Origin of the sequence: Sphingobium sp. WTD-1, from assembly GCF_030128825.1 — a bacterium.
Classification (GTDB): domain Bacteria; phylum Pseudomonadota; class Alphaproteobacteria; order Sphingomonadales; family Sphingomonadaceae; genus Sphingobium.
In genome coordinates, this window is the sequence record NZ_CP119127.1 from 1,721,818 (window position 1) to 1,951,728 (window position 229,911).

General features: G+C 65.4%; 198 protein-coding genes, 1 tRNA gene and 3 pseudogenes (1 of these 202 only partly in view). 103 read left to right on the forward strand and 99 right to left on the reverse strand.

All coding sequences use genetic code 11. The features are described 5' to 3' along the window. From N6H05_RS08565 to N6H05_RS08615, 11 genes are all read left to right on the forward strand, one after another. On the forward strand, positions 1–123 hold the 3' portion of the coding sequence (locus N6H05_RS08565) for a hypothetical protein (protein WP_284113476.1). Its footprint begins 567 nt before the window's first position; the window shows 123 of its 690 coding nt (coding positions 568–690); its start codon lies beyond the left edge, outside the window; the stop codon is at positions 121–123. Next, on the forward strand, positions 120–692 hold the full coding sequence (locus tag N6H05_RS08570) for a hypothetical protein (protein ID WP_284113477.1): 573 nt from the start codon (positions 120–122) through the stop codon (positions 690–692). Before N6H05_RS08565 ends, N6H05_RS08570 begins: the two co-directional genes overlap by 4 nt. Positions 693–694: 2 nt before the next feature. Continuing rightward, a complete protein-coding gene (locus N6H05_RS08575; protein ID WP_284113478.1) occupies positions 695–1,090 on the forward strand; it encodes a DUF6950 family protein in 396 nt (131 codons plus the stop codon). 8 nt (positions 1,091–1,098) lie between these two features. Next, positions 1,099–3,057 carry a phage tail protein gene (locus tag N6H05_RS08580; protein ID WP_284113479.1) on the forward strand — a complete coding sequence of 653 codons (1,959 nt, stop codon included), beginning with the start codon at positions 1,099–1,101 and terminating at the stop codon, positions 3,055–3,057. Between the two features lie 4 nt (positions 3,058–3,061). Then, complete coding sequence (locus N6H05_RS08585; RefSeq protein WP_284113480.1) at positions 3,062–3,859, forward strand: hypothetical protein; 798 nt, start codon at positions 3,062–3,064, stop codon at positions 3,857–3,859. A 68-nt stretch (positions 3,860–3,927) separates the two neighbouring features. After that, positions 3,928–4,293 carry a hypothetical protein gene (locus tag N6H05_RS08590; protein ID WP_284113481.1) on the forward strand — a complete coding sequence of 122 codons (366 nt, stop codon included), beginning with the start codon at positions 3,928–3,930 and terminating at the stop codon, positions 4,291–4,293. Then, on the forward strand, positions 4,290–8,486 hold the full coding sequence (locus N6H05_RS08595; protein WP_284113482.1) for an SGNH/GDSL hydrolase family protein: 4,197 nt from the start codon (positions 4,290–4,292) through the stop codon (positions 8,484–8,486). The genes N6H05_RS08590 and N6H05_RS08595 overlap by 4 nt, the downstream gene beginning before the upstream one ends. A gap of 18 nt (positions 8,487–8,504) precedes the next feature. After that, positions 8,505–9,302, forward strand: coding sequence for a hypothetical protein (locus N6H05_RS08600; protein ID WP_284113483.1), 798 nt, complete (start codon positions 8,505–8,507; stop codon positions 9,300–9,302). A gap of 36 nt (positions 9,303–9,338) precedes the next feature. Then, the gene (locus N6H05_RS08605; protein WP_284113484.1) at positions 9,339–9,755 is read left to right on the forward strand and encodes a hypothetical protein; all 417 of its coding nucleotides are present in this window, start codon (positions 9,339–9,341) and stop codon (positions 9,753–9,755) included. Beyond that, positions 9,752–10,315 (forward strand): glycoside hydrolase family 108 protein, encoded by a 564-nt coding sequence (locus N6H05_RS08610; protein WP_349666214.1) that lies wholly within the window; start codon positions 9,752–9,754, stop codon positions 10,313–10,315. The genes N6H05_RS08605 and N6H05_RS08610 overlap by 4 nt, the downstream gene beginning before the upstream one ends. A 94-nt stretch (positions 10,316–10,409) precedes the next feature. Continuing rightward, the gene (locus N6H05_RS08615) at positions 10,410–10,601 is read left to right on the forward strand and encodes a hypothetical protein (protein ID WP_284113485.1); all 192 of its coding nucleotides are present in this window, start codon (positions 10,410–10,412) and stop codon (positions 10,599–10,601) included. Between the two features lie 378 nt (positions 10,602–10,979). Here N6H05_RS08615 and N6H05_RS08620 read toward each other — a convergent pair. Next, positions 10,980–11,056, reverse strand: a tRNA-Met gene (locus N6H05_RS08620). Between the two features lie 422 nt (positions 11,057–11,478). Between N6H05_RS08620 and N6H05_RS08625 the strand changes: the two genes are divergently transcribed. Next, entirely contained in the window at positions 11,479–11,625 is a 147-nt protein-coding gene (locus N6H05_RS08625; RefSeq protein ID WP_284113486.1) for a hypothetical protein, read from the forward strand. Positions 11,626–11,780: 155 nt separating this feature from the next. Here N6H05_RS08625 and N6H05_RS08630 read toward each other — a convergent pair whose 3' ends face one another. The 5 genes and pseudogenes from N6H05_RS08630 to N6H05_RS08655 all read right to left on the reverse strand — a co-directional run bounded on the left by N6H05_RS08630 (position 11,781) and on the right by N6H05_RS08655 (position 14,940). Further along, complete coding sequence (locus N6H05_RS08630; protein WP_284113487.1) at positions 11,781–11,987, reverse strand: DUF6961 family protein; 207 nt, start codon at positions 11,985–11,987, stop codon at positions 11,781–11,783. Between the two features lie 187 nt (positions 11,988–12,174). Next, positions 12,175–13,170 carry a recombinase family protein gene (locus tag N6H05_RS08635; RefSeq protein WP_349666215.1) on the reverse strand — a complete coding sequence of 332 codons (996 nt, stop codon included), beginning with the start codon at positions 13,168–13,170 and terminating at the stop codon, positions 12,175–12,177. Beyond that, a pseudogene (locus N6H05_RS08640) lies at positions 13,154–13,935 on the reverse strand (IS5 family transposase). Before N6H05_RS08640 ends, N6H05_RS08635 begins: the two are co-directional and overlap by 17 nt. Positions 13,936–13,994: 59 nt before the next feature. After that, on the reverse strand, positions 13,995–14,438 hold the full coding sequence (locus N6H05_RS08650; protein WP_284113488.1) for a serine integrase family protein: 444 nt from the start codon (positions 14,436–14,438) through the stop codon (positions 13,995–13,997). Next, positions 14,413–14,940 carry a hypothetical protein gene (locus N6H05_RS08655; protein WP_284113489.1) on the reverse strand — a complete coding sequence of 176 codons (528 nt, stop codon included), beginning with the start codon at positions 14,938–14,940 and terminating at the stop codon, positions 14,413–14,415. Before N6H05_RS08655 ends, N6H05_RS08650 begins: the two co-directional genes overlap by 26 nt. A 224-nt stretch (positions 14,941–15,164) precedes the next feature. On the opposite strand from N6H05_RS08655, the gene N6H05_RS08660 reads away from it, so the two are divergent. The 6 genes from N6H05_RS08660 to N6H05_RS08685 all read left to right on the forward strand — a co-directional run bounded on the left by N6H05_RS08660 (position 15,165) and on the right by N6H05_RS08685 (position 20,050). Continuing rightward, positions 15,165–15,824, forward strand: a complete 660-nt coding sequence (locus N6H05_RS08660; RefSeq protein WP_284113490.1) for a hypothetical protein — start codon at positions 15,165–15,167, stop codon at positions 15,822–15,824. Continuing rightward, the gene (locus N6H05_RS08665; protein ID WP_284113491.1) at positions 15,817–16,029 is read left to right on the forward strand and encodes a hypothetical protein; all 213 of its coding nucleotides are present in this window, start codon (positions 15,817–15,819) and stop codon (positions 16,027–16,029) included. Before N6H05_RS08660 ends, N6H05_RS08665 begins: the two co-directional genes overlap by 8 nt. Then, the gene (locus N6H05_RS08670; protein ID WP_284113492.1) at positions 16,029–17,456 is read left to right on the forward strand and encodes a hypothetical protein; all 1,428 of its coding nucleotides are present in this window, start codon (positions 16,029–16,031) and stop codon (positions 17,454–17,456) included. Before N6H05_RS08665 ends, N6H05_RS08670 begins: the two co-directional genes overlap by 1 nt. Before the next feature lie 136 nt (positions 17,457–17,592). After that, positions 17,593–18,558, forward strand: coding sequence for a helix-turn-helix transcriptional regulator (locus tag N6H05_RS08675; protein WP_284113493.1), 966 nt, complete (start codon positions 17,593–17,595; stop codon positions 18,556–18,558). 62 nt (positions 18,559–18,620) lie between these two features. Continuing rightward, complete coding sequence (locus N6H05_RS08680; RefSeq protein WP_284113494.1) at positions 18,621–19,652, forward strand: ATP-binding protein; 1,032 nt, start codon at positions 18,621–18,623, stop codon at positions 19,650–19,652. Next, positions 19,649–20,050: a carbohydrate porin gene (locus N6H05_RS08685; protein ID WP_502958963.1), complete on the forward strand. Its 402-nt coding sequence runs from the start codon at positions 19,649–19,651 to the stop codon at positions 20,048–20,050. The genes N6H05_RS08680 and N6H05_RS08685 overlap by 4 nt, the downstream gene beginning before the upstream one ends. Positions 20,051–20,076: 26 nt before the next feature. Here the strand turns inward: N6H05_RS08685 and N6H05_RS08690 are convergent, their stop codons facing one another. Further along, positions 20,077–20,697, reverse strand: a complete 621-nt coding sequence (locus N6H05_RS08690) for a TetR/AcrR family transcriptional regulator (protein WP_284113495.1) — start codon at positions 20,695–20,697, stop codon at positions 20,077–20,079. A gap of 86 nt (positions 20,698–20,783) precedes the next feature. Between N6H05_RS08690 and N6H05_RS08695 the strand changes: the two genes are divergently transcribed. The 9 genes from N6H05_RS08695 (at position 20,784) to N6H05_RS08735 (ending at position 33,391) form a co-directional block, all read left to right on the forward strand. After that, positions 20,784–22,109: an NAD(P)/FAD-dependent oxidoreductase gene (locus N6H05_RS08695; protein WP_284113496.1), complete on the forward strand. Its 1,326-nt coding sequence runs from the start codon at positions 20,784–20,786 to the stop codon at positions 22,107–22,109. A gap of 308 nt (positions 22,110–22,417) precedes the next feature. Then, on the forward strand, positions 22,418–24,052 hold the full coding sequence (locus N6H05_RS08700) for a TldD/PmbA family protein (protein ID WP_284113497.1): 1,635 nt from the start codon (positions 22,418–22,420) through the stop codon (positions 24,050–24,052). A gap of 19 nt (positions 24,053–24,071) precedes the next feature. Beyond that, a complete protein-coding gene (locus N6H05_RS08705) occupies positions 24,072–25,406 on the forward strand; it encodes a TldD/PmbA family protein (RefSeq protein ID WP_284113498.1) in 1,335 nt (444 codons plus the stop codon). Between the two features lie 173 nt (positions 25,407–25,579). Then, positions 25,580–26,275 (forward strand): DUF4159 domain-containing protein, encoded by a 696-nt coding sequence (locus tag N6H05_RS08710; RefSeq protein ID WP_349666216.1) that lies wholly within the window; start codon positions 25,580–25,582, stop codon positions 26,273–26,275. A 159-nt stretch (positions 26,276–26,434) separates the two neighbouring features. Next, on the forward strand, positions 26,435–27,424 hold the full coding sequence (locus N6H05_RS08715) for an AAA family ATPase (RefSeq protein WP_284113500.1): 990 nt from the start codon (positions 26,435–26,437) through the stop codon (positions 27,422–27,424). 15 nt (positions 27,425–27,439) lie between these two features. Further along, the gene (locus N6H05_RS08720) at positions 27,440–28,333 is read left to right on the forward strand and encodes a DUF58 domain-containing protein (protein WP_284113501.1); all 894 of its coding nucleotides are present in this window, start codon (positions 27,440–27,442) and stop codon (positions 28,331–28,333) included. After that, complete coding sequence (locus N6H05_RS08725; RefSeq protein ID WP_284113502.1) at positions 28,330–29,493, forward strand: BatA domain-containing protein; 1,164 nt, start codon at positions 28,330–28,332, stop codon at positions 29,491–29,493. Before N6H05_RS08720 ends, N6H05_RS08725 begins: the two co-directional genes overlap by 4 nt. Then, on the forward strand, positions 29,490–31,589 hold the full coding sequence (locus N6H05_RS08730) for a DUF4175 domain-containing protein (RefSeq protein WP_284113503.1): 2,100 nt from the start codon (positions 29,490–29,492) through the stop codon (positions 31,587–31,589). Before N6H05_RS08725 ends, N6H05_RS08730 begins: the two co-directional genes overlap by 4 nt. Continuing rightward, a complete protein-coding gene (locus N6H05_RS08735; protein ID WP_284113504.1) occupies positions 31,586–33,391 on the forward strand; it encodes a carboxypeptidase regulatory-like domain-containing protein in 1,806 nt (601 codons plus the stop codon). Before N6H05_RS08730 ends, N6H05_RS08735 begins: the two co-directional genes overlap by 4 nt. On the opposite strand, the gene N6H05_RS08740 is transcribed toward N6H05_RS08735, so the two are convergent. After that, a complete protein-coding gene (locus N6H05_RS08740; RefSeq protein WP_284113505.1) occupies positions 33,388–34,281 on the reverse strand; it encodes a LysR family transcriptional regulator in 894 nt (297 codons plus the stop codon). The genes N6H05_RS08735 and N6H05_RS08740 overlap by 4 nt on opposite strands. Positions 34,282–34,484: 203 nt before the next feature. Between N6H05_RS08740 and N6H05_RS08745 the strand changes: the two genes are divergently transcribed. After that, positions 34,485–35,981 carry a CoA-acylating methylmalonate-semialdehyde dehydrogenase gene (locus tag N6H05_RS08745; RefSeq protein ID WP_284113506.1) on the forward strand — a complete coding sequence of 499 codons (1,497 nt, stop codon included), beginning with the start codon at positions 34,485–34,487 and terminating at the stop codon, positions 35,979–35,981. 56 nt (positions 35,982–36,037) lie between these two features. Here N6H05_RS08745 and N6H05_RS08750 read toward each other — a convergent pair whose 3' ends face one another. Beyond that, entirely contained in the window at positions 36,038–36,394 is a 357-nt protein-coding gene (locus N6H05_RS08750; protein WP_284113507.1) for a GIY-YIG nuclease family protein, read from the reverse strand. A 26-nt stretch (positions 36,395–36,420) separates the two neighbouring features. Between N6H05_RS08750 and N6H05_RS08755 the strand changes: the two genes are divergently transcribed. The 4 genes from N6H05_RS08755 (at position 36,421) to N6H05_RS08770 (ending at position 41,276) form a co-directional block, all read left to right on the forward strand. Then, positions 36,421–37,563: an acyl-CoA dehydrogenase family protein gene (locus N6H05_RS08755; RefSeq protein WP_284113508.1), complete on the forward strand. Its 1,143-nt coding sequence runs from the start codon at positions 36,421–36,423 to the stop codon at positions 37,561–37,563. An 11-nt stretch (positions 37,564–37,574) separates the two neighbouring features. Beyond that, complete coding sequence (locus tag N6H05_RS08760; protein WP_284113509.1) at positions 37,575–38,639, forward strand: enoyl-CoA hydratase/isomerase family protein; 1,065 nt, start codon at positions 37,575–37,577, stop codon at positions 38,637–38,639. A gap of 73 nt (positions 38,640–38,712) precedes the next feature. Next, the gene (gene mmsB / locus N6H05_RS08765; RefSeq protein ID WP_284113511.1) at positions 38,713–39,600 is read left to right on the forward strand and encodes a 3-hydroxyisobutyrate dehydrogenase; all 888 of its coding nucleotides are present in this window, start codon (positions 38,713–38,715) and stop codon (positions 39,598–39,600) included. A gap of 98 nt (positions 39,601–39,698) precedes the next feature. Continuing rightward, the gene (locus N6H05_RS08770) at positions 39,699–41,276 is read left to right on the forward strand and encodes a cytochrome P450 (protein WP_284114194.1); all 1,578 of its coding nucleotides are present in this window, start codon (positions 39,699–39,701) and stop codon (positions 41,274–41,276) included. Between the two features lie 38 nt (positions 41,277–41,314). Here N6H05_RS08770 and N6H05_RS08775 read toward each other — a convergent pair whose 3' ends face one another. The 5 genes from N6H05_RS08775 to ligK all read right to left on the reverse strand — a co-directional run bounded on the left by N6H05_RS08775 (position 41,315) and on the right by ligK (position 46,799). After that, positions 41,315–41,947, reverse strand: coding sequence for a DUF4198 domain-containing protein (locus tag N6H05_RS08775; RefSeq protein ID WP_284113512.1), 633 nt, complete (start codon positions 41,945–41,947; stop codon positions 41,315–41,317). 11 nt (positions 41,948–41,958) lie between these two features. Beyond that, positions 41,959–44,028 (reverse strand): TonB-dependent siderophore receptor, encoded by a 2,070-nt coding sequence (locus N6H05_RS08780; RefSeq protein WP_284113513.1) that lies wholly within the window; start codon positions 44,026–44,028, stop codon positions 41,959–41,961. 155 nt (positions 44,029–44,183) lie between these two features. Then, positions 44,184–45,071 (reverse strand): amidohydrolase family protein, encoded by an 888-nt coding sequence (locus tag N6H05_RS08785; protein WP_284113514.1) that lies wholly within the window; start codon positions 45,069–45,071, stop codon positions 44,184–44,186. Beyond that, positions 45,068–46,132, reverse strand: a complete 1,065-nt coding sequence (locus N6H05_RS08790; RefSeq protein ID WP_284113515.1) for a 4-oxalomesaconate tautomerase — start codon at positions 46,130–46,132, stop codon at positions 45,068–45,070. Before N6H05_RS08790 ends, N6H05_RS08785 begins: the two co-directional genes overlap by 4 nt. Then, complete coding sequence (gene ligK, locus N6H05_RS08795) at positions 46,125–46,799, reverse strand: 4-carboxy-4-hydroxy-2-oxoadipate aldolase/oxaloacetate decarboxylase (RefSeq protein ID WP_037520103.1); 675 nt, start codon at positions 46,797–46,799, stop codon at positions 46,125–46,127. The genes N6H05_RS08790 and ligK overlap by 8 nt, the downstream gene beginning before the upstream one ends. A 104-nt stretch (positions 46,800–46,903) precedes the next feature. Here ligK and N6H05_RS08800 point away from each other — a divergent pair, with 104 nt between their 5' ends. The 6 genes from N6H05_RS08800 to N6H05_RS08825 all read left to right on the forward strand — a co-directional run bounded on the left by N6H05_RS08800 (position 46,904) and on the right by N6H05_RS08825 (position 52,471). Then, positions 46,904–48,055 carry a LysR substrate-binding domain-containing protein gene (locus tag N6H05_RS08800; RefSeq protein WP_284113517.1) on the forward strand — a complete coding sequence of 384 codons (1,152 nt, stop codon included), beginning with the start codon at positions 46,904–46,906 and terminating at the stop codon, positions 48,053–48,055. A 64-nt stretch (positions 48,056–48,119) separates the two neighbouring features. Next, positions 48,120–49,016: an NAD(P)-dependent oxidoreductase gene (locus tag N6H05_RS08805; RefSeq protein ID WP_284113518.1), complete on the forward strand. Its 897-nt coding sequence runs from the start codon at positions 48,120–48,122 to the stop codon at positions 49,014–49,016. Next, positions 49,013–50,035, forward strand: a complete 1,023-nt coding sequence (locus N6H05_RS08810; protein ID WP_284113519.1) for an amidohydrolase family protein — start codon at positions 49,013–49,015, stop codon at positions 50,033–50,035. The genes N6H05_RS08805 and N6H05_RS08810 overlap by 4 nt, the downstream gene beginning before the upstream one ends. Positions 50,036–50,119: 84 nt before the next feature. Then, positions 50,120–50,524: a protocatechuate 4,5-dioxygenase subunit alpha gene (gene ligA, locus N6H05_RS08815; protein WP_004208430.1), complete on the forward strand. Its 405-nt coding sequence runs from the start codon at positions 50,120–50,122 to the stop codon at positions 50,522–50,524. Further along, positions 50,524–51,372: a class III extradiol dioxygenase subunit beta gene (locus tag N6H05_RS08820; protein ID WP_284113520.1), complete on the forward strand. Its 849-nt coding sequence runs from the start codon at positions 50,524–50,526 to the stop codon at positions 51,370–51,372. The genes ligA and N6H05_RS08820 overlap by 1 nt, the downstream gene beginning before the upstream one ends. A 157-nt stretch (positions 51,373–51,529) precedes the next feature. Beyond that, the gene (locus N6H05_RS08825; RefSeq protein WP_284113521.1) at positions 51,530–52,471 is read left to right on the forward strand and encodes a Gfo/Idh/MocA family oxidoreductase; all 942 of its coding nucleotides are present in this window, start codon (positions 51,530–51,532) and stop codon (positions 52,469–52,471) included. 124 nt (positions 52,472–52,595) lie between these two features. Here the strand turns inward: N6H05_RS08825 and N6H05_RS08830 are convergent, their stop codons facing one another. The 16 genes from N6H05_RS08830 to N6H05_RS08905 form a co-directional block, all read right to left on the reverse strand. Further along, positions 52,596–52,823, reverse strand: coding sequence for a hypothetical protein (locus tag N6H05_RS08830; protein ID WP_010338905.1), 228 nt, complete (start codon positions 52,821–52,823; stop codon positions 52,596–52,598). Beyond that, positions 52,813–53,043, reverse strand: a complete 231-nt coding sequence (locus N6H05_RS08835; RefSeq protein WP_004208426.1) for a hypothetical protein — start codon at positions 53,041–53,043, stop codon at positions 52,813–52,815. The genes N6H05_RS08830 and N6H05_RS08835 overlap by 11 nt, the downstream gene beginning before the upstream one ends. A 61-nt stretch (positions 53,044–53,104) precedes the next feature. Continuing rightward, complete coding sequence (locus N6H05_RS08840) at positions 53,105–56,434, reverse strand: glycosyl hydrolase (RefSeq protein WP_284113522.1); 3,330 nt, start codon at positions 56,432–56,434, stop codon at positions 53,105–53,107. A 16-nt stretch (positions 56,435–56,450) separates the two neighbouring features. After that, entirely contained in the window at positions 56,451–56,879 is a 429-nt protein-coding gene (locus N6H05_RS08845) for a hypothetical protein (RefSeq protein ID WP_284113523.1), read from the reverse strand. Further along, positions 56,876–57,781 carry an alpha/beta hydrolase gene (locus tag N6H05_RS08850; protein ID WP_284113524.1) on the reverse strand — a complete coding sequence of 302 codons (906 nt, stop codon included), beginning with the start codon at positions 57,779–57,781 and terminating at the stop codon, positions 56,876–56,878. Before N6H05_RS08850 ends, N6H05_RS08845 begins: the two co-directional genes overlap by 4 nt. A 14-nt stretch (positions 57,782–57,795) precedes the next feature. Next, positions 57,796–59,100: a family 1 glycosylhydrolase gene (locus N6H05_RS08855; RefSeq protein ID WP_284113525.1), complete on the reverse strand. Its 1,305-nt coding sequence runs from the start codon at positions 59,098–59,100 to the stop codon at positions 57,796–57,798. A gap of 24 nt (positions 59,101–59,124) precedes the next feature. After that, positions 59,125–59,973, reverse strand: coding sequence for an alpha/beta hydrolase (locus N6H05_RS08860; RefSeq protein ID WP_284113526.1), 849 nt, complete (start codon positions 59,971–59,973; stop codon positions 59,125–59,127). Positions 59,974–60,043: 70 nt separating this feature from the next. Then, positions 60,044–62,329, reverse strand: a complete 2,286-nt coding sequence (locus N6H05_RS08865) for a TonB-dependent receptor (RefSeq protein ID WP_284113527.1) — start codon at positions 62,327–62,329, stop codon at positions 60,044–60,046. Between the two features lie 35 nt (positions 62,330–62,364). Further along, the gene (locus tag N6H05_RS08870; protein WP_037520124.1) at positions 62,365–63,195 is read right to left on the reverse strand and encodes a fumarylacetoacetate hydrolase family protein; all 831 of its coding nucleotides are present in this window, start codon (positions 63,193–63,195) and stop codon (positions 62,365–62,367) included. After that, positions 63,195–64,103: a VOC family protein gene (locus N6H05_RS08875; protein ID WP_284113528.1), complete on the reverse strand. Its 909-nt coding sequence runs from the start codon at positions 64,101–64,103 to the stop codon at positions 63,195–63,197. The genes N6H05_RS08870 and N6H05_RS08875 overlap by 1 nt, the downstream gene beginning before the upstream one ends. Continuing rightward, entirely contained in the window at positions 64,100–64,528 is a 429-nt protein-coding gene (locus N6H05_RS08880; protein ID WP_284113529.1) for a GlcG/HbpS family heme-binding protein, read from the reverse strand. Before N6H05_RS08880 ends, N6H05_RS08875 begins: the two co-directional genes overlap by 4 nt. After that, the gene (gene mhpA / locus N6H05_RS08885; RefSeq protein WP_284113530.1) at positions 64,525–66,033 is read right to left on the reverse strand and encodes a bifunctional 3-(3-hydroxy-phenyl)propionate/3-hydroxycinnamic acid hydroxylase MhpA; all 1,509 of its coding nucleotides are present in this window, start codon (positions 66,031–66,033) and stop codon (positions 64,525–64,527) included. The genes N6H05_RS08880 and mhpA overlap by 4 nt, the downstream gene beginning before the upstream one ends. Before the next feature lie 16 nt (positions 66,034–66,049). Then, positions 66,050–67,285 carry an amidohydrolase family protein gene (locus N6H05_RS08890; protein ID WP_284113531.1) on the reverse strand — a complete coding sequence of 412 codons (1,236 nt, stop codon included), beginning with the start codon at positions 67,283–67,285 and terminating at the stop codon, positions 66,050–66,052. 80 nt (positions 67,286–67,365) lie between these two features. Further along, entirely contained in the window at positions 67,366–68,262 is an 897-nt protein-coding gene (locus tag N6H05_RS08895) for a LysR family transcriptional regulator (protein ID WP_007708624.1), read from the reverse strand. Positions 68,263–68,304: 42 nt separating this feature from the next. Next, entirely contained in the window at positions 68,305–68,913 is a 609-nt protein-coding gene (locus N6H05_RS08900; protein ID WP_284113532.1) for a response regulator transcription factor, read from the reverse strand. Then, a complete protein-coding gene (locus N6H05_RS08905; RefSeq protein WP_284113533.1) occupies positions 68,906–70,516 on the reverse strand; it encodes a sensor histidine kinase in 1,611 nt (536 codons plus the stop codon). Before N6H05_RS08905 ends, N6H05_RS08900 begins: the two co-directional genes overlap by 8 nt. A 226-nt stretch (positions 70,517–70,742) precedes the next feature. On the opposite strand from N6H05_RS08905, the gene N6H05_RS08910 reads away from it, so the two are divergent. From N6H05_RS08910 to N6H05_RS08920, 3 genes are read left to right on the forward strand one after another with little or no spacing between them, the layout of a single operon-like run. Then, positions 70,743–71,831: a flagellin N-terminal helical domain-containing protein gene (locus tag N6H05_RS08910; protein ID WP_284113534.1), complete on the forward strand. Its 1,089-nt coding sequence runs from the start codon at positions 70,743–70,745 to the stop codon at positions 71,829–71,831. A gap of 51 nt (positions 71,832–71,882) precedes the next feature. Next, positions 71,883–72,812 carry a polysaccharide deacetylase family protein gene (locus tag N6H05_RS08915; protein ID WP_284113535.1) on the forward strand — a complete coding sequence of 310 codons (930 nt, stop codon included), beginning with the start codon at positions 71,883–71,885 and terminating at the stop codon, positions 72,810–72,812. Between the two features lie 49 nt (positions 72,813–72,861). Beyond that, positions 72,862–74,421 carry a right-handed parallel beta-helix repeat-containing protein gene (locus tag N6H05_RS08920; protein WP_284113536.1) on the forward strand — a complete coding sequence of 520 codons (1,560 nt, stop codon included), beginning with the start codon at positions 72,862–72,864 and terminating at the stop codon, positions 74,419–74,421. Between the two features lie 50 nt (positions 74,422–74,471). Here N6H05_RS08920 and N6H05_RS08925 read toward each other — a convergent pair whose 3' ends face one another. The 4 genes from N6H05_RS08925 to N6H05_RS08940 form a co-directional block, all read right to left on the reverse strand. Continuing rightward, the gene (locus tag N6H05_RS08925; protein ID WP_284113537.1) at positions 74,472–75,497 is read right to left on the reverse strand and encodes a zinc-dependent alcohol dehydrogenase; all 1,026 of its coding nucleotides are present in this window, start codon (positions 75,495–75,497) and stop codon (positions 74,472–74,474) included. A gap of 45 nt (positions 75,498–75,542) precedes the next feature. After that, positions 75,543–78,215, reverse strand: a complete 2,673-nt coding sequence (locus N6H05_RS08930; RefSeq protein ID WP_284113538.1) for an HAD-IC family P-type ATPase — start codon at positions 78,213–78,215, stop codon at positions 75,543–75,545. 50 nt (positions 78,216–78,265) lie between these two features. Next, positions 78,266–79,510 carry a phospholipase A gene (locus N6H05_RS08935; RefSeq protein WP_284113539.1) on the reverse strand — a complete coding sequence of 415 codons (1,245 nt, stop codon included), beginning with the start codon at positions 79,508–79,510 and terminating at the stop codon, positions 78,266–78,268. 239 nt (positions 79,511–79,749) lie between these two features. Then, positions 79,750–81,402, reverse strand: coding sequence for a hypothetical protein (locus N6H05_RS08940; RefSeq protein WP_284113540.1), 1,653 nt, complete (start codon positions 81,400–81,402; stop codon positions 79,750–79,752). Between the two features lie 237 nt (positions 81,403–81,639). On the opposite strand from N6H05_RS08940, the gene N6H05_RS08945 reads away from it, so the two are divergent. Both N6H05_RS08945 and N6H05_RS08950 read left to right on the forward strand, forming a co-directional pair. Next, entirely contained in the window at positions 81,640–82,389 is a 750-nt protein-coding gene (locus N6H05_RS08945) for a LytTR family DNA-binding domain-containing protein (protein ID WP_284113541.1), read from the forward strand. A gap of 367 nt (positions 82,390–82,756) precedes the next feature. After that, on the forward strand, positions 82,757–85,546 hold the full coding sequence (locus tag N6H05_RS08950; protein WP_284113542.1) for a TonB-dependent receptor: 2,790 nt from the start codon (positions 82,757–82,759) through the stop codon (positions 85,544–85,546). A gap of 216 nt (positions 85,547–85,762) precedes the next feature. On the opposite strand, the gene N6H05_RS08955 is transcribed toward N6H05_RS08950, so the two are convergent. After that, entirely contained in the window at positions 85,763–86,785 is a 1,023-nt protein-coding gene (locus N6H05_RS08955) for a LacI family DNA-binding transcriptional regulator (protein ID WP_284113543.1), read from the reverse strand. A gap of 158 nt (positions 86,786–86,943) precedes the next feature. On the opposite strand from N6H05_RS08955, the gene N6H05_RS08960 reads away from it, so the two are divergent. The 4 genes from N6H05_RS08960 to N6H05_RS08975 all read left to right on the forward strand — a co-directional run bounded on the left by N6H05_RS08960 (position 86,944) and on the right by N6H05_RS08975 (position 94,097). Next, a complete protein-coding gene (locus tag N6H05_RS08960) occupies positions 86,944–88,767 on the forward strand; it encodes an alpha-amylase family glycosyl hydrolase (RefSeq protein WP_284113544.1) in 1,824 nt (607 codons plus the stop codon). A gap of 8 nt (positions 88,768–88,775) precedes the next feature. Continuing rightward, complete coding sequence (locus tag N6H05_RS08965) at positions 88,776–90,374, forward strand: alpha-glucosidase (protein ID WP_284113545.1); 1,599 nt, start codon at positions 88,776–88,778, stop codon at positions 90,372–90,374. Between the two features lie 10 nt (positions 90,375–90,384). Then, positions 90,385–92,439, forward strand: a complete 2,055-nt coding sequence (locus tag N6H05_RS08970; RefSeq protein WP_284113546.1) for a glycoside hydrolase family 97 protein — start codon at positions 90,385–90,387, stop codon at positions 92,437–92,439. Positions 92,440–92,591: 152 nt separating this feature from the next. After that, entirely contained in the window at positions 92,592–94,097 is a 1,506-nt protein-coding gene (locus N6H05_RS08975; protein WP_284114195.1) for an MFS transporter, read from the forward strand. Positions 94,098–94,162: 65 nt separating this feature from the next. Here the strand turns inward: N6H05_RS08975 and N6H05_RS08980 are convergent, their stop codons facing one another. After that, a complete protein-coding gene (locus N6H05_RS08980; RefSeq protein ID WP_284113547.1) occupies positions 94,163–95,215 on the reverse strand; it encodes a Leu/Phe/Val dehydrogenase in 1,053 nt (350 codons plus the stop codon). A 124-nt stretch (positions 95,216–95,339) separates the two neighbouring features. Here N6H05_RS08980 and N6H05_RS08985 point away from each other — a divergent pair, with 124 nt between their 5' ends. Further along, on the forward strand, positions 95,340–95,801 hold the full coding sequence (locus N6H05_RS08985) for an Lrp/AsnC family transcriptional regulator (RefSeq protein WP_004208390.1): 462 nt from the start codon (positions 95,340–95,342) through the stop codon (positions 95,799–95,801). 39 nt (positions 95,802–95,840) lie between these two features. On the opposite strand, the gene N6H05_RS08990 is transcribed toward N6H05_RS08985, so the two are convergent. The 8 genes from N6H05_RS08990 to N6H05_RS09025 all read right to left on the reverse strand — a co-directional run bounded on the left by N6H05_RS08990 (position 95,841) and on the right by N6H05_RS09025 (position 106,499). Further along, positions 95,841–97,517, reverse strand: coding sequence for a M28 family metallopeptidase (locus N6H05_RS08990; RefSeq protein ID WP_284113548.1), 1,677 nt, complete (start codon positions 97,515–97,517; stop codon positions 95,841–95,843). 151 nt (positions 97,518–97,668) lie between these two features. Next, positions 97,669–99,132, reverse strand: coding sequence for a GH1 family beta-glucosidase (locus tag N6H05_RS08995; RefSeq protein WP_284113549.1), 1,464 nt, complete (start codon positions 99,130–99,132; stop codon positions 97,669–97,671). A gap of 13 nt (positions 99,133–99,145) precedes the next feature. Continuing rightward, a complete protein-coding gene (locus N6H05_RS09000; RefSeq protein WP_284113550.1) occupies positions 99,146–101,482 on the reverse strand; it encodes a glycoside hydrolase family 31 protein in 2,337 nt (778 codons plus the stop codon). Positions 101,483–101,505: 23 nt separating this feature from the next. Continuing rightward, complete coding sequence (locus tag N6H05_RS09005; protein WP_284114196.1) at positions 101,506–103,131, reverse strand: alpha-L-fucosidase; 1,626 nt, start codon at positions 103,129–103,131, stop codon at positions 101,506–101,508. After that, positions 103,131–103,937 carry an SGNH/GDSL hydrolase family protein gene (locus tag N6H05_RS09010; protein WP_284114197.1) on the reverse strand — a complete coding sequence of 269 codons (807 nt, stop codon included), beginning with the start codon at positions 103,935–103,937 and terminating at the stop codon, positions 103,131–103,133. The genes N6H05_RS09005 and N6H05_RS09010 overlap by 1 nt, the downstream gene beginning before the upstream one ends. A 17-nt stretch (positions 103,938–103,954) precedes the next feature. Continuing rightward, the gene (locus tag N6H05_RS09015) at positions 103,955–104,746 is read right to left on the reverse strand and encodes a GDSL-type esterase/lipase family protein (protein WP_284113551.1); all 792 of its coding nucleotides are present in this window, start codon (positions 104,744–104,746) and stop codon (positions 103,955–103,957) included. Further along, positions 104,743–105,711, reverse strand: a complete 969-nt coding sequence (locus N6H05_RS09020; RefSeq protein WP_284113552.1) for an alpha/beta hydrolase — start codon at positions 105,709–105,711, stop codon at positions 104,743–104,745. Before N6H05_RS09020 ends, N6H05_RS09015 begins: the two co-directional genes overlap by 4 nt. Beyond that, positions 105,708–106,499 carry an IclR family transcriptional regulator gene (locus tag N6H05_RS09025; RefSeq protein WP_284113553.1) on the reverse strand — a complete coding sequence of 264 codons (792 nt, stop codon included), beginning with the start codon at positions 106,497–106,499 and terminating at the stop codon, positions 105,708–105,710. Before N6H05_RS09025 ends, N6H05_RS09020 begins: the two co-directional genes overlap by 4 nt. A gap of 253 nt (positions 106,500–106,752) precedes the next feature. Here N6H05_RS09025 and N6H05_RS09030 point away from each other — a divergent pair, with 253 nt between their 5' ends. The 10 genes and pseudogenes from N6H05_RS09030 (at position 106,753) to N6H05_RS09075 (ending at position 116,874) form a co-directional block, all read left to right on the forward strand. Next, complete coding sequence (locus N6H05_RS09030) at positions 106,753–107,250, forward strand: TonB-dependent receptor plug domain-containing protein (RefSeq protein ID WP_284113554.1); 498 nt, start codon at positions 106,753–106,755, stop codon at positions 107,248–107,250. A gap of 45 nt (positions 107,251–107,295) precedes the next feature. Then, positions 107,296–109,461 (forward strand): TonB-dependent receptor, encoded by a 2,166-nt coding sequence (locus N6H05_RS09035; protein WP_284114198.1) that lies wholly within the window; start codon positions 107,296–107,298, stop codon positions 109,459–109,461. A gap of 92 nt (positions 109,462–109,553) precedes the next feature. After that, positions 109,554–110,786, forward strand: a pseudogene (gene fucP / locus N6H05_RS09040) (L-fucose:H+ symporter permease); the annotation flags it as partial. 66 nt (positions 110,787–110,852) lie between these two features. Continuing rightward, the gene (locus tag N6H05_RS09045) at positions 110,853–111,677 is read left to right on the forward strand and encodes an amidohydrolase family protein (RefSeq protein ID WP_284114199.1); all 825 of its coding nucleotides are present in this window, start codon (positions 110,853–110,855) and stop codon (positions 111,675–111,677) included. Next, positions 111,674–112,657 (forward strand): aldo/keto reductase, encoded by a 984-nt coding sequence (locus N6H05_RS09050; protein ID WP_284113555.1) that lies wholly within the window; start codon positions 111,674–111,676, stop codon positions 112,655–112,657. The genes N6H05_RS09045 and N6H05_RS09050 overlap by 4 nt, the downstream gene beginning before the upstream one ends. Beyond that, the gene (locus tag N6H05_RS09055; protein WP_284113556.1) at positions 112,650–112,958 is read left to right on the forward strand and encodes a UxaA family hydrolase; all 309 of its coding nucleotides are present in this window, start codon (positions 112,650–112,652) and stop codon (positions 112,956–112,958) included. Before N6H05_RS09050 ends, N6H05_RS09055 begins: the two co-directional genes overlap by 8 nt. Further along, on the forward strand, positions 112,955–114,157 hold the full coding sequence (locus N6H05_RS09060; RefSeq protein WP_125997478.1) for a UxaA family hydrolase: 1,203 nt from the start codon (positions 112,955–112,957) through the stop codon (positions 114,155–114,157). The genes N6H05_RS09055 and N6H05_RS09060 overlap by 4 nt, the downstream gene beginning before the upstream one ends. Further along, on the forward strand, positions 114,130–114,897 hold the full coding sequence (locus N6H05_RS09065; protein WP_284113557.1) for an SDR family oxidoreductase: 768 nt from the start codon (positions 114,130–114,132) through the stop codon (positions 114,895–114,897). Before N6H05_RS09060 ends, N6H05_RS09065 begins: the two co-directional genes overlap by 28 nt. Beyond that, on the forward strand, positions 114,897–115,241 hold the full coding sequence (locus N6H05_RS09070; protein WP_284113558.1) for an L-rhamnose mutarotase: 345 nt from the start codon (positions 114,897–114,899) through the stop codon (positions 115,239–115,241). The genes N6H05_RS09065 and N6H05_RS09070 overlap by 1 nt, the downstream gene beginning before the upstream one ends. 13 nt (positions 115,242–115,254) lie before the next feature. Next, positions 115,255–116,874: a DUF5597 domain-containing protein gene (locus N6H05_RS09075; RefSeq protein WP_284113559.1), complete on the forward strand. Its 1,620-nt coding sequence runs from the start codon at positions 115,255–115,257 to the stop codon at positions 116,872–116,874. Positions 116,875–116,985: 111 nt separating this feature from the next. On the opposite strand, the gene N6H05_RS09080 is transcribed toward N6H05_RS09075, so the two are convergent. Further along, positions 116,986–117,687: an endonuclease/exonuclease/phosphatase family protein gene (locus N6H05_RS09080; protein ID WP_284113560.1), complete on the reverse strand. Its 702-nt coding sequence runs from the start codon at positions 117,685–117,687 to the stop codon at positions 116,986–116,988. Positions 117,688–117,794: 107 nt separating this feature from the next. Here N6H05_RS09080 and radA point away from each other — a divergent pair, with 107 nt between their 5' ends. Both radA and N6H05_RS09090 read left to right on the forward strand, forming a co-directional pair. After that, on the forward strand, positions 117,795–119,162 hold the full coding sequence (gene radA / locus N6H05_RS09085; RefSeq protein ID WP_010336315.1) for a DNA repair protein RadA: 1,368 nt from the start codon (positions 117,795–117,797) through the stop codon (positions 119,160–119,162). A 10-nt stretch (positions 119,163–119,172) separates the two neighbouring features. Further along, positions 119,173–119,697 (forward strand): CvpA family protein, encoded by a 525-nt coding sequence (locus tag N6H05_RS09090; protein ID WP_284113561.1) that lies wholly within the window; start codon positions 119,173–119,175, stop codon positions 119,695–119,697. A 314-nt stretch (positions 119,698–120,011) separates the two neighbouring features. Here the strand turns inward: N6H05_RS09090 and N6H05_RS09095 are convergent, their stop codons facing one another. Next, a complete protein-coding gene (locus N6H05_RS09095) occupies positions 120,012–120,554 on the reverse strand; it encodes a gluconokinase (RefSeq protein ID WP_284113562.1) in 543 nt (180 codons plus the stop codon). A gap of 154 nt (positions 120,555–120,708) precedes the next feature. Between N6H05_RS09095 and N6H05_RS09100 the strand changes: the two genes are divergently transcribed. From N6H05_RS09100 to N6H05_RS09110, 3 genes are all read left to right on the forward strand, one after another. Next, complete coding sequence (locus N6H05_RS09100) at positions 120,709–123,732, forward strand: glycosyl hydrolase family 28-related protein (RefSeq protein ID WP_284113563.1); 3,024 nt, start codon at positions 120,709–120,711, stop codon at positions 123,730–123,732. 136 nt (positions 123,733–123,868) lie between these two features. Beyond that, positions 123,869–126,838, forward strand: a complete 2,970-nt coding sequence (locus N6H05_RS09105) for a TonB-dependent receptor plug domain-containing protein (RefSeq protein ID WP_284113564.1) — start codon at positions 123,869–123,871, stop codon at positions 126,836–126,838. Positions 126,839–126,916: 78 nt separating this feature from the next. Beyond that, positions 126,917–129,955, forward strand: a complete 3,039-nt coding sequence (locus N6H05_RS09110) for a glycosyl hydrolase family 28-related protein (protein WP_284113565.1) — start codon at positions 126,917–126,919, stop codon at positions 129,953–129,955. Positions 129,956–129,959: 4 nt separating this feature from the next. Here the strand turns inward: N6H05_RS09110 and N6H05_RS09115 are convergent, their stop codons facing one another. From N6H05_RS09115 to N6H05_RS09145, 7 genes are read right to left on the reverse strand one after another with little or no spacing between them, the layout of a single operon-like run. After that, positions 129,960–131,300: a DUF1552 domain-containing protein gene (locus tag N6H05_RS09115; protein WP_284113566.1), complete on the reverse strand. Its 1,341-nt coding sequence runs from the start codon at positions 131,298–131,300 to the stop codon at positions 129,960–129,962. Beyond that, the gene (locus N6H05_RS09120; RefSeq protein WP_284113567.1) at positions 131,297–133,015 is read right to left on the reverse strand and encodes a DUF1592 domain-containing protein; all 1,719 of its coding nucleotides are present in this window, start codon (positions 133,013–133,015) and stop codon (positions 131,297–131,299) included. The genes N6H05_RS09115 and N6H05_RS09120 overlap by 4 nt, the downstream gene beginning before the upstream one ends. Then, the gene (locus N6H05_RS09125) at positions 133,012–134,196 is read right to left on the reverse strand and encodes a hypothetical protein (RefSeq protein WP_284113568.1); all 1,185 of its coding nucleotides are present in this window, start codon (positions 134,194–134,196) and stop codon (positions 133,012–133,014) included. Before N6H05_RS09125 ends, N6H05_RS09120 begins: the two co-directional genes overlap by 4 nt. A gap of 17 nt (positions 134,197–134,213) precedes the next feature. Continuing rightward, complete coding sequence (locus N6H05_RS09130; protein ID WP_284113569.1) at positions 134,214–135,005, reverse strand: COG4315 family predicted lipoprotein; 792 nt, start codon at positions 135,003–135,005, stop codon at positions 134,214–134,216. After that, positions 135,005–135,475, reverse strand: coding sequence for a c-type cytochrome (locus N6H05_RS09135; protein ID WP_284113570.1), 471 nt, complete (start codon positions 135,473–135,475; stop codon positions 135,005–135,007). The genes N6H05_RS09130 and N6H05_RS09135 overlap by 1 nt, the downstream gene beginning before the upstream one ends. 20 nt (positions 135,476–135,495) lie before the next feature. Next, positions 135,496–136,152, reverse strand: a complete 657-nt coding sequence (locus N6H05_RS09140; protein WP_284113571.1) for a cytochrome b/b6 domain-containing protein — start codon at positions 136,150–136,152, stop codon at positions 135,496–135,498. After that, positions 136,152–136,460: a high-potential iron-sulfur protein gene (locus N6H05_RS09145; RefSeq protein ID WP_284113572.1), complete on the reverse strand. Its 309-nt coding sequence runs from the start codon at positions 136,458–136,460 to the stop codon at positions 136,152–136,154. The genes N6H05_RS09140 and N6H05_RS09145 overlap by 1 nt, the downstream gene beginning before the upstream one ends. Before the next feature lie 198 nt (positions 136,461–136,658). Here N6H05_RS09145 and N6H05_RS09150 point away from each other — a divergent pair, with 198 nt between their 5' ends. After that, positions 136,659–137,405 (forward strand): response regulator, encoded by a 747-nt coding sequence (locus N6H05_RS09150; RefSeq protein ID WP_284113573.1) that lies wholly within the window; start codon positions 136,659–136,661, stop codon positions 137,403–137,405. Next, positions 137,402–138,733, forward strand: coding sequence for a sensor histidine kinase (locus tag N6H05_RS09155; protein ID WP_284113574.1), 1,332 nt, complete (start codon positions 137,402–137,404; stop codon positions 138,731–138,733). The genes N6H05_RS09150 and N6H05_RS09155 overlap by 4 nt, the downstream gene beginning before the upstream one ends. Before the next feature lie 99 nt (positions 138,734–138,832). Here the strand turns inward: N6H05_RS09155 and N6H05_RS09160 are convergent, their stop codons facing one another. Beyond that, complete coding sequence (locus tag N6H05_RS09160) at positions 138,833–140,185, reverse strand: FAD/NAD(P)-binding protein (protein WP_284113575.1); 1,353 nt, start codon at positions 140,183–140,185, stop codon at positions 138,833–138,835. Between the two features lie 206 nt (positions 140,186–140,391). On the opposite strand from N6H05_RS09160, the gene adh reads away from it, so the two are divergent. The 7 genes from adh to argB all read left to right on the forward strand — a co-directional run bounded on the left by adh (position 140,392) and on the right by argB (position 148,816). After that, positions 140,392–141,912 carry an aldehyde dehydrogenase gene (adh, locus tag N6H05_RS09165; RefSeq protein ID WP_284114200.1) on the forward strand — a complete coding sequence of 507 codons (1,521 nt, stop codon included), beginning with the start codon at positions 140,392–140,394 and terminating at the stop codon, positions 141,910–141,912. Between the two features lie 138 nt (positions 141,913–142,050). Then, positions 142,051–142,443 (forward strand): DUF779 domain-containing protein, encoded by a 393-nt coding sequence (locus N6H05_RS09170; protein WP_004208356.1) that lies wholly within the window; start codon positions 142,051–142,053, stop codon positions 142,441–142,443. Continuing rightward, positions 142,433–143,734 (forward strand): DUF3422 domain-containing protein, encoded by a 1,302-nt coding sequence (locus N6H05_RS09175; protein ID WP_284113576.1) that lies wholly within the window; start codon positions 142,433–142,435, stop codon positions 143,732–143,734. The genes N6H05_RS09170 and N6H05_RS09175 overlap by 11 nt, the downstream gene beginning before the upstream one ends. Before the next feature lie 42 nt (positions 143,735–143,776). Next, on the forward strand, positions 143,777–144,928 hold the full coding sequence (locus N6H05_RS09180) for an FIST N-terminal domain-containing protein (protein WP_284113577.1): 1,152 nt from the start codon (positions 143,777–143,779) through the stop codon (positions 144,926–144,928). Beyond that, positions 144,925–147,174: a hybrid sensor histidine kinase/response regulator gene (locus N6H05_RS09185; RefSeq protein WP_284113578.1), complete on the forward strand. Its 2,250-nt coding sequence runs from the start codon at positions 144,925–144,927 to the stop codon at positions 147,172–147,174. The genes N6H05_RS09180 and N6H05_RS09185 overlap by 4 nt, the downstream gene beginning before the upstream one ends. 66 nt (positions 147,175–147,240) lie before the next feature. Then, on the forward strand, positions 147,241–147,873 hold the full coding sequence (locus N6H05_RS09190) for a queuosine precursor transporter (RefSeq protein ID WP_010338459.1): 633 nt from the start codon (positions 147,241–147,243) through the stop codon (positions 147,871–147,873). Positions 147,874–147,898: 25 nt separating this feature from the next. Beyond that, on the forward strand, positions 147,899–148,816 hold the full coding sequence (gene argB, locus N6H05_RS09195) for an acetylglutamate kinase (RefSeq protein WP_037486747.1): 918 nt from the start codon (positions 147,899–147,901) through the stop codon (positions 148,814–148,816). A gap of 8 nt (positions 148,817–148,824) precedes the next feature. Here argB and N6H05_RS09200 read toward each other — a convergent pair whose 3' ends face one another. Next, positions 148,825–149,346 (reverse strand): GNAT family N-acetyltransferase, encoded by a 522-nt coding sequence (locus tag N6H05_RS09200; protein ID WP_284113580.1) that lies wholly within the window; start codon positions 149,344–149,346, stop codon positions 148,825–148,827. A gap of 160 nt (positions 149,347–149,506) precedes the next feature. Here N6H05_RS09200 and N6H05_RS09205 point away from each other — a divergent pair, with 160 nt between their 5' ends. Genes N6H05_RS09205 through N6H05_RS09225 form a run of 5 tightly spaced genes read left to right on the forward strand, consistent with a single transcriptional unit; the run spans position 149,507 to position 152,268 of the window. Continuing rightward, the gene (locus N6H05_RS09205; protein WP_004208349.1) at positions 149,507–149,800 is read left to right on the forward strand and encodes a YggT family protein; all 294 of its coding nucleotides are present in this window, start codon (positions 149,507–149,509) and stop codon (positions 149,798–149,800) included. Beyond that, complete coding sequence (locus tag N6H05_RS09210) at positions 149,797–150,120, forward strand: DUF167 family protein (protein ID WP_284113582.1); 324 nt, start codon at positions 149,797–149,799, stop codon at positions 150,118–150,120. The genes N6H05_RS09205 and N6H05_RS09210 overlap by 4 nt, the downstream gene beginning before the upstream one ends. Next, positions 150,117–151,010, forward strand: coding sequence for a bifunctional methylenetetrahydrofolate dehydrogenase/methenyltetrahydrofolate cyclohydrolase FolD (gene folD / locus N6H05_RS09215; RefSeq protein WP_284113583.1), 894 nt, complete (start codon positions 150,117–150,119; stop codon positions 151,008–151,010). Before N6H05_RS09210 ends, folD begins: the two co-directional genes overlap by 4 nt. Further along, entirely contained in the window at positions 151,007–151,654 is a 648-nt protein-coding gene (locus N6H05_RS09220) for a Cif family virulence factor (RefSeq protein WP_284113584.1), read from the forward strand. The genes folD and N6H05_RS09220 overlap by 4 nt, the downstream gene beginning before the upstream one ends. Then, entirely contained in the window at positions 151,651–152,268 is a 618-nt protein-coding gene (locus N6H05_RS09225; protein WP_284113585.1) for a MarC family protein, read from the forward strand. The genes N6H05_RS09220 and N6H05_RS09225 overlap by 4 nt, the downstream gene beginning before the upstream one ends. A gap of 157 nt (positions 152,269–152,425) precedes the next feature. On the opposite strand, the gene N6H05_RS09230 is transcribed toward N6H05_RS09225, so the two are convergent. The 4 genes from N6H05_RS09230 to pedF form a co-directional block, all read right to left on the reverse strand. Beyond that, positions 152,426–153,193: a response regulator gene (locus tag N6H05_RS09230; protein ID WP_284113586.1), complete on the reverse strand. Its 768-nt coding sequence runs from the start codon at positions 153,191–153,193 to the stop codon at positions 152,426–152,428. Positions 153,194–153,206: 13 nt separating this feature from the next. Then, complete coding sequence (locus N6H05_RS09235; RefSeq protein WP_284113587.1) at positions 153,207–154,961, reverse strand: methanol/ethanol family PQQ-dependent dehydrogenase; 1,755 nt, start codon at positions 154,959–154,961, stop codon at positions 153,207–153,209. Between the two features lie 95 nt (positions 154,962–155,056). Beyond that, a complete protein-coding gene (locus N6H05_RS09240; protein ID WP_284113588.1) occupies positions 155,057–155,920 on the reverse strand; it encodes a substrate-binding periplasmic protein in 864 nt (287 codons plus the stop codon). Between the two features lie 5 nt (positions 155,921–155,925). Beyond that, on the reverse strand, positions 155,926–156,354 hold the full coding sequence (gene pedF, locus N6H05_RS09245; RefSeq protein WP_004208341.1) for a cytochrome c-550 PedF: 429 nt from the start codon (positions 156,352–156,354) through the stop codon (positions 155,926–155,928). A gap of 167 nt (positions 156,355–156,521) precedes the next feature. Between pedF and N6H05_RS09250 the strand changes: the two genes are divergently transcribed. The 5 genes from N6H05_RS09250 (at position 156,522) to N6H05_RS09270 (ending at position 165,501) form a co-directional block, all read left to right on the forward strand. Next, positions 156,522–157,484, forward strand: coding sequence for a PQQ-dependent catabolism-associated beta-propeller protein (locus N6H05_RS09250; RefSeq protein WP_284113589.1), 963 nt, complete (start codon positions 156,522–156,524; stop codon positions 157,482–157,484). 120 nt (positions 157,485–157,604) lie between these two features. Then, entirely contained in the window at positions 157,605–158,984 is a 1,380-nt protein-coding gene (locus N6H05_RS09255) for a porin (RefSeq protein WP_284113590.1), read from the forward strand. Between the two features lie 104 nt (positions 158,985–159,088). Next, entirely contained in the window at positions 159,089–161,116 is a 2,028-nt protein-coding gene (locus N6H05_RS09260) for a TonB-dependent receptor (RefSeq protein ID WP_284113591.1), read from the forward strand. Positions 161,117–161,127: 11 nt separating this feature from the next. Continuing rightward, entirely contained in the window at positions 161,128–163,086 is a 1,959-nt protein-coding gene (gene acs, locus N6H05_RS09265) for an acetate--CoA ligase (protein ID WP_284113593.1), read from the forward strand. A gap of 84 nt (positions 163,087–163,170) precedes the next feature. Further along, positions 163,171–165,501 carry a TonB-dependent receptor gene (locus N6H05_RS09270; RefSeq protein WP_284113594.1) on the forward strand — a complete coding sequence of 777 codons (2,331 nt, stop codon included), beginning with the start codon at positions 163,171–163,173 and terminating at the stop codon, positions 165,499–165,501. Positions 165,502–165,901: 400 nt separating this feature from the next. Here N6H05_RS09270 and N6H05_RS09275 read toward each other — a convergent pair whose 3' ends face one another. Both N6H05_RS09275 and N6H05_RS09280 read right to left on the reverse strand, forming a co-directional pair. Continuing rightward, entirely contained in the window at positions 165,902–166,855 is a 954-nt protein-coding gene (locus tag N6H05_RS09275; protein ID WP_284113595.1) for a quinoprotein relay system zinc metallohydrolase 1, read from the reverse strand. Continuing rightward, positions 166,852–167,688 (reverse strand): quinoprotein dehydrogenase-associated SoxYZ-like carrier, encoded by an 837-nt coding sequence (locus tag N6H05_RS09280; RefSeq protein ID WP_284113596.1) that lies wholly within the window; start codon positions 167,686–167,688, stop codon positions 166,852–166,854. The genes N6H05_RS09275 and N6H05_RS09280 overlap by 4 nt, the downstream gene beginning before the upstream one ends. A gap of 84 nt (positions 167,689–167,772) precedes the next feature. Between N6H05_RS09280 and N6H05_RS09285 the strand changes: the two genes are divergently transcribed. Beyond that, positions 167,773–168,315, forward strand: a complete 543-nt coding sequence (locus N6H05_RS09285) for a rhodanese-like domain-containing protein (RefSeq protein ID WP_284113597.1) — start codon at positions 167,773–167,775, stop codon at positions 168,313–168,315. Between the two features lie 88 nt (positions 168,316–168,403). Beyond that, entirely contained in the window at positions 168,404–168,847 is a 444-nt protein-coding gene (locus N6H05_RS09290; protein ID WP_017501382.1) for a pseudoazurin, read from the forward strand. Positions 168,848–168,910: 63 nt separating this feature from the next. On the opposite strand, the gene N6H05_RS09295 is transcribed toward N6H05_RS09290, so the two are convergent. Genes N6H05_RS09295 through N6H05_RS09310 form a run of 4 tightly spaced genes read right to left on the reverse strand, consistent with a single transcriptional unit; the run spans position 168,911 to position 173,713 of the window. Continuing rightward, positions 168,911–171,415, reverse strand: coding sequence for an FtsX-like permease family protein (locus N6H05_RS09295; protein ID WP_284113598.1), 2,505 nt, complete (start codon positions 171,413–171,415; stop codon positions 168,911–168,913). Positions 171,416–171,439: 24 nt separating this feature from the next. After that, positions 171,440–172,132, reverse strand: a complete 693-nt coding sequence (locus tag N6H05_RS09300; protein WP_284113599.1) for an ABC transporter ATP-binding protein — start codon at positions 172,130–172,132, stop codon at positions 171,440–171,442. Between the two features lie 11 nt (positions 172,133–172,143). Beyond that, positions 172,144–173,460, reverse strand: a complete 1,317-nt coding sequence (locus N6H05_RS09305) for an efflux RND transporter periplasmic adaptor subunit (protein ID WP_284113600.1) — start codon at positions 173,458–173,460, stop codon at positions 172,144–172,146. Positions 173,461–173,512: 52 nt separating this feature from the next. Continuing rightward, on the reverse strand, positions 173,513–173,713 hold the full coding sequence (locus tag N6H05_RS09310; protein WP_004208062.1) for a hypothetical protein: 201 nt from the start codon (positions 173,711–173,713) through the stop codon (positions 173,513–173,515). Between the two features lie 184 nt (positions 173,714–173,897). Here N6H05_RS09310 and N6H05_RS09315 point away from each other — a divergent pair, with 184 nt between their 5' ends. Together N6H05_RS09315 and N6H05_RS09320 are read left to right on the forward strand one after the other, a co-directional pair. Next, positions 173,898–175,307 carry a sigma-54-dependent transcriptional regulator gene (locus N6H05_RS09315; RefSeq protein ID WP_284113601.1) on the forward strand — a complete coding sequence of 470 codons (1,410 nt, stop codon included), beginning with the start codon at positions 173,898–173,900 and terminating at the stop codon, positions 175,305–175,307. Continuing rightward, on the forward strand, positions 175,297–176,637 hold the full coding sequence (locus tag N6H05_RS09320; protein WP_284113602.1) for a sensor histidine kinase: 1,341 nt from the start codon (positions 175,297–175,299) through the stop codon (positions 176,635–176,637). Before N6H05_RS09315 ends, N6H05_RS09320 begins: the two co-directional genes overlap by 11 nt. An 18-nt stretch (positions 176,638–176,655) precedes the next feature. Here N6H05_RS09320 and N6H05_RS09325 read toward each other — a convergent pair whose 3' ends face one another. Further along, complete coding sequence (locus tag N6H05_RS09325) at positions 176,656–177,702, reverse strand: NADP(H)-dependent aldo-keto reductase (protein ID WP_284113606.1); 1,047 nt, start codon at positions 177,700–177,702, stop codon at positions 176,656–176,658. A gap of 201 nt (positions 177,703–177,903) precedes the next feature. On the opposite strand from N6H05_RS09325, the gene N6H05_RS09330 reads away from it, so the two are divergent. Together N6H05_RS09330 and N6H05_RS09335 are read left to right on the forward strand one after the other, a co-directional pair. Then, positions 177,904–178,554, forward strand: a complete 651-nt coding sequence (locus N6H05_RS09330; protein ID WP_284113607.1) for a DedA family protein — start codon at positions 177,904–177,906, stop codon at positions 178,552–178,554. 117 nt (positions 178,555–178,671) lie between these two features. After that, positions 178,672–179,325, forward strand: a complete 654-nt coding sequence (locus N6H05_RS09335; protein WP_284113609.1) for a TerC family protein — start codon at positions 178,672–178,674, stop codon at positions 179,323–179,325. Positions 179,326–179,486: 161 nt separating this feature from the next. On the opposite strand, the pseudogene N6H05_RS09340 reads toward N6H05_RS09335, so the two are convergent. From N6H05_RS09340 to N6H05_RS09355, 4 genes and pseudogenes are all read right to left on the reverse strand, one after another. Then, positions 179,487–180,530 (reverse strand): annotated as a pseudogene (locus tag N6H05_RS09340) (AbrB family transcriptional regulator). 4 nt (positions 180,531–180,534) lie between these two features. Further along, the gene (locus tag N6H05_RS09345; protein ID WP_284113610.1) at positions 180,535–181,836 is read right to left on the reverse strand and encodes a CitMHS family transporter; all 1,302 of its coding nucleotides are present in this window, start codon (positions 181,834–181,836) and stop codon (positions 180,535–180,537) included. A gap of 34 nt (positions 181,837–181,870) precedes the next feature. After that, positions 181,871–183,361, reverse strand: coding sequence for an OprO/OprP family phosphate-selective porin (locus N6H05_RS09350; RefSeq protein WP_284113611.1), 1,491 nt, complete (start codon positions 183,359–183,361; stop codon positions 181,871–181,873). A 2-nt stretch (positions 183,362–183,363) separates the two neighbouring features. Further along, positions 183,364–184,437, reverse strand: a complete 1,074-nt coding sequence (locus N6H05_RS09355) for an ABC transporter substrate-binding protein (protein WP_284113612.1) — start codon at positions 184,435–184,437, stop codon at positions 183,364–183,366. Between the two features lie 106 nt (positions 184,438–184,543). On the opposite strand from N6H05_RS09355, the gene N6H05_RS09360 reads away from it, so the two are divergent. Further along, complete coding sequence (locus tag N6H05_RS09360) at positions 184,544–185,197, forward strand: response regulator (protein WP_004208051.1); 654 nt, start codon at positions 184,544–184,546, stop codon at positions 185,195–185,197. After that, entirely contained in the window at positions 185,187–186,599 is a 1,413-nt protein-coding gene (locus N6H05_RS09365) for a sensor histidine kinase (protein ID WP_284113613.1), read from the forward strand. The genes N6H05_RS09360 and N6H05_RS09365 overlap by 11 nt, the downstream gene beginning before the upstream one ends. 91 nt (positions 186,600–186,690) lie before the next feature. Here the strand turns inward: N6H05_RS09365 and N6H05_RS09370 are convergent, their stop codons facing one another. Beyond that, positions 186,691–188,724, reverse strand: coding sequence for a tetratricopeptide repeat-containing sulfotransferase family protein (locus N6H05_RS09370; RefSeq protein WP_284113615.1), 2,034 nt, complete (start codon positions 188,722–188,724; stop codon positions 186,691–186,693). Between the two features lie 445 nt (positions 188,725–189,169). On the opposite strand from N6H05_RS09370, the gene N6H05_RS09375 reads away from it, so the two are divergent. Both N6H05_RS09375 and N6H05_RS09380 read left to right on the forward strand, forming a co-directional pair. Continuing rightward, on the forward strand, positions 189,170–191,797 hold the full coding sequence (locus N6H05_RS09375) for a TonB-dependent receptor (protein WP_284114201.1): 2,628 nt from the start codon (positions 189,170–189,172) through the stop codon (positions 191,795–191,797). Between the two features lie 50 nt (positions 191,798–191,847). Next, complete coding sequence (locus tag N6H05_RS09380) at positions 191,848–192,120, forward strand: hypothetical protein (RefSeq protein WP_284113616.1); 273 nt, start codon at positions 191,848–191,850, stop codon at positions 192,118–192,120. 161 nt (positions 192,121–192,281) lie between these two features. Here N6H05_RS09380 and N6H05_RS09385 read toward each other — a convergent pair whose 3' ends face one another. The 8 genes from N6H05_RS09385 to N6H05_RS09420 all read right to left on the reverse strand — a co-directional run bounded on the left by N6H05_RS09385 (position 192,282) and on the right by N6H05_RS09420 (position 198,174). Further along, on the reverse strand, positions 192,282–192,635 hold the full coding sequence (locus tag N6H05_RS09385) for a hypothetical protein (RefSeq protein WP_284113617.1): 354 nt from the start codon (positions 192,633–192,635) through the stop codon (positions 192,282–192,284). A 64-nt stretch (positions 192,636–192,699) separates the two neighbouring features. Then, entirely contained in the window at positions 192,700–193,212 is a 513-nt protein-coding gene (locus tag N6H05_RS09390) for a c-type cytochrome (RefSeq protein ID WP_284113618.1), read from the reverse strand. 12 nt (positions 193,213–193,224) lie between these two features. Next, positions 193,225–193,770 (reverse strand): methylamine dehydrogenase light chain, encoded by a 546-nt coding sequence (locus N6H05_RS09395; protein ID WP_284113619.1) that lies wholly within the window; start codon positions 193,768–193,770, stop codon positions 193,225–193,227. A gap of 25 nt (positions 193,771–193,795) precedes the next feature. Next, positions 193,796–194,398 (reverse strand): thioredoxin domain-containing protein, encoded by a 603-nt coding sequence (locus N6H05_RS09400; protein ID WP_284113620.1) that lies wholly within the window; start codon positions 194,396–194,398, stop codon positions 193,796–193,798. 7 nt (positions 194,399–194,405) lie between these two features. Continuing rightward, positions 194,406–194,939 (reverse strand): MauE/DoxX family redox-associated membrane protein, encoded by a 534-nt coding sequence (locus N6H05_RS09405; RefSeq protein ID WP_284113621.1) that lies wholly within the window; start codon positions 194,937–194,939, stop codon positions 194,406–194,408. A gap of 2 nt (positions 194,940–194,941) precedes the next feature. After that, complete coding sequence (locus N6H05_RS09410) at positions 194,942–196,120, reverse strand: amine dehydrogenase large subunit (RefSeq protein WP_284113622.1); 1,179 nt, start codon at positions 196,118–196,120, stop codon at positions 194,942–194,944. 145 nt (positions 196,121–196,265) lie between these two features. Continuing rightward, positions 196,266–197,447, reverse strand: a complete 1,182-nt coding sequence (locus tag N6H05_RS09415; RefSeq protein ID WP_284113623.1) for an MFS transporter — start codon at positions 197,445–197,447, stop codon at positions 196,266–196,268. 73 nt (positions 197,448–197,520) lie between these two features. Continuing rightward, the gene (locus N6H05_RS09420; RefSeq protein ID WP_004208329.1) at positions 197,521–198,174 is read right to left on the reverse strand and encodes a TetR/AcrR family transcriptional regulator; all 654 of its coding nucleotides are present in this window, start codon (positions 198,172–198,174) and stop codon (positions 197,521–197,523) included. A 213-nt stretch (positions 198,175–198,387) separates the two neighbouring features. Here N6H05_RS09420 and N6H05_RS09425 point away from each other — a divergent pair, with 213 nt between their 5' ends. Continuing rightward, positions 198,388–198,867, forward strand: a complete 480-nt coding sequence (locus tag N6H05_RS09425; RefSeq protein WP_284113625.1) for a c-type cytochrome — start codon at positions 198,388–198,390, stop codon at positions 198,865–198,867. A gap of 102 nt (positions 198,868–198,969) precedes the next feature. Then, entirely contained in the window at positions 198,970–200,841 is a 1,872-nt protein-coding gene (locus N6H05_RS09430) for a bifunctional sugar phosphate isomerase/epimerase/4-hydroxyphenylpyruvate dioxygenase family protein (protein WP_284113626.1), read from the forward strand. Between the two features lie 6 nt (positions 200,842–200,847). On the opposite strand, the gene N6H05_RS09435 is transcribed toward N6H05_RS09430, so the two are convergent. The 6 genes from N6H05_RS09435 to N6H05_RS09460 all read right to left on the reverse strand — a co-directional run bounded on the left by N6H05_RS09435 (position 200,848) and on the right by N6H05_RS09460 (position 210,057). Beyond that, entirely contained in the window at positions 200,848–202,161 is a 1,314-nt protein-coding gene (locus tag N6H05_RS09435) for a carbohydrate porin (protein WP_284113627.1), read from the reverse strand. Beyond that, the gene (locus N6H05_RS09440; RefSeq protein WP_284113628.1) at positions 202,158–203,054 is read right to left on the reverse strand and encodes a shikimate dehydrogenase; all 897 of its coding nucleotides are present in this window, start codon (positions 203,052–203,054) and stop codon (positions 202,158–202,160) included. Before N6H05_RS09440 ends, N6H05_RS09435 begins: the two co-directional genes overlap by 4 nt. A 25-nt stretch (positions 203,055–203,079) precedes the next feature. After that, positions 203,080–204,435 (reverse strand): MFS transporter, encoded by a 1,356-nt coding sequence (locus N6H05_RS09445; RefSeq protein WP_284113629.1) that lies wholly within the window; start codon positions 204,433–204,435, stop codon positions 203,080–203,082. Between the two features lie 151 nt (positions 204,436–204,586). Further along, positions 204,587–205,492, reverse strand: coding sequence for a LysR family transcriptional regulator (locus N6H05_RS09450; RefSeq protein WP_284113630.1), 906 nt, complete (start codon positions 205,490–205,492; stop codon positions 204,587–204,589). A gap of 158 nt (positions 205,493–205,650) precedes the next feature. After that, on the reverse strand, positions 205,651–208,344 hold the full coding sequence (locus N6H05_RS09455) for a TonB-dependent receptor domain-containing protein (RefSeq protein ID WP_284113631.1): 2,694 nt from the start codon (positions 208,342–208,344) through the stop codon (positions 205,651–205,653). A gap of 72 nt (positions 208,345–208,416) precedes the next feature. Then, entirely contained in the window at positions 208,417–210,057 is a 1,641-nt protein-coding gene (locus N6H05_RS09460) for a serine hydrolase domain-containing protein (RefSeq protein WP_284113632.1), read from the reverse strand. Between the two features lie 279 nt (positions 210,058–210,336). On the opposite strand from N6H05_RS09460, the gene N6H05_RS09465 reads away from it, so the two are divergent. The 3 genes from N6H05_RS09465 to N6H05_RS09475 all read left to right on the forward strand — a co-directional run bounded on the left by N6H05_RS09465 (position 210,337) and on the right by N6H05_RS09475 (position 214,037). After that, positions 210,337–211,002, forward strand: a complete 666-nt coding sequence (locus N6H05_RS09465) for a response regulator (protein WP_284113633.1) — start codon at positions 210,337–210,339, stop codon at positions 211,000–211,002. A 27-nt stretch (positions 211,003–211,029) separates the two neighbouring features. Further along, on the forward strand, positions 211,030–212,520 hold the full coding sequence (locus N6H05_RS09470; RefSeq protein WP_284113634.1) for a sensor histidine kinase: 1,491 nt from the start codon (positions 211,030–211,032) through the stop codon (positions 212,518–212,520). Positions 212,521–212,612: 92 nt separating this feature from the next. Next, positions 212,613–214,037 (forward strand): CapA family protein, encoded by a 1,425-nt coding sequence (locus N6H05_RS09475; RefSeq protein WP_284113635.1) that lies wholly within the window; start codon positions 212,613–212,615, stop codon positions 214,035–214,037. 51 nt (positions 214,038–214,088) lie between these two features. On the opposite strand, the gene N6H05_RS09480 is transcribed toward N6H05_RS09475, so the two are convergent. The 9 genes from N6H05_RS09480 to N6H05_RS09520 all read right to left on the reverse strand — a co-directional run bounded on the left by N6H05_RS09480 (position 214,089) and on the right by N6H05_RS09520 (position 224,133). Next, a complete protein-coding gene (locus N6H05_RS09480) occupies positions 214,089–217,532 on the reverse strand; it encodes an SbcC/MukB-like Walker B domain-containing protein (protein WP_284113636.1) in 3,444 nt (1,147 codons plus the stop codon). Then, complete coding sequence (locus N6H05_RS09485; protein WP_284113637.1) at positions 217,529–218,197, reverse strand: DUF4194 domain-containing protein; 669 nt, start codon at positions 218,195–218,197, stop codon at positions 217,529–217,531. Before N6H05_RS09485 ends, N6H05_RS09480 begins: the two co-directional genes overlap by 4 nt. After that, positions 218,187–219,716 (reverse strand): Wadjet anti-phage system protein JetA family protein, encoded by a 1,530-nt coding sequence (locus N6H05_RS09490; RefSeq protein ID WP_284113638.1) that lies wholly within the window; start codon positions 219,714–219,716, stop codon positions 218,187–218,189. Before N6H05_RS09490 ends, N6H05_RS09485 begins: the two co-directional genes overlap by 11 nt. Before the next feature lie 528 nt (positions 219,717–220,244). Continuing rightward, a complete protein-coding gene (locus N6H05_RS09495; protein WP_284113639.1) occupies positions 220,245–220,457 on the reverse strand; it encodes a phage head-tail joining protein in 213 nt (70 codons plus the stop codon). Beyond that, a complete protein-coding gene (locus N6H05_RS09500; RefSeq protein WP_284113640.1) occupies positions 220,457–222,430 on the reverse strand; it encodes a phage terminase large subunit family protein in 1,974 nt (657 codons plus the stop codon). Before N6H05_RS09500 ends, N6H05_RS09495 begins: the two co-directional genes overlap by 1 nt. Further along, a complete protein-coding gene (locus N6H05_RS09505) occupies positions 222,396–222,884 on the reverse strand; it encodes a terminase (RefSeq protein WP_284113641.1) in 489 nt (162 codons plus the stop codon). The genes N6H05_RS09500 and N6H05_RS09505 overlap by 35 nt, the downstream gene beginning before the upstream one ends. A gap of 437 nt (positions 222,885–223,321) precedes the next feature. Further along, positions 223,322–223,495: a hypothetical protein gene (locus tag N6H05_RS09510; RefSeq protein WP_284113642.1), complete on the reverse strand. Its 174-nt coding sequence runs from the start codon at positions 223,493–223,495 to the stop codon at positions 223,322–223,324. After that, entirely contained in the window at positions 223,492–223,719 is a 228-nt protein-coding gene (locus N6H05_RS09515) for a hypothetical protein (protein ID WP_284113643.1), read from the reverse strand. Before N6H05_RS09515 ends, N6H05_RS09510 begins: the two co-directional genes overlap by 4 nt. A gap of 126 nt (positions 223,720–223,845) precedes the next feature. After that, positions 223,846–224,133, reverse strand: coding sequence for a hypothetical protein (locus tag N6H05_RS09520; protein ID WP_284113644.1), 288 nt, complete (start codon positions 224,131–224,133; stop codon positions 223,846–223,848). 22 nt (positions 224,134–224,155) lie between these two features. Between N6H05_RS09520 and N6H05_RS09525 the strand changes: the two genes are divergently transcribed. Further along, positions 224,156–224,362 carry a hypothetical protein gene (locus tag N6H05_RS09525; RefSeq protein ID WP_284113645.1) on the forward strand — a complete coding sequence of 69 codons (207 nt, stop codon included), beginning with the start codon at positions 224,156–224,158 and terminating at the stop codon, positions 224,360–224,362. Positions 224,363–224,811: 449 nt separating this feature from the next. Here N6H05_RS09525 and N6H05_RS09530 read toward each other — a convergent pair whose 3' ends face one another. Continuing rightward, on the reverse strand, positions 224,812–225,090 hold the full coding sequence (locus N6H05_RS09530) for a hypothetical protein (RefSeq protein ID WP_284113646.1): 279 nt from the start codon (positions 225,088–225,090) through the stop codon (positions 224,812–224,814). A gap of 171 nt (positions 225,091–225,261) precedes the next feature. On the opposite strand from N6H05_RS09530, the gene N6H05_RS09535 reads away from it, so the two are divergent. The 4 genes from N6H05_RS09535 to N6H05_RS09550 all read left to right on the forward strand — a co-directional run bounded on the left by N6H05_RS09535 (position 225,262) and on the right by N6H05_RS09550 (position 227,669). After that, on the forward strand, positions 225,262–225,732 hold the full coding sequence (locus tag N6H05_RS09535; protein ID WP_284113647.1) for an IS5 family transposase: 471 nt from the start codon (positions 225,262–225,264) through the stop codon (positions 225,730–225,732). After that, entirely contained in the window at positions 225,698–226,921 is a 1,224-nt protein-coding gene (locus N6H05_RS09540; protein WP_014082638.1) for an IS256-like element ISSpwi2 family transposase, read from the forward strand. The genes N6H05_RS09535 and N6H05_RS09540 overlap by 35 nt, the downstream gene beginning before the upstream one ends. A gap of 30 nt (positions 226,922–226,951) precedes the next feature. Next, a complete protein-coding gene (locus N6H05_RS09545) occupies positions 226,952–227,377 on the forward strand; it encodes an IS5 family transposase (RefSeq protein WP_284114202.1) in 426 nt (141 codons plus the stop codon). 76 nt (positions 227,378–227,453) lie between these two features. Continuing rightward, a complete protein-coding gene (locus N6H05_RS09550) occupies positions 227,454–227,669 on the forward strand; it encodes a hypothetical protein (RefSeq protein ID WP_284113648.1) in 216 nt (71 codons plus the stop codon). Between the two features lie 172 nt (positions 227,670–227,841). Here N6H05_RS09550 and N6H05_RS09555 read toward each other — a convergent pair whose 3' ends face one another. Both N6H05_RS09555 and N6H05_RS09560 read right to left on the reverse strand, forming a co-directional pair. Next, entirely contained in the window at positions 227,842–228,045 is a 204-nt protein-coding gene (locus N6H05_RS09555) for a hypothetical protein (RefSeq protein WP_284113649.1), read from the reverse strand. A gap of 48 nt (positions 228,046–228,093) precedes the next feature. Further along, positions 228,094–228,621, reverse strand: a complete 528-nt coding sequence (locus tag N6H05_RS09560; RefSeq protein WP_284113650.1) for a hypothetical protein — start codon at positions 228,619–228,621, stop codon at positions 228,094–228,096. A 161-nt stretch (positions 228,622–228,782) separates the two neighbouring features. On the opposite strand from N6H05_RS09560, the gene N6H05_RS09565 reads away from it, so the two are divergent. Further along, positions 228,783–229,004 (forward strand): hypothetical protein, encoded by a 222-nt coding sequence (locus N6H05_RS09565; protein ID WP_284113651.1) that lies wholly within the window; start codon positions 228,783–228,785, stop codon positions 229,002–229,004. A gap of 59 nt (positions 229,005–229,063) precedes the next feature. Here the strand turns inward: N6H05_RS09565 and N6H05_RS09570 are convergent, their stop codons facing one another. Both N6H05_RS09570 and N6H05_RS09575 read right to left on the reverse strand, forming a co-directional pair. Continuing rightward, a complete protein-coding gene (locus tag N6H05_RS09570; RefSeq protein WP_284113652.1) occupies positions 229,064–229,366 on the reverse strand; it encodes a hypothetical protein in 303 nt (100 codons plus the stop codon). Continuing rightward, positions 229,363–229,896 (reverse strand): toprim domain-containing protein, encoded by a 534-nt coding sequence (locus tag N6H05_RS09575; protein ID WP_284113654.1) that lies wholly within the window; start codon positions 229,894–229,896, stop codon positions 229,363–229,365. The genes N6H05_RS09570 and N6H05_RS09575 overlap by 4 nt, the downstream gene beginning before the upstream one ends. Positions 229,897–229,911 lie beyond the last annotated feature (15 nt).

Genomic DNA, 229,911 nt, shown 5'->3' on the forward strand with positions numbered 1-229,911 from the left:
GCCCATCTCGACAATCCGATGTGCCTGATGAAGCTGATGGACGATACGAAGATGCCGCGCATCGTCATCAGCCATGCGGAGGCCGGTGGGGTTATCAGCGCCGTCCAGGTGACGCTGCCATGAAGAATTACAGTCCGGAGGCGCTGGCGGCGCTGGCCAGCGGGGAAGCGATCGTAACCGGGGCGCTGGCGATCTATTGCGATCCTCCGGTCTTTGTGTGGGGCGGCATCGGCCCGACCGAGATCGACGGTGATGCCTATATCGGCGTGGACGATGGCAGTATCGGCCTTTCTACCGGCGGATCGATCGGCACCAGCGAGCAGGCAATGACCCTGTCGCTGTCCGGCATCGATCCGGATATCGCGGCCCTGTTCGACGCCAGCGAAGTGCAGATGGCGCCCGCCAAGGTCTATCGCATGATCTATGACGGGTCCGGGAAGCAGCGGCTGGACAGCCGGGTTTTCCGGCGCGGAAGGGTCGACGCGGCTCCGGTCGAGGATGTCATCGGCGGCACGTCGACCATCACCATATCGATCGAGACGAGTGCGCGCGGCATGGGGCGAAGGGGCAAGCGGATGCGGAGCGATGCCGACCAGCGCACCATCGATCCGCTCGACGGGTTCTTCAAGCATTGCAGCTATGCTGGGACCAAGACCGTCTATCAGGGCGGCAAGCCCTCGTCCGCCGACTGAAAATGCGCGATTTCGAGGCCCTTGACCGCTATCTCGCGGAACGCCGGACCATGCCGTTCGCCTATGGCTCGAAGGCCAATGATTGCGTGAGTTTCTATGCCGGCGCGGTGCGCGCCATGGCCGGGGTTGACCTGATGCGGGGGCGCAGATGGTCGAGCGAACTGGGGGCGGCCCGCGTTATCGCCCGGCTGGGCGGATTTGAAGCGGCGATCAGCGCTCACATGACGCCGATCGCGCCTGCGCTTGCGCGACGCGGCGATGCTGCCGGGGTGTTCTGCCCGGATCACGGCATGATGCTGATGCTGGTCGAAGGTGAAACGCTCGCAGGCCCGGGAGATCGCGGCACTCTGCGTCGTCCCCGCTCGGCGATGATTACCGCCTGGACCTTCAAGGATTAGAGCCGGTCATGGGCAAAACGATCACCGCGATCACGGGCGTCGTCATGATCGGCGTCGGCATCGCTACAGGCAATGCCATGCTGATCGCCCAGGGCGTGATGACCGTGGCGACGGTGCTGCTGGCACCCAGCATGAAAGCGCGCACGGCCAGCAAGAACACGCTAACGATCGGCGAAACGGCGCGCGAGGGGATTTTTGGGGAAGGCTCGACCGGCGGCAGCTTGGTCGACATCTTCAACTATGGCGGCAAATATGGAACCGACTGGACGGTCGCGATCTTCGCCTTGGCTGATCATCGCTGCGAGGCCCTGACCGGCTTCTATGTGCAGGACAAGTGGGTGCCTTTCACCGGCGATGGCCTGGTCGCCGGCTACAAGAACCAGCTTCGGGTCGACTGGCGGCCGGGCGCATGGGACGATGAGGTGCCGGCCTGGGTATTGGCGAACTGTCCTGTGGTGGGCGGCGTCCCGACATGGACCGCGAACGATCGCGGACGCGGCGTCGCCAAGGTCTATGTCGCGTGGAAGGCTGACAAGTCCGACGCGAAGAACCCGGTCTGGACCAGCGGATCGCCATGGTCCTCGTTCCTGTGGGTGGTCAAAGGGCTGCGCTGCTATCAGGCGCGCAAGGATAGCAGCGTCGGCGGATCGGGCGAACACCGCTGGGATGATCCGTCGACCCGCGAGTGGACCGATAATCCGATCGACTGCCGGTACACCTGGGCGCGCGGCATCTATGCCGGCGATCATGTCGATGATCCGGCGATGCTGTTGCTGGGTCGCGGCCTGTCCGCCATCGAGCAGCCGCCGGAGAATGTCTTCGCGCCTGCCAACCTGTGCGATGAGCCCGTCGCGCTAAAAGGCGGCGGCACCGAGCCGCGATATCGGATCGGCGGCGTGTTCGGCGGCGACGACAAGTATATCGACACCGACGATGACATCGCATCGGCCTGCGGCGGATACACGGTCGAGCGCGAGGGTTCGATCGAGATCGTGCCCGGAGCCGCGCAGCCGGTGCTATGGGACATCACCGACGATGATCTCGTTGTTGGATCGAGCGTCAACAGCAGCGATTTCCGAACCCAGACCGATGCAGAATGGGTCAACACGGTCGCGGTCAAATATATCGAGCCGGACCAGCAGTGGAAGGATCATAGCGCCCCGGTGCGTCGCGACACGGCCGACATTCTGGCCGACGGCGAGCCCAAGGTGGCCCAGCCCGCGCTGACGCTTTGCACCTCGGGCACTCAGGCCCAGCGCGTGGGCGAGATGAAGCGCCGGATGGGGCGGCTTTGGCGCACCCGCAGCCTGACCCTGCCGCCCCGTCTGGTCGGTGTCGAGCATGGTGACTGGATCCGCTGGACCTCGAAACGCTACGGCGTCCGCCCGGTGCCGGATGAGCCTGTGGCGATCGTCTACCGGGTCGAAAGCGACAGTCAGGACAAGGGCTGGCAGAACCAGCTTACGCTGCGCGAGATCAGGACTGACGTCTATGGTTGGACGGCAGATGACGAATTGGACGACGGTTCGGTGGCGATCGACAATCCGACGCCGGATTTCAGCGGCGCGCCAGGCGTGGGCGACTGGACCCTGACCGCCGAACTGGTGAGTGGCGACGGCCTGGCCGCGCCCGCGCTGCGGATCACCGGCGCGGCGGATTCCGATACGGTGACCAGCATCCTGTTCGATTATGCCGCCGGATCGGCATCGCCGGATGCGGATGATGACGCCGCATGGACTAGTGCCGGCACGCTGACCGGTTCGGCCACTGACATGCTGATCCCCGGGGTCATGGCGGGCACCATCTATTGGGCTGCCGTCTCCTACCAGATCGGCGCGGAACGAACCGACAGGCTGGTACTGGGTCCGGTGACGACGCCGGCGGCGGAAACGGGCGGCGGTCGGCTGTTGCTCGAAGATGGTGGCCGGTTCCTGCTGGAAGACGGCTCGCAACTTTTGCTGGGATAATCATATGGCGGACGCAAAGGGTTCGGCCCTGCCGGGGGGTGGACCGCTGGCAGGGCCGGAGAAGATTTTCGGATTGGTCGGCGGCGTCAACAAGAGCTGGCTGGCGTCGCAGCTGGCGACCTATATCACGGCGATGATCGTGGATTCCGCGCCGACCACGCTCGACACGCTGAACGAGCTTGCGGCAGCGCTGGGCGATGACCCGAACTTTGCCGCGACCACGGCCGCCGCCCTGGCGGGAAAGCAGCCGCTGGACGCGGACCTGACAGCCATCGCTGCACTGGCGACCACGTCATGGGGCCGCGCGCTCCTGACGATGGCCAGCGCAACGGCGCTTCGGGCCGAACTGAAGTCGCCCTACATTCTTGCCCAGCATGGCGCAGCATCGGCGGCGTTGACCGGCGGCACTGCTGCATTGGATTTTGTGACCGTGACGCTCCCGGGTGGCGCCCTCGGTCCCAATGGGTCGATCGAGATCGAGACCTATTGGACTTGCACCGAGAATGCGAACACCAAGACCGTGAGCATCACGCTCGACGGCAGCGTGATGCAGACTTTCGGCCTGACCACCAACGGCAAGGCCGGCGCTTTGATGCGTCTGGCCAATCGCAACAGCGCCTCGGCCCAGTTGATATCCCGCAATGCGACGACTTCGCCCTATGGCAGCAGCACGGTCGCGCACGGCACCGCAGCGATCGACACATCGGTCGACAAGGTGCTGACCATTCGGGGCCAACTCGCCAACGGCGCCGATAGCCTGACCCTCGAAGGCTATATCATCAAGGTATTCCCCGGCGCCTGACAGCGCCCCTCTCCAAGCTCTCATCATCTTCAGACCGGACGGCTCTGCCGCCCGAGGAGACATGCGCCATGCCCTCCCGTTTCGCCGCCAAGGAAAGCGTTGGCTATTATGCCACGTGGACGCTTGGTGCCCGCCTGGCCGAACCGCTGAACATCAGCGAATGGATATTCGAGGCGACTTTCGAGCGCTGGGCGGCTGACCCTGAGGCTTTCACCCTGGAGATGGCGGCCAGTGACGCCGATCAGGGCTTTCGCATTTTCAATCCGGTGGCCCGGCAGATCACCTGCAGGATCCTGCCCGCCACGCTGGCCGGCATCAGCGACACCACCGGCCGCTTCACGATGCTTGCCGATCTGCTGGCGACGCCGCCGGGCGCCGACCGCTTCTTCATCGCCGATCTTGAATTGACCATAGTAAGAGGTCCGACCGCATGACCGATCTGTCGCTGAACTTCGCTGGCCCTCCCGGACCGGCGGGGAACAACACGCAAGAGCTGCTCGACCTCATCGACCGGCAGAACGCCTATCGCGTCACCTATCAGACGCCGGTCATCGTGGACGCATCGGCCGGGCTGATCCGCTACGGGCGGATGCTGATCGCGCGCGAAAACGAGGTCTACAAGGTCGTGGATCCGGCAGATTACGGCCTGACCACATTCGACCTGCCCTATCAGACCGGACTGCTGGCCGATTACCACTATATCGATGTCGCCTTGATCGCGCCGGCGCAGACCAGCGTGTCGCCGGTCAAGCGGGAATCGTCGGGGGCGGTGGTCGAGGAAGACCTGCTGCATGTGGGCCTCGGCACTACGTTCGCGCGCACCTATACGCCCTTCACGGGCGCAGAGGTCATCTGGACCAACCGGACCAATACGGACATCGTCACACCTGACGGCCTGCGCGCGATCGATGATACCGACGGCTATTACGGGACGCGCAATGCGATCTATCTGCCGATCGCGCCGCTTTACAATCATTCGGCGAACATCACCTATCCGACGATCAGCAATGCAGAGAGCGCCGAGCTCGCTGGCTATTGCAAGATCGTGCGGACTGGCAGCGCGGGCGCCTTGGCCTATTCGCCCGACAATGGCCTGTTCGCCTATGTCGAATATACCGGTGCGCAGGCCTATTACGCTGCCCATCCGGGCCGCTGTTTCGTGCTGGCGGCCTGGTATGGCGGCAACCGTACCAGCGACCTCGAATTCATCGAGCCGATGCGCAAGATGGTGCCCAACCTGCTCTACAACGGCAAGGGCACGGACGGCTACAATGCGCGTCCCTTCGTCTCCGACCCGATCACCCGCGTCGCGCCCGCCAGTCCGATCCTGACCGGCGCCGGCTTCGAAGCGGGCTGGAAGAGCGCGGTGAATGGGCGGGTCGTGACCGGCATCGATTTTGCCGAGCCTGTGGCGATCGGCCAGTGGCTGCTGGCGCAGTGGTATGTCGAAAGCTCCAACAATTTTGCGTCGACCGAATATGGGTCGGCGTACATCGGCCACCCCGACGGCACGCAGACCGAAATCAGCCAGTTCAACAACGCGGCGATTCGGATGGTTCGCCAGCTTGCGCCGAACGTCCGGCTCTACAGCCTGCTCATTCAGGTTGCGGCCAAGGCTGCCAGCTATGTGATGGTCGGCATGGGCCCCAGCTTCTCGGGCGCCGCGCATAGCGTGTTCGGCGTCCAGATCGGCACCGGACCGGGCTCGCGGATCGCGCTGGCCGACGATGATTATCCGGTCCAGCCCTACACGGTGCAGGACAATCTGCCTGCGATCGAGGGCGATCCATATCTCGGCCGCGCGCGCATGAACCTGCTGCGCCTGGCGTCGGCGCAGACGGCCGATCTGGATGGCACTACGCTCCAGCATCATATCGTCCTCTCGCCGTGCGATAGTTTCACCGCGATCAAGGAAGCATGGTCGACCGATTTCACGCGGGCGATGAAGGCGCGCTATGGCAATGCGGGGCCGGGCTGGTGCGGCTTTGGCTATCATGACGCCTATGGCGAAATCCGCGGCTGCGCCGATCCCGCCGAAATGGCGGTCTCGTTCTCGGGTAGCTGGGTCGGCACCTATGGCACCGACTTCAAGTCGCCCGACCTCAGCAGCGCGACGTCTGGCACGGCTGGCTCGCGGGTCATGGTCGGCTATTTCTCGACCGCGCAGATCGCCCTGCTGGAGCTTCACTATACTGGCGCGATCGGCGCAGCGGTGCGCTATCGTTTCAACGGCGGCGCATGGGCAGCGCTTTCGCTGGCGGCGACCGGCGGCCAGAAAGCGGCAATCAGCGGTGCGCCGGCAGGCGCCTGGCAACTGGAGATCGAGGTCGTCAGCGGCACCGTGACGCTCGGCGGCCTGTTTGCCCGGAACGATCAGCCCGGGATCATCGTGTCCAACCTGGCTGTCAGCGGCTCCGGGCTGGTCGGATCGTGGTCCGCGCTGCTGCATCCCAGCGGTGCGAGCTATCGCGCCGACCTGATCGCAGCCTTCAGCCGGCTCGACAATCGCGGGCGCATCGACCAGTGGATCGCCCTCATTGGCACCAACGACCAGCGCGTCAGCGCCGATCCGCGCGACTATGGCAAGGCCATGATCGTTTTCGTGCGGGGCATGATCCGCGCAGTCTCGCCCCTCGCGTCCGTCCTGTGGGCCGTGCCCTGCGAGAATGGCCTCGCCACCGGCCCGGCGATGCGGAATTACGCGACCGCCGCGCGCCTGACCGCCCGCGAGCTCAAGATCGCCTTTGTCGACATGCAGCCGTCCTTCGGCGCCAGCTTTGCCGATTATGACGATCTGTTCGGAACGGACGATCTGCATCCCAATGCGATCGGCGGCAAGATCCAGTCGGACATGCTCCAGCGCGTCCTGATGGGAGACAGCGCGGCCGATGCCCTCAAGACCGAAATGGTGGCGCTCGTGGAACAACGCTCAGGCCTCCCCACGCTTCGCAACGCCGATTGGGACGAGGAGACCTATGACGTCGCCGGCCGCCGCGTGCGGGGCAAGGATAACCATGCGCGTAGTTGGCGCGCGCGCCAGGGGATGATGGACCGGCAGGAGGCGCCCGAATTGGGGCTGGCCACGCTGCGCATCGAAGATTTCGATGATGTGACCTATCACTCCAACGGCGCACTCAAGACCGCCACCGACCTGCGCAAGCATGTCTGGCGGCGAACGCCGGCGGGACTGGTCCGCGATGACGCTCCGGGCGTCCCCGCGACCGAGATGCGCAGCGCAGACTGGGACAGCGCGACCTACAATCTCGACGGCTCTTTCCGCGAGGGCGTCCGCCGCGACCGCTCCGCCTGGATCGCAGAGGGCGGCCGGGTGGTCGAGGATTTGCGCCTGCCCTCGCTGCGTCAGAATTATGCATTCAACGGCATCTACGGCACGGGGCTGCTCTCGTCCGCCGCCGACGTTGACTATCTGATGCTCATTCTCGGCCAGTCCATCGGGCGGGGCAACAACAATGACGGTGATGCCATGCCGGTCACGACCGTCCCGCCATTCCCGGGCTTTGCCCTGATGATCGGGGACAGTCCGTGGTGGGCGACCGGGAAGCTGTCGACGCATTATTCTGATCTGGTCGAAGTCAAAGAGCCGGGCACCACCACGGGGGCAAAGGAAACGATTTGCTCTGGCATGGCGTGTGCCATGATGCCGGCGCTCGCATTCCGGTTGGGCTTCATGCCGCGCATCATCTTCGCGTCGGTCTGCCTTGGCGGTAACGCCTATTATGGCGGCGCGGGCGCCCGTAATGGGATGAAGCGCGGATCTCTAATCTATGGCGAAGTGCTGAACACGGTTCGTGCTGCCGTCGCCATCTCCCGCCGCGCCGGACGCAGGCTCATCGTGCCCGCCGCCCTGCCGGTCCATGGCGAACAGGACTTTGCCATCGGTACGTCGGAGCGCCTCTACGGTCGTGGCATGGACCAGTGGACCTTCGATATTAACGCCGACATTCGCGCAATTACCGGTCAGACCGACCCCGTCCGCATGTACTTCAGCCAGGTCAACCGGGGCAGCAACACGGCAGGCGTTACCAATCAGATCGCCCAGGCCCAGCTGATGGCGGAGCGCAACCCCCTCATCCGCAACCTGGGCTCCTACTACGCCCTTGACCATGCATATGGAGACGGGAGCCATCCAGACGCCATAGGCTATTTTCACAAAGGCCTGCATCATGGCGTGCATATCGTGAACGACCTGTTCGGCGCTTACGATCAATGCCTGAGCATTGTGGATGTCTATTGGGCCACGACCAGCAGCATCGATCTGGTTTTCAGCGAACCGATCGACATTGAGGCGAATGATGACCGGGTCAATATCTCGAACCTCGGGCCGGGACTGGGCATCGACTATACCGACCGGTCCAACAGCGCGAGCGTGACCGGCATTACGCGGCAAGGTAGCAACATCGTCCGGGTGGCGCTCAGCGGCGCTCCCACGGGCACCCGTCGCCGACTGTTCATCGCATCACGCACCACGGGCGATGGCGGCATGGGCCGCCTGACGGGCGCTCGCAGCGGCATCCGCAGCTTCGACCCGGTAATCCTCAGTCCAACCGACAGCTTTCCCATTTATCGCTGGGCACCCACCCAGACGATCAACCTCCCTGCCTTCTGATCCAAAGGAGATCCGACAATGCCCACCGTCATCCGCACGCTCGACACCGTCAGCGCGGACAGCGTCGGCCTGCCCGACGAGCGTCCCGACGTGCGCGAGCGCCTGCTCTATCAGGCGCCCGAGCTGGTGCGCGCCTTCCGCGCAAACAGTGGCTTCGAGACGGCCGGCGCCGACATCGGCTGGCGGTGCCGCAAGACGGACGCGATCATGCGTCCGGGGTTCGGCGCCTATCTGCCGACCCGCACCAAGTCGCACGCGGCGTTCAATAACCGCGCCGCGCTGGTATATGGCACCGCCACTGGCCAGGAAGGTGCCATGGTCGGTCCCGGCTTCCTGCCGCTGAACGCCAGCTTCAGCTTCCTCCTCGTCGGCATGGTCGGCCCGGGTGAAAATGCGTATGAGCTTGGCTCGGGTGCCGACCCGAACGGCGCCACGCCCTTCTGGATCCGCCAGACTTCGGCGGGTGGACTTGCCGCGAAGCTGGGCACCGGGACCGTCAATGCGGCAACCGTTCGCCCGCCTTCAGCCGGTTCGACCATGATCATCGTCAGCTATGATGTGATCACCGGCGAGCTCAAGATCATGGCCCATCTTGAAACGGTCCCGACCGTCGTATCGGCCGGCGTGGTGCCGACCGATTCTGACATGCTGGTCGTTGGCGCAGCGGGCACGCCCGGAACAACATTCACCTCCGAAATCGACGGCGGCGCACTCGCTGAACTGCTGCAGTTCAACGTCCCCATCCTTTCTTCGGGGTACGGAAACATCCTGGCGGCCGCGCGCGGCATGGTGGCCAGCTATTACGCCATCGCGTGAGCGCGGACGATGCACACACAACAGGGAGCCGCGGCGATGACGCCATGGAGTGAGGCGTTGATCGCCAAATATGCTTGGATCTGGGTCGGCCTCACATTCGGCTTCGCCGCGAAATATGCGCTGCTCATCAAGAAGGGGGTGAAGATCAAGCCGGGCCTGGTGCTGGCGGACATCCTCATCATCCCGATGGTGGCGCTGATCTCCTACTGGATGATCAGCCGCGCCGGCGTCGATGGTGAAGGCGCCGCCCTCATCACGGCCGGCGCGACCGTCGGCGCCGATCGCGTCGTCAAGCTCTACACGGATCGGTTCGTCCGCCAGGTGGGCGACGTCATCACCGACGAAGCGACGCGCCGCAAGGCCGCCATCCGCGAGGAAGTGCAGGCCGAACTGAGCGCGGAACGAACCCTTCAAGACATCGCAATGGGCAAGCGGCCCTTGGGAGGTGAATGATGAACGTCGACCATCTCATTGATGAAGCGATCGGCCGCGAGGGCGACTATGTGAACAACCCGAAGGACAAGGGTGGCCCGACGCGCTGGGGGATCACTGAACAGGTAGCCCGTGCCTATGGCTATACCGGTGATATGCGGGTTCTGCCTCGGGAGACGGCTGTTGCGATCTACCGCAAGCGCTATCTCATCGAACCGGGCTTCGATAAGATCCTGGCCATGTCGGCGTCGATCGGCGAACTGCTGTTCGACACCGGCATCAACATGGGTCAGGCCATTGCCGGTCAATTCCTGCAGCGCGCGCTGAACCTCTTCAACCGGGGCGCCTCGCTCTATCCCGATCTGAAGGTCGACGGGGCATGCGGCCCGATGACGCGGCAGGCACTGGCCAGCTATCAGCAGCGCCGGGGCGCGACCGGCGAAGGCCTTCAGGTGCTGCTCTGGACGATCCATAGCTTCCGCACCGGCCGCTATGAAGAGATCAGTCTGGCGCGGCCGGCGAACGAGGAATTCAGCTATGGCTGGGTTGCGCGCCAAGTGCGCATGGGGATCGCTGCATGACCGCGCTCGACATCATGACCGTCTTCTGGATCACCATCTCGGTGGCAGGCTTCGGCGCCTGCATCCTAGCGAACTATCTGACGAAGGCGCGCTAATGGGCCTGGGCAAGATCACGCGCGGGCTCGGCAAGGTGGGGCTGGCGATCGAGGCGCTGGGTTATATTGTGACGGCAGCGAAGGCGCTCGGCGCTGCGATCCGGCGCTCGAAGTCAGACAAGGTTATGGACGAGGGTGGCACAGGCGAGAATGGCAAAGACGCTCCAGACGAGCCAATCCACGGGAGCTAAAGGATCCGCGTCCCAATCACGCCATTCGCTAAACATGTGCCCCTCCCCGAAGTGCCCCTGACGCGCGCCGCTATGACGATGGACCGCGCCAGGAGCTTGCTGCAGATACCATGTCACAATTTGAAGATGAAGGGTGACCCCAGCGCGTCCGCAATTCGGGGGGAATCTGGGGGCTGCGCTGGGATCTCCAACGGAGTATCACACGAGCAGAACGAGGCAACCCTCCATCAGGCCGGTGACCCCACCCGCAGCCAGGCGGGCCATTCACGCTAGACCTGCGGGTGAGGCGTCCAATGATCCGGGCAGTCCACCGAATCTCTGGACGGCATCCGGTAGCCCGTGATGGGCTATCCAGCAAGTCGAGTGGCGGTCAATGGGTGGTTGCAGGGGCTGGATTTGAACCAGCGACCTTCAGGTTATGAGCCTGACGAGCTACCGGACTGCTCCACCCTGCAAAGGCCTTGTACCCTATCGCCGACGGGAAGGGAATGCCCCGCCTCCCGCGCTGGTCTTGGCGGTGCGGGCTTGGACATTATCGATCGGGGAAAGGTGAAGCCGTCAGCAAAAATCAATCTCGGCGCAGTTGCATGAATGCACCTATGATCAGACTAAAGAACACCACATAAATTGCAAGGTCCAGGACAATTTCGAACATCTGGCGGACGAGCCTCCTATTCTATGCCAGAAAGGTGGCGATCCTGACCGGCCAACCGATTGCAAATACCGGTCAGAATCCGCGCGTGGCATATTAGTCTCTCATCCAAGGCGCAAGTCCCGCCGACTTTCGGGAAGATCATGCCGTAGTCATCGTCGATTGCTGGCGGACGGATGCATGATACCATCAGGCATGAGAATCGACCCCGACATGGACCGCGATATGGCCGACGTCGCCAACCTTCGTCCTGAAGAAATTGAGACGGAACAGCGTATTGAAGCTTCGATGCGATGGAACGAAATTTGGTTTCTGCTCGTCGGGTTTAGCGTGCTCTTCGGCTTGGTGACTTTGCTGCTTATGATAGCCTGACAAAATTCGGGCCAGATCACCGATCGCGCGGCAAGGGCCCTACGCCATGATGGCGTAGGGCAGTGACGCCGCTCCAGAGCACACGGTTAAGGCGGCAGGCGATCTGGATATCCGCGGCGCATGACGGCGGCAAGACATGCCTTCGCGGACCTCCATCATTGCTTACTAAGCGGCCGCCCGGTCCTGTAATCCATCAACTGGTCGATGCGCTCGGCTATCTCCCGCCATGCCCACGCTGAAGCATCGTCGCCAGCCGCCTCCGCCTCAGCGATCTGCGCAGCAGCATACTTCGGTGCCTTGGCACCACGCCGCTTTATGACCTCCTGCGCTGAGGCCCATAGGGTCCAGTCGTTCAGTTCCATCTTGGTTCGCCAATTCGGGCGAACCATACCACTATCGGCGAGGGCAGGGGAGGGTGATCCGCCATAGCTGGGATCGCGCCGGGATCACAGAACTGCAGTTGTTCCGCAGTTGTTCACGGGAAACCGCGCATTTTCAGCGCAGTTTCCCGTCAAAACAGTGCCTGAAATCGCATTCGTAATGCGAGGGTCACGTGTTCGAGTCACGTAAGCGGCACCATTCCCGGTCAAAGTTGGGCACTGCGCCCACTTTGACGGGAAGGCCGGTTGAAACGCCGGCTTCCAACGTCGCAGTGCGGCCAGAGATCAGGATTTTCTGATCTGATACACTCACCGCATCGACGAACATTTTCAGATAGGCCGAGCGCAGCGACGCATCGTCGGCTCTCAGTTTCTCCGACAGCAATTTGCCAAACCGGTCGATCGCGCTTGCGTCGATCCGCCTCTTTCCTTGAGCGAGTTGCCGCTCGAGAACATTTATCCGGCCAGTCGCCGCCGCCAGGTTTGCGCGGTTCTCGGCCATGCGCACGGCAAAATGCGGATCTCGTGGGCTCATCAGGCCATCCTCGATCAGGATGAGCAATTTGCGGATGGCCGTGTCGAGCCGCGTCTTGTCAGCTAGCGCTTTGGACAATTCAGCCTCCTTTCTGTGCCGATTCTTCTCAGAAAGGTCGAGAAGGCCTGCCAGCAGCGAGCGAAGACGATCGGGAGCAAGCAACTGCCTCTCGATGGCGTTGACGACGACTTCGTCGAGTTGCTCTTTCCGTATCGCAGGGCAGACGCAACCGCCTCCATTGTTCACCCGCTGATTGCAGGCGTAATAGGCGTATTGACCACTCTTGCCGGTGCGAATCGTCATTCCGCTGTTGCAACCGGGCATCCCGCATCGGGCGAGTCCCACCAGCAGCGTTGTCCCGGCGGCAACGTGGGGCGCCATCCTTCTTGGATTTCTCGAGGCGCGAAGCGCAGCAACCCTGTCAAACTGCTCCCGATCGATGATGGTCGGACACGGAACGGCTATCGCGTCTTCGAGTGAAGGCACAACGCCTTCGTCGTCGGCGGTGCGATCGTAATATACGCCGGTATATATCTTGCGAGCCAAGATACCTGATAGATTGCCGTTCGAGAACTTGGACCCGCGCAGCGTTATTCCTTGGCCGTTCAAGTTTTTAGGCGGTGTTGACAAAAGCTTTCAGCCATAGTCGCGCGGCAGCGAGGTTGATGAAGCTCTCGAACGACAGGACGGTCTTGTCGTAGCGGGTGGCGATGCGGCGCTGCTGCTTGAGTTTGGCGAACATGCGCTCGACACGATTGCGATCCTTGTAGCGCCGGTAGTCGGGATGGGCCGGCACCTTGCGGTTGGAGCGCGGCGGGATGACGGGCAGGATGCCTCGCATGAGCAGGTTCTCCCGGAACCTGTCGCCATCATAGCCTTTGTCGGCGAGCAGCGCCCTGGGCTTGGGCAGCGGCAGGTTCATCAGATCGTCGGCCGCCGTATAGTCCGATGCCTCGCCGCCGGTAAGGATGAAGCCGACAGGGAGGCCCTGATTGTCACAGCGGGCGTGGATCTTGCTCGTAAAGCCGCCGCGTGATCGACCAAAAGCCTGCGCACAAGCCCCCCTTTTCCGCCCGCTGCCGAGACGTGGCCGCGAACCGTGGTGCTGTCGATCATGTGCTGCCAGTCGTCGGTGAGGCCCAGATCGACCAACGTTTGCAGCATGGCGTCCCAGACGCCTTGCTCCGCCCAGCGCCGGAACCGGACATAGACCGAGTTCCACTTGCCATAGCGCTCGTGCATGTCGCGCCACGGGCAACCGACCCGCAGCACATGCAGCATGCCATTGAGAAAGCGCCGGTTATCGCCGGCCGGTCGGGCATGCCTCCCACGCTCGGACGGGAGTAGCGGCCCGATCAACTCCCACTCCGCGTCCGACAAATCCCCTCGATCCATGACCGCTCCCCAAAGAGCAGCCTTGAATCAGAACACGCACCGATTGGGAATCCCTTTTGTCAACGCCGCCTAACGATCCAGCGACCACCTCGTCCGGCATCCGCCCAGTCGAATATCTTCTGAACGATGGGCGCCTCCGCTGGTGCGATCTCCAGCTTCATCCGGTTCTTTTCCTTGTCCCGCCGGGCGACATAGGATCGGTATCCGAATGGGACCGGACCACCATTGAAAAAGCCCTGACGTGCGTTCTCTCGGCGACTTTTTCGTGTGAGAACGGCGCCGTCGTAGGATTGCTGCTCTGCGATCATCGCCGTAATTGTGCGCCCGAGCAGGGCGCTGCGCCCTTTCCCGAAATCCTCAGTAACGGAAATTGCCTCAACGCCGGCGTCTTCCAGGTCCCCGAAGGTATTGAAGAATAGTCGCATGTTGCGAGCCATGCGGTTGAACATGTAGAACAGAACGGCATCCACCGGCCGGTCAGCTCCGGTTGCCAGCCGAAGCATCTTTCGAAACTCGGGCCGCGAGTTCGTTTCGATCCTGTGCAATGGTCGACCACCAGCCGAGCTCGCCGCCTTCCAGTGCATCTTCGCGCACGATGTAGAGCGCTGCACGTTCCGCTTCTCCCGCACGCCAGCGGCGGCCGGCGGTCGAGGCAAAGCCGCGCGCCACGAAGCCGAAATGAAAGGAATAGCGCCGATCCGGACCGCGAGCATCGGTTGAACCCCAGACCCCGGCCAGCAGTTTCTCCGCGGTGCGATTGTACAATGATCGCGGCGATTTTCTCCGGCGCGGCCGATCTGATTCCTGCACCCGAATACGCACGCGGCGCTTCAAGGCCGCCTCGGCGTCACGGTCACTCAATCGCTTCCTGCGGCGGCGCGCATTCTCGCCCGAGCGCTCCTCGGCCCGCTTGCGGGTCGTGAGATTGCGTGCACTTCGGGCACTCGCAATCGCTTCCGAAACTTCGGGAGCCCCTGCCTTCACCTGCGCGAAATCCACCTGCATTTCCGACCTGCATCAGCTTCATGAGGGGGTGGCCGGTACGGGGTGCTTTTCGCCTGCGGCAGAAAAACACTTTATCGCGCACCACCCCCTCTTCCTTCTATCTTCTCACACGGTGCCGGTGATCGGGTGTGCAACCTGCCCGGTCGGATTGCAGTGACCGGCATCTGCATTTTACCGGGGGTAGGTTGCAGAACCACGCCCATGCGCAATCTACCGCATGGGGCATGGACAAAGCCTTCTCCGCTTCGACTGAACTTCATGCTCTGGCCAGCGCCCTTGGTGAAACGGAGGTGCGGGTGGCCACTGCGGTTACTGTCTGCGCAGCGACGGTCTCCGAACTGAAGCGGCTGCATCATGCAGCCGGCAAGCGCCGCGGTGGTCCGGCTTCGGCAGATGCCCGCAAGTACGTCCTCGGCTCGACGCTCGTTCTTGCCGGCGTCGGTGACCTTGATGACACCGCACTGGTCGGACTGTTCGCCCATCCTGAACATATGCAGCGATGGATGAGGCAGGCGCTGAACGCGGGAGCCGGTCCGCAGCTCGGTGATCTGATCCGCTGGATGTTCGAGGAACCAAGACGCCTTGAATGGTGCCGGCAATGGGGGCGCATCCTGCAATGGCGCAATCGCCAGGCACTCTACGTCGCCGAGGTCCAGAGCTTCAGAGAATCCGGCCGCACCGGCCCGAAAGAACCATGGCGCCGCAAGCCAGTGACCATCGGGCAGGAGGCATTGATTGCCGCCCTTGTCGAACTTCTCGGCGAACCTGCGCCGCGCCTCAGCACCCGCGGCGAGGCTTTCGACTGGATCTCCGCCCGAGGCGGCAACCCGATTTACTGGCGGGAGCCAATGCTTCCGCCCAACCTGGAGGAAGACCATGAATGAGCATGAAACAATCGATGAGGCTGTTGCTGCCTACGGGCGGCTCAAAGGTCAATTCGATGCGGCAATGAGCCGCTGCGAAGCTGAGCTGGCAGCCGGGCGCACTGGTTATGAAGCCTATCGTCAGGCCTCTACCCTTGCAAAACCGCTTGCTGATCTGGCAGAGAATATCCGCGTTCGCATCGTCCAGGCATTGGAGGATCTGTGATGCAGACCCATGCTTATAAGAAGCGTGGCGCCCACGCCGCATTCATCCCCGCGAACGGCAAGTGCGGATACGCAGATTTCCTTCGTGCCAATGCCGGCAAGGCAACAACAGAAGCCTTGTTGCTCGGTCTTTTCGCCAGCGACGGCCACCCCGGCATGCTTGTCCGGGACATGCATGCGGTGCGCTACACGGGCGGAATTGCAGAGGGCGATTTCGGTTCGCGGATCTTCAATCCGCCAAACGGCGACATCACGGGCCTTGCGCCGGCCATGCTTGATGCGAAGGAGGTGTTGCCGCCGGACAGCGCCATCCCGGCGTCGCGCACGGCACTGAGGCAGTTCCTCGATCGGTTGATGCTGGCAAACGGCCGAGAGCCCGAAAACGAGATCCTGATCGATGGGTGGCGCGGTGGGCAACCGGCGGGTCGGGCAATGGACGGACATATCCTGCGCCTGTGGAAGCTCCGCGAAACCGACGAGGCGCTATACAAGGCGCTGGTTGGCGGCCGTTTCTCACCGGTGCTGCGCAAGCTCCGGGCAGTCCGGCAATCTGATCCCGTGCTGTTCAGCGCGTTGCGTGACCTTCTCCTGGTCCAGTCGTTGATCTGGTGCGCACACGATGCTCAGATGGTTATCGCCCGCATCTATCAGACGGTGCGATTCGGGCCGCTGGCGTCAAACGGGAAGTCGCCGGAATCCGCGATGAACGCACTCAAGCGCACTCGCACTGCGCTCGAGATCGCTCTGGACACATTCTTCGTCGGCGATTGGCGAACGGGCAATATAGCTCGTCCCGGATCGAGTGGCATGGATCTGGCCTGCCACCGTAACGCCGAGGTCAGGGCTGTAGCCAAGCGGGTTCGCCATTTGCTGGGCAAGAACGCTGAATCCGCCATGCCGCTCGGGCGGGTCACCGATCTGATGAACCAGGTCGCGCAGACCTTGCGCGGCAGCGACACCATGTTCAAGCGCACGGCTGCTCCACCGACCGGCAACATCATGGCCAAGCATTTCGCGGCCGAATGGTACTCGGTGCCTTCTCCTCTCACCGCCATGGCAGTGGTCGCATACCGTCTTGTGCAGGCCGAGGTGCAATTGCCCGGCAGGATCGATGCCATGATCGCGAGGACCGACCCGGTTTCCTGCCAGAACCTTCCGCTGCCGTCGTGCGACGAGGCATCGATGCCGCGATCGACTGGGGCGCGTGTGAATGCCCTGATGGATTTCTATCGATCGAGACTGCTCGGGGAAGATACCTTGCAGGCAGAAGGCATTCGGTCATGGAAAGCCACTGACGCTGCCAAGGCGTTCCTGAGCCAGCGCGGGCAGCGGATGCTTGGCGACGATCATGGTGTGGCAACTGATCCGCGGCGCTCCTTCTATCTGTTAGATGTGATCCCGGAGCACCGTTTCGCGGCAGGAGGGTGATCGGCCAAGTTTTGCATGGATTTTCACTTTAATTAACAGAAAATATTACTTTTATTTAGGATCTATGCGGTTAGCTTGCTCCGACAGTTCCGGTCATAGCGGGGGCACGGTGTCGGACGGGGGCCAAGTAACAAGAATGGGCAAGCTGCGCCGTGCGTTGACGCTCGTGCACCTGCTATCAGAATCAGCTGAAGGGCTGACCTTGGACGAGATAGCGTCAGCTCTCCGGATCAATCGTCGAACGGCGGAGCGTTTGCGGGATACTCTTCGTGAGGAATTCGACATTGAGGAACGCCTCGACGATCGTTCGAAACGTTTTTTCATTCGGGACAGGTTGGGGCGGGCCTATACTCGGCCGAGTGCGGAAGAAGTAGCTGCGCTAGAAATCGAAGTTTCTGCCCGACGATCGCAAGGCGCGAGCCACTTCCAACATCTTGAACGACTTTTGGCCAGAGTGAAATCAGGGCTCGATGATCGAGAGAAGCTTCGGCTCGCGCCCGATCTTGAGGTTTTGGTCCAGAGACAACGAAGCTTCGTCCCGGCGGGGCCGATGCATATTACCCGCCCAGAAGCGATTGGCGCGGTACAGGGCGCGATCCTCGCAGGGAGCGCCGTCGAGTTCGATTATTCTTCGGATGGCCAAAGTGAGCCGAAATGGCGCCGTGTCGTACCATATGCCTTGTTGTACGGTCCGACCACATATCTGGTAGGAAAAATCGTGACCAGCAACCGAGATCCGGTCTTGTTCAGGCTTGATAGGATGCTTGATGTTCGGATTGCCAATCATCCCGGTATTCCAGATCCTGGCTGGAACCTCGATGAATGGCTTTCCAGCAGCTTCGGTATCTGGCGCGAGGGGCACAGTGATATCGTCCTTCGGGTAAGTGCCGGAGCTACGGAGCGAGCACGACAATGGCGCTTTCATCCGCAACAGACGTTCGAGTTCGATGGTGAGGAACTGATTGTTCGGTTCCGAGCAGGTGGCCTCCGTGAAATCGCAGATCATATCTTCACCTGGGGAGGTGAAGTTCGGATCGAAGCTCCCGATGAACTGAAGGTCGTCATGCGTGAGAGGCTTGCAATGGCGGCAGCGACTTTATGAAAGTACGTCCGAAAATGTCGTGTCCCGACATTAGTGACAGGTCTGGCAGCGAGTCGTCTGTCATGAAGCGGCCGCGCAGCTTGAAAGAGTGGGATAACTGCACAGAAATGCTGGACAACATGGACATCAGTCGACCTGCTCGGATGGCGGATGCAACTCCTCATGCCGCATCATTGATTCAGAGCCTTCGTGATATCGGCTATTCGTGCGAGACAGCGTTGGCCGACATTCTGGACAACTCTATCACCGCTGGAGCCCGCCATATCGAGATCCTGTCTGATCTGACTTGTGCAGATCCGGCCATCGGCATTCTTGATGATGGGCGTGGCATGACTGCGGCCGAGCTTGTCGAAGCAATGCGTCCCGGATCACGCAATCCACTCGACGATCGCGACGCTGGTGACTTGGGCCGTTTTGGGCTTGGATTGAAAAGTGCCAGTTTCTCTCAGTGCAAGAAGCTTACCGTGCTGACCCGCAAGGACGGTTTCGGCATTGGAGCAACGTGGGACTTGGATGAGGTCGCGAAGTCCAATCGTTGGGAGATCGAACTGCATGACGACTTCGGAAAAATCCCGTGGTCTGATCGTCTTGGTAGCAACGGAACGCTCGTAATCTGGAGAAGCCTTGACCGGCTGGGTGGCGGAAGTCAGCCGGAAGAAACAAAGCGGGTGCAGCATATCACGCGTACGCTTGCGGAAGCCGAACGCCACCTGCGCCTCGTTTTTCATCGCTTCATGGGTGACGGCACCTCTGCTGTAGAGTTGCGCCTCAACGGCCGGAAGCTCTTTGCCATCGATCCATTCGGGACGCGACACGCGGGGCATCAGGCGGACCGTATCGATCGCCTCGAACTTGCCAATGGCCAAGTCGAGTTTCAATGCTTCACGCTCCCCCATCACAAGTCGGTGTCGAAGCAGGATTGGGACGACCTGGGTGGTCCGGAGGGCCATCTGCGAACGCAGGGCTTTTATGTGTACCGCGGCCGACGCCTCATCATCGCGGGGAGCTGGTTAGGCTTGGCTCGACAAACGGAACTGACAAAGCTCTGTCGCATACGAGTCGATATGGCGTCTATGCGCTGGCCGACCAGATGATCCTGCGCGACGGGACGGGCAATCGCGGCCTCTCCATCTTCGCCCAGTTCACCGCCAATCCGGAGGCATCGGCCCAGATCACCCACTGGTATGCCGCCGGGCTGGTCAAGACCGGCACCTTTGCCGGCCGCGACGCCGACAGCATCTCGATCGGCATCGTCCATGCACAGGTCAATCCGCGCCTGCGCCGCGCAGCCGCCGATGCGCAGGCTATTCCCGGCGGCTATGCCGCGCTGCCTGTGGGCGAGACCGCGATCGAGATGAGCTATGGCATCCAGCTGCGGCGCTGGCTCAGCATCCGGCCGGACGTCCAATATATTCTCGATCCCGGCGCCTTTTCCTATCGCCGCACCAATGATGCGCTGGCGTTGGGCGGCCAGGTCAAGATGCAGTTCTGATCCTGTCCATGGTCTCGGCTCAGCCTTCAGGCGTCTGCCCGGCAGTAGCGCAGCACATTGTCGATCACCTGCGCGCGGCGCCGCTCGGCCGCCACTTCGCTGGTCATGTCGACGCCGAAGATCGCGTGGAAACTGTGGCGGTTGGACACGAAGTAGAAGGCGAGGGCGCTGATCGTCATGTGCAGGTCGACCGCATCCAGCCCGGCGCGGAAGCTGCCATCGGCAATGCCGCGATCGATCAGTGCCTGGGTCTTGGGCAGGACGATCTCATTATGCCCTTCCGAAATCTCGCCAACATGCGGACCACCCCGGATATTCTCGTCCATCACGAGCCGCACCAGTTCGGGATGGTTGAAATGATAGTCGAAGGTGAGGGCGGTCAGCCGCTCCAGCGCAGCGAGCGGCGGCAGGCCGCCCAGTTCGGCCTCCAGTTCGGCCGATCTGATGCCGCGATAGGCCTCGGTCAGGACCGCGCGATAGAGCCCGTCCTTGCTGCCGAAATGATAATAGATCATCCGCTTGGACGTCGCGGTCGCCGCCGCGATCTCGTCCACCCGCGCGCCGGCATAGCCTTTTTCCGCGAAATGCTGGGTAGCGATCGCGACGATGTCGCGCCGGTTGCGTTCGGTGAAATTCTGCTTGTCCACGCCTCGCTTTGCGACGCCGGGCGGCCTATTGCAATGCACAACCGGCGCGCCGGATCGCGATCCGCCGGTCTGCCGATCGAGGAGGAATGCGCTTGATCCCCGACAAGAAGACCCAGATCGTCATCGTCGGCGGCGGTGCTGCCGGCCTCGAACTCGCGCGCAAGCTCGGCGCCCGCTACGGCCGCAAGCGGCATGACATCATCCTGATCGATCGCAACCGCACCCATATCTGGAAGCCGCTGCTGCACGAGGTCGCGACCGGGTCGCTCGACGCCAGCCTGGACGAGGTCGGCTATCGCAGCCACTGCCATCGCTGGGGCTATCGCTATCTCTACGGCACCTTGCAGGGCATCGATCGGGTCGCGCGGCGCGTCCATATTGCGCCGGTGTTCGATCCCAAGGGGCGCGAGGTGGTGAGTGCCCATTCGGTGCGCTACGACTATCTGGTGCTGGCCTATGGATCGGTCACCAATGATTTCGGGACGCCGGGCGTCGCCGACAATTGCCTGTTCCTCGACAGTCGCACCCAGGCCGACAGTTTCAGGGACCAGTTGCTCGACCATTGCCTGCGCGTGTCGGGGGCCATGTCGGCCGATCCCGCGTCGGATGCGCGGGTGCGGATCGCGATCGTCGGCGGCGGCGCCACCGGGGTCGAACTGGCGGCCGAACTCTATAATGCTGCCGATGCGCTGGGCTATTATGGGCTGGAAGTGTTCGATCGCCAGCGGCTCGACGTCACCCTGCTGGAGGCCGGGCCGCGCATCCTGCCGGCCTTGCCCGACCGGCTGGCCGACGCCGCGCGGGAGGAACTGGAGGTGCTGGGCGTCAAGGTCCGCGCCGGCGTCGCCGTCACCGCCTCCACGCCGCAGGGAATGGAGACGAAGGATGGCGGCTTCGTCCCCGCCGATCTTCAGGTCTGGGCCGCCGGGGTCAAGGCGGCGGCGATCCGCGATGGCCTGGATGGGCTGGAACTGTCCCGCGCCGGGCAGGTGATCGTGCGCCCGACGCTACAGAGCCTGGCCGATGACCGCGTCTTCGCGATGGGCGATTGCGCCTCCTACACGCCGCAGGGCGCTGATCGGCCGATCCCGCCGCGCGCGCAGGCCGCGCATCAGATGGCCGACACGGTGTTCGCCAATCTTGGCCGGCTGATGGCCGATCGCCCGCTCAGGAGCTTCGTCTACAAGGATCATGGCTCGCTGGTGTCGCTCAGCCGCTATTCGACGGTCGGATCGCTGATGGGCAAGCTGGTCGGCGGGCGCATGGCGGTGGAAGGGCGGCTCGCCCGCTTCGTCTATATGTCGCTCTATCGCATGCATCTGCTCGCCGTTCACGGCAAGATACGCGGCCCGGCGTTGATCCTGGTCAGCCATATCAACCGCTTCGTGCGCCCGCGCCTCAAGCTGCATTGATCACAATCCTTTCTGGGCATGGCCGGCGGGGCGTCGACGGAGATTCTCCGCTAACTGACCGATAAGAATGCGGAATTTCTGCGGCACAATCCTGCTTCGATCGGGATGCGCCTGACGACATGTCGTTCGTCGGCCTGTGTTGCCGGTTGGTCGAAAGCCCGCATGCCACGCCCTGTCGTCCGGAAAAGCCGTTTGACCTCACCTGTCCGGCTCGCAATGATCCGCGCCATTCACGCGGGGGGTGCCAAGGGGGTGGCCTTCGCGACAAGACAGACCCGCGATCTGCGGGCATTCCAGTGGAGGCTATCTTGCATAGACGCGACTTCCTGGCCTTTGGCACTTTGGGTGTCGGCGGGCTCGTCCTGCCGTCCTTTTTCGGCAAGGTCATTGCAGCAGAGGATCTGAACAGCGCGCTCGACGTCGGCTTCAAGAAGGGGCTGGCCGACGCCGCGATGAACGCGGCCAAGAGCGCCGGCGCCAGCTATTGCGACGTGCGCGTCGGCCGCTACCTGCGCCAGTTCGTCATCACCCGCGAAAAGAATGTCGAGAATATCGTCAACACCGAATCCACCGGTGTCGGTATCCGCGTGCTGGCCAATGGCGCCTGGGGTTTCGCCGCCACCAATGAGCTGAGCAAGGAAGCGGTCGCCAAGGCCGCGCAGCAGGCCGTCGCCATTGCCAAGGCCAATGCGCCGCAGCAGAGCGCCCCGGTCCAGCTCGCCCCGGTCAAGGGCGCGGGCGAGGTCAGCTGGAAGACGCCGATCGTCAAGAACAGCATGGCTGTGCCGATCAAGGACAAGGTTGACCTGCTGATGGGCGTGAACGCCGCCGCCATGGACGCGGGCGCCGACTTCATCAATTCGATCCTGTTCCTGGTCAATGAGCAGAAATATTTCGCCAGCACCGATGGCAGCTATATCGACCAGGATGTCCACCGCATCTGGGCGCCGATGACGGTCACCGCGGTCGACAAGACCAGCGGCAAGTTCCGCACGCGCGAGGGCCTGTCCTCGCCGATGGGCCTGGGCTTCGAATATCTCGACGGCGCCGCCAGCGGCAAGACCGTGCTGCCCAATGGCGTCACCGTCTATGGCAACAGCTATGACATGAAGGAGGACGCGATCGCCTCCGCCAAGCAGGCGCGCGCCAAGCTCAAGGCGCCGTCGGTCAAGCCGGGCAAATATGACCTGGTGCTCGATCCGTCGCACACCTGGCTCACCATCCACGAATCCGTCGGTCATCCGCTCGAACTGGACCGCGTGCTGGGCTATGAAGCCAATTATGCCGGCACCAGCTTTGCCACGATGGACAAGCTGCAGGCCCATTTCCAATATGGCAGCGACAAGGTGAACATCGTCGCCGACAAGGTCCAGCCCGGCAGCCTGGGCGCCGTCGCCTATGACGACGAGGGCGTGAAGACCAAGAAGTGGGATCTGATCCGCGACGGCAAGCTGGTCGGCTATCAGGCGATCCGTGACCAGGCCCATATCGAGGGCAAGAAGGAATCGGATGGCTGCGCCTATGCCGACAGCTGGTCCAATGTGCAGTTCCAGCGCATGGCCAATGTCAGCCTGGAACCGGGCAAGACCAAGCAGAGCGTTGCCGACATGATTTCCGGTGTCGAGGACGGCATCTACATCATCGGCGACGGCAGCTTCTCGATCGATCAGCAGCGCTATAACGCCCAGTTTGGCGGCCAGCTCTTCTACGAGATCAAGAACGGCAAGATCACCCAGCAGATCGAGGATGTCGCCTACCAGATCCGCACCCCGGAATTCTGGAATGCCTGCGTCGGCGTCTGCGACCAGAGCGACTATCGCCTGGGTGGCTCTTTCTTCGACGGCAAGGGCCAGCCGGCCCAGGTCTCCGCCGTGTCGCACGGGTCTTCGACCGCGCGCTTCAACGGTATCAACGTCATCAACACCGCGCGTTCGCTCGGCTGACGCTTAGGGAGATAATAAGATGAGCATCCTTACCGAAGCGCAGGCCAAGGCCATCCTGACCAAGGTCGTCGCCCTGTCGAAGGCCGACGAATGCACCGCGCAACTGACCGGCAAGATCCAGGGCAATATTCGCTTTGCCCGCAACGACGTGTCGACCGCGGGGCTGACCGACGATATCGAGCTGGCGGTCCAGGTCGCCTATGGCAAGAAGGTCGGCACCGCCACCATCAACCAGTTCGATGACGCCTCGCTGGAACGCGTGGTGCGCCGGGCCGAAACGCTGGCCAATCTGGCCCCGGACAATCCGGAATTTATGCCGGCGGTGGACAGGCAAGCCTACAAGGCCAGCCCTACCTTCGCCCAGTCGACCGCCGACATCACGCCGGAATATCGCGCCCAGGTGGCGTCGACTTCGATCAGCGCCTGCAAGTCGCAGAAGCTGATCGCCGCCGGCTATCTGGAGGATAATCAGAGCTTCGTCGCGATCGCCAACTCCAAGGGCAATTTCGGCTATCAGCGTTCGACCATGCTGGATTATACCTGCACCGTCCGGACCGAGGATGGCCGGGGTTCCGGCTGGGTCGGCACCGACACGCAGGACGCCACCCGCTTCAAGGCGGACAGCGACATCCAGATCGCGATGCGCAAGGCATCGGCCTCGTCCGAGGCCAAGGCGCTGGAGCCGGGCAAATATACCGTCATCCTGGAACCGATGGCGGCCGCAGGCCTGATCGGTTTCATGTTCTACTTCTTCGGCGCGCGCGAGGCGGACGAGGGCCGCAGCTTCCTGTCGAAGAAGGGCGGCGGCAACAAGCTCGGCGAACAGGTGTTCGGGCCGCAGGTCAATTTCTACACCGACCCGTGGGATCCGGTCGCGCCCTGCCTGCCCTGGGATGATGACGGCCTCGCGCGCCAGCGCGTCGACATGGTCAAGGACGGCAAGGTCACGAACCTCAACTACAGCCGCTACTGGGCAAGTAAGCAGGGCAAGCCTGCGATCGGCCAGATGGGCAATATCCTGATGACCGGCGGCACCAAGACCACCGCCGACCTGGTCCGCTCGACCGAGCGCGGCGTGCTGGTCACTCGCACCTGGTATATCCGCATGGTCGACCCGCAGACCGTGCTGCTGACCGGCCTGACCCGCGACGGCACCTTCTATGTCGAGAACGGCCAGATCAAATATCCGATCAAGAATTTCCGGTTCAACGAGAGCCCGGTGATCATGCTCAACAATGTCGAAGAGCTGGGTCGCCCGGTCCGCGTGCCGCCGGACGAAGTGTCGATGAACATCGTCGTGCCGCCGATGAAGCTGCGCGACTTCACCTTCACCTCGCTCTCGGACGCGGTGTAAGGCAGGAAGCAACCCATAATCCTCCCCTGTGAAGGGGAGGTGGCTGGCCGAAGGCCAGACGGAGGGGTGTCACCCTATCGATGGCAGGACACCCCTCCACCATTTGCTGCGCAAATGGTCCCCCTCTCCCCGATGGGGGAGGATTATGCAGATTGGGCGTTCGATTAGCTTTGATGACACGCGGCGAGTTTCTTCGGTTGATGGCGGGCGGTCTGGCTGGCGCAATGCTGGCCCGTCCCCTTGCCGCCGCGGGAGGCTATGATTTCTGGTTCACGCGGCTGCGCTATGACTCGGGCGACTGGGATGTCGACCAGCGCATGCCGTCCAACCTCATCACCTCGCTGATCGACTATACGACGCTGCGGGTCGACCCGAAGGAGCATGTCATCGCCCTTTCGGACCCGAAGATGCTGACCGCGCCCTTCTGCTATATGGCGGGGCACAAGCTGGTCGAATTTTCAGAAGCCGAGCGGCGTAATTTCGAGCGCTATGTCCGCAATGGCGGCTTCGTCCTGGTGGACGATTGCAACCATGACATAGACGGCCTGTTCGCCCGATCCTTCGAGGCGCAGATGGCCAAGATTTTCGGCCCCAAGGCGTTGAAGATGCTGCCCAAGACCCATCCGGTCTATCGCAGCTTCTTCACGTTCGACGGGCCGCCCAATACCGCGCTGGAACTGAACGGCTGGGGCGACGATCTGGTCCACGACTATCTCAAGGGGATAGAGGTGAGCGGGCGCCTGGGCGTTCTCTACAGCAACAAGGATTATGGCTGCGAGTGGGACTATGACTGGCGCAACAAGCGCTTCCTGGCCGAGGATAATACCAAGTTCGCGGTCAATATCGTGATGTACGCGCTGTCGTCGTGACGCCTTCGCTCTACTTTTCCGTCATCCCCGCGGAGGCGGGTTTGGAGGAGGCACGTGACTCCTCCAAACATCTCCCAAGCCATCCCCAGCCGCAAGGTTTGGAGATGGATTCCCGCCTTCGCGGGAATGACATTGTTATTCGAGGATAGCAGACCGACCATGACCGATATCAGCGAAGCGGAAATCCAACAGAAACTGGCGCGCCTAGGCGAATTGCGCGCGGCGATCGGCCAGGCGATCGTGGGGCAGGAGGCGGTGGTTGAACAATTGCTGATCGGCCTGCTCGCCGGCGGCCATTGTCTGCTGGAAGGGGTGCCGGGCCTCGGCAAGACCTTGCTGGTCCGTTCGCTCGGCGAAGCACTCAAGCTCGACTTCCGCCGGGTACAGTTCACCCCCGACCTGATGCCCAGCGACATTCTCGGCACCGAATTGCTGGAGGAGGATCATGGCACCGGCCATCGCAGCTTCCGCTTCCAGAAGGGGCCGATCTTCACCAACCTGCTGCTGGCCGATGAACTCAACCGGACCCCGCCCAAGACGCAGGCAGCGCTGCTGGAGGCGATGCAGGAGAGGACCGTCAGCTATGGCGGCACCACCTATCAGTTGCCATCGCCCTTTTTCGTGCTGGCGACGCAGAACCCGCTGGAACAGGCCGGCACCTATCCGCTGCCCGAAGCGCAGCTGGACCGCTTTCTCCTCCATATCCGCGTCGATTATCCGACCGAGCAGGAGGAGCATGATATTCTCGCCCAGACCACCGGCGCCAAGCCGGGCGCGGTGCCGGCGGTGATGCAGGGCGAGGAGGTGCTGGCGCTGCAGAAGCTGGTGCGCGACGTGCATTTTGGCGAGGATCTGCTGCGCTGGGTGACGCGGATCGTGCGCGCCAGCCGTCCGGGCGAGGGTGCGCCGGACGATATCCGCAAATATGTGAAATGGGGCGCCGGCCCGCGCGCCGGCCAGTCGCTGATCCTGGCGGCCAAGGCACGCGCCTTGCTCCAGGGCCGTCTGGCGGCGACGCGCGAGGATATCGTTGCGCTGGCCGGGCCGGTGATGCGCCACCGCCTGCTGCTGTCCTTCGCCGCCGAAGCCGAAGGGAAGAGCGCCGATGATGTCGTCGCCGCGCTCGTCCGCGCTGTGCCGCTCGGCTGATCCGGACACAACGTCATGGCCGATTTCATCCCCCCAGACGTGCGGAGCCGGCTCAAAAGCCTGCGCCTGCTCACGCGCCGGGCGGTGGGATCGCATGGGCTGGGCTTGCATCACAGCCACAGCCGGGGCGCTGGCCTGGAGTTCGCGCAATATCGCGCCTATGAGCCGGGCGACGAACTGCGCCAGATCGACTGGAAGCTCTATGCCAGGTCGGACAAATTCTTCGTCCGCGAGGCCGAGCGGGAAAGCCCGGTCGCAGTCTGGATCCTGATGGATGCCAGCGCCTCGATGGCGCAGACCGATGCGATCCGGCCCGATTATAGCCGGCTCGACGCGGCCAAGGGGATCGCCGCCAGCATCGCCGAACTGGCGATGCAGCAGGGCGATCGCTTCGGCTGGATGGCGCTGTCCGACACCGGGCTGCGGTTGCTCCCGCCCGCCACCGGCCTGCGCCAGCGCGACCGGCTTTTGCTCGACATGCTGCCGCTCCGGGCCGAAGGGGGCTTTGCCGCCGAAGCGCAATTGGCACCGGTCTGGGAACGGATCGGCGCGCATGATCTGGTGATTTTGCTCAGCGACTGTTTCGAACCCGACGCGATCGATCTGGTCGAGAAGCTGTCGGCGGCCGGGCGCGAGGTTCTGGTGATCGAGATGTTGACCGTGGGCGAGCGGGATTTCCCGTTCGACGGCGGCTATCGATTTCGTGACCCAGAGACGGGTGAGGAACTGCTGGGTGACGGCGCCGCGCTGCGCGCCGAATTTCTGCGCCGCTTCGGGCAGGCGCGCGCGGAGTTGCATGCGCGGCTCGATGCGGTCGGCATCCGCCGCGCGACCCATGTGCTGGACGAGCCGATCGACCTGCCGCTGCGCCGCCTGTTCGGCGCCCATGACGCGGCCGAATATTCATGACGCCCGCCTTGCTGCTCCCCGCCGCGCTGACCGGCCTGCTGGCGCTGCTGATCCCGCTCGCGATCCATATCGCCCGGCGCAGCGAGCAATTGCCGACCGATTTCGCCGCGCTGCGCTGGCTGCGGCAGAAACCCAAGCCGCGGTCCCGCCTGCGTTTCGACGAATGGCTGCTGCTCGCCCTGCGCCTCGCCCTGTTGGCGCTGGTCGTGCTGTGGATCGCCCATCCGGTGCTGTTCGGCGCGGCGAGCAAGCAGCCCTATCTCGCGCTGACGCCCGGCATCGATCCGGCGGCGGTGGATGACAAGGTGCTGGCCGATGGCAGGGCACATTGGCTGGCGCTCGGCTATCCCCGCGTCGAAGCGGGCAAGCCGCTCGCGACCGACGCCATCCCGCTCGGCAGCCTGGTGCGTCAGCTGGACGCGGACCTGCCGCAGGGCGCGCCGCTCACTATCATCGTGCCGCAGATGCTCCAGGGCGCCGATGCGGAGCGGCCGCGCCTTTCGCGCGAGGTCGACTGGCGCATCGTCCCCGGCGCGATGCTGGCGGGCAAGCCGGTGCCGGTGAAGCTACCGTCGATCGCCATCCGCGCCGATGCGGGCCATGCCGCCGGACTGCGCTACCTCTTTGCCGCCGCGCTTGCCTGGCAGCCGGCGGGCAAGCCGGCCGACGTCGACAGCGGCCCGCTCAACGCGCCACTGCCGCTCTCGGACAAGATCTTGTTCTGGATGAGCGGAGGCAGCTTGCCCGAAGCGCTGCGACGCTGGATCGCGCAGGGCGGGCAGGCGATCGTCGCCTCCGATGCGCTGCTGCCCCAGGGCGCGACGCCCGCGCCCTTGTGGCAGGATGATCTTGCCCGGCCGTTGGTGGAGGCGGTGCCGATTGGCAAGGGCCGGCTGCTCCGTTTCAGCCGCCCGTTGCAGCCCGCGCAGATGCCGCAATTGCTGGAGGCCGATTTCCCCGCCCGCCTGCGCGCGCTGATCCAGCCGCCCAGCATGGCGCCGCAGCGTGCCGATGCCGCCGCCTATGCGCCACTCACCGGCGGACGCGGCTATTCGCAACCGCCGGCCGACTTGCGCCCCTGGGTGGCGCTGCTGATCGCGGCGCTGCTGCTGGTCGAACGCTGGTTCGCCACCAGCCGCAAACGGGCGATCGCGCCATGAGCGCCGACGCCCTACTCTCGACCTGGCTAACGCCCAGCCGTCGGCGCGTGCGCCTCGACACGTTGCTGCTCGGCCTGCCGATCCTTCTGCTGGCAAGTGCGCTGGTCTGGCGCTTGGCCGGACTGGTGCCCGCCGCAATCCTGCTGCTGCTCGGCGCTGGCCTGCTTGGCGCCCTCAGCATCCGCCGCGCCCAGCGCTTCGATCAGGCTTGGCTGGTCCGCCGCCTCGATGCCAGCCGCGCCGATCTGGAGGATAGCAGCGCGCTGCTCTTCGCCGATCCGCAGGCGCTGGGGCCGTTGCAGCGGCTGCAATGCGCCCGGCTCGACCAGCGGCTCGGGCAGGGCATGCCGGAGGAATTGGCGCCGGACTGGTCGCGCCGCGCGATCCCTATCCTCTGGATCATTGCCTTGCTCGGCATCGCCACCCTGCTGCTCTGGCCTCGTAGCAGCGATAAACCGGTCGTTCTGGCCCCTGCTGCCGAAGGCATCGCCGCAAAGCCTGGCATCCCACGCCTTGTCGCCCAAAATCTGCGTATCATCCCGCCCGCTTATACCGGCCTGCCGCTGCGCGACGAGGCCAAGCTCGACGCCCGCGCGCCGCTCGGATCGCGCCTCGAATGGACCTTCCGCTTCGACCCGCAGGCAAATGCGCCGGCGCTGCTGCCGCTGGGCGGGGCGGGCGTGGCGCTGCGCCGCGATGGCGATCACTGGATCGCCAGCCGCACGCTCGACGCCTCTTTCCTCTATCGCGTCGACCCGGCGTCGGGACGCGGTCCGCTGCCACCGCTGCACCGGATCGACGGCGTCGCCGATGCGCCGCCGCAGGTGAAGCTGATTGCGCCCGCCGCCAGCCTCAACATGGTGACGCCCGGACAGCGCAGCTGGACTCCGGTCTTCGCTGCGACCGACGATTATGGCATCGCTGCCACCGCCCGGCTGCGCATCACTTTGGCGATCGGCGGGGGCGAGAATATCCGCTTCACCGAGCGCGAGATCGCGGTGTCCGGCACCGGCCCGGCGCGCGACCGGCGCTTTGCCCCGCGCCTCGATTTCGGTGCGCTTGGCTTTTCGGCCGGCGGCGACATGGTGGTGCAGATCATCGTGCGCGACAATCGCGCGCCGTCGCCGCAGGAAGTGCGCGGCCCCAGCGTCATCCTGCGCTGGCCCGCGGCCAAGGCACCCGAAAGCGGCGGCCTGCAGGGTATGGTCAACACCACTTTGCCGGCCTATTTCCGCAGCCAGCGCCAGATCATCATCGATGCCGAGGCGCTGCTGAAGCGCAAACGCAGCCTGTCGGCCGACAAATATCTGTCGCAATCCAACGGTATCGGCAACGACCAGAAAATCCTGCGCGGCCGCTACAGCCAGTTCCTGGGCGGCGAGAGCGAAGGCGAACCCAGCCTGCCGACCGCCGATGCGGATGGCCATGGCGAGGGCGACGGCCATGATCACGGCCCGCCGGTCGCGACACCCAATGTCTTTGGCGAGAAGGAGGATGTGCTCGCCGAATTCGGCCATCCGCACGATGAATCGCCCGCCTCCAGCCTGGACCCGGAAACCCGCGCGATCCTGAAACAGGCGGTGGATGAGATGTGGCAGTCGGAAATGCAGTTGAAGCAGGGCCGACCGGACTTGGCCTTGCCCTTCGCCTACAAGGCGCTGCGCTTCATCAAGGACGTGCAGCAGGCGACCCGCATCTTCCTGTCGCGCGTCGGCCCGGAACTGCCGCCGATCGACCCCGCCCGCCGCATGACCGGCAAGCGCGAGGGGATAGCCGGCCATTTCGAGCCGCTGGTTGCGGTCGAGGGTGATGATGGCCCGGCCGCCGCCGCCTGGCGCGGGCTGGCGCAGGGATCGGTGGCGCTCGATGCGCTGGAGGGCTGGGCGCGGGCCAACGCCACGCGCCTGCCCGATCCGCTGGCATTGAGCGGCGCGATCGACGCCGCGCGGCGCGATCCGGCCTGCGCCGCCTGTCGCGACAAGCTGCGCGCGCAATTGTGGATGGCGATGGAGCGGCCGCAGGGCGGCGTGGCGCGGCGGCGCCCGGCCGACGCTGCCGGCGCCGGCTATCTCGGCGCGATCGGGCGACGGCCATGAATGCGCAAGCCATCACCACGCTGCTCCTCGGCGTCGCCGTGCTGGTCGGCTGGGCTAGGCTGCTGCTGTGGCAGCGTTCGGCCGCCGATCTGGGCGCGCGCGTATGGCGCTTCGCTGCCCTAATGATGCTCCAGCCGGTTGTCGCGCTGCTCCTCTATTTCGGCCTGTTCCCGCCCGCGCTACCGTTGGCAGGCGGCGCCCTGACCGTCGCGACCCAGGGCAGTTCGCGCTTCGCTGCGGCCGGCAAGGGCGCGCATCTGGTCGCCCTGCCCGAAGCGCCGGACATAGCGGGCGCGCAGGCGATGCCGGATCTGGCGACCGCATTGCGCCGCTATCCCGACACGCGCCGCCTCGTCATCCTGGGGCAGGGGCTCGTCGCCCGCGACCGCGAAGTCGCACGGGGGCTGGCGATCGATTACACGCCGCCACCGGCCCGTCCTGGCCTGATCGCCCTGGCCAAGCCCGAACGGATCGCGCCGGGCGCAACCTTCGCCGTCGGCGGGCAGGTGGCCGGCCTGCGCAAGGCACAGGTCGAACTGCTCGATCCCGCCGGGCGCGTCACCGACGCCGCCCCTGTGGATGGTGATGGGCGTTTCAGCCTGACCGGCACCGCGCGCGCCGCCGGCACCGCCGAATTCACCTTGCGCCTGCGCCGCGCCGATGGCGGGCTGGTCGAGCAGGCGGTCGTGCCGCTGCTGGTCGAGGGTGATGCCGCGCCGCGCCTGCTGATCCTGGCCGGGGCGCCGGGGCCGGAGGTCAAATATCTGCGCCGCTGGGCGACCGACGCCGGCTATGCCGTCACCGTCAACATGAGCGCGGGCGGCGGGGTTGCGCTGGGCGACGCACCGGTGGCGATCAACGCCGCCAGCCTGCGCCGCTATGACCTGCTGGTCGCCGACGATCGCGCCTGGTCCGGCCTGGGTGGCGGACGCGGCGCGGTGCTGGAGGCAGTACGGGGCGGCATGGGCCTGTTGCTGCGCGGCAGCGGCCCGGCCGACGGCGCGCTGCGCGGCCAGTGGCGCGCGCTCGGTTTCGATCTGTCCGGCGGCAATGGCGTCGCGCCGATCGCCCTGCCGGAGCCGCTGGCCGCCGATCGCGCCCGCACCCGTACCGGCATCGGCAGCGCCGATATCCCCGCTGACCTCAATATCGGCGATGACCTTCTGCCCGAAGCGATCCGCATGGATGGCATTCCGGCCGGCGGCGACGTGGTACCGCTGGTGCAGGATGCTGCCGGCACGCCGCTCGCCGCCTGGCGCGCGCTCGGCGCGGGCCGGGTCGCAGTCTGGACCGGCCTCGACAGCTTCGGCCTGGTGCTGAGCGGCCGGGGCGATCTTTATGGCGACTGGTGGGGGCGGATGATGACCGCCGTCGTGCGCCCGGCACCGGGGTCTGTTCCCGCCTTCACCGACCCGGCCTGGGTGGGCGAGCGGATCAGCCTGTGCGGCCTGAAGCCGGGCGCCCGTATCGATGGCGCGCCCTTGGCGATCGATCCCGCGACCGGCGATTGCGCTGCCTGGTGGCCCGATCGGGCGGGCTGGCATCAGTTGCGCCGGACGGATGGCTCGGCGGCGACTGTCTATATCTATCCCGCCAACGCCTTGCCGGCCCTGCGTACCGCGCAGATGCGTCAGGCCATGACCCTGCTGCAAGGCGCCGATCAGAAGACGGATTCCGTTGCTGCCGCGCGCGCCGTTCCCGGCCCGTCCTGGCCCTGGCTCATCGGCTGGCTGATCGCCAGCGCCCTGCTCTGGGGGTTCGAGCGGTCCCGGATCGGCCGCACGGCGATCCCGCCGTCCTAACCCACGCCCAGCATCATCGGCCGCAACCGCTCGCTGGTCGCCACCAGCCAGCCGACAAACTGGTCGATCCGGGCAATGCCGCGCAGGTCGCGGGGCACCACCAGCCAGAAGCTGCGCTGGATATCGACCGCTTCGGGCAGCACGCGGACCAGCCCCGCCATGGCGTCGCCGATGAAGCAGGGCAATATGCCGCATCCCGCGCCGCTGGCGATGATTTCCGCCTGGGCATTGATGCTGCTCGACCGGATCGCCGGTTCCAGCCGGGCATCGACTTCCGCCAGATAGCGCAGTTCGGGCGCGTAGATCTGGTCGGGAACATAGCCGACCAGCACATGACGCAGCAGGTCGCCCTTGGCCTTCAACGGCGGCGCGCTCTCCAGATAGGCGGGCGTTGCATAGAGGCCGAGATGATAGTCGGTCAGCTTGCGGGTGATCAGCGGGCCGGTCTTGGGCCGGGCCAGCATCACCGCAATATCCGCCTCGCGCCGGGAGGGGTTGAGGAAGCCGCTCGACGCCACCAGGTCGATCTCGATCCGGGGATGGTCGGCGGTGAAGCTGCGCAGATGCGGTGCGATCACCCGGCTGCCAAAGCCTTCCGACGCGCTCAGGCGGATCGTCCCGGCCATTTGTGCGCCGGCCGCGCTGCCGCTCCGCTGCACCCCCAGCGCCGCCGCCTCCATCCGCTCGGCCTGTTCCAGCAGACGGGTGCCATGGTCGGTCAGCACATGGCCGGCCGGCGTATGCTCGAACAATCGTTGCTCCAGCGCCTGCTCCAGCCGCTTGATCCGCCGCGAGATGGTGGTGGGGTCCATCTTCGTCATCGCCGCCGCCGCGCTCAGCCGCTCGGTACGTGCCACCGCTAGGAACAGGCGCAGATCGTCCCAATTCATGGGTGCGGCATTTTTGCAGGATGAATATGCATATCCGTCAGCTTGCCTGCATTTCTGATATGCTGCAAGGCGGGGTGAAAGCATCGTGCGGAAGAGTGGGAACCGGTTTTCCGCTTCAAACGATGCGACAAAAGAAGTTGGCGCGCGCGACTTGCGTCAGGGTGATCGCAGCGCGCTCCAAAGCATATTGGAGAGGATGAAGCATGCGTATCATCGATCATGTCATCAGTGGTCATTGGGCAGGTGACGGCGGCCGCACCAGCGACGTCTTCGATCCCAATGGCGGGACCGTGCAGGCGCAGCTGCGCCTCGGCACCCAGGCCGACTTGGACGCTGCCATGGCCGCCGCACTTGCCGCCCAGCCGGCCTGGGCTGCGACCAACCCGCAGCGCCGCGCCCGCGTCATGTTCGCTTTCAAGACGCTGGTCGAACAGAATATGGACGAACTCGCCCATCTGCTCAGTTCCGAACATGGCAAGGTGATTGCCGATTCAAAGGGCGATATCCAGCGCGGGCTGGAGGTGATCGAATTCGCCTGCGGCATCCCTCATGTGCTCAAGGGCGAATATACCCAGGGCGCCGGCCCCGGCATCGACGTCTATTCGATGCGCCAGCCGCTCGGCGTGGTCGCCGGCATCACCCCGTTCAACTTCCCGGCGATGATCCCGATGTGGATGTTCGGCGTCGCCATCGCCTGTGGCAACGCCTTCATCCTCAAGCCCAGCGAGCGCGACCCCAGCGTCCCCGTGCGCCTCGCTGAACTGATGCGTGAGGCCGGCCTGCCCGACGGCGTGTTGCAGGTCGTCCATGGTGACAAGGAAATGGTCGACGCGATCCTGGATCATCCCGAGATCAGGGCGGTCAGCTTCGTCGGCTCCTCCGACATCGCTCATTATGTCTATCGCCGTGGCGTCGAGGCGGGCAAGCGCGTCCAGGCGATGGGCGGCGCCAAGAATCATGGCATCGTCATGCCGGACGCCGATCTCGACCAGGTGGTGAATGACCTGGCCGGCGCGGCCTTCGGTTCGGCGGGCGAGCGCTGCATGGCGCTGCCGGTGGTGGTGCCGGTGGGCGAGGCGACGGCGATCGCCCTGCGCGAGAAGCTGATCCCGGCGATTGACGCGCTGCGGGTCGGCGTCTCGACCGATGCCGACGCCCATTATGGCCCGGTCGTCACCGCCGCGCACAAGGCGAAGATTGAATCCTATATCCAGATGGGTGTCGATGAGGGCGCCGAACTGGTGGTCGACGGCCGCGGCTTCACGCTGCAGGGCCATGAACAGGGCTTCTTCGTCGGCCCGACTTTGTTCGACCGGGTGACGCCGCAGATGCGCAGCTATCAGGAGGAGATTTTCGGCCCGGTGCTCCAGATGGTGCGCGCCGACAGCTTCGAGGATGCGCTGCGCCTGCCGAGCGACCATCAATATGGCAATGGCGTCGCCATCTTCACCCGCAACGGCCATGCCGCGCGCGAATTTGCCGCGCGGGTCAATGTCGGCATGGTCGGCATCAATGTGCCGATCCCGGTGCCGGTCGCCTATCATACGTTCGGCGGCTGGAAGCGCAGCGCCTTTGGCGACACCAACCAGCACGGCATGGAAGGCGTTAAGTTCTTCACGAAAGTGAAGACCGTCACCCAGCGCTGGCCCGACGGCGGCGCCACCGGCGATAGCGCCTTCGTCATCCCGACCATGGGGTGAAGGCGCGCGCCTCCTCTGCTGCCGTCATGCCGGACTTGTTCCGGCATCCATTGCCTCTACTTTGGAGGCAAGGGCGGCAGGCCGAGAGATAGCGCCCGATCCTCCCAGAAAGGATTATCCTGTTCGATGAGCCGCACCTTCCACTCCCGTCGCCATTTCTTGAGCTTCTTCTCAAGCGCGATGGCTGTTGGAAAGTCGAGCTGATGTTCGAACCAGACCAGCCTGTTGACGCCATATTGTCTGGAAAATCCATCGATAACGCCGGAACGATGTTGATGGATTCGTTCTATCAGATGGCCGGTGACACCGACATACAAGGTGCCATGTCGTCCGCTCGCAAGGATATAGACGCATGGCTGGTTGGGCATGATGCCAGTATGAAGAGCGAATGGATGCCGGATCAAGTCCGGCATGACGCCAATAAGGAAAAGACCGTCCCATGACCCAGTTCGACCTCACCGACGAGCAGCGCGCCGTGCAGGAACTGGCGCAGCGCTTCACCGCCGATGCGATCACGCCCCACGCGGCCAAGTGGGACGAAGATCATCATTTTCCCCGCGACACCATCCGCCAGGCCGCCGAACTGGGCTTCGGCGCCATCTATGTGTCGGAAGAGAGCGGCGGCATCGGTCTTGGCCGGCTTGAATCCGCGCTCATCATAGAAGCCATGGCCTATGGCTGTCCCTCCACATCGGCCTTCATCTCGATCCACAATATGGCCGCCTGGATGATCGACCGCTTCGGCGACGAGGCGGTGAAGCAGCGCTATCTCCCGTCGCTCGTCACCTGCGAGACGATCGCCTCCTATTGCCTCACCGAACCGTCCGCCGGTTCCGATGCGGCGTCGCTGCGCACCCGCGCGGTGCGGGATGGCGACCATTATGTCGTCACCGGTTCCAAGGCGTTCATTTCGGGCGGCGGCGAAAATGACATCTATGTCGTGATGGTCCGCACCGGCGAGGATGGCCCCAAGGGCATCAGCTGCCTGGTGATCGAAAAGGACATGGAAGGCGTCAGCTTCGGCGCGCAGGAGCGCAAGCTAGGCTGGCATTCGCAGCCCACTGCCCAGGTCAATTTCGACGCCGTGCGTGTGCCGGTCGGCAATCGTGTCGGCGCGGAAGGGCAGGGCTTTGCCATCGCCATGGCCGGGCTCGATGGGGGGCGGCTCAACATCGGTGCCTGCTCGCTCGGCGGTGCCCAGCGTGCGCTGGACGAGGCGGTCGGCTATACCCGCGAGCGGCGCCAGTTCGACCGCGCCATCGCCGATTTCCAGAATACCCAATTCACCCTGGCCGATATGGAGACGGAGCTTCAGGCCGCTCGCGCGCTGCTCTATCTCGCCGCCGCCAAGGTGAGCGAGGGCGCGCCCGACAAGACCAAGTTCGCCGCCATGGCCAAGCGCTTTGCGACCGACACCGGTTCGGCCGTGGCCGACCGCGCGCTGCAACTGCATGGCGGCTATGGCTATCTGATGGACTATCCGGTCGAGCGCATCTGGCGCGACCTGCGGGTCCACCGCATCCTGGAGGGCACGAACGAGATCATGCGCATGATCACCGCCCGCGAACTGCTCAAGGCCTGAAGGGGATGACCATGACCGACGATGTGCTGATTGCGGTGGAAGGCGGCGTCGGCCGCCTGCGGTTGAACCGGCCCAAGGCGATCCATGCGCTGACCCGCGCCATGTGCGCGACCATGACCGACGCGCTGCTCGCCTGGCAGGATGATCCGGCGATCCGTGCGGTGATGATCGATCATGCCGAAGGGCGCGGCTTCTGCGCCGGCGGCGACATCCGCCTGATCGCGGAGAGCGCGGCCGGTGACAATCTGGCGGCGCGCGATTTCTTCGCGACCGAATATCGCCTCAACCATCTGCTCTTCACCTATGGGAAGCCGGTGATCGCCTTCATGGACGGCATCACCATGGGCGGCGGCGTCGGCATCGCCCAGCCGGCGCGCCATCGCGTCGCGACCGAACGCACCGTCTATGCCATGCCGGAAACCGGCATTGGCCTGTTCCCCGATGTCGGCGGCGGCTGGTATCTTTCCCGCCTGCCGGGCCGATCGGGACGCTATCTTGCCGTCACGGGCGCGCGGATCGACGGGGCGGACGCGATCGCGCTCGGCCTTGCCACCGACTATCTGCCGAGCGACCGGCTGGAGGAGGCGAAGGCCGCGATCATTGCCGACCCGACCGATATCGGCGTGGTGCTGGCGCGCTTCGCCGCCACCCCGCCCGATAGCCATTTCGCCGCCCGCCTGCCGGATATCGACCGGCTGTTCGCCAGCGACCGGCTGGAGGATATCTATGCCGCGCTGCGCGCCGACGGATCGGACTGGGCGCTGGCGCAGATCGCTGCGCTCGACACCAAATCGCCCCAGACGATGAAGGTCGCGCTGCGGCAACTGGCGCAGGCCAGCCGCCTGACCCGCTTCGTCGACAATATGGCGATGGAATATGATCTTGCCTGCCGCATCATCGCGCGGCCGGACATTGTCGAAGGGGTGCGCGCGCTGATCGTCGACAAGGACAACCAGCCGCGTTGGAACCCACCAACGGTGGAGGCGGTCACCGACCAGCTGGTCGACGCGATCTTCGCGCCCCTGCCGGAAGGCGAGCGCTGGACCCCGTTGCCCCAGGCGGCGGTCGAGGTCTGAGAGTGTATTTGGAAATGCGCTCTTCCGCGCATTTTTCAAACGGGCTTTGACATAATAAAAGGAGAGGACGGACATGAGCAGCATTGGCTTCATCGGCCTGGGCAATATGGGCGGCGGCATGGCCGCCAATCTGGTGAAGGCGGGCCATGCTGTCACCGCCTTCGACCTGTCCGAAGCTGCGCTGACCCGCGCCGAAGTAGCCGGTTGCACCCGCGCCGCGTCTGCCGCGGAAGCGGTTCAAGGAGTCAGCATCGTTGTCACCATGTTGCCCGCCGGCAAGCATGTCCGCGCGGTCTATGGCGAGCAATTGCTGGGCGCGGTCGGGCCGGACACGCTGCTGATCGACTGTTCGACCATCGATGTCGCTTCGGCCCGCGCCGTCATCGAACAGGCGGCCGAGCGCGGCCTTGCCATGGTCGATGCGCCGGTGTCGGGCGGCATTGCCGCAGCCAATGCTGGCACGCTTACCTTCATGGTTGGTGGTGAGGATGCCGCCTTTGCCCGCGCCGAGCCGATCTTGCAGGCGATGGGCAAGGCGGTGATCCATGCCGGTGCGGCGGGTGCGGGGCAGGCGGCGAAGATCGTCAACAACATGCTGCTGGGCGCCACCATGGTCGCCACCTGCGAGGCTTTTGCTCTCGCCGAAAAACTGGGTCTCGATCTCCAGACCTTCTTCAACATCTCGTCCAAGGCGTCGGGGCAGAGCTGGTCGATGACCAGCTATTGCCCGGTGCCCGGCGTCGGCCCGGAAACGCCGGCCGACCGCGACTATGAAGGCGGCTTCGCCAATGCGTTGATGCTCAAGGATCTGAAGCTCGCGGTGGAGGCCGCCCATGGCGTCGACGCCAGCGTGCCGATGGGCGCGGCGGCGGAATCGCTCTACCAGGCGCTGGTCAACACGGGTGCCGGGGGCAAGGATTTCTCCTCCATGATCCGCTTCCTCAAGGGCGTGGCAGCCTGACATCGTCGACTTGACGGCAACCACATATGATCTACTGTGTATCATATGTGGTTGCGCGATCGCTCCTGCGCGCGTGACGGCAGCATGGGAGAGAGATGATGGTGGCACTGGAGGCGCGCGACTATTTTACCGATCGCGGCATATTGCAGGATCCCTATGCCTTTTTCGAGGCGGTCAGGGCACATGGCCCGGTCCATCAGCCGCCGGGGCGCGACTATCTGATCGTCACGGGCTTTGAGGAAACGCTCGAAGTCCTCGCCAACGCCCAGGATTTTTCCGCCGTCAACGCGCTGCAGGGGGCCGCGGCGCCCTTGCCCTTTGTCCCGCAAGGCAGCGACATCAGCGCGCAGCTTGAAGCGCATCGGCCCGATTTTCCCGGCGGCACGATGCTGATCGGGCTGGATGACATGCCCCACACCCTGTTGCGCGGGCTGGTCAACCGGCTGTTTACCCCGTCCCGCTTGAAGGCGAATGAGCGTTTCATATCGGACTATTCGGACCATCTGGTGCGCCAGGCGGTGGCGCAGGGCCGCACCGAACTGATCCGGGACATCGCCACCCCCTTCGTCACGCTGGTGATCGCCGACCTGCTGGGGGTGCCGGAGGAGGATCGCCAGCGCTTCATGGACGTGATCGATGCTGCGCCGCCGCCCGGCAGCCTGGACGCGGCGGACAATGACTATGCGGGGGAAGGGCATCCGCTGATCGTCATGGGTTCCTATTTCGCCGCCTATGTCGAGGATCGGCGGCGTCATCCGCGCGAGGATATATTGACCGAACTGGCGCTGGCCAAATATGCCGACGGGACGACGCCCAGCGTGGCGGAGATCGTCAACCTCGCCACCTTCCTGTTCGGCGCCGGGCAGGACACCAGCGCCAAGTTGCTGGGCAACGCCATGCGCCATATTGTCGATCAGCCGGGGCTTCAGGACCAGCTCCGTGCCGACCCGGCGCTGATCCCGGCCTTGATCGAGGAAGTGCTACGGATCGAGGGATCGAGCAAGCAGACAGCGCGGGTCGCGCGGCGCGATACCCGGATCGGCGATCGGGCGGTGCCGGCGGGCACCTGCATATTGCTGGCGCTGGCGGCGGCCAATCGCGATCCTGCGCGCTGGGACGCGCCTGCGGAACTGAAACTGGATCGTCCCCGCATTCGCGAGCATGTCGCCTTCGGCCGGGGCAAGCATGTCTGCGCCGGCGCGCCGCTCGCCCGTGTCGAGGTGCGGATCATCCTGGAGAAATTTCTGGAGCATAGCAGCGCGATCGAACTCGACCCGGCCCGCCATGGCCCGCCCGGTGCCCGCGACCTGCATTTCGAGCCGAGCTTCATCATTCGCGGACTGGACGACCTGCACCTGATACTGACGCCATCGGCCGCCGCATTGGCCGATCGGGGTGAAGTGGACCGCTTCCCCGTTGCAGGGCAAAAGCCGCAAGCGCAGGCGGAACCACAGGATGAAATGCTGTCGACCGCTCGCACGAAGATCGGCGTGCTGCTGGCCGATCCGCAGGCGCGCAGGCTGCTCGACCGCTATTTTCCCGGCGTGGCGGATGACCAGCGCATTGCGATGGCAAGGGGCATGACGCTGCGAGCGATCCAGCCCTTCGCCCCGTCGCAGTTCACGGATGCGGCGCTCGACGCGCTGGACGCCGATCTGGCGGCTCTTGCCGCATGAGGCGGCGGCGCGGGGCGATGGCCCGCGCCGTCCCGGTGTCAGTTATTGACGAAGGTCAGCGTGGCGATGTTGTAGAGCGTCGCCACCTTGGCCCCACGCAGGCTGAGGTCGCCCTTTTCCTCCTGCGTCGCGGTCAGGATGTAGCGGCCCTTTTCCTTGATCGGCAGGGCCACGCGGCCCTGGGCGTCGGTGACGAAGCCCTTCGACCATTTGTCGGGCGAAATCGCGGTCACCTTGACCCCGGCAAGCGGCTTGCCGTCGCGGACCAGCGTGAAGCTGCTGGCGCCTGGCGCAGTCGGCACGATTTCCAGCGGCATCCCGGCCTTGGCCTCGCTGCGGCCGGCACGCGCATAATAGATCACGCCTTCCTTCTTGCCTTCTTCGCCCCAGGGATCGAACACGCTGTCGTCGATCACGCGCACGTCGCCGGCGGGCACGGCGACCTCGATATAGCCGGCCTTGCGCACCTGCGGCGTGGAGGAGGCGGGCACCAGCTTGGGCGCCTTCAGCTTCTCGAACTCGGGGTCTCCACCCTCGGGCAGCGGATCGCCCGGTTCGCCCAGATAGATGCGCGCCGGGCCGGCACCGTCACGCTCGACCCACACTTCATGCGCCTGCGCCATCGCGGGCAGACAGGCGATCGCCAGCAGCGCACTAGTCCATTTCAGCATAGTCTCTCTCCTCAGAAACGGAAGCCGACCGTGCCCATGACGTTGCGCGGCGCGCCCATGAAGCAGTCGCCACGCGCCAGGCAGGACGCGTAATATTTCTTGTTGAGCAGGTTGGTCGCGTTGAGCGCAAAGCGCCAGTCCTGCCAGGTGATTTCCGCCAGCGCGTCGACGGTGGTGCGCGACGGCGTGACGATCGACCAGATTGCGCTGGTCGACACGCTCTTGCCGCTATAGACGACGCCGCCGCCCAGGCGCAGCTGCGCCTCGTCGGACAGGCCGAAGGTCTTGGTGGACCAGAGTGACGCGGTGTGGCGCGGCATATAGTCGAGGCTGGTGTTGGTTTCCGACTTCAGCTTCGAATAGCCATAATTGGCCAGCAGTTCGAAATTGCCGGGCAGGGTGTGGCTCGCCTCGATCTCGAAGCCCTTGGTGTTGAGCACGCCCGACTGTTCGGTGCCGCCCGCCGCGAGATAGAGGACGCGGTTGCGCTCCTTGATCTTGAACACGGTGGCAGTGACCAGGGTGCTGGGGGCGGGCTGCCACTTCACGCCGGCTTCATATTGGGTGCCGGTCTGCGGCTTGTAGGCATCGCCATAGCTGCCATCGCCATTGTCGATCCGGCCGGCGACCGGCAGGAAGCTCTCGGTGTAGCTGAAGAAGGGCGAGATGCCGGCGCCGATTTCGCCGATGATGCCGGCGCGGAAGGTGGTGGCATTGTCCTTCTGGCCCGAAGAGCCGGTGACGCGGTCGCGGCGGGCGCCCAGCACGACCGATACCCGGTCATAGAAGCGGATCTGGTCCTGGACATAGACGCCCAGCTGCTTCTGGCTGTCGCTGGTGAACGGACCGGTCGGATCATAGGTCGCCAGCGCATCATAATCGATGTCGTAAAGGTCGACCAGTTCATAGCCGCCGGCATAACGCTTGGACACCTTGTTCCAGCTATAGTCGATGCCGACCAGCAGCTTGTGCTCGATATTGGCGCCGGTGTTGAAATTGAACTGGACGTTGTTGTCGGTCGAAAAGACGTTCATCCGCGCGTCGCTGGCGTCGGCCGTCAGCGCGATGGTGCGCCCGTCAGTGCCATAGACCGAGAAGGGATCCTGTGGGTTGGTATAGCTGTCGGCATAGTGGGTGTTATATTCGAGGTCGCTGTCGATATAGCGCGCCTTGAGGCTGAGCTTCACATTGTCGGAGAAGCGGTGGGTGATGGAGCCGCCACCCTGCAGAGACCGGCCATCATAGCGATCCCAGCCGGCCTTGCCGACGAAGGTGTAGCGATCCAGCTGCTCGCCCGCGACATTGTTGGGCATGAAGGTGCCGACGATCGGCAGGAACTGCGACGTGGAGCCGGTATCATCCTCCTGATAGAGGCCGGTCAGCACGATGTCGGTATCCGGGGTCGGCTGCCAGCGGATCGAGGGCGCGAACATGACGCGGTCGTCGGGGACATGGTCGACATAGGTGTCGGCGTCGCGGACGCGGCCGACGAAACGCACCGCCAGATTGTCGGCCAGCGCGACATTGACGTCGCCCATCGCTTCCTTGCGGTCATAGCTGCCATAGACCAGGTTGAGTTCGCCGCGCGTGGTGAAATCGGGCGTCTTGCTGACCAGGTTGACCAGGCCGCCGATCGACCCCTGGCCGAACAGCACCGATGCCGGGCCGCGCAGGATTTCCACGCGCGAGAAATTATAGGGGTCCGACGTGATCGACGCATAATAGCTGAAGATGTCGCGCATGCCGTCGCGGAACTGCAGCGCGTCCAGGCCACGCACGTTGAAACCGTCGACGCGGGTATCGCGACCATAGGGATTGGCCAGCACGCCGGCGGCATATTTCACCGTATCGCTGATGCTGATCGCACCCTGCGACAGATATTGTTCGGACGTGATGACCTTGATCGGCTGGGGCAGTTCGACCAGCGCGGTGTCGGTCTTCGACCCGGTGGTCGCGGCGGTGACGACGATGCTGTCTTCGTCGGTGCGGGGGGCGTCCGCAGCGGCCGCCTCTGCCGACCAGGCGGTGCCATGGCACAGCGCGATCAGGGCCGCGCCGCTCAATGCGATGAACTTCTTCATATGGGATCCCCCGTGACTCGGTTATGGGGCGCCCATAGCGATATTGATATTCGTTCGCAATTATGTTGACACGCATTTGCGAGAAGCATGTTGCGCAAATGCAACCGGCCGCCCCCGATGGCGCGGCCGGTCCTGTGTAGAAATGGGTAGTGGCCTTATAATTCCTCGGGCCAGTAGAGCCGCATCGGATTGTCGATCAGCAGCTTGCGCTGCAATGCCTCGGTCGGGGCGATGCGCGGAATCATGTCGACCAGATGGCCGTCATCGGGGATCGCATCCTGCATGTTCGGGTGCGGCCAGTCGGTGCCCCACAGCACGCGGTCCTGATAGTCGGCGACCAGCGGCGCGACCGCATCGGCAAAGGCGTTCCAGGGATCGCCTGTCGGATCGAGCCGGTCGGGGCAGGTGGCCTTGAACCAGATATCGTCGCGGCTGTCGAGGAAGGCGCGGAATGCCTTCATGTCGGCGCCATCAGGGCCTTGGCTGACGTCCGGGCGGCCCATATGGTCGATCACCAGCGGCACCGGGATCGCGTCCATGAAGGGGCGCAGTTCTTCGAGGATGTCGGCCTCGAAATAGATCACCACATGCCAGCCCTTGGGCAGGCGCTTGGCCACTTCGAGGAACTTGTCCTTGGGCGCGTCATCGACCAGGCGCTTGAGGAAATTGAAGCGGATGCCGCGCACCCCGCCCTCATGAAGGGCGGCGAGATCGGCCTCCGAAATGGCCGGATCGACCACGGCGACGCCGCGCGCCTTCCCGTTCGACTTGGCGATGGCGTCCAGCGTCGCGGCATTGTCGGTGCCGTGGCAGCTGGCCTGGACGATGACGTTGCAGTCGAACCCCAGATGATCGCGCAGCGCGAACAGCATGTCCGGGCCGGCATCCTCGGGCAGATATTTCGCCTTCGCGCTGAAGGGAAATTGCGCCATCGGGCCGAACACATGGCAATGGGCGTCGATCGCGCCGGCCGGCGGCGTGTAGCGCGGCTTGGAGGGATTGCCGTGCCAGCTGATGATGCGACCAGGTTCGGGGGCGGTCATGCGAAAATCTCTCCATCCATCAGCTTGCGCGCGGTGCGCAGCATGGCGGCGCTGATCACCGCGCCGCTCTCGTCCAGTTCCATGACACAGGTCGTCTCGCCGGTGGGATGCTCGACCGACAGTGTCTTGCGATTGCCGTCGGGGATCGACGCGACTTCGGCCGCGGGCGATCCGTCGATCAGGCAGGCGGTGGCGACGCTGACCGCGCCGAGCACGCCGATCGAGGCATGGGCGCGATGCGGAATGAAGCTGCGCACCGTGACCGCGCCGCCATCGCGCGGCGGGGCGACCAGCATCATCTTGGGCACGGACTTTTCCTTGACGTCGCCCAGGTTCATCCGTTCGCCGACGGCGAGGCGGATCGCCTCGATCCGGGCCTTGAGCGCCACGTCCTTGTCCAGCGTGTCGCGGTCTTCATAGCCGGTGATGCCGACATCCTGCGCCTTCATCACGACGCAGGGCATGCCATTGTCGATCAGGGTGACGCGCACGCCCTCGACCTCGTCAAAGGCGTTGCCAGTCGGCAGCAGCGCACCGCAGGAGGAGCCGGCGGTATCGCGAAATTCCAGCGGGATCGGGGCGGCGCTACCGGGCACGCCGTCAATCTTCGCCTCGCCATCATAGCGGACTTTGCCGCCCGGCGTCTGCACCGTGGCGATCGCGATCTGTCCGGTATTTTCCATGAAGATGGCGACGCGGGTCTCGCCGTCCTGCGCGGCGACGAGGCCACGCTCGATCGCGAAGGGGCCGATGCCGGCGAGGATATTGCCGCAATTTTGCGCGTCGCTGACGATCGCCTGATCGACGAACACCTGGAGGAAGAGATAGTCGACATCGACGCCCTCCCGATCGGATTTCCTGACGACCGCGACCTTGCTGGTCAGCGGATCGGCGCCGCCCATGCCATCGATCTGGCGCGGATCGGGCGATCCCATGACCCGCAGCAGGAAGGCGTCGCGCGCGGCGCTGTCGGCAGGCAGGTCTTCGGCCAGAAAATAGCCGCCTTTGGACGTGCCGCCGCGCATCCACATGACGCGGGTGCTGGTCTGGCCATCAGACATATTTCAGGCCCATTTCCTGGAGGCGCGGGCGCATATTATAGATGTCGAGGCCCAGTTCCCCGGCGGCCAGGCGGACGCGCTTGGCTTCCTCGGCGGCTTCGCGGGCCTGCGCCTTTTCCAGCACGGCGGCGGCGTCGGCGCGCGGCACGATGCACACGCCATCATCGTCAGCGATGATCACGTCGCCCGGATTGACCAGCGCATTGGCACATACGACCGGGATATTGACCGATCCCAGCGTGCCCTTGATCGTGCCCTGGGCGTGGACCGCCTTGGACCAGACCGGGAAGTTCATCTGCTTGAGGTCGCGCACGTCGCGGACGCCCGCGTCGATGATGAGGCCACGGCAGCCGCGTGCCTGGGCGGAGGTGGCGAGCAGGTCGCCGAAATAGCCGTCGGTGCAGGGGCTGGTCGGGGCGAGCAGCAATATGTCGCCTTCTTTCAACTGTTCGATCGCGACATGGACCATCCAGTTGTCGCCCGGCGGGGCGGAGATCGTCACCGCGCTGCCGGCGATGCGGGCGCCCGGATAGATGGGGCGCATATAGGGGGCGAGCAGGCCCTTGCGGCCCTGGGCTTCATGGACGGTGGCGACGCCCGCCTTGGCGAGGCCATCGATGACGGCGAGGTCCGCCCGTTCGATATTCTGGACGACAATGCCGGACATCAAGCCTTCTCCTAGCGCATAAGTTGACAGCGATGTGGACAGGTGCAGCGCGATGCTCAAATCCGAACTGGAACCAGTGCATAAATTTTTGCTAAGTGTTGGACATGAACCCCGACCAGTTCAATATCCGTCATCTCGCCGCGATGGCGGCCGTGGTGGAGCTTGGCAGCGTCAGCCTGGCGGCGCGCGCGGTCAACCTGACCCAGCCGGCGGTGACCCAGGGGATCGCCAAGCTGGAGGCGCAACTGGGCCTGCCGCTGTTCGCGCGCCAGCCCGGCGGCATGGTCGCGCTGGAGCCGGCGGAACGGCTGAAGCCCCGGATCGATGCGGCTCTGCGCCTGATCGGCAGCAATCGGGTGACGGCGGCGCAGGTGCGCGCCTTCGTCGCCCTGGCGCGCGGCGGCAGCTATGCAGCGGCGGCAGTGGCGACCGGGGTGGCCGAACCGTCGCTGCATCGCGCGGTCGGCGATCTGGGGCTGGCGCTGGGGCAAAGGCTGGTCGACCGGCGCGGGCGCGGCGTGATGCTGACCAGGGCGGGGACGGTGCTGGCGCAGCGGCTGCGGCTGGCGCTGGCGGAATTGCGGCAGGGGTTGGAGGATCTGGCCGACCTGCGCGGGCAGGAGGGCGGGCGCATTCTGGTCGGCGCCATGCCGCTGTCGCGCGCGCGCCTGATCCCCGATGCGATCGCACGGTTCCGCGCCGATTTCCCGCTGGTCGACATCAGCGTGCATGAAGGATCGCATGCCGAACTGGTCGGCCCGCTGCGCGATGGCGAAATCGACATGATGGTTGGCGCGCTGCGCGATCCGGCGATGGCGCTGGACCTGACGCAACGGCCCTTGTTCGAGGATCGACCGACCATCCTGGCGCGGCACGGCCATGCGCTGGCGGCGGGCTGGGACGCCGATGCGCTGCGCCGCTATCCCTGGATCCTGCCGCCGGAAGGCACGCCGCTGCGCCAATTGTGGCAGGCGATGTTCGCGGCGCTGGGCGGCGGTCTGCCGGCGGTGCCGATCGAATGCGGATCGGTGATGACGATCCGGCAATTGCTGGTCGGCGGGGAGTATCTGACCTTGCTGTCGCACGATCAACTGGCGCTGGAGCTGGAGGCGGGGCTGCTGATCGATATCGGCCCGGCACCCGGCGCGATCAGCCGGAACATCAGCCTCACCACGCGGGCCGACTGGCGCCCGACCCGGCTACAGCAGCAGTTCATGGCTGCGATCGATCAGGCTGCGGTACATATGAATTCGTAAAATCTTATACTGATCCAGCGGATTCGATTGGCGGCATCAGACATGATCCGTCATCCAACCCGCCATGGAGCAGGAAATCGGTCTGATCGGATTTGGCGAGGCGGGGTCCACCTTTGCGATGGCGGGGGACTGGATCGACGCGGCCCGCGTCTATGATATCCAGACGGATGTTGGCGCCACCCGCGATGCGATGCTGGCGCGCTGTGCCCGAGCCGGCGTCCGGGCCGTGCCGACGCTGGCCGATGCCGTCGCGCCTGTCACTTTCATCCTGTCACTCGTCACCGCCGACCAGGCGCTCGCCGTGGCGCAGGCTGCCGCCGCTCATATCGCGCCCGGCGTCCTTTATTGCGATCTCAACAGCGTCGCGCCCCAGACCAAGCAGGCGGCGTCTCGCGCGATCGAGGCGGCCGGTGGCCATTATGTCGATGTCGCCGTCATGGCGCCGGTCGATCCGGCCCGGCTGAACGTGCCGCTGCTGGTCAGCGGCGCCCATGCCGATGCGGCGCGAGCAGGGCTGGCCCGGCTGGGCTTCACCAATATCCGCGTCGTCGGCGAGGCCGTCGGCCGGGCGTCGGCGATCAAGATGATCCGGTCGGTGATGGTCAAGGGGCTGGAGGCGCTGACCGCCGAATGCATGCTGGCGGCCGATGCGGCGGGCGTGCTGGACGAGGTGATCGGATCGCTCGACGCCAGCGAGAAGCCGCGGCCCTGGGACATTCGCGCCGACTATAATTTCGACCGCATGATGGTTCACGGGCTGCGCCGCGCGGCCGAGATGGCGGAGGTGGTCAAGACGCTCGACGGCCTTGGCACCGGTTCCGCGATGACGCGCGGCACGGTCGAGCGTCAGCAGGCGATCGGCACGCTGGGCCTCAAGACGCCGCCCGAAGGGCTGGGCGCCAAGATCGACAGCATCATCCAAGCAAGAGCAGAACAGACAGGAAAGGCCGACGCGGCATGACCATGATTATCGACTGCCACGGCCATTATACCGTGCTGCCCAAGGGGCATGATGCCTGGCGCGAGGAGCAGAAGGCGGCGTTCAAGGCAGGCGTGCCTGCCCCCGCCTATCCCGACATCAGCGACGCCGAAATCCGCGAGACGATCGAGGCGAACCAGCTGCGCCTGATCAAGGAACGTGGCGCCGACCTCACCATCTTCTCGCCGCGCGCTTCGGCCATGGCCCCTCATGTCGGCGACGCGGCGGTGGCGAAGGAATGGGCGATGCGCTACAACGACCTGATCGCGCGCGTCGTCGGCCTGTTCCCCGAAACCTTCGTCGGCGTGTGCATGCTGCCACAGTCGCCCAAGGCGGATATGGCCAACAGCATTGCCGAGCTGGAACGCTGCGTCGACATGGGCTTCATCGGCTGCAACCTCAATCCCGATCCGGGCGGCGGCCATTTTCAGCATCCGCCGCTGACCGACACATATTGGTATCCCTTCTACGAGAAGATGGTCGAGCTGGACGTGCCGGCGATGATCCATGTGTCGGGCAGCTGCAATCCGGCGATGCACGCGACCGGCGGTTATTATATCGCGGCCGACACCATCGCCTTCATGCAGTTGCTGGAGGGTGACCTGTTCAGGGACTTCCCGACCCTCAAGTTCATCATCCCGCATGGCGGCGGCGCGGTGCCCTATCATTGGGGCCGCTATCGCGGTCTGGCCGACATGCTGAAGAAACCCGACCTGTCGACCCATCTGATGAACAACATCTTCTTCGACACCTGTGTCTATCATCAGCCCGGCGTCGACCTGCTGGCCGACGTGATCGACAACAAGAATATCCTGTTCGGGTCGGAAATGGTCGGCGCGGTGCGCGGCATCGATCCCACCACCGGCCATTATTTCGACGATACCAAGCGCTATGTCGATGCGCTGGACATCAGCGAGGGCGAGCGTGCCGCGATCTTCGAGGGCAATGCCCGCCGGGTCTTCCCCCGGCTCGACGCGCAATTGAAGGCGCGCGGCCTGTAAGCGATCCCCGCGGAGGGGCGAGTCCATCCCCCGGTCCTTTGTTGGAAGGAAGGGCCGGGGGATGGATTTCCAAGAGAGGATGAGATGAGCATCGATATCCACGAATATCTCGCCGAGTTCGACGATATTCCCGGCACCCGCGTCTACACGGCGGCGCGGGCGCGTCAGGGCTATTGGATGAACCAGTTCGCGATGAGCCTGATGAAGGCGGAAAACCGCGTCCGCTGGCTGGCCGGCGAGCGCGCCTATATCGACGAATGGCCGATGACCGAGGCGCAGAAACAGGCGATCCTGGACCGCGACTATAATCGCTGCCTGGACCTGGGCGGGAACATCTATTTCCTCGCCAAGGTGTTCTCGACCGACGGCCTCAGCTTCCTGCAGGCGGTCGGCACCATGACCGGGATGAGCCCGGAAGACTATCAGGCGATGATGATCGCCGGCGGCCGCTCGCCTCAGGGTGTCCGCTCCATCAAGGAGAAACGCTGATGGCCCGCATCACTGCCGGCGTCGCCACCAGCCATGTGCCCGCCATCGGCGCTGCCATGGATCTGGGCAAAACCGCCGAGCCTTACTGGCAGCCCTTGTTCGCCGGCTATGACTGGTCGCGGCAATGGATCGCGCAGGAAAAGCCCGATGTCGTGATCCTGGTCTATAATGACCATGCCTCCGCCTTCGACATGAAGATCATCCCGACCTTCGCGATCGGCTGCGGCGAGCGCTACAGGCCGGCCGACGAGGGCTGGGGGCCGCGCCCGGTGCCCGACGTGATCGGCGAGCCGGACCTGGCCTGGCATATCGCCCAGAGCCTGATCCTCGACGAATTCGACATGACCATCATCAACGAGATGGATGTCGACCATGGCCTGACCGTGCCGTTGAGCCTGATGTTCGGCCAGCCCGACGCCTGGCCGTGCCGGGTGATCCCGGTGGCGGTCAATGTCGTTACCTATCCGCCGCCGTCGGGCAATCGCTGCTGGCGGCTGGGCGAGGCGATCGCCCGCGCGGTCGACAGCTTCCCCGAGGATCTCAACGTGCAGATCTGGGGCACGGGCGGCATGAGCCACCAGCTCCAGGGGCCGCGCGCTGGGCTCATCAATGCCGAGTGGGACAATCGCTTCCTCGACCTGATGAGCCAGAGCGACGATGGCGAGGCGCTGCGCGCGATCGAGCATATCGAATATCTGCGCGAGACCGGGTCCGAAGGGATCGAGATGGTCATGTGGCTGATCATGCGCGGGGCGCTGGGCGACAAGGTCCAGCCGCTGCACCGCCATTATCATGTTCCCGCTTCCAACACCGCGGTCGGGCACCTGGTGCTCGAACCGACGGACTGAATTTCGGTTCGCACTCGTGCCTCCCCTCCCTTCCAGGGAGGGGCCGGGGGTGGGTGCGAGCGTAGCGAGCCTCCTTCGGAGGCACCCACCCTTGAATAGAGACAGGTGTCTCTATTCAACCCTCCCTTCCAGGGAGGGGCTTTAGATGGAGAATAGCATGCGTATTGCCCTCGCCGGTGCCGGCGCCTTTGGCGAAAAGCATCTTGATGGCCTCAAGAATATCGATGGCGTCACCGTCACCTCGATCATCGGCCGCGAACTGGAGGCGACGAAGAAGGTCGCCGAGAAATATGGCATCGGCCATGTGACGACCGATCTCAACGAGACGCTGGCGCGTGACGATGTCGATGCGGTGATCCTGTGTACGCCGACCCAGATGCACGCGGAACAGGCGATCGCCTGCATGAATGCGGGCAAGCATGTCGAGGTGGAAATCCCGCTCGCCGACAGCTGGGCCGATGCGCAGGCGGTGTTCGCCAAGCAGAAGGAAACCGGCCTTGTCTGCATGGTCGGCCATACCCGCCGCTTCAACCCGTCGCACCAGTTCGTCCACAACCGCATCCAGGCAGGCGAATTCAACGTCCAGCAGATGGACGTGCAGACCTATTTCTTCCGCCGCAAGAACATCAATGCCAAGGGCGAACCGCGGTCGTGGACCGACCATCTTCTGTGGCATCATGCCGCGCATACGGTCGACCTGTTCGCCTATCAGGCGGGCAAGATCGTCGCCGCCCATGCGATGCAGGGGCCGATCCATCCGGAACTGGGCATCGCCATGGACATGTCGATCCAGCTCAAGAGCGAGACCGGCGCCATCTGCACCCTGTCCCTGAGCTTCAACAATGACGGGCCGCTTGGCACCTTCTTCCGCTATATCGGCGATACCGACACTTATATCGCGCGCTACGACGATCTGGTGAACGGCAAGGAAGAGCCGATCGACCTGGCTGGCGTCGCCATCTCGAACAATGGCATCGAGCTGCAGGACCGCGAGTTCATCAGCGCGATCCGCGAGGGCCGTGAGCCCAACAGCTCGGTCGCCAAGGTGTTCGACTGCTACCGCGTGCTGGGCGAACTGGAAACGCAGCTCGCCGGCTGATTCCGATCCCTTCGGGGTCGCAAGGGGGCGTGGATGGTGACAAGCCGTCCGCGCCCTTTGTTTTTGACAGGGTGCAGTGATGCTGGCGCATCAGCACCTTGCGACGCTCAAGCGCCGCGCGGGCTTACCGATCGATCAGCGGATGGCGCAGATGCAGGTCGTCCAGCAGCGTCTCGATCACCGATATCTCGCCCGCCGTGCCGCTCGGCGTGAAGGCCCAGTTGCAATGGGGATGGGTGGCGCGGCTGTAGATTCGGACCGGACCGATCGCCTTGCGCCAATGATGCTTGCTCTTGCCATGGGCGATCACCAGCCGCGCGATCATCATGTCGATCAGCCGGTCAGACGTCATCGTCCCACCCCTCGATCCCGTCCGCATCGCGATTGCCCGACCAGCTGACCGGGCTGTCCAGATAGGCTTCCAGTTCCCGCCAGTGCCGGTCCCAGCCGGGGCCGCGCCGCGCTTCGGGCACCTGCCGTTCGACCAGCCAGCGGGCGCGGGCCACGGGATTACCCGCCGGGGCGCGCAGCCGGTCGAGGATGGCGCGGATGCTCTGCTGATCGTCGGTCATGATGACCGCCTGATAGGCGGCGACTTTCCCGCGTTCAAGCGAGCATCCGCGCGGCCCCTGCTTATTGTTCCGCCGACAGCGTGACCGGCCCGATCAGGCCCGACGGACGCAGCGGCGCATCGGGGCGATAGGTGGGGGCGGCGGTGAAGCTGATCTTGTCCGCGCCGGGCTGCTGGTCGCCGATCAGGCGGTTGACCCACAGGTTCGCGACCTTCACCTCGATCGCGTTGCGGCCCGGCTTCACCAGCTTGCCGACGTCCAGCCGATAGGGGGCGAACCAGCTCGTGCCCGCGACCTGGCCATTGACCCGCACTTCCGCGACGTCACCGACGCTGCCTAGATCAAGCCACAGCGGCGCACCGGGCCTGGCGCCCTTGGGCAGGGCAAAGCTGCTGGTATAGGTCGCCTCGCCCGAGAAATAGCGCACGCCCGGATCGCTGCTCTTGTCGAGCGCCGTCAGCGTCGGCATCGCAATCTCGGCCGGTGCGCCGCGCCCCGGCTGGAAGCGCACGGTCCAGGGCTGCGACAGGGTGGCGACCTGCTTCACCGCCGCCGGCGCGATCGTCCGGCTGGGGGCCTGCGCCGGCTTGCGGAACAGGATGAAGACGGCGTCCTCCGGCCCGACATCGAGCGGGATGACCGTGTCGCTGCCTTCGGTCCGGTAGGACAGCGGCGCGGCGCTGCCGTCGATCGCGCGCCAGATTTCCGGCTGGCGGCCGGTGACGCGGAAGCGCGCTTCGACATGCTCGGCCTGCGCCTTGCCATTGGTCACATAATAGAGGTCGCCATCGGGCAGGGCGCGGTGAAGGAAGCGATAGGCACCGGCATCGCCGCTGCCGGTCACGCGGAAATCGGCGCCGATGCCCGTGCCGGCGAGCGCGGCGTCGGCATCGGCGCTGGCGATCACCTTGCCCTTGCCGACCGGCTGGCCGCTCCACAGTTTCGCCGCCAGCGCGCGGAAGGCGGCGGGATCATCCTGCAGGCCGGGCGCGCGTTCGGGCGCGGTGCCGATCAGGGTGGCGCCAGCCTCGACCAGCGCGGCGATGCGCTGCAGGGTGGCGAGCGTCATCACCTTGCTCGATCCGCCCAGATACAGCGCCTTGTAGCGCGCCCTGCCGGCGATCAGGTCGCCATCCTGCACCGACGCCCTGGTCGCCAAAATCTCGGCATTGACGAAGTCATAGGCGTAGGATTTGGGCAGGTCGGTCGGCACGCCATGTTCGAACAGCGCGGTGATCGGCGCATCCTCGCCATAGAAATAGGCGATGTCGGCATGGTCGCGGCCCTGCTGCAACAGGAAGCCGGTGCGCGCCATATAGTCGACCCAGGGCTTGGCCATATTGGCCCAGCTTTCGTGGCGGTTGAAATATTGGCCGAAGATCATGAGGCTGAGGCCCGGCACCTTGTCATCCACCGGCTGGTGGACGGAGGTGTGGACGATCGGCCGGTTGACGCCGGACACGAATTCCAGGTCGATCACGCGCTTGAGGTCCGCCGGCGCAAAGGCCCAGGGGGCGAAGGCCGACGTCATGCTCTCGGCCGACACGATATTCTGGCCATAGATATGGGCGACCGACGCCGCGCCCTTCATGTCGCCGATCAGGGTCGGGCGCGGCGCGCTGCCGCGATTGAAGGTCCACATCGCCGCCATCGGCACGTCGGTATGCGCGCGCATGGCCAGGTCGTCGCCCAGCACCGGCCGGCCATTTTCCAGCGCCTCGCCATAGACGGTCAGGCCATGCTCATGCGCGACCTTCGCCACCGTGCCATAATGGGCGTCGGCCAGCAGGTCGGCCAGCGTCTGGCGATAATCATGCAGGAAGGCGTCGCTGCGCGCGGCCGATCCCACGACTGCGCCGGTCAGGGTCGGCAGGAAGGGGACGGGATCATAGCCGCGCCGCGCCTTGAACTCTTCCACCATGCGCGGCGTCCAGTTGGATGCGCCCACCTCGATACTGTCGGTCAGCAGCGCGCTGATGCCCTTCTTGCCGATCCAGTCGGCGCCGACCGCATCGCGATACATGGCGAGATAGGTTTCGAGATAGCGGCGCACGGCGGCCGCATCATATTTGTCGACCTCCAGCCCGGTGGCTTCGGGCGTGGCGGGATGGTTGGTCTTGCCGGTCAGCGACCAGCCCATGCGAACGATGCGCCAGCGCGTGCCCCTGGGTGCGGTCCAGTCGAGCGTGCCGTCGGAGCGCAGCCGATCGGTCAGGTCGATCACCCTGGCCGGATCGATCGCCGGCGCATCGGTTGGACCCATGCTCAGACGGTTATAATCGGATGCGATGGCATAGCCGGCCTTCGCTTCAAACTGGTCGATCCGCGCCTCGGCCGACAGGCGCAGGTCGCCGATGCCCAGGGTCGGGCTGGATGGACGGCCGAACACGTCGATCATCACCGCGCCGGGCGCGCCATCGCCCAGCCCCGGCGACTTGGCGGCATCATTAGGCGACAGGACCAGGCGGAAACGCTGCGCCGTGACGGGCGCGAAGCTGGTGGTGGAGGCGACTTCGGTCAGCGAGAAGCGGCCGAGCGGCTGCCATCCCTGCGCCGTTTCCGCCTCGATCGTCGGCCGATAGGCAGGATCGCCGAAGGGCGGCCGGGCATGGGGCACGAACAGGCTGGCCGACCGCACCGTGACGGGCGTGCCATAATCGAGGATCAGCGTGCCGGGATGCGCTTCATCGCCCTTGGCCATCTGGGCGACGGTTTCCAGATCGCTATCGCCGAGCGCAGCGGCGCCCGCGATCGGCTGGCCATCGGCATCCAGGATGCGGGGTGTCGGCAGGGCGACCTCGGCAATCGGATAGGCCAGCACCCGTGCCTCGCCATAGGCGCGCGGCTGGTCCGGTATCTCCGCATCGCCCGCCAGCGGATCGCTGAACTTCGCGCTCTGGAACGCGCCGGTCACATTGGGCGGGGCGGGCAGGGCGCCCTTGAGCCGCTGGCCGCCCTCGACCTCGGTCTGCGCCCAGACCAGCTTCTTCATGGCGTCCTGTGGCTTGACCCAGGGGCCGCCGGTCTCGCTCCAGCCCGGCGACGCCGCGATGGCGAATTCCAGCCCCTTGGCATCGGCGGTCTGGACGGCGTGGCGGAACGCATCTTTCCAGCCATCGGTCATATAGACCAGCCGTTCCTTGACGATTTGCGGCGTCTGCAGATTGGCGTCGAAATTCTGCACGCCGCCAATGCCGATGCGCGCCAGCCAGTCGAGATCCTTGTCGATCCCGTCCTTGGTCACATTGCCGTTCAGCCAGTGCCACCACACCCGCGGCCGGGCCGACTGGGGCGGATTGTTGAAGCCGTCGGCCAGATCGTCGGCCTGGGCGGGCATGGCGAGAACAGTGCCGGCCAGCAGCATGGCGAGACGCAGGGAACGGAATGTCATCGGGGCGATCCTCATTTCAGATGATTGGGGCGGACGAGAGCATCCGCCGCAGCGCCACACTGGCGACCAGCGCACCGAGCACGCCGCCATAGGCAATCTTGATAGCCAGCGCGGCGCCCCAGCCGATCGGTCGCAGGCCATCGGTCGCGAGCGCAAGCAACCCGCCCAGCGCGGCACCGGCCAGCGCAAAGCCGGCGGCGCGCAGCAGGATCGGCCGCAAGGCGCCACCCACCCGTTTGCGCGCGATCAGCGCCGGAACAAGCGCGCTCATCAGTGCAACGGCAATGCTCTGCGGCACGAAATCGAGCGCCAGCCGATCCGGCGCTGCCCAGGCCAGCAGGCGCGGCTGGGTGCCGAACAGGGCGAGGAAAAAGGCCAGGCTCAACGCGCCATTGATGCCGACGCTGATCGCCGCCTCCCGCCGGATCGAGACGGCGCCGGTCATTGTCCCGCCTTTGGGGTCAGCAGGCCTCGCATGTCCATCCAACTCAGAAATTGCGGCAACAGGCCCATGGTCGTCGTGCCCGGCTTGCCCATGCCGAAACCATGGTCGCCGCGCTCATAGGCGTGGAGTTCGACCGGCACATGCGCCCGGCGCCAGCTTTCCACCAGCGCATAGGAGGGATTGGGGAACAGGCTGTCGTCATTGGCGATCGCCGCGAACATCGGTGGCGCGTCGGCGGGGACATTGCGCGCCAGCATCGGGCCATAGACATAGCCGATGAAGGACGGGCGATCCGCGCCCTTGCCCTCCAGCGTGGCGTTCATCACGGTCATGGCGCCGGCGGAAAAGCCGATCATGCCGACGCGCTGGGGATCGATGCCCCATTGGCCGGCGCTTGCCCGCACCCGCTTCAGTGCGGCGAGTGCATCCAGCGTGGCGCGCGGTTCGCTGATCGTCGGCGGGACGTTGGGGTCGCTGAGCGATTCCGCCATGCGCTTGCCCATGTAGGCCGATGCCTTGGCCGTGTCGGCCGGGGTCTGGTTCAGCCGATATTTGAGGACGAAGGCGGCGACGCCATGATCGGCCAGCCAGCGCGCGACATTCCAGCCCTCATGATCCATCGCCAGCAGCATGAAGGCGCCGCCGGGCGCGACGATCACCGCCGCGCCGGTTGCCTCCGCCGGATCGGGCAGGACCGGGGTGATGGTCGGCACGGTGACGTTGCGCACCGCCAGATCGTCGCCGAAGCGCACCCAATTCTCGGTCGTGCCCTTGGGCGCCTTGAGATCGGGATAGAGCGGGATGGCATTGGGTTCGGCCGGAGCCTGCGCCGGCACCGGCGTCGGTATCTGCGCGATGGCGGGCGAGGCCAGCAGCAGCGACAGCAGGACAAGGCGCTTCATGGCGATCTTCCCGGTCAGAGCGCGTTGCGGCGGGCGATCGCGCCATAGACGGCGGCGCTGGGTTTGGGCGTGCGGGCGAAGGTCACCGGATCGACGCTGTGCAGGCCGAATTTGGGCTTGTAGCCGAAGATCCACTCGAAATTGTCGAGCAGCGACCAGTGGCAATAGCCCAGCACCGGCACGCCATCGTCGATTGCGGCCTTTAGGCCTGCCAGCGCTTCGGGGATGAACTTCGCGCGGACCGCATCATCATCGCTGCCCACGCCATGTTCGGACACCAGGATCGGCACGCCGGTCGCCTCATGGGCAAAGCGCACTGCGCCGCCGAGCGAGGGCGCCCAGACTTCGGTGCCGGACCAGTTGACGGCCGAACCCCTGGGCGCGGGCAGGCGGCCCTTGTCGCCCCACAGGGCGCGCTCATAATTCTGGACGCCGATGAAATCGTCGTCCTTCGCAATCTCCAGCCAGTTGCCGTAGAGCTGCTTGCGCATGGCATCGCGCACCGAATGGGCGCCGACCGCCTGATCGTCCATCAGCGCCAGCGAGAAACCGACCGGCAGGTCGCCGCGGACTGCCTTGATCGCAGCCTTGCCCGCCTTGTGCGCGGCTTCCAGGCCGGTCTGGAGCGCGGGCAGATCGTCGAAGCCGGCGACATTGGCGCAGACATATTTGGGCACGCCCAACCGCTTGGCCGCGGTTTCCAGCGTCAGTTTCTGGATGTCCCACACCTGCGGCGGCAGCATGGGCTTCAGGAGCAGCAGGATATTGGGTTCGTTGAGGGTGATGGCGCTGTCGATGCCCTGACCCAGCGCGCGCATCGCCTTGTCGCAATAGCGGGCGAACAGTTGCGCGCTTTCCGGGTTGGTCCAGCCGCCCTGCGCGCTGAACCAGCGCGGCGCGGTGAAATGGCTGAAGGTGACGATGGGGGCCAGGCCGCGGGCATGGCAGCCGTCGATCACCGCCTTGTAATGATCGAGCATCGCCTGGGAGAAGAGGCCCTTTTCCGGCTCGATCCGTGCCCATTCGATGCCGAAGCGATAGGCGTTGAGGCCCATGGCCTTGACCAGGTCGAGGTCGGTTTCCCACAGGGCGAAGCTGTTGCAGGCGTCGCCCGAAGGCTGGGCGAAGACGGTCGGCTGCTGATTCTCCACGAACCACAGGTCGCTGGCGGTATTATTGCCCTCGACCTGATGCGGCGCAGTGGCCGCGCCCCAGTAGAAGCCCTTGGGGAAATTGGGGGTGGCGCTCTTGCGCGCGGCGATGGCAGGGGCGGCCATCAGCGCGGCGCCGGTAGCCAGAAGGGTGCGGCGATCCAGCATGTTCCGTCTCTCCTATTATAATTGTCAGGCAGTGGTTTCGCGCACGAAGGCGCAGATTTCTTGCAACAGCCGCCGGTCGGCGGTGCCCAGATGCATGGCCATGGAATAATGATTATGGCCCGACTGGATGAAGGCGCGCGGCATGGCGCCATGGCGCGCCAGCCGGTCCTGCAACAGGCTCAGGAACTCGGCCTGGAAGCGGGGCGGGTCGAACTCGGCGCAGGCGATCAGCAGCGGCAGGTCGGTCGAAACAATGGCTTCCAGCGGCATGCGCTCCGGGTAGAGCGAAGCATCGCCATAATAGAACGTGTCGCGCGGATCGAGTGGGGTATAGCCATAGAGGCCCGACAGCAGCACGGCAGCGCGCACGGCGTCCGATCCGGCGAGTTTCAAATAGCCCGCAACATGGACGGCGCCGGCCGATGTGCCCATCAGGACCATGCGGTCGGGGTCACCGCCATGCTCGGCGGCATGATCCTTGAGCCAGTTGACGACGGCCGCGACATCTTCCGCCCCGGCGGGCCAGCCATGGTCGGGGGCAAGGCGATAATTGATGACGACGCCAAGGAAACCGGCCTCAGCCGCCATCCGGCCGACATTGGCATTGGGCCAGGCGTCGGCGCTGCCCTTGTCGCCTTTCAGGAAGCCGCCGCCATGGACGAAGACCAAAATGGGTGCGGGGGCATCGCCCTTGGGGGCATAGAGGTCGAGCCGGTGGCGGGCGTCCGGACCATAGGGGATGTCCGCCTGCGACACCGGGATCGCCGCCGCCAGCAGCGCCTGCTCGGCATCGAACAGCGCCCGGCACTGGCCGAGTATGTCCGGTCCCAGATCGGTGCCCAGTGCGGCGATGGCGTCCCTGATCGGCTTCATATGTCCCCTCTGGCCAGAAGGATTAGGAAAAAAGACGGGACGCCACCAGCGGCGCCCCGCCTCAGGAGGATCAGAATTTCGCGTCCAGGCTGATGCCGATCTGGCGGAAGGACTGCGGCCCATAGATGGCGCCGATATTCTGCTCGCCCTGATCGGTGGTGTAGGGGAAGTCGCTCTGCATCAGCGAGGGCTCATGCACGTTGAACAGGTTGCGACCGAAGATCGCGACGCTGTAGCGATCGTCATCGGTGCGCAGGCCGATGCGGCCGCCGACCAGCCAGTGCGAACGGAAGGTGGTTTCGTCGTTCGAATTGGCTTCGTAGCGCACCTTCGACTTCCACACCGTGTCCGCCGCCAGGAAGCCCTTCAGGCGGCTCGTCACCGGCGCTTCATATTCGCCCGACAAAGTGAACTTGTACTTGGGCGCATAGGCAAGCTGGCTGCCGCCGATATTGGTGCCATCGGTGCCGATGAAACCGCCCGGATAGGTCGCCTTGGCATAGATGAAGCCGGTGTTGAGCGACAGGCCGTCGAAGACCTTGCCGAAGAAGTTGATTTCCGCGCCGCGCGACTTCACGCCGTTGATGTTGGTCTGGACGCAGGAAATGACCGCCGTGCTGTCCACCGTGCACTGCTGCGCCTGGAAATTCTTGATCTTGCTGTAGAAGACGTTGAGGTCCGCGACCCAGCCGCCGAACAGGGTGCTCTTGAGGCCCAGTTCATAGGCGGTCGGGATTTCCGGCTGCACGACGAAGGGCTTGGCCGGGGCCGAGGGGATGGCGATCTGCCCGCCCTTGAACCCGCGCGAGGCGGTCGCATAGACCATGGTGTCGTTGGCCAGGTCATATTGCGCGCCCAGTCGCCAGGAGAATTTCTGGACGTCCAGCACCGTGCGGCTGAACGGATCGGCCGGGGTGAAATAGTCGTAGCGGTCCATCGACAGGCGATCGGTGGTGTAGCGACCGCCGGCGATCAGCCGCAGTGCGGGCGACAGGTGGAAGGTGCCCTGGCCGAACACGGCCAGCGATTCATCCTGGATATCGATGTCGGCGCCGGGGTTGCGCACGATCGGGATGACGAGGCCGGGGAAGGGCACGACCGACACGGCCAGCGTTTCGGGATCGCGGGTCTGCTTCTGGTTCGAATAGAAGACGCCGGCGGTATATTCCAGGAACTGGTCGGCAGGCGAGCTGACCCGCAATTCCTGGGTGAAGAGGCTCAGGCGCCGGTTGGTCGGGCCGTTCGCGACCTGCAATTCCAGCGGATCGCCGCGGAACACGTTGCTCGCCGCGCCATAGCCGGTCTCGTTCGACTTGCGATAGGCGGTGATGGAGGTGAGGGTGAAGGGATCGGCCTCATAATCGACCTGCAGCGAACCGCCATAATTTTCGGTATGGCCGACATAGCTGTCGTCGCTGCAATAGTCGCGATTGCCCTCACCTGGCGTCACGCCGCAGCTGGCAAGCCGGGCGATGATGCCGGTGGTGTCGGCCAGCAGGCCGCCCAGCGCCGTGCCCGGACCGCTGGTCTTGACGAAGGTGAAGAAGTCGCCGCCATTCTCGATCCGGCTCTTGGTATAGTCGCCGATCACATTGACGGTCAGGCGATCGGTCGGCTCCCACAGGAGGCGGCCGCGAATGCCGTAGCGATCGGTGTCATTATAATCGCCGGTGCTGGCGTTGCGGTTAGGCCCCTGGCGGAAATTGGCGACGCCCGACAGGCGGATCGCGGCATTGGGTGCCAGCGGGATGTTGACCATGCCCTGCACGATCTGGTTGCCGAACTTCGACCCCAGCGTGCCGGCGTCGGACAGTTCGGTGCGGACGCGGGCGGCAAAGCCGGTCGGATCGGGCGCATTGGTGGTGATGTTGATGACGCCGGCCGAAGTGGTGAGGCCGAACAGCGTGCCCTGTGGTCCCTTGAGCACTTCGATCCGGCTGACGTCGAACAGATCGGAGATATTGGCGTTGCCCTGGCTCACCTGGTCGACGACCACGCCGACCGAGGCGACGGCGCCGGCCGAGAAGGTCTGGGTGCCGATGCCACGGATCGACCCGCCGCCGCCGGTATTCTGACCCGGCGCCTGCTGGATCTCCAGGCTCGGCGCGATGCGGTTGAGGTCGTTCATCGTGTTGACCTGCTGCCGCTCCAGCTGGGCGGCATTGGCCACGGTGATGGAGATCGGCACCTCGGTCACCTTCTCCGCCTTGCGCTGGGCGGTGACGATGATGTCGGAATTGTCCGCCGGCTGTGCCGCCTGTTCGGGCGCGGGCGCGTCCTGCGCGAAGGCCGGCGCGGTGATCGCGATGGCGCTCGCGCTGGCGAGGGCCGCAATGGTGATGTGGATGTTACGCATGGTCTGTCCTCCCCCGGTATGCGGGTTGATGATTGTTATTGTTCGTCGATGATGCGGTTGCTGAGCGTGCCGATGGTGCCGATGGTCACTTCGACCTTGTCGCCGGCCTTCATGTAGAGCGGCGGGGTGCGCTTATCGCCGACGCCGCCGGGCGTGCCGGTGGCGATCACGTCGCCGGGGCTCAAGGGCGTGAAGGCGGTGACATATTCGATGACCGTGGGAATATCCCAGATCATGTCGCTGACCGGCTGGTCCTGCACCAGTTCGCCATTGAGGCGGGTCTGGACGCGCAGCGCCTGCAGGTCTTCAATCTCATCGGGCGTCACCAGCGCCGGGCCGAAGCCGCCAGTGCCGGGAAAGGTCTTGCCCGGCGTGAACTGGATATTGTGGCGCTGCCAGTCGCGCGCGCTGCCATCGTTGAAGGCGGCATAGCCCGCGACATAGTCCCAGGCGTCGGCGGCCGCGACCTTGTGCGCGGGCTTGCCGATCACCAGCGCCAGTTCGCCTTCATAGTCGAAACGCTCGGTCACGGCCGGCTTCACCATCGGCTGGCCATCGGCGATCAGGCTGTCGGCATAGCGCACGAAGATGGCGGGATGCGCCTTCTGCTCGCGGCCGGTTTCCTTGACATGCTCGGCATAGTTGAGGCCGACGCACAGGATCTTGGCGGGATCGGGGATCACCGGCAGCAGCACGACATCGGCGGCGGCATAGGATGCGCCATCGGCCAGGCCCGACAGGCTGCCGTCGGTCAGCGCGGCCTTGAGGCTCGGCGCCGCATCGGTCGCCAGCTCGACGATCGTCTCGCCCGCGATCCGGCCGAAGCTGGGGGTGCCGTCGGGACGGCGGAAACTGACATAGCGCATCAGGCTTGTTCCTCGTTGATCAGGTCTAGCGATTGGGCATCCCAGTCGCGGCGATGGCGGAATTTCTCTTCGGCGGCGCGCAGGCCGGCGAAATCCTTGTCGGACATGCCCCACTGGTCGATCCGGCCTTCGGGCCAGGTCCAGTCCTCCGGCGCGCCGGCCTGATAATCCTCGGCCACCTTTTCCACGGCGGTCGAAAATTCGATGACGGGACCAAAGGGGGCGATGAAATAGGCGAAGACATTGGCACCCGGACCATGGCGGCCCGGCCCCCAGGCAGGCACCATGCCATGATCGCGCAACCGGCCTATGCCGCGCATCACCGCATCCATGTCCGCCATTTCGAAGGCGATATGATTGAGGCTGGAAAAGCCGGCGCGGGCGAAGGCGGTGGAATGGTGCGAGTCATTGCAGCGCACGAACACCATGCCCTTGGTCCGGTCCGACACGCGAAAGCCCAGCGCGTCCTCGACCAGATGGCCGGTCGCTTCCGCGTCGGCGCTGTTGAAGACGACATGGGTCAGCTTTACCGGCAGGTCGGCGCCCGCGATCGGCGCGACTTCCTCGGCGTCGACCAGGAAGCGCAGCAATTCGCCCTCGGCCAGTTCGACGATGATGCCATGGCCGCCGCCCGGATCGTCCGACACGGTCGGCGTCGCGGGCAGGCCGGCGGCGGTGACGCTGCGCTTCAGCTGCTCCAGCCGCTCGGCGGTGCAGACGAAGGTGGTGGAGCGGACATAGGCGTCGGCCGATTCCGCCAGCGCGACCAGATAGGGATAGCTGCCCGACCCGCGCAGATAATGGGTCTCGCCTTCTCGCGCTGCCGGGGCCATGCCCCAGATGTCGGTCAGGAAGGCGGCAGCCTCACCCGCATGGGGCAGCGCCAGTTCGATGCTGCGCAGCTTCATTTTCTGTCTCCGTGGAAGAGGCCGGCGGCCGTGATGCCGGCGATGGCGCAGGCCTCGTCGCATTCGCCGGTGTCGCCGCTGATGCCGACCGCGCCGATCAGCGCGCCGTCTGCATCGCGGATCAGCACGCCGCCCGGCGAAAAGGCCATCTGGCCGGTGGCCGCCGCGATGCTCTGGAAAAAGACAGGGTTGGACGCGGCGCGGGTGGCCAGCACCCGCGTATCCGCGCCCATCCCCAGCGCACCGGCGGCTTTGGCCTTCGCGATGTCGAAACGGAACAGACTGGCGCCATCCTCGCGCGCGAAAGCGACCGGATGGGCACCGGCATCCAATATGATGACGGCCAGCGGCTGCGCGCCATCGGCGCGTGCCTTGGAAAGCGCGGCGTCAAGGATGACGCGGGCCTGGGCGAGCGATAGGGTCATGCCGCGATCTCCTGCCGGGCGGTGCCGGCGATCAGCGCATCGCGCCGGGCGATGAGATCGGCGGGCTTGCCGGTGCCGAAAACATAATGGTCGGGGCGGACCAGCACGGCGTCGGCGCCGCGCGCGTCGAGCCAGTCGGCGACATGGCCGTCATCGCCCAGGTCCGCGACATCGATCACGGTCACGTCGCCGCCCGTAACCGGCTGGCGGGTGAACAGGCGCCAGCCATCGCCGGTCACGTCGTCCAGCAGCCGGTCGCCGACGCGCGGCTGGATGAAGCGCTCGCCCGCACCCTTTGTGCCGGTGGCGACGATGCCGGTGGCGATGGCGGGGATCAGGTCGGCGGCGGTGCCGCTCTGCGCGCCCTTGGCGGCTTCGCGCAGCTGATGGTCGCGCGCGGCCGCGGCGTCGGGATCGAGCACGCAGATATAGCGGCCCGCGCCCACGGCGGCGGAGATGACGGCGCGGACATGGGGATCGCGCTCTGGCTGATAGCTGTCGAGCAGCGTTTCGGGCGCCTTGCCCGCCAGCACCAGCTCCAGCTTCCAGGCCAGGTTCGCGGCATCGCGCAGGCCATGGCACATGCCCTGGCCGAAAAAGGGCGGCGTCTGGTGCGCGGCATCGCCGGCCAGGAAGACGCCGCCCTGCCGCCACCGCTCGGCGATCAGGCCATGGAAACGATAGGTGGCGGCGCGCACCACCTGGTGCGGCACGCCGTCGAGATAAGGGGCTACCAGCGCGGCCACGGCGTCTGGCTGCATCATCGCCTGGTCGTCTTCGCCGGGCAGCAGCATGAATTCCCAACGACGGTGATTGCCGCGCCCCGGCACGATGGTGGCCGGACGTTTGGGATCGCACATCATCACCGACAATTTCTGCAGGTCGGCCGCTTGCGGCACGCCCCACAGGTCGGGGAAGCGGATCGGGCCGTCTACCTCGGCATCAACCACCAGCCAGGGTTCCTCGAAATCCAGATCGTCGAGACCGATGTCGAGCGCCTTGCGCACCGCGCTGCGCGCGCCGTCGCAGGCGATGACATAGCGGGCACGCACCTGTTCCTCGCCGGCGTCCGACCGCAGCGTCAGCGTGACGCCGTCCTCGTCCTGCGCCAGCGCCTCGAACGCGGTGCCCAGCGACAGCTCGACATTGGGATAGACGTCCAGCGCATCGCGCAGATGGTCTTCCAGTTCGGGCTGGTAGAAGAAATAGTCGTTGGACCAGCTATAGGGGCGGGGACGGCCGACCGTGCCCATGTAGCGGATCACGCCATGATCGGCGCCGACATGCAGATGCCCCTCGGTATCGCGCATGTCCGGGGCGACCCGGTCGATGACGCCGGCCGACTGGAACAGGCGCATCATCTCATGGTCCAGATGGACCGCGCGGGGCAGGGGATAGGGGTTGGCCTCACGCTCGATCACCAGGACCGAGACGCCGGTTTTCCCAAGTAAATTGGCCGCAAAGGCCCCCACCGGCCCGCAGCCGATGATCGCAACGTCGAACATGAAAGCGTCTTTCCGGTCAGACCGTCAGGGGCTCGGGCACGGGGGATTTATGCATCCGCCCGCCTAGCATGATCATCTTGATATTGGCCGCATCCTGCAGCAAGCGGACGTCCTTCGTCGGATTACCCTCGACCAGCAGCAGGTCGGCGAGATAGCCAAGCTTCACCTGACCGACCGGCAGGTCCATCAACTCGCCGCCCAGCGTCGTGGCGGCATGCAGCGCCTCGGCCGGGGTGAAGCCATAATAGGTGACGAAATGCTCCAGGTCGCGGGCGTTGCGGCCATGGGGGTTGAAGGGGAAGCCATAGTCGCCGCCGGGCAGCACGCGCACGCCGCGCGCCTTCAATTTGGGCACCAATGTCTTTTCCAGTTCCAGCCGCTCGGCCGCGCTCGCCTTCATCGACGCCATATTGATATGGGGCGGCGGATTGGCCTCCAGCGCGGCGACGGAGACGCCGGGGCCGGGGGCGTAGAAGATGGCGTCCTTCTTTGCCGCCATGGCGTCGATCGCCGCGTCATCGGCAAAGGAGCAATGATAGAGGATGCGGGCACCCGCTTCGAGCGCCAGATTGATGGCGCGGGGGCTATAGGCATGGGTGGCGATCCACAGGCCCGCCTCCTTTGCCGCTTCGCCGGCCGCGATCATTTCCGCGTCGGTGTAGAGTATGTCCTGCGACGATCCGGGCTTGAGCGCATCTTCGCCCGAAACCACCAGCTTCAGAGACTTGACGCCCTCCGCCGCGCAATAGGCGACGAAGGCGCGCATCGCTTCGGGCCCCCGCCCGTTGAACACATCGCCGGTTTCGACCCCTTCCTCGCCTTCCGGGCTGCGCTCCAGTGTGGAGGGCACCAGCCGCGGGCCGGGCGTTTCGCCGGCGGCGATGGCGCGGGCCAGTTCCGGCTCGATCTGATCGCCCAGCGCGCCGGCCGAATAGAGGCTGGTATAGCCATGGTCGAGCAGCACACGGGCATTGCGCCAGGCGGCGACCTTCAGCTCCTCGGGCGGCAGGATGAACTGATGATAGATTTTCTCGACCGAACTGCCCCAGGTCAGATGGGTATGGGCATCGACCATGCCGGGCATCAGCGTCGCGCCCTGGCCGTCGATCACCATGTCGGCCTGTGCCGCATCGATCGCGGCTTCGTCGCGCAGAATGTCGGCGATGCGATCGCCCTCGATCATGACCGCGCCGGGGAAGGGCGCACTGCCGGTCCCGTCGAAAATCGCAATATTGCGGATCAGCTGCCGCACGAGGGCTCTCCCGAAGTCTCTTGTTGAATGCCCTTATGCGCCGAATTTATACGCAAGAATAATAATGATTTTTGGGAACGTCATAGCTTGGAGCTATGGATCATGATGTCCAGCAGCGCCTCGCCCAGCCGCGACAGGCGCGCATCCTTCAGCTTGCGGATGCCGATGCTGCGCTGGAAGGTCGCTTCGCGAATGGCGATCGCGCGCAGCACGCCGATCGACAGTTCGGCCGCCGCCACCTTCATCGGCAGGATGGTCAGCCGGCTGCTGTTCCGCACCATGGCCTTGGTCGTCAGCAGGGAGTCGCACCGGATCACGTCCTGCGGCACCGGCACGCCCGCCGCCATGAACAGCGCGTCGATCTGCCGGCGGAAGGCGCCGCGCGCCTCCGGCAGCACCCAGCGCCTGGCCATCATGTCGCGCAGCGACACCTCGGCCGGCAGATGGTCGTTGCGGCGCCCGACCACCAGCGCGAAGGGATCCTGCGCGAAGGTGATTTCCTCGATCCCCTCGGGCGGCTCCTCCAGCCCCGTGGTGACGAAGGCCAGCTCGATCTCGCCCCGGTGCAGCATGTCGGCCAGGTCATGGTCGGGCCGCTCCACCGCATGCAGCGCGAAATGGCCCATCTTGTCCTCCAGCCGGCGCACCGCGTCGGGCAGCAGGCTGACGAGGGCGCCCGGCGTGCCGCCGACGCGCAGCGGCCCGGTCACGCCCGCACGCGCCAGCCGCAATTCCTCCTCCGCGCCGCTGATCAGGCTGTCGACCGCCTCCGCCCGGCGCAGCAGCACCTCGCCCTCCGGCGTCAGGCTGATGCCGCTGCGCGACCGGGCGAACAAGGCCGCGCCGACCGACTGTTCCAGTTGCGCGATCGCATTGGACACCGATGGCTGGGAGATGTTGAGCAGCCGCGCGCCGCCGCTGATCGAATTGGCACGGCAGACGGCGAGGAAGGTGCGAAGCGCGCGGGGATCGATCATCGGCCTAGATAGCCCGACCATCGCCGCGCACAACAAGACAATCTAGCGGTCGGTGCCGCTCGCCTCCCGCACCAGGGCGATCAGCGCGGCGGGACTGCTGGCGCCGGTCTTGGCGACGATCGCGGCGCGATGGTCCTCGATCGTCTTGGGACTCAGCGACAGGGCGGCGGCGACCATCTTGTTGCTCATCCCCTGGGCCAGGCAGTGCAGCACCTCGCGCTCGCGCGGGGTCAGCGGCGCCAGCCGGGCCAGCGCCCCGCGCCGCTGCCGGCTCCAGCGTGCGCCCTCGGCCACCGCCGTCAGCAGCCGCCCCTCGTCGATCGGCTTTTCCAGATAGTCGAGCCCGCCATAGCGGCGCACCGAATCCACCGCGCTGCTGGTGGTCGGCCAGGCGGTCATGAAGATGATCGCCACCGCCGGATCCTGCGCCCGCATCCGCTCGGCAAAGGCAAAGCCGTCCATGTCCGCCATCATCACGTCGGTGACCAGGCAATGGGCTGGCTCGTCGGCTTGCGCTGCCAGCATGGCCTTGGGCGTGTCGAACGCCTGGGTGCGATAGCCGTGCCGGCCCAGCAGCCGCGCCACTGCCCGGCCCAGATCAGGATCGTCATCGACCACATGGATGATGGCGGGATCGGCCGGGTCAGTCATGGCTGGGTTCCGTGCGGGGCAGGGACAGGCTGGCGCGCGCGCGGCCCTGCGCGATGTCGCGGGTCAGCGTGCCGCCATGGGCGTCGGCGATGGCACGCGCCACCAGCAGGCCGATGCCCATGCCGCCATAGTCGGGGGAGGGGGAAGGAACCGGGTTGGCGACATGGATCGTCACCTGATCGGCCCGGCTTTCCACGCCGATCTCGATGGTCGATCCGGGTGCCGCCAGCATCGCGTTGCGTAGCAGGTTGAGCAATATCTGGGTTAGTTCGATCTCATGCCCGGTGACCCGCAACCGCGCATCCATCGGCGGCAGGCTGATGGCGCAGCCCAGGCTGCGCGCCTCGCCGCCGACCATGCCGGCACAGTCGCGCAGCATCTGGCCGACGATGATCGGCGATGGCTCGTCGACGGCGCGTCCGCCAAAGCTGCGCAACCGTCGCACCATGTCGGCCAGCAAAGCCGCCTTGCGATCGACCAGCTCGATGCTCTCGCGCATCTCCGTCGGGTCGGGCTGCGGATCGCGCGACAGGGCGGACAGATGCCGGGTCTCGATCGCCAGCGTCGATAGCGGCTGGCTGATCTCGTGGATGATCGCCACCGACATGGCGCGCAGCGTCTTGAGCCGTTCGGCCTGGAACAGGATGCGGTCGCGCCGGGCGATATCCTCGCGGGCGCGGATTTGCGCCTCGGCAAAGCTGCCGGCGAGATAGGTGGCGATCGCCATGGCGGCGAGGCCCATGTGCAGCGCGAAGCGGGTGGCGCTGGCCGACAATGGCGCCGACCAGGGCAGGATGATCGCGGCCGACAGGATGATCGCGATCCAGGCGCCCAGCCGGCCACAGCGCAGCCCCGCCCAGATCGCACCGATCAGCACCGGGGTGATGGCGATCTGCGGCTCGACCCGTGCCAGACCCCAGGCGAGCAGCCAGCCAAAGGCGAAGACGCTTGCCGCCTCGATCGCGCGGCCGCGGCCGATCGGCATCAGCCGCCGTGTCCCTTCGTCGCGCGTGTCGATCCACAGCAGGGGCGGCGCGACCAGCAGCACGCCCAGCAGATCGCCGACCAGGAAGGCCGCGATCGTGGTCGCCACCGGCTGGGTCGGCAGGCTGCTCGACACGCCGGGCCATTGCCATTCCCAGAAACCGGCGGTGAAGGAGGCGAGGGTCGGCGCCAGCACCGCGGCCAGGCCGAAGGGCATTGGCGCGATCGCCAGCTCCGACCGGCTGCGCCGCTCGATGAAGCGTGCCAGTGCGATCATCAGGCCATAGGCGACGGGCGCGCGTGCTACCCCACCCAACTGATTGAGATATTCGGGGCCGCCCGGCAGGATTGTCCCGGTCAGCGACTGGATCACGCATTCCTCGATCATCAGGACCGGCGTGTAGCGCGCGCCGATCCGCCACAGCAGCGCCAGCCGCACGCCGGCGGCGGGATACCAGAGGCTGAAGAAATGGGCGCCGCCCCACGGGCTGGCCGCCATATGCGCCAGCTTGAACGCGAAGGGATAGGCCAGCAGCAGCGCCACCAGCCGCCAGTCGATGGCGCGTGCCTCCAGGCGGAAAGGGTGCGGCTGGGCGCTCATGGGGGACATGGTGGCCATGGCCCTGTCCTAGCCCGGATCACCCGCCTGCCAAGCCGGGAAATTCCCTGCCGTTTCAATCTTATCCGGGAATTAACCGGATAGGCCGGGGGCTGCCGCGCCGCCATCACGGGCTGGACCGTTTGGGGGCAACGCCTTTCGGTTGCCGGGCGGCGCATTGCGACCCGCGTCGCCCGGTCCCACAGACGCCGGGATCTTCCTGCCTGGCATGGATGGAGGACATCCCATGAGCGTGATCGGAACCAACAGCGCGGCGCTGCGCGCGCAGCGGGCGATCGAGGCGGCCACCAAGGCCCAGGGCCAGGCAAGCGAGAAATTGTCGACCGGCAAGCGGATCAATTCGGCCAAGGATGATGCGGCCGGCATGGCTATCGCCCAGACCATGACCAGCCAGCTGCGCGGCATGGAAGTGGCCAAGCGCAACGCGGCCGACGCCATATCGCTGACCCAGACCGCCGAAGGCGTGTTGGGTGAGGTTCAGAACAGCCTGCAGCGCATGCGCGAACTGACGCTTCAGGCGGCCAATGGCGTCAACCGGCCCGAGGATCGCGCCGCACTCCAGACCGAAATGGACCAGACCGTCGCCCATATCAACGCGCTGCTGCAGAATAGCGAATTCAACGGCGTGAACCTGTTTTCGAACACGGCGCAAGGGACGGCGGCCCGCGATTATAATGCGGATGGCGATCTGCTCGATTTCAACGGCTATGTGTATTATCGCAACGAACTCGACCACAGTGCAGGCAGCACCGTCATCAATGTCCAGGCGGGCGCCAATGCGACGGACAATGTCGCCATCACCCTGCCGACCCTGCGCAGCAACAGCGACGATTTCACCCTGCTGGGCACCGACCTTGCGGTGAACGGCACGATGCGCTTCGTGGGCATCAGCAATATCGACCTGACACTGGACTATGATGTCGGCGTGGCCGCCGTCCATCGCACCAATGATCTGGGCAGCACCGGCTGGATGGACCCGGAAGGCTATGTCGCCTTTACCGATTCCGATTATAAATCCTACGCCCAGATCGGCGTGACCGCGCAGCAGGGGCTGGCGGTGATCGACGCGGCGCTGGCGCAGATTTCGACCGCCCGCGTCAATCTGGGCGCGGCGCAGAGCCGGCTGGAATCCATCTCAAGCCAGCTCGACACCAATATCGTCAACCTCACCGATGCCCGCTCGCGGATCGAGGATGCGGACTTCTCCACCGAATCCACCGCCCTCGCCAAGAGCCAGATCCTGTCGCAGGCGGCAACGGCGATGCTGGCCCAGGCCAATGCCCGGCAACAGGATGTGCTGAAACTGCTCGAATGATCCGCGCGGCCGGGCTAGGACCGCTGCGGACATTCAGCGGGAGAGGCGGAGATGATCAAGCGGGCCATGGCCCTTTGCCTGCTGCTGGGCAGCGCGGCGGCGGCGCAGGCGGGCGATCCGCCCCGGTTCGATGTCGCGATCACGGTCGATGATCTGCCCGCCCATGGCCAGTTGCCGCCCGGCACCACCCGCGCCGATATCGCCCGCCGCTTCCTCGCGACCCTGAAGGCGCATCATGTCGCGCAGGCCTATGGCTTCGTCAATGCGCGCGGACTGGCGGACGATCCGGCGTCGGAGGCGGTACTGACGCTCTGGCGCAAGGCCGGCTATTCGCTCGCCAACCACACTTATAGCCATTTGAATCTCGACGGCGCACCCTCGCTCGACGCCTGGCAGGCGGATGTGGTCGCGGGCGAGCCGGCGCTGGAACAGCATATGGGGAAAGGGGACTGGCACTGGCTGCGCTTCCCCAACCTGTCGAGCGGCAAGGATGTGACCCGCCATGACGGCGCCGCCGCCTTTCTGAAACAGCGCGGCTATCGCATTGCCAGCGTCAGCCTGGCTTTCGAGGACTGGGATTATAGCGACGCCTATGCCCGCTGCCGCGCGCAGGACGACGATCGCATGATCGCGGCGATGAAGCGCCACTATCTGGCCGTGGTCGATCAGGCGATCGCGCGGGCAAAGGCCAATGCCCAGCGCGTCCATGGCCGCCCGATCCCGCATGTGCTGCTGCTCCATGTCGGCGCCTGGACCGCCGACACCCTGCCCGATGTCATGGCCCGGCTCGACGCCGCCGGCGCGCGCTATATCCCGCTCGCGCAGGCGGAGGCCGACCCGGCCTATGCGCAGGCCGAAGCCCTGCCGGGCGGCGGCGGCATCATCGAACGGGTGGCGCAGGCGCAGGGCATCGCGCTCCCCGCCGATAGCGCGCCGTCACTGGAAATCGACCTGCGCCAGGCCTGCCGCACGCCCGGCTGAGGCGACTTCACCTTGCATTCAGCGCGCGACCGATAGAATGGCGCGCAATATGATCATGGGTAAAAGCCGGCATGGCCGGGCGCTGACAATCTTCCTGCCTTTCCTGGTCCTGACTGCGGGTGCGACATCGGCGGCGCAGGCGACGACCTATTATGTCAACAGCGCCACCGGCAATGATCGCGCCGCCGGCACCACCGCCGACCAGCCCTGGCGCAGCCTGGCGCGGGTGCGCGACTATCCGCTGATGCCGGGTGATCAGGTGCTGCTGATGGCCGGATCGCGCTGGCAGGAGCCGCTGACCATCACCCGATCGGGCCGTTCCGGCGCGCCGATCAGCGTCGCCGCCTTCGGCGCTGGCGCACGGCCGCGCATCGACGCCGGCGGCGTCTCTCCCCATGGCGTGGGCGTCATCAACGCAGAATATGTCAGCGTCAGCGGGCTGGAAGTCACCAACGACAATCCCGCCCCGGCCCGGCGTTTCGGCGTGCTGGTCTCGGCGATCGACCGGGGCGTGACGCGCGGTATCCGCATCAGCGACATGTATATCCATGACGTGCGCGGCGTGAATGATCGCAAGGATAATGGCGGCATCGTCTTCAGCGCGACCGGCAAGAAGCTGCCGACCCGCTTCCAGGATCTGGTGATCGAACGCAATATCGTCTGGAAGGTCGACCGGTCCGGCATTGCCGGCATCGCCGACCGGATCAGCGCGAAGGACTGGTTCCCCAGCGAAAAGATCGTGATCCGCGACAATCTGGTCGAGGATATTGGCGGCGACGGCATCGTCCCGCGCGGCACGGACGGCGCGCTGATCGAACATAATATCGTGCGCTATGCCGGTGCCCGTGCGCCCGGCTATAATGCCGGCATCTGGCAGTGGAGCACCGACAACAGCCTGATCCAGCTCAACGAGGCCGCCTATACCCGCACCCGCTATGACGGGCAGGGCTTCGACAGCGACTTCAATTCGCGCCGCACGACATTGCTCTACAATTACAGCCACGACAATGCCGGCGGCTTCCTGCTGATCTGTTCGCCCGGCCGCAACGACAAGGATAATCTGGGCAATCGCGGCACCGTCGCGCGCTATAATGTCAGCCGCAACGACGCGCTGCGTATCTTCCAGCTCGCCGGTAATGTCTCCGACGTGCTGGTGGAGAAGAATGTGATTCATGTCGGCAAGGGCATGGATGTGCAGATGGTGGTGGCGACCAACTGGGATGGCTGGGCGCAGGATGTCCGCATCGTCGAAAATGACTTCAAGGTGGCCGGCACCGCTCGCTATGGCAGCGAAAGCGGCCGGTCAGGCCCCGATTACCTCATCAAGGCGGGCTTCGCCCCGGCCCAATATATCCGCTTCCGCGACAATCGTTACTGGGGCAGCCATGTCGACCTGCCGGCCGAGGCGGCGGGCGACGTGATCCCGCCCTATCTTGATCAGCCCGCCGACTGGCAGGTGCCGGTGTTCGACCCGGCCAGGGCGGAGGGCTTTCCCGAATTCATCGCCCGGCACCGCGCCTGGATGCTGGCGATGCTGCAACGCGAACTGGGCCAGGCGGTGCAGCCGCGCCAGCCGCGCCGCATCTCCATCTTCGAAGCGCGCCGCTGATCGGCGGCGCGGGCGGCATGCACCGCCCGCGCCCGGCCATCACCTGCCCGTCATAGGGTGAGCGAGATGCGCCCGTCCACCTTGCCGGCGCGCAGTTCGTCCAGCACGGCGTTGACCTCGTCGAACGGCCGGGGCGTGACATGCGCCTTCACCTTGCCCTCGACCGCGAAGGCGATCGCTTCGGCCAGGTCGCGCCGGGTGCCGACGATCGATCCGCGCACGGTCACGCGCTTGAGCACCACGTCGAAGATCGGCGTCGGGAAATTGCCCGGCGGCAGGCCGACCAGGCTGACGGTCGCGCGCCGGCGGGTGCAGGCGATCGCCTGGGCAAAGGCGGGGGGCGACACCGCCGTCACCAGCACGCCATGGGCGCCGCCGCCGGTCGCATTCTGCACTTCCGCTATGACATTGTCGGCTCGCGCATCCAGCGCCAGGTCCGCGCCCAGCGACCGGGCCAGCTCCAGCTTGCTCTCGCCAATGTCCAGCGCGATGACATGCAGGCCCATCGCCTTGGCATATTGCACGGCGACATGGCCCAGCCCGCCGACGCCGGAAATGGTCACCCATTCGCCCGGCTTCGCCTCGGTCTCCTTCAGCCCCTTGTAGACGGTGACGCCCGCGCACAGGATCGGCGCCATCGTCACGAAATCGACAGTGTCGGGCAGGCGGCCGGCAAAGGGCGCGCTGGCGATCGCATATTCGGCATAGGTGCCGTTGACGCTGTAGCCGGTATTATGCTGCCGCTCGCACAGCGTTTCCCAGCCGGTCTCGCAATATTCGCAGGCGCGGCAGGCATCATGCAGCCAAGGGATGCCGACGGCGTCGCCTTCCTTCAGGTCGGTGACACCCGCGCCCAGCGCCACCACATGGCCCACGCCCTCATGGCCGGGGATCAGCGGCAGGGTCGGCTTCACCGGCCAGTCGCCATCGATCGCGTGCAGATCGGTATGGCACACGCCACTGGCGGCGATCTTCACCAGCACCTCGCCGGGCCCCGGCTCGGGTATCGCTATCTCCTCGATCGTCAGCGGCGCCTTGAACGTTCTGGCAATCGCGGCTCGCATGGTCGTCGGCATGATTTCCTCCTTCTTCTGCGGCGGTTGGACGGTTGATAATGGCGGTCAGATATCCTCGAACCAGGCGAGCCGATGGGCGGCCAGCTTTTCGAGTTCCAGCACGGCGAACATCGCCGCGCCCAGGCCGATGAACATCAGCCCGTCGGTCAGCGACAGCGGCCGGCTGTCGAAAATATCGTGCATGAACGGCGCATAGGTGAAGAGCAGCTGGGCGATCACCACCGCCACGATCGCCGCCAGCACGATCGGCGTGCCCATCGCGCCGCGCAGCGTCAGCGATCGCATGTGCAGGAAGCGCACATTGAACAGATAGAATATCTCGCCCACGATCAGCATGTTGACCACCATAGTCCGGGCGGTGTCGATGTCGTGGCCGACATGCTGGGCATAGAAGAATATCCCCAGCGCCATCGCCCCCATCAGCACCGATACCAGCATGATGCGCCACAGCAGGAAGGGGGAGAGCAGCGGTGCGCCGGCGGCACGCGGCCGCCGCTCCATCGTTCCCGGCTCGGTCGGCTCGAACGCCAGCACCAGCCCCAGCGTGACCGTCAGCACCAGGTTGATCCACAATATCTGCGTCGCCGTCATCGGCAGGGCAAAGCCGGCAATGATCGCGATCACCACCGCCAGCGTCTCGCCGCCATTGGTCGGCAGGGTCCAGCTGATGACCTTGCGGATATTGTCATAGACGGTGCGCCCTTCGCGCACGGCTGCCACGATCGACGCGAAATTATCGTCCAGCAGCACCATCTCGGCCGCTTCCTTGGCGGCCTCCGTGCCCTTGATCCCCATCGCCGTGCCGACATCGGCCTGTTTCAGCGAAGGCGCGTCGTTGACGCCGTCGCCGGTCATGGCGACGACCAGCCCGTGCGACTGGAGCGCGCGGACGATGCGCAGCTTGTGCTCGGGGGAGGAGCGGGCGAACACATCAACATCGCGCACCCGCGCCGCCAGCGCCTCATCATCAAGCGCCTCGACCTCGGCGCCGCTCATCGCCTGGGGATCATCGTCCAGCGCCAGTTGCCGGGCGATGGCGATGGCGGTGCCGACATGGTCGCCGGTAATCATCTTGACGGCGATGCCGGCCGACCGGCACTGGGCGATCGCCTGCCGCGCCTCGTCGCGCGGCGGATCGATGAAGCCCATCAGCCCCAGCAGCTCGATCCCGATAGTCAGATCGTCGAAGCCGATCCGGTCGGGCGCCCCCGTGATCCGCTTGACCGCAAAGCCCAGCAGGCGCTCGCCCCGGTCGGCGGCGGCCGACAGCCGTGCGTCCCAGGTGGCTGCCTCCGCGCCGGCCATCGCCAGCACCGCTTCGGGCGCACCCTTGATGAAGATGGCGCTGCTGCCATCAGGCGCGCGATGCAGCGTCGCCATGAAGCGATAGGCGGCGTCGAACGGGATTTCGTCGATCCGCGGCCATTCGTCGCGCACATGGTCGGCGCTCAGCCCCGCCTTCATCGCCAGCGCCACCAGCGCGCCCTCCATCGGGTCGCCCTGTACCGTCCAGCCGTCATTCGCGTGGCGCAGCAAAGCGTCGTTGCACAGCAGGCCACAGCGCAGGATTGGCGCGGCGTCGGCTAGTGCCTGGGCGTCATCCTCTCCCTGCGCAACCGTGAAGGCGCCGACCGGCGCATAGCCCGATCCGCTGACATGCAGGTCGCCGCCCAGCAGCAGCAGATGGCGCACCGTCATCTCGTTGCGGGTCAGCGTGCCGGTCTTGTCGGTGCAGATGACTGAGGTAGCGCCCAGCGTCTCGACCGCCGGCAGGCGCCGGATCACCGCCTGGCGTGCGGCCATGCGCTGCACGCCGATCGCCAGCGTGATGGTGATGACGGCGGGCAGTCCTTCCGGCACGACGCCGACGGACAGGGCGACGATCGCGATCAGCGCATCGATCCAGTGGAAGCCGCGCGCCAGCACCGCGAACAGGAACAGGACGACCGCGCCGACCAGTACCGACCAGGTCATCAGCCGGGCGAAATCGTCGATCTGCCGCACCAGCGGCGTCTTGCCGACCTCGACCGCCTTCAGCATGCCGCTGATCCGGCCGATCTGGGTATGGCTGCCGGTCTCGACCACCAGCCCGGTCGCCTGGCCGGCGGCCACCAGCGTGCCGGAAAAGGCCATGTTGCTCTGGTCGGCGATGCCGGCGTCGGCGGCGATCAGCGTCTGATGCTTTTCCGCCGCGACCGATTCGCCGGTCAGCGCCGCCTCGTCGATCAGCAGGCCGCGGGCGCGCAGCAGCCGGATGTCGGCCGGCACCCGGTCGCCCGCTTCCAGCAGCACGATGTCACCCGGCACCAGATCGGGAACCGCCACCACCCGCCGTTCGCCGCTGCGCAGCACCATGGCGTGCGGTGCGATCATATCCTGGATCGCGCCCAGCGCTTCTTCGGCCTTGCCTTCCTGGATGAAGCCGACGACCGCATTCACCAGCACCACGGCCAGGATCACGGCAGCATCGATGCCGTGATTCAGCAGCAGCGCAATCAGCGCCGCACCCAGCAGGAAATAGATCAGCACGCTGTTGAAATGCGCCAGGAATCGCAGCAGCGGATGTTGGCGCGGCGCTTCGGGCAGAGCGTTGGGGCCATAGCGCCGCAGCCGGGCCTCGGCATCGCGCTGGTCCAGCCCGGTCGCTTCGACGGACAGCGTTGCCAGCGCCTCTTCGGGCGGCAACGCATGCCAGGCAACGGGCGGGGCAGAGGACATCGGCTTCCCTTTCAGTCGCGTCGAGCGGCCGGGGGCAAGCCACCCGGCGGTCAGCGCACCAGCGCGAAGCCGATCCGCAATCTTGTTATGGAACGATTATAGTCCAACAGGTTCTCGCCATATCCGGCAAATCCCTGAGCGAACAAATAGAGGTCGGGGCCGCCGCCCAGCAGGCGGGGCAGCGGATAGGACAGGTCGGCGTTGATCGCGCCCTTGCCCGATCCGAAATTGAACCGGCTGTTGGTCGACAGGCGCAGCCCGTCATCATCGCCAACCTGCAGGAACAGGCCGGCATGGCCGCGATAGCGGACGATATCGGGATTGTCGGACTTGTCGCCGACATAGAAGGTCAGGCGCGGCGCCACCAGCAGCCGCCGTTCCTCGCCCAGCGAGAAGGCCGCCATCGGCGCGACATAGACGCTGTTGATGCTGCGCGACGCATCGCCGTCGCGGCCATTGGATTCGTGCCGGAGCCCGCCCTGCAGCGCCAGCGACATGCCGTTTTTCAGCATTCGGGTCGGCGTCACATAGATGATCTCGGGCTGATAATCGATGTTGCGGAAGGGCATGGAATTGGCGCCCAGATCCCAGAACATACGCTGGGTATAGGCGAAATGCAGGCCGTCCCGCCAGGAACTGGGCAGGTGCGCGGCATCGCGCGATCCGAACAACCGATATTCGAAACTCAACTGCAACCGGGCATCGGTATTGGTGCCGGGGCCATAGACCGCATAGATCGGCTCATAGGGCGCCAGATTGCCGATGAAGGCATTGCCCGCGCTGCGATCGGCCGGCGGCGCGACCGGCGGCGGCACCGGGGTTCCGGGCGCCGGGGCTGGCGGGACAGGCACCGGCGATGCAGCCGCCATCTGTGATCCGGCCGGGCCATGCAGCGCTACCTGCGGCGAATTCCAGGCCGGAATCGACAGCAGCGCCCCCTCGGCCATGTCGCTTGCGGCGAGCTGATAGCGCGCCTGGGCAAAGCCGCCCGACGCAATCTCTACCGTTTCCGGCACGCCCGGCGCCCGGCGCAGCCACAGCCGGCGCGCCGCGCCATCCTGTTCCACCTGCGCCTCGACCCGGTCGGGCAGCGGCATGGCGGCGGGCGCCGTGCCCATGTTGAGGAAGCGTAGCTCGATCGCGGCCATGCCCTGCGCATCGGTCGCGCCGACCCGGCCGATCAGCGTCTCGACCGGCGCCTGCGCCCGCAGCATCGTCGGGCAAAGCGCGGTGCCGGCAATCAGCAGCAGATGGGCGCGCGCGCGGCAGGCGCGTGCGAAAAGGCGATCGATCATCTTCTATCCCTGGCCAGTTGGTCCGCCCGGACGCAGTCAACCGGACAGGGATGAGGGATAACAATCCTGTCAAATCAATACAAACCGCCTAGGGGCGATCGACATTCAGATGATGACGTGACGAAAATGGTGGTTTTCCGTGACCCGGAGCGCAGCGTACTTAAAGTACGTGAGCACCGGAAGCTCGGAAAACCGCCATTTGCAGGCCGTCAGGGCTGAATGTCGATCGCCCCTAGACCTCATGGCGCCAGCCGGTCCACGCTCAGCCGCTGGCCGCCATATTCGGCAAAGCCCCGGCTGCGCGGCTGACCATCGGCTTGGGGCGTGAAGTCGATCGCGGCGGGCTTGGCGCCGCCCAGCGGCCCGAACGTCATCTGCAGTTTCATGATGCCGGGCTTGGAACCGGTCAGGCGGATATCCGCTTCGTAGCTGGACTGGCCGCGCATGTTGATCTGCGTCGTCTCGCGCCCGCTATAGACCTGCTTCCCGTCGTCGCTGAAATCGACATAGATTTTCTCGATGGCGCCTGTTGTGCGCCGATAGAGGATATGGCCCGACCGCCGGCCATAGACCTTCACGTCGATATTCTGGCTCTTGCCCGCCAGCGCCGACAGGGTGGACAGGTCGGTATCGCCATAGGGCAGGTTGTCGGGCACGGCGCGCGGGGCGACCGCCGGCCCGGCCTTGTATCCGGGCAGGGTGACGATCTGGACCCGCTTGGTCTCGCTGCCGCGCAGCCCCTCGATCCAGGTCGCCCGGCGGCTGTCGGGGTGCCAGGACATGGGCGAATGAAACACCCAGTTGGCCTGGCTGCTGAGGTTCGCGCCCAGATAGCCGTCCTCGCGCTGCGACCGGGCGATGTCGATCAGCGCCGGCCCGACATTGCCCGGCCGGGCCGTGCGCACGCCGGTGACGGCATAGGTATAGGCGAACATGCTCAGCCCCATGTTCAGGCTGTCGGGATAGGGGCGGGGCATCAGCCCCAATATCGCCGGGTCGGTCTGCGAAAAGCGGGTGGTCATCACCATGCCCAGCCGCTCGTCGGGCGAGAAAATCGTCGTCTCGGTATAGCCCGGCGTATCGGTGATCGGCGTCACCTTGCCGCTCGCCAGGTCCATCACCACCGAATCGGGTAGGTCGCGCTTCACCGCGCCGACTAGCGACAGGGCGCTGCCGCCATGGACGAACTGCTTCACCTCGCCGCCGCGGATCGGCGACGGGATGACGCCATCGGCATGGGCCGGATCGGGGTGAAAGGGATCGCTGCTGCTGATGATCTGCGGCCGGGTGACGACATAGCCGTCCGGGCCGCGCGTCAGTTCGCCGGTCAGCACGGCGGCGGAATAATTCGCGAGCAAGGTCGTCCAGGCGATATGACGATTGTCCGGCGCCACGACCATTTCCGACCAGCGATGCCAGATATGCGCGCCATCGGCCACCTGCGGCGGATAGGTGACGGGCACCAGCTGCGCCTGCGTGCAATCGTCCAGGCTGGTCGGGCATTCGATCACGAAATCGCCTAGGAAGATGCGCTTATTGTCGGCAAACACCATGTAGCGGATGCCATTATCCTTCGGCCGGGCGGGAATCGTCCCGCTGAAAATCGGACGGATATGGCTGCCATCATCGTCCATGATGGCGAGGTTGATCTGCCGCGGATCGCTCTCGCCCGGCTTGGCATAGGTCAGCAATATCCGGCCCGACGGCGTGTAGGTGGCGCTTTGCGGCCGCATGTCGGCGGGCAATGTCAGGGTGCGGATCACCGGCTGGCCGAACAGCGCGCCTTGCGCCCTGGGCCGGGCCAGGGTCGGCCCGCCATCCAGCGCCAGCCCGCCGATCAGGATGGGCAGCATGGCCAATATCGGCAGCCGGCGGGAAGGGGGCTTGGTCACCAAATTCTCTCCTCGTCTCGGCCTTGGCCCAGGGGTGCTGGGCGGCCGTCCACCCTGCTGATGGCACCAGCCCGCCGGCCGGCAAGCGCCAATCCGTTACGCGGAAAGAGGGCTTGCCAATGTCCCGCAAAACCGGGCATTTTCCAGCCGGCGCTTCGCGAACGGGCAGAGCGATTAGCGGGGCGGAGAGAGGAGCAGGCGATTTTCAATCGACGCATCTTGTTGGAGCTATGGGCGATGCTGGTATTGGGCGGCATCATCGGCTTCATGGGGCCGTTCGGCACCTATATGCGCGACGGGCTGCCGGGGCGGATCGGCCATTGGTGGCTGCTGCTGATGGGGGCCTATATCCTCGTCCGGCCGATGATCTGGCTGCTGCGCCGGCTGGCGCTGCGGATCGACCTGTCGGTGTCGATCACCGTCTTTTCCGGCGTGTCGCTCTGCGTCGTACCGCTCGCCTTCCTCTGGCGCAATGTCGGCCGCACCGCCTTTCGCGACCTGGACGGCTTTACCGGCCTGCTGCCCTTTTCCTTCCTCTGCGCGCTCACCGTGCTGGTCGTCACCCACTGGGCCGAACAGACCGACCGGCGGCTGACCCAGCGCCACGCTGCGCCGCCGCCCGTCGATGCCCCGCTTGCCGAAGACGCCCCCGCAACATCCCCCGCAAACCCGGCCCTGCGCCATCGCCTGTCGGCCGGCTTTGCCGGACCGATCCTGGCGCTGCAGAGCGAGGATCATTATGTCCGCGTCCATGGTGCGGGCGGCAGCGAATTGCTGCTGATGCGGCTGCGCGACGCGATTGCGGAGATGGAGGGGGTGGCCGGGGCACAGGTGCATCGCAGCTGGTGGATCGCCCATCGTGCCATCCTGCGCTGCGATCCGGCGGGGCGCAGCTGGCTCATCACCCTGGATGGCGGGCTCAGCGTCCCCGTCGCGCGCGATTCGGTCGCCCGGCTGCAACGCGCCGGCTTCCTGCCCGCGTCCTGACCCGCATTCTGCGCCCCTCTGGCGGGCAAAAGAAAACCCCGCCGGAGCAAGCTCGACGACGGGGCCAGGTTCAGGGAGGTGTCACTCCAAAGGGGGGAAGAGTGACAGGACCAATCTAGGAAAGCGCGCGTGGCTTTCAAGCATCAACCACATATTTTTGTCGCCGGCCGCGCCCCTGCCATCGGCCCTATCACACGGCTGAACCCACTATTTCGGCCATTTCCGTTACGGCAACCAGTCATGTCGTGAATATGGCTGAATACGTATGCTGGATTCTGTGCAGAGGGACCGGGGCAGCGCTATTTGAACCAGACCGACACATGTCGGCAAGAAACGCTCAAGATGCGTCCTGGGGAGGATCACTGTCATGCATCAATTCCGTCATACCGTCCTGCGCGCTGCGCTGCTGGCAGGGGCTTCCTTCTCGCTCGCCGCGGTCGCCCATGCGCAGACCGACGCCGAAACCGCGACGCCCGCCGCACCCGCCGCCGGCGAATCCGAAGGTATCGTCGTCACCGGCATCCGCGCCTCGCTCGCCTCCGCCGCCAAGGTGAAGCGCGATTCCGTGCTGATCGTCGATTCCATCTCGGCCGAAGATGTCGGCAAGCTGCCCGACGTGTCGATCGCGGATTCGCTCGCCCGCCTGCCCGGCGTCACCGCCCAGCGCCTCGAAGGCCGCGACCAGCGCCTGTCGATCCGCGGCCTTGGCCCGGACTTCTCGACCACCCTGCTCAACGGTCGCGAACAGGTCACCGTCGGCGACAATCGCGGCGTCGAATATGACCAGTATCCCTCGGAATTCTTCCAGAACGTCAATGTCTACAAGAGCGCCGACGCAGCCCTGATCGCCGCCGGCATCTCCGGCACGGTCGACCTGCGCATGCTGCGTCCGCTCGACAAGAATGACCGCATCCTCGCCGTCTCGCTGCGCGGCCAGATGAACGGCATGGACAAGCTCAATCCCGATGGCGAACGCTATGGCTATCGCGCCTCGGCCACCTATGTCGATCAGTTCGCCGACGACACGCTGGGCCTGTCGCTGGGCTTCGCCGCCTCGCAGACCCCGTCACAGAATGAGCGCTTCAACGCCTGGGGCTATCCCACCGATGCCGACGGCAATCTGATCATCGGCGGCGCCAAGCCCTATGTGCAGTCGAACCTGCTCAAGCGCTACGGTATGGTCGGCACGCTGGAATGGCAGCCGAGCGACAATTTCCACTCGACCTTCGACGTCCTCGCCTCGCATTTCGAGGAAGTGCAGCGCCTGCGCGGCATCGAATTCCCGCTCGTTTGGGGCAGCAATGTCGGCGTCAGCGACGTGACGGTCGAAAATGGCTTCGTCACCGGTGCTACCTTCTCCAACGTCTATGGCGTTCAGCGCAACGACTATAACAAGCGCAAGGCCGACACCATCTCGCTCGGCTGGAACAACGACATCCGCTTGAACGATCGCCTCAAGCTCAATGTCGATGCCAGCTGGTCGCGCGCCAAGCGCACCGACTTCCTGCTCGAAACCTATTCGGGCACCGGCTATCTGCGGTCGGGCGTGTCCGATACGGTGCGCGTCGAGCGCCAGTCGAACGGCCTGTTCAGCATCGTGCCGACGCTCGACTATACCGACACCAACGTCATCAGCCTGACCGACCCCAATGGCTGGGGCTATAACGGCACCACCGCCGTCGTGCAGGCGGGCTTCCTCAACCGGCCCAAGTTCATCGACGACATGAAGTCGTTCCGTGCCAACCTGGTTGGCGACATTTCCGGCAGCATCTTCAGCAACTGGGAAGTCGGCGGCAATTACAGCCGGCGCAAGAAGACCAGCGCCTATACCAGCTATTTCCTCTGCCCGACCGGCGGCACGGATTGCACCATCGCCAATGGCACGCCCGGCTCGGCGCCGGTGCCGCAGGAGGCGCTGCTCGGCAAGAATGTCTCGCTCGACTATCTGGGCGTGCCGGCGATGCTGACGCTCGATCCGCTCTATCTCTACAACAATGTCCTGGATGCCGTGTATGACAACCGGCCGTCCTCGCTGGTGCGCGACAATGTCGTGAAGGAAGATGTCTTCACCGGCTATGCCAAGATGACGCTGGACGGCGATCTGGGTGGCAAGCCGCTCAAGGGCGCGATCGGCGTGCAGGTGATCCACACCCGCCAGGCGTCGACCGGCACCATCTCGAACTTCGCCGATGGCGTCGTCACGGTCGTCCCGGCTTCGGGCAAGGACAGCTTCACCAATTTCCTGCCCAGCGCGCAGCTCTCGGTCGAGCTGGAACCCGGCTTCTTCGTGAAGATGGGTGCGGCCCAGACCATGGTGCGTCCGCGCATGGATCAGGAACGGATCAACCAGGAATATAATTTCAACCTGGCCAATGTCGGCCTCGGCTCCGACCCGCAGTACAGCCCGTTCAGCTCGAACGGCGGCAACATCGCGCTGCGTCCCTATCAGTCGACCAATATCGACCTGTCGATCGAGAAATATTTTCCGGGCGGCGGCTATGTCTCGCTCGCGGGCTATTTCAAGAATCTGACCGACTTCGTCGATCCCAACAACAATATCGCCTATGATTTCTCGGACGTGCTGGCCTCGCTGCCTGCCGACATCCGCAACCAGATCATCGCTGACGGCAGCTATATCGGTCTGCTGAAGGCGCCGGCCAACACCGGCAAGGGCACGATCATGGGTGCGGAAGGCACCGTCTCGCTGCCGTTCAAGGTATTCAGCGAAACGTTGGATGGCTTCGGCATCTTCGCCAGTGGTTCCTACACCCACAGCGAAGTCAAATACGGCAGCAACCCGACCGATGTCGTCACCCTGCCGGGCCTGTCCAAATGGGTCGCCAGCGGCACCGCTTATTATGAAAAGAGCGGTTTCCAGGCGCGCGTCTCCTATCGCTATCGCTCTTCCTTCCTGGGCGAAGTCGCCGGCCTTTCGGCCGCGCCGACCTTCCGCACCGCCAAGGCAGAGGGCATTCTGGACGCGCAGATCGGCTATGAATTCCAGTCCGGTCCGCTCACCGGCCTGTCGATCCTGCTGCAGGGCAAGAACCTCACCGACCAGCCCTTCGTCACCTATCAGAATGGCGATAAGCGCCAGGTCATCGACTATCAGCGCTACGGCCGCGATTATTATCTGGGCCTGACCTACAAGTTCTGATCGGCCTTCGGCCGACCGGGCAAGTTCTGACCGGCCTTCGCGCCGGTCGGGCAAGTCCTGAAATTCCTCCCCGGATTGCCCGACTGCACGCGGGCAATCCCCCTCCCCGGACCGCCACCCCTTAGAGGGGAGGGCGGTCCGTTTTTCTTTGGGGGAGGGGGAGTAGGCTCAGCCTCTCTTCTTCCTCCCCTCCCTGAGAGGGAGGGGAGGAAAATTCTAAGCCGTCATCCGCGTGATCAGTCGCGGCGCCAGCAGCGTCGGCGTCACCGGCTTGCGGTCGATCTGGCCGATCAGCGCGTCGACCAGCACCTCGCCCGCGTGCAGATAATCCTGCGCCACGGTGGTCAGCGGCTGCCGCGTCAGGCTGGCGGCGGGGATATCGTCGAAGCCGATCAGGGCCACGTCGCCCGGCACCGACAGCCCATGTTCGTCCAGCGCCCGCATCGCGCCGATCGCGATCAGGTCGGACCCGGCAAAGATCGCGTCGAACTTCACGCCGCGCGCAATCAGCCGGCTCGCCGCCTCATAGCCCGACTGCTCGGTCGACAGTGCATCGACATGCAGGCGGGGGTCGACCGCATGGCCGGCCTCACCCAGCACGTCGGACAGGCCGGCATAACGATCGCGAAACTCGGGATAATGGCTCGATGCGTCGCCCAGGAAGGCGATCCGGCTGCATCCGCGCGCGATCAGATGGGCGCCCGCATCGCGTCCGCCGCGCCGGTTGTCGCAGCCGATCGTCATCCCTAGCGCATGCTGGTCCACCGACCCCCAGCGCACGAAATGCGTGCCCTGCGCCACCAGCTGCTCCAGCCGGGTGCGATAGATTTCATAGTCGCCATAGCCCAGCAGGATGATGCCGTCGGCCTTGCGGCTATCCTCATAATCGACATGCCAGTCGGTTGAGAGCTGCTGGAAACTGGTCAGCAGGTCATAGCCGCGCTTGGCACAGGTCTGCAGGATCGGCCCCAGCATCGACAGGAAGAAGGGATTGATCCAGCTTTCGTCGGGCAGCAGATCCTCGAAGAACAGGAGGGCCAGCGTATTGCTCTTGCCCCGCCGCAGCGAGGAAGCATTCTTGTCCACCGTATAGTTGAGCTGCCGGGCGATCGCCTCGACCCGCAGCCGCGTCGCCTCGCTCACCGTCTTGTCGCCGCGCAGCGCGCGCGACACGGTCGGCTGGGACACGCCGGCCAGCGTGGCGATGTCGAAGGATGTCACTTTGTCGTTGGCGGCCATGGCGCGACCCTACGCCAGCGAGTCTCCATTGGGAATAGAAGGGTTTGAAACCGGTCTGAATACGTATGCCGCTCCCTTGGCCCGCCCTGTCCCCGCCGACTAAGAAGGGGCCAAGCTGCGGCAATCGGGCACAAGCAGCAATGGGAGGGATGAAGGCCATGCGCGGACGAACGGCAATGCTGCTGGCTGCGCTCTGCGCGCTTCCCGCTCCGGCCATGGCACAGGATGACGGCTTTCGCGCCCGCCTGCCCGAAGATGAAGTCATCTATTTCGTCCTGCCCGACCGCTTCGACAATGCCGATCCCGCCAATGACAAGGGCGGACTCAAGGGCGACCGGCTCCAGACCGGCTATGATCCCGCATCCAAGGGCTTCTACCATGGCGGCGACATCAAGGGGCTGATCCGTCGGCTGGATTATATTCAGGGGCTGGGCGCCACCGCCATCTGGGTCGGCCCGATCTTCCGCAACAAGCCGGTGCAGGGGCCCAAGGGACAGGAAAGCGCCGGCTATCACGGCTACTGGATCACCGATTTCGAGCATGTCGACCCGCATTTCGGCACCGACGCGGATTTCGCCGCGCTGGTGAAGGCCGCCCATGGCCGGGGGATGAAAGTCTATATGGACATCATCGCCAACCATACGGCCGACGTGATCCAATATCGCGAATGCGCCGACCGGCCCTGTCCCTATCGCTCGCGCGCCGACTATCCCTATCAGCGGCGCGGCGGCGTGGCCGGCCCGGCGATCAATCCGGGCTTTGCCGGCGACGCCGATCATAGCGAGGCCAATTTCGGCAAGCTCACCGACCCGGCCTATGCCTATAGCCCCTTCGTGCCGAAGGGCGAGCAGGCGGTGAAGAACCCGGCCTGGCTCAACGATGTGCGCTATTATCATAATCGCGGCGAGACGACCTATTCGGGCGAGAGCGCGACCATGGGCGACTTTGCCGGGCTCGACGATCTGATGACCGAACATCCACGCGTGATCGCCGGCATGATCGACATTTTCGGCGGCTGGATCGACCGCTTCGGCATTGACGGCTTCCGCATCGACACCGCCCGCCATGTCGACCCGCATTTCTGGCAGCAGTTCGTACCCGCCATGCAGGCGCGGGCCAAAGCGCGCGGCATCCCCAATTTCCATGTCTTTGGCGAAGTCTATGTCGAGACGGTCGATGCCGGCCCGCTTGCCTGGCATACCCGCGAAGGTGGCTTCCCCGCCGTGCTCGACTTCGCCTTCCGCCAGGCCGCGCTGGAAACCGTCGCGGGCAAGGCGGCGACCGCCACCTGGGAACGCATGCTGACCGGCGATGCCCTCTATCAGGGTGGCGCCGCCACCGCGCGCCAGTTGCCCACCTTCGTTAGCAATCATGACGCCGGCCGTTTTGCTACCTTCGTCCGCCGCGCCTTCCCGCAGGCGGGCGAGGATGAAGTGCTGCGCCGGGTGATGCTCGCCAACGCCATGCTGCTGACGCTGCGCGGCGTGCCGACCATCTATTATGGCGATGAACAGGGTTTCGTCGGCGACGGCGGCGATCAGGACGCGCGCGAGGATATGTTCGGCAGCCAGGTGGCGAGCTATAATGACAATCGCCTGCTCGGCAGCGATGCGACCACCGCTACCGCGCGCTTCGACCCCGCGCATCCGCTCTATCGCGAGATCGCCGCGCTCGCCCGTCTGCGCACCGGCCATGCCGCGCTGCGCCGGGGGAATGAGACGATCCGCGCGCGTGGCGATGAACCCGGCCTGTTCGCCGTCTCCCGCTTCGATCCTGACACGGGCGCGGAATATCTGATCGCCTTCAACACATCGACCGCGCCGATCAGGGCGCAGGTTCAGGTGGATATAGCCTCCACCGCCTTCGACACCCTAGCCGGCGCGGCCTGTGCCCCGCGCGCGTCCGCGCCCGGCAGCCTCGCCCTCGACCTTCCTCCCCTTGGCTACAGCGTCTGCGCTGTACGGAGCGCTAATCCGCAATGACCGACGCAATGACCGATATGGCTCCCTGGTGGCGCGGCGCCACCATCTACCAGATATATCCGCGCAGCTTCGCCGACTCCAATGGCGACGGCATCGGCGATCTGGCCGGCATCACCGCCCATCTTCCCTATGTCGCCTCGCTCGGCGTCGACGCCATCTGGCTCTCGCCCTTCTTCAAGAGCCCGATGCGCGACTTCGGCTATGACGTGTCGGATTATTGCGATGTCGATCCGATCTTCGGCACGCTCGCTGATTTCGACGCGCTGATCGCCCGCGCCCATGATCTGGGCCTGCGCATCATCGTCGATCAGGTCTGGGCCCATACCTCCGACGAACATCCCTGGTTCATCGAAAGCCGCTCCAGCCGTCAGAACGACCATGCCGACTGGTATGTCTGGGCCGATGCGAAGCCCGACGGTACGCCGCCCAACAACTGGCAGTCGGTGTTCGGCGGTCCGGCCTGGACCTGGGACGCGCGGCGCGGCCAATATTATATGCACAATTTCCTGAAGGAGCAGCCGCAGATCAACCTGCACAATGGAAAGGTGCAGGCGGCGGTGCTGGATATCGTGCGCTTCTGGCTGGACCGCGGCGTCGACGGCTTCCGCATCGATGCGATCAACCATTCGATGCCCGACCCGCAACTGCGCGACAATCCGCCCGCGCCCGAAGACGGTCGCATCCGCACGCGCCCCTATGATTTCCAGATCAAGCGCTACAGCCAGAGCCACCCGGACATTCCGCTGTTCCTGGAAAAGGTGCGTTCGGTGTTCGACGAATATCCCGATCGCTTCACTGTCGCCGAAGTCGGCGGGGATGACAGCGATGCGGAGATGAAGGCCTTCACCCAAGGCGATCATCGCCTCAACACCGCCTATGGCTTCGACTTCCTCTACGCGCCCAAATTGACCGCGCCGTTCCTGAAAGACGCGCTGTCGCGCTGGCCGGCGGAGCAGGGGATTGGCTGGCCGAGCTGGGCGTTCGAAAATCATGACGCGCCGCGCGCCGTCTCGCGCTGGGCCGGCGACATCGACGCCCATGCCTATTGCCGGATGAAGATGCTGCTACTCGCCTGCCTGCGCGGCAATATCTTCCTCTATTATGGCGAGGAACTGGGCCTGCCGCAGGTCGATATCGCGTTCGAGGATCTGCAGGATCCCGAAGCGATCGCCAACTGGCCGCTGACCCTGTCGCGCGACGGCGCCCGCACGCCCATGCCCTGGATCGGCGCGGCGCCCTGGCTCGGCTTTTCCGAGGCCAGGCCCTGGCTGCCGGTGGGGGAGGCGCATCGTCCGCTCGCCGTCGACGCGCAGGAAGCCGACCCCGCCTCGCTGCTCCACTGGACGCGCGAGGTGCTGGCCCTGCGCAATGCCACCCCGGCGCTGCGCAGCGGCACGATCACCTTTCTCGATACGCCGGACGATCTGCTCGCCTTTGAACGGACGCAGGACGGACAGCAGCGCCTCTGCGTCTTCAACCTTGGCACCGGCCCCGTCGCCTGGCGCCCGGCCGATGCGGACCGCTGGCAGGTCGAACTGTCGACCGGCACCATCGCCGACTGGAATTTCGCCCCCGCATCCGGCCTCGCCGCCGCCTTCCAAGTTTAAGGACGTTCCCATGACGCGACTGACCGCGCTCGCTCTCCCGCTCATTGCCCTGGCGCTCGCGCCCACAGTCGCGCGCGCCGATGTGGTGGCCAGGGCCGCCTCGCCCGACGGCCATATCACCCTCACCATCAGCCTCGATGGCGAGGGGCGCCCCAGCTATGCCGTGCAGCGCAATGGCAAGCCGCTGATCGCCGATTCCCGTTTGGGCTTCATGTTCACCGACGCGCCCAAGATCGAGCGCAACCTGACGCTGGCCGACGGCAAGCAGGCGAGCAGCGACACGAGCTGGACCCAGCCCTGGGGCGAATGGACCAGTATCCGCGACCATCATAATGAGCTGAAGCTGGTCTTCCGCGAGAAGGGCGATCTCCAGCGGGAGATGGACGTGACCTTCCGCCTGTTCGATGATGGCGTCGCCTTCCGCTACAGCCTGCCCGATCAGGCCAATCTCCATCACGCCAACATTGCCGAGGAACTGACTCAGTTTGCTTTTGCGCAAGGCGGCACCGCCTGGTGGAAGCCCGCCTATGAATGGAACCGTGAGGAATATCTCTACAACCGCACCCCGCTCGACGCGGTCGGCACCGCCCAGACGGTGATGACGGTGAAGCTGGCCGACGGCACCCATGTCGCCCTGCATGAGGCCGCGCTGGTCGATTATGCGGGCATGAATCTCGCCCGCGCCGAAGGCAACACCTTCCGCGCCGATCTGACGCCGGGGGCGGGCGCGCCCAAGGTGTCGCGCGACGCCGGCTTCTCCACCCCATGGCGCACCATCGCCGTCGCCGACGATGCCGCCGGCCTCTACATGAACCACATGATCCTGAACTTGAACGAGCCCAACAAGCTCGGCGACGTTTCGTGGATCAAGCCGGGCAAGTTCGTCGGCGTCTGGTGGAACATGATCAAGGGCGAATGGAGCTGGGCGCGCGGCCCGAAACATGGCGCCACCACCGCCAATGTCCGCCGCTACATCGATTTTGCCGCCGCCAGCGGCATCCCCGCCGTGCTGGTCGAAGGCTGGAATGTCGGCTGGGACGGCAATTGGTTCGGCAATGGCAAGGATATGAACTTCTCGCAGCCGACCGAGGATTTCGATGCAGACGGCCTTGCCGCCTATGCGAAATCCAAGGGCGTCACGCTGATCGGCCATCATGAAACCGGCGGCTCGGCCAGCCATTATGACGGCCAGCTCGACACCGCCTTCAAATGGGCGGCCGACCATGGCGAGCAGGTGGTGAAGACCGGCTATGTCACCGATGCCGGCCAGATCGAGCGGGTCGACGCCGATGGCGCGAAGCATCGCGAATGGCATGAAGGCCAGTGGATGGTGAACCATTATCTGCGCGTCGTGCAGACCGCCGCCAAATATCATGTCAGCATCGACAGCCATGAACCGGTCAAGGACACGGGCCTGCGCCGCACCTATCCCAACTGGGTCGCGCGCGAAGGCGGCCGGGGCATGGAATATAATGCCTGGGTCGGCGGCAAGAACCCGCCCGAGCATGAGGCGAACCTGGTCTTCACCCAATTGCTGGGCGGCCCGATGGACTTCACCCCCGGCGTCCTCAGCCTGTCGGGTTCGGAAGGCAGCACGATCCACTCGACCATCGCCAAGCAGCTCGCCCTCTATGTCGTCCTCTATTCGCCGGTCGTGATGGCCGCCGACACGCCGGAAAATTACGCCAAATATCCCGGCCCCTTCCAGTTCATCAAGGATGTGCCGACCGACTGGTCCGACACCCGCGCCTTGAATGGCGAGGTCGGCGACTATGTCACCATCGCGCGCAAGGCGAAGGGCAGCGACGACTGGTATCTGGGCGCCGTCGGCGACGAACAGGCGCGCTCCAGCAAGGTGACGCTCGATTTCCTCGATGCCGGTCGCAGCTACACCGCCGAAATCTACCGCGACGGCCCCGGCGCCGACTATCGCACCGAGGCACGCCACGCGATCGTGATCGAGAAGAAGCCGGTGAAGAAGGGCGACGTCCTCGCCATCGACCTGGCGCCCGGCGGCGGCCAGACGATCCGCTTCGTCGCCAGCGGCGGCAAGCGCAAGCGGTGACGCTGGCCCGGCTGTCCTACAGGGCCGCATCCCTATAGACTGGCCTCGCGACTCTGCCCGCCCCACTTTCCGATAGGATCAGGGGCGGGCAATTAAATGTCAAAATGTGCGGGAAATGTGCGAAGTTAAGGCGAAGGATGGGGATGGCCGGAATGAATGAGATGGGGCTGGAAACGGGCGCGACGACGTCCGACGGTCGGCCGCGCCAGAGCTTTTGGGGGCTGTGGAATATCAGCTTCGGCTTCTTCGGCATCCAGATCGGCTTCGCGCTGCAGAACGCCAACATGTCGCGCATCTTCCAGTCGCTGGGGGAAAATCTCGACAATCTCGCCTTGCTGTGGATCGCCGCGCCGCTGACCGGCCTGCTGGTCCAGCCGGTGATCGGCCATTATAGCGACCGCACCTGGTGCCGCCTCGGCCGCCGCCGGCCCTATTTCTTTGCCGGTGCGCTGTTCGCAGCGCTCGCTTTGTTCGGCATGCCGAATGCCCCGGGCCTGATGGCCGCCGCGCTGATGCTCTGGATTCTCGACGCCTCGCTCAACGTCTCGATGGAGCCGTTCCGCGCCTTTGTCGGCGACATGCTGGCGAAGGAACAGCATATGGCCGGCTATGCGATCCAGACCGCCTTCATCGGCACTGGCGCGGTGATCGGCTCCTCAACCCCCTGGCTGCTCGACCAGCTGGGCGTCTCCAATGTCGCGCCCGCCGGCATGATCCCCGACACGGTGCGCATTAGCTTCTATATCGGCGGTGCTGCGCTGTTCCTCGCCGTGCTCTGGACCGTGCTCACCACCCGCGAATATTCGCCCGAGCAGATGGCCCGCTTTGCACAGGCCAGCGACGCGGCAAGCCATGAGGCGGCGCCACCGGTCCCCGCCGGTGGTCCGCTCTGGATCGTCGCCGGCCTCGCCATCATCGCCGCTGTCTGGGGCTGGGCGCTGGAAAAGGAGCTGTATCTGCTGGGCGGGCTCCTTGCCGCCTATGGCATCGCCCGCATCGTCGCGCGGCCCCTCCATGCGCAGGGTCGGACCGACAATCTGCTCAGCCATGTGGTCGGCAATTTCGCGACCATGCCGGCGATGATGAAGAAGCTGGCGCTGGTCCAGTTCTTCACCTGGTCGGCGCTCTTCATCATGTGGATCTATACTACGCCGGTGGTCGCCCAATATGTCTTCGGATCGGCCGACCCGACCAGCGCCGCCTATAATGAAGGGGGCAATTGGGTCGGCATCCTCTTCGCCACCTATAATGGCGTGGCCGCCTTCGCTGCGCCCTTCCTGCTCCAGCCGCTTGCCCGCCGCATCGGCCAGGCCCAAACCCATGCGCTGGCGCTCACGCTTGGCGCGCTGGGCTTCCTGTCCTTCCTCGTCCTGCGCGATGCGCAGGCGCTGCTATTGTCGGAAGTGGCGATCGGCATCGCCTGGGCATCGACCCTCGCCATGCCCTATGCGATGCTCGCCTCCAGCGTGCCGCAGACCAAGCTCGGCATCTATATGGGGCTGTTCAACGCCTTCGTCGTCATCCCGCAATTGCTGGTGGCGACGGTGATGGGCACGATCATGCGCCATTTCTTCCCGACCGAACCGATCTGGACCATGGCCTTTGCCGGCGCCGTCATGCTGCTGGCGGCGCTCGCCACCCTGCGCTGCCGGGACTGACCGGCAGCGCAGAGGGGAAGGGGGACTATCAAGCCGCTGATGCGCAGCATCATTGCGGCTTGCAATTACGCCGCCTGGCGTTCCGCTTCGGCGATGATGGCCTCGGCCATTTCGTCGGCGACCAGCGCGGGGGAGCGTTCCTCGCGCTTGGCCTGGTCCAGTATCTGGGCGACCCGGCCGCCGATCTGGTCGACGCGGGCGGCGACGCTGGCGCGGTCCTCGCCCAGATATTCGGCCGACACGCTGATGATCCCGCCGGCATTGGCGACATAGTCGGGCACATAGACGATGCCGCGCGTCCGCAGCAGCTCCGCCACATCGGGCGTCGCCAGCTGGTTGTTGGCCGCGCCGCAGACCAGGCGGGCCTGCATCGCCGCCACGCTCTGCGGATCGAGCGCGCCGCCCAGGGCGCAGGGGGCAAAGATATCCGCCTCGACCGCGGCGATGTCGGCCACGTCCACCACATTCGCGTTCAGCACGGCGGCCAGCGTGTTGCGGCGGCGCGGATCGATATCGGCGATCACCAGGCGGGCGCCGGCATCGGCCAGGCGACGGCACAGCGCCGCGCCGACATTGCCGGTGCCCTGCACCGCGACCGTCAGGTCGGACAGTTCGGCGCCCAGCGACTGGCGGGCCGCCGCCTGCATCGCCTCGAACACGCCCAGCGCGGTCCAGGGCGACGGATCGCCGCCGGCCGCGCCCTCGGCGACATCCAGGCCCGCGACATGGCGGGTCTGGCTGGCGACTGCCTGCATGTCGGCGACGCTGGTGCCGACATCTTCGGCGGTGACATAGGTGCCGCCCAGTTCCTCGACAGCGCGGCCGAACGCCTGGAACAGCGCGACCCGGTCGAACTCGCCTTCGGGCCGGCGCAGCACCGCCTTGGCGCCGCCAAAGGGCAGGCCGGCCATGGCATTCTTGTAGCTCATGCCTTCGGCCAGGCGGCAGGCATCGTCCAGCGCCGCGCCGATATCGGCATAATGCCAGAAGCGGCAGCCGCCGGCGCCCGGCCCGATCGCGGTGCTGTGGATGGCAATCACGCCGTCCAGCCCGCTGGCGGGATCAAGCAGCCGCACCGACTGCATCGGCGGGTTCAGGCGGGCAGGACGGGAAACCATATTCTTCTCCTCGGGATGATGCCGCCTTATCGCCGGTCGCCAGAGAAGAATCTTGCCTGATTTGAAGCCCGATATCGCCAATATGAGGATGAATTATCCTGTCATTGGCGATATGTAGGAAAATATGATCGAACTCGACCATTTCGAGCGGAAGATTCTCCGCGAATTGCAGCGCGATGCCAGCCAGACCACGGCGGAGATTGCGGACAAGGTCGGGCTGACCCCGTCGCCCTGCTGGCGCCGCATCGATCGGCTGGAAAAGGAAGGGCTGATCCGCAAGCGGGTGGCCTTGCTCGACCGGCGCAAGGTCGGCCTCAATGCCCAGGTCTTCGCTCAGGTAAAGCTCAACGCCCATGGCCGCGCCAATCTGGACGAATTCAGCGCCGCGATCGGCGGCTTTCCCGAAGTGCTGGAGGCGTTCGTGCTGCTCGGCACGATGGATTTCATGCTGCGCATCGTGGCCAAGGATATCGAGGCCTATGAACGCTTCTTCTTCGAACGGCTGAGCAAGCTGCCCGGCGTCCAGGAAATCAACTCGACCGTCGCCCTGTCGGAAATCAAGTCGACCCACGAACTGCCGATATGACATGGCGGCCGGTAGGCACCGGCCGCCACGCCTCACATCTTACTTGCGCTGTGCCTGGCTGGCGTCGCGGGCAGCGCGGAATTCGCTGTCGCTCGACCAGTTGGGCCAGTCATGGCCGTCGGCCACGCGGCGACCGACATTGTAGAGCAGGGTCATGTCACCCTCCCAGCTGCTGGTGTTCCAGCTGTCGTCATATTGGTCGGCCGGCTGGTGATAGCGATCGCGGGTATAGATATCGCCCAGTTCCTTGCCGCGCGCCGCGCCGCCATTCACCAGTTCGCGGCCCGGATTGAACGAGATGGCGGGCACGCCGCGCTTGGCCATCGGGAAATGGTCGGACCGGTAGAAGCTGCCCGCTTCTGGGCGCGCATCCGGCGTATAATGGCGGCCCAGCTTCTCGCCTTCCTGCGTCAACAGGGTCAGCAGGTCCAGCTTCGCCGCGCCGGAGATGGAGAAGTTGACCGTCTTCTCGGCGGCGAAGGGGCCGTCCATGTTGATGACGCCGGCCGTGGTCGCCAGCGGGCGCAGCGGATTGTCGGCATAATATTCCGAACCCAGCAGGCCCTTCTCCTCGGCCGTCACCGCCAGGAACAGCACGCTGCGCTCGGGCTTGGGGCCCTTGGCATAGGCGCGGGCCAGTTCCAGCAGGGCGGCGGTGCCCGACGCATTGTCGCGCGCGCCATTATAGATGATGTCGCCCTTCGCATCCGGCGCGCCGATGCCCAGATGGTCCCAGTGTGCGGAATAGATGACGGTCTCGTCGGGATATTTGCTGCCCGGCAGGATGCCCGCGACATTGTGCGAGGTGATGATTTCCGACTTCACCGCATAGTCGGCGCTCATCGTCGCCTTCAGGGGAATGGGCTTGAAGTCCTTCTTGCGCGCGGCCGCCTTGGCCGCCTCGAAATCGACGCCCGACGCGGCCAGCAGCTTGGCGGCCAGATCCTTCTGGATCCAGCCTTCCATCTGGGTGTGGGCGCTCTTGGGATCGGCGCGGACGATGTCGAACATGGTGTTGGTGTTGCTGTTCTTGACCGTCGCCCAGCCATAGGAGGCGGGCTCGCTTTCATGCACCACCAGCACGCCGGCCGCGCCCTGGCGCGCGGCTTCTTCATATTTGTAGGTCCAGCGGCCATAATAGGTCATCAGCTTGCCGCCGAAATCGCCTTCGCCGCCCTCGAAATCGGGGTCGTTGACCAGCACGACCATGATCTTGCCCTTGAGATCCACGCCCTTGAAATCGTCCCAGCCGCGTTCGGGCGCCTTCACGCCATAGCCGACGAAGACCAGCGGAAGGTTTGCGAACTTGACCGCCGACTGGCCGGTCTCGGCCGCGCGCACGGCGATTTCCGTGCCCTGGGTCAGCGGCTGGGCCGCGCCGCCCACGGTCATCGACAGGCTGGGCGTGCCGGTGATGTTCGACATGCGCAGCGGCACGTCCTGGAACCATGTGCCCTTGTCGCCGGCGGGCTTCAGCCCGGCCGCCGCCATCTGCTTGGCGATATAGTCGATCGTCTTGGTCTCGGCGCGGGTCGCCGGGCCACGGCCTTCAAACTCGTCGCTGGCCAGGATCTTGATGTCGTTGACGATGCGCGCGACGTCGAACTGCGGCGCGGTCGTGGCCGCCACGGCCAGGGCGGAAGCGGACAGCAGCCCGGCACAGGCCAGCGTCCGCCAGGCGGCGCGGGAGGCACGGGACAGCGGCGACATCGTCATGGGTAACTCCTTATCTCTCTTGGATATTGCGCGGCGCGAGTCAGCGGCCGGCAATGCGAGGGGATAATGCCCATGCGACGCCATATGTCGATATGGCGTGGAATTTTAGGGCGCCGCCGCCATCCGCAAGGGGATGGCGGCGGCGCTCGGGTCACACCAGTTTGTTGGTGCGCACCAGTTCGCGATACCAGTCGGCGCTGAGCTTGGGCGTGCGCTTCTGGGTCTTGAAGTCGACATGGTGGATGCCGAACAGCTTGGTATAGCCATCCTCCCACTCGAAATTGTCCATCAGGCTCCAGACGAAATAGCCCTTCACCGGCAGCCCCTCGCGGGTCGCGCGCTGGAGGTGGGTGAGGTAATTGCGCAGATACATGACGCGGTCGGTGTCATAGACCTTGCCGTCGTCGGCCACCTTGTCGTCGGCCGAGCAACCATTTTCCGAGATATAGAGGCCCTTGGGCTTCCAGTTTTCGTTGATGGCGCGCATCCCCCAATAGATGACCTCGGGCGTGACATAGAGCCAGGGGGAGGGCATGCGCGGCGCCTGACCCGGATGAGGCAGGATCTTGTAGCCCGACGGCGCGGTCTCGTCGGCGCGGACGGTGTTGCCGGTATAGACATTGACCGACAGGAAATCGAGCGGCGCACCGATCAGCTTCATGTCGCCTTCCTTGACCACCGGGGCGTCCTTGCCCTGCGCGGTCAGATAGCTGTCGATATAGCGGCCTTCCATGATCGCGGTCAGGAACATGGCGTTCTCTTCGCGCACGGCCTTCTTCACCGCCTCGATATGCTCGGGCGTCTCGATCGCGGGGACATAGATGTTGGGATTGTCGGCAATGCCGACCTGCGTGCCCGACTTGGTCGCGGCGCGGATCGCCTGCACGCCCAGGCCATGGGCCAGCACGCCATGGTGGCGCACCTGGTTCACCTCCTTCATCGGCAGCTTCAGGCCCGGCGCCTTGCCGCCGGTCATGTAGCTGAGGTCGGTGAAGCAGCGCAGTTCGTTGACCGTCATGAAGTGATTGACGCGGTCGCCCAGCTTGCCGGCGGTATAGCCGGCATAGTCGGCAAAGGCGTAGCTGGTGTCGCGATTCTGCCAGCCGCCCGGCAGGGCATGGGGCAGATCCCAGTGGAACATGGTGACATGCGGGGTGATGCCCGCCGTCAGCAGCCCGTCGACCAGACGGTTATAATAGTCCAGCCCCTTGGCATTGGGCTTGCCCCGGCCATTGGGGAAGATGCGCGACCAGGCGATCGAGAAGCGATAGGCCTTGACGCCCAGCGCCTTCAGCAGGGCGATATCGTCCTGATAGCGGTTATAGCTGTCGCAGGCGACGTCGCCGGTGTCGCCATTGGCGACCTTGCCGGGCGTGTGGGAAAATACGTCCCAGTTGGTCTGGCCGCGGCCGTCGGCATTCACGGCGCCCTCGATCTGATAGGATGCGGTTGCGCAGCCCCACAGGAAGTCGGAGGGGAAGGCGAGGCTGCCCTGCGGTGCGCCGGCGGCCGCGGCTGCGGCCTGCGCGTTCGCACCGGTGCTGCCGGCCAGGCCGGCGCCCAGCGCGGCGGCGCCCAAGCCTAGGCCCAGTTCGCGGCGATTGATACCCGTCATCTTCTTCGTCTCCTTATTGACCGACGATCTGCACCAGGCCGCCGATGGCCTGGCCGGTAGGCAGCTTCGTCTTGCTCGTCAGCGTCTTTGCCTTGTCGTCCCAGACCAGTTCGGCCTTCATGCCGCCCTTGCGATAGGCATTGGTCGTGCCGTCATCGTCATAAAGGGTGAAGCGCGCATCGGCACCCGGATAAACCCGGATGCTCTCCAGGGCCTGCTTCTCGGCCGTGCTCTTCACCTGCACGCCCATCGGCACGATCGAACCGGCCTTCACGAACAGCGGCATGCGATTGATCGGTGCATCCACCTCGATCGTCTGGCCGCCCTCATACTTCTGGTTGGTCCAATAATCATACCAGGCGCTGCCGGCCGGCAGATAGACCGGGCGCTTGGTCTGGCCCTGCTTGGTCACCGGGGCGACCAGGAAGGCGGGGCCGAACATATATTGGTCGCCGATGTCCGACACCTTGGGATCGTTCGGGAAGTCCATGAACAGGCCGCGCATGAACGGCGCGCCGGTGTCATAGGTGTGACGTCCCAGCGCATAGATATAGGGCATCAGCGTGTAGCGCAGGCGCAGCCAGTCAGCCAGGATCGGCTCGGCCGCCTTGCCATATTCCCACAGCGCGGTGCCGGGACGCTGGCCATGGATACGCAGTGTCGGCGTGAACACGCTATATTCGAACCAGCGCACGAACAGTTCGGGATAGTCGGTATAGTCCGCACCTGCCGCCGTCATGCCGGCCGGATCGACCAGCACCGGGTTCTGCGCCTTGGGGCCGTTCGGCCACTGCCAGCCGCCAATGTCGCTGCCCCAATAGGCCAGGCCCGACGCGGTGAAGTTGAGGCCGGCGGGCACCTGCCGCTCCAGCGCTTCCCAGGTCGACTTGATGTCCGAGGACCAGAACAGGCCGCCATTGCGCTGCGACCCCAGATAGGCGGCGCGCGCCAGGATCATGTTGCGGAAATTGGGGCGGTCGCGCTCCGAGCCTTCGGCCACGCCCGACGTATGCACCAGCGGGAACAGGTTATGATAGCGGTCGCCCGACCCGATCGAATATTGATAGCCGTCGGGCACCAGATCCGGCTCGGTCTCATCCAGCCAGAACCAGTCGAAGCCCTGGCTGGCGATATTGTCGCGCAGTTTGCCCCAGAACCATTCCCGCGCTTGCGGGTTGGTGCTGTCGATCAGCGCGCCGGCCCGGTCGGACCGCATCGGCAGGCCGTCGATGGGGTTGCCGTCCTTGTCATGCAGGAACCAGCCCTTGGCCTTGAGGAACTCGAAATAGCGCCCTTCGCGCTCGAACCGCGGCCACACGCTGATGATCGAACGCATGCCCATGGCATTGAGCTGGTCGTTCATCCCCTTGGGGTCGGGATAATAGGTGCGGTCGATGTCGAGCTGGCCCATGCGGGTCCAGTAGAACCAGTCGAGCACCATGACGTCGAGCGGCAGATTGCGCTGGCGATAGCCATTGGCGATGTCGAGCAGTTCCTTCTGGCTCTCATAGCGCGCCTTGCTCTGGATCAGGCCGAAACCGGCCTTGGGCGGCAGCGGCGTCGCACCGGTCAGCTTGGCATAGCCGGCATAGAGGTCATCGGTGGTCTTGCCGGTGATGACGAAGAAGGAGACGCGCTCGCCGACCTGGCTCTGGAATCGGGTCGAGCTGTGGAGGCCCGGCCACACCAGCGTGCGCGCCGGATTGTCCCAGACGATGCCATAGCCCTTGTTGGTGACCAGAAAGGGCACGCAGACGGTTTCGCCGGCCGGCGCGTCATAGCTGTGCGAACAGTCGATCTGCTTGCCGCGCAGATCCATATAGCCTTCCTGGTTCTGGCCCAGGCCATAATAATGTTCGTCCGCCGGGGAATCGAAGCTGGCGCCGACCTTGAAGGTCTTCTCGCCATTGACTGTCACGGGCGCCATTTCCCAGCCGGTCATCTTGGTGAGGACCGTGCCGCTGGCATCCTTCACCGACAGGCTGACCGGCGGCAGGGCCGGGGCGAAATAGCGCTGCATCTGGGTCGGCGCGCCGGGCCAGGGCTGGGCATCGATCGTCAGCGAGATCGCCGAGGAGGTGAAGATGTCGCCGGTCGCGTCGCTGCTATGGGTCCAGCCGCTGGCATCGGCCTTGGCATTGGGGCCTTCGCCCGGTGCCGCCTGCGCCAGGTCCGGGTCCATCGCGATGGTGACGCGCACGATATTGGGGGCATAGGGTTCGATCGCGACCCGGCTGCCATTGCGGTCCAGCAGCGCCATCGGCGCAGCCAGCGCCGGTGCGGCGATGGCTAGGCAGGATGCACCCAATGCGATCCCCGCCAGTCTTGCCTTGAAGCCCTTTGCGATCATCCCAGTCATTCCCTGTACTTGCATTAAACCAGACCCCGGCCGTCGATGCGGACGACGGGGACGAAATCGATGCCGTGCGGCATGGTGAAGTGGAGGCCCGCGCCATCCTGACGGAAGGCAAGCTGGCCGCCGCCGAGCAGCGTCACCCGTTCGATTGTGCCAGTCCCCTGGCCGCGCGCCAGTGAGCGGATGGTCGTAGATCCGGCGGGCTTGCCCAGGAACAGCGCATAGAGCGCGCCCTTGTTGGTGGTGAAGCGGATGTCCTGCGCGGTGAAGGGCTTGGCCTTCTCCTCATTCTGCATGCCGACGATCGCCTGGGTCGGCCCTTCGCCATAGCGCTTCCACGGCCGCGAACCAAAGATCGCTTCGCCGCCATGCACCATCCATCCGGCCATCGCGTCCAGGATCTTCTCCGCCTCGCTGTCGATGGAGCCGTCGCCGGGCTGCGGGATGGACAGCATCAGATTGCCGTTCTTCGACACGACATCGGCCAGCCGCTGGATCACCTGCTCGGCGCTCTTGTAGCTTTTGTCGGTCAGCCGGGCGATATTGTAGAACCAGTCGCCGATGCAGGTATCGGTCTGCCAGGGCTCGTCCCAGATATGGTCGGTATAGCCGCGCTCGACATCCTGGACGATGCCGAACCGGGCATAGGGCTTCAACTGCTTGCCGGTCATGACCACGTCGATCTTGCCATGCCATTCGATCGACCGGTTATAATAGTCCGCGGCCGCTTCCAGCCCTACGGGGCCGAAGGGCAGTTCATGATCGTCCATATAGACCATGTCGGGCTTGTATTTCGCGACCAGGTCGGTCTGGCGCAGCAGCCAGCGGGTGACATAGGCCGGGTCGTCCTTCGGCCCGGTCTCGATCCACTGGCCGTTATTGGCGTCGTGCCATTTGTCCATCGCCTCGATCGTGTCGATGCCGTCGGGCAGCACGGCATGGCCGCCGGTATAGAGTTCGCGCGGGTCGAGGCCCTCCCACCATTGGCCCTTGCCGTCTTCCTTGCGCAGCTGGAACGCGTCGTAGCGCACGCCCTTCTGCGGGCCGACCGGATCATAACCATAAGCGGGCTGATACCAGTGCCAGGCATGGGCGGCATGGTTCGACACGCCGAATTTCAGGCCGGCCTTGCGCGCGGCCTTTTCCCAGATGCCGACAATATCCTTCTTCGGCCCGACGCGCAGGCTGTTCCAGGCATGATAGCGGCTGTCATAGCAATCGAGATTGTCATGATGGCAGGCCAGCGCCATGAAATATTTCGCGCCGGCCTTCTGATATTTGGCCATCAGCGCATCGGGATCCCACTTGTCGGCGGTCCAGAGATTCTGGATGTCCTTCATCCCCGCGACCGACGGATGGCCGTAGGTCTTGAGGTGGTGCTCGTACATCGGGTGGCCCTGCATATACATGAAGCGGCCATACCAGTCGCCCTGCGCCGGCACCGATTGCGGCCCCCAGTGCGACCACATCCCCAGCTTCGCGTCGCGGAACCAGTCGGGATAGCGGTAATTGTCGACCAGCGAGGGCCAGCTTGCCTGCACCGGGCCCTTGGCGGTGCCCATAGGGCTGGCCGCGCGGGCGGCATTGGCCAGGCCCAGCGCAGCCGCGCCCGCCAGGAAGGATCGGCGTCCGAAATCCTGCATCATTTCTCTCCGAGCGCTTTGGCGATCGCGGCCTCGGCTAGCGGACGCATGATGGCATAGCCTTCCTTGGTCGGATGGACGCCGTCGCTCGACAGACCCGGCTTCATCGCGCCATCGGGCTGTGCCATCGCCTTGTGATAGTCGATAAAGGTGAAGCCGTTGGCGCGGGCATAGTCGGCCAGCCACTTATTGATCGCGGCGACCTGCGGTGCGGGCGTCATGCCGGGGCTCCAGGGGAAGGCGGCAGCGGGCGGTACGGAGGCGATGATGACCTTGATGCCGTGCGCGCGGGCAAGGTCGGCCATGGTCTGGATATTGCCCAGCACCGTTTCCATCGTCGCCGCGCCGGTATTGCCGGCGATGTCGTTGGTCATCGCCATGATGTGGACCGCCTGCGGCTTCAGCGCGATCACGTCATTGCGGAAGCGCACCAGCATCTGCTGCGTCGTCTGGCCGCTGATGCCGCGATCGACCAGCCCGTTCTGGAACATGGTCGGGTCCAGGTTGATCCAGTTGTCGGTGATGGAATCGCCCATGAAGACGACGCGGACCTTTTGCCCTTCGATCGCCTTGTTGGCGGCGGCATAGCGGCAGAGCTGCCCGAAATCGCGGGTCAGCATGTGCAGGTTCCACAGCTTCCAGCCAGCCTCGTCGCTCGGCTTTTCATGGGTGGGGCAGGGATCGGCGACGATGCCGACCGGATCATCGGCATGCGGATCGCCCGGCACCTTGGTTTCGGCATAGGCGGCCCCGGTCAGTCCCAAGCCCAGTCCCAGTGCGCAGAGCGCGGTCGTCAGGCGATACATCATCCTTCTCCCCTTCCTCATTTGTGGCGCAATGCCTGTTCGATCGCGTGTTGCGCGATGGGTGCCATCACGGCGTATCCATTGTCGAGCGGATGCACGCCGTCCTGCGTATAGGCGGCGGTCATCAGGCCATTCTGGTCGACCAGCGCGCTATGATAGTCCGCAAAAACATGGCCATGCTGCGCACAAAAGGCGCGCAGCCACTGGTTGAGCGCGACCAGTTCGGCCGGCTTGCGCTCCGCCACCACATCCTTCGCTGCGTCGGTATAGTTGTTGACCGGCAGGATCGATCCGAACACGACCTTGATGTTATGGGCGGCGGCGACGTCGGCCATCGCTTCCCAATTGGCCTCGATCTGCTCGGGCCTTTCCTGTTGCAGGAAGCCCTGGACATCATTGATGCCGGACAGGATCACCACGACCTTCGGCTTCAGCGCCACGACATCCTGATGGAAGCGCAGCAGCATCTGCGCCGTCACCTGGCTGCCGATGCCGCGATTGACATAGGGCTTGCCGGGGAAGCTGGCGGCCAGGTTCCAGCGATCGGTGATGGAATCGCCCAGGAACACGACCCGCTGCTCGCCCGGTTTCGGTGCGGGCAGGGCGGCATTGGCCGGGGCGTAGAGATAGCGTTCGCCAAAATCCTGCATCAGACTGGGCACCAGCTTGGCGCGGAACGGGCCAAGCCATGGTCCCCAATCCTTTTCCGCGACGGTGCGGCGTTCGGGCGAGCTTTGATAGGAGTCGGGTGCCGCGGACGCAGCGCTGGCGACAAGCGCGAGCAGACCTATCGACAGCGCTGTCTTCATTGCGCCAGCAATCCCTGCTTGGCGGCGAATGTCATGAACAGGCCGGGCCAGGCCGACGCCTGCATCGTCCCGGGCAGGCGCACGCCGAAACCATGGCCGCCATCCTCGAAGATATGGAGCGCGACCGGGCGCTTGGCGACTTCCATCGCCTGAAACAGGGCGATGCTGTTGGCCGGCGGCACCAGCCCGTCGTCGCTGGCATGGACCAGGAAGATGGGCGCCGTATCGGCGTCCACCCGCATCTCCACCGACCGCGCCCGGCGCATATCGGCGCTGGCGCCGTCGCCCAGCAGCATGTCGCGCGACCCGCCATGGGTGAAGGGCGCGTCGAGGCTGACCACCGGATAGATGAGGCCGGCGACATCGGGGCGCGCGCTTTCCCGATCGGCGGCATCGACCGGGGCATAGACGCGCTCGCCATGCCGCGTCGCCAGCGATCCCGCCAGATGGCCGCCGGCCGAGAAGCCGAGCACGCCGACGCGGCGCTTGTCGACAGCGAAATTGACAGCCCGCGCGCGGATCAGCCGCATCGCGCGCTGGGCATCCTGCAACGGCACGTCCTGCCGCTGCGCCCAGCCTTCGCCGGGCAGGCGATAGAGAAGGATGAAGGCGGTGATGCCCCGTTCGTTGAGCCAGGCGGCCTGGCTCGTGCCTTCATTGTCGTAGGACAGGAAGCCATATCCGCCGCCGGGCACGACCAGCATCGCCGCGCCATTGGGGCGGGCAGGGCGGCGCACCACCAGCAGGGGGCGGGCAATCCCCGTCACCCAGCGATCGGGCTTGGCCGGGTCTTTCGACTGGTCGTCGATCTTGCGGACGATCCGCGCGCCCGTGTTGCCGGGCGGCGGGCCGGGCCATAGTTCGATCACCTCGTCGGCCGTCGTTGTCTGCGCGGCGGCAAGGCCGGGCAGGGCGGCAAGGCCGGCGGCGGCGATCAGCGCGCTGCGGCGATCCAGCAGGGTCATTGCTCTTCCTCCATGGCGGTGGCGCGGGATGGCGCATCCTTGATCGGCGACATGGCCGCGCCGATCGCCTGCGCGGCGGCGCGCACCAGGTCATTGCACTGCTCGATGCTCGCCCGGTTGGCGGCGCCGTCGACAAAGGGCATGGTCAGCGACGCGCGGGCGATCCCGCCGACCAGGATCGGTGCCGACAGGTCGGTGATGCCGGTCAGCATCGGGCTGGGCGACACCGCGCCGCCAGCCGCGACGGCGGCGTCCAGTCGCCCGACCAGATCGGCTTCCTCCAATTGCGGATCACTGGCCCGGATGTCCTTCAGCATCGCCTCGCGATTTTCGGACGACTGGAAGGCGAGCAGGATGCGGCCGGAATTGGAACGGTGCAGCGGCCGGCGATAGCCCACGCGCACGGCAAAGCCGGACAGGCCCGGCGCCTCGATCGCGATGATGACGACCATTTCCGCGCCCGACACCACCGCCATGTGACAGCTTTGCCCGGCCTGACGCGCCAGTTCCTGCATCACCGGCAGGGCGGTGGAGGCAAGGTCGCGAATCGGCGGCTGGCTCATGCCCAGGGTGAACAATCGGTTGGTCAGGCGATAGCCATCCTCGGCGCGGGCGATATAGCCATGTTCCTCCAGCACCTGGAGCATGCGGAAAATCTCGCTGACCGACCGGCCGAGCGCGGCGGAGATATCGGACATGATCAGCGGCTCGCTGGAGCCGGCCAGAAGTTCCAGAATTTCCAGCCCTTTCTTCAGGGCGGGCGCCTGGTAGCGCGCCTTGCCTTCCATCCCGATCCCCTCACCAATCGGGCGCTATCTCGCCTTTGGTAGCGCCATCATCTGTTGGTCCTTCCCTACACACCATCTACAGGTGAAATCAATTTTTATATTTCACAAATTGGAAACGGAGAGTAATAGGGCGCCGCGTTGGTATCGCTCCCAATAGGGAAATATCACGGCAGGGGAATATGTTTTGCCGCGGCATCGCGGCGCCGAATCGATCAGTGCTCCGACCAGGGGCCAGGGGAGAGGAAGGGACCAAATGTTCAAGAATTTTAACGTGCCGTCGCGTGCGGCATTGCTCACCGGTATTTCGCTCGCCAGCGTCATGCTGGGATGCAGCGTGCAGGCGTACGCCCAGGATGTGGCGGCGGATCAGTCGAGCGATGCTCCTGCGTCCGAAGATGGCATCGTTGTCACCGGTGTCCGCGCCAGCCTTTCCAGCGCCCAGTCGATCAAGCGCAACAGCGACGTGATCGTCGACTCGATCGTCGCAGAAGACATTGGCAAGCTGCCCGACCGGAACGTCGCCGAAGCGCTGCAGCGCATCACCGGCATCCAGGTCCAGCGCCAATATGGCGAAGGCAGCTCGGTCGCGATCCGTGGCCTGACCCAGGTCCGCACCGAACTCAACGGTCGCGACATCTTCACCGCCTCGGGCGCCAACCAGCTGAACCTGGAAGACATCCCGTCCGAACTGCTGTCGGGCATCGACGTCTACAAGAACCCGTCGGCCGACCTGATCGAGGATCAGCTCTAGGGCACGATCAACTTCCGCACCCGCAAGCCGTTCGACTTCGATGGCCTGAAGGTCGCCGCCACCGCGACCCAGAGCTATTTCGACCTGACCGACAAGTTCAAGCCCTCGGCCTCGCTGATGGTCAGCGACCGTTGGGACACCGGCATCGGTGAAATCGGCATCCTCGCCAGCGTCTCGTTCCAGAAGACCGCCTTCCGTCAGGACACGATCTCGACCGAGCCCTTTTACACGCTCGATCCGACCAACGCGACCGACGCCGAAGTGCTGGCGAGCCTGGGGCGCACCGGCCAGACCACGACCCTGCCGCATGGTACCGGTATCGGCGAAGTCTATGGCGATCGCCGTCGCCTCGGCACCGATGTCGCGCTCCAGTGGCGCCCCAGCGACACGCTGGAACTGACCGCCGAAGTCTTCCGTTCGGACTATAAGTTCCGTTTCGACGACTATAGCTTCTTCGCCTACAGCTCGGGCAGCGCGATCATTCCGCAGCCCGGCGCGGCCTTCACCTATGCCGACAATGGCGATTTCGAGAGCGGCACCTTCATCAACGTGCCGGTCGGCAACAACACCAGCGCCCAGACCCGTCATTCGACGACGACGGATTATTCGCTGAACCTGAAGTGGAAGCCGGTCGACAATCTGACGATCACTGCCGACGGCCAGTATGTCGATGCCAAGACCAAGAATCTGCGCTCGATCTTCGGCCTGAACGGCGTTGCCGACACGCTCTATCAGGATATTTCGGGTTCGGTTCCGGTCGTGAACATCGGTTCGGAAACCGGCCTCACCAACCCGGCGACCTACACCAGCGCCTTCTATCTCGATAACCTCAATGAATCGAAGGCGTCGGACAAGACCGCGCGCCTCGATGCCGAATATCGCTTCGATGCCGGCATCCTGTCGTCGATCAAGGCGGGCTTCCGCTATGCCGACCGCAAGAACCGCACGATCGACACCGGCTATCGCTATACCGGCCTGTCGGGCATCCCTAGCGAACTGGAAACGGTTGACCTGGGCGACTTCTTCCGCGGCGACGCCGACCTGTTCGGCAACATTATCGCCTTCAACCGCGGCATCATCCGCAATTATCAGAACACGCTCGACACGCTGGGCATTGCCAGCGCGCCGGCCTATACCCAGAGCGGCACCAACCAGCAGCGGCAGAAGACCTTCACCGGCTATGCCACCGCCTTCTTCAAGGCCGATCCGGTCGACGGCAATATCGGCGTCCGCGTGGTCCGCACCAATCTCGACGTGTCGGGCTATTATCAGCAGACCTCGATCGTGCTGGACGCGAACGGCAATGAAGTCAGCGGCCCGACTGTGTTCAACCCGATCGCCGTGTCGCAGGATTATACCTCGGTCCTGCCGAGCCTGAACCTGCGCGTCCACCTGACCGATAATCTGCAGCTGCGTTTCGCCGCGGCGAAGAACATCTCGCGTCCCACCTTCGGCCAGCTGAACCCCAGCCTGACCGTCAGCGAGCCGGGCGCCGCGCAGCAGGATCAGATCCACACGACCAGCGGCGGCAACCCGTATCTGAAGCCGATGAAGTCGGACAATCTGGACGCCACGCTGGAATGGTATTTCTCGCGGACCGGCTCGCTGACCGCAGCGGCCTTCTACAAGAATATCAAGAACTACATCCAGACCGCCGTGTCCTATCGCGATGTGACCTTCGACAATGGCAACAGCTATGAATATGAAGTGACGTCCTACAACAATGTCGCCAAGGGCAAGGTGAAGGGCTTCGAACTCGCCTATCAGCAGTTCTTCGACTTCCTGCCCGGTCCGTTCGACGGTCTCGGCATGCAGGCGAACTTCACCTATGTGGACTCGCAGGCACCGTCGCCCGCCACCAGCGGCCCGGTCACGAACGTTCCGCTCGAACTGCTGTCGAAATATAATTACAACATCGTCGGCATCTACGAGAAGGGCGGCCTGTCGGCTCGCGTCGCCTATAACTGGCGCAGCAAATATGTCGTGACCACGGCGGGCAACGGCACCGGCAGCCTGCCGGTGTTCAACAAGCCCTTCGGTCAGCTCGACGCGTCGATCAGCTATAATGTTACGCCGCAGTTCGCTGTGGCGCTGGACGGCACCAACCTGACCAACACCCGTCGTGCGACCTATTTCGGCATCGACAGCCGCCCGCGTGACGTGGTGGTCAATGACCGTCGCATCAGCCTGACGGCCCGGATCAGCTACTGATCCGCATGGGAGGCGTGTAGCCTCCCCCGACTGCGCAGGCCCGATCCCAACAGGGACGGGCCTGCCATGTTCGCCAATAGAGAGGATGGGTGATGCAGGCAGATGCCAGGGTAGAGAGACAGGAAGATAGCGGCGCCACAAAGATGGCGGTCATGCTGACGATCGGCCTCTTCTTCCTCTGGGGCCTTGCCAATAATCTCAACGACGTGCTGATCGCCCATTTCCGGCACGCCTTCGCCCTTTCGGACTTCGCCTCGGGCCTGGTCCAGTCGGCCTTTTATCTGGGCTATTTCTGCTTTGCCATTCCCGCCGCGCTGACGGCGCAGCGCTTCGGCTACAAGGCGACGGTGATCCTCGGCCTGCTACTGTTCGCGCTCGGCGCCTTGCTGTTCCTGCCGGCCTCGGCCGCGGTCAGCTATCCCTTTTTCCTGTTCGCCCTGTTCGTGATCGCCAGTGGTCTCGCCTTCCTCGAAACCGCCGCCAATCCGATGGTCGCGGTGCTGGGCGATGCCGTCGGCGCCGCCCGCCGCCTTAATCTGGCCCAGGCGTTCAATCCGCTTGGCTCGATCACCGGCGTAGCGCTTGGCGCGACGCTGATCCTGTCCGATGCCCCGGCACAGGGCGCGGCGTCTGCCTCGGCTGTGCGCCTGCCTTATCTGCTGATCGCGCTGGTCGTGCTGGTCTGGGCGGCGTTGCTCGCGCGCACACCGTTCCCGAAGGCGGCGGTGGAGGGCCATGCCGGCGCCGCCTCGCCGCTGGCCGGCTATCGCCAGTTGCTGCGTCGCCCCCGCTATCTGGCCGGGGTCGCCGCCCAATTTTTCTATGTCGGCGCTCAGGTCGGCATCTGGAGCTATCTTATCCGCTATGCTCAGGCCGCGCTGCCGGGCATCACCGCCCAGCATGCCGCCTGGCTGCTGACCCTGTCGCTCGGCCTGTTCATGGCCGGCCGCTTTGCCGGCGCGGCTTTGCTCTCCCGGTTCGATGGCGCACGGCTGATGCGGCTGTTCGCGCTCGTCAATCTCGGCCTCGCACTGGTCGGTTCGGTCTGGCTCGGTCTGCCCGGCGTCGTCGCGCTGGTGGCCGCCAGCTTCTTCATGTCGATCATGTATCCGACCATCTTCGTCCTCTCGCTCGACGGCCTCGGCCCGCTGACCAAGCCGGGTGCGTCGATGATCGTCATGGCCATCATCGGCGGCGCTGTGCTGACCGCGGTCATGGGCCTGATTTCCGATCTGGCCGGCACGATCAACGCGGCAATGGTGGTGCCCGCTATCTGCTTCCTGGTGGTCGCGGCCTATGCCCATCGCATGCGCGGCAATGGTGGTGCCCGCTATCTGCTTCCTGGTGGTCGCGGCCTATGCCCATCGCATGCGCGGCAAGGGTGGGGCGGCATGATCGACGCTCATGTCCATCTCTGGCAGCTCGGCCGCAATGATTGCAACTGGCCCGGCGAAGACCTGCCGGCGATTCATCGCGACTATGGGCTGGCTGACCTGCTCGCGCAGCTCGATGCCAACAAGGTCGACGCCGCGATCCTGGTGCAGAGCCAGGAATCAGAGGCCGACACCCATTGGCTGCTGTCACTCGCCGCCGAAACCGATCGCATCGCTGGTATAGTCGGTTGGGTCGACCTCACTGGCGATGTCGCCGCTCGCGTCGCCGCGATGCAGGTTGCCGGCCCACTGGTCGGCATCCGCCCGATGATGCAGGGCTGCGCGCCCGACTGTTTCGACGATCCGGCGCTGGCGCCCGGCTTCGCGGCGCTGGCCCGGCATGGTCTGGTGCTCGACGCGCTGGTGCGGCCGCAGCATCTTGCCTCGCTGGCCCGGCTGGCCCGGCGCCAGCCCGACCTCAGCATCATCATCGACCATGCCGCCAAGCCTTTGGTGGGCGATACTATCCCGGCGGACTGGCGCGCCGCCATGGCCGATCTCGCCGCATGTCCCAATGTCGCCTGCAAGCTGTCGGGCCTGCTCACCGAATTGGCGCCGGGGGCAGGGGAGGGCGCGGTCGCCCCCTTCATTGCGGAACTGTTCGCCCTGTTCGGCTCGGATCGCCTGCTTTGGGGCAGCGACTGGCCGGTGCTGACCCTCGCGTCCGATTATGCCGCCTGGCTCGATCTCGCCCGCGCATCGGTGCCGGCCGCGGCGCATCGCGCCATCTTCGTCGACAATGCCGCGCGCCTCTATCGCGTCACGCAGGGAGCCGCCGCATGATTGATTTCCCGACCCTGGGCATGGGTACCGCGCCCATCGGCAATCTCTATCGCGTGGTCAACGATGCGGAGGCGCGCGCCACCCTCGACGCCGCCTTCGCCGCCGGCATCGCCTATTTCGACACCGCGCCTCATTATGGCTTTGGCCTGGCCGAACGGCGGCTGGGCGCGGCGCTTGCCGAACATGATCCGCAGAACAAGGCGCGGGTCTCGACCAAGGTCGGCCGCCTGCTGCTGCCGACCGATGCGCAGGGCGAACGCCATGGCTTCGTCGATGCCGACCCGTTCGAGCCGCATTTTGATTATGGCCATGATGCCGTGCTGCGCTCGTTCGAAAGCAGCCAGAAGCGCCTGCGCCGCGACCGCATCGACCTGCTGCTCGCCCATGATATCGGCCGCTTGACCCATGGCGACGCGCATGCCGATCATCTCGCCGCCTTCCTCGACGGCGGCTATCGGGCGATGCGCGACCTGCGGGACGCCGGCGCGATCGGCGCGATCGGCATCGGCGTGAACGAGGTCGCAATCTGCCACGACCTGCTCGACCGGGTGGAACTGGACGCGATCCTGATCGCCGGCCGCTACACCTTGCTCGATCGCGGCGCGGAGGAACTGCTCGACCGCTGCGCCAGCGCCGATGTGCGGGTCATCGTCGGCGGCCCCTATAATAGCGGCATCCTCGCCCGCGATCTCAGCGGCCCGCTCCATTTCGACTATGCCGCCCCGGACGCGGCGATCCTCGCCCGCGCCCAGGCCATGGCGGCGCTCTGCCGCGACGCCGGCGTCGCGCTGCCCGCCGCCGCGCTGCAATTTCCGCTGCGCCACTCGCAGGTCATGGCCGTGATCCCCGGCCTGGTCGGCGCGGATCAGGTCCATGACACGATCGCCCGCCTGGGCGCCTCCATTCCAGCCACGCTCTGGCCGGCGCTCGACGCCGCCGCCCGTGCCCATCCTCTTGCCAAGGCCCACAGCCATGCTTGAACATGACAGCCGCCTCATCCTGCTACACCCTAACGACAATGTGCTGATCTGCGTCAGCGCGATCGAGGCGGGCGATATCCTGCCCGTCGCCGGCGGCACCATCCCCGCGCGCGAAGGCATTGCGATCGGCCACAAGATCGCCCGCGTGGCGCTGGCGCAGGGGGACAAGGTCATCAAATATGGCGCGCCGATCGGGTCGATGACCGCGCCGGTCGCGGCCGGCCAATGGGTCCATATGCACAATATGAAGAGCGATTATATCAGCAGTCACACCCGCACCGCGCTGGAGCAGGGCGCATGATCCAGGGCTGGCTCCGTTCCGACGGGCGCAAGGGCATCCGCAATGTCGTCGCCGTCGCCTATCTGGTCGAATGCGCGCACCATGTCGCGCGCCGCATTGTCGACAAGGCCGATGATCCCGATGTCCAGCTGATCGGCTTCCCCGGCTGCTATCCCAATGCCTATGCGGCCAAGGTGATGGAGGCGATCGCCACCCATCCCAATGTCGGCGGCCTCGTCATCGTCTCGCTCGGCTGCGAAAGCTTCAACCGCGAAAAGCTGCGCGCCGTCGTGGAGGCCAGCGGCCGCCCGGCCGAACTGCTGGTGATCCAGGAAAAGGGGGGCACCGCCGCCACCATCGCCGCCGGTCTGGAGGCGGTCGATCGGGTGCGGGCACAGATCGCATCGGTCGAGCGCGTGCCGATGGGCGTCGATGAACTGGTCGTCGCCACCATCTGCGGCGGGTCGGACGGCACCAGCGGCATCACCGCCAATCCGGCGGTCGGCCGCGCTTTCGACCGGCTGGTAGCGGAAGGGGCGGCCTGCATCTTCGAGGAGACCGGCGAACTGGTCGGCTGCGAGAAGATCATGGCCGACCGCGCCGCCACGCCCGAACTCGCCGCCGCGATCGAGGCCTGCGTGCAGAAGGCGGAGGCCTATTATACCGTCATGGGCTTTGGCAGCTTCGCGCCGGGCAATGCCGAAGGCGGCCTCACCACCCAGGAGGAAAAATCCATGGGCGCCTACAGCAAGTCGGGCAGCTCGCGGATCGATGGCATTTTGAAGCCGGGCGATATCCCCCCGATGGGCGGCCTCTATCTGCTCGACGTCGTGCCCGATGGCGAGCCGCGCTTCGGCTTCCCCAACATCTCCGACAATGCCGAGATCGTGGAGCTGATCGCCTGCGGCGCGCATGTCACCCTGTTCACCACCGGGCGCGGATCGGTGGTTGGATCGGCGATCTCGCCGGTGATCAAGATTTGCGCCAATCCCGAAACCGGCCGCCGCCTGGCCGCCGACATGGACGTCAACGCTGGCCGCATCCTGGAGGGCGAGGCGACCCTCGATCAGGTCGGCCAGGAAATCTATGATGCCATCCTCGCCGTCGCGGCGGGCGAGCGCAGCCTTTCCGAACAACTGGGCCATCAGGAGTTTATTTTGACCTACAAAGCTTTCGATCCCATCGGTCCCGAATGTCTGCCGATGGTGGCGCGCGCATGAGCGCCCTGCAGAACGGCCGCCTCGCCGGCAAGACCGCGCTCATCACCGCCGCCGCCCGCGGCATCGGCCGCGCCTCGGTCGAGCGTTTCGTGGCGGAGGGCGCCCGCGTCTTCGCCACCGACCGCGATCTTGAAGCACTCGACGGGCTGGAGGGCTGCGAGCGGCTCGCCCTCGATGTCACTGACGGCGCCGCCGTGCGCGCTTTGGCCGCAGACATCGGCCCGATCGACATCCTCGCCAACATTGCCGGCGTCGTCCATGCGGGCAATATCCTGGAATGCAGCCAGTCCGACTGGGACTTTGCCGTCGCGCTCAACATGACCGCCCAATATCACACCATCTCGGCCTTCCTGCCGGGCATGGTGGAAAAGGGCGCGGGCGCGATCGTCAACATGTCCTCCATCGCCAGCTCGGTGAAGGGCATCCCCAACCGCTTCGCCTATGGCGCGACCAAGGCGGGCGTGATCGGCCTGACCAAGGCGGTTGCCGCCGATTTCGTCGGGCAGGGCATTCGCTGCAACTGCATCTGCCCCGGCACCGTCGACACGCCTTCGCTGCAACAGCGGCTGCACGACACCGGCGACTATGAAGCCGCCCAGGCTGCCTTCGTCGCGCGCCAGCCGATGGGACGGTTGGGCAAGGCCGAGGAGATTGCCGGCCTGGTCCTCTATCTCGCCAGCGACGATGCCGCCTTCACCACCGGCGCCGTCCATGTGATCGACGGGGGCTGGGTGATGTGATGCGTCATGTGTTGCTGATCGACCTGGCCGATGATGCAGCCGCCATCGCCCAATATGAGGCATGGCATGCGTCCGGCGCGCTGCCACCGGCCATCGGCGCCAGCATCCGCGCCGCCGATGTCCGGGCGATGGACATCTATCGCAGCGGCAACCGGCTGGTCATGCTGATGGAGACCGGCCCGGATTTCGACCCGGCGGCCAAGGCGGCGGCCGACGCCGCCGATCCGGCGGTGCAGGCCTGGGAAGCGCAGATGGACGGCGTCCAGCGGCCATTGCCCTGGTCCGTTCCCGGCGCCAAATGGACCGCCGCCATCCGCATATTTTCCCTAGACGAACAGCCCTGAGAGACCCGATCTGATGCGCAATCTTCTTCCCCTGCTCACGGGCGCCATGCTGCTCGCCACGCCCGCGCTGGCCCAAAATGCCGGACAGGTGCCGCATATCGAAAGCAAGAATGGCCGCCATGCCCTGATCGTCGATGGCGCGCCCTTCCTGATGCTGGGTGGCCAGGTCAATAACAGCAGCAATTATGCCGCCCCGCTGAAGCAGGTCTGGGACCGGCTCGACAGCATCCATGCCAATACCGTCGAAGTGCCGGTCGCCTGGGAACAGCTTGAGCCCAAGGAAGGCCAGTTCGACTATAGCTTCGTCCAGACCCTGCTGGATGAGGCGCGCGCCCATGACAAGCGCATCGTGCTCCTCTGGTTCGGCGCCTGGAAGAATACCGGCCTTGCCTATACCCCAGACTGGGTGAAGCTCGACAATCGCCGCTTCCCGCGCATGAAGACCGCCAATGGCAAGGATCATGGCGTGCTTTCGCCCCATGGTGCGGCCACGCTGGCGGCGGACAAGCGCGCCTTTTTGAAGCTCATGACCTATGTGCGCGACCATGATGCGCAGAATACGGTCATCATGGTGCAGCCGGAAAACGAAGTCGGCAGCTACCAGAATCCCCGCGACTTCAGCGCCATCGCGCAGAAATTGTTCGACGGCCCGGTCCCGGCCGAACTCACCCGTGCGCTCAGGAAGCCGGCGGGCAACTGGAAAAGCGTGTTCGGCGAAACGGCAGACCGGACCTTCAACACCTGGTACACCGCCCGCTATATCGAGGAACTGGCCAAGGCCGGCAAGGCGATCAAGCCGCTGCCCATGTATGTGAACGCCTCCCTGACCGATCCCTACAAGCCGGTCGATCCGATGAGCGTGTCGAGCGGCGGCCCGCAGGGCGACGTGATCGACATCTGGAAGGCGGCGGCCCCCTCGCTCGATCTCGCTGCGCCCGACATTTATGACCGGGGCAGCCGCAACGTTTTCAAGCATCTCGATCTCTACACAAGGCCCGACAATGCGCTGATGGTGCCGGAAATCGGCAATGCCGCCGAATATGCCCGCTATTTCTGGTCGGCGCTGGGACGCGGCGCAATCGGCTTCGCGCCCTTCGGCATGGATGATGCCGACTATTTCAACTATCCGCTCGGCGCCAAGAGCTTCGACGATGCGACCATCCACGCCTTCGCCTCGAAATTCGGCGTGCTCGGCGCGGCGATGCGTCCCTGGGCGAAGATCGCCTTCGCCCACCCGACCTGGGGCGCGGCGCGGCCGGACGACGGCACGCCGCTCAGCACCACCATGGGCGACTGGACGGTGACGGCCAGCTTTGGCCAGTGGCAGTTCGGCCAGCGCGAATGGTTCCCCAATGCCGACACCCCGGCCTGGGACAAGGCGATGGTCGGCGGCATGGTCGTGGCGCAACTGTCGGCCAATGAATTTCTCTTCACCGGCGATCATGTCCGCGTCCAGTTCGGCACGCGCGAAGGCGCCCCGGCCAACGGCATGATCGTCAAGGTCGAGGAAGGTCATTTCGAAGGCGACAACTGGGTCTTCGACCGTATCTGGAACGGCGACCAGACCGATTATGGCCTCAACATCATCGACAAGCCGGTCTGGCTCAAGGTGACGATGGGCCGCTATCGCTGATAGGACGGTATGATCGACGCGGACATGCCTCTTCCCGCCGGCCGGCAGGGGGCATGTCCGCAACGGGGCTCATTCTTCATGCCCGTTTAATCTGGCCAGACGGTCCGGCTTTCACCCCAGCCGGAACTCCGCCCAGATCGGCAGATGGTCCGACGCCTTGCGGGCAGCGGCGCTTTCGTGGACGCCGCTGTCGACCAGGCGGATGCGGTCGCAATGCATGATCCGGTCGAGGCGGGCGACCGGGCGGCGCGCGTGAAAGCTGCGGCCGCACGGCGCGAAACTGTAGTGGCGGGCAAAGTCGGCCAGGCAGCCACGCTCGGCGCTCCATTCGTTGAGGTCGCCCATCAGCACCGTCGGCAGGGCATGCCCCTGCGCCGCAGCATGGATCACCGCCGCCGCCTGCTTGCGCCGCCACAGGCCCGACAGGTCGAGATGCATGCCGAACACGCGCAGCGTTGCGCCTTTGATCGCGACCTCCGCCATGGTGGCGCCGCGCGGCTCCAGACAGGGGAGGTGCAGCACGTCATAGGCGGCGACCTCCGCCTCTTTCCGCACGATGATGGCATTGCCGTGCCAGCCCATGCTATCGGTCTGGACGTTGAGCGGCACCGGTTTGTAGCCGCTCTGACTGTCAAGCAGCAGCGGCGGGATCGCGGCATGGCGTATGCCAAAGCGCCGGTCGGCCTCCTGCAGCGCGATGATGTCGGCATCCACCTCGTTCAGCACATCGATCACCCGCTCGGGCGAGCGGCGGCGGTCGGTACCGATGGCCTTGCGGATATTATAGCTGGCGACGCGGATCGTGGCGGACATGCTGCTTCAATGCGCCAGCCATCGCTATGTTTCCAGTAGGACAATCATCGTTCTTGAAATGTTCCGTGCTGGAAGGCTAAATAAGTGCCGTTCGGAGATGAGAAGATATGGCCAAGGCAAAACGCAAATTCGTCTGTCAGCAATGCGGCACTGTGTCCGGCCGGTGGCAGGGGCAGTGCGATGACTGTGGCGAATGGAACAGCATCGTCGAGGAAGCGGCCGAGACCGTCTTTTCCGCCAAGCATGACCTGCAGGGCGGTGGCCGGGCGATCACGCTCATCGGACTTGACAGCAAGGTGGAACTGCCCTCGCGCACCAGCACCGGCATCGCCGAGTTCGACCGGGCGCTGGGCGGCGGCATCGTGCCGGGATCGGCCACGCTGATCGGCGGCGATCCGGGCATTGGCAAGTCGACCCTGTTGCTGCAGGCGGCAGCACGTGTCGCTTCGCGCGGGCTGACCGTCGCCTATATCAGCGGCGAGGAAGCGTCGGACCAGGTGCGGCTGCGCGCCCAGCGGCTGGGCCTGGGCAATGCGCCGGTGCAACTGGCCAGCGCGACATCGGTGCGCGACATCCTGACGACGCTGAGCGAGGGCGTGCCACCCGCCCTGCTGATCATCGATTCGATCCAGACCATGCACAGCGACCTGATCGAGGGCGCGCCCGGCACCGTCAGTCAGGTGCGCGCGTCGAGCCAGGAACTGATCAAATTCGCCAAGCAGCGCGGCACCGCCCTGATCCTGGTCGGCCATGTCACCAAGGATGGCAGCATCGCCGGCCCGCGCGTGCTGGAACATATGGTCGATACGGTGCTGGCGTTCGAGGGCGAGCGCAGCCACCAATATCGCATCCTGCGCGCGATCAAGAATCGCTTTGGCGGCACCGACGAGATCGGCGTCTTCTCGATGGTTGCCGAAGGGCTGGAGGAGGTCGCCAATCCGTCCGCCTTGTTCCTCACCAATCGCGACGAGACGGTGACGGGTGCCACCGTCTTCCCGGCGCTGGAAGGAACGCGGCCGGTGCTGGTCGAGATCCAGGCGCTGGTGGTGCGCCTCTCCAGCGGGGCGACGCCCCGGCGCGCGGTGGTCGGCTGGGACAGCGGCCGGCTGGCGATGATCCTCGCCGTGCTGGAGGCGCGCTGCGGCCTCAGCTTCTCGACCTGCGAAGTCTATCTCAACGTCGCGGGCGGCTATCGCCTGTCCGATCCGGCCGCCGACCTGGCCGTCGCCGCCGCTTTGATGTCGGCCTTGTCGGAACGGCCGGTGCCTGCCGATGTCGTGCTGTTCGGCGAGATTGCGCTGTCGAGCGAGATCAGGCCTGTCTCGCACACGCCGCTGCGGCTGCGGGAATCGGCGAAACTGGGCTTCAACCGCGCCTTCGTGCCGGCGTCGGGCGCGGACGGGGTGAAGGGGATTTCGGTCAGCGGCTTCCGCACCCTTGCACAGCTGGTTGACCAGATGCTCGGGCGCGGATAGCCAGCGCGGCATGAACGCCGTCGATATCCTCGTCCTCCTCCTCATCGGCGGTTGCGCCATATTCGGCCTGCTGCGCGGGTTCGTGACCGAAACCCTGTCGCTGATCGCCTGGGTCGCGGGCATCTTCGCGATCAGCCTGTTCCATGCCTCCGTCACCGAATTGCTGACCAGCTTCGTCGGCAGCGAGAGCGGGGCGGCGGTGCTGGCCTTCTTCCTGATCTTCGCCGTCACCTTTGGCGCGGGCAAGCTGCTCGCCCGCGCGATCGGCCACCGTACCCGCCAGTCGGTGCTCGGCCCGATCGACCGGGTGCTGGGCGGTGGCTTCGGCGCGATCAAGGGCCTGATCGGGGCGACCCTGGTCTTCCTCGCCTTCTCCCTGGTCTATGACACATTCTACGGCAGTGGCGCCCGCCGCCCCGACTGGCTGTCCGACGCCCGCACCTATCCGCTGCTCAACGCCAGCGGCAAGGCGATCAGCGAATTTGTCGATGAGCAACGCGCGCAGAAGCCGGCCGAGCCTGACCCGGCGGCGTAACGGGACAGGGCGGTTTTCCGCCATGTGCCTTTCGCTTGTGATCGCGGGCATGGGCGCCGGTCGGCATTCGCTTTCCTACTCGGCGTTTCTCTGATCTATCCTGCCGGATGAACCCGTCGCCTCTCCCCGCCCGTCCGTTCGCTGACCCGTGTCCCAACGATGATCCGGGTGTGACCTGACAGGTGCGTCATGGTCGCCTCACCATGACCCGACCGTCGCGTCGCTGTCGCGTCGCAGGCGCATCACAGGCATTTTCGGCCCGGATTTGCGGTCATCGACACTATGAACTTCGCCACCGTCGCGTCGGTGTGACCCTAACCCAGCCAGGCCAGCGCCCGGTCGCGCAGTGCGCTCGCCGGGACATCGGTGATCAGGATCATCGCGCCTTCCTCGGGCAGAGGCGGCTCCAGCGTGGCGAGCTGGCTGTCGAGCAGGCTGGCGGGCATATAATGGCCCGGCCGGTTGCCCAGCCGCGCCAGCAGTTCGGCGCGGTCATTGTCGAGCAGGATGAAATGCACCGGCACGCCGATCGCCGCGCGCAGCCGGTCGCGATAGGCGCGCTTCAATGCGGAGCAGGCGGCGACCGCCACGCCCTGCGCCGCCACCGTGCCCGCGATCGCCGCGCCCAGCCGGTCGAGCCAGGGCCAGCGATCCTCGTCGGTCAGCGCTTCCCCGCCGCGCATCTTTTCCACCGCCGCCGCTGAATGATAGCTGTCCCCCTCCAGGAAGGGGCAGTCCAGCGCCTGCGCCAGCATCGCGCCCAGCGTCGACTTGCCACAGCCGCTCACCCCCATGACGATGATGGCGCGTCCCACGGCTTTGGGCGAAACGGGGGCAGGGTCGGCGGAAATCGGCAAGCGGGCGTCCTTGGTCGCTGGGGCAGGGGGATCGGTCTTCCCGCTATAAGGCCGCGCTACCCTACAGGAAAACTACGACCTTTGTCGCAAGTGCCAAGCTGCGCCCGCTCCCCTAGCCATGCACCATCTATAAAAATGAGGATGGGAGGCGGACATGATCGGACGCAGCATGATCGCGGCTTTGCTGGCGGCAACGACGCTTGGGGCACCGGCATTCGCCGCGACGACCTCGGTTTTCCCTGTGGCACCGGCGGAGCCCCATGCGGTGACGGTGAAGGCGGTCGGCGATGGCCGCGCCGACGACAGTGCCGCGATCCAGCAGGCGCTCGATCAGGCCCGGGACACGACCGGCCATGGCATCGTCTTCCTTCCATCGGGCACCTATCGCATCACCCGCTCGCTGATCGTGCCGGCGGGCGTGCGCGTTTATGGTGTCGGCCCGACCCGCCCGGTGCTGCTGCTCGGCGCCAACACCCCCGGCTTCCAGCAGGGCGTGTCGACCATGGTGATCTTCGCCGGCGGCGATCAATATCAGGTCGGCAAGGTGCCGGTCCCGGTGCCGACCGTCGTGCCCCGCGACAAGATCGTTCGCGACGCCAATTCGGGCACTTTCTATTCGTCGATGAGCAATGTCGATATCGACATTGGCGCGGGCAATCCGGCCGCTGCCGGCGTGCGCTTCCGCATGGCCCAGCATGCCTTCCTCAGCCATATGGAATTTCGTCTCGGCACCGCCTTTGCCGGCGTCTATCAGGCCGGCAATGTGATCGAGAATGTGCATTTCCAGGGCGGCCGCTATGGCATCGTCACCGAAAAGACCTCGCCCGCCTGGCAGTTCACCCTGCTCGATTCGACCTTCGACGGCCAGCGCGACGCGGCGATCCGCGAGCATGAGGTCGACCTTACCCTCGTCAATGTCGCGATCAAGAACACGCCGGTCGGGATCGAGATCGACCGCGGCTACAGCGACAGCCTCTGGGGCAAGGATGTCCGGTTCGAGAATGTGTCGAAGGCCGGCGTCGTCATCTCGAACGAGAAGAATGTCTTCACCCAGGTCGGCTTCGAAAACGCCCTGGCTCTCAACAGCCCGGTTTTCGCCCGTTTCCGCGACAGTGGCAAGACGGTGGATGGCAAGGGCAAGGCCTATAAAGTCGCCAATTTCTCCTACGGCCTCGCCGTGCCCGCACTCGGCCATACGGGCGAATACGCCACCACCGCCGACATCCAGCCGCTCTCCGCCATGCCGGCGCCGCGCGCGCCCGCGATCCGCGACCTGCCGCCGATGGACCAGTGGGTCAATGTCCGCACCCTGGGCGCGGTCGGCGACGGCAAGGCGGACGACACCGCCGCGCTGCAAAAGGCGATCGACGCCAACCGCATTCTCTATTTTCCGACCGGCTTCTACAAGGTGACGGACAGGCTGACCCTGCGCCCGGACAGCATCCTCATCGGCCTGCACCCGGCCATCACCCAGCTCTTCATCCCCGACAACAACCCCAATCATGCCGGCCTCGGCGCGGTCCTGCCGATCCTCGAAAGCCGCAAGGGCGGCGACAATATTCTCTCGGGCCTCGGCCTCTTCACCGGCCGGGTGAACCCGCGCGCTTCCGCTCTGCTCTGGCGTTCGGGCGAGCAGAGCCTGGTCGAGGACGTCAAGATCATGGGCGGTGGCGGCACGCCCACCGCCGACGGCAAGATGCTCGGCACGCTGCGCGTCAACACCGGCGATCCGGTCACCGACAGCCGACTCGATGCCCAATATCCCAGCATCTGGGTGACGGATGGCGGTGGCGGCACCTTCGCCGACGTCTGGAGCCCCAACAGCTTCGCGCAGGCAGGCTTCTACATCACCGACACCGACACGCCCGGCCATGTCTATGAAATGTCGGTCGAACATCATGCCCGCAACGAATTCGTGCTCGATAATGTCCATAATTGGGAGTTCCTGGCGCCCCAGACCGAACAGGAGGTCGATGACGGCCCCGACGCCATCTCGCTCGACATCCGCAACTCCAGCAATCTGCTCTTCGCCAACTATCATGGCTATCGCGTCACCCGCACCTATGCGCCGGAAAAGAGCGCGGTGAAGATCACCAACTCCGGCGATATCCGCTTCCGCAACGTCCATGTGAATGGCGAAAGCGGCTTTGCCACCTGCGACGATGAAGGCTGCGGCACCTTCCTGCGCGCCAGCAAATATCCGTTCGACAATGCGATCGAGGATGTCAGCCGCAAGCTGCTGGTGCGGGAACGCGAGTTTGCTGCGCTGGATATCGGCCCGGCTGGCAGCGCCGTTCCGGCGGCAGCGCCGTCCGGCACCAAGGTCGAGAAGCTGGAGGATGGCTTCTGGTCCATCTCTGGCGCGGCGGTGGATGCGCAAGGGCAGCTCTATTTCATCGACCGCCGTTTCCAGCGCATCCATCGCTGGAGCGAGGACAAGGGGCTGGAGATCGTTCGCGATCATGCGCTCGATCCGGTCAATCTCGCCATCGACGCTTCGGGCCATGTCATGGTCCTGTCGTCGCTCGGCGCGAAGGGCGGTGCCTATTCGTTCGACCCGGCCGGCCCCAAGGACGCGATGACCCTGATCCAGCCGACCCCGGTGCGCAGCGGTGGCGCGGGCAAGACGCTGCTGCCGGTCAACTGGTGGAATAATGGCGAGTTCAGGGATCAGCTCGACCATAAGAGCTATGAATTCACCACCCTCGCCGAAATGTTCGCCCGCGACGTCGGCACGCCCAAGGCCAAGGAATATGTCTCGCCCGACGGCAGCCTGTCCCTGCCCGCCTTCCGCGTCTGGCAGCAGGGGCCGATCGATCATACCGGCTGGCGCTGGTCCGACGGCCTCAACGCCATTGGCTTCGTCTCTGGCAAGATCGGCGATCGCCTGTTCGTCACCAATGGGTCGGAGAATATTACCTATAGCGGCACGGTGGGGCCAAGCGGCACGCTGACGACGCTGAAGCCCTTCGCCAATCGCGGCGGCGAGAGCGTCGCGGTGGACGGGCAGGGCAGGGTGTTCGTCGCCAATGGCCAGATCTTCGTCTACGGCGCGGACGGCAAGGAAACCGGCCGCATCGACGTGCCAGACCGGCCGCTGCAAATCCTGTTCGGCGGTCCCGACAAGCGCACGCTTTTCATCCTGACGCACCACGCGCTTTACGCCGCAAAGCCCTGAAAATCCGCCGTTCCGGCGCATCTACGACCTATGTCGTAAGTGCGACCGGACGGGGCAGGGACTAAGGCTCACACAATAGCCCGCCATGGGCGACGCCGACGCCGGGAGGGCGCTTGGTGACAAGAGGGGAAGAGGAATGAACGTGCAGATCGCAATCCATCGGCATATGGCGGGCGTCAGCCTGGCCGCGGTCGCCATCATGGCGCTGGCCGGCACCGCCCAGGCCCAGACCGAACCGGCGGCCGAACCCGCGCCGCAGGCCCAGACGAGCGATGCGCCTGCCGCACAGAGCGCCGACATCATCGTCACCGGATCGCGCATCACCACCAGCGGCTTCAATGCGCCGACGCCCACCACCGTCATCGGTGAAGAGCAGATCGCCAACAACGCCCAGCCCAACATCTTCAACACAATCGCCCAGTTGCCCTCGCTCCAGGGTTCGACCGGTGCCGCCACCGGCACCTTCTCCACCTCCAGCGGCCAGCAGGGCCTCAGTTCCTTCTCGCTGCGTGGCCTGGGCGCGATCCGCACTCTGACCCTGCTCGACGGTCAGCGCGTCGTTGGCGCCAACGTCACCGGCGTGCCCGACATCTCGATGTTCCCGCAACTGCTGGTGAAGCGCGTCGACGTCGTTACCGGCGGCGCATCGGCCTCCTATGGTTCGGATGCGGTCGGCGGCGTGGTCAACTTCATCACCGACACCCATTTCGAAGGCTTCAAGGGCAATATCCTGGGCAGCATCACCAAATATGGCGATGACGAAACCGCGCTGGTCCAGGCCGCCTATGGCAAATCCTTCATGGATGATCGTCTGCATATGGTGGTCAGCGGCGAATATGACCATGAAGGCGGCGTGGGCGCCGGCGACTTCGGCACCGATCTGGCCGGCAGCCGCAACTGGTATCGCGCCACCACGCTGATGAATACCGGCCAGACCAACAATGGCCTGCCGCAATATAATTACCGCGATTACGCCCAGCCCTATCAATATGCCCGCTACGGCCTGATCAACAATGGCCCGCTTCAGGGCATCGCCTTCGACCAGAATGGCAATCCCTACCAGTTCAACTATGGCTCGAACGGTACGCCGACCGGCACCGGCGCGGTCACCAACTGCTATCGCGGCAACAGCTTCTGCGAAGGCGGCGACCTGTCGGGCGCACCCGGCTCGGGCGCCTCGCTCAAATCCTCGCTGGAGCGCATCAATGGCTATGGCCGGATCGGCTATGATTTCGCCGACAACAACGAAGCCTATGTCACGGTCAATGTCGCGCAGGTGAAGACCAACAACCAGCCTAGCCCCGGCTATGGCCGCGCCAACCTGACCGTCCAATGTTCCAACCCCTATCTGCCCCAGTCGGTGCGTGACCAGTGCGCCACCGCCGGCATCACCTCCTTCGGCTTCGGCTCGTCCAACGCCGCCTTCCCCGATCCGCAGGTCTATACCGATCGCAAGCAATATCGTTTCGTCGCCGGTGCCAAGGGCAAGTTCGGCGCGGCCGGCACCGACTGGAATTATGACGCCTATTATGAGCATGGCATCACCATCTCGGACATCCGGGTGAAGGATATCGTGCTGCAGAACCGCTATGCGGCGGCGGCCAATGCGATCACCCTCAACGGCGCGATCGTCTGCGCCGATCCGGCCGCCCGCGCGCTGGGTTGCCAGCCGATCAACATCTTCGGTGGCTTCACCCCCTCGGCCGCCGCGCTCGCCTATGTCGCGCCGCATGACAATGGTCCGTTCCAGCACACCAAGCTGACCCAGGACGTCGCCAGCCTCAACTTCTCGGGCAATCCGGTGGAATTGTGGGCGGGACCGCTGTCGGTCGCCTTCGGTGCCGAATATCGCCGCGAATTCTATCGCGTGAACGCCGACCCCTATGGCGCGGGCGTGTCCGACCTCAGCCCCAACAGCGCCGATTATCCGGCCGACCCGCTGCTCAACGGTGCACAGGGTAGCAACTGGGCAGCCGGCAACTACAAGAATGGTCGCGGCAAATATGAAGTCTATGAAGGCTTCGTGGAAATCGACATGCCGCTGTTCGACAGCGAAGCGGTCGGCCGCGCCAACCTGAACGCCGCGGGCCGTGGCACCCATTACAGTACGTCGGGCACGGTCTGGGCGTGGAAGGTCGGCGGCACCTGGGACACGCCGCTCGACGGTATCCGCCTGCGTGCGGTCACTTCGCGCGACGTGCGTGCGCCGAACCTGTCGGAACTGTTCGCCGCGCCGACCGTCACGACCCTGCCGAACTTCAACAACCCCTTCCAGGGCGCAGCGGTTCAGGCGTTCCAGAACACCATCGGCAATCCCAATCTGAAGCCTGAAATCGCCCGCAACACCGAAATCGGCATCGTGCTGGCGCGTCCCTCCTGGCTGCCAGGCCTCAGCCTCTCGTTCGACTATTATGACATCAAGCTGAAGGGCGTCGTTTCCAGCCTGTCGGCGCAGCAGATCGTCCAGTTCTGCTATGACGGCAATCAGGCCTTCTGCGGCGGCTTCAGCCTCGACAATGCCAATCCCAGCCTCAACTATATCAATGTCCAGCCGTTCAACCTTGCCTCCTGGCGGACCAGCGGCTTCGATATCGAGGCGAGCTATCAGTGGCAGCAGCCCTTGGGCCTGCCGGGCAACTTCACCGTCCGGGCACTGGGCACCCATATTCGCAAGTTCATCGTCAACGCCGGCATTGCCGGTGTCGATCCGGTCGATCAGGCGGGCGCCAACAACGGCAACACGCCCGACTGGAAATGGCTGGCGGTGCAGACCTATGACAGCGGCAAGTTCAGCCTGACGGTGCAGGAACGCTGGATCAGCGACGGCACCTTCGGCAACCAATATGTCGTGTGCCAGTCGTCCTGCCCGGCCTCGACCGCGAACCACCCGACCATCGATTACAACAAGATGAAGGGGGCCTTCTATGTCGACATCGGCGCCACCTTCAAGTTCAGCGACCGTGTGTCCCTCTATGGCAAGGTCGACAATCTGTTCGACAAGGATCCGGTCGCGTCGCCCCAGACCAACACCGGTCTCGACATCAACCCGGCGCTCTACGACACGCTGGGCCGCGTCTACCGCGCCGGTGTCCGCTTCAATTTCTGATAAAACATAACATCTCTCCCCCCAAACTTGTCCCGGTCCTGCACGGCCGGGACATCTTCTTTTTACGGAGCCTGATAGATGTATCGTGGATTGAGCGGAGCCTGCGCATCCGTCCTGCTGTGCCTGGCCGCCGCGCAGCCCGCCGCCGCTTCCCCGTCCGTCTATACCGCCATGCCCGACGATGCGCGGGCCGTGACGGTGAAGGGCGTGGGCGATGGCCGCGCCGATGACAGCGCCGCGATCCAGCAGGCGCTCGACGCCGCCGCCGCGACGCCCGGCGGCGGCATAGTCTTCTTGCCCCAAGGCACCTATCGCATCAGCCGCACCCTGTTCCTCTGGCCCGGCGTGCGCATCTTCGGCATTGGTGCCCAGCGCCCGACGATCCTGCTCGGTGCCAACACACCCGGCTTCCAGCGCGGCGTCGCCCATATGCTGATCTTCACCGGTGGCAAGCGTCAGACCGACAAGGAAAGCTGGCCCGCCGCCTTCCCGCCGGCCGGCAGCGTGCCGTTCGACAAGACAATTGCCGACGCCAATCCGGGCACCTTCTATTCCGCGCTCGGCAATATCGATTTCCGCATCATGGACGGCAATCCGGCGGCGACCGCGATCCGCTTCCATTCCGCCCAGCACAGTTTCGTCAGCCATGTCGATTTCGACATCGGGTCGGGCCTCGCGGGCCTCTACCATGTCGCCAACGAGGCGGAGGATCTGCATTTCAAGGGCGGCCGCTATGGCATCCTCGCGGAAAAGACCTCGCCGGCCTGGCCCTTCGCCCTGGTCGATGCCACGTTCGAGGGACAGCGCGACGCCGCCATCCGCGAGCATGAAGCGGGCCTGACCCTGCTCAATGTCGCCTTCCGCAATGTGCCGGTCGGGATCGAGATCGACCGGGGCTATGGCGACTGGCTCTGGGGCCAGGATGTCCGCTTCGAGAATGTGTCGAAGGCTGGCGTCATCATTTCCAACGAGAAGAATGTCTATACCCAGGTCGGCTTCCAGAATGTGCTGGCCGCCAACACGCCAACCTTTGCCCGCTTCCGCGAAAGCGGCCGGACGGTGGCGGGACAGGGGAAGGCCTATAAGGTTGCCTCCTTCACCCATGGCCTGACCCTGCCGGGCCTTGGCCGGATCGGCGACTATAAGACCGACATGCAGGCGCAGCCGATCGCCAGCCTGCCGGCGCCCGGCGCGCCCGCCATCCGCCCGCTGCCTCCGGTCTCCGAATGGGTGAATGTCCGCACATTGGGGGCGAAGGGCGACAATAGCACGGACGACACTGCCGTGCTGCAGAAGGCGATCGACAGCTATCGCGTCGTCTACCTCCCCGTCGGCTTCTACAAGGTCAGTGACACGCTGCGGCTGCGCGCCGACACGGTGCTGCTCGGCCTCCACCCCAGCCTGACCCAGATCGTCCTGCCCGATGGCACGCCCGCCTTTCAGGGTGTCGGCGTGCCCAAGGCGCTCATTGAAAGCGCGCAGGGTGGCGACGCGATTGTCGCTGGCCTGGCGCTGGACACCAGCGGCGCCAATCCGCGCGCGACCGGCCTGTTGTGGAAGGCCGGTGCCAACTCGATGGTCAACGACGTCAAGTTCCAGGGCGGTCATGGCACCGATGCCTTCGACGGCAGCCGGCGCAATCCCTACAACAACAACGCCACCGCCGATCCCGACGCATCGCGCCGCTGGGGCGGCCAATATGCCAGCCTCTGGGTGACGCAGGGCGGCGGGGGCACCTTCGCCAATATCTGGAGCCCCAGCACATTCGGCCATCCGGGCATATTGATCTCCGACACGGACACGCCGGGCCGGTTGATCCAGGCCTCGGTCGAACATCATGTCCGCACCGAAATCGGCCTCAACCGCGTCGCCAACTGGGAATTGCTGGCGCCCCAGACCGAGGGGGAGGCGGGCGAGAGCGGCGATGCCGTCGCGCTCGAAATCCGCGACTCCCGCAACATCTTGGTCGCCAATTTCCACGGCTATCGCGTCACCCGCACGCGCAAGCCTGCGCCGACCGCCGTGTCGCTCTATAATTCCCACGACATCCGCTTCCGCAACGTCCATGTGAACGCGGAAAGCGGGGTCGGCACCTGCGACGAAAATGGCTGCGGCACCTTCTTGCGCCTCACCAAATATCCGTTCGAGAATGCGATTCAGGACATCAGCCACGGCCTTGAAGTGCGCGAGCGCGAATTCGCCGTGCTCGACGTGCCGGCGAAGCCCGATCCGGTCGCCCCCTCGACCTTCGGCGGCGCCAGCGTGGAGAAACTCGCTGATGGTTTCTACGGGTTGGGCGGCGGCGCGGTGGACGCACAGGGCCGGCTCTATTTCATCGACCGCTTCTTCCAGCGCATCTGGCGCTGGTCCGACGCGGGCCGGCTGGAGATGATCCGCGACGCCGCGCTCGATCCGGTGAACCTGACCATCGACAAGTCGGGTAATCTGCTCGTCCTCTCCTCCTATGGCCGCAACGGCACCGTCTACAGCGTCACCCCCGGCGCGCCGGACACGCAGGTCAGCGTCATCCCGGCGACGCCTACGGGGCAGGGCAGCGCGGCCACGATCTTCCCGGTCAACTGGTGGGTGAATGGCGAGTTTAGGGACCAGATCGATCCCAAGACCTATGCGTTCACCACGCTTGCCGACATGTTCGCCCGCGACGCCGCACAGTCCAATGCGCAGGCCTATGTCTCGCCCGACGGCAGCATTGCCCTGCCGGCCTGGCGCGTCTTCGCCCAGGGACCGGTCGACCATCGCGGCCTGCGCTTCTCGCATACGCTCGACAGCTATGGCTTCGTCCAGGGCAAGCCGGGCCAGCGCATCTATGTCACCAACGGATCGGAAAACCGCACCTACAGCGCGCTGGTCGCCGGCAACGGTACGCTCACCGACCTCAAGCCCTTTGCCGATCGTGGTGGCGAGGGCGTGGTCAGCGATGCGCAGGGCCGGGTCTATGTCGCCAATGGCCATGTCTTCGTCTACGCGCCCGACGGCAAGCCGATCGGCCGGATCGACGTGCCCGAACGGCCGCTACAGCTGCTGTTCGGCGGCCCGGACGGCAAGACCCTGTTCATGTTGTCGCACCACGGCCTTTACGCGGCGCGGGTGGAATAGGGGATCAAATTATCAGTCCGGGGATGATCTTGTTCGTCTCCAGACTGCCTGTGCCCCAGCGGTCGACCGGCACGCCCATCGCCTGTTGCAGGGTCAGGCCGACGCGGCTGACCGGCGATCCGTCGCCGGTGATATATTGGCCGGTATGGATGCGTCCGCCGGCCGACCCCGCCGTCATCATCGGGATATTGTCGATCGTGTGGAATTTGGCGAACTCGGTCTCGCTATGGGCAAAGACCAGGCTGTTATCCAGCAGGGTGCGGTCGCCCTCCTTCACCGCGTCCATCGCCTTGATGAAATAGGTCCAGGCCTCCATGCACTTGTCGACATAGAAGGTGACTTCGGGCTGATAGCCCAACCGGTTGTCCAGCACCTCCTCATGGGTCAGCTGATGATGGGTGATGGTGCTGCCCACGCGCGTCAGCGACGACGCGCCATTGTTGAAGTTCATGTTGAACAGCCGGACATTGTCGCACGCCATCGCCATCACCAGCAGATCGGTCATGATCTCGTGATTGCGCATGACATTCTCGATCTCGGCGTTGACCGGCAGGTCGGGCACCTTGGGCGGCACGATACAGGCCTGCATCGGCGCCGGCTTGGTCAGTTGCACGTCAAGCTGGTTTTCCAGCTGCCGCAGCGAGGTGAAATATTGGTCGAGACGCTGCCTGTCGGCCGCGCCCAGCCGCGCCTCCAGCGCCTGGCGCTGGTCGGACACGCCGGATAGGACACTGCGCCGCGCCATCACCGCCGGATCGGGGGTGAAGGTCGCGCTGTTGGGATCATGGAAGCCCGCGCCGAACAGCCTTGTATACAGGGCGGCGGGCGACACTTCCGCCGGGTTGAGATTGCCATTGCCGCGCCCGGACAGCGAATTGCGCGGATCGCCGGTTGCCGACAGTTCGATCGAGCGGAAGCGGGTGCGGGTGCCGATCACATCGCCGATCGACACGTCGAAGGACGGCCCCGGCAGGCCCCGGTCGGAATCGATCGCCATGCCGGTGCGGATGCCGATGCCGCCGCTGATGTGCGGCAGGTTGGGCTTGCCGTCGAGCGGCAGGGTGAAGTCGCCCAGGATATTGACCTTGTGCTTGAGCGCCTCGATCGAGGCCAGTTCGACCTTCAGCTCATAATCTTTGCCGGCGGCGCTGGGGAACCAGCGCGGCGGATTGACGCCCAGCCCCCAGAACCAGGTGCCGAAACGGATCGGCATCGGCGCGCCGGTCGCCGCCATGGCGGTGCCGTTGCCGTCGAGGAAGATGTCGAGCAGCGGCAGGCCGACGGCCACGGCCATGCCGTTGACCATGCCGCGCAGCGCGGTGCGGCGATCGAGGGTGAAGCTCATGGGCGGTCTCCTTCGCGGATATGCGGGCTGGTCATCATCGCGACCTGGGGTTTCGCCAGCGGCGGCGTGCTGACGCGATAGGCATCGGCCATGGTCGCGACCCGCAGGAACAGCGCCTGGATGCGGTAGCCGTCGGCGGCGAAGCCCTGTTCCAGCGCCATCGCAGTCGCTTCCTCATCCTGCGGCATCCGGCCGGTCGCATATTGGAAGGCGCGGCCGGCAACGCATTCGGTGGTCGATTTGCTCGCCGCCAGCGCCTGGCCCAGGCCGACATTGCCCTTGAAGGCGGTGCCCTCGAACACGCCGGCGGTATCGATCGGCGCGTCATTCTCGGTCCGGCGGAAGGCGCCGATGCCGTCGAACCGCTCCAGCGGCAGGCCCAGCGGGTCGGTGATCTTATGGCAGGCGGCACAGACCGGATCGCTATTATGGGCGTTCAGGCGAATGCGCGCGGTCGGCATCGCCTTGTTGCCGACATCCTGTACGGCGGTGAAATTGACGTTGCCGGGCGGATTGGGCACCGGCTGGCACAGCAGCAGTTCGCGGATCGCCCGGCCGCGCAGGGTCGGCGAACTGCGCCCCGAATGAGAATAGAGCGCCAGGAAGCCGGCCTGGCCCAGCAGCCCGGCGCGATCGTCGCCATCGGCAAATTCATAGGGCACCCAGCCCTGCATGCTGGAGACCTTGGCCTGATAGAGCGGCCCCAGCGCCCGGTTGATGAAGGTCCGCCGGGTGGTGAACAGGTCGCGATAGTCGCCCTGTCGCGTCACCAACTGGTCGACGATCATGCGCAGCATCTGTTCGGACAGGGCCGACGCGACATCGGGGTTGAAGCGGGGATAGACGATCTGGTCCTTGGCCATTTCGTCGAACTTCTCGAACAACAGCATGTCGGCGAAGAAGGCGCGCACGCCATCCTCCAGCCGGGACGAACGGACCATTTTCTGCGCGATCGCTGCGAGCTGCGCGGGATCGGTGAGCTTGCCCTCGTCGGCCGCGCGCAGCAGCGCCTCATTGGGCGTCGTGTTCCACAGCAGGTAGCTCAACCGCGCGGCGCGGGCATGGTTGTCGAGCCGCAGGCTGCCGGGCGCTTCGGGGTCGGGCTCTGCGCTCTCGATGATGTAGAGGAATTGTGGCGATACCAGCATGGCGGCGAGCGCCAGCTGCATCCCGTCATAGAAGCCCTGGCCATCGCCAGCGCCCTTGCCGGCCATCATGACGAAGGCGCCGATCTCCTCCTGAGTCATCGGCCGGCGAAACAGGTAGCGGCCGATCGGCATCAGCGTCCGTGCGGCGCAATCGGCGTCGGGCGCGGCCGCGTCGCGCGGGGCGCAGGGCATGAACTGGGCGCGGCGATCCGGCGCAAACACCTGCGCGGCGATATTGCGCGCCATCGCATCGAACTGCTCCAGTCCGGCGGGTGAGATGGTCGATGCGCTGGCGCCGGTCGCGATCAGCTCATGCACCGGCCGCACGATCGGCTCGAACCGGCCTGCCACCTTGATGTCCGCGCCGAAGATATCGGCGATGCTATTGCGATATTGCGCTTCGGTCAGGCGGCGCATCCCCGCCACCTGGCCCAGCGGCGTCTTCAAGGGCGCGAAGCTGGCGTCGGGCGTGGCGGCGGTCTGCGGTGCCTTCTCGACCGTGCAGGCGCTCAGCATCAGCCCGGCGAGCAACGCCCAGCGCGCCCTATGGCGAAACGGTCGGCTCATCGCTGCGCCACCTTGGCCTGGGGCAGGCGGTCGGTGACGAAGGCGGGCACGGCCCAGGCCTCCATGCCGCTGGAAATGCGGCGGCACTGGCCGGTCGCCGGATCGCGATCGCCATCGGCCATCGCCTTCAATGCCGCATACATGGCGGCGCAGTCATAGCCCGCCGTAGTCGCCGCGCCCTCGCCACCGACCGAGGCGCTGGCCATCACGTTCCAGATCGGCTGATAGCCGCCGACGATGCCCTTGATCGATCCGTCCGGCTGGAAGGTGAAGCGCAGCCGCGCCCGGGTGAAATCATATTCGTTGCGGCGGCCACGAATGTCGCGTTCCGACCCCTGACCCCAATTCTGCTTCAGCTTGATATGGGCCGGCTCGGTGGTCAGCACGCCGTTGACGATCCGACCTTTCAGCACATTGCGATGATCGGCATTGGCGGTGACGCTGTAGCTGGCGCCGGGGATGAAATTCTGGCGTGAATCCACCACCGCCCGATCTTCGGTATTGGCGTAGATCACCGTCACGTCGGGATCATTTTCCAGACTGTCGACGCCGGTCAGCAGCAGCAGCTGGCTATGTTCGCCGCTCACCAGAAACTGGGTCAGGCCCTTGACGATGTCGCCGCCCGTGCCGTCGACCCCGCGCCAGGTCCGCACGCAGCCCATTGCCCGCCACATCTGGTTGTCGACGCCCGGTTCGCCCGCAGGCCCGGTGAAATTGGCATGGCCGCAGGTGTCGTCCGCCGCCGCGCCGTCCGCGTCATCGTCCAGGTTCAGCCCCTGCGCGACCTTGCCCTGCACCATGCGCTGGGGCGGTCGGTCGAACTTGTCGGGATGAGTGCAGATATTGATATTGTCGGGACCAAAGGCATAGCCGGTCCAGCGCGTGGTCAGTTCCTTCTCGTTCGCCTTTTCCAGCAACCGCGTCCGCTCGCCGACCGGCTGGGTCTGCAGGTAATTTTCGCGCAGGGTCGCGGCCAGGCCCTGGGGGCAATCCTCCTTCCCCTGATAGATGGCCGGCGCGAAATGACTGACGACGAAGCCCATCTCGCCATTGGCGGGCGGTGCGGGCAGCGCTGCGGGTGCGGCCGGTTTCGCGGGCGCATCGCCCTGCGCGGAGGCCGACGCCGCGAGCGGCAGCGCGGCCAGCAGCAGGACCAGTGTGCGATGATTCTGCACGATCATCCTTTCCTTGCGAAATATCATGGGATCAGCGGTTCGGCCTCGGCGGGAATATCCGCCGGGTCGTCGCCCGCGATTGTGAAGACCGGCCGGTCGCGATAGGCCCATTGGGCGCGGTCGCCATCGGGCCGGACGGTCCAGGCGCCCATGCCCCGCCGCGCCATGCCCGCCGGGAAGACGCGCCAGTCGGCGCAGGCCGTGCCACAGGCTTTGCCCTTATGCGTCACCAGCAAATTGCCCTGGCCATCGACCAGCAGATAGCGCCCGTCCACCAGCCGCGCCGTCACATCGGCCGGCGCGTCGATCTTGGGCGCGGCCGGCACATATTTCAGGCTGTTCCAGACCAGCCCGTCCTCGCCCTCATGGCCGATCGTGCCGGGCCGCTCGCCGGCATGGGTGAAGACCAGATTGACCCGTTTATAGACCCATTGCGGCCCGCTCGGTCCCTGCATCACGATCCAGTCGGGGCCATCCTGCTTCAGCCGGGGCGCCTTGCGATCGCCGCCGAACTCGGGCGGGGCAGGCACGATCTCCGCCTTGGCGGGCGCGGCCAGCGGCGTCCATTGGGTCAGGCAATCGCCCGAACACCAGAGCGGCTGATGTCCGATCCGCCCGGTCACGGCGCGCATATCCATGCCATAGAGGGTGCGGCCATGGGCATCGACATAGACGCTTTGGTCACCGACCTTGCGGACGCTGACACCGGCCGGCAGTGGCTCGCCGCTCGCCGCCTCCGGCGGTAGGTCGGCGGCCTGCGCCCAGAGCGCAGCCGGCTGCACCAGCCACAGGATCGCGGCCGCCCGGCGCCACATCAGCGCTTCTCCTCAACGCGGAAGCTGCGGTGGCAGGTGCCACAGCTCTGCCCCAGCGTCTTGGCCGCAACCCGCATCTTCGCCACATCGCCGCTCGCCGCGACGGTGGCAAAGCTGTTGGCCTGCGTGGTGAAGCCGTCCTGCGCCGCCTTGAATGCGGCTGGCTGGCTCCAGATTTCCGGCTTGGCCGCCGTCTTGACGCCGGGCTTCGGACCGCTGCCGGCCGGGAACCAGCCCTGTTGCTGGCGGGCATAGTCGCGGATCTGCCGCGCCGAAATCTGGATCACATAGGTTTGCGGCGTGGCCGATTTCAGCTCGTCATTGATATTCTTGAACGCCGCGCCGACCTCGCGGAAGCCCGCGATCCGGGTGGCGACGATATCGCCGGGTGCCGCCGCCAGCGGTGCCGCGCAGAGCAGCGCCAGCATCGCGGCCGGCCGCTTCATCCGCGCTGTATCGTGCATCCTCATCCTCGTCCCTTTCATGTCTGTCACAGCATCGGATCGGCAAAGACCCACCAGGCGAGGGTGCCCGCCAGCAGGATGGCGACGGCGAAGGCGACAGGCGACGCGCGCCGCACCGCCACCGGCTCGCCGGTCACTTTCGTCCGGCCGCTGACCATCGGCCCGATCAGGTTGCGCCGTCGTACCAGCAGGTAGAACAGCACCGCCGCGACATGCAGGCCGATCAGCACCTGCAGGATGGTGAAGCTGATGCCGTGGATGTCGGAGGCGAGCCGGCCCTGATCGAAATCGACCAGATGCGACAGCGGCCCGGATTCGATGCCGTCGATATCGACCGCGAACAGGCCAGTGCCGACCTGCACCGCCAGCGCCAGCAGCATCGCCACCACGCTCCAGCCGCCCAGCGGATTATGGCCCGGCGCCGCGGGCGCGCGGCCGGTCAGATAGGCGAGGATCGCCCGCGGTCCGCGCAGGAACTGGGCAAAGCGCGCCGGTCCGGACCCGATCAGGCCCCAGATCAGGCGAAAAACGATCAGGAACAGCACGGCCTGGCCCGACAGGCGATGCCAGTCCATGTGATAGGTTTCCGCGCTCCACCAGGAAAAGCCGATCAGGCCGACCAGCGCCCAGTGGAACAGGCGGATGGGCAAGTCCCAGACATATTGACGCGCGGGGTTCGCCATTAGCTCTTCTTCGCCCAGCTGTCGCACACGCCTTCGGCCGGCACGATGCCGCCGCTCAGCAGCGCGCATTTGCCGCAGCCCGGCTGGGCGGCGGTGAAGAAGGCGCAGAGGCCGCAGCGCCTGGCCGCATCGGTCGATGTGCGAAAGCCCAGCGACTTGCGCATGCTCTTCTGCGCGGCGGACAGGCTGGCCGGATCGATACATTCGGCGGCCTCGGCGATGCTGGCCAGCCCCAGCGGCACGCAGGCGATCAGGCCCAGCGCCGATCGGCGGCTCCAGTGACGGACATGATGATCGCTTGCCGCCATGCGGCCCACTCCTCTTCCCTGCCGGCCCGGTTGCTCCGGTCCTCTTGTGCGTTCCTTCTAGCAGGGGGGCGCCGGATTAATTTGTCAGCGCCGACAAAATCGGCGCAGAATGCAGGCGCTTATTCCGTCCTTTGTGTCGGGCCTGACAAAATCCGGCGCGGGCCGGCGGCTAGAAGAAGCGGAATGGGAAGAGGAGGGATGAGGGTGACAGCGAAGCTGACAGGCGACAGCGCGCCGGGCGACACGCATATCCTGATCGTTGATGACGATCCGTCGCTGCGCGCGCTGGTCCGCGTTTTCCTGATGCAGGAAGGCTATGTCGTCAGCGAAGCCGCCGATGGCCCGGCGATGCGCGCCATCCTCGCCCATCAGCCGGTCGATATCATCGTCCTCGACGTCATGATGCCGGGCGAGGACGGGCTGTCGATCGCCCGCTCGCTCGCGGGGCAGCAGGATGCCGGCATCATCATGGTGTCGGCGCTGGGGACGGAGGGCGACCGGATCACCGGCCTGGAAATGGGCGCCGACGATTATCTGCCAAAGCCGCTGTCGCCGCGCGAACTGCTCGCCCGCATCCGCGCGCTGCAGCGCCGCCGTCGTCCGGTCGCCGACACCCGCCAGCCGGTGCTGGCCCATTATCATTTCGAAGGGTGGCAGCTCGATCCGGTGCGACGGGTACTGCGCGATCCGGCCGGCATCATCATCAGCCTGTCGGAGGGGGAGTTCGCCCTGCTGCTCGCCTTCATCGAACATCCCCAACAGATATTGAACCGCGACGCGCTGGTCGAACTGGCGCGCGGCGAGGATGCCGATGTGTTCGACCGGGCGATCGACACCCAGGTCAGCCGCTTGCGCCGCAAGCTCGGCACCCGCGCGCGTGGCGAGCTGATCCACACCGTCCGGTCCGAAGGCTATATCTTCCAGGCGCCGGTGCAGCGCGGATGAAGGCGGGCTTCCTGCGCTGGGCCAATTCGATCCACGCCCATCTGCTGGCGCTGGCCCTGGTCGTGATCCTGACGCTGACCGCCTTCAGCCTGACCCTGCTGCTCTATTTCATTCCGCCCGAACGGGTGCCGCTTTCGGTCTATGAGATTGCCCGCATCGTCCATGGCCAGCCCCTGCTGCGCGACGAGCCGGTGGTGCATGAGGCGCGGCAGGCCGCCGCGCCGCCGGCATCGACCGACCCGGCCGATCGGCTGATCGCCGCGCTGCTGGCCCGGCGCCTCAGCCTGCCGGCGGCCAATGTGCGCATCCGCCTCGACCCCGGCGATCGTGAGCGGATCGGCCAGTTCGTAGCGGAGATGCAGCTTTACGGCCCCGATGGGCTCGCCGATCCCTTCATCCTGGGCACCTTCACCGCTGCGATCCGCCAGCCTGATGGTCAGTGGCGGATGATCACGCGCGAGGCGCGGGGCGGGCGGTCGCTCTGGCGGCTGCTCGGTCAATATGCCTTCCTCGTCGGCATCCTGCTGGTGGTGCCGCTCAGCCTCTGGTTCAGCGCGCGGCTGACTCGCCCGATCCGCGCCTTTGCCGCCTCGGCCGAGCGAATGGGGGCAGGGCAGGAGGAACAGCCGATCCCGCTCGACGGGCCGAGCGAGATCCGGCTGGCGGCGCAATCGATCAACGAGATGCAGGCGCGCATCGCCCGCTATGTGCGCGAGCGAACCTCGGTCGTCGGGGCGATCGCCCATGATCTGCGCACGCCGCTGTCGCGCCTCCATTTCCACCTCACCGCCGCGCCCGCGCCGGTGCGGATCGCGGCCGAGGAGGAAATCCGCCAGATGGAGGCGCTGATCGGCACGACGCTGGATTTCGTCGACAATGAAAACCGCCCCCGCCTCAAGGAGCCGCTCGACCTTGGCCTGCTGGTCGAGGGGCTGGTCGATGATTTTGCTGACATGGGCCGTGACGTGACCCTGACGGGCGCGGAGCCTGTCATCATCGCGGGTGACATGATCCTGCTCAAGCGGCTGTTCACCAACCTGATCGACAATGCGATCAAATATGGCGACCGCGCGCGGGTGCGGGTGATGCGCGACGAGGGGCGGGCGATCGTCACGATCGAGGATGACGGGCCGGGCATGGAACAGGCCGATATCGCCCGCGCCTTCGAGCCCTTCTATCGCGGCGAACCTTCCCGCAACCGCAGCACCGGCGGCGTGGGCCTCGGCCTGTCGATCGTCCAGTCGGCGGCGCAGGCGCATCAGGGCCGGGTGCTGCTGGCGCGCGCGCCCGATGGTGGGCTGCGCGCGCAGGTCGAGCTGCCGGTTTAGAGCGTTTTCTAATCAGGTGGAATCACCTGATGACCAGGAAAACGCGTTAAACCAAAAACTTAGAGCAACCGATCTGACGCAGTCGGATCGGAATTTGCTCTAAAGCCCTTCCGCCTCCACCCATTGCGCGCCGGTCAGCGCGCGCGCCATGTCCCAGCTATGGCGGCGGATATCGGGCACGGCGACGATTTCCCAATGGGCGCCGCGCGTCATCGGCCCGACCACTAGCAACCGCTCCTGCGCGCTGCCGTCGCGCGCGATGGCATGGCCCTGCCGGTTGGTGTCGATGCCGATCGCCAGCGCATCGGGCCGGATCGCGCCGCGATCCGCCAGCCGGCGCAGCAGCACATCGTCGGCCCGGCCCAGATCGGCCAGCGGCCCGGTGCAATTGACCACCCGCGCCACCCGGATATCCTGCACCTGTTCGCTGCCGCGCGGCCGCCATTGCACGATCAGTCCCTCGCCGGCGTCCTGCGCGCCGATGATCCGGCCCGCCGCGATCCGCAGCCGCCCGCTCGCCTGCATCGCGGCGATCCGTTCGGCCACCTGCGGCGCGATGCGGTGGCGATGCACGTCCCAATAGGGCCGGGCGTGGCGCAGGAAGCGCGCCCGTTCGACCGGGGAGGTGGCCCGCCATATATCCTGGGTGAAGGGGCGCAGTTCATCGACCGCGCGGCGCCAGCCGACCGCATCGGCCCGCTGGCGGATGGTGCGGACCAGCCCGGCGCAATGGGCGGCCGGCCGTTCGCGCAGGGCAGGGAAGGGCGTGGCCGGCGCATGGCTGTGCGGCACCAGCCCGCGCCGCGACAGCGCCAGGATCGATCCGCGAAAGCCGGCGCTGTCCAGCGTCTGCGCGCAGTCCACCGCGGTCAGGCCCGTGCCCAGCAGCAGTATCTTGTCGCTCGGCGTCAGCCCCTCGGCAATGTCCGCGCCCCAGGGCTCGGACACATAGAGCGGGGGCGTCTTGTCCCGGAATGGCGGCAGGTCATGCGGCGGCAGATTGCCCGGCGCCAGCGCCACCGCGTCGGCCGTCAGCATCTGACCCGACGCCAGTTCGACGACACAGCCATCGCCGGTCATGCGGATGTCGACCGCCGCGTCATCGATCACGTCCAGCCGGTCGCCCGCCTCGGCGCGGGTCTTGTCCAGCAGCGCGGACAGATAGCGGCCATAGGTCGCGCGCGTCGCGAAGCTGGCATCCGACCCGCCGCTCGTTTCCGCCAGCCATTGCGCGAAATGGCCCGGTTGGTCGGGAAAGGCGCTCATGTTGCCGGCGCGGACGTTGAGCATATGGTCGGGCAGGGCGCTGCCGAACGCGACGCCCTTGCCCAGCCGTTCCGGCCGCCGCTCGACCAATGTCACCCGCATCGTCCCGTAGCGCAGCAGGTTGATCGCCAGCAGCGTGCCGCTGAACCCGCCACCGACGATGACCAGGTGGGAAACGTGGAACATGGGGGACATCTCTCCGGGCAGGGCAGGGGCTGTCAGATAGAGCAGTCCGTCGGGTCGCTGTCGAGGGGCCGGCACAGGTCGCGCCTTATGCCCGCCTCATCCCGCAGACGGGGCGATCCGACCGAAGGTCCAATTGCACCTACACCCTGCTTTGCGTTCTTCTGCGGCGGAAAGACGATCACAAAATCGACCCAGGAGACAAGATGATGCTGCAACAGGCGCTGGATAAATTCGCCGGCCAGACCCTGATCCGCGACCGCTACGACAATTATATCGGCGGCCAGTGGACGGCACCGGCCAAGGGGCAATATTTCGACAATATCTCGCCGGTCACCGGCCAGGTCGTGTGCCAGGTCGCGCGCGGCACGGCGGAGGATATCGAGGCCGCGCTTGACGCCGCCCATGCCGCCAAGGACGCCTGGGGCAAGATGTCGTCGACCGAGCGGTCGAACATCCTGCTCAAGATGGCCGATCGCATGGAGGCCAATCTCGACCTCATCGCGCTCGCCGAGACGATCGACAATGGCAAGCCGATCCGCGAGACCACCCATGCCGACATTCCGCTCGCGATCGATCATTTCCGCTATTTCGCCGGCTGCGCCCGCGCCCAGGAAGGTTCGATCAGCGAGATCGACCATGACACCATCGCCTATCATTTCCACGAGCCGCTGGGCGTCGTCGGTCAGATCATCCCCTGGAACTTCCCAATCCTGATGGCGGTGTGGAAGCTGGCGCCCGCGCTCGCCGCCGGCAACTGCATCGTGCTCAAGCCCGCCGAGCAGACGCCGATGTCGATCCTGGTGCTGCTCGAAGTGATCGGCGATCTGTTGCCGCCCGGCGTGCTCAACGTCGTCAACGGCTTCGGCGTGGAGGCGGGCAAGCCGCTGGCATCGAACAAGCGGATCAGCAAGATCGCTTTCACCGGCGAGACCACGACCGGCCGGCTGATCATGCAATATGCGTCGGAAAACCTGATTCCCGTCACGCTGGAACTGGGCGGCAAGTCGCCCAACATCTTCTTCGAGGATGTGATGGATGCGGATGATGATTATTTCGACAAATGCCTCGAAGGCTTCGCCATGTTCGCGCTCAACCAGGGTGAGGTCTGCACCTGCCCCAGCCGTGCGCTGATCCAGGAATCGATCTACGAGAAGTTCATCGAACGGGCGATCGCGCGGGTAAAGGCGATCAAGCAGGGCAGCCCGCTCGATCCCTCGACGATGATCGGCGCCCAGGCGTCGAACGACCAGCTCGAAAAGATCCTCTCCTACATCGCGATCGGCAAGGAAGAGGGGGCGCAAGTGCTGACCGGCGGCGATCGCGCCACCCATGACGGCGAACTGGCTGAGGGCTTCTATGTGACGCCCACCGTGCTCAAGGGCCATAACAGGATGCGCATCTTCCAGGAGGAGATTTTCGGCCCGGTGCTGGCCGTCACCACCTTCAAGGATGAAGCGGAGGCGCTCGCCATCGCCAATGACACGCTCTACGGCCTGGGCGCAGGCGTGTGGACCCGCGACGGCGCCCGTGCCTATCGCATGGGCCGGGGCATCCAGGCCGGTCGCGTCTGGACCAACTGCTACCACGCCTATCCGGCCCATGCGGCCTTTGGCGGCTACAAGCAGTCGGGCATCGGTCGCGAAAATCACAAGATGATGCTCGACCATTATCAGCAGACCAAGAATCTGCTGGTCAGCTACAGCCCCAAGGCGTTGGGCTTCTTCTGACGGATCCACAGCGGAGCGCCCCTTCTCTCTCCTTTCTTGGCGCTCCGCACCTTTGGCGGGCATCCTCCCCCGGATGCCCGCCAGCTTTGCTTCTGCCAGTTTTGCCTTTGGCGGTTTTGGTTCTGAAGGATCGGATCGATGGCCGATTGTCCTGCCCGCATTCTCGCCACGCCCGCGGCCGACGCGCTGATCGCGCGCCTGACCGACCAGCATGGCCCGCTGATGTTCCACCAGTCTGGCGGCTGCTGCGACGGTTCGGCGCCGATGTGCTTCCCGCGCGGCGAGTTCAGGGTCGGCCCGCAGGATGTGCTGCTGGGCCATGTCGCGGGCGATGTGCCGGTGTGGATCGGCGCGGCCCAGTTCGAATATTGGCGCCATACCCAGGTGACGATCGACGTGGTGCCGGGGCGGGGCGCCGGCATGTCGCTCGAAAGCCCGGAGGGGCAGCGCTTTATCGTCCGCTCGCGCGTCTTCACCGATGCGGAGGCGGATCTGCTGGAAGCCGCTGGAGAGCCGGCGCGTGGTGGCTGAGCGGCGCTTCATCGAACATGCGCTGCGTCCGCAGGTGGTGGGCGAGATGCAGTTGCGCCGCGAGCCCGCGCTGACGGTCCCGGCACGGATGATCCAGCTTGTCCGCCTGCTCGATGCGGGCGCGCGCACGGCGGAACTGGCGGCCTTGCCCGCCATGCCGGGCGATCTGCGTCCGGGGCATGACAGCCGCCATCGCGAGACCCGGCTGGGCGCCGATATCCATCTTCACTGGGAACAGCATAGCGAGGCCAGCACGGTCACCCTGGTGCGCAGCGGCAGCGACCCGGTCGGCTGGGATTTTCCCGACGCGGCCGACGCCCGTGCCGCGATCGCCTGGGCCGAATATCTGCCGGGTGCGGTGATCCGCGCCGTGCGGCTGGCGATCGTCGCGGATGAGGCCGCCGCTGCAGAGCTGGTGGCCAGTGCCGGGTTCCCGGCGGGCCAACTCGTCACCTGTCATGTCGGTGGCGGCGCGCGCATCTGGACCGATTTCCGCATCCATGATGATGGCTATGGCCGGATGGTGGTGGCGGCCAATGGCCTACTGCCCGGCGATCTTGCCCGCTGCGTCCAGCGGCTGCAGGAACTGGGTAATTATCGCAATCTGGCGCTGCTTGGCCTGCCGCCCGCGCGCACGGCCTGGGCCGATCTCGACTGGCTGGAACAGGCGCTGGAGCAGGTCGGCCGGGCGCTGGCCGCCGGCGAGGTGCGCGACGATGTGCTGCTGGGGCGACTGATCCAGTTGTCCGCCGACATATTGTCGATCGACAGCGGCTGCGCCTATCGGATGAGCGCGACCGCCGCCTATGGCCGGATCGTCGCCAGTCGCCTCGCCGAACTGGATGTCGTGCCGATCGCCGGCCATCGCTCGCTCGCCGACTTCACCGAAAGGCGGCTCTGGCCCGCCGTGCGCACCTGCGCGGCGCTGACCGATCGGCTGGCGCTGCTCAACGGCCGCGCGGCGCAGTTCACCGCCCTGCTGCGCACCCGGATCGAAACCCATATCGAAAACCAGAATGGTCGCCTGCTCGCCTCGATGGACCGCAGCGCGCGGATGCAGCTCCAGCTTCAGCAACTGGTCGAGGGGCTGTCGACGGTGGCCGTCAGCTATTATGCGCTGGGCCTGCTCTCCTATCCGCTCAAGGCCGTGGAAAAGCACTGGCCGCGCCTGTCCGCGACGCTGCTGCTGGGGCTTGCCATGCCATTCGTCGCATTGCTGGTCTTCCACCTGATCCACGGCGCCAAAAGCCGGCTTGTTTCGCGTGACAGGCCGGTGGAACCCGCTACATGATAATGCCCCAAAGCATAAGAAAATGGGCGATGGGGAGAGACAATGGCGACAGGCGCAGGGGTAAGGGCAGGGATAGGATTTGCGTCCTCCCATGCCGATGATCCGTTCGAGGCGATGGCGGATCTGGTGGACCAACTTGGCACGGAGCCGCTCGCCGGCGCCGTGATCTTCTGTTCCCAGCATTATGACCGGGACAGCCTGGCGCGGGCGATCAACCTGCACAGCGAATGCACCACCGTGATCGGCTGCACCAGCTCGGGCGAACTGACCGATGCAGGCTATGATCATGACAGCCTGACCGTGATCGGCTTTCCTGCGGCCGATTTCTGCATGACCTCCCACTGCTTCGACGACATCGACAATTTCGATCCCGTCGCCGCGCGCGAAATCGTGCGGGCGCTGGCGGCGCAAGCGGGCCGCGACAGCCGCCGGCTGGGTGGGCTGGTCAATCATGTCGCGCTGTTCCTGGTCGACGGCCTCTCGCACCGGGAGGAATTGCTGACCATGACGATCCAGGATGCGCTGGGCGACATTCCGCTGATCGGCGGATCGTCCGGCGACGATCTCGCCTTCCGCCAGACCGCGATCTTCGATGGCGGCCGCTTCCATGCCCGTGCAGCCGTGGTGGCGATCCTCTCCTCGACCCGGCCGATGCACGTCTTCAAAGCGCAGCATTATCAGCCCGGCGCGGCCAAGATGGTGATTACCGGCGCGATCCCGCACGAACGCATCGTGACCGAGATCAATGCAGAGCCGGCCGCGGCTGAATATCTGCGTCTGGCCGGCCATGCCGGCGAGGAGCTGGGGATGGAATTTTTCGCGGCGCATCCGCCGATGGTCCGGGCCGGCGGCGAATATCATGTCCGCTCGATCCAGAGCGCCAATGCCGACGGCAGCCTGACCTTCTATTGCGCGATCGACGAGGGGATCGTGCTCAATATCGGCGAGCCGGTGGATCGGATCGCCGGCATGCGCCAGCTCTTTTCCGACCTGCACGCCCGCGTGGGCGAGGTGGACCGGATCATCGCCTTCGACTGCGTGCTCAACCGCATCGATGCCGAGCAGCGCCAGATTTCGCGCGATGTTTCCGCCCTTTATGCCGGCAACCGGGTCATCGGCTTCAACACCTATGGCGAGCAATATCATGCGTTGCACGTCAACCAGACTTTCAGCGGATTGGCGATCGGCCGATGAGCGAGCTGCGCACCGCCCTTGAAACCGACGCGGAGCTGGATGCCCTGCGCGAGGAGGTGCGCAAGCTGCGCAAGATCAACGGCGCGCTGATGGACCGGGTGGAACGTTCGACCGACATGTCGGCCAACGCCTTTTCCATGTTCGAAACCGCCATCTCGCTTGAAGCCAAGGTGCGCGACCGGACGCTCCAGCTGGAGGATGCGCTCGGCCGCCTCGCCAAGGCCAATGCCGATCTGGCCGAGGCGCATGCCGATGCCGACGCCGCGCAGGTGCGCCTGCGCGATGCGATCGAATCGATCAACGAAGGTTTCGTGCTGTTCGATGCCGAAGACCGGCTGATCCTCTATAATGAAGCCTATCTCGGCTTCTGGCCGCAGGTCGCCGAGCGGCTGGACCAGAATCTGACCTTCCACGACATCGCCCGCATTGCCGCGCACAGCCAGGGGCCGGCCGGGGCTCAGGTCGCGCCAGATCGCTGGGTGTCGGATCGCCTGGCCAAGCACGGCATCGCCGATGGTGGCCAGGTGCAGCGGCTGGCCGATGGCCGCTGGATACAGATCAACGAACTGCGCACCAGCGAAGGCGGCATCGTCGGCATCTATACCGACATTACCGAGGCGAAGGCAGAGGATGCCCGCGCCCGTGCCCGCGAACTGGCCGAACGCAATGTCGTGCTGCAATCGACGCTCGACAATCTGTCGGAGGGCGTCTGCGTGTTCGACGGCAGTGGGCAACTGGCCGCCTGGAACGACGCGCTGCGCCGGCTGCTCGCCCTGCCGGAAAATTTCGCTGGCGCGCTCGGCAGTCATGTCGATTTGTTGCGCTGGTGCCGCGAGACGCTGGCGATGGACGATCAGGGCTGTCTCGACTGGCGCGGCGGCGGCGCGGATCAGCAGGCGATGGTCTGCCTCTGCATCGCCGGGGAACGGCATTTCGAATTGCGCAGCAACGCCATGGCCGATGGCGGCCAGGTGTTCGGATTTACCGACGTCACCGACATGTTGCGCGCCCAGGTCAGCCTTCAGGAAACGGCCGAGACGCTGGAACGGCGCGTGTCGGAACGCACCGGCGAACTGGTAGACCTCAACCGCAAGCTGGAAGGCGAAGTGGCCGAGCGCCGGGCGATCGAGGCAGCGCTGATCGATGCCAAGATCGTCGCGGAAAAGGCGAACCTGTCCAAGACTCGCTTCCTTGCCGCCGCCAGCCATGACCTGCTCCAGCCGCTCAATGCGGCGCGGCTGTTCGTCGCGGCGCTGGGCGACCGGCGGCTGGCGCTGCCGACCCGCGCGCTGGTCAACCAGACCTCGACCGCGCTCGACTCGGTTGAGGATCTGCTGGAGGCGCTGCTGGAAATTTCGCGCCTCGACGCCGGTGCGATCCAGCCGGAAATCGGCCCGTTCCGCATCGATCGGCTGCTCCAGACGCTGAATGTCGAATTTGCCCCCATGGCCCGATCGGCTGGCCTTGCCTTCAGGATCGAGGCGCAGCCGCTCTGGGTCGAGACCGACCTGCGCCTGCTGCGCCGCATCCTCCAGAATTTCATCTCCAACGCCATCCGCTACACGCCGCGCGGGACGGTCTCGGTCGCCTGCATCCAGCATGACGACCGGGTGGAAATCAGCGTGACCGACAGCGGTCCCGGCATCGCGCCCGAGCAACAGGCGCTGATCTTCGAGGAATTTCGCCGGCTCGACACCCGCAGCCAGGGCAAGGGGCTGGGCCTCGCCATCGTCAAGCGGGCCAGCGACATGCTCGGCCACCCCATCACCTTGCGCTCGCAGCCGGGGCAGGGGGCGACCTTCGCCATCGCCCTGCCCATCGGCCAGCCCCAGCGCGAGGAGGATGGCGACACCGGCCAGCCGACCCGCGACCGGTCGATGCGCGACCTGTCGGTGCTGGTGGTCGACAATGAAAAGCAGATCCAGTCGGGCATGCGCACCCTGCTCACCGGCTGGGGATGCAGCGTCGTCACCGCCGACGGCTATGACCAGGCGGCCGCGCTGTTCGCCGATGGCCGCCGGCCCGACATCATCCTGGTCGACTATCATCTCAAGGACGGGGAAACCGGCGACATGGTCATCACCCGCCTGCACGATCATTTGGGTGCCCGCATACCCGCTGTCATGATCTCGGCCGATCGCGGCGAGCCGCTCAAGACCCAGCTCGCCGCCGCCAACATCCCCCTGCTCAACAAGCCGGTAAAGCCCGCCCAGTTGCGCGCGCTGCTGCGGACCATGCTGGCATGAAAGGGGACGGGGCAGGGTGTACCGCGCCATCTTCCCCCGCACGCAGAATCCCGGTAAGGGCTGGCGATGACTTCATCGCCCGCGCCGCTGACCCGCTCCCTCTTCGTCTTTTCCATCCTCTATGGCGGCATGGTCTGCATGGCCGGCGTACTGGGGGTGAAACAGGTCGCCCTGGGGCCGCTCGCGGTGGAGGCCGGCATCTTCGCCTTCCTGCTGCTGGTCATAATTTCCAGCGCCGTGTCGGAACTGCACGGGCAAAAGACCGCTACCGCGCTGGTGCGCCTGGGCTTCGTGCCGCTGCTCGTGTCGGCCGCGCTCATTCATATCGTCATCGCCCTGCCGCATGATCCGGGCATGTATCCGCCCGCCGTCGATGCCTTTCCGATCGTCGTGGGACAGGGATCGCGGATGATGCTGGCGGGCCTCATTTCCTATGGCACGTCGCAGACGCTCAACGTCTTCATCTTCTCGCGCCTGGCCGGGGGCGAGGGCCGCCTGGTCTGGCTGCGCGGCATGGTGGCCAGCGTCGTGTCGCAGATTGTCGACACTTTGCTGTTCATCACCATCTCCTTCTATGGCGAGCGGCCGATCATGGACCTGATGGTCGGGCAGATGATTACCAAGGTGCTGCTGTCGATCATCCTGGTGCCGCCGCTCATCTCCGCAGCGGTCGCATTGGGCCGTCGCCTCGATCGATAACTTGCCGTAGCGCGCATATGGGCTTATGCGCGCGCGCATGACCAGCAACTACGCCCCCGATCCCGCGCTCCTCGCGAAGGCCGAAACCCTTGTCGAGGCGCTGCCCTATATGCAGCGCTATGCGGGCAAGACCTTCGTCGTGAAATATGGCGGTCACGCCATGGGCGATCCGGAGGCTGCACGCGACTTCGCCGAGGACGTTGTCCTGATGAAGGCGGTCGGCATCAATGTCGTCGTCGTCCATGGCGGCGGGCCGCAGATCGGCGCGATGCTCAAGAAGCTGGGCGTCGAATCGCACTTCGTGAACGGCCTGCGCGTCACCGACAAGGAAACCGCCCAGATCGCCGAAATGGTGCTGGCCGGGTCCATCAACAAGGAAATCGTCGGCTGGATCAGCGGCGCGGGCGGCCGCGCGGTCGGCATTTCGGGCAAGGATGGAGGCCTCGTCCTGTGCGAGAAGGTCGGTCACAGCCGCGCGCCCGATCCCAATTCGGGCATCGAACGCCATGTCGACCTGGGCTTTGTCGGCGATCCGGTCTCGGTCGATCGTCGCATCCTCGACACGCTGACCCAGGACGGCATCATCCCGGTGGTCGCGCCCGTGGGCATCGGCGCCGATGGCCATACCTATAATGTCAACGCCGACACCATGGCCGGGGCGATCGCCGCCGAGCTTCAGGCGTCGCGCTTCTTCCTGCTGACTGACGTGCCGGGCGTGCTGAACAAGGACAAGGAATTGTTGACCGATCTCGATCCGGCGGCGATCCATGCGCTGCAGGTTGACGGCACCATCACCGGCGGCATGATCCCGAAGCTGGAAACCTGCGTCAAGGCGGTCGAGAGCGGCGTCGATGCTGCCGTCATCCTCGACGGCCGGGTGCCGCACGCCATGCTGCTGGAAATCTTCACCGATCGCGGCGCAGGCACGCTGATCCGCAAATAAGCCCGGATTTACCGGAGCAGGATCGTCGGATTGGCCCAATATATACGCTTTTCCGGCAGGGTCCGGCCGTCCGGGCCGGGCTTGTCCCAATCCTCGACCTCGACCCCGCCGCGCGAGGCATAGAAGCCGCGCGCGGCCTGATTGTCGCTGTAGCACCACAGGAACAGGCCGGTCTGCGGCCAGCCCTCGATCGCCCATTGCGCGCCGCGCGCCAGCAATGCGGTGCCAAGTCCAGTGCCGCGCGCGGCGGGCAGGGCGTGGAGATTGTCGACCAGCGTGCCCCAGCGATCATCGGCCCCGCCGATTATGCAGGTGAAGCCCATCGGCTGCCCGTCCCGTTCGGCGATGATGATGCGCTGGCCCGGCGCCGGATGTTCGAGCCGCTGTGTCCATGTTGCGAGCCGCTCGGCCTCGATCCCGCCCGCCAGATAGGCCGGGTCCATGATATGGGCATAGGCGATGCGCCAGCTTTCCACATGCATGGCGGCGATCAGCGGGGCGTCGGCGGGGGAGGCATCACGAAAATCCATGACCCAGCTATAGCGCGACTGGCTGGTCCCGCTAGCCCTTCCTGCCGAACCGGCTTTTGCAGAACTATGGCGTCCTTTGGTGGAATAAGGGACTGTCTCGACTTGTGGCCGGCCCCATGCCTCGGCTAGAGCGAGCGCCAACCGCTCTTTCGGAGACCGCATGGCCTACGCCCTCTATCAGACCATCGTCATCCTGCTCGACGTGCTGTGGTGGATCATCATCATCCAGGCCGTCATGAGCTGGCTGATCGCCTTCAACGTCGTCAACATGGGCAGCGATTTCGTGCGCACCGTGATGGTGGCGCTCGATCGGATGACCGCGCCCATCTATAATCCGATCCGCCGGGTCATGCCCGACCTCGGCGCGCTCGACCTGACGCCGATGGTCGTCCTGCTGGGCATTCTCATCATCCGCCAGGCGATCCTGCCGCCGCTCTTTTCCAGCCTGATGTGACCGGGTGGCGCCGGGACGGGGATGACCTCATTCTGGCGGTCCGCCTGACGCCCGGCGCCACGCGCGAGGATGTCGGCGGGCGCTGGATCGACGAACATGGCGCGCACTGGCTGTCCGCCCGCGTGCGCGCCGTGCCGGAAAAGGGAAAGGCCAATGCGGCGCTGATCGCGCTGCTGGCCAAGCGGCTGGATTGGCCCAAGGGCGCGATTTTGCTGGAATCGGGTGATACCAACCGGCTAAAGCGATTGCGGATACAGGGCGGGGCGCAGGCGTTGGACCGGCTGACCGCCATCATCGAGACATGGATAGACGCGACATGACGATCGGCAAGATTATCGACGGCAAGGCTTTTGCGGCCGGACTGCGGAACAAGGTGGCCGATGGCGTCGCCGCCTTCGTGGAACAGACGGGCCGCAAGCCGGGCCTGGCCGTGGTGCTGGTGGGCGAAGATCCCGCGAGCAGCGTCTATGTCCGCAACAAGGGCAAGATGACGGTCGCCGCCGGCATGGAAAGCTTCGAGTTCAAGCGTCCCGACAGCATCGGCGAGGATGACCTGCTCGACCTGATCGAGGAACTGAACCATGACGACCGCGTCGACGGCATTCTGGTCCAGTTGCCGCTGCCCAAGCATATCGATGAAGCGGCGGTGATCGCCGCGATCGACCCGGCCAAGGATGTCGATGGCTTCCATGTCGTCAATACGGGGCGCCTGGCCACCGGACAGGATGCGCTGGTGCCCTGCACGCCGCTGGGCTGCATCATGCTGCTGAAGGATGAACTGGGCGACCTGTCGGGCATGGAGGCGGTCGTGGTCGGTCGTTCCAACATCGTTGGCAAGCCGATGGCGGCGCTGCTGCTGGCGGAAAACTGCACCGTCACCATCGCCCATAGCCGCACCCGCGACATTGCCAGCATCGTCCACCGCGCCGACATCGTGGTTGCCGCCGTCGGCCGCGCCGAAATGGTGAAGGGCGAATGGATCAAGCCGGGCGCGACGGTGATCGACGTCGGCATCAACCGCGTGGTCGATACCGAAGATGGCAAGGGCCGGATCGTCGGCGATGTCGCCACGGCCGAAGCGCTGTCGCATGTCCGCGCCATCACCCCGGTCCCCGGCGGCGTCGGCCCGATGACGATCGCGGTGCTGCTGCGCAACACGCTGGTCGCCGCCCATGCGCGCGCGGGCCTCGCCAAGCCGGAGGGGCTGTGAAGGGGCGCGGCGCGCTCCTCGCCCTCAGTCTGGTGATGCTGGTCGCGGCCAAGCCGCCGATGCGTTACCAGCCCGATCCCAGCTCGGTGATCGCGGCCGAAATCGCCTTCAATCGGCTGGCCCAGCAAAAGGGACAATGGACCGCCTTTCGCGAGACGGCGGCGGACGATGCCGTGATGTTCGTGCCGCAGCGGGTGGTGGCGAAGGACTGGCTGAAGACGCAGGCGGACCCGCCGGCCTCGGTCAGCTGGTCGCCCTCGACCGTCTATGTCTCGTGCGATGGCCTGCTCGCCGCCAGCACCGGCAACTGGAAACGGCCCGACGGATCGGTCGGCTATTTCACCACGCTGTGGCGGCGCGACAAGAAGGGCCGCTGGCAATGGATCCTCGATCATGGCGATCGTCTGGCGACCGAACGGGACGCGCCGGAATTTCTGACCGGCAAGGTTGCGACCTGCAAGCGCGGCGCGCGGCCCGAAGGTCCGCCGCCCGCGAAGGGAGAGGCGCCACCGGTGCCGCAGGATGACAGCCTGATCTGGTCCGCCGATGTCGCGGCCGACGGCAGCCGCCGGGTCACCGTCCGCATGTGGAACGGGACCGGCTATGATGTGGTGATCGACGACAAGGTGGGGGCGCCGTCATGATGGAATTGTTCATATCCGCTTTCGTCACCCTGTTCGTCGTGATCGATCCGCCGGGCTGCGCGCCCATCTATGCCAGCCTGACCACCGGGGCGAGCATCGCCCAGCGTCGGTCGATGGCGATCCGCGGGGTCGGCATTGCCGCCGCCATCCTGCTGGTGTTCGCCCTGTGGGGCAAGCAGCTGCTGGGCGTGCTGGGCATCGAACTGGACAGTTTCCGCATTGCCGGCGGCATCATGCTGTTCATGATCGCGATGGACATGGTGTTCGAAAAGCGCACCCAGCGGCGCGAGGACCGGGCGCAGAAGATTGCCGAGACGCCGGAGGTTGAGGATGTCTCCGTCTTCCCGATGGCGATGCCGATGATCGCCGGGCCGGGTTCGATCGCGACCGTCATGCTGCTGATGTCGCGCGCCGATGGCATGGTCGACCGGCTGGTCGTGCTGGTCGCGGTGGCGGTGACTTTGGTGCTGATGCTGGGCGCCTTGCTGGCGGCCGGGCCGCTGATGGCGATCCTGGGCACCAAGATCGAGGCGGTGATTACCCGCCTGCTCGGCGTGCTACTCGCCGCGCTCGCGGCGCAGTTCGTGATCGACGGGCTGAAGGCCAGCTTCTGACCCGTCCCTGCCTGTCCTACAGCCCCTGTTCCATGCTAGTCGGGAACAGGGGACGATAGGGATGGGGAGCGCAACATGATTTCCAACATCGGCATCAAAATGTCGAAATGTGCGGGAAATATGCGAAGTTAAGCGCGGGATTTCCTATTTCCCGCGGTCAGTTGTCGCCGTCGAAATGGACCCGGTTGGCCAGGATCACCGCCTGCGTCCGGCTGAAGACGTTGAGCTTCTGCAGGATCGCGGAGACATGTGCCTTGACCGTGGTCATCGACACGCTCAGGTCATGGGCGATCTGCTTGTTCAGCCGGCCATGGACCAGATGGGTCAGCACGATCCGCTGCTGCGGCGTCAGGCTGCCGATCCGGGTCAGGATATCCGCCTCCTCGGCGCTTTCCTGCGGCGCCTCATCGATCGCGTCGGGCATGTAGATTTCGCCTGACACCACCCGGTGCAGCGCATCGACGATGGCGCTGCGCTTCATCGACTTGGGGATGAAGCCGGCCGCGCCGGCGCCCAGCGCCTCGCGCACGATTCCCCGGTCGAACGCGCCCGACACCATCACCACGGGCAGGATCGGGTGGCGACTGCGCAGCAGTTTCAGGCCATCGAGCCGCTTCACGTCGGGGATATTGAGGTCGAGCAGCACCAGGTCGAAATTGGACTGTTTCTCCAGCGTCGCCAGCGCTTCCTCCAGGCTGGCCGCCTCGAAAATCTCGCACCCGTCGAAACTGACCGCGATCACGCTGCGCAGCCCGTCACGCACCAGCGGGTGATCGTCGACGATCAGCACCCTTTCCATCATCGCGTCATTATCTTCGACCTGCATGTCCGCCCCCTGGCCATGATGATGGATCATAGGCGGGGGCGCGGCAAATTGCCCGCGATTTCCGCCGTGCATATTCTGTCCGCGCCCCATGACGATCATCGTCCTCGCCTCCTTATTTGGCCAGCTTGAACACCCAGAGCGAACCGCCCTGATTGATGTCCTTGAAGGACTTGGCCACTTCGCCGCCCCACAGCGGCACTGCGCCGCCCCAGCCGGACATGACGGCGACATATTGCTCTCCATCCTGCTCCCAGGTGACCGGCGATCCGACCACGCCCGACCCGGTCTGGAACTTCCACAATTCCTTGCCGGTCTTGGCGTCGAAGGCCTTCAGATAGCCTTCGGGCGTGCCGGTGAAGACCAGGTTGCCGGCGGTGGACAGCACGCCGCCCCACAGCGGCGCCTTGTTCTTATATTCCCACACGATCTTGCCGGTCTTGGGGTCCATTGCCCGCAGCGCGCCGATATGATCCTCGGCGATCGGCTTGATGGTGAAGCCCGCGCCCAGATAGGCGGCGCCCTTCTTGTAGGCGATCGGCTCGTTCCAGATGTCCATGCCCCAGTCGTTGGACGGGATGTAGAACAGGCCGGTGTCCTTGCTATAGGCCATCGGCATCCAGTTCTTGCCGCCCAGGAAACTGGGCGAGGAGAAGACGGTGCTGCCCTTCTCGGTCGCGCTCGGCGCACCGGGGCGACCGGCCGGGATCACGATCGGCTTGCCATTCTTGTCATAGCCGCTGGCCCAGGTCGTCTGCATGACGAAGCGGTTGGCGCTGACGAACTTGCCGTTGGTCCGGTCCAGCACGAAGAAATAGCCGTTGCGGTCCGCCTTGGCGCCCAGCTTCATCGGCTTGCCGTTGATCGTCGCGTCGAACGGGATGAACTCGTTGACCCCGTCGAAATCCCAGCCGTCATGCGGGGTGGTCTGGTAATGCCATTTGATCACGCCGGTTTCGGGATCGATCGCCAGCGTCGATGCGGTGTAGAGATTGTCGCCGGGCCGCAAATGGCTGTTCCAGGGGGCCGGGTTGCCGGTGCCGAAATAGAGAAGATTGGTTTCCGGGTCATAGGTGCCACCCAGCCAGGTCGCGCCACCGCCGGTCTTGTAGAGATCGCCCTGCCAGGTCGCATTGAGCTTGCCGGTGATGCCATTATCCTTGCCGCGCAAGGTGCCCATGTTTCCTTCGATCACCGGGCGGTGCCAGATCAACTCGCCGGTATCGACGTCACGGGCCTCGACTGCGCCGACGATGCCGAACTCGCCGCCCGAATTGCCGGTGATGACCATGCCCTTGACGATCAGCGGCGCGGCGGTCGCGCTGTAGCCGGCCTTGTAGTCGGCGATCTGCTTGTTCCACACCACCTTGCCGGTATGGCGATTGAGCGCCACCAGCCGCGCGTCGAGCGTGGCGAATATGATCTTGTCACCATGGATCGCGGCGCCACGATTGACGACGTCGCAGCAGGGCATGATGTCGTCGGGCAGGCGGGCATTATATTCCCATTTCTCCTCGCCGGTGCGGGAGTCGAAGGCATAGAGCCGCGAATAGGAACCGGTGACATAGATGGTGCCGTCATAGACCAGAGGCTGGGCCTCCTGGCCGCGCTGCTTCTCGCCGCCCAGCGACGAGGCGAAGGCGGGGACCAGCTTGCTGACGGTGTCGGTGTTGATCTGGTTGAGCGTGCTGAAACGCTGCGCCTGCGGTCCCATGCCATAGGTCAGCACGTCACCGGTCGATGCGGCATCGTTCATCAGGTCGGCATCGGTCGGCCCGCCTGCCGTATCGGCCGCCAGCAGTGGCGCGGTCCCGGCCACCAGCGCGATCGCGGCTGCCCCCAGGAACGAACGCGTGAAACGTCCCGTCATAGTCATCCTCCCTTGTTTTCCGGCGTGATCAACGCCGTCGATGCAGCACCTTATGAGGCACGGCGGCCGTGCCAATTGGACCTTGGGTCGCCGGATCAGCCCGCCGCGACGGCCGGCGCATAGGCGACGCCATGGCGCTCGAAGATCGCCTTCAGTGCGCCCGATTGCGTCATGTCGGCCAGGATGGTCTCGACCGCATCGCCCAGGTTCCGGCTATTCTCCTTCACCGCCATGCCGATGTCCCATCCCGCCGAGGTGAAGGCGGGCAGGGGGCTGGTGCGGCGGACGATGTTGGTGGCGCCGCTGTCGTGCAGCACCGCCTCGATCTGCGCCCGGCTGGCGAGCGCGCCATCGGCCCGGCCATCGGTCAGCGCGGTGACGGCTTCCGTCCCGCCGGGGAAATGGACGACATCCCTGGCCAATATGCCGCCGAATGTGCCGATCAGGTAGAAATCGGGAATGGAATCGATCTCGACCGCCAGCCGCTTGCCGCGATATTGGGTCGGCGGCGCGTTGACGTCGATCTCGCCTTTGACCGCCGCAAACTGGAAGCTTTCGCGATAATAAGGCGCGATGATGGCGACCTGATCGTTGCGTGCGGCGAAAGTCCGGTCGAACGGCACATGCAGCATGATGTCGGCCGGCTGGAAGCCCAGCAGGCCGCCTTTCCAAACGCCGTTGCGCAAGTCGTCGTCGGCGCTTTCGTCCGCGACCAGTTCGGCAATGTCGGCGCGTACGCCCAGTCCCTTGGCCAGCGCCTGGGCCAGATCGACGTCGATCCCGGTCAGCTTGCCGTCCTTGCGCCAGGACCAGGGACGGTTGTCCTTATAGACTGCGACCCGAAGGACACCCAATTCCATGACCTTGCCGAGCGGCGCGGCCTTTGCGGCCTGCCCGCCCGAAATACAGCCAACCAGCGCGGCGGCCGCCGCGCTACTCAAGAAGGCGCGGCGATCCATCGCGGTCACTCCTGATGCTTGGTTTCGAGCCAGGCGCGGATCGCCCATCCGGCCTTCTGTCCCAGCACGTCGCCGAAGGGCGGCATATAGACCTTGCCGTCATGGCTGGAGCCATGCTGGTAACGCTGGATGAACCATTCATCGCCGCTGTCACCGACTTCCAGATAGCGCAGGTCCGGCGCGATGCCGCCGCTTTCCGCGTCCAGCCCGTGGCAGCGCGCGCAATTCTGGCCATAGGCGGATTCGCCGATCTTGGCCGCCGTGGCATTGCCGCGATAGGGATTATGCTGCACCCAGTCGGCGCCAATTTCGGGCAGGGCCGATGTGTCGACCGCCTGCGGCGTGACATTGCCATGTGCCATCAGTGCCGATGTGATCGATGCGCCCGCCAGGCAGGCCGCGCCGAACAATGCGATCCGTCCGTAATTCCTCATCCCAAACCCTCGTCTGTGCCGCGTGCCTGTGCTGGCCGCATGTCGTCCCTGTCGCTGACGACTGTAGGGGAGGGCGGGGACGGCCCCCATTGGCCATTGGTACAATCCCGCCGCGACGGGCCGGGGGCTAATCCGCTATCAGGCCAAAAGGACGAGAGGATGCGGGCATGATGAAGGGCGTGATTGCGGGGCTTGCGCTGGCGGTGGCGATCCCGTCCGTCCGGGCCGAGACGCTCTATGTCTCCAACGAACGCGGCAACAGCATCAGCGTCATCGATGCCGCCACGATGCAGGCGGTCGCGACCTGGTCGGTGGGCGGACGGCCGCGCGGCATCACCCTCACCAAGGACGGCAAATATATCCTGCTCTGCGCCAGCAACGATCATGCGGTGCAGATGATCGACCGCGCGACCGGCAAGCTCGTCGCCGACCTGCCTTCTGGCCAGGATCCCGAGCAATTCTTCCTGTCGCGCGATGGCCGGACCTTGTTCGTCGCCAATGAGGATAATGCCGCGCTGACCGCGATCGACCTCGACAGCCGCAAGGTCGCCTTCCAGGTCGATGTCGGCAAGGAGCCCGAGGGCGTCGCGCAAAGCCCCGACGGCAAATGGGTGGTGGTGACTTCGGAGGATGACGGCGTCGTCAACTGGATCGACTTGGCGAGCAAGACGATGGTCGATGCGACCGAGACCGACCAGCGCCCGCGCCATGTGGAATTTACCACCGATGGCAAGGAACTGTGGATCGCGGCGGAGATGGGCGGCACGGTGCAGATCGCCGATCCGGCCACGCGCAAGATCGTCGAGACGCTGCATTTCGCCATTCCCGGCGTGCAGGATTATCAGCTATTGCCCTGCGGCATCCGTTTCACGCCGGACGGCAAGACGGCGGTCGTGGCGCTCGGCCGTGCCAATCATGTCGCGCTGGTCGATGTCGCCACCCGCAAGGTTCGCGCTTATGTGCCGGTCGGCAAGCGGGTCTGGCATGTCGCGATCAGCCCGGACGGCGCGCGCGCCTATGCCGCCAATGGCCTTTCGGACAATGTCTCGGTGATCGACCTGGCCGCCGGCAAGGTCGTCGGCACGGTGGCGGTCGGCGCCGGGCCGTGGGGCATCGCGGTCGCGCCCTGACCAAAAGTATAGCGAGGCGCGCGCGAGGAGGACGAGAACCAAAGTCCAATTTCGGCCGCCATCGCCGCCGCCCACTCTTCCCGACAGCCGGCACGACCGGCGCACAAGAGGGAGGATGAGATGGCACGGGGAACATTCCTCGGCAGCGCCGCCATGGCGTTGCTGTTCGTCGCAGGGGCAACGCCGGCGAGCGCCGGGACGACGAGCGAACTGCTGAAAAGGCTGCATGAAAAGGGGATCCTCACCGACGAGGAATATGCCCAGCTGGCGAAGGAAGATGCTGCGGCGCCGGCCCCTGCCGCCGCGCCCGCCGCCTCGGATGGCAAGCCCGTGGTCCGCGTCGCCGACAGCGGCGTCGGCTTCGAGGTGGGCGACGTCACGGTCAAGATTTCCGGATCGGTCAATGGTTTCTACACCCATGAAAATGGCCAGGCGGCCGGGCCGAATACCGATGTCGTCGGCGGCGTGGTGCCGGTCGGCGGCAATAGTTCGGCGATCCGCAACGGCCTGTTGCCCGGCTATCTGAAGTTTGATGTCACGACCAACCAGGGCGGCTGGGACGTCGGCGCCCATTTCGGCATGTATCCCGGCATCAACAGCGCGGATTATTCCGTTGGCGGCGGCGCCAATGCCGGCGGCCGGCCGGTGGCGCTGCAGACCGCCGGCATCGATTTCCGCCAGACCTACATGACCATCGGCCGTTCCGGCCTGGGCGAATTCAAGCTGGGCCGCGACATCGGCCTGTTCGGCTCGGAAGGCATATTGAACGACATCACTTTGCTATCGGTCGGGTCGAGCGGCGGCAATGTCGCGCCGTCCAACACCTCGCTCGGCCGCATCGGCATCGGCTATATCTACACCGATTTCCAGCCGCAGATCACGTACACCTCACCCAGCCTGTCGGGCTTCCAGGTCTCGGTCGGCGTCTTCCAGCCGCTCGAATCTCTGACGGGACCGGGTGAAAGCAACAAGTCGCCCGGCTTCCAGGGCAAGATCGTCTATGACGGCAAGTTTGGCGACTTCTCGGCCCGCGCCTGGCTGTCGGGCATTACTCAGCGGCATAATCGCGTCGACGGCATTTCCTATACCGGCAGCGGCTTCGATACCGGCGCCAAGATCGGCTATGGCCCGTTCGTCCTCACCGGCTATTATTATAATGGCTCGGGGCTGGGCACGACGGCGCTCAACCTGTTCGACACCGATGCCGCCGGCAACAAGCGCGACAGCGACGGCTTCTATCTTCAGGGGCTGGCGACCTTCGGCAAATTCTCGGTCGGCGGCAGCTATGGCGAGAGCAATCTCCATTATGCCAATGCCGCCGATGCGCTCGCCAACCCGACGCTGATCCGCAAGAACAGCAGCTGGGTGGGGCAGGGCCGTTATGGCCTGACCAGCTGGGTGACGCTGATCGGCGAATATATCCACAGCACCTCCAAGGCGCATAATGGCAATGAGGCGCAGGGCGACACGATCGCCGCGGGCGCCATCCTCTTCTTCTGAGCGGAAGAAGGGCCATCGGCCCAAAGGCCAATGTTCCGGCAAGGGGTGGCATCCTATCGAAGGGATGCCGCCCCTTCGCATGACGGGGCGGCAGGGGAGGATATATGCGCAGAACAAAATGGCTCGCGCTCGGCATGGCAATGGCGCCCTTCGCGGCGCAGGCGGAAACACCCGATGGTGCTGGCGAAGCGATGGCCGCCGCGTCGATCATCGTCACCGGCACGGGCCTCGCCCTGCCGCCGGGGACGCCGGCCTATGGCTCTGTGGTGATCGACCGGGATCGGCTTGAGGATGCGGCATCGGGGCGGATCGAGAGCGTGCTGGCCGATGTCGCGGGTTTCCAGCAGTTCCGCCGCTCTGACAGCCGCGCGTCCAACCCCTCGAACCAGGGCGCCACGCTGCGCGCGCTGGGCGGCAATGCGTCGAGCCGGACCCTGGTGCTGCTCGACGGCGTGCCGGTGGCCGATCCCTTCTTCGGCTATATCCCCTTCTCGGCTTTGGTGCCCGACCGGCTGGCGCTGGTGCGGGTGACGCGCGGCGGCGGGAGTGGCGCGTTCGGGGCCGGCGCGGTTGCCGGGACGATCGAACTGGCCAGCGCCACCCGCGACCAGATGCCGGTGTTTGGCGCCAGCGCCTTTTATGGCAGCAGGGATGCGACCGAATTGTCCGCCAGCATCGCGCCGGATCTGGGCAGCGGTTACGTGTCGCTGTCCGGTCGCTGGGATCGAGGCGACGGCTTCCAGACCACGCCGAAGGACCAGCGCGTTGCCGCCACCGTGCCCGCCGCCTATGACAGCTGGTCGACCAATCTGCGCGCCGTAGCACCGATCGACGCGACCTCGGAAATCCAGTTTCGCGGCACCCTGTTCCAGGATAACCGCACGCTGCGCTTTGCCGGTGCCGACAGCATGAGCCAGGGCCAGGATGCCAGCATCCGCTATATCAGCCGCGGCCGCTGGCAGGTCGATGCGCTCGCCTATCTCCAGGCGCGCAACTTCTCCAACATCGTCATTTCCTCCACCAGCTTCCGCAAGTCGCTCGACCAGCGTAACACCCCCTCGACCGGGATCGGCGGCAAGATCGAGCTGCGCCCGCCGGTCGGCGAGGAGCATGTGCTGCGCATCGGCGTGGATACCCGCTTTGCCACCGGCGACATGTATGAGGATGCCTATAATGCCGGCCTTGCCAGCAACCCGCTGACATCGCGCCGCCATGCCGGTGGCGACCAGATCACGTCCGGCATCTTCGCAGAGGATGACTGGACGATTGGAAATCTTGTCCTGACCGGTGGCATACGCGCCGATCGCTGGTCGATCCGCAATGGCTTCTACAAGGCGGTCAGTGCAGCCGGCCTGGTGACGCAGGACAGCAGCTACGCCAACCGATCCGACTGGGAATTTTCAGGCCGGGTAGGCGCGCTCTATCATGTCAGCGATGCGGTGGCGCTGCGCGGCGCGGCCTATAGCGGCTTCCGTTTGCCGACGCTCAATGAGCTCTATCGCCCCTTCGTCGTCTTCCCGATCACCACCCAGGCCAATGCGGCATTGAAGCCCGAGAAGCTCAAGGGCGTGGAAGGTGGCATCGATCTGACCCCGGCATCGGGCGTGCAGCTGTCTGCCACGCTCTTCTACAACCGGCTCGACGATGCGATCGCCAATGTCACCATCGCCACCAACACCCGCAAGCGGCAGAATGTGAACGCGATCGTGGCCAAGGGCGTGGAACTGACCGCCAGCGCGCAATTGCCGGCGAATTTCTCGCTGCTCGCTTCCTATGCCTATAGCCACAGCAGGGTCGATGCGCCGGGCATGGCCTTCGACGGCTTCGCGCCGGCGCAGGTGCCGCGTCACTCGGCCAGCGCGACGCTGGCCTGGGCGCCCAAGGCCGGGCCGGAGCTGTCGGCGACGCTGCGCTACACGGCCAAGCAATATGAGGATGATCTGCAGAGCGATGTGCTGCCCGATGCGCTGACGCTCGACGCCCTCGCCCGGCTGCCGATCGGCCATGGCATCAGCCTGGTCGCGCGCGGCGAGAATCTGTTCGACGAGGATGTCGTCACCCGCAATGCCGGCGGATCCATCGACCTGGGCACACCCAGGACGCTCTGGATCGGCGTGCGGTTCGGCCAATGAAGGGAGCCATCATGTCCGAAGACCTGTTTCCGATACCTGCCGACTGGGCGGCCCATGCCCGCATGAACCAGACGGCGCGCGCTGCCGATTATCGCCGCTCGCTCAATGACGGCGATGCCTATTGGCTGGAGCAGGCGCAGCGGCTGGACTGGATCACGCCGCCGACCCGCGCGTCGGACAGCAGCTTCGATGAAGCGGATTTCGGCATCCAGTGGTTCGCCGACGGCGCGCTTAACGTGTCGGCCAATTGTCTCGACCGGCATCTGGCCGAGCGGGGCGATGTCACCGCGATCCTCTGGGAACCCGATGATCCGGCGGAAGCGTCGCGCAGCCTGACCTATCGCGAACTCCATGCCGAGGTCTGCCGCTTCGCCAATGTGCTGAAGGACGCCGGCGCGCGCCGGGGCGACCGCATCACCATCTATATGCCGATGATCCCGGAGGCGGCGGTGGCGCTGCTCGCCTGTGCGCGGATCGGCGCGATCCACAGCGTCGTGTTCGGCGGCTTTTCGCCCGAGGCGCTGGCAGGCCGCATCACCGATTGCGATTCCAGCATCGTCGTCACCGCCGACGAGGGCCGACGTGGCGGCAAGCGGGTGCCGCTCAAGGCCAATGTCGATGCGGCGCTGGCGCTGGACCATTGTACCAGCGTGCGCCGCGTATTGGTGGTTCGCGCGACCGGCGGGGCGGTGGCGATGCAGCCGGGCCGCGACAGCTGGTATGACGAGGCGATGGCCGGCGTCGCGCCCGATTGCCCGGCCGAGGTGATGAACGCGGAAGACCCGCTGTTCCTGCTCTATACCTCCGGCTCCACCGGCAAGCCCAAGGGCGTGGTCCATTCGAGCGGCGGCTATCTGCTCTGGGCCAGCCTCACCCATGCGCTCTGCTTCGACTATCGGCCCGGTGACGTCTGGTGGTGCGCGGCCGATGTCGGCTGGGTCACGGGGCACAGCTATATCGTCTATGGCCCGCTGGCTAATGGCGCGACGACCCTGATGTATGAAGGCCTGCCAAGCTGGCCGACGCCGAGCCGCATCTGGGAGGTGGTCGACCGGCATCAGGTCCACACCCTTTTCACCGCGCCGACCGTGCTGCGCGCGCTGATGAAGGAGGGCGACCATTATGTCGCGAAGACCAGCCGCGCGTCGCTCCAATTGCTGGGCAGCGTCGGCGAGCCGATCAACCCGGAGGCCTGGCGCTGGTATCATGGCGTCGCGGGCGAGGGGCGCTGCCCGATCATCGATACATGGTGGCAGACCGAGACCGGCGGCGCGATGATCGCGCCGATGCCGGGCGCTACTGACCTCAAGCCCGGCAGCGCGACCTTCCCCATGCCGGGCGTGGAGGCGCAGATCGTCGATGGCGATGGCGTGGTGCAGCAGGGGGCGAGCGAGGGCAATCTGGTGATCGCCCGGTCCTGGCCCGGCCAGATGCGCACCGTCTGGAATGATCATGAGCGCTTCTTCCAGACCTATTTCACCACTTTCCCCGGCAAATATACCACCGGCGACGGCGCACGGCGGGACGAGGACGGCTATTACTGGATCACGGGCCGGGTCGACGACGTCATCAATGTGTCGGGGCATCGCATGGGCACGGCCGAGGTCGAGAGCGCGCTGGTCTTGCATGCGACCGTGGCGGAGGCGGCTGTTGTCGGCATGCCGCACGACATCAAGGGGCAGGGCATCTATGCCTATGTCACGCTGAATGTGGGCGAGGAGCCGAGCGACGAGTTGCGCCGAACCCTGACCCAATGGGTGCGCAGCGAGATCGGGCCGATTGCCACGCCCGACGTGATCCAGTTCGCGCCGGGTCTGCCCAAGACTCGATCGGGCAAGATCATGCGCCGCATCTTGCGCAAGATCGCCGAGGGGGAGGTGTCGGCCCAGGCGCTGGGCGATGTCAGTACGCTGGCCGACCCGAGCGTGGTTGCGGACCTGGTGCGCAGTCGCGCCGGGGTTGCCGCCTGATTTTCGCATGCGACCCAAGGTATAATGGAGGCGATGGCCAGCCCTCCCTAGCGTTCTTTCCATAAACAGAGATGGGAGAGGAATATGCGGGGCAGGGGCTGGCTTTGCGCGGGTCTGGCGGGCGTGGCGCTGATGCCGGCATTGGCGCAGGCCGAGGAACTGGAGGCTGGGCCCGCACAGACGATCATCGTCACGGCGCCGGGCGGGGCGATCGATGTCGATGATGCGCTGTCCATCTCCGGCCGGGATATCGGCGTCGGCGGCACGCCCGATCTGCTCGGCGCACTGACCCGCAATATTGCCGCCATCACGCTGCAGGACGCGCAGAATAATCCCTGGCAGCCCAATCTTCTCTATCGCGGCTTTGTCGCCTCGCCGCTGCAGGGGCAGGCGCAGGGGCTGGCCGTCTATATGGACGGCGCCCGTTTCAACCAGCCGTTCGGCGATACGGTCCAGTTCGACCTGATCCCCGAGGCGGCGATCCGCAAGCTGAGCCTGCTCGACGCCAGCCCGGTCTATGGCCTTAATGCGCTGGGCGGGGCGATCCTGCTGGAGACGAAGGACGGGCGCAGCGATCCGGGGCTGGAGGCGAGCGCGACCGGCGGCCGTTTCGGCTATGCCGAGGCGAGCATCGCCGGCGGCTTTGCGCGCGGCAATTTCAGCGCATTCGGCGCCTTCCAATATAGCCATGACGATGGCTGGCGCGATCATAGCCCTTCGCATCTCTATAATGGCTATGCCGACCTTGGCTTCGATACCGAGAAGGGCGGGCTGCACATGAAGCTGGTCGGGGCAAAGACCGACCTGACCGGCAATGGCGTGTCGCCGGTCGAGCTGCTGGCGGCGGACCGGCGCGCCGTCTTCACCTGGCCCGACAATAGTCGCAGCAGCTATGGCCGGATCAGCCTGCACCCCTGGGTCGCGCTGTCCGACACGACCCGGATCGAAGGGACGCTCTATGCCCAGCGGCTGACCTTGCGCACGGTCAATGGCGATGCTGCCGATATCGAGGGGTGCGAGGAGGAAGAGGCGGCCGGTCTGCTGTGCCTGGAGACGGTGGGGGGCGATGATGACGATGAGGTGCAGTCGGTCCTGACCGATGCGAACGGCAATGCCATTGCCGATAGCCTGGGCGGCGAGGGCTATGGTGTGCTCAACCGGGGGCGGACGCGGACCGATGCGATGGGTGCGCTGGTGCAACTGATCGATGATCGCGCGCTGATGGGCGGCACCAATCATTTTGCGATCGGCATGAGTTACGACACGAGCCGCACCCGGTTCGACACAGCGACCGAACTGGGCGCGATGACGGAGGAGCGCAGCGTCGAGGGGCTGGGATCGATCATCGTCCAGCCGGACGGTGCGATCGCGCCGGTCGGGCTGGTCGCCCATACCGATTATTGGGGCGTCTTCGTGCAGGACCGGCTGCCGCTGGCGCCGGGGCTGACGGCGGAACTGGGGCTGCGCTGGAACCATGCGCGGATCGAACTGGTCGACCAGATCGGCACGGCGCTGAACGGGCGGCATCGGTTCCAGCGACTCAATCCCGGCGCGGAACTGGACTATCGGGTTTCGGACGGGCTGTCGCTGCGGGCCGGCTATGCCGAGACCAACCGCGCGCCGACCCCGGCCGAACTGTCCTGCGCCGACGAGAATGCGCCGTGCAGCCTCACCAATTTCTTCATCGCCGATCCGCCGCTCAAGCAGGTGGTGGCGAAAAGCTGGGAGGCGGGCGGTTCGGGCCGCTTCGCCGTCGGGGGATGGACCGCCGACTGGCTGGTTTCCGCCTATCGCACCGGCAATCATGACGACATCCAATATATCGCGTCGGACATTCGCGGCCGGGCCTATTTCCAGAATATCGGCAAGACCCGGCGCCAGGGCGTCGAAGCGTCGGTCAAGGCGGCGCGGGGCGGTTTCAGTGCGGGCCTGAGCTATGCCTTCACCGATGCGACCTATCGCAGCGCGCTGGAGCTGAGCAGCCCGGCCAACCCCGAAGCGAATGACGACGGCACGATCGATGTTGGCAAGGGCGATCGCCTGCCCGGCATCCCGCGTCATAGCGCCACCTTGACGCTGGATTATGCTGGCACCTTGGGCGGCCAGCGCCGTTGGTCGGTCGGTGGCGACCTGATCGCCCGGTCGGGCCAATATCTGGTCGGCGACGAGGCGAACCAGAATGCCAAGGTGCCGGGTTATCTGATCGCCAATATCCGCGCCGGCATCGACATCATCCCCGGCGTCACCCTGTTCGGCGAGGTCCGCAACCTGTTCGACCGCCATTATGCGACCTTCGGCACCTTTACCGAGGTGGATGAGATCGAACTGGACGAGGCGCCGGGTGCGAGCGATCCGAGAGCCTATGGCGCGGGGGCGCCGCGCCGCTGGTATGCCGGGGTGAAGGCGTCATTCTGAAGCATGGCGGCGCCCGCGATCGGGCGCGCGTCTGCCGAAGTTCACAGTGTAAACGGCCTATCGGGGCTGTTTGCGCCTGTCGCGCACCTGCGACGTGTCGGTAACGCGCCTGTCCCGCGCCGAGGGTGGCGGGGAGTGGGGCATTGAAGCGCGTCGCCCTTGCGCCTGTTGCGCTATCGTGACGCAACAGGCGCGCGCCGTATAGGCGTGCGGCACGCGTCGGGTGGGCTGGCAGGCTCAGTCGCCGTCGCATCGTAGAGGATAGATCAGAAAAGCAGTGTGTAGGACAGCGGGACGGCCGGTTGTCCACCCCGCTGCGACTAACGCGCTGCGCGCGCAAGTCGCGCCGCCCCTCCCGCTTGCGGGAGGGGCGTGACAGAAAGCCATCCAGTTCGACTTTTTACCCCTCCGGCAGGTCCACCCTGGGCAGAAGTTCCGCTTCCAGCGCGGGATAGAGGTGCGAGACGCTGCGCTGGAGTTCGTAGCGGGCGGCCGCCATGGTGGCGAAGCGGTCGGGGATGGGGAGGGTGCCGGCCTCCACCATGTCGAGGCCGGACCGCACGGCGGTGCGCAGCGTTGCGTCGAGCCAGTCGAGCCAGTCGCGGGTCTGGGCGATGGCGCGGGTGCCGCCGGGATCGAACGGGCCATGGCCGGGGATGGCCGCCTTGTGCGGCAATCTGGCGAGCGCATCCAGACTTTCGCGCCAGCGGCCAAGGTTTGCGGTCGGGGTGCTGGGTGCGCGGTCGAGGAAGAGCAGGTCGCCGGCGATCAGCGTGCCGGTGCGTTCGTCCAACAAGGCGAGATCGGCATTGCTGTGGCCGGCGAGTGGCAGCAGTTGCAGGCGGCGGCCGCCGAAATCCTCCGCCGGCTGGTCGATCCGCCGGCCCGGCAGGGCAAGGTCGGTGCCGCGCATCCAGTCACCCAGCAGGCGATAGAGAGCATCTGAAAAGCCGCGTCCGTCCCGTTCCATGTCGGTGATGGTACCGGGCAGGGCGGCGACGATGGCGGGATCGAAGGCAGCGATGCCCATGCCGTGGTCGGGATGGAGATGGGTGACATAGACTCGCACGACCGGCTGGCCGGTCAGCGTCTCCGCCACTTTCCTGAGCATGTGGCCATAGCGGATCGAGGGGCCAGCATCGACCAGCAGCGTGCCGGTCGGGGTGGCGATGATCACGATATTGGCGATCGCCCCGCCATTGGCGAAGAGCATCGGTTCGTCGGCGCCATGGATCATCCACAGGCCGTCGGCGACCGGCTGGGGATCGATGCGATAGTCATCGGTTGCGGCCCCGGTCAGCAGCGGGAGGGCGCCGGTCATGCCGACCAGCGCCTGTCGGCGGCTGAGCATCATCGGCCGGTCGCGCCCGTGGCACCGGGCAGGGGGGACTGGCGGGCGACCGTCACCTTGGCGAGATAGGCGCGGCCATTGGTGTCGCGCGCGGCGATGGAGAGCGTGTCGCCGGGATGGGCGCGGGGCATCAGGGTGATGGCGGGGTCTTCGGCGACGGCGGCCCATATCTCCATCTCGCCGAGCAGTCGCCCGTCGGGGCCGGTCACGCGCATCTGTTCGATATGATAGGTCGGGATATTGGCGACGAAGCCGGTGTCCATCGGATGGCGGAAGGTAACGCGCAGCCGGCTGGCGCCATCGGCCATCGGCCAGGCTTCGCCCCGCATTTCGCCCAGATGCTGGGCCCAATCGCCCTTCACCCGGCTGACCGGCGGAGCCGAGCAGCCGCCGCCCGCGGCATCGACCCAGCCGCCGCTGACCAGCCATTGGCCGTCCGCCAGTTGCACCGCGCCGCGCACCGGGGTGCGCTGGTCGAGCTTGATGCGGGTGGCGACATAGGGTTCGGCACCCTCGGGGCGATAATCGATGGCGATCGGGATGGGATTGAGATCGGCCAGGATCAGCATGCGCCTGACCGGACCGAGGCCCGGACCGAGGCCGCGGGCGTCGAGCGAGACCGGGAAGCTGCGCTGATTTTCCGCGATCTGCGGATAATCGACCTTCACGCGCGGATCGAACCGGACCGGATCGTCGCCGAAGATGGTCTGCGCATGGGCGGTCCACATCGGCGAGTGCAGCGGATCGGCGGGATAGGGCGCGCGGGCAGGCGCGATGCTGCCGATCGCCAGCAGGCAGGACATGGCCATGGCTGTCAGGGTCTTGCGCCTGTTCATCCTCTTCTCCCAAAGTCCATGCCTAGCGCCGGGAAGAACCGGCTACCATTGCACCTTGGGTCGTGCGGCCTGGGAGAGAAGCGGATGCGGGCGAGGATCGGGCTGATGGCGCTGCTGCTGGTGCCTGGCGTGACGCAGGCGCAGGAGGCGGGGCTGTTCGATGCGGAGGGCTATCGCATTGCCCATTATCGTGGGCCGGTGCATCGCCCGCCCGAGGGGGTGGGCAGGATCGCGCCGGCCGCGATCGCCGGGCTGCGGCCGGATGTCGACATGATCCTGATCGACGTGCTGCCGGCCGAGGGCGGCCATCGCGCGGCGGACGGACGCTGGCAGCTGGCGCAGCTGCATGAGAGCATCCCCGGCGCCCACTGGTTTCCCGAAAGCGGGCGGGGCGCGCCGATGCCGGATATCGCCGACTGGTTCGCGCGCGGGGTTGCGCGGCTGACCGGGGGGAAGCGCAACCGGATGATCGTCACCTTCTGCCGCGCGGATTGCTGGATGGGCTGGAATGCGGCGCGACGGCTGCGGGCGCTGGGCTATCGCAATATCTGGTGGCTGGCCGAGGGGACCGATGGCTGGCGCGACCTGGGGCGCGATCTGAGCCCCGTCCGGCCGGCGGGCCGATAGGACCAAAGGTCAATTGTCTGGCCCCCGTTTTTGGGCATGTTGCACGCTAACGGGGTAGTTTAAACCATTGATTTTCGGGAGAGAGTAAATGCTTCATCGTTCGGCGCTGGCGATCATCGGCGGCCTGGCCATGGCCAGTGCGATGCCGGCCGCGGCCAAGGACATCACCGTCCATATGAAGAACAAGGGCGCCGATGGCGCGATGGTGTTCGAGCCGTCCTTCGTGAAGGCGGCGCCGGGCGACGTGATCCATTTCCAGCCGACCGACCCCAGCCATAATGCCGAGACCATCTCCACCATGTTGCCGGCCGGCGCGACCCCGATGAAGGGGGCGATGAACAAGGAGGCGGTGCTGACCGTCAGCAAGCCGGGCCTCTATGGCATCAAGTGCATGCCTCATTATTCGATGGGAATGGTGGCGCTGGTGCAGGTGGGCAAGCCGACGGCGGCCGATGTGACGGCGGCCAAGGCGGTCAAGCTGCCGCCCTTCGCCGCCAAGCGGATGAATGCAGCGCTTGCCCAGGTGAAATAAGCGCGGGCCAATCCCGCAAGCAGGCAGGCCGGTCATCCACCAGGATGGCCGGCCTGTTTCCTGTCATTCGTAGCGGAGTGCGTGGATCGGGTTGGTGCGCGCGACGCGGAAGCTGTGCGCGCCAATGGTCAGGATCGCGATCAGTAGCGCCAGCCCGCCCGCCAGCAGGAAGGGCAGGGGCGTCAGCGCGATGCGGGAGTCGAAGCCGTTGAGCCAGTCGCGCATCACCCACCAGGCGACCGGCCAAGCGATGAGGTTGGCGATCAGCACCGGGCGAGTGAACTGCCAGACCAGCAGTTGCACGATCTTCCCCGTGCTGGCGCCCAGCACCTTGCGGATGCCGATTTCCTTGGTCCGGCGCTGTGCGGTGAAGGCGGAGAGGCCGAACAGGCCAAGGCAGCCGACGATCACCGCCAGCAGGGCGAAGGCGGCGAAGGCCTGCGCCCGTGCTTCCTCGGCATGATAGACTTCGCGCACGATGTCGTCGCTGAACCGGGCGGTGAAGGGCACTTCGGGGGCGAGCCGCTTCCACACGCTTTCGATCCGCGCCAGCACCGTCGCCGGATTGCCATGATAGCGGATCAGCATTTCGTTATGATTGTCGCGATCGAAGAGGAAGAAGATCGGGTCCATCGGATCGCGGATCGAGCGGAAGCGCGAATCCTGGACGACGCCGATGATGGTGATGGGCACGCTGCCGCCAAATTCGTCGCGCACCAGGCCGCCGCGCACCTGCTTGCCGATCGCGTCCTGCGGTGAGGCAAATCCCAAGCGCTTGACCGCCAGTTCGTTGACCACGGTATTGGCGCCGCGCGCGGCAAAGGCCCGCTCGGCCTCCGGAACCTCCGGGAAGGGACGGGTGATGTCGTCGATCGGCCGGTTGATGTCGAAGCTCCGACCGGCAAGCAGCTTGATGCCCATCGTGTCGAAGAATTTGGTGTCGACCTGATAGATGCCCATGCTGATCGGCTCTTCACGGCCGGGCACGAGGATACCGCTATTGGTGTTGTTGGTGGTGCTGATGCCGATATTGGTGCGGCCGACCGAGGTCACGCCGTCGACCTTCTCGATTTCCCGCACCATCGTGTCGAGCACCGGGTCGAGCTGGCGGCGGCTGATGCCCGAAATCTGGATCAGCCCCTCGCGCTTGTAGCCGGGATCGGAATTGCGGGCGTAGAGGGTCTGGGCATAGACCACCGCCGTGCAGATGATGAGGCCGATCGACACGGCGAACTGGGCGACGACCAGTGCGCTGCGCAGCCGGCCCGATCCTTCCGCATCGGCGGCCGACTTGTTGGCCTTGAGCACGCGGGCGGGCTGGAAGCGGGACAGGTAGAAGGCGGGATAGGCGCCGCCGGCCACGCCGACCAGCAGCACCAGGCCGATGATCGGCAGGATGAGGCCGCCGCTGCCGAAATAATGGAGGCTGAGGTCCGCGTCGAGGAAGCGGCTGACCAGCGGCAGCAGCAATTCGGTCAGCGCCAGCGCGACCAGCATCGCCACCGCCGAGACCAGGATGGATTCGCCGATGAATTGCAGCACCAGCTGGCGGCGATTGGCGCCCAGCACCTTGCGCAGCGCAACTTCCCGCGCGCGCTGGCTGGCGCGGGCGGTGGCGAGATTGACGAAATTGACGCAGGCCATGCCCAGGATGAGCAGCGCGACGATGGCGAAGGTGATGATCGAGCCGCGATCATTGCCCGGCGTCATCGATCCGTTCTGGGCCCGGCCGAGATGGACGTCGCGGACATTGACCAGGGCGAAGTTCATGTCGTCGCCCTGGTTGAAGCGACGGCCGCCGAAAAACTGGTCGGGGATGTTGCGCTTTTCCCATTGCGGCAGCTGGGCGTTGATCGCCTTGACGTCGGCGCCGGGCTTCAGCCGGACATAGATCCAGCCCGACTGCCAGCCATATTGGCTGAGGAAATCGGGCGTCTGCGCCCAGTAGCTGGGCGGATCATAGCGGGCGAGCATGGTGAGCTTGAGGTGCGAGGCCTTGGGCAGATCCTTGAGCACGCCATTGACGCGATAGTCGGTCGAGATGCCGCGCGAGATGAGTGTCAGCGTCTGGCCCATCGGGTCTTCGCTGCCGAAGCGGCGCTTCGCCTCGCTGTCGGTCAGCACCATGTCGCCGGGCTTGGCCAGCGCGGTGCGCGGATCGCCCTTCACCAGCGGCAGGTCGAGCACGTCGAACACCGGGCCGTCGACGAATTTCATCTCGTCCACTTCGGTCGCGACGCCTTTGCGCAGCGCGACCGGCCCGGCCGAAAGCAGATGGACGGACGCCGCGATCTGCGGGAAATCCTTCCGCAGCGCCGCCTGCGCGACATAGGGCGCCATCTGCAGGTTGTTTTCGCGGCCGCCATGCGGATCGGTATAATAGGTCTGGAACTGGAAGGTCCGGTCCGCCTGCGGCATCCAGGCGTCGAAGGTCAGTTCATTGCGGACGAACAGCAGGATGATGAGGCAGGCCGCCATGCCGGTCGCCAGCCCCAATATGTTGATCGCCGCATAGGTGCGGCTCTTGAGCAGCGACCGCAGGCCGACCGTCAGATAATTGCGCCACATGGGAAGTCTCTCCGTCTTGGGCTATCAGGCGGCGCGGCGCCGTTCCTGCAGGATGCGGCCGTCCAGCATGTGGACGACGCGGCTGGCATAGTCGGCATGGGCGGGCGAGTGGGTGACCATGACGATGGTCGATCCTTCGGCGTTGAGCGTCTGGAGCATTTTCATCACTTCCTCGCCATGGCTGGTGTCGAGATTGCCGGTCGGTTCGTCGGCCAGGATCAGGCGCGGTTCGGATACCAGCGCGCGGGCGACGGCGACGCGCTGCTGCTGGCCGCCCGACAGCTGGCTGGGGCGGTGGCGGGCGCGATGGGCGATGCCGACCCGGTCCATCACCGCCTCCACCTTCGCCTTGCGCTCGGCGGCGGGCATGGCGTGATAGAGCAGGGCGAGTTCGATATTCTCGGCCACGCTCAACTCGTCGATCAGGTTGAAGCTCTGGAAGATGAAGCCCAGATGGGTCTTGCGGATGCCCGCCAGCCTGGGTTCGGGCAGGCCCGCAATCTCGGTGTCGCCAAAGCGGTAGGAGCCGGTCGACGGGCTGTCGAGCATGCCGATCATGTTCAGCAGGGTCGACTTGCCGCAGCCCGACGGGCCCATGATCGCGACAAATTCGCCCTGGAAGATGTCGAGGTCGATTGCGTCGAGCGCGGTGGTTTCGACCATGTCGGTGCGATAGACGCGGCTGAGTTCACGCAGGCTGAGCAACGCTTGGGTCATGTCTTTGCCTTTCACTTCTTTTCGAGGACCAGCCGATCCTTGTCGGCAAACCCGGTATAGGGGGATGTGAGCACCTGCTCGCCGGGCTCCAGCCCGTCGAGAATCTCGATATAGTCGGCGTTGCGCCGGCCCAGGCGCACGGCGCGCTTCACCGCCTCGCCGCCGTCGGGCGTCACCACGAACACCCAGCTGCCGCCGGTGTCATTGTAGAAACTGCCATTTGGGATGAGGCGCGCGCGCACCGGATCGCCCAGCGTCAGCTTGGCCTGGAGCGTCTGGCCGCGCTGGATCTGGGGCGGTTCGCCGTCGAGGAATTGCAGGTCGATCTCGAACTGGCCGTTGCGCACGGTCGGATAGATTTTCGCGACCTTCATCCGGTAGCTCTTGCCGTTCCAGTCGACCGTCGCGGTCTGGCCAAGCTGGACGCGGGGCAGATAGAATTCGTCGATCCCGGCGACCAGCTTGTTGCGGCCGGGGCTGTCGATCTGGCCGAGCCGCTCGCCGCGCGCCATCGACTGGCCGACCTGGATCGAGAAGGCGGAGACGGTGCCGGCGACCGGCGCGCGCAGGTTGAGCGCCTCCAGGCTGGCGCGGGCGACGCCGAGGCTGGACTGGAGGGTTTCGGCCGAGGCGCGCAACTGGGCGAGCTGGCTGGTCTGGAGCCGCTCGTCGGTCTGCTGGGTGCGGGCGAGGACGGCCCGGCGATCGCGCTGATAGCTGAGGTCGTCGCGCGTGTCGGCAAAGGTCCGGCCGGCGACGAAGCCGCGTGCGGCCAGCGGCGCTTCCCGCTCATATTGGCGCTGCGCCTTTTTGAGGTCGAGATCGGCCTCCAGCATGGCGCGATTGTTGGTGAGCCGGTTCTGCGACAGCGCCAGTTCCTGGCTGCGCATGGAATTGAGCTGCTGCGTCACTTCGGTCTGGCGGGCGAGGACCGACAGTTGCAGTTCGGCGTTGGACAGGCGGGCGAGCAACTGGCCCTTCTGGACGGTGGCGCCATCCTCGACCAGCACCTCTTCGACCCGGCCGCCCTCGATCGCGTCGAGATAGACGGTGATGAGCGGGGTGACGCGGGCGCGCAGCGGCAGGAAATCGTCGAACCGGCCCTGGCTGACGGTGGAGACGACGATGCGGTCGGCCGGCAGGGTCTGGCTGTTGCTGCTGGGCATATAATACCAGGCGGTGCCGAGCAGCGCGATCGCGCCGGCGGCGCCCAGTGCGATCTTCGCGCGCAGCGGCAGGGTCTTGCGCGCCACGACCCGGTCCATCGCGCCGCCACTGCTCGGCGCGGCGGTCCGCGGCGTTTCGCTGGGCATGCTGACGACGCTCATGCGCGGCGGCTCCATTGTCCGATTCCGAACATTGCTTGTCCGATACCGAACATCAGGCGAGGAAGGGCTTGCAGCCGGTGCCGGCGCGGGCGGGGCAGCGGAGATGCCCGGCCTCGGCCGCCATCTGGCGTGGCGCTTCGCAGCCGAACGGCCGGGAAGCGGCCTGCGGCGCGGCCATCACCAGCAGGGTGGCGGCGATGCCGAGCAGGATCGAAAGCGGTTTTGACAGCGAGGAGCCGGGCCGGCGATACATTGTCAGTCTCCATCTGGACATGGGCGCGCACGCCCTTAGCCCGATGCTTCGCAAGCGGCGTGCCAGTTGCCTTTTTGCAGGCATGTGCGGGACAGAATCCGGGCCGTGACGGGTCTGGCACGGATATTGATTGCACGGTTCCGGACAGGCGCTGTACGGGAGCGAACGGATGACAGAGGGGCGGATGACACAGGAGAAGCCATTCGAGCTGTGCGTCGTCATCGATGATGATGACGACATATTGCTGGCCGCGCGCCTGTTGCTGCGCGCGATCTTTGGCGAGGTGCTGACCTTTCGCGACCCCGAATCCGCCTTTGCCGCGACCGCCGGCCTGACCCCCGAAGCGTTCCTGCTCGACGCCAATTTCTCGCGCGGGGCGACCAATGCGGCGGAGGGGTTCGAATGGCTGGGCCGTTTCCTGGCGCGCGATCCGCAGGCGGTGATCGTGATGATTACCGCCCATGCCGGCGTGCAGGTCGCGATCGAGGCGATGAAGCGCGGTGCGACCGATTTCGTGACCAAGCCCTGGTCGAACGAGCGGCTGCTGGCGACGGTGCGCACGGCCGCAGCGCTGCGCGCATCGCGCAAGGCGGTGGCGCAGAAGGACAAGGTGGCGATGATCGCGGCCGCGCCAGCGGGGGAGACGCCGCTGCTCGGCACATCACCGGCGATGGCGCGGGTGCAGCAACTGATCGACCGTGCCGCGCCGACCGACGCCAATGTGCTGATCATGGGCGAGAATGGCACGGGCAAGGAACTGGTCGCGCGCGAACTGCATCGCCGATCGCGCCGGGCCGATCGGATCATGCTGCCGGTCGACCTGGGCGCGGTGGCCGAAAGCGTGATCGATTCCGAATTGTTCGGGCATGTGAAGGGCGCCTTCACCGATGCGCGGGCCGACCGGATCGGGCGATTGCAGGCGGCCGATGGTGGCACATTGTTCCTGGACGAGATTGGCAATCTGCCGCTGCACCTGCAGCCCAAGCTGCTGACAGCGCTGGAGCAGCGCAAGGTGACGCCGGTGGGCGCCAACAAGCCGGTGCCGGTGGACATCAGGGTGATCGCCGCCACCAACCTGAGTGCCGGGCAGATCGCGGACGAGGGGCGGTTCCGCCAGGATCTGCTGTTTCGGCTCAATACGGTCGAGATAGTGCTGCCGCCGCTGCGCGAGCGGCGCGAGGATATTCCGGCGTTGATCGCCCATTATCACGCGCTCTATGCCCGCAAATATGCCCGGCCGGTGCATCCGATTGCGCCCGAGCTGATGGCGGCGCTGGTCGCCTATGACTGGCCGGGCAATGTCCGCGCGCTGCGCCATGCGATCGAGCGGGCGGTGATCCTGGCCGGGGACGCGCCCTTTGGCATCGAGGATATCCCGCTGCGCAGCCATGGCAGTCCGGAGCCGGTCCGGATCGACCGGGCGGCCGTGGTGGAGGCGCCGCCACCACCCGACGACATGAATCTGGAACGGGTCGAGCGGCGGCTGGTCGAGACCGCGCTGATGAAGCATGGCTATAATATCTCCAGCGCCGCCGCCGAACTGGGCCTGACCCGCGCCTCCCTCTATCGCCGCATGGAAAAACATGGGCTTTGATCGGCGCTTCTCGATCGGCCTGGCGCTGCGGCTCGTCATGGTCATGGCCTGCCTGGCGGCGCTCGCCTGGGCGCTGATGACGCCGGACCTGGGCGCTGTGCGTATCCTGTGCGCGATCGGCGCGGCGGTCAGCGCGATGGCGCTATGGCATCATGTGCGCCGCGCCAATTTCGAGCTGGCCCGCTTTGTCGAGGCGATCGAGTTTGGCGACCTGCAGGCGCGCTTTGCCCGGCCGGGATCGGACAGCGGCTTCGACCAGCTGGGCGCGGCGCTCGATCGCGGCATCCGCGAGCTGCGCGACGATCGGGTAAGGTTGCAGGAGGCTTCGCGCTTCTACGAGGCGCTGGCCGATGACGCGCCCGCCGCGCTGCTGACGATCGCGCCCGATGGCCGGATCGAACCGGTGAACAAGGCTGCGCGTAAGCTGTTCAACCGCCATGCCGGGGTGCGGCCGGACGATTATGCCCCCTATGGCGGCCATTTTGCCGCGACGCTGACGGCGCTGGAGCCCGGGCGCAGCCAGACCATGTTGATCGAGACCGATATCGGGCCGCAGCGCGTGCTGATCCGTTGCGCCAGCCTGACCCGGCTGGGCGGGGCGACGCGGGTGATTGCGGTGCAGGTGATCCAGCAGGCCCTGAATGCGGTCGAGGTGGCGGCGCAGAGCGACCTTATCCGCGTGCTGACGCATGAGATCATGAATTCGATGACGCCGGTGACCTCGCTCGCCCGCACCGCGTCGGACCTGATGGCGCAGGCGGACGATGGCGGTGATCCGCTGATCGCCGATGCCCGTGCCGCCGTCGATACGCTGGCCCGACGCGCCGACGGGGTGATGCATTTCGTCGAAACCTATCGCACCATCACGCGCCCGCCGCTGGTCGACCGCCGGCTGTTCGCGGCGCGGCCCTTTGCCGATGAACTGGCCAAGCTGTTTGCGGCCGATGCCGATCGCGCGAGCGTGCATCTGGATGTGCGGGTCAGCCCGGCGGACCATCGCATCGATGCCGATCCCGACCTGTTGGCGCAGGTTGTCATCAACCTACTGCGCAATGCGGCGGATGCGGCCGAATGCCATCGCGACCGGCCCGAAGTGTCGCTCAGCATCGCCGCGATCAGCGCCGGGCGCACCCGGATCGAGGTGGCGGACAACGGCCCCGGCGTGCCCGAGGCGCTGCGCCACGACATTTTCCTGCCCTTCTTTACCACCAAGAAGACCGGCAGCGGCATTGGCCTGAGCCTTGGCCGGCAGGTGCTGCTGGCGCATGACGGCACGATCGAGATCGACAGCGCGCCGTCGGGCGGCGCGCTGTTCCGGCTGACGCTGTAGCGCGGCGGCCGGCGCCGCTCAGGGGCAGGGATCGGGCAGGTCGCGATGGACCGCCTCGATCGCGGCGATGGCATCGGCGCTGAGCGTCAGGTTGACGCTGTCGATGTCGGTCCTGAGCTGGTCCAGCGAGGTCGCGCCGATGATCGTCGCAGTGACGAACCGGCGGCTGTTGACATAGGCGAGCGCGAGCTGTGCGGGATCAAGGCCATGGGCATGGGCGATCGCGACATAGCGGGCGGCGGCCGGCGCCTGGCCGGGCAGGTCGTAGCGGACGAACTGGCGCGCGACGTCGCGGCGGGTGCCGGGCGCGATCACGCCGCCCAGATATTTGCCGGTCAGATTGCCGCCGGCGAGCGGCGAATAGGCGAGCAGGCCGACATCTTCACGCAGGGCAAATTCGGACAGGCCGATTTCGAACACGCGGTTGAGCAGATTATAGGCGTTCTGGATCGACGCGATGCGGGGCAGGCCCTGGTCCCGCGCCAGGCGCAGATATTCGCTGACGCCCCAGGGGGTTTCGTTCGACACGCCGACATGGCGGATTTTGCCCGCCTTCACCAGATCGGCAAGGGCATCGAGCGTTTCCTCGATCGGCACGGTGTCGGGCCGGTCGGCCAGGGCGGACAGGCCGCGCACGCCGAAGGAGGGAACCGGCCGGTCGGGCCAGTGGACCTGGTAGAGATCGATATAGTCGGTCTGCAACCGGCGCAGGCTGTCGTCGATCGCCTGTTCGATGTTCCGGCGATCGAGCCGGTCCGCGGTGCGGATGCCGCGCGAGGGATCGCGCGCGGGGCCGGCCACCTTGGTCGCCAGGATGATGTCGTCGCGCTTCTTTCGTCCGGCGATCCAGCTGCCGATATAGGATTCGGTCAGGCCCTGGGTGTCGCGGCTGACCGGAGTGACCGGATACATTTCGGCGGTGTCGATGAAATTGACGCCCTGGCCGATCGCATAGTCGAGCTGGGCGTGCGCTTCGGCTTCGCTGTTCTGCGATCCCCAGGTCATGGTGCCAAGGCAGATCAGGCTGACCCAGAGGTCGGTGCGACCGAGCGTGCGATATTCCATATGTCATGGCCCTTTCGTGGCAAGCGACTGGTTTCTAGCCGTTTGTCGGGAAATGCAAAGCCATGGCGGGATCGGTTGAGAAACTATCATTGACAGCATCCGTCCGGCCGCAGACAGGAAACAGCTCGTCCATCGGTTAACCAAAGGCTCATCGGATCGCCCTAGGTTGCGACTCCTTCCCTGTTGGTGCGTTGATCGAGCATGTCTGACCTGTCTGATCTCATCCTGGACATGATTACCCGCTATGGCTGGTGGAGCGGGCCGATCATCGGCGTGCTGGCCTTTTTCGAATCGCTGGTGGTGATCGGGCTGTTCGTGCCGGCGATCGCGACCATGATCGCGGTCGGTGGGCTGATCGGGGCGGGGCTGGTCGATCCGGCGCCGGTGTTTGCCTGCGCCGTGTTCGGCGCGATCCTGGGCGACTGGGCATCCTATACGCTGGGGCGCTCGGTCGGGCCGGCCATCTATCGCCATCGCTGGCTGCGCGGGCATCGGCTGGCCTTTGCGCGGGCGCGGCTCTTCTTTCGCCGCTATGGCTTCATCTCGGTGCTGCTCGGCCGCTTCCTGGGACCGGTCCGTTCGACCGTGCCGGTGGTCGCGGGCGTGGTGAAAATGCCGCATGGCCCGTTCCAGATCGCCAATATCCTGTCCGCCCTGCTGTGGGTGCCGGCGCTGCTGCTGCCCGGCTATCTGGCCGGCGGCCGTCTGACCCATTTCGATTTCGAGGCCGAGCATTTCGCCATGATGGCGCTGGGCCTGTGCCTGGTGCCGCTGCTGCTGGGGTGGCTGGCGATCCGTTTCTTCAACAAGCCGCGCCAGCGGCATCGCACCATGTCCGCACAACGCGGCTGAAAGGTTGATGACAGGCTGCTTCGCTAATCGGCGGCGGCCCAATTCACACCCAATAGGCTGTTCGCTGCGGCGGTGATGTTCTTCACGTCGTTGCCTTGCGGGACGGCGAGAGGATTTATGAACGACATCTGGACTCACATAGTCGCCGATTTTTCCAATCTCGGCTCTCCATCCGCGCTGGCCGCCTTTGGCCAGGTGGTGCTGATCGACATCATGCTGGCGGCGGACAATGCGATCGTCGTCGGCGCGCTGGCGGCCGGCCTGCCGCCTGCGTCGCGGCGCAAGGTGATTGCAATCGGCGTGATCGCCGCGCTGGTGCTGCGCATCGCCTTTGCCCTGCTGGTGACGCAGCTGATGCAGCTTGTCGGCCTGGTCTTTGCCGGTGGCCTGCTGCTGGTCTGGGTCGGCTGGAAGATGTGGCGTGAACTGCGCGCGCATGGCGAACCGGAAGATGCCGAGCATATGGCAGGCAAGGCCGCGCCCAAGGGCTTTGCCCAGGCGGCCTGGGCGGTCGCTATCGCCGACGTCAGCATGAGCCTGGACAATGTGCTGGCGGTGGCCGGGGCGGCGCGGGAGCATCCCGGCATCCTGGTGATCGGCCTAGTCCTGTCGGTGGCGCTGATGGGCGTGGCGGCGAACCTGCTGGCCCGCGTGATCGAACGCTATCGCGCGATTGCCTATTTCGGCCTGATCGTGATCCTCTATGTCGCCGGCAAGATGATCTATGAAGGGGCGATCGACCCGACCACGGGCCTCATCACCTTGTTCTGAGAGCTGGTTTGGAAAATGCGCGGGAGCGCGCATTTTCGATGCGGCACCCGCCCGCGCCCCCACCCGACCTCCCATCAGGATACCATGTCTGGGCGGTCGGGTGGGGGTGCGGGCCGGTGCGGATACGCCAGAGGCGCATTTCTCAGAAAGCGCGGGGCCGATCAGTCGACCCCGTTCTTCCGCCCCATCCCGGCAAAGCCGAGCGGCGCGCCGATCAGCACCAGGATGACGCGGGTCAGATGGTGGATGACGACGACGCCCGGCTCCAGCGCCAGGCTGAGCGCGACCATGCTCATTTCGGCGAGGCCGCCTGGCGAATAAGCGAGCGTCAGCAGCACCGGATCGACCCCGGCAAGCGTGCCGATCCCCGCCGCCTAGGCAAAGGTGACGGCCAGCAGGATCGCCGTCGACCCCGCCGCCAGCGCTAATATGCGCAGCAATTCCTTCAATGTCAGGCCAACGAAGCGGCAGCCCATGGTGGCGCCAAGGCCGATCTGTGCCGCGGCCAGTGCCCAGCCGGGAATGCGGAAATCGGCGAGGCCGCTCATATGCACGGCAGCGCTGACCGCCAGCGGCCCGACCAGATGCCAGGCGGGCAGGCGCAGCAGCCGGCCGATCAGCAGGCCCAGGAGCGCGCAGCCCAGCCCCCAGAAGAGCAGCGACCAACTGGCGACATCGCCGGTCACCGGGGTGATGGCGCTGGCCGCGACCGGCGCATGGTCGAGCCGGATCAGGAAAGGGAGGATGAAGACGACGAGGAAGATGCGCGCGCCATGGATCAGGCCGATGGCGCGTTCGTCGGCGCCCCGCTCCGCGCCCATCACCACCATCTCGGCAATGCCGCCGGGCATGCCGGCGAAATAGGCGGTGGCCGGATCGAACTTCGCGACCTTGCGGAAATAGGTGACGCACAGCAGCGCGGCGGTGGCGAGGAAGAAGGGCAGAGCGGCAAGCGGGATGATCCAGTCGCGCGCCTGCGGCAACAGGTGCGGGCCAAAGCTGCTGCCCAGCACCACGCCGATCACCGCCGCCATCGGGCGGCGGGTGGCGGCGGAGGCCTGAATCGGCAAACCGGCGACGCTGGCGACCGCGCAGGCCGCCATCGATCCGAGCACCCAGGGCAGTGGCGCATGGATCGACCAGAAAAGCGCGCCGCCGGCCGCCCCGACGGCGAGCGCCGCCAGGAAGCGGAGGAGAGCGCCCAATCCCCTAGGCGACAAAGGGGAAGGCCATAGCGATCATGCCGACCAAAGTCATGACGATGCCGACGGCGGCGGCGGGCAGCAGGGTGAAGCGCTGATGATCGGCCAGGTCCACGCCCGCCAGGCTGACCAGCAGATAGGTGGAGGGGACCAGCGGGCTGAGCAGATGGACCGGCTGGCCCATCAGCGAGGCGCGGGCGATCGCCATCGGTTCGACGCCATAATGGGCCCCGGCTTCGGCCAGGATCGGGAGCATGCCGAAGTAGAAGGCGTCGTTGGAGAGGAAGAAGGTGAAGGGCATGGAGAGCAGGGCGGTGATCGGCGCCATATAGGGGCCAAGCGCTGGCGGGATGACGCCGACGACTTCCTTGCTCATCGCCTCCACCATGCCGGTGCCGCCAAGGATGCCGGTGAAGATGCCGGCGGCGAAGATGAGCGAGACGACCGCCAGCACATTGCCGGCATGGGCGGCGATCCGTTCCTTCTGCTGGGCGACGCCGGGATAGTTGACAATCATGGCGATGGCGAAGGCGATCATCATCAGCACCGAGAGCGGCAGCACGCCCCAGACCAGCAGCACCAGCAGCGCCACCACCAGCAGGCCGTTGAACCAGCGCAAATGCGGCCGGCGGGCTTCGGGATATTGCGATACGCCCAGGTCCGACGGGGCGGCGGACTGGTGAGCATGGACCTTGCCCAGGCGACGGCGTTCCTTGACGCCGAACCAGAAGGCGAGGCCGAGCAGGAAGGCGAGGCCGCCGATCATGCCGGGGATGAGCGGCAGGAACAGGGTGGCCGGGTCCAGCTTAAGCGCACTGGCGGCGCGGGCGGTTGGCCCGCCCCACGGGGTCAGGTTCATGATCCCGCTCGTCACCATCAGCAGGCAGACGAGATAGAGCCGGTTCATGTCGAACCGTTTGTAGAGGGGGAGCAGCGCGGCGATGGTGATGATGTAGGTGGTGGAACCGTCGCCGTCGAGGCTGACGACCGCGCAGAGCACGACGGTTCCGAGCAGGATGAGCAGCGGATCGCCATGCACCAGCTTCACCAGTCGACCGACCAGCGGGTCGAACAGGCCGGTGTCGGTCATGGTCGAGAAGAAGAGGATGGCGAACAGCAGCATGACGCCGGTCGGCGCCAGATTCTTGATGCCATCGATCATCATGTCGCCAAGGCCGGCAGCCTGGCCGGCGATGACGCCGAACAGCGAGGGGATGACGATCAGCGCGACCAGCGGAGTCATCTTTTTGGTCATGATCAGCGTCATGAAGGTGGCGACCATCAGGAAGCCGAGCAGGGCAAGGTTCATCGCTGCGTCCTTGAGGGGGCTGGAGGAAGGAGGATCAGAAGGTCACGCCGACACGGGCGCTGACGGTCTGGCCGTCATCGCTGCCCGTGTAGGTGCCGGCGCGATTGTTGGTGTGCCACTGGATGCCGTTGAGCTGGATCCGGGTGAAGCTGTTGAGATACCAGTTGACGCCCAGCGTCGCGGCCCAGCCGTCGCCGCCCAGCACCAGGTCGGTATAATCAAGATTTTCGTAGCGGGCGGTCAGCTCGATCGCGCCGAGGCCGCCGTCCAGCACGGGGTCGAGTACATTGGGCTGGCCGAAGCTGCCGAGGCGCGGGTTGTAGGGCGGCAGTTCGCCGGTCAGGAACAGGCCGCTCGACAGGCTCCACGCCTTGCTCTCGAAATCGGGGCGTCCGCCATCGAGCCGGGCGATGCGGCGACCGGCTTCGCCCATCACCCACAGGCCGCCGACATAGCCGCCCAGTTCCGCGCCATAGCCGGTGGTCGACTTGCCGCCGAGCAGTTCACCGGTCGATACCCGGACCGCGCCATTGAAGCGGCCGCCCATCACGGTGCTGCGGGTCAGGGTGGTGGCGGCCGAAGACAGCGCCTCGTCGAAGAACCAGCCGCCGACATGCAACAGCGAGCGATCGGTCTTGATCGGGTTCCAGTGCGCGCGCGCGCCGAAGGTGCGGCTGTCGTTGGTCGCCTGCTCGCCATCGACCCGGTCGCCGGTCACGCTGACCGATGCGTGCCAATTGGGGCCGAACATGCGGCCCATGATGCCGATGCCATAGAAGCCGCGCTGCGGAATGATCGCGGTCGATACTGCGCTGCGTTCCAGGAAGGGGGTGGAGTCGGAACCGGTGCTGCCTTCGAACGCACGGTCGTTGAACAGGTGGCCGGCGCGCACGTCGAAATCGACCTTGCTGCTGATTTTGGAGCGATAGCCCAGGAAGGCGGTGACGATATCGACTTCATTTTCGGAAAAGTCGGTTTCGAACTGGTAGAAGAAATGCGGGCCGACGCCGCCTTCCAGGCCCAGGCGCAAGGCGCGCATGCCGGTGGTGGTCGTGTTGCGACCGCCATATTTGGAGCCGCCGGTTGAGCTGACATCGACCAGGATGCGGCCGCGCGGCTTGTAGGTGAAGACGCCGTCGGCCGAGCGGAAGACGGGCAGGCCGGCACCCCATTCGGTGGTGACGCCGGACGGGTTGGCGGCGACAGCGCGGGCCTGTGCCACGTCGATATCGGCCGGGCCGGGCGGCACGATCTGCGGCGCGAAGGGGGTAACGACCAGCGGCGGGGTCGCGTCCTGCTGTGCCATTTGCGGCGCGGGTTGTTGGGGGGCGGGGGGCGTTGCGGCCTGGGCAGCGGCCTGTTGCCCCTCGATCTTGTCGAGCCGGGCCTTGAGCGAGGCGATCTCGGCGGCCTGGGCCTTTACCAGGGCGGCCAGTTCGTCGGCGCTGGGCGTCTGGGCGAGGGCGGGGGTGGCGACGATCAGCGCCAGCGCGGCGCAACCGCCGCGCAACATCATATGGGACATGCTTATCGGGCTCCGGAAATAAGGGCCGCCTGCCATTCGCGCAGGAAGCGCTGGCGCGTGAGGCGGTCGAGATTGACGAGAAGCTGCGGGCCGACGCGGATCGAGCGGGCCTGGGCAGCGGGCAGGTGGCGGCCGTTGATGTCGGTCCGCACCGGCCAGAGGCTATGTTGCGCGAGCAGCGATTGCCCTTCGCGCGAGAGGAGGAAGTCGAGGAACAGCTTGGCCGCGGCGGGATGTCGCGCCTCGCGCGCGATGAAGGCGATGCGCGACATCACGATGGTATAATCTTCGGGAAAGACGACGCCGATGCGCGGGTCGCGGCGGGCGCGTTCCTGCGCGTAGGAGCCGATCACATTATAGGCGATCGAGAATTTGCCCTCGGCCACGCCGCGCAGCATCGGTTCGGTGGTGATGTGCAGTTGCGGCCGGGTCGCCGCCATCGCCTCGACCAGCGAGCCGGTGTCGCGGGTGATGGCATAATCCTGTGTCAGATAGAGATAGCCGGTGTTCGATCGGGCGGGATCGAAGGTCGCGACCTTGCCGGTCAGCGCCTTGCGATCCTTGCGCAGCATCGCCTCCAGCGCGGCATGGCTGCGCGGCGGATTGGCAATCGCCTTCTTGTTGTAGACATAGGCGATCGGCTCTGCGGTGACGCCAAAGCCCATATTCTTCCACACCGCATTGGCGGGCAGAGCGGGCTTTTCCGGGCTGGCATAGGCCTGGGCAAAGCCGTCGTTGATGAGCTTGACCTGCTGGTCCATCGCCGACGACCAGACCAGGTCGGCCGACATCCGGCCGTTGCGCGCCTCGGTCGAGAAGCGGCGGAACATCTCGTTCGATCCGAGGTCGGAATAGCTGACGGTGACGCCGGGATAGCGGCGCTGGAACGCCAGGATGACCGGTGCCATTTCCGACGTGTCGGCATTGGCATAGACGATGACCTGCCGTTCGGCACGGGCATCGCCGATCAGATCGTCATAGGAACGCGGATAGCCGGTCGGCCTTTGCGCTACCGCTGTCGCGCTGGTGACGGACAGGCTTGCCAGCGCCGCCACTATCTGAATAACCCTTCGCATCGACCCTGCTCCTCACATGTTCCGTTCTTCTGCCGGATTAGGAGGGTCAGTTACGAAGCCAAGCTGTCATCAACCTTTCAGCATCGGGTGCCCTATTCGGATTTTGATGATCGAGGATGACGCCGCACTGGCGCGCAGCATTGCAGCCCTGCTGCGGGCGGGGGGGCATGCGGTGGACCATGTCGCGACCGGCGAGGATGCGCTGGCAGTGGTGGGCGGAGAACCCTATGCGTTGGTGATACTGGACGTGGGCCTGCCCGATATCGACGGCTTCACCGTGTTGGCGGAATTGCGCCGGCGCGGCGAGAAAGTGCCGGTGCTGATGCTGACCGCGCGCGATGCGCTGGACGACCGGGTGCGGGGGCTGGACCTGGGCGCCGACGATTATCTGCGCAAGCCCTTCGAGCCGCAGGAACTGGAGGCGCGGGTGCGGGCGCTGGGGCGGCGGCGGGGCGGCGATCCGACCCCGGAAATCACGGTCGGGCCGCTGACCATCAATCGATCGACCGGTGCCGCCGATGTCGCCGGACGGGCGCTGGACCTGCGCCGGCGCGAACTGGCGGTGCTCGAGTCGCTGGCGACCAGGGCCGGGCAGGTGGTGCCGCGCGAATTGCTGATCGGCGAGGTGTTCGGCTTTGACGAGCCGGTCGGCAGCAATGCGATCGAGGTGCATGTGACCCGGCTGCGCGGCAAGCTGGCGCCCGACGGGCCGGGCATCCGCACGGTGCGCGGCGTGGGCTATATGCTCGATGCCCAATGAGGGACGGCCATCGGGCGAGGGGCGGGCCATTGCCCTGCGCACCCGCCTGCTGGCGGCAATGCTGGGGCCGATGCTGGGCGCGGCGGCGATCATCGGCGTGGGCGGCGCGACGCTGATTTCCGACGTGGTCCGCCGGACCAACGACCGGGTGCTGGGCGGCGCCCTAGGCGCGATCGCCGAAACCGTGCAGGTGGAACGGGGCGAGGTGACGCTGGACCTGCCGCCGGCCGCCTTCGGCATGCTGGAGAATAGCGAGCGGGACAATGTCTATTACCGGATCGCGGTGGGCGGCACTTTGCTGACCGGCTATGCCGATCTGCCCGCGCCCGACCCGCAGACCATGCCGGTCGACCAGCCGCGGTTCCGCTTTGCCCGGTATCGCGGGCAGGACATCCGCATCGGCGAGGTGAAGCGCAGCCTGCCGCGGATCGCCGACCCGGTGATCGTGCAGGTGGCCGAGACGCTGGATAACCGGCGGGCGCTGATGCACCGGCTGATGATCGCGCTGCTGATCGGCGAACTGACGCTGGTGGGGGTGGCGATCCTGCTGCTGCGACCGGCGCTGGGCTGGAGCCTGCGGCCGTTGCTGCGGCTGCGGCGCGCGGTCGAGGCGCGAGATGGTGATGCGCGGCCGGATTTCTCGGCGCTGGATGCGGGGCCGCTGCCGAGCGAATTGCGGCCATTGGCGCGGGCGTTCAACCGGCTGCTGCGTCAGCTGGATCAGGCCACGGGGGGCGTGCGCCGCTTTACCGCCGATGCCTCGCACCAGATGCGCACGCCGATTTCGGTGCTGAAGGTGCAGATAGAACTGGCGCGCCGGGGATCGCGCGAGGCGTTCGACGAGATTGCCGATGCGGCGCAGCGGCTGGAGCGGCTGGTAACGCAGTTGCTGGCGCTAGCGCGGGCCGAGGAGGCGGGGGCATCGCCGCCGCTGGAGACGGTGGACCTGAAGGAAGTGAGCGCGGTGGTGGTCAACCGGCTGATCAACCAGGCGATCCAGGCGCAGGTCGAACTCAATCTGGAGGCATCGGACGCGGAAAGCTATCGCGTCGAGGCGCATCGCACGTTGGTGTTCGAGATATTGGCCAATCTGGTCGACAATGGCATCCGCTATAACCGACCCGGCGGTACGGTGACGATCGCGCTGGCGCAGGGCGAGGACGCGACCCTGATGACGGTCAGCGACGACGGTCCCGGCATTGCGGTGGAGCATCGCGACAAGGTGTTCGAGCGCTTCTTCCGCGTGGGCGGCGCGAGCGCGCCGGAGGGGACGGGGCTGGGCCTTGCCATCGTCCAGTCTGCCGCGTCGCGCATGGGCGCGCAGGTGGGGATTGTCGAGGGTGGCGCGGGCACGCATATCCGCGTGCGCTTTCCGCGACGGGGGGAGGATGGCGGGGTTTAGCGCTTCTGCCCACTTGTGCGCCGGCGGCCGCTTCGTGGCGCACCCACCCCCGGCCCCTCCCTGGAAGGGAGGGGAGCAAAGGCGCGCATGATCAGCGCGGCAGGTCGGGATAGCTGTGCGCGATCGGCCCCAGCGCGTCGGCCAATGGGGCCAGCCAGGGTTCGAAGCGCCGCCAATGATCGACGCCGCCGGTATAGATGGGCTGGCGCACCTGTTCGGAACTGGCTGTGCGCACCGCCCGGTCGGTCTGCCAGAAGGACAGGCAGGCCGCCTCGAAATCGAGGCCGAGATAGGCGAGCAGCCGGTCGACCTCACCCGGCGTGTCGGCGACCATCTGTTCGTAGATGACGCGATGGACCCGGCCCGGCGCGGCCGCGTCATAGGCGGCCATCAGCGCGACATAGTCGCGATAATAAAGGCCGATGTCGGTGAGGTCATAGGTGAAGGCCTGGCCGCGCGCAAAATGCTGTTTCCAGCCGGAAAAGCAGCAGCCCATCGGATGACGGCGCGCGTCGATGATGCTGGCATTGGGCAGGATCAGCTTGATGAGGCCGACATGCTGCCAGTTGTTGGGCATCTTGTCGATGAAGCGCGGCTTGCCGCTCTGTCGGTGGACGCGGGTCTGCTCGACATATTCCTCGCCCAGCCGCCGGCGGTCGGCCGGGCCAAGCGACGCTGCCATGGCCGCAAAATCGGCAAATTCGCCTTCATCCACCCGCGATTGCAGGCGGCTGGCGATCATCATCATCTCGGGCAGTTCCATCGTGCCTTCGACCTGGCTGTGGCTGGCGAGGATCTGTTCGACCAATGTCGATCCCGCGCGCGGCAGGCCGACGATGAAGATCGGGTCGGGCGCGGGGCAGCCGCCATCGCCCATGGCGGCGATGAAGGGCGCGCTGAAGGTCGTGGCGGTGGCTGCGACTTCGGCGGAAAATTCGCCGGCATCATGGCGGATCATCGCGCGGCGCAGCCGGTTGCCGGCGTCATAATGGCGGAAGGCGGCTTCGTCCGCCTTGCGATCCTCATGCGCCTTGCCGAGCGAGAAATGGAGGTGGAAGACATCCTCGCCCTCCGTCTGGCCATCGCGGGCCAGCGTTTCGAGCGCGCGCTCCATCGTGGCGATGTCGGCGGCGTCCAGCGTCACGGTCTTGAGGTTGGCGAGGCTCCACCAGGCTTCGCCCATGGTCGGGCGATGATGCACGGCCTGGCGATAGGCATGGACCGCGTCGGCCTGTCGCCCCAGCGTCTTGAGCGCATGACCCAGATTCTGCCAGACCTGTGGCTGGTCGGGACGATCGGCCAGCAGGCTTTCATAAATGGAGCGTGCCGCGTCCTGATCGCCCAGCCGCACCAGCACCGATGCGCGGATGAGGTCATAGCCCGGATTATGGATCGGCGAGTGGGCGAGGGTTTCGGCATGGGCGAGCGCTTCGCTCAGGCGGTTATTCTGCAGCAGCAGGCGGATCAGAAAGTCGCGGGCGAGGTCGAAGCCGGGCGCCAGCGCGACGGCGCGCTCGACATGAGCGAGGGCGGCATTCATGTCGCCGCGTCGCCATTGCACCTCACCCATGAGGCGGATGCCGGCGGGATCGTCGGGTAGGCGATCGGCGCGCGCCGCCAGCAGCGCTGCCGCATCGTCCAGCCGCCCCTCGTTCATCGCCATTGCTGCTGCCAGCAGGTCGCGATCGCGCGAGGCGGCATGAACGCCGGACAGGTCGGCGCGCCAGGCATCTCTGTCCCGCCCACTCGCGCGGAGCAGTCCGGCCAGCAGGAACCAGCCGCCGGGGACGCCCGGTTGCTGGCGGGTCAGACTTTCGAGCGCGCCGATCGCCTGGCGCTGGTCGCCGGCTTCCCGCGCCGCCTGCGCCAATTCCCACAATATCGCCGGGACGCTGGGATGCTGGCGGGCGAGGGGGGCGAGCCGGGCCAGTGCGGCCTTGGGCTTGCCGAGGCGACGCAATGCCTGGCCGATCAGCAGTTCGGCGGGGGGCAGGCGCCCGGCCCGGCGCAGGATCGCTTCGGCCTGCGCCAATGCCGCATCGGGGCGGGCGTCGAGCAGGGCGGCAGCGCCTGCCAGCGCCGTCTGGATGCTGTCGGTTGCCGGTACGGCGGACGCGTTCCCCATAGCCCCTCATATTTGTGCGACTGCTCAAAATCTTATGTCGGCTGCAGGCGGGCGTCGAGTCAGCTTGTCGTAAAAGTTTCAAAAAGTCGCCGAACAGCCGCTTGACAGGGCGTGTCCGATCGGCAGTATCGAATTTAGGACAGTTGTTCTGATTGCTGCAAAAGCGAACTGTCCGGGGATTATGGAACAGATAAACAGCGTGGCCAGCGTCTGGCGGCGATCCTGAAAGAGTCTCTCTTTCGGGCGGGGCATCCTTCGCTCTGTCGGCCGCCGGTGCGCGAGGCCACGCGAACGCGTCAGGGAAGGAGACCCGGAGCACCGGGCGAATTTCGCAGGAGAGGACGAGTCGCAACGCGTATCAGGGGGTATTCGTATGGCCATTCGTCTCCGCTCGCGAAGAGTGCGCACGTTCTGCGCGCTTGGCACGAGCACGTTCCTCACACCGATGATCCTGTCCGCGCCGGCACTGGCGCAGGCCCCGGCGGCGGATGCCGCCGCAGCCGATGCGGCCGCCGCCGAGGCCGAACAGGGGTTGGGCGAGATCGTCGTCACCGCGACGCGCAGCGCGCAGAGCATCCAGAAGGTGCCGATTTCGATGCAGGCGCTGGGCGCGGAGAAATTGCAGGAACGACAGGTGAAGGGCCTGAGCGATTTCGCCGCCCTGCTGCCGTCGGTCTCGTTCGAGGGCATTGGCCCCGGTCGCAACACCGCCTTCTTCCGCGGCATCGTGCCCGCCGGCGGCGCCTATGCCTCGGTCGGCTATTATCTCGACGACATGCCGATCACCGGCACCGAAGTGCCCGATATCCATGCCTATGACCTGGAGCGGGTCGAGGCGCTGTCCGGGCCGCAGGGCACGCTCTATGGCGCAGGCTCGCTGGCCGGCACCATCCGCCTCATCACCAACAAGCCCAAGCTCGACAAGTTCGAGTTCGGCTATGACGTGGAAGCCAATAAATATGGCAAGGGCGATTTCGGCGGCCAGCTGGAATCCTACATCAACGTGCCGCTGGCGCCGACGCTGGCGGTGCGCGCCATGGGCTATTATCGCCGCGACGGCGGCTATATCGATAACACGCCGAACAATGGCACGTTCAACGATGGCAGTTCGTCGACCCTGACGCTGGGCGACAACAACCCCAACACATCCTACACGCTCGACAACAGCGACATCGCCAAGGATGATTACAACACCATCCGCGAATTTGGCGGCCGCTTCCAGCTGCTGTGGCAGCCGACCGAGGGCTGGGACATCACGCCCGAGATCACGGCCCAGAAGCAGGTGGCACGCGGCTATTTCGGCTATGATCCGCGGGTCGGCGACCTGGAAGTCCATGACTATGACCAGACCAAGAATGACGATCGCTGGTATCAGGCGGCGCTGTCGATCCACGGCCATATCGGCGACTGGGACATCGTCTCGGCCACCGGCTATTTCAAGCGCCGCACCCGCACGCTGAACGACTATACCTATTACACGGTCACCTATGACGGCTTCGGGCCGGGCTATGAAAGCTATCTGCAATTCTTCGACAATTGCACCGGCTCCGGCGCCAGCCAGCAGTGCCAGATGATCAACCCGACCCAATATTATCATGCCGACACGCACCGCAACAAATTCACCCAGGAATTGCGGATCTCGACGCCCAAGGACTGGCCGTTCGACGTGACAGTCGGCGGCTTCTACCAGCGGCAGAAGAATGAGCTGAACACCAGCTATGCGATCCGCGGGCTCGACACGATCACCGGCTATACCGCGACCGGCGGCGGCGATGTGGCGGGCGGGCTGATCGGCGTGCCGGCCATGTATGGCATCGCCTATGACGAGGATGGCAATCCCTATTTCGATACCAGCGACGTCATCAACGCCAACGGCAATCCGCTCGGCACGATGATCCTCGGCACCCAGGCGGTGAAGGGCGACGCCTTCTATTATGTCGAGCAGGACCAGCTCTATCATGACAAGGCGATCTTTGCCGAAGGCCATTACAACATCACGCCGACGCTGAAGCTGACCGGCGGCATTCGCTATTTCTGGACCGACTATAAGGTTCGGGGCTTTGCCGGCGTGGCCGGATCGGCCGCAGGCGTGGGCTGTACCACGCCGCTGCCCGATGACGAGCGGCTGACCTGCGTCAACACCAACCCCAATGCGGCGGACGGCACCGGCCGCTACAAGGAGGATGGCGAGACCCACAAGGTCGCGCTCGACTGGCAGTTCCAGCCCGACAAGATGGTCTATTTCAACTATTCGACCGGATTCCGCCCCGGCGGGTTCAACCGGCCGCTGCGCATCCGCAGCCTGGGCAAGATCGTCAATGTCGCGCCGTTCAAGTCGGAAACGCTGACCAATTTCGAAGTCGGCGTGAAGACCACCTGGAACAATATCTTCCGCTTCAACGCCGCCGTCTATTATGAGAAGTGGAACAATATCCAATATGGCGTGGTCGTGTCGGGCGCACAGGGCGCAGGCATGACCGGCAATGCCGGCAAGGCCGAGGTCAAGGGCGTCGAATATGATGCCGACCTGCGGCTGGGCAAGGTGACGATCTCCACCTCCGGCGCGTTCAACGATGCCAAGCTGAAGGGCGATTTCTGCAACTTCGCGCTCAATACCGCGACCGAGTCCATCGCGCAGCTGAGCAGCTGTACGCTGGGCGAATTTGTCGAAGGATCGAGCCCGCCGACGCCGCAGGTCGCGGCCGCCAACGGCACCCGCCTGCCGCGCCAGCCGCGCTTCAAGGGGACGACATCGATCCGCTATGACACCGACCTGGGCGACTATGCCGCCTATATCCAGGGCGCGGCGCTCTACCAGACCGGCGCGACGCAGGATCTGAACGTCGAGAGCAACGAGCTGCTGGGCAATACCAAGGGCTTTGTCAGCTTCGATTTTTCGGGCGGGATCAAGAAGGATAATTGGAGCGTCACCCTGTTCCTGCAGAACGCCTTCGACAAGCGTGGGCAGCTGACGCGCAACACCTTCTGCTCGATCGACTTCTGCGCCAACAGCTCGCGCACCTTCACGATCAAGCCGCAATTCTTCGGCATAAGGTTCGGCCAAAAATTCTAAACAGGTCGCCGAACAGTATGGCCATGCCCCGCACGATATGCGCGCGGGGCATGGCCATTTTCATCGGGGTGGCGGGCATGTTGCTCGCCATGCCGGTGGCGCCGCGCGCGCAGGAGGATCATTCCGGCCTGACCCGCGCAGCCTATCGCGCCCGATGCCTGATGTGCCACAGCCGCGCCGCGCCGGAGGGGGTTTCACCGGAGATATTGGCAGGGCTGCATCCTGAGCCGAGCTTGAAGCCGGCGGTCGCGATGCCGGGCGTCAGTTGCTGGCGGCGCTGCACCAATTGCTGGCCGGTGGAGCGGCAGGAAGGCCGGAAATAAAGGGGAGGGGCGATGTTCTGGATCGTCTGGAAGCGGCCATTCCTTGCCACTCGTCATTGGAATCTGCATCCCTGAAACTGGTCATTGACGCTAATGGCAAATCGAGGATCAAAAGGCTCGATTTGGTGGAAGCAGTCGCCGGTTCCTGCGCACAGCGGGCATCAGGAGTGCTGTGGAAGCGAAGCCAACCACAGTATTACAGAGAGAATGAAGACAATCTGCATGGCTTGGATATAGGGCGCCACGCGCTTGCCGCGCGTCCACCAGATCACGATGGGTATGCTTACAAGTGCAATGGTTTGAATCCATCCGGTTGCGCCGTATGTTGCTGCGCCATCCCTTTCTTCGGCCAGCGAGCGTATGGTAAAAATAAGAGCCAAAGCAGCAAAAAGAAGCGCCGTGATTTGCGCTGCCCAATATCTCAACTTGCTGCATAAAACTGCCATCGGGGGAGATTGAAGCTGAACCGTAATGACCGCAAGTGGGCGATTGTTGCCGAACGATCTTTTCCGCACATCGTCCGCTATCGCCGGTCATCACTCCAAAAGCTGCCTGTCCGCTTCCCACCCCTAATAGACCCTACCGCGCCTCCGAGGGAAACATCTGCCGCAGGGACGCGGGCGCGTGGCATTTGCGGATCGCGGTTTCGACATGGCGGGCGCGTTCGGCGGTCAGCGAGGCGGCGGACAAGGCGAAGCGTCGTTCATGGGCGACTTCCTCGGCGGTGAAGGGCGTGCTGCCCTGCGGCACGCTGTCGCCGCCCAGGCCGAAGACGACGAAGTTCATCATGTCGGCCAGTTGCTGATTATCCTTGATCCGGCTGAGCGCGACATTGGGCAGGCGGATGAGATAGGCGCGGGTCTCGGGGGTGCAGAGGAACCAGCCGACCCGGCCGCGCAGTTCGGGCAGGGCCGCAGGCGCGGCGCTGCCCTGCACCCCGTGGCAGCCGCCGCAATTTTCGACATAGTCGGACCGAGCGAGATCGGGATCGGTGATCGCGCTGGGCAACATCCCCATCGGCGGCAGCGCGGCGCGGCCGATGCCGACCGCGCCGAGCAGCGCCAGCGATCCGATCAGCAGCGCATGCCGCATGCCCTGCCGGCCTCAGCTGGCCGCGCCGACCAGCACGGCGGTCGAACAATGATATTCCATGCTGCTGGTGCCGAAGCACCAGATCACATCATTGTTGAGCTGGGGCATATAGAGCTGGGTCTCGCGGTCGGTATTGTCGCAGCCGCACTGGCCGCAGGCCGGCTTGCCGCAGCAATCGCGATAGGCGATCAGATAGGCCTTGCCGTCGTCCGGGTTGATGCAGGTGCCGACCCAGGAGACGGGCGAGGGTTCCGCGCCCGCTGGGCAACTGTGGATGCCGCCGCCGCAGCAAGTGCAGAGCGCGCCGTCGATCGCGCAATAGCGCCAATAGTCGCACTTGGTCTCGTCCTTGCTCTGCGCGGTGCGGGCAAAGGCGGTCTTGGCCTCGGGCGAGCGATCGGGCTTGGCCGCTTCGGCGCGGCTGACCGGCAGCAGCGGGAAGGCAGGCGCAGCGACCAGGGCGGCGCCCAGGCGCGAGAGCATCGAGCGGCGGGATGTCCCCCCGGCGAGGCGGCGTAGCAGCTTTTCCCCTATGGCGTCGGCGTCGAACTTCTTCATGTCACGGACCCCCTTTAACTTGCGATCAGGCCGCCTGGGCTTTCAGCGAGCCGATATAATCCTGCACCGTGGCGATCCCCATTTCATGGGCGACGACCAGGCTTTCGAGATGCTCGCGGCTGTTGACCAGTCCCTTGGACAGGATGGTGCCCTCGGCATCGAGCAGCACGGCGAAGGGCAGCTTGGCGACGCCATAGGCCTGGCCCGCCTCCGGTCCGTTGACGAAGGCATGGGCCTCCAGCCCGTGCTGGGCGATCATCGCGCGCTGGGCGGCGACATCATCGTCGCCCACGAAGGTCAGCGCGACCCGCTCGTCCCGCGCGAAGGATTTGGCCATCGGGATGATATTCTTGCACAGCGGGCATTGGGCCGAGACGAACATCAAGAGGCGCAGCGCCGTGCCATGGGCATGGCCGCCGATCGTGACAGGCGCGCCGTCGATGGTGCGGGCGTCGATCTTGACGATGGCGTCGCCCACCGCCGGGCCGCCGCTGGTGGCGAGCGCGCCGGCGGGCGCGACGCGGATATGGAGTACGCCGACCTGCCGCGCGACCGCCAGCAGGGCGATGCCGAGCGCGAAAATGGCGACCCAGGACAGGATCTGCGCGATGATGAGCGAGGTCAGCATAGGTCTTCTATCTCCGGTAGGCGGCGGCGGGCGTGGCGATCAGCGCCAGGATGGCGCCGAGCAGATGGAAGGCGAGGAACAGGGCGATGCCGCCAGCGGCCGCGGTGGCGATGTCCAGTGCAGACAGTGGCGGGGTAGGCAGCAGGCGCGGCGCGACCAGCGCGATCAGCAGCAGGTTGCGGATCACCAGCGGCCAGCCGATCGGATGGCGTAACTGTGAACGTCCACAGCCACAGTCGATATGGCTGCGCCCGCGCGCGATGTTGATCGCCATCGCCCCCGCAAAGAGGCTAAGCAGCAGCATGGCAAGCAGCACCGGCTCCGGGGCAAGGCCGGCGATCAGCGTGGCGCCGATGGCGATCTCCGCCAGCGGCAGCAGGATCGTGGCGGGCGCGACCAGCGCCGGCGGCAGCAGCCGGTAATTGGCGATCACGCCGGGCAGCAGGATGCGGTGGCGCAGCTTCGACAGGCCGGCCTGCAACAGGATGAGGCCGATCCCGATGGCAGCCGCCAGCGCGGCGATCGCCAGACCCAGCGTCATGGTCAGGACGGGTCCGCGACCGTGATGGTGCTGCCGCCGGCCTTCTCGATCTTGTGCTTTTCCTCCCAGGTGGCGAGGTCGATGACGAGGGCGGTGCCCTTCTCGCCGTCCATGATGAGCAGCGGCTTGTCCGACTGGGTGACCTCGATATTGTTCATCGGCTCTTCCAGCGGGCGGCGCTTCACCACCTTCTGCGTGGCGAGATCGACTTCCCACACTTCCGTGCCAGACGCCTTGTGCGACCAATATTCGCCCATGTGCATCAGCACGAACAAATGGCCGGTCGCGCGGTGCAGCGCCATCGGCTGGCGGCCGCCGGGATACCAGTTCAGTTCCAGCGGCTTGGTTTCGCCTGGGCGGATGCCGGCGGCGGCCTGGATCGAGAAGGGGGCGGAGATGGTCGGCGCCGGGCCAAGCTTCGCGGTCCAGATCTGGCCGGTGTAGCTGAGGAACGTCGTTTCCTTCTTCTTCCGGTCATAGGTGAAATTGTCGAAGATCGGATCGTCGGTGGCCGAGAAGAAGGGCGTGCTATGGGTGATGTCGGCCTTGCTGCCGGTCAGTTTCACGGTGGCGAGCGACCCGTCGGCGCACAGCGCGGAAAAGCCGACGCCCGGATTGGGCATCATGCTGGCGCAGCCGGGCACTTCGACATTGGCGACGAACTTGCGCTTCACCAGGTCGACGATGTTCACCGAGGAGGCGGGGCTGAGATTATAGACGAAGCCGGTCTTGCCATCGTCGCTGATGATGAAGTTGTTCTTGCGCGATCCGATCAGGATCCGGTCGGGAATGGTGATTTCGGTGATCAGCTTCAGTTCGCGCGTGTCATAGACCGACACCATGTCCTGCCGCGTGCCGCGATCGCCCTTCGACCAGATGGTTTCGGCGACGTAATAATATTTGCCGGCCGGATCGATCGCCATGTCGGCGAGGCGCCGGGTTTCGACCATGCCCACCATCTTGCCGCTGTCGCCGTCGAAGATGCTGGTGCCCGGCATGTCCCATCCGCCGTCGACGAAGAACCAGTTGGGCTTGGGCGGCTCCATCGTCACGACATCGGACGTTTCCGGTTCCAGCGCGGCCGTGGTGTCGGCGGGCGCGGCATGGGCGGTGATGGCTGCGCACAGGGCGAAACCTATGGCGGCGGTGGTGAAAAATCCCCTGACGACGGCGCTCGACATCTGGCGTGATCCCCCTTGATCGGTGCGGCGGCGCTGGACTCATCTGGTCCGCGTTTCGCTGCTGGAATGAAGGCTGGACAAGTGTCAAGGATTGGTCAAGAGGGTGGAGGGGCTTCCTGCAAAATATTTTTGCGCCGCAGCAAAACTAAGCGATAATCTCGTTCACGCCCTCGATCCGGGGCAGGCGCAGCCTGTCGGGTGCAGCAGCGATCAGCAGCGCGAAACAGCCGCCGGTGAGGGCGACCAGCGCGCCATCGACCAGCCCCTGTCGCCCGAGGGCGTCGGACAGCAGCGATCCCGCCACCGGCCCGGCGATCATGCCCAGGCTGTGGACGCAGGCGACGAAGCGGCGGAACAGCGGACTGCCGCCGCCCGCTGCCGTGGCAAGGCCGGAAAAGCGGATGATGGTGGCGGTCGACCCGATATTGAGCAGGCCGATCGCCAGGATGAACAGGGTCGGCGCGCCGGGGCGAGTGAGGGCGAGCGGGGCGAGCAGGCAGACGGCGGACAGCAGGCCGGTCAGCGGCAGCGGCACGATGCTCTGTTCGCGCATCAGCGCGATCGCGGTCAGCGCGCCGATCACCGATCCGATCGCCACTGCCTCGCCGATCACGCTGTCGTCGATGCCGGCGGCCAGTGCCAGTGCGCCGGAAAAGCTCCAGATCATCATGGTGGCGGCGATGAAGCAGAACAGCGCGACGGCGAGTGCCCATGCGCGGGCCGGGGTGGGCGCGCGTTCATCGGCGTCGCTGGTCAGCGTTTGTGCCGGATCGGCGGCTGGCATCATCAGGCTGAGCAGCAGCACGCCGATTGGCGCGAGCGCCAGCAGGCGCAGCGCAGCGGCCGGCCCGGCGCTGGCGCCGATCGCCGGCAGCGCCAGCGCGACCAGGGTGGACAGCAGCAACTGGACCAGGAAGACGGCGGCATAGGCGCCGGTCGGACGTTGCGAGGCGGCCGCGCTCATCGCATGGGTGTAGGCGACGCCCATGCCGACGCCGAACAGACCGCGCGCGGCGATCAGCGTTGCCAGCTCGTCGAGCGCCGGCGTTATCAGGCTGGCGGCCAACGCGATCAGTGCGGCGAAGGCCGGCGCGCCAGTCGGCAGATGCGCCCCGCCGCGCCAGACCAGGATCGCGCCGATCGCCATGCCGCCCTGGGTTGCGCCGACGATCCAGCCATGGTCGGACGGATCAAGCCCGGTGGCGGCGGTCAGCAGGGTGAGGAAGACGGGGTCGATGCCGGGTTGCAGCAGCGCGAGCGCGGCGGCCGCGATGCAGGCGATGGTCCGGTCCGGCGCCCATCCGGGCAATATACGGCTTTGCGTCATGATGGCCCCACAGCATGAACAGGCGCCGGTGGCGCCCCTACCGTTCAGACCATCTCTCCCCCTCGGGGCGGCGTCAGGCCGCTTCTGTCATCAGCCCTGCAAGATCGCGCGAAGTCACCGTCTTGGCAAGATGCACGAACGACATTGCCGCCAGGGCGGTAAAGACCGGCATCTTGGCCGCCCAGGGCTTCTGATGCCCCAGGAACGGCGTCGATCCTTCCATCGACGCGCTGATGAACAGGGCGACGCTATGCACCTCGTCCGGGGACAGGGCGGGATTGATCTGCGCGACATATTCGCCGATCACCTCATGCACCTTGCTGTAGAACAGCCGCACCCGGTCGGCGACGAACTCGCTCTGGTTGGCGAGCGCCCAGAGCTCGGTGAACAAATGGGTGGTGCGCTTGGTCTGGATATCCTCCAAGCACAGGATGATGACCAGCTTGAGCCGTTCCTCGGCGGTGAGGCCGGGCTTGCGGACCATCTCCTCCAGCAGCTTGTCATAGGATTCCAGCATCTCGTCCAGCATCACCTGGATCAGCATTTCCTTGCGCGGGAAATGATAGCTGACATTGCCGACCTTCATGTCGCAGCGCGCGGCGATGCGGCGCAGGGTGAAGGCATCGGCACCCTCGTCGATCAGCACGTCCAGCGCCGCCTTGAGGATCTGGTCCACCGTTTCGGACCCGCGGGCATAGATGCCGGGCCGTGAGGGAGCGAGTATCATATCACATCTGCCTTGGCGGCCCTCCTACCACGGCGCGGCCCGGCTCGCCACCCTTTGCGCATCGCTCGCAACGGCGGGCTTGACGAATATTTGAAGACTGTCCAGTATTCACTCATCCACATAATCTTGGGAAGAGGCGTGAAATCCGGTGCGGCACCCTGGCGGGGGCGGCTTCCGGGGCAAACGTCCATATGTGCGGGGACATTTCAGGCGATGATTCAGGGTATCAAGCGCGTCACATTCTCTCTGCTGGCGGTCGGGGCGATCGCGTTGCCTGGGGCGGTACAGGCGACCGGTCCGCAGACCTTCGCCAACCGCTGCTCCATGTGCCATCAGCCCTCGGGCGCGGGCCTGCCGGGCCAGTTTCCGCGCCTCAATGGCCGGGTGGCGCAGATCGCGACCAGTCCGGAAGGGCGGCGCTATCTCGCCATGGTGCTGCTCTATGGCATTTACGGCCCGATCACCGTGGACGACAGGAAGATCACCGGCCTGATGCCCGGCATGGGCACCATGTCCGACCAGGATATTGCCGACGTGCTGAACCACGCCGTGTCGCTGAAGAAGGCGGCCAAGCCCGCCGCGCCCTTCACCGCGGCGGAGGTCGCCAAGGTGCGCGCCGGCGGCAAGCAGACCGCGGCGCAGGTCGCGGCCGAGCGCGGCCGGCTGGCGGGCAAGGGGCTGATCCCGTCCTGATCGGGCGGACATCCTATAACTCTATGCTATGGGATAGTCGGTCTTGAGCGGTTAAACGGTGGTGCCGGGCTGTGGGATAAGGGAACTCCAAGGAGATCCCCAATGTCCAACGCCATCGCCACCGTCTCGCTGCGCGGCACGCTCGAAGAGAAATTGCGCGCCGCTGCCGCGGCCGGCTTTGCCGGGGTCGAGATATTCGAGAATGACCTGATCGGGTCGGAACTGGCGCCGCGGGACGTGCGGCGCATGCTGGACGATCTGGGGCTTGCCTGCATGCTCTACCAGCCCTTCCGCGATTTCGAGGGGATGCCGGGCGCGCTGCGCCAGCGCGCCTTCGACCGGGCCGAGCGCAAGTTCGACCTGATGGGCGAACTGGGCACCGATCGCATCCTGGTCTGCTCCAACTGCTCGCCCGCCTCGCTGGGGGAGCGGGAGCGGATCGTCGACGATTTCCGGGACCTCGGCGAGCGGGCGGCCAAGCGCGGGATATTTGTCGGCTATGAGGCGCTGGCCTGGGGGCGACATGTGTTCGATCATCGCGATGTCTGGTCGATCGTAGAGCAGGTCGACCATCCCCATATCGGCATCATCCTCGACAGCTTCCATTCGCTGTCGCGCAAGATTCCGAGTGACAGCATCCGCGATATCCGTGGCGACAAGATCGTCTTCGTCCAACTCGCCGATGCGCCACTGCTCGACATGGACCTGCTCTACTGGAGCCGCCATTTCCGCAACCTGCCGGGGCAGGGCGGGCTGGATGTCGCCGGCTTCGTCGCGGAGATATTGGCCACCGGCTATGACGGGCCGTTGTCGCTGGAAATCTTCAACGACCGGTTCCGCTCCAATGCCGCGACGCTGGTGGCGGAGGACGGGCATCGTTCGCTCGACTATGTGCGCGACGCAGCGCTGCGACAGTTGGGGCGCCCGTCGACCATGCCCGCGCCGGAGCCGGTGCTGGGCGCCGAGTTCGTGGAATTCACCACCGCCAGCGCCGATTCCGCGCGGCTGGGCCGCACGCTGGCGACACTGGGCTTCAGTCTTGCCGGCGAGCACCGCCAGAAGAAGGTGACGCGATGGCGCCAGGACGGCGTCAACCTGGTGGTCAATGCCGAACCCAAGGGCTTTGCCAGCGCCTATCGTGCGGCGCATGGATCGTCCATCTGCGCGATCGGCGTGCGGGTGAGGGACAAGGCGGCGGTGCAGGCGCGCGCAGCGGCGCTGGGGATCAATGCCTATAGCGCGGAAGGCCGCCCCGGCCGCATGGCGATGCCGGCGCTGCGCGGGGTCGGCGGCAGCCTGGTCTATCTGATCGACGATAATGAGGTCGAAGGGCTGTGGGCGCGCGAGTTCCAGGCGATCGAGGCGGAACCCGATGCGCCGGTCCATGCCCATGGCTTCGACCATCTCGCCGCCGTCGTCCATAATGACGAATTCCTGTCCTGGCAGCTTTACTGGCGCGCCCTGTTCGGGCTGGAGGCCAAGGCGGCGCAGGATGTGATCGATCCGTCGGGACTGGTGTATAGCCAGGCCTTGCAGGCGCCCGACGGCGCCTTCCGCGTGACGCTCAATGCGTCGGATGCGCGCGAGACGCTATCGTCCCGCTTCCTCGATCAGGGGATTGGCGGCGGCTATCAGCATGTGGCGCTGGCGACCGACGATATCTTCGCGACGGCGCAGGCACTGCGCGATGAGGGCGCGGCGGTGCTGACCATTCCGGCCAATTATTATGCGGACATTGCCGCCCGCTTCGGCTTTGACGATGCGCTGGTGGCGCGGATGCAGGCGCTGGGCATCCTCTATGACGAGGATGCCGATGGCCACGGCTTCTGGCAGCTCTACAGCCGCGCTTTCGACAAGCTGTTCTTCTTCGAGTTCGTTCAGCGCGCGGCCGGCTATATGGGCTATGGCGCGCCCAATGCCGGTGTGCGGCTGGCCGCGCAGAACCGGTTCCGCGCCGAGAACCCGGTTGATTGAGCGGGGTCAGAGGATCAGCTTGATCGTCATGCCGGCCACCACCGCATCGGGATAGCGGCTCGTCGCCCCGACGCGGTGGATATATTGGAGGTTGGGGCGCAGCAGCAATGCGCGGGTCGCCTGCCAGCCATAGAAGATTTCGCCGCTCGCTTCCCAGCGTTGCGGATCGACATCCTGGCCCAACGACTGCTGGTCGCGCTGTCTATCGGCGATGCGCGGATTGACCCTGGCATAGACGAGGCCGAGACCGAAATTGTCCCTGGGCCGATTGTCCCACGGGCCGCGCGCGACGAAGCCGCCGCTCAGGAAGAAGGGTACGCGCGCGGTCGCCCGGTCGGACAGTGTCATGGTGCCGAACAGCGACAGGCCGCGTTCGCCGGGGCCGAACCGGACGATCATCTTTTCCGCCATGGCCCAGGCGCTCCACCGTTCGTGCCGGGTGGCCGGGGCGAGACCGGACAAGGCGTAGGAATCGCCATTGGCGTCGGCATAGACATCGGGCTTGTCGGTGGTATCGATGAGGCCGCCGAGCCGGACCAGGCCGGGCAATTGCCCCGCGCCCTGGCCCGATTTCCAGCCCAGTTCGACCGGCAGGACGATACTGTCGAACCGCGGCGCCAGTTGCCAGCCATTGCCGGTCTGGGCGCGGATGCTGTTCACTTCGAAGGCGGCGACGGTGAGGCTCAGCCCATGGCCGATGTCCTGTCGGGCGCGGATGCCCCAGCGCGGGATCGGGAAGCCGGAAAAGCCGCTATTGTAGAAGAGCGTGGTCGGGCGCGGGCAGAAGGCGAAATTCTGGAACTGGCAGCCCGAGGGCAAGGTCGCGAAATCGTCGCCCGTATGATAGAGGCCGATCTTGAACGCGGTCCGGCCGCCGTTCAACTGCTGCTCATAGCTGAGTTCCGCCGGCCGCAGATCCTGCCCGCCGCCGAACAGTTCCTGTACCTCGAACAGATTGCTGATGCGGGTGGCGGTCAGATCCTGCCCCTTGCGATGGATGATCGTCGCGATGATCTTGCCGCCGTCAAGGCCGAACGCCTTGCCGGTGTCGACGACCGCCGATGCCAGCAATTGCTGGGTATAGGCCGCCCCCTGATCGCGCCCGCCGCTGATCGATGCGGCGCTTTCGGAGACATAGGAGAAGGTGAGGTTGATGCCGCTGTCCCTGAGTCTTGTGCGCCAGCCGGCCTGGGGCGCGGCCGGCGGCGGGGGTGGGGGCGTCTGCGGTCCGGCGGGCGGCCCCTGCAATTGCGGGGCGGGCTTCACCGCTTCGGCGACCTGGACGGGCAGGACGATGGCGGGCGGGCTGTCGGCGATCATGGCGTGACAGCCGCATCGGTCGCGCGGGCAAAGTCCGCCAGCATGCGCTCGCTGTCCGGCGCGAGGCCTGTGAACAGGGCGAAGGCATGGGCAGCCTGCATCACCGCCATGCCGCCGCCGGTCAGTATGGCGCAGCCCTTCGCCTGCGCGGCCATCAGCAACGGGGTGTGCAGCGGGAAATAGATGATGTCCGACACCCATTGATCGGACGCCAGCAGATCGGGATCGAAGGGCAGGCCGGGATGGCTGAGCATGCCGATCGGGGAGGTCTGGACCACGCCATCGGCGTCCGCGATGGCATCGGCCGCTTGGGCCATGGCCTGCACCTGCGCCGCCGGGAAGAGTGCGCCAAGCCGATCGGCCAGCGCCGCCGCGCGCTCCTGTGCCGGATCGACGATGGCAAGATGCGTCGCGCCAAGGTCGAGATGGGCATAGCCGACCGCTGCCGCCGCGCCGCCCGCACCGATCATCGCGATCCGGCCGCGCGGGCGATCGGCGAGGCCGGCGAGGAAATGGGCGCGATAGCCCGACCAGTCCGTATTGTCGCCATGCGCCCGGCCGTTGCGGAACAATATGGTGTTGACCGCGCCCAATGCCCGCGCCGCGTCGGACAGGCTGTCGAGCAAGGGGATGACCGCCTGCTTGAAGGGATGGGTGACGTTGATCCCGTCAAAGCCTATCGCCCCCAGCATCGGCAGCAGGCGGGGCAGGTCGTCCGCGTCATAGCCCATCCGATCGGCATCGAGGATGCGGTAGACGAGGGTCAGGCCGAGCGCCTTTGCCTCCGTCTCGTGCATGTGCGGGCTGCGCGATCCGGCAATGCCCTGGCCGATCAGGCCGCAGAGAATGGACGCGCGGGGGCGATCCGCGACGGGCGCGGGGGACTGGAACATGGCATTATCCTTGGAAGAGGGGCGGTCAGTCGGCCTTGGGCAGGCGGATCATCGCGGCGCAGATGCCCGCGATGACGGCCGGCACCGCGAAGACACCGAAGATGACAGGCAGTGAGACTTTCGCCGCGAGCAGGAAGCCGCCCAGCATCGGCCCGATCACCGCGCCGATCCGGCCGACGCCCATGGCCCAGCCGATGCCGGTGCCGCGCGCTTCGGGCGGATAGAGGCTGGCGGCGAGCGGGTAGCAGCCGTTGAAGCCGCCCTGGACGAAGACGCCGATCAGGAAGGCGGTGGCGAGCGTCGCTACCAGCGGCATCGCGACCGATCCGAACAGGACCAGCGTGACGGCGGCGGCCGACATATAGCCCAGGATCAGGCGGCGCAGGTCGAAATGGGTGCCGGCGATGCCGATCAGGGTCACGCCGACAAAGGCGCCGATATTGTAGATGGCGCCGGCATAGATGGCGTCCTTGGCCGGCAGGCCGGCCTCGACCGCCAGCTTGGGAATCCAGCTGATGACGAAATAGAGCGTCATGAAGCCCGAGATGGTGGCCATCCACAGCAGGATGGTGCCGGTCGCGCGGCGGTCGGTCAGCAGGCCGCGCACGCCGGCCTTGTTGGCTTCATGCACCTTCCTGGCGGGCAGCGTGTCGACTGTCGGCTGGCCCATCGAGCGGAGCAGGCGGTTGGCCTTTTCGAGCGCGCCCTTGGGCTGGCGGGTCAGCAGGAAGTCGATGCTTTCGGGCAGCAGCAGCCAGACGAAGGGCAGGGACAGGGTGCAAAGAATCGCCGCGCCCAGCAGCATCGCCTGCCAGCCATAGATGGGCAGCAGGTTGGCGACGACGAAGCCGGTGATGGTGGCGCCGACCGGATAGCCGGCCTGGAGGAAGCCGACGGCAAAGGTGCGGTGCCGGGGCGGGGCATATTCGGCGGTCAGCGCCGCCATGCTGGCCAGCACCGTGCCGATGCCGATGCCGACGATGAAGCGGCTGACGATCAGTTCGCCGATATTGGCGGCCATGGCCGAGCCGAACATGGCGCCGGCCATCATCACCAGCGAGGCGAGGATCAGTTTGCGGCGGCCGAACCTGTCGGCCATCGGCGCGATGAGCAGGCCGCCGGCGGCCATGCCGGCCAGCCCGGCGCTGAACACCACGCCCAGCCGTTCGGGCGTCACCTGCCAGTCGGTCGACAGGGCGGGGGCGATATAGGACAGGATCAGCACGTCCATGCCGTCGAGCATGTTGAGGATGAAACAGATGGCGACGACCAGTATCTGGCGTGCGGTCCATTGGCTGTCCGACGCGACGGGGGCAGCCTGGCCGTCAACGGTCACATAGGGTCGCACGGACACGCTGCCGGTGGCGGAATAGCTGGCCATCTCGAATAATGCCTTTCATCCTCTCGCGGCGCCCTGCGCCCTTGCCTTGCTTGTCCGGTGGCCTGTCGGCTTCTATTCTGCGGATGGCTATGCCTCATCCATTCAATAGGTAATTTCCACCGCTCCAGATGCGCTTCGCTATATCGCTATGTTATGGCTTCGGCGGGCGCGGCAGGGCGAGCATCGCACTGCGGGCAATCTCCTCGAAGGTTTCGCCGATGATGGCGCGCGGCGATTCCATATTGCGGTTGATATAGACCGGAAGCACGCCGGGGTCTTCAAATTCCAGGAAGCGGACGGTGTCGGCATGAGGCTGCATCGCGGTGAAGCTGTCGACCAGCGCCACGCCCATGCCGTTGGCGACGAAGGCGACGGCGGTTTCGGCGAAGCGGATATAGGTGGAAACGTCCGGTTCCTGCCCGGCGCGGGCGAACATGTCGGCGATGATCCGGCCATGGGGCGTGTCGGGGCGGAAGGATTGCAGTTGCGCGCCGGCAAGGTCCGCCACGCAGATCCGGTCGCGATCCGCCAGCGGATGATGGCTGGGCACGGCGCAGACCATGCGCCCGGCGCCGATCCGGCTGGACAGGATGTTGGGATGGTCGATCGGAAAGACGGTCAGCGCATATTCGCCGCGCTGGAGCGCGAGATAATCGATCGCCTGCTCGACCGAGAGAATGTCGAACTGGATGGTGAGGCCGGGATAATTGGCGCTGAGGCGGGCCAGCATCTGGGGCAGGATCGAATGGCCGAGCGAGGGCGACGCGCCGACGCGAAAGGTCTTGTCCTCCCCCTTGGCCAGCCGGCGGATGACATGGGCGAGATCGTCGAAGCCCTTGTAGATGCGTTCGATCTCCTCGAACAGCACGCCGGCTTCCTGGGTCGGCACCAGCCGGCCGCGGGTGCGGTCGAACAGGCGGAACTGCAGCCTGTCCTCCATATGGCCGAGCATCCGGCTGAGGCCGGGCTGGGACGTGCCGAGCATCCGCGCGGCGCCGCTGACCGTCTTGGTAATCATGACGGCGCGGAAAATTTCTATCTGTCGAACCGTGAGCATCGAACGTCCATGATCCTGCACCGGATGGATAGCGCGTGCTAGCCCAGCGGGGCGGCGCATGAAAGCCCGCCGCGTGGGTGCCGGTCGTTCGAAGGCGGGTTTTCAATGTGCGCGGGCAGGGGGCAAGGGGGTGCCCGCGCACATCGATCAGCCAGGGATCAGAAGCGAACCTTGGCACCGACCGTCATGTAACGGCCGATCGTGTCATAGTGGATCGCGCCATAGGTGGTCAGCGGCGGATCGCGGTCGAACAGGTTGTTGACGTTGGCGAACAGGGTGAACTTGTCGACATTCACCTGGGCGCCGAGGTCGACATAGACCCGGGCGGCGATGTCGTTGTTGGCGATGTCCAGCGCATGGTTGAACTTGCCGCCGCCGACATAGCGGACGCGGGCGTCGACCGAGACGTCCTGGCTGCTGTAGTTGATCGACCCGGTGGCGCGCCAGTGCGGCGTGCCGAAGCTGACATTGTCGCCCACGTCACCGGCGCGGTCGACGCTGGTCATGCCGTCGTTGATCAGCACCTTGTCGACATAGGTGGCAAGGCCGCGGAAGCGCATCGTGCCGCCCAGGCCGCCGCTCACCTTGCTCAGCGGCAGGGTGTAGCTGGCCTCGATATCCACGCCGGCGGTCTTGTATTCGGCCAGGTTGATATAGGTGGTGTAGATGGTGGTCGGGGCACCCGAGCTGTCCCGCACGATCTGGCTGCACAGGTCGGTATTGCCGTTGGCGCAACCGCTGATCACGTCCTGCGCGCCCAGCGAGGTGATCGCGTCCTTGAGCTTGATGTTGTAATAGTCGACCGACAGGTTGAAGCCCGGCAGGAAGGTCGGCGTGAACACTGCGCCGGCGGTCAGCGTGCTGCCGATTTCGGGCTTCAGGTTCGCATTGCCGCCGCCATAGCGGGTGATCGAGTAGGTCTTGCCACCTTCCGCGACCGTGGTGAAGCTGGTCGTGGTGGTGGTGTAGAGTTCCGCCAGGCTGCCCGAGCGGATGTCGCGCGAACGCGACACGCGCAGCAGCAGATTGTCGAAGATGCGATCGGTCACACCCAGCTTCCACGACCAGATGCCACCGCTGGTGCTGTAGCGGCTGTAGCGGGCCGCGCCGTTGACATCGAGCTTGCTGAACGGCTGGTCGAGCAGCGGGATGGCGACTTCGCCGAACGCTTCCTGGACGTTGAACCCGCCGTCGAGCGGCGAGAAGTTGAAGCGGCTGAAGCCCTTCGCGGCCGAGGTGGCGTCGAGGCTGTTGGTGACCTGTTCTTCCCAGCGCGCTTCCGCGCCGAAGGCGACCGAAACCGGGCCGGCCCAGGTGGAGAAGGGATCGCCGCGCAGGCTGGCGCCAGCGCTGTCGAGCTTGGTAGTGTAGACGACGCGGGCGACATTGCCGAACACATAGTCGATCGCGTCCTGGCTGGCGGCGCCGGTGCCCAGGATGTTGAGCGGGCGGCAGGCGGTCGTCGGATCGGTGAGCGCGGTGCGGCAGACGATATTGCCGCTGCTGTCGGTCACGGCATCCAGCGCGGCGGTCAGGTTCGCGCCGGTGATCTGGTTGTCATAGCTCTGCATGTTGCGGTTTTCGCCATGGCTGTAATAGGCCGAATAGCGCCATTTGCCGTCCGCGAAGCTGCCATCGACGCCGATCGCGCCTTCCACATTCTGGCGATAATAGCCGAAGGTGCGATAGCCATAATCCTCGAAGAAGCGGCCGACCTTGATGCTGGTCTCGCCGGCGGCGGCGAGCTGATCGCGGATCGACTGCGACAGATAGGGATTGCTGGCCGACAGGGTGTAGGTGCCGTTTTCCGCATAGAAGGGATATTTGGCCCAGATGCGGCTGTAGCTGCCATCCGCCCAGAAGGTGGCGTCGCCAACCTCGAAGCTGGCGCGAGCATAGCTGTTGACGCGCTGATAGGGGTTGGTCAGCGCATATTCGTCGTTGGTGGCCACGCCTTCGCCGCCGACCATGGTCGAACCGCTGATCTGGCTGCCATATTGGAAGGCGCGCAGGGTGCCGTCCGAATTGAAGGTCTGGCCCTTGAGCGTGCCCGAGGTGATCAGGCCGCCGAGGCTGGTGGTCGAGCTGTTGACGTCGCGCACCAGGATATAGTCATGGTCGCCCGTGGTCGGCGAGAAGAGGTTGGCGCTGCCGACATTCTTGCGCGAATTGCGGTCGAGAATGCCCTCGTCATTCTGATATTCGGCGCCGATCATGAAGTGGCCGCGGCCGTCGGCGAAATGGGTGCCGAAGGTGCCGTCGAAGCTGTAGCGATAGCCGTCGCCGCGCGACGACACGCCGTTTTGCGCGCCGATGGTCAGGCCTTCCAGATCATCGTCGAGCATGATGTTGACGACGCCGCCGATCGCGCCCGAGCCCCAGGCTGCGCTGGCGCCGCCGGTGACGATCTCGACCCGCTTCACCAGGCCCTGCGGCACGGTGTTGAGGTCCGACGAGCCGGTGAAGCGGCGGTTGTTGAGCAGGGTCAGGGTGCGGGTGACGCCCAGGCCGCGAAGGTCCATCGCCGACGAGGAGGAGTTGGTGTTGGCGACGGTGCTGGCCGGCGACTGGGTCGCGCGGAACTGCGGCAGGTCGTTCAGCACCTGCGCGATGCTGGGGCGGGCACCCTGGCGCAGTTCGCTTTCGCCCACGACGGTGGTCGGGGTCGGCGCGTCGAAGCCCTTGCGGTCGATGCGCGAACCGGTGACGACGATCGAACCGGCGTCATCGTCGGCGGCGGGCGTGCTGTCCTGTGCCATGGCGACCTGCGCCGTGGCGAGCGACAGGACCAGGGCGGCCCCGGCGCTGCCCGCCATCAGCAGGCGGCGAAATCCAGTGTCTTCAATACGCATTTCCAATAGTCCCCTTTTGCTCTTGCTTTGTTGTGGCCGCGACCCGAGCGGCTCTTGTGTGATGGCTGAAAATCAGTCGGCGACGCGGCGGAAGGCAACGTCGTAGGCACGCCCTTCGCCAAAGCGCAGCGCGGTGACCGCGCCCGATGCGTCGCGTTCGAACTTGACGGTGATGCGGCCGGCGCCCGGCGCGGCCTCGCCGGTGAAGACGTCGGCATAGGCGGGGCTGAGCGGCGTGTTGTACCAGCGCGGGCCGCTATAGGTCAGCGTGTCGCCTTGCTGCTTGAAGCTGAGGCAGGCCAAGGTGTCGACGCCGCAGAAACGGCCGATATAGGGCTTGGCGTCGAAACTGGTGACGGCATCGACCTTGCGATAGGCGATCTTCTCGCCCTCGCGATGTTCCAGTGTCAGGCCGGCCTTGCCGAAGGCGAAGATATCCTCGCGCTGCGCCCAGCGGCCCGGACCCACCGGAGTCAGCACCCGGCCGTCGGCGCGTAGATTGCCTTTGTCGTCGCTGTCGAAGCGGACCGGGAAGCCGGTCATGCCGTCGGCATAGGTGCCCGAGGGCCGCGGCCCCTTGGGGATATAGGCCTTGGCCTTGTAGGCGGGCAGGAAGATGTCGGCGACATCGCGGCCCAGCACAGGCGTATCGGCATTGCCGGTATTGCAGAGCAGCGACACGGCCAGCTTGTGCTGCGGATAGCGGGCCATCCAGGCGCGATAGCCGCCGGTCGAACCGCTGTGGCTGACTTCCTGCTGGCCATGATGGTCGAGATTCACCAGCGCCAGCGCATAGGCGATCGGCGTGCCGTCATTCAGCTTGGTCGGCGTCTGCATTTCGGCGGTGAAGCCGGCGCCGAACGTGTCGGCGTCGAGCGCCGCCTGCCACTTCACCAGATCGCCGACCGTGGTCAGCAGGCCGCCATTGCCATAGGCGTCCTCGATTACCTGGTCGTTGCGATAGACGCCATCGTCAAATTCATAGGCGCCGGTGCGGCCCGGCACGACATCGCCATGATCGTCGCGCCAGCGCGTGTGGGTCATGCCCAGCGGCTTGAAGATATGATCCTGGGTGAAGTCGGCGAGCGACTGGCCGCTGACCCGCGCGACGATGATGGCGAGCAGGTTATAATTGCTGTTGCTGTAGAGATAATGGCTGCCGGGCGCGAAGTTCAGTTCCTTCTGGCGCGCGACGATGTTCAGCATGTCCTGATTGTCGGCGGTGCGGCTGTTGCGCGGCCAGCCCTCGATCGCGGCGACCGAACCCCAGTCGCGCAGGCCGCTGGTGTGGTGCAGCAGGTGGCGGATCGTGACCGGGGTGCCGTAATCGGGCATTTCCGGCACGACCTTGCGGATGTCATCGTCCAGCGACAGCTTGCCGGCATGGGCCAGCATCAGGGTCGCGGCGGCGGTGAACTGCTTGGAGTCCGATCCGGCCTCGAAGATGCTGTCCGGGGTAAGGGGAACGCCCAGTTCCAGGCTGGCCATGCCATAGGCGCGGGTGGCGATCGCCTGGCCGTTGCGGGAGACGGCGACGGCGCAGCCTGGGGCGGTCTTGCTGTTCCAGCGCGCGAACAGCGCATCAAGGCGGGCGAGCGACGCGGCATCAGCCGGGGCAGGGGCCGGGCTGGCCGATTGTGCCATGGCGGTGGCGGGCAGTGCCGCAGCCATGCAGATGAGCGCCCCCGCGAGCGAGGACCGAACGGTCGTCATATCTATTTTCCCCTTGTGCGCCCGAAGCGCTCTTGCCGCGCTGCGATCTGTTTTTTCTGGCGGCGCGTACGGCGGAAAATCCGTCGTCGTCCGTCTTTCCTGGCGAGTCCTAACCGGAGTCGCTGTCACGAACCTGACACAGAGAGGGGTGAGGCGGCCGATCTTGCAATCAACGGCAAGATAAGGGCTTTTTATTTGGTATTTGCATTCCTGCTGTGGATGCGTATCGCAATTTAATGTCGATCGAGGGTGCCTGCCGGGATCGGTAGGAGTGCTGTAATGCGTTTGTTGCTGGTGGAAGATGATGAGCGTCTGGCGCGGGGGATCATGGCCTCGCTGGAAGGCGCGGGCTTTTCCGTCGACATATTGACCAGCGGCGAGGATGCGTTGCGGCTGGCCGATCAGGAACCCTATAGCGCAATCATCTTGGACTTGGGCCTGCCCGATCTGGACGGCCTGGAAGTGCTGAGCCGGCTGCGCGCGCGCGGCGCGCGGACGCCGATCATCATCCTGACCGCACGCGACATGATCGACGACCGGATCAATGGTCTGGATCGTGGCGCCGACGATTATATGGCCAAGCCGTTCGATCCACGCGAACTGGAATCGCGGGTTCGGGCGCTGGTGCGGCGCAGCCAGGGCACGCTCGATCCGGTGCTGCGCATCGGCACGCTGAGCTTCGACCGGTCCAGCCGCACCGTCTATCTGGAAGGCAGCATGATCGACCTGCGCCGGCGCGAACTGGCGGTGCTGGAGACGCTGATGGGCCGGCCGGGCAAGGTGGTGGCCAAGGAAAGGCTGTCGGCCGAAGTGTTCAACTTCGACGATGCGGTCACGCCCAATGCGCTGGAGGTCTATGTCGGCCGCCTGCGCCGCAAGTTGCAGCCGTCAGGTCCGTCGATCCGCACGATCCGCGGTCTGGGCTATATGATCGAAGCGGCCTGAGCGCCGGACTGATCGACAGCCACACACATGCGCAGATTGTCTTCCTCGCTGCGGCTGCGCCTGACCGGCGCGGTGATGATGCCGCTGACGGCGCTGGTGCTGGTCTTTTCCGTCATCACCGCACTGGTCAATCACAATACCGAGGCGGACACGGTCGACCGGGTGCTGGTGGGGTCGGTCCGCACGCTCAGCCTTGCCTATAACAGTCCGCCGGCCGACCAGAAGCGGCTGGTGCCGCTGGTCATCCACCTGCTCCAGCGTCGCGCCCGGCCGGTGGTCCATTACAGCGTTTATCGTGGCGACAGGCTGGTCGCCGGCGATCCCAGCCTGAAGCCGCCCGCCGATTATCGCGCGGATTGGGATGGCGTGACCGATCGCCATCCGCCCGCGACCTTCAAGAATGCCTATCGCAAGACGCCGCTGGTGCGCGGCTATCTCGATCCGGCAGATGCTCATTATGTCACCCAGGCGGCCTATCTGCGCAGCGGCACGCTGCACGGCAAGCCGGTGCGGATCGCGACCGAGATGCGCCGCGCCTATGGCGATGACAGGCTGATCGCGATCCAGATTGCCGACTATCTGGATGACCGGTCTGCCTATGAACGGCTGTTCTTGCGCCAGGTGCTGCTGGTCGGCGTTGCGGTGCTGCTGGTCACCGGGCTGCTCTTCTGGTGGGCGATCCGCTGGGGGCTGCGGCCGCTGTCGGACCTGACGGGGCAGGTGGAGGCCGCCCGGCGCGAGGCGTCGCCGGCCTTCCGCATGGAAATGGCGGAAGCCACGCCGGTCGAGATCAAGCCGTTCGTGGCGGCCTTCAACGGGCTGATGGCGCGGCTGGAGCGGGCAACCAATTCGCTGCGGCAGTTCACCTCCAACGCCTCGCACCAGATGCGCACGCCGCTTGCCGTGGCGCGGGTACATCTCGACGTGCTCGATCGCTATGGCGCGACCTCGCCCCAGGGCAAGGCGGCGTTGCAGGATATTCCCCACGCCATCGACAGCCTCGAACAATTGCTGCGCCAGTTGATCGCGCTCGCCCGCAGCGAGGAGGATGGCGACATGCGCATGGGGCCGTTCGACCTGTCCGAAGTCGCCGCGGACGTGATCGCCGATCGCGCCGCCCAGGCGCCGGCCGATATCGAGATCGGCTATGACAAGGCGATGGTCGGTCCGGCCATGGCGGTCGGCCAGCCGGGGCTGGCTGCGGAGCTGATCGGCAATCTGCTCGACAATGCGATCCGCTACAACCGGCCGGGCGGCACGGTGACCGTTCATCTCTATCGCCGTGACGGGCAGGCGATGGTCGATATCGACGATGATGGTTCGGGCATTCCTGAGGCGCAGCGCGAGAAGGTGTGGGACCGTTTCTATCGCATGCCGGGCAACAGCGCGACGCCGGGCACTGGGCTTGGCCTGCCGATCGCCCGCGCGCTCGCCGACCGGATGGGGGCGCAGATCAGCCTGGCCGACGGACGGACCGGCCGGGGGCTGTGCGTCACCATCGCGTTTCGCGCCGAATAGGGTCGTCGAACAGAAAAGCCCGCCCCGGCGACAGGTTCATGTCAGCCCGACCGGCTATCCCCGACACAAAGTTACAAAGGGGAAGTCCGTTGATGCTGTCTAAGATTCTTCGCCGCCGCGCGGTGCGCAGCCTGTCGTTGGCCGGCGCCGCGCTGATGCTGACCGCGCCGATCGTGGCCCATGCCGAGGAAGAGGAAAGCGGCGGCCAGTTGTCGACCAGCCGCGTGCCGACCAGCCCGATCGCCGGTGATTTCAGCTTCGCGGCGGTGGGCGACCTCATCTATCTGCGGCCGATGCTGGCGACGATCGAGCAGCAGTCGCCCGACATGCTGCGCATCCTGCGTGGCGCGGACGTGACCTTCGGCAATTTCGAGACCACCGCGCTTGACCTCAAGACCTTCAAGGGCTCGCCCCAGGCGGAGTCGGGTGGCACCTGGATGCTGGCCGATCCCGCCGTTCCCGCCGATGTGGCGAAGATGGGCATCGACATTGTCGGTCATGCCAACAACCATGCCACCGATTGGGGCGTGGAGGGGCTGTATGACACGTTGGCGCTGCTCGACGGCGCGCATATCGTCCATGCCGGCACCGGCCGTTCGATGACCGCGGCCCGTGCGCCGGCCTATTATGACGGGCCGCATGGCCGCGTCGGGCTGGTGTCGGCCACCACCAGCTTCACGCCGATGTCGCCGGCCTCCGATCCGCTGGGCCAGGTGCCCGGCCGTGGCGGCGCCAATGCCATCCGCAGCGTCGAGGTCGGTATGGTGTCCGACACCGATCTGGCGACGATCGCGCGGCTGGCGGGCACCAAGGCGGGCGCGCCGGTCAAGATGAAGGGCCGCGAATATCGGGCGACGACAAGCCCGACCGCACCGATGACGATCGAATATGATCTCAATGCCAGGGATGTCGCCGCCAACATGCTGGCCGTGCGCCAGGCCAAGCAGAATGGCAATTTCGCTGTCTTCTCGCTGCACAATCATGAGCCCGGCAATGCCAGCCAGACGCCCGCCAATTTCGCCCAGGGTCTGGCCCATCAGGCGATCGATGCCGGCGCCGACGCCTATGTCGGCCATGGTCCGCACCAGCTGCGCGGGATCGAGATCTACAAGGGCAAGCCGATCTTCTATTCGCTCGGCAACTTCGCGATGATGAACAACAGCCTGGATGACCTGCCGGCCGACATGTACGACCAGTTCGGCATCACGCCGGGCAGCGTCACCGCGCCCGAACTGCTGCAGGCGCGCGGGGCCAAGGAATTTGGCGATCCCAACCTCTATGAAACGGTGATCGCGGTCAGCCATTACAAGGATGGCCAGCTGAGCGAAATCCGCCTCTATCCCGTTGACTTGGGCGTTAACGCGACGGGTGCGGGCAAGGGCGTGCCGCACCTGGCCGACGCCACCACCGGCGCGCGCATCCTGGAACGGCTGCAGCGCCTGTCCACGCCGTTCGGCACGAAGATCGAGACGGTCAAGGGCGTGGGCGTGATCCGCGTGGCAGCGTCGCGCCCCTGATCTAATGGCGGCTTCAGGGGCGCGGGACGGCGCCCCTGAAGCCGGCCAGTCCTATTCCGCGCTGTCCAGCGCGAAGAGGTCGAGCCGTTCGGCCAGCGCGGCATCGTCCAGATGCTGCGGGTTGGCGGCGCGCATTTGGGTGCGGGCATGGGGCTTGATGCGGACGGCTTCGGCGCTGGCATTGTCGCCATGGCGGAACACGTCGATCACGCTGTCGAGATTTTCATAGACGACCGCGCGCTTTTCCGATGGCGCAGCGATCACCACCTGCAGCCCGATATCATCGTAAAATTCGAGCAGGGTCCGCTGGTTGGGGCCGTCCATCTTGCTGAACGCCTCGTCGAACACGGCAAGGCCCAGACCCAGCTCCGCGCGCTCATATTGCCGGCGCGCGCCATGATAGATGCTGGCCAGCGCCGCGCCGATCACCACATAATAGGGGACCTGCCGCTCCGCGCCGCTCGCCGTGCCCTTGCGCTTGTCATAGCTGGTGGTGCGGCCCTTGTTCACATCCTCCATGCGCAGGTCGAAGGTGAAATAGTTGCGGTAATCCTGATAGGCCGCAAAATCGAGGGACTCGTCGCTCAGCAGCCGTTCGACTTCGGCCAGCGCCTGGGCATGTTCGGCGTCGCGCGGGGCGGCCCGGCCAAAGAGGGCATCGAAGGTCAGTTCGTCATGCTCGCTCTCGCGCGCCAGCCGGTGGAGCGCGGCAAACTCCTCCTTGGGACGGGCATGGAGCGTGTAGATTTCGCCATGGAGCGGCCGCATCCGCAGCGCGCGGGTGAGGTTGTCCAGCTCCGAACGCAGATCGTTGAAGCGGGCGTTCAGCTCATGGATGAAGGCGGTACGGAACAGCTGGCCGATCTGTTCGGCGGCTTCGTCAGCCTGGCGCCGATACTGGATCAGCTCATTGTCCTCCAGCGCCGCGATATTGGCGGCGAGCCAGGGCTTCACCTCGGTCGCGATCGCGCCGGGCAGGGCAATGGGCGCGCTATTGTCGAAATCGGCGCGATAATGGCCCAGCGTCTCGCGAATTTCGCCCTGCAACGCCTGATAGGCGTCGCGGGCCTCGTCCGCGCGCTTCATCATCTCCTGCACCAGTCGGGGCAGGGGACGTCCGCGCTGCTGGCGATAGGCCTCGCGCAGGATCGAGAGGCTGGCCGATGAGCGCACCCGATCCTTGAACAGGGCGCGCCGCGAGCGCAGGCAGAGCCAGGAGCCGGGCTGGGCATCGCCCGCATCCAGCCGCCGCTGGATTTCGATCCTGGCCTGGCCAAGTTGGCCGCGCCGGCCGATCAGCTCTTCTTTTTCCTCGGTGGCGCTGCGCAGTTGCAGCTTCACCTTGTCCAGATTGGGCTGGATCGCCGGGTCCACCGTCATCGCGATCTTGTCGAGCCGGTGCTGCAATTCGGTGCGGCTTTCCTCATGCTGGTCGATCGCGGCGACCAGCAGGTCGAGCCGGTCGGCCGGATCGACATCGGCCATCAGCGGCAGCAGCTTGCGATGAATATCGTCGTGGAACCGTTCGCTTTCGGCATGGACGGCGATCAGCGCCTGCCGATCCTCGATCCGGGCGAGCAGTTCGGCCTCCATCAGCGGGGCTGCGGCCCGGCCGATCTTGAGATCGCGGGTGCGCAGCACCTCGACCACGATGCCGCTATTATAGGCGCCATCGCGCATGATCGCGCGGCCGCCGGCCAGCAATTCCGCCTGGGTGCCGGCAAGGCGCACCTGGCCGGTGCGGAAGCGCAGGAAGGCGATCGCCAGCGGATCGTCGCTGGCAAAGACGGTGGCGAGGGAATCGGTGTCGAAGCCGGGCGGCTGTTCGGCGAGGCGGCGGCTGTTGATGACCCGGCATCCGCGGAAGCCGTCGCGGTTGGCGCGCACGATCTCGACCGCGCGGGACGCATGTTCGGGATCGACCAGGATCGCCTCGCGGTCGCGACCGAGCAGCGCCTCGGCCGCTTCGCGCCATTGCGGATCGACGATTTCCGCCACCTGGCAGAGCGTGCGCGGGCGCATATTTTCCCGCTCCAGCGCGGCCATCAGGCGGATGGTGCGATCGTCCAGGCTCACCTGGCCGGCGCGCGCCTTGTCGCGCCGTGCGACCAGATCGGCCAGTTCGTCCTGCAGGCCGCGCCGCTGGGCGATCGCCTGATCGCGCCGTTCCTGAATTTTCTCGACGGTATCGATCGCGCTGCGGCGGGCAGTGGCGATCAGCTCCTCCATCGCCAGCGGATCGCGCGGCCATGTCGGCGGCTCCAGCCCGTCGCTCTGCTGCCGCAGCGCCTCCAGCGCCTGGAACAGGGGGCCGAGCTTCAGGGGCGCGAGTCGCTCGCGATGGTCGAGCAGACTGGCGCCGAGCGCGGCCGCACGGAAACGGGCTTCGAGCCGTTGCACCACGCCGGTGCGGGCGAGGTCCACGGCCTTGAGTTCGCTGGCGACCACGGCCCGTTTGCCGGCGGCGCCCTCCGCCACGGACTGGGCGAGCAGGCTGTCCTGCCGATCGCCCAGTGCCGCGATCTCCGCATCGCAGCGGCCGATATCCTGCTGGATGTCGTCCAGTTCCGCCAGCGTGTCGCGCCGTTCGCGCAGATTGGCGATCAGCGCGGCGCCCGCCTCGATCATGGCGGCGAGGCGGGCGGTGCCGCGGGCGACATCCTCCCGCTCCAGCAAGGTGACGAAGCGGGATACGAGTTCGGCCAGCGCCCGCAGCGCGTCGAGCCGCCGTTCCAGCTCATGCACATCCTTCTGGATGTCGCGATAGCGCTGGATGCCCTCGCGCAGTTCGCCGATGTCGATGTCGTTCCGGGCGAGCAGGAAATTATGCACGAAGCCCTCGACCGAGCGCATATCCTCGAACGACAGGGCCATGATGAAGGCGCGAATGAAACGTTCCGGGTCGCTATGGCGCCGGCCGGTGAACAGCTGGCGCATATATTCGCGGATATGGTTGCGCGGGCCATCGGGGCGGATGAGCTCGGTGCCGGCCGCGGCGCATGCCTGCTCCAGCCGTTCGCGCACCAGATTCCAGGGGGCAGAGCGTTGCTGCCCGCCGTCCAGATTCTCGATCAGCAGGTCGGTATCCACTCGCACGCCGGGCGCGATATAGCGGCCGACCACCTGTGCGTCCTCGATCGCGGACGCCTCGACGCATAGGCCCACGCTAACCGGCGGGCGCACACCATCGAGATCGTCGAACGTCAGCACGATGTGGGTGACGGATTCCTGGCGCAGAAATTCATGTTCGTTGAGTTGGCCGAGGCAATAGCCGCGCAGCGTGCGTTCCGACTTGCGGCTGCCGGTTTCGCCGGCGGAACGATTGAACTGATACCAGCGCCGCGAGCCGCCGGTCATCACTGCCTGGATGAGGTCGATCAGCGTCGACTTGCCGGAGCGGTTCTGGCCCAGCACGGCGGTGTCGCCGCTGACGGCGAGGTCTTCGCGGCCGAACAGATGCCATTGCACCAGTGCGATATGGGCAAGCTGCATCATGCGACCTCCTCCTCGTCGGCGTCATCCAGGTCGATGACGGGCTCCTCCGTCTCGCTTTCCTGATAGTCGCCGCCGGCCAGCAATTGTTCGAGATGGGCCATGAACTCCTCGCCCGCGACGGTGGCGATCAGCGCGCGGATGGTGATCGGCATGTCCTCCAGCTCGTCGTCGATGTCGCCCATATGGACGATCGCCCGGCGGTCGAGTGCGGTGACCAGCGCCTTGAACTCGTTGATCCCCAGCGTCGCGCGGCGGGCGCGGGCGACCATGTCCTGATAGGCGTCATAGGCGGCATTGAGCGTCACCATCACGCTGCCATAGCGTTCGACATCGCCTTCCTGGATGCCTTCTTCCCACAATCGGCGGAACAGCAGCAGCACCAGCGTCTCGTCGATCCGCATGCGCGGATGGCCGATCTGTTCGGTGTCGGGCAGGATGCCGGCCCAGCCCTCGCTTTCGCGCACCACCAGCCGATAGCCGGCGACTTCGAAATAATCCGCTACCAGCCGCTCGACATCGGGGCGCAGCAGGACTTCGAGCAGGGCGGATGAGCCGCGATCCTGCACATGCAGGAACTGATGGCGCAGCAACTGGCTGATCGCCTGGGTCACGCGGTGCATCCGGCGCGGATCGCGCGCTTCCAGGGCCTGAAATTCACTGAGCATCTTGTATCTCTGGGGTCACGGCGTCGCCAATGCGCGAGACGGTGAAGCCCGCGCAGTGCAGCCAGTCATTGTCGATGGTCGATCCGGTATCGACCGAGAAGCGGAAATGGGGCGCCAGATGGTTGGCGATGGCATTGCCCCGGCCGTCGGCATCGGCGGCCAGCATGGACAGGCGCAGCGCCTCAAGCGCCAGGAAATCATCGACCGTCTCGATCGCGAAGCGGCTGGCCTCGCCCGACCCGAAGGGCGCAACGCGCCGTTCGAGGAAGCGGCTGACCTGTTCGGGCGTGACCGCGAGGCGGGCCAGATATGCCCGGTCCAGCTGCTTGCGCCATTCGCGCAGGGGATCGGGCGGGGGCAGGAGCAGCAGGCCGCCCGCAACCGTCGAACGATAGGTGCGCGGCCGGGCGAGCAGGGTGGGGGACCAGTAGGACCGGCGTGGTTCCAGCAGGCCGGACAGCGGTGGCGCGGCATCCTGGCTCTCGCCACGGGCGAGCAGCCGGTCGAGTTGCAGCAGCATCGGCTCGCTGCGCTGGAGGAAGCTGTTGCCGCGCCGTCCGGCATAGCGGACCGTATTGCGCAGCCGCGTCTCCAGCCGGCTGCGATGCTGCTGGATGCGCTCGAAAGCCTCCTCGATCTGGTCGAACACGCGCCGGACCTTGTGCAGATCGTCATAGACCAGATCACGGGCGGCGGACGGGTCGGGCGCCAGCCGGGCCTCATGATAGGCTTCGGCGATGGCGGCGACGTCGGCGATCGAATCCTCGATCGCGTCGAGCGCGGTGAAGATGCGATGGCGGAAGCGATACGGGTGGGACGTGGTCGAGATGGCCGCATAATCCTGCAGCAGCAGCTTCTCGACGAAATCCTCGAAATAATGGCGCAACCGGCGGCCGACGCTATCGCTTTCCACCACGCGCTTGTCGATGTCGCGCAGCGCGCTCAGCACGCTGCGCAGATAGCGGCCGAAGCTGGCGGCGTCGCGCGCCGCCTTGTGCAGGCCGGGCGCATTTTCCCGTGCATTGCGCTGCAGCGCTTCCAGCTCGTTCTTCACCTGGATGACAAGGCCGCCAAGCTGGTCGGACAGGCCTTCGCGCAGGCTGCAGAGAAATTCGGCCAGGCGCATGGCGCCGGCGGGCATGTCGACCGTGACCTTCAGGCCATAGCGGCTTTCCTCGATCCAGCCGGTTGCCTGCAGCCGGTTGTAGATGTGCCGGGCGCGCATCATCGCCGCGCTGGTCGCCTGTGCGTCGGCGGCTTCCAGCTTGCGCCGGCGCACGCGGCGGCCCGGTCGCGCGGCCAGCTTGTCCAGTACCACCGGGCTTTCATCCTCGCGCCACAGTTCCGCATTGTCGCCCAGCAGCGTGTAGATCAGCTGGATCACCTCGCCCTGGGTCGGGAAATGCAGGTCGGACCGGTAGAAGCCTTCATAGAGGCCGATCAGTACGCGCTCGTAGAGAAAGCGGTTCGACCCGGCAAACAGCGCGAAAATGTCGGAATGGAGTTGGCCGAAGAGCATCAGGCGGCAAGGCTCATCGTGGGGGAGGACATGCTATCCGGCATGGGCGCGACGATAGGGGTATCGCCAGCACATTGCATGTCGGACAGGGACGGGTAACGGGCAGGCTGGCGCATTGTCCTCGGCAATGCCGGCGAAGCGCCTGACGAAGGCGCGCGCGGCGTCGCGCAAGGCCATCGACAGGGGCTTGTCCAGCAAAAATATGGGTTCGGGCGGCGGCAGATGCCATGTTCGAGCGAGCCGGGCAAGCCGATGTCGGAATTGCGGGAAACGCGATGATTTTGATGTATAACTTGTAAAATGCATCCTGTTCCTGGCGATATTTTCTGTAATTTCATATATTAAGGGCGATCCTGTTGTGCGGGATCGATCGTCATTTTACGAACAGAAGAAGCAATCTGCTCTTAACCATTATAAAATGCTTCTATGGCCTAATAATGCCATGGACGAGGCCGGTTTGCATGCGCGCCATCGCGCGCTTTGCTGCATAACGCGGTGCAACAGCTGCGATGGCCTGTTCGAGCCTATTCACCGGCGACACACCCGACCGACGACTGTGCGGACACGAGGCGTCACCTGCGCGGCATTTGCCGCCAATTCAGCCTTTATGTCAGCGCGCAGGCGCCGCATCTCGTCAAGCGACTGATATTCGGTCGAGCGACCATCGGCAAAGGTGATCTTGCGGATGCCGGATGTGATGGCGGCATCAACCTTGTCCAGATCGCTCTGTTGATAGGCCACTATCGCCTCCTTGAAGTGAACGGGTTCTGACGGCGGGGTGGCGTGGGCCTAGCAGTCGCGCTGGCCTTGGCAGCGGCGGGCTTCGCGGTCGTTCCGGATGACCTTGGCTCCGGTTTCTTCAGTTCGCCGCGGGCCTTCACCCAATGGGCATTGGTCCACCGGTCAACGCCCAAGCTGATCGCGATCGCGCGGGCATAGATGGCGTTGTCGAGCGCCTCGTTGCGGTCCCGCGTCTTGTGCCACTCGCGCCGGACACCGCCATTGCGCATCTTCACGAACCGCAGCTCTTCGGCGACCAACTGCTTGATCCATTCGTCGCCAGTGCCGTCGGGGATGTAGATATAGCCGTCGGGATAATCTTCGCCGTCGACCGGCTTCTCCAGCCCGAGCTGGCCGTAAAGCTCCATCTTCAGCATCGATGTGCCGATGTTCCAGAGCCTGACGCCGCGCTTCAGCTTCTTGCCGTTGACCGTGACGTCCTGCCAATTTGGCGAGCCGATTGCCTGCTGGGCAGCGATGCTCTCGCGGCCTTTCACCGCCATGACGAAGCCGGGATGTTGCCGCGCCCAGCGATAGACCTCCATCGTGTTCTCGCCGTCACCGGAGTCAACGGCGACCCGCGCAAGCCGCATTGCTCGGCCGTCATCAGCCAGCCACTCGCGGGCGACCTCCTTATCGAGCGCCGTCCAGGTCTTCTTGTCGGCAATCGGCCCGAACACTTCAACGCGCTCGACAAACGCCCGCTTGCGACCGGGGCCAAATGCCCAGATATCCATGTCGATACGCCCGCCGCCGCCGCGCTGGACGTCAGCCGCTCCGATCAGCAATCCGGCCCATGCCGGCGGGGTGCCCAGCGACATCGCCTTCTCCCGCCGATCATAGAGGCGCTGCCACTCCGGCGCTTCACCTCGTTCGGCCCATGCCTCGCCCAGGACCTGGTTGACGAACGTGCGCAGGAGGTTCGGATCCTTGCGGACCTCCATGAACTCGCGGGCGATTTCCAGCCAAGCGGCACCGGGGTGCTGGCTATATGCTGCCCAGATATGGAAGGACCGATGTCGGGGGAACGCATCCGGGTTGTGGGCGCGCCACTCGCCGTTTTCGTCCATCCACGGCTTTTCAGCCTCATCGATGTCGCAGCCATTTTCGCACCTATACCAGGCGCGGGTCGGGTTCTCCTTTGGTGCCCAGCGGATGCCGGGGCCGGTCCCGTCGCCAAACACCAGCGTCTGCATGTGCCCACAATGCGGGCAGGGGACGTATCGAAATTCCTGGCTGCCCTGATCGAACAGAGCGTCGATCCGGCTAAACCCCTTAACCTTCGGCGTGGAGCCGGCCGCGCTGAACCGGCGCGGCGACGTCAGGTTGCGCTTGAACGCGAGGCGGGCCGGGTCGCCTTCCTCTTTCGACGCCCAAGGATAGCCATCGCATTCTTCGAGGAACACGTCATCAGATGTGACGCGCCTGAATTCCTTCGGACTGTTGGCGCCCTTGATCTGGATCCATCCGCCCTTGTAGCGCTTGGCCCGGATCTGGTTGTCCGAATGCCGCGGCTTGAACTGGGCGACAGACCGGACGACGTCCCACTGCAACACCGGATCGAGATCGTCGCGGCTGAACTTTTCCGCGTCATCGATCGTCGGCTGGTAGATCAGCGTGCGGGCAGGATCATATTTGATGCGCCACGCGACGAAGCTCTGCAGGATCGTCGAATAGCCGATGCGGCTGCTCTTGCGGACAGAAACCTGCGCGGTCTCCGGATCCGTGAAGGCGTCCGCCATATCCGACTGGAATGGGAACGGCCTGATTTTCGCGCCATCGTCCGACCGAGCATGGTCGCACATGAATTGCGACAGAGGTGGCCGGATCTTTGGCCGGAACGCGTCAATCCACGCTTCGGCGACGATGACACCATCATCGCCCTGGACGCATATGGGGTCAGTCGGCGCTTTCGTCGGGGGCGTCTTCCTCATCCATGCCCCCGCCAAGCGCCTTCTCGACGCGCGTCATGCTGATGTCGGTCAGCACGTCATTGATCGCGGTCTCGATCCTCTTGCGCAGTTTCGTATCACCCAGAGCGACCTGCGCGCCGACCTGCTGGAGCCGCGCCACGGCCATGATGATGACTCCGGTGCCGGCCGCGATCATGTCGGTGCGCGATGCCAGTTCCCGGCGGCGCTCGGCATTGTCCATCGCCTTGCCGTCGGCCTGTTCTTTGGCCAAGCGCGCGCGCTCCGCTTCCAGATCGAGCGCATCCGCGTCCTGCCGGCCCGTCTTCATGGCCAGCCACGCTTCAAGGTTTTCGGTCCAGCTCGCACCATCTGCCGGCAGGTCGCCCTTGGCGCGCAGTTCGCCGATCCAGCGGCTGGAGCATCCGAATAGCGCGGCAAGTTGCGGGCGGGTCGGCTCGTTCAGGTCGATGTCCATGCACTTCCCTGTCCGATTACTGTGAAACCCGCAGAAAACCGTCATTTATTACTATGGGGAGGAAGAACTAAGGCGGTTTCTGTGGCTAGCGAGCTTCTGGGCCTTTGCCCCCCGTACTTGCCGAATGGCCGGGAAGGACCCAAGGTCGGGGTGTTTCGTTGCGCCGACGCGCAACTTTGTTACGTGTCAGCGGGTCGGTCGGGGTAACGGCGGCCGATCGAGCTGCGCCTGATAGTACGTCGCATCCGGCCCGCACCGATCGCGCTTGATGATCAGCCCCGAGCGTCCAGCCCGCCGTTCTCTCCTCGCATTAACATCAAGGTGGTCAGCAAGACAGCCATGGATAAGGTCAATCCGGTCGGACAAAGGTCGGATACATCGGCCCTCAGAAGACATCGGCCACATGCCCATGAAGTGCCGACAGGTGATGCAGGTCTTCACGACCTGCCTCGCACCACGGCGCGAACTTCGGCGCTGATCCGCTCGCCCTCGGCGATGATGCGCTCGACGCGCCCGATCGAACGGGATGGCTCGCGCATGTCGAAGGCTAGGCTATGGAGTTCACCAGCAAGGCGCTCCATCTGATCCGCAGGGCAGGGGTACTGGCTCATGCCATCCGCTCCGCCGCTTCCATGGCCTTCTCATATCCGGCCACAATCAAGGCCTCAGCCTTGTAACAGTCGTTGCCACCCAGCGAGTAGGGATCATGCCGGACGCGATGCTTCGCGCCGTCGGCCATGGTGATGATCATCGCGGTATAGCTATGGCCGCGATCCCACGAGATGGAGGCGACATGCACGGGATTAACGATCAGATCGTCGCCCACCTTGATCATGTCGCCTCCGATATCGCTGGGCGATATACGCCCGCGCGCTGGTTGTTGGGGTCCCGATATCCGTTCGAGGCTTTCGCCAGCCGGGCAAGACTATCTTCCGCGGCGAAGTGCGAACGCGCATCATGCTCAGCTTAGGGTTGGCAATCGCGACGACGTAGACGCCTCGACGTGCGACGGCACACGCGATAAGCGGCTTTCATGACCATCCGAGCCGATGAACATGCCCGCTTGCTTCAACTCGCAACGGATGAAGATGCTGCGGCCGATGTTGCGGAGCGGCGACGCGACGATGTCCTCCTGATCGCCACCCATCGGCGGCGCGCCGACTTCTTCCGCAGGCGGGCTGCTCTCCTGATCGACGACACCGAGGGCGAATAAATCGCCCCGGAACTTTCCCTCCCGCCGCTCGCTCATGTCGTTCCAGAAGGAGAACGAAATGCTCACAGATATCATCGGCGCAGTGATCGGATCGAAGATTGACCAGAAGGACGGCGACAGCGGCGTGAAGGGTGCAGTCCTCGGCTACTTTGCCCCGCGCGTCGTCGGCACCTTCATCAAGGTCAGCGTCCTGGCCGCGGTCGGCTATGGCGTGGTTAAGGCGGCCCAGAGCTTTGCTGCCGACGATGGCGAGAAATGGTTCTGATTTGATGTCGCTGTGACGCGGGCCGGCTTTCCGAACCCGCGCCACCCAAACCCGATAACTGGAACCGCGCAAGCGCCGGGCAACCATTCCGGGCGGTACGAGATTTTAGACATTGGACCGCAATTAACAGAAACGGGAAACGCGGTAGGCCGAACATGGTGCGAGCAAGCCCAACCCCGAGGCTGCTCCCGTGCTGCGAAAAAAAGGCGTCTGAAGGATGAAACCAGACCCGCGTACATCGGTTTCGCGCGCATGGTCGCGCCAAAATCGGAATATGCTCGCCTGCTTCATTTGGCCGTCGAAGAAGAGACGGCTGCATTTACCGCGCAATGTCGAGGTGACGACATGCTATTGATCGAACAACATAGGCGGCGGGCGATGTTCTTCCGTCAACAGGCAGCCACGGTCGCGGCCAAAGGCAGAAGCTCAGAATGGTGATTGTGGGGTCTTCAGTGTCTCACAAACGGTCGCACGAATAGCATAGCTCCACGTTTTGTATTCCTGGAACTTATGATCGCTTCTGCGCGGTGATCGTTAAGCATAACCGTCACTGCAGCGTTCAGGTCAGGGATGTCCAGCGCTGAAAACACAATGCCATATTCGGTGACTTTGTGGATCGTTATACCCGCGATCGAAGCGCCCCACTGTAACTGAGCGGAAAGCGTGCCCAGGCGGTGCTCGTACCTCTCATAGATCAATGCCGCATCCATGGCCTCATCATCTCCCATCTGATCATCCATAGAGACGAAGGGAAGTGAACAGCGTCTGCATCAAGTTGGTTAATCGGTTAATCTGACGAATTTCGACGATAGATGAGAGCAAATGTTGCGCTAGGTTTCGTGGACAAAGGTTGACAGCAGGATCGGGCGTTGATTCAAGGCTGCCTTTTGGAGGTGGCGTTGGGCGAGCGTATTGGGCTGACGGAGGACGAGTGGGGGATCATCGGCACATTACTGCCATCTGAGCGTGGTCGTGGCTGTCGTCCAGCACAGGACAACCGGCTGTATTTCGAAGGCATGATGTGGATCGCCCGCACAGGTTCGCAATGGCGCCACTTGCCGGATGAATATGGCAAGTGGAACAGCGTTTTCCGCCGCTACCGGCGCTGGGTTACGACCGGGGTGTTCGAGGCGATGCTCGAGACACTGGGCGAAATGGTGGCTCGTGATGCCACTGCGGACATGATCGACAGCACCGTGGTCCGAGCACATCATTGTGCCGTCGGCATAAAAAAGGGACTCAGGAAACCGAGGCGCTTGGCCGATCGCGAGGCGGATTGGGACTGTCAGGATTTCCGTGTGCGGCCGGGCATAATGGGCAACAAGGAGTCCCACTATGTCACGACGCAAAGAACCTGCCATACCGAATGAGCTTCTCGATCAGCTTTTGGCGGGCGGCGCTGCCAGTGCCGCCTTCGAGCAGGGCGGTCTGCTCGATTCGCTGAAGAAGGCGCTGACAGAGCGTGCCCTGAATGCGGAGATGGATCACCACCTCGCTGGCGAAGACGGCGCCGGCAACATGCGCAACGGCTACGGTCGGAAGACGGTAATGACCGACACCGGCAAGTTGGCGATCGACGTGCCGCGCGATCGCCAGTCGAGCTTCGACCCGCAGTTGATCGCCAAGTATCAACGCCGCTTTCCCGGCTTCGACGACAAGATCGTGTCGATGTACGCGCGCGGCATGAGCACCCGCGAGATCACCAGGCACCTGCACGATCTATACGGCATCGACGTCTCACCCGATTTGATTAGCACGGTGACCGACGCCGTGCTCGATGAGGTCGCCACTTGGCAGCAGCGGCCGCTCGATCCGGTTTACCCGCTGGTCTTCTTCGACGCGATCCGGGTCAAGATCCGCGACGAGGGCATGGTGCGCAACAAGGCGATCCACATTGCGCTGGGCGTCCGCGCCGACGGCGCAAAGGAGGTGCTCGGCTTGTGGCTCGAGCAGAATGAGGGTGCCAAGTTCTGGCTTCGGGTGATGAACGAGCTTCGCAACCGTGGCGTTGAAGACATCCTGCTGGCCGTCGTTGACGGCCTGAAGGGCTTTCCCGATGCGATCACCGCAGTGTTCCCCGATGCGATCGTCCAGACCTGCATCGTTCACCTGCTGCGCAACTCGATGGACTTCGTCTCCTGGAAGGACCGAAAGAACCTCGCCAGCGCGCTCAAGGAGATTTACCGTGCCACCGACGCAGATGCCGCCGAAAAGGCGCTGACAGCATTTGAGGCTGGCCCTTGGGGGCAGCGCTATCCCGCCATCGGCCAGAGCTGGCGGCGCGCCTGGGGCGAGGTGATCCCGTTTTTTGCGTTCCCCGACGAGGTCCGCCGGATCATCTACACTACGAACGCCATCGAAGCTTTGAACTCGAAGCTCAGGCGGGCTGTCAGGGCCAGGGGACACTTCCCCAGCGACGAGGCCGCCACCAAGCTGCTCTACCTGATCTTGAATCGGTCGGAGAAAGAGTGGAAGATGCCACCACGTGAGTGGACCATGGCGAAGGCGCAATTTGCCGTGATCTTCGGCGAACGTTTCATCAGAGCCATGGCGGCCTGATGATCAACCGCCCGGCCGCACACGGAAATCCTGACAGTCCCAGGCGGATTCAGCACAAAGCTCCACGCCCGCTGCGATGCCAAAGGCCGACCGCTCGGCTTTGTCCTGACGCCGGGCCAGAGCCACGATATCCAAGGCTTTGGCCCGCTGTTCCGTTTGATTGCTCATAAGATCGAGGCATTGTTGGCGGACAAGGGCTACGATGCAGATGCCATCCGCGAGGAATTGGCCAATGCTGACGTTGAGGCTGTCATTCCCGCCAAAAGCAATCGGCGCGATCCAATCCCACACGATCGCGAAAAATACCGTTGGCGCAATCTTGTCGAACGCCTCTTCAACAAACTCAAGAACTGGCGGCGTATCGCAACTCGATACGACAAAACCAAAGAGTCCTACCTCGGCTTCGTCAATCTCGTCTCAGCCCTGCAATGGATACCCTTTGTCCACGAAACCTAGGTTAAGATTGATGCGATCGTATATTCCGCCGAAAGGTTGTGGCCAAATGAAGATTTGAACTTGGCGGAGGAACATTATGCGAAAGCGCATTACCCTCAGCTATATTCGACGCCACCCTGACGGTGTGGGTGCCGATTTTTGTTATTTTTCCGAACGTAGCAGGAAGCAGGCTTCTATGGGAAGACATTGCCAATCTGCAGGGATCCGCGAAATTTACATTGAAATTTCTGAATTGTACGCCGAACGCGCTGCCCAGGCAATGGACAGGCTAATCCATCCCGATCTCGATTAAAGTTATTCAGTCATAATTTGAATTGCGTCGCACACCGCCGGAAACTGACTTCCTGCGTTTGGTGGCGAGGGCGCCGGTTCATGTGACCAGCAGACCAATTAACTCACCCGAGCTGCTATTGCAGCGGTACCTTATCGGCTGATCGATATGTAACTGACGTAGCGACTCGACGTCAAGACGTCGTTTGGCCACCAAATGCTTTGCCTTCGAGCGCCAAGTTGACATGCTCTAGACGGGCCGCGACTTGGGTAAGCTTCTTGGCCGTGATGTCGTCTCCAGAAGGGGACAACCACTTAGCTCCGGCCTTTAGCCATCGCATTTCTTCAGCGAGGTATTGGCGTTCGATCAGCGCCCATCTTTCAAGCTCGGTAGCCATCTTCTCTCCGTCGGTTCGGGGGAACGGTCACCTGAAAGGGCGACAAGATCAAGCCGTGATTTTCGCTGGCAGCAACTCGTGCATCTCGATTTCGATTTCTAGGCTGCCGAACATCACCATCGCCTTCCGGCGCCTGGTGCTGGTGACAACGCCCTTGAGGCCGCCCAATATTCCGGCAGGATGGCGCACCACATCCCCAACCTCCACTACCGGTCCGAGCGATCGTGGACGACCACGCTGTTCCGCCTGGCGCAATGCGTCCAGTTGCCGATCGGCGATCAGCGGGAACCGCCCATCGTAGCGGAACACGGAGAAGTGCGGGCAACCATGCATCTCCATGCGCTTCGTCTCGCTGTTCCAGCGTTTGTAGGTCAGTGCTGGCGACCGGGACATCGCGATCAGATCATCTAGCCGCACAGCGTCAGCGAACACGATGCCGGGCATGATCGGGAGGACAATGTCCTTCAGGGCCTTGGATCGCGGGGCGCGACGCCGCTGCGTCTCTATCGGCGTCCAGACTTCGAACCCGGCGTCGGACAAGGATTGCGCAACCGACATCGTGCTGGCGCCGGCCATTCGCAGAATGCACCAACGATCACTCACCACCTCAACCTCCCAATATCATCAATCATGCCACCGCCAGGCGGCGTAAACGCCGCGTCTTTTCCGTTTCCATTCACCATGACGCGCTCATCCAGATGCGTTATTTTGCTGCCCAAGCTTCCTGGAGACTCGGCATGCGTGACGATCCAATTTGGCTTTCTGCAACTGCTATCGTGCGTGGCGCCGGCCCTGCGGTCGGCGACATCATCCGCGAGCTTCACAACGCCTCGATCGTGGCCCATCGCGACATCGGGCGAGACCAAGGGTTGACGATCATGACCCTGGCGAATGCGATCGAGATTTCCGCAGAGGTCAGCCGCCTGCCGCCGACGCGGCATCTGCGGCTGGTGGAGTAGCGGCAGCAGCTTCACCGCGCTCAGCGAGGCGACGATGTCGGCGGGCGTTGGGCGGCGGTTCATGGGCGCCACCTTCCCGCCTCATCGATCACGCCCATGGCGAGCATCTGCTCGCGGATCGTGATTGGTGCCCGGTCTATGGCGTCGATCGGGACAAGCCGCTCCCGTAGCGCTGCCTCATCAGCATCGGACAGGAAGCTGGACGGTTGCGCGTCGACCTCGTCAGCCATCCGCTCGCCCCAGATCTCCAGCCGCAGTGCCCGGTAGCGGCGCGCATAGATGATGGAGGCGAATGTCACGCCGCCGCAGATGCCGGCCGCGAAGACCAGAACGAGGGCGACGGTAAGGGGCCAGTCGGTCATTCAACATCCGCCCAGTCTGTGCCAGCCTCGGGCGGGATTTCCACCGAAACGGCGATGTGATCGTTCTTGATGGCCATCCGGTTGGCCAATGCGAAGGCGGCGAGCTGGCCGGTATAGTTCCGGTCATTGTCGCCAAAGATGCGCAGCCGTTTGACGATCGGTGGCGGCGTAAAAGCCTTGAGGCCATCGGCGTTGATCAGCGACCACACCGGAACGCCGAAGCGCTGCTGCGCCCGCAATGCCGTCTCGATGCCCTCCGCTACGCCCATTTCCTCGGCCGCCGGCGACAGTTCAATGAAACTGCCGTGCGGGGTTTTTCCGGGCATCATCTTGCGCGAGCCGCCGTTCAGCTCGGCCTTTCGCCCTCCCGCCAGATAAGTCCGGTGTAGCGTCAACGGTTCGCCAAGCGGATCACGGACCATAGCGATCATGGCCGCGAGATGATCAACGGGCGCGCCAGTGACCTTAAGCTTCGGGATGAAGCGCAGAGCCGGACTAAACGGCGGATCGATGCTGGACGATGCCGGCACCGTTCTTCGACTTGC

What these genes read in the sequence shown, in the direction of transcription:
- N6H05_RS08570 (WP_284113477.1), top strand. Translation starts at nt 120, where the DNA reads ATGAAGAATTACAGTCCGGAGGCGCTGGCGGCGCTGGCCAGCGGGGAA.
- N6H05_RS08575 (WP_284113478.1), top strand. Translation starts at nt 695, where the DNA reads ATGCGCGATTTCGAGGCCCTTGACCGCTATCTCGCGGAACGCCGGACC.
- N6H05_RS08580 (WP_284113479.1), top strand. Translation starts at nt 1,099, where the DNA reads ATGGGCAAAACGATCACCGCGATCACGGGCGTCGTCATGATCGGCGTC.
- N6H05_RS08585 (WP_284113480.1), top strand. Translation starts at nt 3,062, where the DNA reads ATGGCGGACGCAAAGGGTTCGGCCCTGCCGGGGGGTGGACCGCTGGCA.
- N6H05_RS08590 (WP_284113481.1), top strand. Translation starts at nt 3,928, where the DNA reads ATGCCCTCCCGTTTCGCCGCCAAGGAAAGCGTTGGCTATTATGCCACG.
- N6H05_RS08595 (WP_284113482.1), top strand. Translation starts at nt 4,290, where the DNA reads ATGACCGATCTGTCGCTGAACTTCGCTGGCCCTCCCGGACCGGCGGGG.
- N6H05_RS08600 (WP_284113483.1), top strand. Translation starts at nt 8,505, where the DNA reads ATGCCCACCGTCATCCGCACGCTCGACACCGTCAGCGCGGACAGCGTC.
- N6H05_RS08605 (WP_284113484.1), top strand. Translation starts at nt 9,339, where the DNA reads ATGACGCCATGGAGTGAGGCGTTGATCGCCAAATATGCTTGGATCTGG.
- N6H05_RS08610 (WP_349666214.1), top strand. Translation starts at nt 9,752, where the DNA reads ATGATGAACGTCGACCATCTCATTGATGAAGCGATCGGCCGCGAGGGC.
- N6H05_RS08615 (WP_284113485.1), top strand. Translation starts at nt 10,410, where the DNA reads ATGGGCCTGGGCAAGATCACGCGCGGGCTCGGCAAGGTGGGGCTGGCG.
- N6H05_RS08625 (WP_284113486.1), top strand. Translation starts at nt 11,479, where the DNA reads ATGGCCGACGTCGCCAACCTTCGTCCTGAAGAAATTGAGACGGAACAG.
- N6H05_RS08630 (WP_284113487.1), bottom strand. Translation starts at nt 11,987, where the DNA reads ATGGAACTGAACGACTGGACCCTATGGGCCTCAGCGCAGGAGGTCATA.
- N6H05_RS08650 (WP_284113488.1), bottom strand. Translation starts at nt 14,438, where the DNA reads ATGCTTCGGCTGGCAACCGGAGCTGACCGGCCGGTGGATGCCGTTCTG.
- N6H05_RS08655 (WP_284113489.1), bottom strand. Translation starts at nt 14,940, where the DNA reads ATGCAGGTGGATTTCGCGCAGGTGAAGGCAGGGGCTCCCGAAGTTTCG.
- N6H05_RS08660 (WP_284113490.1), top strand. Translation starts at nt 15,165, where the DNA reads ATGGACAAAGCCTTCTCCGCTTCGACTGAACTTCATGCTCTGGCCAGC.
- N6H05_RS08665 (WP_284113491.1), top strand. Translation starts at nt 15,817, where the DNA reads ATGAATGAGCATGAAACAATCGATGAGGCTGTTGCTGCCTACGGGCGG.
- N6H05_RS08670 (WP_284113492.1), top strand. Translation starts at nt 16,029, where the DNA reads ATGCAGACCCATGCTTATAAGAAGCGTGGCGCCCACGCCGCATTCATC.
- N6H05_RS08675 (WP_284113493.1), top strand. Translation starts at nt 17,593, where the DNA reads ATGGGCAAGCTGCGCCGTGCGTTGACGCTCGTGCACCTGCTATCAGAA.
- N6H05_RS08680 (WP_284113494.1), top strand. Translation starts at nt 18,621, where the DNA reads ATGAAGCGGCCGCGCAGCTTGAAAGAGTGGGATAACTGCACAGAAATG.
- N6H05_RS08685 (WP_502958963.1), top strand. Translation starts at nt 19,649, where the DNA reads ATGATCCTGCGCGACGGGACGGGCAATCGCGGCCTCTCCATCTTCGCC.
- N6H05_RS08695 (WP_284113496.1), top strand. Translation starts at nt 20,784, where the DNA reads ATGCGCTTGATCCCCGACAAGAAGACCCAGATCGTCATCGTCGGCGGC.
- N6H05_RS08705 (WP_284113498.1), top strand. Translation starts at nt 24,072, where the DNA reads ATGAGCATCCTTACCGAAGCGCAGGCCAAGGCCATCCTGACCAAGGTC.
- N6H05_RS08710 (WP_349666216.1), top strand. Translation starts at nt 25,580, where the DNA reads ATGACACGCGGCGAGTTTCTTCGGTTGATGGCGGGCGGTCTGGCTGGC.
- N6H05_RS08715 (WP_284113500.1), top strand. Translation starts at nt 26,435, where the DNA reads ATGACCGATATCAGCGAAGCGGAAATCCAACAGAAACTGGCGCGCCTA.
- N6H05_RS08720 (WP_284113501.1), top strand. Translation starts at nt 27,440, where the DNA reads ATGGCCGATTTCATCCCCCCAGACGTGCGGAGCCGGCTCAAAAGCCTG.
- N6H05_RS08725 (WP_284113502.1), top strand. Translation starts at nt 28,330, where the DNA reads ATGACGCCCGCCTTGCTGCTCCCCGCCGCGCTGACCGGCCTGCTGGCG.
- N6H05_RS08730 (WP_284113503.1), top strand. Translation starts at nt 29,490, where the DNA reads ATGAGCGCCGACGCCCTACTCTCGACCTGGCTAACGCCCAGCCGTCGG.
- N6H05_RS08735 (WP_284113504.1), top strand. Translation starts at nt 31,586, where the DNA reads ATGAATGCGCAAGCCATCACCACGCTGCTCCTCGGCGTCGCCGTGCTG.
- N6H05_RS08740 (WP_284113505.1), bottom strand. Translation starts at nt 34,281, where the DNA reads ATGAATTGGGACGATCTGCGCCTGTTCCTAGCGGTGGCACGTACCGAG.
- N6H05_RS08745 (WP_284113506.1), top strand. Translation starts at nt 34,485, where the DNA reads ATGCGTATCATCGATCATGTCATCAGTGGTCATTGGGCAGGTGACGGC.
- N6H05_RS08750 (WP_284113507.1), bottom strand. Translation starts at nt 36,394, where the DNA reads ATGCCGGACTTGATCCGGCATCCATTCGCTCTTCATACTGGCATCATG.
- N6H05_RS08755 (WP_284113508.1), top strand. Translation starts at nt 36,421, where the DNA reads ATGACCCAGTTCGACCTCACCGACGAGCAGCGCGCCGTGCAGGAACTG.
- N6H05_RS08760 (WP_284113509.1), top strand. Translation starts at nt 37,575, where the DNA reads ATGACCGACGATGTGCTGATTGCGGTGGAAGGCGGCGTCGGCCGCCTG.
- mmsB (WP_284113511.1), top strand. Translation starts at nt 38,713, where the DNA reads ATGAGCAGCATTGGCTTCATCGGCCTGGGCAATATGGGCGGCGGCATG.
- N6H05_RS08770 (WP_284114194.1), top strand. Translation starts at nt 39,699, where the DNA reads ATGGTGGCACTGGAGGCGCGCGACTATTTTACCGATCGCGGCATATTG.
- N6H05_RS08775 (WP_284113512.1), bottom strand. Translation starts at nt 41,947, where the DNA reads ATGCTGAAATGGACTAGTGCGCTGCTGGCGATCGCCTGTCTGCCCGCG.
- N6H05_RS08780 (WP_284113513.1), bottom strand. Translation starts at nt 44,028, where the DNA reads ATGAAGAAGTTCATCGCATTGAGCGGCGCGGCCCTGATCGCGCTGTGC.
- N6H05_RS08785 (WP_284113514.1), bottom strand. Translation starts at nt 45,071, where the DNA reads ATGACCGCCCCCGAACCTGGTCGCATCATCAGCTGGCACGGCAATCCC.
- N6H05_RS08790 (WP_284113515.1), bottom strand. Translation starts at nt 46,132, where the DNA reads ATGTCTGATGGCCAGACCAGCACCCGCGTCATGTGGATGCGCGGCGGC.
- ligK (WP_037520103.1), bottom strand. Translation starts at nt 46,799, where the DNA reads ATGTCCGGCATTGTCGTCCAGAATATCGAACGGGCGGACCTCGCCGTC.
- N6H05_RS08800 (WP_284113517.1), top strand. Translation starts at nt 46,904, where the DNA reads ATGAACCCCGACCAGTTCAATATCCGTCATCTCGCCGCGATGGCGGCC.
- N6H05_RS08805 (WP_284113518.1), top strand. Translation starts at nt 48,120, where the DNA reads ATGGAGCAGGAAATCGGTCTGATCGGATTTGGCGAGGCGGGGTCCACC.
- N6H05_RS08810 (WP_284113519.1), top strand. Translation starts at nt 49,013, where the DNA reads ATGACCATGATTATCGACTGCCACGGCCATTATACCGTGCTGCCCAAG.
- ligA (WP_004208430.1), top strand. Translation starts at nt 50,120, where the DNA reads ATGAGCATCGATATCCACGAATATCTCGCCGAGTTCGACGATATTCCC.
- N6H05_RS08820 (WP_284113520.1), top strand. Translation starts at nt 50,524, where the DNA reads ATGGCCCGCATCACTGCCGGCGTCGCCACCAGCCATGTGCCCGCCATC.
- N6H05_RS08825 (WP_284113521.1), top strand. Translation starts at nt 51,530, where the DNA reads ATGCGTATTGCCCTCGCCGGTGCCGGCGCCTTTGGCGAAAAGCATCTT.
- N6H05_RS08830 (WP_010338905.1), bottom strand. Translation starts at nt 52,823, where the DNA reads ATGACGTCTGACCGGCTGATCGACATGATGATCGCGCGGCTGGTGATC.
- N6H05_RS08835 (WP_004208426.1), bottom strand. Translation starts at nt 53,043, where the DNA reads ATGACCGACGATCAGCAGAGCATCCGCGCCATCCTCGACCGGCTGCGC.
- N6H05_RS08840 (WP_284113522.1), bottom strand. Translation starts at nt 56,434, where the DNA reads ATGACATTCCGTTCCCTGCGTCTCGCCATGCTGCTGGCCGGCACTGTT.
- N6H05_RS08845 (WP_284113523.1), bottom strand. Translation starts at nt 56,879, where the DNA reads ATGACCGGCGCCGTCTCGATCCGGCGGGAGGCGGCGATCAGCGTCGGC.
- N6H05_RS08850 (WP_284113524.1), bottom strand. Translation starts at nt 57,781, where the DNA reads ATGAAGCGCCTTGTCCTGCTGTCGCTGCTGCTGGCCTCGCCCGCCATC.
- N6H05_RS08855 (WP_284113525.1), bottom strand. Translation starts at nt 59,100, where the DNA reads ATGCTGGATCGCCGCACCCTTCTGGCTACCGGCGCCGCGCTGATGGCC.
- N6H05_RS08860 (WP_284113526.1), bottom strand. Translation starts at nt 59,973, where the DNA reads ATGAAGCCGATCAGGGACGCCATCGCCGCACTGGGCACCGATCTGGGA.
- N6H05_RS08865 (WP_284113527.1), bottom strand. Translation starts at nt 62,329, where the DNA reads ATGCGTAACATCCACATCACCATTGCGGCCCTCGCCAGCGCGAGCGCC.
- N6H05_RS08870 (WP_037520124.1), bottom strand. Translation starts at nt 63,195, where the DNA reads ATGCGCTATGTCAGTTTCCGCCGTCCCGACGGCACCCCCAGCTTCGGC.
- N6H05_RS08875 (WP_284113528.1), bottom strand. Translation starts at nt 64,103, where the DNA reads ATGAAGCTGCGCAGCATCGAACTGGCGCTGCCCCATGCGGGTGAGGCT.
- N6H05_RS08880 (WP_284113529.1), bottom strand. Translation starts at nt 64,528, where the DNA reads ATGACCCTATCGCTCGCCCAGGCCCGCGTCATCCTTGACGCCGCGCTT.
- mhpA (WP_284113530.1), bottom strand. Translation starts at nt 66,033, where the DNA reads ATGTTCGACGTTGCGATCATCGGCTGCGGGCCGGTGGGGGCCTTTGCG.
- N6H05_RS08895 (WP_007708624.1), bottom strand. Translation starts at nt 68,262, where the DNA reads ATGATCGATCCCCGCGCGCTTCGCACCTTCCTCGCCGTCTGCCGTGCC.
- N6H05_RS08900 (WP_284113532.1), bottom strand. Translation starts at nt 68,913, where the DNA reads ATGACTGACCCGGCCGATCCCGCCATCATCCATGTGGTCGATGACGAT.
- N6H05_RS08905 (WP_284113533.1), bottom strand. Translation starts at nt 70,516, where the DNA reads ATGGCCACCATGTCCCCCATGAGCGCCCAGCCGCACCCTTTCCGCCTG.
- N6H05_RS08910 (WP_284113534.1), top strand. Translation starts at nt 70,743, where the DNA reads ATGAGCGTGATCGGAACCAACAGCGCGGCGCTGCGCGCGCAGCGGGCG.
- N6H05_RS08915 (WP_284113535.1), top strand. Translation starts at nt 71,883, where the DNA reads ATGATCAAGCGGGCCATGGCCCTTTGCCTGCTGCTGGGCAGCGCGGCG.
- N6H05_RS08920 (WP_284113536.1), top strand. Translation starts at nt 72,862, where the DNA reads ATGATCATGGGTAAAAGCCGGCATGGCCGGGCGCTGACAATCTTCCTG.
- N6H05_RS08925 (WP_284113537.1), bottom strand. Translation starts at nt 75,497, where the DNA reads ATGCCGACGACCATGCGAGCCGCGATTGCCAGAACGTTCAAGGCGCCG.
- N6H05_RS08930 (WP_284113538.1), bottom strand. Translation starts at nt 78,215, where the DNA reads ATGTCCTCTGCCCCGCCCGTTGCCTGGCATGCGTTGCCGCCCGAAGAG.
- N6H05_RS08935 (WP_284113539.1), bottom strand. Translation starts at nt 79,510, where the DNA reads ATGATCGATCGCCTTTTCGCACGCGCCTGCCGCGCGCGCGCCCATCTG.
- N6H05_RS08945 (WP_284113541.1), top strand. Translation starts at nt 81,640, where the DNA reads ATGCTGGTATTGGGCGGCATCATCGGCTTCATGGGGCCGTTCGGCACC.
- N6H05_RS08950 (WP_284113542.1), top strand. Translation starts at nt 82,757, where the DNA reads ATGCATCAATTCCGTCATACCGTCCTGCGCGCTGCGCTGCTGGCAGGG.
- N6H05_RS08955 (WP_284113543.1), bottom strand. Translation starts at nt 86,785, where the DNA reads ATGGCCGCCAACGACAAAGTGACATCCTTCGACATCGCCACGCTGGCC.
- N6H05_RS08960 (WP_284113544.1), top strand. Translation starts at nt 86,944, where the DNA reads ATGCGCGGACGAACGGCAATGCTGCTGGCTGCGCTCTGCGCGCTTCCC.
- N6H05_RS08965 (WP_284113545.1), top strand. Translation starts at nt 88,776, where the DNA reads ATGACCGATATGGCTCCCTGGTGGCGCGGCGCCACCATCTACCAGATA.
- N6H05_RS08970 (WP_284113546.1), top strand. Translation starts at nt 90,385, where the DNA reads ATGACGCGACTGACCGCGCTCGCTCTCCCGCTCATTGCCCTGGCGCTC.
- N6H05_RS08975 (WP_284114195.1), top strand. Translation starts at nt 92,592, where the DNA reads ATGAATGAGATGGGGCTGGAAACGGGCGCGACGACGTCCGACGGTCGG.
- N6H05_RS08980 (WP_284113547.1), bottom strand. Translation starts at nt 95,215, where the DNA reads ATGGTTTCCCGTCCTGCCCGCCTGAACCCGCCGATGCAGTCGGTGCGG.
- N6H05_RS08985 (WP_004208390.1), top strand. Translation starts at nt 95,340, where the DNA reads ATGATCGAACTCGACCATTTCGAGCGGAAGATTCTCCGCGAATTGCAG.
- N6H05_RS08990 (WP_284113548.1), bottom strand. Translation starts at nt 97,517, where the DNA reads ATGACGATGTCGCCGCTGTCCCGTGCCTCCCGCGCCGCCTGGCGGACG.
- N6H05_RS08995 (WP_284113549.1), bottom strand. Translation starts at nt 99,132, where the DNA reads ATGACGGGTATCAATCGCCGCGAACTGGGCCTAGGCTTGGGCGCCGCC.
- N6H05_RS09000 (WP_284113550.1), bottom strand. Translation starts at nt 101,482, where the DNA reads ATGATCGCAAAGGGCTTCAAGGCAAGACTGGCGGGGATCGCATTGGGT.
- N6H05_RS09005 (WP_284114196.1), bottom strand. Translation starts at nt 103,131, where the DNA reads ATGCAGGATTTCGGACGCCGATCCTTCCTGGCGGGCGCGGCTGCGCTG.
- N6H05_RS09010 (WP_284114197.1), bottom strand. Translation starts at nt 103,937, where the DNA reads ATGTATCGCCTGACGACCGCGCTCTGCGCACTGGGACTGGGCTTGGGA.
- N6H05_RS09015 (WP_284113551.1), bottom strand. Translation starts at nt 104,746, where the DNA reads ATGAAGACAGCGCTGTCGATAGGTCTGCTCGCGCTTGTCGCCAGCGCT.
- N6H05_RS09020 (WP_284113552.1), bottom strand. Translation starts at nt 105,711, where the DNA reads ATGACCCTGCTGGATCGCCGCAGCGCGCTGATCGCCGCCGCCGGCCTT.
- N6H05_RS09025 (WP_284113553.1), bottom strand. Translation starts at nt 106,499, where the DNA reads ATGGAAGGCAAGGCGCGCTACCAGGCGCCCGCCCTGAAGAAAGGGCTG.
- N6H05_RS09030 (WP_284113554.1), top strand. Translation starts at nt 106,753, where the DNA reads ATGTTCAAGAATTTTAACGTGCCGTCGCGTGCGGCATTGCTCACCGGT.
- N6H05_RS09045 (WP_284114199.1), top strand. Translation starts at nt 110,853, where the DNA reads ATGATCGACGCTCATGTCCATCTCTGGCAGCTCGGCCGCAATGATTGC.
- N6H05_RS09050 (WP_284113555.1), top strand. Translation starts at nt 111,674, where the DNA reads ATGATTGATTTCCCGACCCTGGGCATGGGTACCGCGCCCATCGGCAAT.
- N6H05_RS09055 (WP_284113556.1), top strand. Translation starts at nt 112,650, where the DNA reads ATGCTTGAACATGACAGCCGCCTCATCCTGCTACACCCTAACGACAAT.
- N6H05_RS09060 (WP_125997478.1), top strand. Translation starts at nt 112,955, where the DNA reads ATGATCCAGGGCTGGCTCCGTTCCGACGGGCGCAAGGGCATCCGCAAT.
- N6H05_RS09065 (WP_284113557.1), top strand. Translation starts at nt 114,130, where the DNA reads ATGTCTGCCGATGGTGGCGCGCGCATGAGCGCCCTGCAGAACGGCCGC.
- N6H05_RS09070 (WP_284113558.1), top strand. Translation starts at nt 114,897, where the DNA reads ATGCGTCATGTGTTGCTGATCGACCTGGCCGATGATGCAGCCGCCATC.
- N6H05_RS09075 (WP_284113559.1), top strand. Translation starts at nt 115,255, where the DNA reads ATGCGCAATCTTCTTCCCCTGCTCACGGGCGCCATGCTGCTCGCCACG.
- N6H05_RS09080 (WP_284113560.1), bottom strand. Translation starts at nt 117,687, where the DNA reads ATGTCCGCCACGATCCGCGTCGCCAGCTATAATATCCGCAAGGCCATC.
- radA (WP_010336315.1), top strand. Translation starts at nt 117,795, where the DNA reads ATGGCCAAGGCAAAACGCAAATTCGTCTGTCAGCAATGCGGCACTGTG.
- N6H05_RS09090 (WP_284113561.1), top strand. Translation starts at nt 119,173, where the DNA reads ATGAACGCCGTCGATATCCTCGTCCTCCTCCTCATCGGCGGTTGCGCC.
- N6H05_RS09100 (WP_284113563.1), top strand. Translation starts at nt 120,709, where the DNA reads ATGATCGGACGCAGCATGATCGCGGCTTTGCTGGCGGCAACGACGCTT.
- N6H05_RS09105 (WP_284113564.1), top strand. Translation starts at nt 123,869, where the DNA reads ATGAACGTGCAGATCGCAATCCATCGGCATATGGCGGGCGTCAGCCTG.
- N6H05_RS09110 (WP_284113565.1), top strand. Translation starts at nt 126,917, where the DNA reads ATGTATCGTGGATTGAGCGGAGCCTGCGCATCCGTCCTGCTGTGCCTG.
- N6H05_RS09115 (WP_284113566.1), bottom strand. Translation starts at nt 131,300, where the DNA reads ATGAGCTTCACCCTCGATCGCCGCACCGCGCTGCGCGGCATGGTCAAC.
- N6H05_RS09120 (WP_284113567.1), bottom strand. Translation starts at nt 133,015, where the DNA reads ATGAGCCGACCGTTTCGCCATAGGGCGCGCTGGGCGTTGCTCGCCGGG.
- N6H05_RS09125 (WP_284113568.1), bottom strand. Translation starts at nt 134,196, where the DNA reads ATGATCGTGCAGAATCATCGCACACTGGTCCTGCTGCTGGCCGCGCTG.
- N6H05_RS09130 (WP_284113569.1), bottom strand. Translation starts at nt 135,005, where the DNA reads ATGTGGCGCCGGGCGGCCGCGATCCTGTGGCTGGTGCAGCCGGCTGCG.
- N6H05_RS09135 (WP_284113570.1), bottom strand. Translation starts at nt 135,475, where the DNA reads ATGAGGATGCACGATACAGCGCGGATGAAGCGGCCGGCCGCGATGCTG.
- N6H05_RS09140 (WP_284113571.1), bottom strand. Translation starts at nt 136,152, where the DNA reads ATGGCGAACCCCGCGCGTCAATATGTCTGGGACTTGCCCATCCGCCTG.
- N6H05_RS09145 (WP_284113572.1), bottom strand. Translation starts at nt 136,460, where the DNA reads ATGGCGGCAAGCGATCATCATGTCCGTCACTGGAGCCGCCGATCGGCG.
- N6H05_RS09150 (WP_284113573.1), top strand. Translation starts at nt 136,659, where the DNA reads ATGAGGGTGACAGCGAAGCTGACAGGCGACAGCGCGCCGGGCGACACG.
- N6H05_RS09155 (WP_284113574.1), top strand. Translation starts at nt 137,402, where the DNA reads ATGAAGGCGGGCTTCCTGCGCTGGGCCAATTCGATCCACGCCCATCTG.
- N6H05_RS09160 (WP_284113575.1), bottom strand. Translation starts at nt 140,185, where the DNA reads ATGTTCCACGTTTCCCACCTGGTCATCGTCGGTGGCGGGTTCAGCGGC.
- adh (WP_284114200.1), top strand. Translation starts at nt 140,392, where the DNA reads ATGCTGCAACAGGCGCTGGATAAATTCGCCGGCCAGACCCTGATCCGC.
- N6H05_RS09170 (WP_004208356.1), top strand. Translation starts at nt 142,051, where the DNA reads ATGGCCGATTGTCCTGCCCGCATTCTCGCCACGCCCGCGGCCGACGCG.
- N6H05_RS09180 (WP_284113577.1), top strand. Translation starts at nt 143,777, where the DNA reads ATGGCGACAGGCGCAGGGGTAAGGGCAGGGATAGGATTTGCGTCCTCC.
- N6H05_RS09185 (WP_284113578.1), top strand. Translation starts at nt 144,925, where the DNA reads ATGAGCGAGCTGCGCACCGCCCTTGAAACCGACGCGGAGCTGGATGCC.
- N6H05_RS09190 (WP_010338459.1), top strand. Translation starts at nt 147,241, where the DNA reads ATGACTTCATCGCCCGCGCCGCTGACCCGCTCCCTCTTCGTCTTTTCC.
- argB (WP_037486747.1), top strand. Translation starts at nt 147,899, where the DNA reads ATGCGCGCGCGCATGACCAGCAACTACGCCCCCGATCCCGCGCTCCTC.
- N6H05_RS09200 (WP_284113580.1), bottom strand. Translation starts at nt 149,346, where the DNA reads ATGGATTTTCGTGATGCCTCCCCCGCCGACGCCCCGCTGATCGCCGCC.
- N6H05_RS09205 (WP_004208349.1), top strand. Translation starts at nt 149,507, where the DNA reads ATGGCCTACGCCCTCTATCAGACCATCGTCATCCTGCTCGACGTGCTG.
- folD (WP_284113583.1), top strand. Translation starts at nt 150,117, where the DNA reads ATGACGATCGGCAAGATTATCGACGGCAAGGCTTTTGCGGCCGGACTG.
- N6H05_RS09225 (WP_284113585.1), top strand. Translation starts at nt 151,651, where the DNA reads ATGATGGAATTGTTCATATCCGCTTTCGTCACCCTGTTCGTCGTGATC.
- N6H05_RS09230 (WP_284113586.1), bottom strand. Translation starts at nt 153,193, where the DNA reads ATGATCGTCATGGGGCGCGGACAGAATATGCACGGCGGAAATCGCGGG.
- N6H05_RS09235 (WP_284113587.1), bottom strand. Translation starts at nt 154,961, where the DNA reads ATGACGGGACGTTTCACGCGTTCGTTCCTGGGGGCAGCCGCGATCGCG.
- N6H05_RS09240 (WP_284113588.1), bottom strand. Translation starts at nt 155,920, where the DNA reads ATGGATCGCCGCGCCTTCTTGAGTAGCGCGGCGGCCGCCGCGCTGGTT.
- pedF (WP_004208341.1), bottom strand. Translation starts at nt 156,354, where the DNA reads ATGAGGAATTACGGACGGATCGCATTGTTCGGCGCGGCCTGCCTGGCG.
- N6H05_RS09250 (WP_284113589.1), top strand. Translation starts at nt 156,522, where the DNA reads ATGATGAAGGGCGTGATTGCGGGGCTTGCGCTGGCGGTGGCGATCCCG.
- N6H05_RS09255 (WP_284113590.1), top strand. Translation starts at nt 157,605, where the DNA reads ATGGCACGGGGAACATTCCTCGGCAGCGCCGCCATGGCGTTGCTGTTC.
- N6H05_RS09260 (WP_284113591.1), top strand. Translation starts at nt 159,089, where the DNA reads ATGCGCAGAACAAAATGGCTCGCGCTCGGCATGGCAATGGCGCCCTTC.
- acs (WP_284113593.1), top strand. Translation starts at nt 161,128, where the DNA reads ATGTCCGAAGACCTGTTTCCGATACCTGCCGACTGGGCGGCCCATGCC.
- N6H05_RS09270 (WP_284113594.1), top strand. Translation starts at nt 163,171, where the DNA reads ATGCGGGGCAGGGGCTGGCTTTGCGCGGGTCTGGCGGGCGTGGCGCTG.
- N6H05_RS09275 (WP_284113595.1), bottom strand. Translation starts at nt 166,855, where the DNA reads ATGATGCTCAGCCGCCGACAGGCGCTGGTCGGCATGACCGGCGCCCTC.
- N6H05_RS09280 (WP_284113596.1), bottom strand. Translation starts at nt 167,688, where the DNA reads ATGAACAGGCGCAAGACCCTGACAGCCATGGCCATGTCCTGCCTGCTG.
- N6H05_RS09285 (WP_284113597.1), top strand. Translation starts at nt 167,773, where the DNA reads ATGCGGGCGAGGATCGGGCTGATGGCGCTGCTGCTGGTGCCTGGCGTG.
- N6H05_RS09290 (WP_017501382.1), top strand. Translation starts at nt 168,404, where the DNA reads ATGCTTCATCGTTCGGCGCTGGCGATCATCGGCGGCCTGGCCATGGCC.
- N6H05_RS09295 (WP_284113598.1), bottom strand. Translation starts at nt 171,415, where the DNA reads ATGTGGCGCAATTATCTGACGGTCGGCCTGCGGTCGCTGCTCAAGAGC.
- N6H05_RS09300 (WP_284113599.1), bottom strand. Translation starts at nt 172,132, where the DNA reads ATGACCCAAGCGTTGCTCAGCCTGCGTGAACTCAGCCGCGTCTATCGC.
- N6H05_RS09305 (WP_284113600.1), bottom strand. Translation starts at nt 173,460, where the DNA reads ATGAGCGTCGTCAGCATGCCCAGCGAAACGCCGCGGACCGCCGCGCCG.
- N6H05_RS09310 (WP_004208062.1), bottom strand. Translation starts at nt 173,713, where the DNA reads ATGTATCGCCGGCCCGGCTCCTCGCTGTCAAAACCGCTTTCGATCCTG.
- N6H05_RS09315 (WP_284113601.1), top strand. Translation starts at nt 173,898, where the DNA reads ATGACACAGGAGAAGCCATTCGAGCTGTGCGTCGTCATCGATGATGAT.
- N6H05_RS09320 (WP_284113602.1), top strand. Translation starts at nt 175,297, where the DNA reads ATGGGCTTTGATCGGCGCTTCTCGATCGGCCTGGCGCTGCGGCTCGTC.
- N6H05_RS09325 (WP_284113606.1), bottom strand. Translation starts at nt 177,702, where the DNA reads ATGGAATATCGCACGCTCGGTCGCACCGACCTCTGGGTCAGCCTGATC.
- N6H05_RS09330 (WP_284113607.1), top strand. Translation starts at nt 177,904, where the DNA reads ATGTCTGACCTGTCTGATCTCATCCTGGACATGATTACCCGCTATGGC.
- N6H05_RS09335 (WP_284113609.1), top strand. Translation starts at nt 178,672, where the DNA reads ATGAACGACATCTGGACTCACATAGTCGCCGATTTTTCCAATCTCGGC.
- N6H05_RS09345 (WP_284113610.1), bottom strand. Translation starts at nt 181,836, where the DNA reads ATGAACCTTGCCCTGCTCGGCTTCCTGATGGTCGCCACCTTCATGACG.
- N6H05_RS09350 (WP_284113611.1), bottom strand. Translation starts at nt 183,361, where the DNA reads ATGTCCCATATGATGTTGCGCGGCGGTTGCGCCGCGCTGGCGCTGATC.
- N6H05_RS09355 (WP_284113612.1), bottom strand. Translation starts at nt 184,437, where the DNA reads ATGCGAAGGGTTATTCAGATAGTGGCGGCGCTGGCAAGCCTGTCCGTC.
- N6H05_RS09360 (WP_004208051.1), top strand. Translation starts at nt 184,544, where the DNA reads ATGATCGAGGATGACGCCGCACTGGCGCGCAGCATTGCAGCCCTGCTG.
- N6H05_RS09365 (WP_284113613.1), top strand. Translation starts at nt 185,187, where the DNA reads ATGCCCAATGAGGGACGGCCATCGGGCGAGGGGCGGGCCATTGCCCTG.
- N6H05_RS09370 (WP_284113615.1), bottom strand. Translation starts at nt 188,724, where the DNA reads ATGGGGAACGCGTCCGCCGTACCGGCAACCGACAGCATCCAGACGGCG.
- N6H05_RS09375 (WP_284114201.1), top strand. Translation starts at nt 189,170, where the DNA reads ATGATCCTGTCCGCGCCGGCACTGGCGCAGGCCCCGGCGGCGGATGCC.
- N6H05_RS09380 (WP_284113616.1), top strand. Translation starts at nt 191,848, where the DNA reads ATGGCCATTTTCATCGGGGTGGCGGGCATGTTGCTCGCCATGCCGGTG.
- N6H05_RS09390 (WP_284113618.1), bottom strand. Translation starts at nt 193,212, where the DNA reads ATGCGGCATGCGCTGCTGATCGGATCGCTGGCGCTGCTCGGCGCGGTC.
- N6H05_RS09395 (WP_284113619.1), bottom strand. Translation starts at nt 193,770, where the DNA reads ATGAAGAAGTTCGACGCCGACGCCATAGGGGAAAAGCTGCTACGCCGC.
- N6H05_RS09400 (WP_284113620.1), bottom strand. Translation starts at nt 194,398, where the DNA reads ATGCTGACCTCGCTCATCATCGCGCAGATCCTGTCCTGGGTCGCCATT.
- N6H05_RS09405 (WP_284113621.1), bottom strand. Translation starts at nt 194,939, where the DNA reads ATGACGCTGGGTCTGGCGATCGCCGCGCTGGCGGCTGCCATCGGGATC.
- N6H05_RS09410 (WP_284113622.1), bottom strand. Translation starts at nt 196,120, where the DNA reads ATGTCGAGCGCCGTCGTCAGGGGATTTTTCACCACCGCCGCCATAGGT.
- N6H05_RS09415 (WP_284113623.1), bottom strand. Translation starts at nt 197,447, where the DNA reads ATGACGCAAAGCCGTATATTGCCCGGATGGGCGCCGGACCGGACCATC.
- N6H05_RS09420 (WP_004208329.1), bottom strand. Translation starts at nt 198,174, where the DNA reads ATGATACTCGCTCCCTCACGGCCCGGCATCTATGCCCGCGGGTCCGAA.
- N6H05_RS09425 (WP_284113625.1), top strand. Translation starts at nt 198,388, where the DNA reads ATGATTCAGGGTATCAAGCGCGTCACATTCTCTCTGCTGGCGGTCGGG.
- N6H05_RS09430 (WP_284113626.1), top strand. Translation starts at nt 198,970, where the DNA reads ATGTCCAACGCCATCGCCACCGTCTCGCTGCGCGGCACGCTCGAAGAG.
- N6H05_RS09435 (WP_284113627.1), bottom strand. Translation starts at nt 202,161, where the DNA reads ATGATCGCCGACAGCCCGCCCGCCATCGTCCTGCCCGTCCAGGTCGCC.
- N6H05_RS09440 (WP_284113628.1), bottom strand. Translation starts at nt 203,054, where the DNA reads ATGTTCCAGTCCCCCGCGCCCGTCGCGGATCGCCCCCGCGCGTCCATT.
- N6H05_RS09445 (WP_284113629.1), bottom strand. Translation starts at nt 204,435, where the DNA reads ATGGCCAGCTATTCCGCCACCGGCAGCGTGTCCGTGCGACCCTATGTG.
- N6H05_RS09450 (WP_284113630.1), bottom strand. Translation starts at nt 205,492, where the DNA reads ATGCTCACGGTTCGACAGATAGAAATTTTCCGCGCCGTCATGATTACC.
- N6H05_RS09455 (WP_284113631.1), bottom strand. Translation starts at nt 208,344, where the DNA reads ATGCGTATTGAAGACACTGGATTTCGCCGCCTGCTGATGGCGGGCAGC.
- N6H05_RS09460 (WP_284113632.1), bottom strand. Translation starts at nt 210,057, where the DNA reads ATGACGACCGTTCGGTCCTCGCTCGCGGGGGCGCTCATCTGCATGGCT.
- N6H05_RS09465 (WP_284113633.1), top strand. Translation starts at nt 210,337, where the DNA reads ATGCGTTTGTTGCTGGTGGAAGATGATGAGCGTCTGGCGCGGGGGATC.
- N6H05_RS09470 (WP_284113634.1), top strand. Translation starts at nt 211,030, where the DNA reads ATGCGCAGATTGTCTTCCTCGCTGCGGCTGCGCCTGACCGGCGCGGTG.
- N6H05_RS09475 (WP_284113635.1), top strand. Translation starts at nt 212,613, where the DNA reads ATGCTGTCTAAGATTCTTCGCCGCCGCGCGGTGCGCAGCCTGTCGTTG.
- N6H05_RS09480 (WP_284113636.1), bottom strand. Translation starts at nt 217,532, where the DNA reads ATGATGCAGCTTGCCCATATCGCACTGGTGCAATGGCATCTGTTCGGC.
- N6H05_RS09485 (WP_284113637.1), bottom strand. Translation starts at nt 218,197, where the DNA reads ATGCTCAGTGAATTTCAGGCCCTGGAAGCGCGCGATCCGCGCCGGATG.
- N6H05_RS09490 (WP_284113638.1), bottom strand. Translation starts at nt 219,716, where the DNA reads ATGCTCTTCGGCCAACTCCATTCCGACATTTTCGCGCTGTTTGCCGGG.
- N6H05_RS09500 (WP_284113640.1), bottom strand. Translation starts at nt 222,430, where the DNA reads ATGAGGAAGACGCCCCCGACGAAAGCGCCGACTGACCCCATATGCGTC.
- N6H05_RS09505 (WP_284113641.1), bottom strand. Translation starts at nt 222,884, where the DNA reads ATGGACATCGACCTGAACGAGCCGACCCGCCCGCAACTTGCCGCGCTA.
- N6H05_RS09510 (WP_284113642.1), bottom strand. Translation starts at nt 223,495, where the DNA reads ATGAGCCAGTACCCCTGCCCTGCGGATCAGATGGAGCGCCTTGCTGGT.
- N6H05_RS09515 (WP_284113643.1), bottom strand. Translation starts at nt 223,719, where the DNA reads ATGATCAAGGTGGGCGACGATCTGATCGTTAATCCCGTGCATGTCGCC.
- N6H05_RS09520 (WP_284113644.1), bottom strand. Translation starts at nt 224,133, where the DNA reads ATGAGCGAGCGGCGGGAGGGAAAGTTCCGGGGCGATTTATTCGCCCTC.
- N6H05_RS09525 (WP_284113645.1), top strand. Translation starts at nt 224,156, where the DNA reads ATGCTCACAGATATCATCGGCGCAGTGATCGGATCGAAGATTGACCAG.
- N6H05_RS09530 (WP_284113646.1), bottom strand. Translation starts at nt 225,090, where the DNA reads ATGGGAGATGATGAGGCCATGGATGCGGCATTGATCTATGAGAGGTAC.
- N6H05_RS09540 (WP_014082638.1), top strand. Translation starts at nt 225,698, where the DNA reads ATGTCACGACGCAAAGAACCTGCCATACCGAATGAGCTTCTCGATCAG.
- N6H05_RS09550 (WP_284113648.1), top strand. Translation starts at nt 227,454, where the DNA reads ATGCGAAAGCGCATTACCCTCAGCTATATTCGACGCCACCCTGACGGT.
- N6H05_RS09555 (WP_284113649.1), bottom strand. Translation starts at nt 228,045, where the DNA reads ATGGCTACCGAGCTTGAAAGATGGGCGCTGATCGAACGCCAATACCTC.
- N6H05_RS09560 (WP_284113650.1), bottom strand. Translation starts at nt 228,621, where the DNA reads ATGGCCGGCGCCAGCACGATGTCGGTTGCGCAATCCTTGTCCGACGCC.
- N6H05_RS09565 (WP_284113651.1), top strand. Translation starts at nt 228,783, where the DNA reads ATGCGTGACGATCCAATTTGGCTTTCTGCAACTGCTATCGTGCGTGGC.
- N6H05_RS09570 (WP_284113652.1), bottom strand. Translation starts at nt 229,366, where the DNA reads ATGACCGACTGGCCCCTTACCGTCGCCCTCGTTCTGGTCTTCGCGGCC.